Below are 227,657 nucleotides of genomic sequence, written 5' to 3' on the forward strand. Positions count from 1 at the left end.
ATGCCGTCGGCGATATCTGCTTGCGCTACTTCGATGCCCAGGGCAAGCCGGTGCTGGAAGAAGATGAAGAATTCGTGGTGTCGGTAGCGCTGCCCAAGCTGCGCTCGATCCACCGCGTGCTCGGCCTCGCCGGCGGGTTGAACAAGGTCCAGGCGATTCGTGGGGCGCTCAAGGGCGGCTACCTCGACATCCTGATCACCGACCTCGACACCGCCCTGGCGCTGAACCACTAACCCTCATTCTGGAGACTGCCGCTCATGACGTCCAAGCTCGAACAACTCAAGCAATTCACCACCGTGGTCTGTGACACCGGCGACCTGGAAGCCATCAGCCGCCTGCGCCCGGTCGACGCCACCACCAACCCTTCCCTGCTGCTCAAGGCCGCCGCCATCCCGGAATATGCCGAGCTGCTGCGCAGCGCCGTGGCCCATGCCAAGGGTGACGTGGGCCTGGCCTGCGACCACTTTGCAGTGGCGGTGGGTGCCGGCATTCTCAAGGTGATCCCCGGGCGCATCTCCACCGAAGTCGACGCACGCCTGTCCTTCGACGAAGACGCATTGTGGGCCAAGGCCAACCAGTTGATCGCCCTGTACGACCAGGCCGGGATCGGCCGCGACCGCGTGCTGATCAAACTGGCCTCCACCTGGGAAGGCATCCGCACCGCCGAGCGCCTGGAAAAAGCCGGGATCCAGACCAACCTGACCCTGTTGTTCTCCTTCGCCCAGGCCGTGGCCTGCGCCGATGCCGGCGTGTTCCTGATCTCACCATTCGTGGGCCGTATCTACGACTGGTACCGCAAGAACACCGGCCTGGACTACACCGGCGTTGATGATCCGGGCGTGCAGTCGGTGACGCGCATCTACAACTACTACAAGACCAATGAAATCAAGACCGTGGTGATGGGCGCCAGCTTCCGCACCCTCAGCCAGATCGAACAACTGGCTGGCTGCGACCGCCTGACCATCAGCCCGGACCTGCTGCAAAAGCTCGACGAAGACCAGGGCACCCTGGAACGCAAGCTGGTGCCAGGCACCGACGGCGAACCGCGCCAGCGGCTGACGCAGGCGCAATTTCGCTGGGCGTCGAATGAAGATGCAATGGCCACGGAAAAACTCGCGGAAGGTATCCGCCAGTTTGCCCGTGACCAGGAAAAGCTGGAGACCTTGCTCGGCGGGCTCTGAGCCCGCCCGGTCAGGGTGAAACCGCCTGCGCCGCGATGTTTTCGAATGGCATCGGTACCGACTTGATTGCGCCATCCAGGTTACGGTACCGGTGATACACACCGGCTGACGGCAACAGCCGACCGCGTTCAACCACACGGCGACCGTCCAGCACGTAACGCACCGTCTGCTCCCCTGCATCCACCCCCTCGCCCGCGCGCAGGTCTTGTGCAAGCACGCGCATGGTCTCGTCAATGCAGGCTTCGAGTTGCTCATTCACCTTGGCCCACTCCAGGTGGCCATCGTCGATGCATTGCGCACCACAGCTGCGAAACGGCTGCCCGACCACGTCAATGCGCCGTTGATACAGCACCGACCCGGCGATGTCCTGGACCTGTACCCGGTTGACCAGGGTAAAGCTGCCCCGGTCCGCGCTCAGCACCAGCCGCGGTTCGACCAGCACCAGCGCGCTGACCGGCCCCTGTGCCGCAGGCAGGCCAGCCGCCTGGCCGGTCTGTTGATAGCGTCGGGAAAAGGCCGCTTCCAGGTTTTGCTCACCGAGCAGCGTCGTCATCGGGCGTGCATCGTGTTCCGCACTATTGCGCGCATCGCGTTCGAGCACACCCGCGCCGGTCTGGGTATTAATGGCGCTGGCGATCAACAACCCCACCACGCCCCCGGCATTCACCGCGCTGCGGGTGACATTGTCACTGACTTGAGCGGCGTCCGCCGCGCGCTTGCTATCAATCACCATCGACGCGGTGACAAGGCCCTGCGCCGGCCACCGCACTTCGACCTTGGCGCCGTGGGCATTGATATAAGACAGCGCGGACGGTGTATTGAAGCCCGGTTCAGGCAGCGGATGCTGGGCGCACGCCCCCAGCATCAGGCCGCTGACAATGAGCAAGGCACTGCCCAGGACCTTCATTGGGCGAACGGAGTGATGACCAGTTGACGGCTGCTGTCCACGGCCTGGTAGTAGGCGTTCGACAAGTTGCTGAAGTTGGGTTGGTCCCACTCACCCTGCGCCGGCTGAGTCACGGCAAACGGCTTGTACCAGAGCAGGTGATTGTCACGCAGGTCGACCACCAGGCCGATACCGCCCACTTGCGGGGTCGGCACGCTGGTAGGCACCACGCTGTAGTAGGTGCGGTATGCGCCACTGGCGGTGTAGGAGATCAACAGCAGGCGATCCACGCCGTACTTGGCTTGCAATGGCGTCAGGTCACGGCCGAAGAAGCCTTCGCGGAATTTGGTTTCCTTGAACTTGGCGAGGTCGATCGACTCGTCCACGCGCTTGGCCTTGTAACCCTTGGCCACCAGCTTGGCGACGATTTCATCGGGAATACTTGCGGCGTCCTGCAGCTTCCAGGTACTGACGTGGGTGCTGAGTTTACTGTTGACACCCTTGTTGATCGCCAGGTCCAACAGCCCCTGATTGCCACCGAGCACCAGCTCCGAGGGCGGCAAGGCAGTCATGGCCACACCAATGGTCTGGCTCTTGTCGTTCCAGAACTGGGTGTCGAGTTCAACCGGCTTTTGGATATTGGCTGCGCAACCAAACAGGCCGGAGCAGATGAAAAACAGGGCGATACAGTTTCGGAACGTGCGAAATGCCACGGGAAAAGTCCTTTTAAAGAGTGGATTGCCAGCAGTGTCTGACGAGCAAATGCCATCACCATGCCATCATTGGCTGGGGATATTAAAAGCAGGAAAAAATGGCGTCAACTTAATAACAGTGTGGGTGTTCGAAGGCGACCAATGGTCGCCCGCGGCGATCAAGCCGGCGTCTGCGCTACACCCTGCCCAAAGCGCCTGATTGCCAGGCAATACCCGATCAACGCCACCGCTGCCAGCAACCCGCCCGCCGCGCCGATCCAGGCGAAGCCGAAGTGGCTGCCGACCCAACTGCCCATCAGCGCGCCACCGCCAATACCAATGTTGTAGATACCGGAAAACATCGCCATGGCCACATCGGTGGCGTCCGGTGCCAACACCAGCACTTTCGACTGCATGGCCAGGCCGAAGCCCATGATCGCCATGCCCCAGAACACACTCAGGCCCACCAGGTACGACTGCGCACCACTCAATGGCAGCAACAGCGCCAGGCACGCCGCGAGCAGGAACACCGCACTGATCACGAACAGATGGGGGTTGAAGCGGTGTACCAGGCTGAACAGCAGCGAACCGAGGATGCCCGCACCACCGAACACCAGCAGGAACAGGGTGACCACATTGCCGCTCAGGCCCGCGACGCCTTCAACGAAAGGTTCGATGTAGCTGTAGGCGGTGAATTGCGCAGTCACGGTCATGGCAGTGAGCACATACAGCGCCACCAGCGCCGGGCGCTTGAACAGCAGTGGCAGGCTGCGCAACGAGCCGGAGTTCTGGCTGGGCAACAGCGGCAAGGTGCGCGCCAGCCAGAACACCAGGGCGGCGGCGAAGGCGGCGATCACCAGGAACGTGGTGCGCCAACCCATGGCTTCACCGAGCAGGCGGCCCAGGGGAATGCCGAGGACCATCGCCAGGGACGTGCCGGTGGCCAGCAGGCCGAGGGCTTGCACCTGCTTGCCGGCGGGCGCCAGGCGCACGGCGAGGGAGGCGGTGATCGACCAGAACAGCGCATGGGACAAGGCAATGCCAATACGGCTGACCATCAACAGGCCGAAGCCGGTGGCCACGCTGGAGAGGATATGGCTGGCGATGAACAGGCAAAACAACACGATCAGCAACTTGCGCCGCTCGATATTGCGGGTCAGCAGCATCACCGGCAGTGACGTCACCGACACCACCCAAGCGTAGATGGTGAGCATCAGGCCAACGCTGGCAATCGGCATGTCGAAGCTGGCGCCGATGGCGCTGAGCAGCCCAACGGGGACGAATTCGGTGGTATTGAACACAAAGGCGGCCAGCGCCAGGGCGATGACCGGCTGCCAATTGGCTTGGGGGGTTGCGGCTGAAAGGCTCATTGAACGGTGCGGCACTCTGGCGATGATCGAGCGGCCACCCAGGAGGAGCGCCGCCGCCCAGCATTCTATAGGTTTCTCGGGCGGCTGTTGACGCTGATCCCAGGCATTCGTCGTCCGATCCCTCATGACGAGGCCAGGGCCATCACGTCAGCGAGCGGCGCCATCGGCTTGCCGAGCTTGCCCCCCACGGGTAACGCGGGTGGTAATAACGCCCGGCGTGACAGGCCGCCTGAGCGCCGGCCACCGATGCAGCGCGGTGCCCATTGAAGCGGGTGCCACGGCTGGCGGGGAACGCCACGTCGCGTCAATCACCGCAGCACTGCGCGCATTTGTCGCACACCCTGTGCCCGGCCAGCGCGCGCCTGAACTCAAGCGGCCCTTGACCGACAACCTGAGCCGCCCTACAGCCGGGAAAGATTCCCCACCCACGACCCCATGTTGATGCACATGCCGACACGGCTGACCGAGCGGCTATTTTCGTCGGCGCCTGGGTGCAGGATCACGGATCCACCTGCCCCATCATTTCCGGGATGCTTTCCGGCCGGTTGGCATAGCGCTGCGCCAACGCCGCACAGACCATCAACTGAATCTGATGGAACAGCATCAACGGCAGGATCAGCACCCCCATGGTCGCCCCGGCGAACAGCACCTGGGCCATCGGCACGCCCGTCGCCAGGCTCTTTTTCGAGCCGCAGAACAAGATGGTGATGCGGTCTTCCTGGTTAAAGCCGAACGCCTTGCCCAACACGGTGGACGCCAACAGCACCAGGCCCAGCAACACGCAGCAGGCCACCACCAGACCGCCCAGTTCCCACAGCGGGATCTGGTGCCAGATACCTTCGTTGACCGCCTCGCTGAACGCCCCGTACACCACCAGCAGGATCGAGCCCTGGTCGACGAATTTCAGCCAAGCCTTGTTACGCCCCACCCATGCGCCGATCCAGCGCCGAGCGATCTGCCCGGCGATAAACGGCAGCAGCAGTTGCACACTGATCTTCAAGATCGCATCGAGCGTAGAGCCGCCTTCACCGTGGACATTCATCAACAGGGTCACCAGCAACGGCGTGAGGAAGATGCCGAACAGGCTCGACGCCGCCGCGCTGCAAATCGCCGCCGGGATATTGCCGCGGGCCAGGGAGGTGAAGGCAATCGCCGATTGCACGGTGGCCGGCAGCGCACAGAGGTAAAGCATGCCCATGTACAGGTCTTTGCCGATCAACGGCGACAACACCGGCTTGAGCGCCAGGCCCAGCAGTGGGAACAGCACGAAAGTCAGGCTGAATACCAGCAAGTGCAAGCGCCAGTGGCCCGCCCCGGCGACGATGGCCTGGCGCGACAGTTTGGCGCCATGCAGGAAAAACAGCAGCGCGATCGCCAGGTTGGTCACCCAGCCGAAGGCCACGGCGGTCTGGCCACTGGCGGGTAGCAGGGAGGCGAGGATCACCGTGGCGATCAGCGTCAATGTGAAGTTGTCAGGCAGAAAACGGGGGCGAGTCATAAGCAGGATCTTCCGGGGGTTGCCAAGAGCGTCACCGCGACTCTAACGTAACGCCTTGTTACCGACTAACGCCAATGAGCCAGTAAATGCCGCCTAAAGGACATGACAAAACCGTGCGCCGCAGCGTGCCCGGGCTTTCCAGCCTGCCACGGCCGGTGTATGGGCGTACCGAATCGCTGCCCAATCGCGCCCTCACCCGTCGGCACAGCCACCCGTGGGTGCAATTGTCCTACGCGATTTCCGGGGTGCTGGAGATCCAGACCAGCGCCGGCCGTTTCGTCGCGCCGCCTCAGCGCGCGGTGTGGATTCCGGCGGGCATGCCGCACCGGGTGTACAGCTCGCCCCACACCGAGATGCGCAGCCTCTACTTGGATTGCCGGGTCACCGCCTGGGCCGCCGAACGTTGCCAGGTGCTGGAGGTGAGCAGCCTGTTGCGTGAGCTGATTCGCAGCTTCAGCGCGTTGCCGGTGGAGTACGCCGAGGACGGCCCCGATGGTCGCCTGGCCCACGTGATACTGGATCAATTGGCGGCGGCGCCCCAAGTGGATTTGATGCTGCCATTGCCCCTCGACCCCAGGTTGCGCCAGATCTATCGCAGTTTGAACCTGCACCCGGAACAGCAGACGACATTGGGCGATTGGAGCGGGAAGCTGGGGGTCAGTGAAAAGACACTGAGCCGCTTGTTCGTGCGTGACACCGGCCTGACGTTTCGGGCCTGGCGCCAGCGTTTAAGGTTATTGAGCGCCCTGCCCGCCTTGGAGCAAGGCGAGCGGGTCACAGATGTGGCGTTGAGCTGTGGCTATGAGTCCACCTCGGCGTTTATCAACGCGTTTCGGCAGCAGTTCGATGCCACACCCGGTGAATTCTTCCGCTGACACTAATGTGGGAGGGGGCTTGCCCCCGATGGCAGTGGAACAGTCAGCTTATCTGTAGCTGACCCACCGCTATCGGGGCAAGCCCCCTCCCACAATGTTGACCGTACGTCCAATGGGGATCGACGTTCAGCTGCCGTTGCCGCCGTGGGCCTCTTCGAAGAAGTAGTCTTTCCAGCTCGCCGCCTTGTTTTTCAGCACGCCGAGCTCATGCAATTTCTCGGCATAAATATAGGTCCGCTGCGGCACGATGGTGAAGTCGATTTCCGGGTCCTGGACGATTTTCTCCACCAGGTCCAACGGCAGCTTGGATTGCTCGACGCGAATATACGCCTTGGCCGCCGCCGGTTTGTCAGCCTTGATGATCGTCTCCGCCTCCGCCAGGGCGTCATAGAACGCCTTGTAGGTCTTGGGGTTCTCGTCGTGGAATTTCTGCGTGGTGTAGAGCACGTTGAAGGTGGCCGGACCGCCAAGGATGTCGTAGGAACTGAGCACCTTGTGTACGTTGGGGTTCAACAGTTCCTGGTACTGGAACGGCGGGCTGGAGAAGTGCGAATTGATCTCCGAACCGCCGGCAATCAGCGCCGCCGTGGCGTCGGGATGGGCCAGGCTGATGGAGATGTCATCGAATTTCTTGTAGTGGGCGTCGCCGAACTGCTTGGCGGTTTCGATCTGCAAGGTGCGCGACTGGAAGCCCACGCCGGCGGCGGGCACGGCGATGCGGTCTTTCTCGGTGAAGTCCTTGAGGGTCTTGACCTTGGGGTTGTTGGACAGCAGGTAGTTGGGCATCGAACCAAGGGAGGCGATGGCCTTGACGTTCTGTTTGCCCTGGGTGCGGTCCCATAGGGTGAGCATCGGCGGCACACCGGCCGACACCACGTCCAGCGCGCCGGCCAGCAGCGATTCGTTCATGGCCGTAGCGCCGGAAATGCTGTTCCATTCCACCTGGATATCCAGGCCCTGTGCCTTGCCGTGTTTTTCGATCAGGTGCTGGTCGCGCACTACATCAAGGATCAGGTAACCGATGCCGAACTGCTGGGCGATACTGATCTTGCCTTCGGCCTGGGCGCCGGGGCTGAGTAACGCACCGGCGGCGGCCAGGGATGCGGCCAGGAGGGTCAGGGAGGAACGTTTGAAAGTCATGGAGGGCTGCCGCGTTTTCGAGGAGGTGATGAAGCCTAGCGGCGGTTTTTAAGAGCGCAAAAGAATATCGCGATCTATTGTTATGCAAATCATCCCCAAATCGGCGCCCGGCTGCTATTGTGCCGCGCTTTGAAAAGCCGCCTGATACCTGCGAGGAAATGGACGTTGAACACTGACGAAAAAATGACCGGGGACCTGTTCGAAGTGGATAAGCGCCTGTCACTCAAGCCCGTGGTGGACTTCAACGCCTACCTGCGCAGCGCGTTTGGCGATGGCCCGTGCACCTGCGTACGGTGTGCGGCCAGTGGCGGCGATGAAAGCAGCTATGAACAGCAACACACGTTCACCTTCGACGCCAAGCCGACCCACCGTCGCTTTGCGTCCACGGCCGGCAGTGATGTGCTGTTGATGCTCAAGAAAGCCTGGTTGTCCTACACCAAGGCCGAGCTGCCGTTGAGTGGGGTGCTGGCAGTGGAGACGGTGAAGGAGTTTGTCGAACCGCCACTGCACAGGCGTTTGGTCCCGTTGTTCCTGGCCAGTGGCCTGGTCAAGGACCTGGAAGGTGAATGGCGCCTCCAGCCACAAGCGATGGCCTGATCCCGAGGCCCCGAACCACCGACCCAAGGGGGCGCCCCACCTGAGTCCATTGCAGTATGACAGGCGCGGAGGTTGACGCAGGCCAAAGGACGCGCCGAATGTGTCCAAGCCATGGCTCCCTCGCCACAACGACAGTGCTCGCTATTCAACCCCAAGGAATACCGATGTCCACACCCAGTAAAAAGATGAGCCTGCTGGGCCTGACCGCCCTGGTCGCGATCAATATGATGGGCTCGGGCATCATCATGTTGCCGGCCAGCATGGCGCAATTGGGGGCCATTTCGTTGCTGTCGTGGGGTGTCACGGCGGTGGGTTCGATGGCAATTGCCTACGGCTTTGCCCAATGCGGGCTTTTTTGTAAGCGCAGCGGCGGCATGTCGGCCTACACCGAAGAGGCCCACGGCAAGTCCGGGTTCTTCATGTGTTCGTTCCTGTATTTTCTCTCGCTGATCATCGCCAATGTGGCGATTGCGATTTCAGCGGTGGGTTATCTGTCAGCGTTTATCCCCTGGCTGGGCAGTGGGCCGATGCCGTTGTTTATCGGCAGCCTGGCGTTGATCTGGCTGACCACCGCGGCCAACTTCGGCGGCCCACGCATCACCGGGCGCATCGGCGTGGTGACGGTGTGGGGCGTGATCCTTCCGGTGGCGGGGCTGTGCGTGATCGGCTGGTTCTATTTCCGGGCCGAGGTGTTCACCGCGGCATGGAACCCGCACGGACGCTACCTGTGGGACGCCGTCAGCGCGAGTATTCCCCTGACCCTGTGGGCCTTCCTCGGCATGGAGTCGGCCGCCCAAGGCTATGACGCGGTCGAGAACCCCGAGCGCACCGTACCGCTGGCGTGCCTGCTGGGCACGCTGGGGGTGGCGGTGGTGTATGTGCTGTCGACGTCGGTGATCCAGGGCATCGTCCCCAACGCTGAGCTGGCGGCCTCCTCCGCGCCGTTTGCGCTGGTCTATGCGCAGATGTTCAGCCCCTGGGTGGGCAAGCTGATCATGGCGCTGGCGGTGGTGGCTTGCATCGGTTCGCTGCTGGGTTGGCAATTCACCCTGGCACAGACGGCCAAGATGTCGGCGGACCAACGCCTGTTTCCACGCTTTTTCAGCCGGGTCACCCAGGCCAATGCGCCGGTGCTGGGGCTGCTGGCCTGTGCGACGTTGCAAAGCCTGATCGCCTTGTCGACCATCTCGCCCAGCGCCAGTGCGCAGTTCAGCAAGCTGGTGAACCTGGCGGTGGTGACCAACCTGGTGCCCTATGTGACCGCCCTCAGCGGCTTGCTGGTGATGATGCACAAGGCGCGCGCCAGTGCGACGGTACAGGCGCGGAACACGCTGGTGGTCGTAGTAGCCGTGGGGTATTCGCTGTATGCGATTTACGCATGCGGGGAAGCGCCGGTGTTTGGCGCGATGCTGGTGTTGGCGCTGGGGTATCTGTTGTATGGGTTTCTGGCCAAGCGGTTTGTTGGGGAACCAGCAGATCCACCCGAGGCCTGACGATCCCCTGTGGGAGATGTCGAGCTTTAGCGAGGCTTCGAAGGCGGTGGTGCTGTTGGCTTCACACCGCCATCGGGGGCAAGCCCCCTCCCACATTTTTACCGAGTACACCAGCCACAACATCGGTCGGTTCCAAGGCAGCAAAAGACAGAACAAAACCAGACCGAAATTTACCGGATATATGCAGATCCAAATGTGGGAGGGGCGGTGCGACGATTCGACTTGCCCCCGATGGCGCCGGGTCAGTTAACCACTAGGTGACTGACACGCCCTCATCGAGGGCAAGCCCCCTTCCACCGTTTTTACCGCGTGTTCCGGAATGATTATTTACGCGCTGCCTCCCATTGCTTGAGCAGGTCGCCGTAGGCCACGGTCTCGCCTTTAGGCTTCTCGTTGGCCAGTTTCGGTTTCGGTGCGCCCGGCTGGTCGAACCAGTATTGCGCGTCACGCTCAGGGTTCATTTTCGGGCCGCACACCGGCTGCACTTTGGAGCGTTCCAGGCGCGTCATGATCGCGTCTTGCTCCTTGGCCAGGTTATCCAGCGCCTGTTGCGGGGTTTTCTCGCCGCTGGCGGCGGCCGCGATGTTGCTCCACCACAGTTGCGCCAGGCGTGGGTAATCCGGCACGTTGGTGCCGGTCGGGGTCCATTCCACCCGGGCCGGGCTGCGGTAGAACTCCACCAGGCCACCGAGTTTCGGCGCCAGGTCGGTCATGGCCTGGGAGTTGATGTCGGATTCCCGAATCGGCGTCAGGCCGACGATGGTTTTCTTCAGCGACACGGTTTTCGAGGTCACGAACTGAGCATAGAGCCAGGCCGCAAGTTTCTGCTTCTCAGGCGTCGACTTGAGGAAGGTCCAGGAGCCCACGTCCTGATAGCCCTTCTTCATGCCCTTTTCCCAATACGGCCCGACCGGCGATGGCGCCATGCGCCATTTCGGCGTGCCGTCGGCGTTCACTACGGGCAGGCCCGGCTTGGTCATGTCGGCGGTAAACGCGGTGTACCAGAAGATCTGCTGGGCGATATTGCCCTGGGACGGCACCGGGCCGGACTCGGAGAAGGTCATGCCCGCCGCTTCCGGGGGGGCGTAGGCTTTCATCCAGTCCACGTATTTCTGCGTGGCAAACACGGCGGCCGGGCCGTTGGTATCGCCGCCACGGGTCACGCTGGAGCCCACCGGGTGGCAGTCCTCCACGCGAATGCCCCACTCATCCACCGGCAAGCCGTTGGGCAGGCCCTTGTCGCCGCCGCCGGCCATGGAGAACCAGGCATCGGTGAAGCGCCAGCCCAGGGACGGATCCTTCTTGCCATAGTCCATATGGCCATAGATGCGCTTGCCGTCGATTTCCTTGACGTCTTCGCTGAAGAACTTGGCGATGTCTTCATAGGCGGACCAGTTCACCGGCACGCCGAGGTCATAACCGTACTTCTCCTTGAACTTGGCTTTGAGTTCCGGACGCTCGAACCAGTCGGCGCGGAACCAATAGAGGTTGGCGAATTGCTGGTCGGGCAACTGGTAGATCTTGCCGTCCGGCGCAGTGGTGAAGGAGATGCCGATAAAGTCCTTGATATCCAGGGTCGGCGAGGTGAAGGCCTTGCCTTCGTTGGCCATCAGGTCGGTGATCGATTCGGTCTTGCCATAGCGAAAGTGCGTACCGATCAAGTCCGAGTCGTTGACCCAGCCGTCATAGATATTCTTGTCGGACTGCATCTGGGTTTGCAGCTTTTCCACCACGTCGCCTTCCTGCAGCAGGTCGTGGGTCAGCTTGATCCCGGTGATTTCACTGAAGGCCTTGGCCAGCACCTTGGACTCGTACTCATGGGTGGTGAGGGTTTCCGACACCACGTTGATCTTCATCCCACGGAACGGTTCCGAAGCCTTGATGAACCACTTGAGTTCCTCAAGCTGCTGGTCGGCCGTGAGGGTCGAGGGTTTGAACTCGCTGCCGATCCATTTTTTCGCCGCGTCTTCGTACGCATCGGCCCAGGCCGTGGCGCTCAAACCGCTGAGGGCCAGTACGGCGGCCAATGAAATGCTATGTCGCAGCTTATTGTTTTTATTCAACATAGAGACCTCCTGGTTAATTTCAAAAAGGACTACAAACGCCACAGCCCTCCTGTAGGAGCGAGCTTGCTCGCGAAAAACCCGACGACACCGCGTACATCCAGAATGCCCGCGTTATCGTTGGCGATTTTCGCGAGCAAGCTCGCTCCTACAAGGTGTCGAGGCACTAGCCCCAACGCATCACACTCAACAGCCATACCAGGGAGAGCGCGGACGCCACCCAGATGCTCCAGTCGGTTACGCCAATCACCAGCAGGTGCAGGTAGGCGCTTCCGAGAAGACCGATAAACAAGCGATCACCACGGGTGGTGCTGATCGGCAACAAACCGCGCCGAGGGATACTCGGCGAACGCAGTTCCCAGGTGGTCATGCCCGCCAGAATCAGGGCAATGCCGCCAAAGAACAGCGCCGTAGGGGTGGTCCAGGCCATCCATTCCATCATCGACTCCTCAGACCCGGCCCAGGGCAAAGCCCTTGGCCACGTGGTTGCGAACAAACCAGATCACCAGCATGCCCGGCAGGATGGTCAACACCCCCGCCGCCGCCAGCACGCCCCAATCGATCCCCGACGCCGACACCGTGCGCGTCATCACCGCCGCAATGGGCTTGGCGTTGACCGAAGTCAGGGTGCGCGCCAGCAGCAGTTCGACCCAGGAAAACATGAAGCAGAAAAACGCCGTGACGCCGATGCCGGAGCCGATCAATGGGATAAAAATCTTCACGAAAAATTTGGGGAAACTGTAGCCATCGATGTAAGCGGTTTCGTCGATTTCCTTGGGCACGCCAGACATGAAGCCTTCGAGGATCCACACCGCCAACGGCACGTTGAACAGGCAGTGGGCCAAGGCCACGGCGATGTGCGTATCGAACAGGCCGATGGACGAATACAGCTGGAAAAATGGCAGCAAGAACACCGCGGGTGGCGCCATGCGGTTGGTCAGCAGCCAGAAGAACAGGTGCTTGTCACCCAGGAAGCGGTAACGCGAGAAAGCATAGGCCGCCGGCAACGCCACGCTCAGTGAAATCACCGTGTTCAGGCTCACGTAGTACAGCGAGTTGAGGTAACCGGTGTACCAGCTCGGGTCGGTAAAGATCACCTTGTAGTTGGCCAGGGTGAAGTCCTGCGGAAACAGCGTCAGCCCGCCGAGGATTTCGGTGTTGCTCTTGAAGGACATGTTCAACAGCCAGTAGATCGGCACCAGCAGGAACAGGATATAAATCAGCAGGGGGATGACTTTGCGCTTGCTCATGCTGGCGACCTCAGCGGTTGGCGTCGGAATGGGTCATGGCGGTGTAGAACAACCAGGACACCAACAGAATGATCAGGAAATACACCAGGGAAAACGCCGCGGCCGGGCCCAGGTCGAATTGGCCTACGGCCATCTGGGTCAGCGTCTGGCTGAGGAAGGTAGTGGCGTTACCCGGCCCGCCCCCCGTGAGGACAAAGGGCTCGGTGTAGATCATGAAACTGTCCATAAAGCGCAGCATCACCGCGATCAGCAGCACGCTTTTCATCTTCGGCAATTGGATATGTCGGAAAACCGCCCAGGCGGATGCGCGATCGATCCGCGCCGCCTGGTAGTACACATCTGGGATGGCCCGCAGCCCCGAATAGCACAGCAGCGCGACCAGCGACGTCCAGTGCCATACGTCCATCACCAGCACCGTGACCCAGGCGTCCAGGGTATTGGCCGCGTAGTTGTAGCTGATGCCCAGGGCATTGAGGCTGTAGCCGAGCAAACCAATATCGGCGCGGCCGAAAATCTGCCAAATGGTGCCGACCACGTTCCATGGAATCAGCAAGGGAATGGCCAGGATAATCAGCACCAGCGACGACCAGCGGCCCTTGGTCGGCATGGTCAGGGCGATGGCGATGCCCAGGGGGATTTCGATCAGCAGCACGCAGGCCGAGTAGATGAACTGGCGCAACAGCGAGTCATGCAGGCGCGGATCGAGCAGCACCTGTTTATACCAGTCGGCGCCGACAAAGTAGCGGCTGGACTGGTCGAAGATGTCCTGCACCGAATAGTTGACCACGGTCATCATTGGGATCACCGCGCTGAACGCCACCAGCAGGAACACCGGCAACACCAGCCACCAGGCCTTGTTGTTCTGCACCTTGTTCATGGCAGCACCTCCAGCAGGTAGTCGTCGGCATACACCATCAGCCACTGCGCGGGAAAGCTGATGGACGCCCTGCCCTCCGGCACCGGTTTGTCTTCGGCCAGGCGCACTTTCAGGGTGGCGCCGTCGAGGTTGAGGGTCACGATCTTGTAGGTGCCGAGGTCTTCCACATGGGTGACGTCGGCCTGCAGGGCGTCAGGGTTGTGCTCATCCCACACATGGACAAATTCCGGGCGGATGCCGACCTGCAGCTTCGTGTAGTCCGTTTCGGAAATGCGCTGCTGCAAGGCCTCCGACAACGGCAGATACGTACCGGCAAAACGCACCCCGCCGGCTTCGGCCTGCACTTCGATCAGATTCATCCCCGGGCTGCCGATGAAATAGCCGACAAAGGTGTGGCTCGGCCGTTCGAACAGGTCCCGTGGCGTGCCGAACTGCACGATCTGGCCGCCGTACATCACCGCGATCTTGTCGGCAAAGGTCGACGCCTCCAGCTGGTCGTGGGTGACGTAGACCATGGTGATATTGAACTGCTCGTGGATCTGCTTGAGCTTGCGCCGCAGTTTCCATTTGAGGTGCGGGTCGATCACGGTCAGCGGTTCATCGAAGAGGATCGCCGATACGTCATCGCGCACCAGGCCACGGCCCATGGAGACTTTCTGCTTTTCGTCGGCAGTGAGGTTGCGCGCCTTTTTGCTCAGCAGGTTTTGCAGGTCGAGGACTTCGGCAATTTCCTGCACCTTGCTGTGAATTTTCGCCTCGGCCATACCCTGGTTTCGCAGGGGGAAAGCCAGGTTGTCGAACACCGTCATGGTGTCGTAGACCACCGGGAACTGGAACACCTGGGCGATGTTGCGTTTCTCCGGCGTCAGCTCGTTGACCACCTGTTGGTCGAACAACACCTGGCCTTCCGAGGGGCTGAGCAACCCGGAGATGATATTGAGCAGGGTCGATTTGCCGCAGCCCGACGGCCCGAGCAAGGCGTAGGCACCACCCTGCTCCCACACGTGGTTCATTGCCCGAATGGCGTAGTCCTCAGGACCGGCCGGCGTAGGGCTGTAGCTGTGCGCCAGGTTCTGCAAATGGATCTCGGCCATCAGGCAACCCTCGCGACACGGCGCCCGGGGGCCTGGACCAAACGGCCCTGGCCATCGAACACAAACAGTTTATGGGTGGGGATATACACGCGGATCGGCGCGTCGACGTCGTACTCATGCACGCCCGGCAGGTGCAGGACCAATAGGAAGTGTTCACTGCGCACATGCAGGAACGTTTCTGAACCGCTGATCTCGGCGACTTCCACGGTCACCGCCAACTCCAGGTCATCGTCGTTGCTCGGTACCAGGCTGATATGGCTGGGGCGCACACCAAAGCGGAAATCGCCTTCGCCGATGGGGCGCAGGTCGACATTCAACGGAAAGTGCACGAAATTGGCGAAGCTCACCTCGTTACCGCTGATACGCCCCGGCATCAGGTTGATCGGTGGTTCGGAAAACAGCTCGGCGGCCAGCACGGTTTGCAGCTGGTGATAGACCTCGGCGGCCCTGCCGCTCTGGATCACTCGGCCTTCGTGAAGGATCGTGGTGGTGCCGCCCAGGGCCAACGCCTCGTTGGGCTCGGTGGTGGCGTAGATGGCAATGGTATGCCGCGCCTTGAACAGCTCGCGCATTTCCTGACGCAGCTCTTCACGCAGTTTGTAGTCCAGGTTCACCAACGGTTCATCGAACAGGATCAGTTCGGCGTCTTTGACCAGGGCGCGGGCCATGGCCGTGCGTTGCTGCTGGCCGCCAGACAGTTCCAAGGGGTGACGCTGGAGGAATTTCTCGATGCGCAGCATCCTGGCGGTTTCGAGCACCTTGCTCTGGATCAGCTCGTCGGACACACCGGCCTGGCGCAACGGCGAGGCGATGTTTTCGAATACGGTCATGGTCGGGTAGTTGATGAACTGCTGATACACCATCGACACGTTACGCAGACGCACCGGTTTGTGGGTGACATCCACGCCGTTCATCAGGATGCGGCCGCTGTCGGGCTTGTCCAGGCCGGCCATCAGGCGCATCAGGCTAGTCTTGCCGGACAGCGTGCGGCCCAGCAGGACGTTGAAGGAACCGGCTTCGAATCGCAGGTTGGCGTCGTCGATCCAGGTCTGGCCTTCGACGACGCGGGAGACATGTTCCAGGGTCAATGACATGACACGCCCTTTTTATTATTGGAATGAATCTGGCCAGTCCTCAGAGCGAGTTTCATGCCAAGACGGCAGGTGCTTGATTCACAAGGCGGTGGGCTGAACGTGATGTTCAGGAACGAACAAAAATGAACAGATCAGGCTGAACAATTGAACAATCCTGGGGTTGACAATGAACAGTTATGAACAACACTGTTTGAACCCGATGGAACGATCAACACAGGTCAAATGCGGGAGGGGGCTGCCAGTCAGTTAAGCGTACATGGCCTTCTGTAGGAGCGAGGGGGACGCCTAGTTCTTGCTCGCGAAAAACTCACAGGCGCCGTGTTCATTCAGGAAGCACGCGTTATCGTTGAGGTTTTTCGCGAGCAAGCTCGCTCCTACAAAAAAGCCTTAGAGCTTGCCCCCTCCCCCATTTTGTCCCCGTTGCGTCGGGTAAATAGTGCAAGACCCCAAAACAATAAAAAGAAGGTCGCCCCATGGCCGAACCCTTGGCTCACGACACCTTAATCCAGGAATCCTGGCGCCGCTGCCGCGCGTACGGCCTGGACCACCAGAGCCCCCCCAGCTTCGACCAGCTCCCCGCCGAAGGCATCAGCCAGTTGCTGGAAAGCCAGCATTCCCTGGTACAGACCACTCATCAGGAAGTGCTGCCCTACTACGAGAACATCCTCAGCAACTCCAACTGCCTGATCATGCTGGCCGATAACCAGGGCCAGGTCCTGACTTCGTGGGGCACCCAGCGCTTTATCGAGCCCAAGCTGGCCCGCGGTTTCAGCGCTGGCGCCAGTTGGATGGAGCGCTCCAGCGGTACCAATGCCATCGGCACGGCGCTGGCCTGTGCCCAGGCGGTGCATATCGAGCACGATGAACACTTCTTGAAAGCCAACCGTTTCATGACCGGCTCCGCGGCGCCGATCTTCGATGCCCAGCGTGAAATCATCGCCGTGCTGGATGTGTCCAGCGACAGCTACCTGCCGCCCTCGCACACCCTGGGCATGGTCAAGATGATGAGCCAGACCGTGGAGAACCGGCTGATCCTCAACCTGTTTCGCGGCGAGCACTTTCAGCTGACCTTCAATACTGGCCTGAGCAACCTCGACAGCCAGTGGGCCGGCCTGCTGATCTTCGATGAAAGCGGCCAGGTGCTCTCGGCCAACCGCCGCGCCGACAACCTGCTGGGCATCAGCCTGTCGCGGGTGATGATCGACAGTTTGTTCAAGGTGTCGTTGCTGGAGTTGCTCAATCAGCCGGAGGGGTTGCCGTTCTCGTTGCAGGCGGCGGGACGCAATCGCTTCCAATGCGTGTTGAAACGGCCCAAGCAAACGCCGGTGCAGGCGCGCGTGTTCAGCGAACCGATACCGCCCAAGCCCGTCGCGATGGGCCTCAAGACCTTGCATTTCGGTGAAGCCCGCGTGGAAAAAGCCGTACGCCAGGCCGAGCGGCTGCTGGAAAAAGATATCCCGCTGCTGATCCACGGTGAAACCGGGGTGGGCAAGGAGGTGTTCGTCAAAGCCCTGCACCAGGCCAGTTCGCGCAGCCGGCAGGCGTTTATCGCAGTGAATTGTGCAGCCATTCCGGCAGAGCTGGTGGAATCGGAACTGTTCGGCTATGAAAAAGGCGCGTTCACCGGCGCCAATCAGAAAGGCAGCATCGGCCTGATTCGCAAGGCCGACAAAGGCACGCTGTTTCTCGATGAAATCGGTGACATGCCCCTGCCGACCCAGGCGCGTCTACTTCGGGTATTGCAGGAACGTTGCGTGCAACCCGTGGGCAGCAGCGAGTTGTTCCCGGTGGACTTGCGCATCATCTCCGCCACCAACCGCGCACTGCGAGAGCTTGTGCAGGCCGGGCGTTTTCGTGAGGATTTGTACTACCGCATCGGTGGCCTGACCTTGGAACTACCGCCCCTGCGCGAGCGCACCGACAAGCGCGCGCTGTTCCAACAGCTATGGCAGCAGCATCGCGAGCCGACCCAGTGGGCCGGGCTCAGTCCCGAGGTGCTGGCGCTATTCGAGCAGCACCCTTGGCCGGGCAATTTACGCCAGGTCAGCAGCGTGTTGCAGGTGGCCCTGGCCATGGCCGAAGAACAGCCGATCCGCGCGGAGCATCTGCCGGACGATTTTTTTGTGGATTTGAACCTGACGGCACCGCTGCCGGCCACTGAATACCTGGATGAGACCCTCGACCTGAAGCAACGCCTGAAGGCAGCAGGCGGGAACATTTCCCACCTGGCACGGGAGCTGGGAGTCAGCCGCAACACCTTGTACAAGCGCCTGCGGCAGAACGAAGCCTGAGCTAGCGAGGTTTGACCACCACCAGCAAATCCGTGAAGTACTCCACCCGGATCGGCAGGTTGTCCGCCAGCGCTGAGAGCGCGGCTGCACTGTCGTCCAGCTTGAATACGCCAGACACTCGCACATCCCGCAGGGCCTGGGCATCGAAGCGCACCACCCCATGACGATAGCTGGCCAGGGTTTGCAGCACCTCGCCCAGCGGTTGGTCGTTGACCTTGAGCAGGCCGCGGGTCCAGGCGTCCGGGTCGGTGTTGGCGATGGCTTGCGCGGCCTGGGCATGGCCGTGGTCGAGGATCGAACGCTGGCCGGCAGCGACTTTCACGCTGTCTGCGCCCTCGCCTTTGACCGCCACGGTGGATTCGATCACCGTCACTACCGTCGTGCCGTCCGCTGCGCGCTTGACCATATAACGCGTACCCAGTGCGGTCGCCGTACCTTGATCGGTACGCACCACGAACGGCCGCTGCGCATCCTTGGCCACGTCCACCCATAACTCGCCCTGCAGCAATTCAATCACACGCTGGTGGCCGTCGAATTTCACGTCGACCGCCGAGTTGCTGTTGAGCTGCAATTGGCTGCCGTCTTCCAGGGCGATTTGACGGCGCTCACCGACACCGGTGCGTTGGTCGGCCATCCATACCGGCAAGTGCTCAAGGCCCAACCAGCCACACAGCAATACGCCGAGCAAGCCCACCACCTGGGCACCGCGCGCGCGTTGCGGGGCGAATGCGCGGTTCAAGGCAATCCGCGCCGGTTGCGCCGGCAAGGTGTCGAGGCTGCCCCACAGGCTGCGCATGCGTTCGATGGCCACCCGGTGGCGAGGGTCGGCCTGGCACCAGGCATTGAAGGCTTGGCGGTCGGTGTCGCTGACATCTTCGTCGTGCAGGCGCGTCAGCCAGTTCGCAGCCTGCTGGATGATCTGCTCGGAACTCATGCCAATGGGTCTGCCGCATGCAGGCTGTGGTAGCAATGCACCAGCGCCGTGGAGATGTAGTTTTTGACGGTGCTGGGGGATACGTCCAGGCGGGTCGCGATCTCGTTGTAGGTCAGCCCATCGAGGCGGCTCAACAAGAAGGCTTCGCGCGCCTTGGCGGGCAAGCCGGCGAGCATCTCGGCGATGCGCTCCAGGGCTTGCAGCGCCACGTGGATCGCGGCCGGATCGGGCATGCCTGCCTCTTCGCACTGGATTCCCAGGGCCTCCATGTAGGCTTTTTCAATACGTCGGCGACGCGCGCCATCGATCAACAGGCGCCCCGCCGTTGTCGCAAGGAACGCACGGGGTTCCTTGATGTTTTGCGGCTCGGCCAGCATCAGTACGCGGATGAACGCGTCATGCGCCAGGTCGGCAGCGTGCTGGGAACAACCAAGTTTTTTGCGCAGCCAGCCATGCAGCCAGCCGTGGTGCTCGCTGTACATTGCCGTAAGGGTTTGCTGACGCACTGAATCGCCCAGCGCGGCCGGAATGTCATGCATGCGCAAAAACTTCTCAAATGGGAAATATTACCAATTGCGCAAACAATGCCAGTAAAACGATATCGGGGCAAGGGGGCTCACACTCTCTAAAAGCACCGCGAACCCAATGTGGCGAGCGTAACCTGTGGCGAGCGGGCTTGCCCCGCGTTGGGCTGCGAAGCAGCCCCAATAAGGCCACCGCGCTTATCCAGGCATATTGAATCGCCTGGTTTTGGGGCTGCTGCGCAGCCCAACGCGGGGCAAGCCCGCTCGCCACAACAAGGCCGCTCGCCACAAGAATGCGGTCGACTGGAATGGCTTATGCGAGGTTACAAACCGGGGACATCGTTTACATTTCTAACCCGGGCATGGGCCTCCCCCCTGTTTGCACTCTTAGCGCCAGCTCCATGACACCCCGGTATAGATGCCACGCCCGTCGCCCGGTGTGGATCGGGCCACGTCCAGGCCCTTGTCGTCGTAACCGGGCGTGACGGTGTTGGCGTAACGCCGGTTGGTGAGGTTGCGCAGGTCGACCCAGGCCTGCCAATCCTGCTTGGGCGCGTCATAGCCAACGGTGGCACCCAGCAAGGTATAGGCGGCGGCGGTGTAGGAGTTGGCGTAGTCCACCGCCACCCGTGAGGAATGCTCGGTGTTGAGGCTGGTGTAGAAGCCGGTCGGATGGCTGTAGCGCAGTTGTGCCTGGTAATAGTGCTTGGGGATGCCCGGCAACGTGTTGTCGCCGAAGCGGTCATCGTCGCGGTAGTGGAAATCGCTGAAGGTATACGCCTGGCGCAGGGCGAGCGCGCCGCTGCGGCCACCGTCCCACAACGGGCTGAGCAGGCTCAGTTCCACGCCCTGGTGCACGGTGGGGCTGGCATTGGACTCTGCGACGATGGCATTGCGGGTCGAGGTCTGCGCCTGGGTTTCCACGGTGAGCAGTTCGTGGCGCACTTCGGAACGGTACAGCGCCAGGTCCCACTGGCCGAACCCGGCTTCACCGCGCCCGCCGATTTCCAGGGTGGTGGCGGTCTGGTTTTTCAGATTCACGCCTTCGCGTTGCAAACCTGTGGCCGCACCACTGCCTGCGGGGAAGTATTTGTTCGACCCCCAGATCATCGACCAGGCATGGGGTGGCTCGACCGAGCGGCTCAGGTTGCCGTACACCTGCAATTGCGGGTTGAAGTCATAACGCAGGCCGATGCGTGGCGCGTAGTCCCAGTCATGTTGACTGAGCGGCGCCTGGCCTTCGGGATAGGTGACTTGGGTTTCGCGGCGAGTGTAGATCGCGGCAAGGCCAGTGGTCAGCCACAGGTCCGGGACCAGTTCCAGCTCGTTGCCGAGGTGCAGCACGGTGTCGGAGCCCAGGTAGCTGTAGTCGCGGGTCTTGGTGCCGGGGGCAAAGGTGGCCGTATTGCCAGCGGGCGTTCGCACGTATTCCGACGCACCATTGTTCGGCATCGCCTGGGTGGTGCGCAGGCCGAGGGTGGTGGTGCTGGCATGCCCGAACAGCGTGTCCTGGCGGATGTATTTCAGGGTGCTGCTGATATCGGTGTAGGCGACTTTCAGGCGATTGGTGCCTTCACGCAGGTCCATGGGGTAGTCGTGGTAGGCCAGGCCGACTTCGAGCCGCGAGGTATCGTCCAACTGCAGCGTGGTTTTGTTGGCGATCCAGGTGGAGCCGGGTTGCAGGCGCTTCGAATCGCGGGCGGCGTTAAGGCTGTTGGCGGCACGCGGATCGTGGTTGATCTGGTCGCGCGTAAGCTTGCCGGGCGTCTCATTGGTGGTTTCGCGGTAACGGAAGTAAAAGCGCGTTTCCAGGTCCGGGTTGAAGCGATAGCCGAAATTGGCCGCGACCCCTTTGCCGCTGCCGGTGCTCTGGTGCTGGTAGCCGTCGGACTCTGAACCGGTGAGGCTGACGAAGTAGTCGGCGTCCCCCAGCACCTGGCCCGAGCTGATCTCCCGCTGGCCATAGCCGCGACTGCCCGCCTCGTAGCGCACTTGCAACTTGGGCGCGTCGTAGCCGGTGCGGGTCACATAGTTGACTGAACCGCCCAGGGCCAATGCGCCTTGATCGAACCCATTGGCGCCGCGCAGCACTTCGACACGGCTTTGCCACAGCTGGTCCTTGAGTTCATAGGGCGTACCGCCAGGCCCGGTGAGCGGCAAGCCGTCGAACATTTCATACAGCCCCGAGGCATGGGCACCCGGGCTGCGATTCAGGCCCGAGCCACGGATCGACAGCTTCACGCCTTCGTTATTGGCCGCCTTGGCGTACACCCCAGCCTGGTACTTGAACACGTCTTCATTGGTGCTCACCCGCCCCTGCTGCACGCTGTTCATGTCTATGTAGTTGGTGCCGCCAGGCACGCTCTTGAGCTGCGTCTGGGCCACTTCGCCCGCGCTGGCTTCGCTACTGGTGACTTCGACCGGAGCCAGTTGCAGTTCTTCGGCTTGCACCAGTGAAGTGAGGGTCAAGGCGGCAAACAGCAGCGGAGGTTGACGCAAAAGCATGGGGAGTCCTTTGAATTCGGGGGCGTGGAAGCCAGGGCCTGGCACGCGAACAGTGATGGGAAGGCAAACCGGTGCATCAGGTCACGCCTGATTAACGGACCAGAGCCTTCCCACAACAGCATCGGACGGGGATTATTTTTAAGTCCAAAATCGAATTAACAAATGCAAACTCAGTATTTATAGAAATAACCGGCAAGCATTACTGTGGAGCCACTGAGTCACCCACGCATCACGAGACCGCCCCCATGCACACATCCGCTACCGTCATCGACTTCACCCTCCACCGCAAACGCCGCCAGGCACGAGCTGCGGCCGAGTTGATGTGGGCGATGTACGCAGCGCGTGCCGGGTTGATGCTGTTCACCGCCCAAGCTTCCCTGCCCAGCGACACTCGCCGGGCGTAAGGCCGATGAGTTTTCTGCACGTGATTCCCGAAGCACCTGAACCGCTGCCCAAGCCCAGCAACGACGATGACGTCATCAGCCTCTGCGTGGCGCATAACCTGCAACGCCTGCGCAGCAAGCGCCACTTGTCGCTGGACGGCCTGGCACGTGCCTGCGGCGTCAGCCGGGCGATGTTGGCGCAGATCGAATCCGGGCGCAGCGTCCCGTCGATCAAGGTTCTGTGCAAGATCGCCAAGGGCTTGAAGGTATCGGTGGCGGCGTTTCTGGAAGACCGCGCGTTTGAAGGGGTTGAGGTACTGCCGGCGCAACGGAGTAAGCGCCTGGTGAGTGCTGACGGGGCCTTCGTCAGCCGCGCGTTATTTCCATACGATACGGCGCGCCAGTCCGAATTCTATGAGATTCGCCTGCGCGCCTTGGGCGAAGAAATTTCCGCAGGCCACGGCCCGGGCATCCAGGAAAACCTGGTGGTGGCCCAGGGCGTGCTGGAGGTCAGCGTCAACGACGAGCGCTATTTGCTTTCCACTGGCGACTCGATCCTGTTCTATGCCGACCAGCCCCACCGCTACCGCAACCCATCGGACAGCGAGGCGGTGGCGTTTCTGGTGATCACCTATCCGGAACGGTTGGATTAATTTGCGCCAAAAAAAACGCCCCGGATAATCGGGGCGTTTTTTAGCATGCAGAACCTGTCAGCAGGTGCAGCACATCATCGGCATGCCGTTGCAGCTCATCATCATCGGCATGGCGCAGTCGTTCATCATCTTGTTCATCAGCATGCAGCAGTTGTTCATCATGTCCATGCTCATGCCTGGCATCGGCATCATTTTGCAGAGCATGCCGTCAGCCTGCATCGTGCATTCCATCACGCACTTCATCATCGGCATCGACATGCCCATAGGCATCATCATCGGCATGTTCATGTTCGACATCATGGCCATGGCGTCGGCCGACATGCACATCATCGACAGGTTGGCACACTGCATCATCATGGGCATGCCACAGTTCATCATCATCGCCATCATTTCGGCGTTGGTCTTGAACTGAGCCATATCCATGCCCGCTGCCGGCTTCATGGTGCACATCATGGCGTCGCTGGCCATTTCGCACTTCATGGTCGCCATCATCATCGGCATGCCCATCATCGGCATCATCGGCATCATTGGCATGGAGGTGTTCATTGGCATCTGCATGGCATTCATCATGTTCGAAACTCCGTAATCGACAGGAAATGAGTAAGTTCTGGGGCCGATTCTAGAGCGCGGGTGTCACGACGCAAGAAGGTGATCCAGCAGCGGAAAATGACGTTTGAGCGGGTTTCAATCGGATAATGCAGCCCTCCTTGTTGCGATAACGTCGATTACAACGCTGCAACTTCCAAGGTGGCTGCTATCAAATCAACTATATCGCAATAGATATTCGATCGGGCAATAGCCCCATTCCTGAAGGAAATAAACGATCTAACTGGCGCGAACAAATTCTGGCGAGGCGTCACACCGGGCGGTGCTGCAATTCCAGGGTGATACTGACTCGCCGCGTGAAGATGATCAGGATTTCCACCCATCCCTTGCCTCGACGCCGACGTGCAACTCGGGCAGCGACGAGGCGACTCAAGACATTGCCGACCCAAGCTGAGCCCGGTGACTAATCGGCAGACGGCTCCAGTGCGCGCATAAAATCGTCAGCCTCTGACCCCGCCGGGAATCTGAAACCCTGCATTTCATCGGTGGCCAGGATGTCGCTGAGCACGTCACGCAATTGCATCTCCGTCGGCGAATCTCGCAGCACCGTGTGCGCGTTCAACAGCAGCTCGGCAGCAACCCCATGGACACGCGCGGCGTCGATCACCGCAAAGAGCATAAACCGCAGGCGAATCTCGCGATCAGTGGGCCAAACCGTTTTTCGCTTACCCAAGGTAGGGCCTCATATTTAAGAAAAATCCGAGGCTATTGCCGACCGGGAAGCGTTTCAAGTTGCGAGATGCAAGATAGGCCATTTCCTACAGAGGAAACGGAAGCACCGCACTATCTGGCGCAGAGCGCAAGGTCGGGGGATTTCATTGCACCGGCAGGAAATTCATCAATAACAGGCTTTGCGCATAGTTAAGGCCAATACGTCGGTAGCGCTCATCGAGCATCTGGGTCAGCAGGTCGAGGCGCGCGACGATCTTGCCGAACTCCACCGCAAAACTGAGGTTGCTGCCCTCCTCCGAGATCTCGTTAGAAAACAACAGCAGCACGCCATTGGCATCCTGGCGTTGGCTGAGCAACCAGGTTGCCTTCTCGATGTTGCGCGCAGCGTTATTGACGAACTGCGGATTGATCGAGTCGGAAATGTAGAACTGCGTGCGCCCACCGTGTGCGGTGACGAGCATGCTGCCAATCGCGTAGATAAACGCCCCCACCCGGTCGCCGCGAAACTCAGGGCTCAAGGAATAGCTCAATGCCGCCAGGTCACGACGATCCCCCAGGGCGGGCAATGGTTGACGATTCTCGATGGCCTTGCGAATTTCCCGCGCCGCGCTCACCGCGTCCGGGTACCCCGATTGACGCCACTGGTTGGGGTTACGCAGATAAAGTTTGTTCATCAATAGATACAAGCTTTGCAGGTTGTCGCGCATGCCCAGGGTGGCCATACGATCGACGCTGGTCTGGAAGAATTCATCGGGCTTGCCGTTACTGAATTGCTTGGCGATATCGCGTCCCTGCTGCTGAGTGCAAGCGCTGGCACACCCCATCAACACGACCGCCAGCAGCAACGGCCGGCGCGTCCAAAAGGCGGTAAAAACAGGCAAAGTACGCGGCATCGGCACCCGATCTAGTTGTTCTGGCCACACGCAGTATGAGTGTCGCTGGCACAACGATAGATCCAGAAAACTCGAAAAAGTGCAGAGGGGCGGCAGAAAACCCGGCGCCGGGCCGGGTTCGCTGGGCTCAAGCGCTTGAATCAGTTGTCAGGATGCTCGCTCGCCAGCGAGTTGGCGGCGTCGACATCAGACATCTCTTCTTCAAGTGGTGCCCTATCCTCTGGGGGGCAATGCTCGGCAGCCTGGGCCGGCACGAACAGTGCTGGAGAATCTCATCCCTACAGGACGTGGCCGCCAGGAACCCGCCGAAAACGGCTGGCTTGGATGGGAGATAGACAGCCAGGCTACGTCGAACGCCCGGCATTACGGTCATGTTGTTTTTTTACGCCTTTCCCGCCCCTTCGTTCATATTGATGGTGAATAAACCAGACGACCAAGAGCAGTCCTGACAGACCGATAATGAACAACAACAGCTCTATTGCGGCACCTTCATGTGAAAACATGTTTCGTTCCTCGTCCTGAAGTATCGCGCCTCAAAAACGGGCGCTTCCGAAATTGTTAGTAACAATTCATACATTTTCAGGGTAGACGCCAACGTCGGAGGTGACAACCCCAAAAACCTCAGAACCCTTGATCTAGACACGTCACTCGTCGAAAAACCTCCGCACCCATCGCTCGAGGCAGGGCAACCTCCACGCAATGAGGGGGGGGGGCATTGCCGCAGCGTTACTGACGTCGGCAACTCGCTGGGACCGTGTCCCAGCCACTTACAGGCTGTTTTTCTCACTCAATGGCAATGATGCAATGATCTCAGCGCGGCACGTTTCCAGTATTTCATCGGCGAGAGACGAATCATCCGGACACGCCCGTGACAACATGACGGCACCGATGGCATGTGCCAGCAAGTTGATCATTTTTGCCCGAACGTCTTGCCCCATCGTATCCAGCCCCTTCAGGTACTTTTCCTCAAGTGCTGCCAGCGTGCTCTCTAATCCGTCCGCAAAGGTCGCCTTCAGCTCATTTGACTGACGAGCAGCGTCACCACATAGCGCTGCCATCGTACAACCCACTCCCCTGCCGTCCCTGTGATCCCTCGACACGTAAAGATTTACAAACCCGGGAAGGTCAAGATCGCAGGTACTCGTGAGAGATTTTGCAAGACTGTTTTCTGCGGCTTCAGCCATCAAATCGGCCTTAGAGCCAAAGTGCTTGTAAAAGCCGCCCTGAGTAAAACCGGCAGTCGCCATGAGTTCTGCCACACCCACACCATCATAGCCACGCTCACGAAACAGCTCTGACGCCGTCTCCACTATATGGGCTCGATTGGCGAGCGATTGCGTCTTGGTGATCTTCATTTCGCGCCCCTGGGACTCCTGAACAATGGCCTGACTATACTCTGATGTCGATCGCAATCAAAACCGTTGACAGCATTGATTATGATCGACATCATAAAAACACCGCCGCATGTCTCTGGGGCTGCGCGCAGGGCTGAACAGCCCTGAAAACTGCATCGCTTATCCACGTCCACTCAAGAGCATTCATTTATGAGCATCCCTGAAACCGTACTGATTACCGGCGCCTCGACAGGCATTGGCGCAACCTACGCCGAGCGTTTTGCCCAACGTGGCCACAACCTGGTACTGGTTGCCCGCGACAAAAGCCGGTTAGACGCACTGTCCTCCCGGCTGCGCGAGCAACACGGTGTTTCCATTGACGTGATCCAGGCTGACCTGACTCAAACCAATGATCTGATCACCGTCGAAGCTCGCCTACGTGATGACGCCCGTATCGGCATCCTTGTGAATAATGCCGGAGCCGCGCAATCGGGCAGCTTCATCGAGCAATCCACCGACAGCATTGCCAACCTGGTCGCGCTCAACACCACCGCATTGGTACGCCTCGCCAGCGCCATCGCCCCACGCCTGGCACACGCCGGTAATGGTGCGATTATCAATATTGGCTCGGTCGTGGGGCTGGCGCCGGAATTCGGGATGAGCGTCTACGGTGCGACCAAGGCGTTTGTCCTGTTTCTATCGCAAGGGTTGAGCCTTGAACTCTCGCCCAAAGGCGTCTACGTGCAAGCTGTACTCCCCGCGGCCACCCGTACGGAAATCTGGGAACGTGCAGGTATCGATATCAATACCCTGAGCGAAGTCATGAACGTGAGCGACCTGGTCGATGCTGCGCTGGTGGGTTTTGATCGTCGCGAGCCGGTGACCATTCCGCCGTTACAAGACGCCGCGCGTTGGGATGCTCTGCAGTCTGCCCGCCAAGGTTTGCTTTCAGAGATTCGCCAATCGGTAGTCGCCGAGCGCTATCAAGCCCAGGCGTGATTGTCACGCTGCAAGTGCTGATACGCATACGTTGAGGTAAAGGCGCTTGTTGCAAAGGTTCTAACATTACGTTGGGGTGCGCATGCTGTCAGCCCATTGAAGCCAGAGAACTGAAGCATGAAAGCCTTCCTGATCGACCGCTACGGCGAGAACCATGGACATATTGGCGAGGTACCGGTACCTGAACCAGGCATCTACGACGTGCTGGTCAAAGTACATGCCAGTAGCGTCAATATGCTGGATTCGAAGATTGCCAAAGGCGAATTCAAGCTGATCCTGCCGTATTCATTCCCTTTGATCCTGGGTAATGACCTAGCCGGCGTCGTGGTTCGCGTGGGGTCGGGCGTGCAGCACTTCAAGCCGGGTGACGAAGTCTATGCACGCCCACCCGAATCGCGCATTGGCACCTTTGCCGAGATGATTGCGGTGGAGGAAAGTGCCCTTGCGCTGAAACCCAACAATATCACCCTGCAAGAAGCGGCTTCTCTTCCCTTGGTTGCACTGACCGCCTGGCAGGTGCTGGTTGAAACAGCCCGGTTGAAGAAGGGGCAAAAAGTCTTTATCCACGCAGGTTCCGGTGGAGTCGGCACAGTGGCCATCCAGCTTGCAAAACATCTGGGGGCCTTTGTTGCGACGACGACCAGTACAAGTAACGTGGCTTGGGTTAAGGCGTTGGGAGCAGACGTCGTCATCGACTACACGCAGCAAAAATTCGAAAACGTCTTGCGCGACTACGATGTCGTATTGAACAGCCTCGGCCCGGTCGAGCTGGAAAAATCACTCAGTATTCTCAAGCCTGGCGGCCAGCTTATTTCTATCTCTGGGCCACCGACGGCGGAGTTCGCAAAAGAACAGAAGCTGTTCTGGGGGCTGGGTTGGGTAATGCGCCTGTTGAGCAGCGGCATACGCAGAAAAGCCCGCAAACAGAACGTCAGTTATGCGTTCGTGTTCATGCGTGCGAGCGGCGCTCAGTTGAAGAAAATCACTGCGCTTGTCGAGTCTGGCGTTATCACACCTGTCATCGACCGGAGCTTCCCTTTCGAGTCAACGGCTGAGGCCTTGAGTTATGTGGAACGGGGCAGAGCCAAAGGTAAGGTGATCATTAAGCTCATATGACTACAACGAGTACTCGATAACTGAAGCTCAGGGCAAGGGCTCATGTCTTTTGCCGTCAGACGTGTGCGAGCAACACCGCCAACAGTAGTCTGGCGCCCATTAATGCTGGAGCAATAACGTTGAACTCACACCTTGCTATAACCGAAAGCAACTCACGGACACACTGGAGCCCCCAATGAAAACCTCTTCCGAAAGAACCGCGATAGTGACCGGTGCATCATCCGGGATTGGCCAAGCGACTGCCGAGGCTCTGCTGCGTGCTGGGTATAGGGTATTTGGCACGAGTCGCAAGGCTGGTGCCAGTCCAACGCAGGTGTCCATGCTCACCTGCGATGTGACAGACGACAACTCTGTCAGTGCTCTCGTCTCCACCGTGCTCGCCCAGACCGGGCGGATCGATCTGTTGGTCAATAATGCCGGCATTGGCCTGCTGGGCGGCGCCGAAGAGTTCTCGATCCCACAGGTGCAGGCATTGTTTGATGTCAATCTGTTCGGCGTAATCCGTATGACCAACGCGGTATTGCCTTCGATGCGACAACGTGGCCAAGGGCGCATCATCAATATCGGATCTATTTTGGGATTAATACCCGCGCCCTACTCCGCTCATTATTCGGCGGTCAAGCACGCTCTAGAGGGCTATTCGGAATCCCTTGATCACGAGGTTCGAGCCTTCGATATTCGCGTCTCGGTCATCGAGCCGGCATTCGTGCGTACCGTTTTCGATCAAAACAGCATTGAACCGGACGCGCCGTTGAAAGAGTACGATCAGGCTCGATCAGGGTTCCGGGCACTGCTCGGCGAGGTGATGCCAAAAGCCGATCTTCCTGAAGTCGTGGCAGCGGTCATAGTCAAAGCGGCGACCGATTTCCAGCCTCAGCATCGCTACACGGCCGGCAAGACAGCGCGACAAATCAGTCTGCTGCGCCGCTTTGCCCCCGCAGGACTCTTCGACAAAGCCCTGCGTAAGCAATTCCGCCTGCCGGTTTGAGCAACACGCCCTGGTGTCCGCGACTATCGGGTTAACACTCAGGGTTGAGGGCAAGCATTACTGCGCAGGGCGACAAGATCATCGAACCGCTATCGCCTTAATCGAATGCTCCGTTGAGCACCTCGTAAATTATGCCGGAGGCAATTGCCACCAGTATCAAATCGGTGCCCGCTTGTTGCCACTCGTAGCCGTCGTAATGGGGCAACCTGCCCAGCAACCGGCCATCCAGCTTCTTGGCGATGCCTGGAGGAAGAGGTTTTCCCCTAGCCAGGTTCTTTTGTATTCCGGGCGGCAGTGACGGACCTGGGCGCCAATAGTCACGATAGCCACCAACCACACCCAATACACCGCCCCGGTCAATGCTAGGCCCGCGCGCCCAATCATCCCCGCTCGAACCTTTCCCCTTGTTACCCTGGTTGCCATGGCCTTGACCACCTTGGGAGTTGCCTTTTCCATTGCCTTGGCCCTTCCCATTACCAGGGTCGGCCACAGCCGCCACAGAGCCAACAGCCAAAGCAAGGCAGGTAACAGCGGCTACAAGCGAGCGAGATTTAAACATGACCGTTTTCTCCAAAAGGGATTACCCCTTGAAAGGTAGACGGTATTGTCGGTTTTAGTTTCGCCCTCTCCCGACTCGCTGCATCCGGTGGTCAGGGCGGCGCCTATCTGGGGTAAGACGCGTGCCCCTCCGTCGGCTGGCTCGGCATATACCGGTCCGGGCATCGGCGGGCATGCCCTCTTCTGCCACTACCAGCAAGGCCCGACCGAGTAACCGAGACGGTTTACCGACGTGGCGCGCAGATCGTAAAGCCATCCGGCTAACCGTAACTCGCCACGAGTTGCGGCAACTGCCTGAAATGATGCGGAAACGATCATATTTTCAGAGGGCGGCGGTACCAGCCCCCAGAAACGCAATAGCCCCGCAGTGCGGGGCTTTCATTTGAATCTTGGCGGGAAACCAGGGATTCGAACACTCGCAAACGTAATCACCTCCGATGAGGGTGCGACTGATATGGCAAGTACAGGCCAGGACAACGACGCATGTCATACCTTGAAGCGCGCCACCAGATGATTGAGTTCAATAGCCAGGTTGGCCATCTCACTGCAGGCGCTGGCGGTCTGATTGGCACCTGCCGAGCTCTGTATCGACAGTTCTCGGATGCTGGTCAGGTTCTGGTCTGCCTCGCGGGCCACCTGAGCCTGCTCTTCGGAGGCGGTGGCGATCAGCAGGTTGCGATCATTGATCTGGGCTATGGCCTCAGCGATTTGCTTGAGCGACAGGTCGGCATTCTGCGCCACAGAGATTGAGCTGCTGGCCATCTGGGCACTGACGTTCATGGCGCCCACTGCCTGGGTCGAGTCCGCCTGAATCGCGCTGATCATCTGTTCGATTTCCTGGGTCGACTGCTGGGTGCGGTGGGCCAGGGCACGCACTTCATCAGCCACCACCGCAAAGCCGCGACCTTGCTCGCCCGCGCGGGCAGCTTCAATAGCAGCGTTAAGCGCCAGCAAGTTGGTCTGCTCGGCAATCGCGCGAATCACTTCGACCACCTTACTGATGTCCTGAGCTTTGCCTGACAAGGCTTTGACCTGGTCACCCGTGCTGGCCACGTTGCTGGCCAGACTTTCGATGGCTTTGAGGGTCTGCGCCACATTCTCGATACCCGAGCGCGTGAATTCCATGGACTCGCGGGAAGATTGGGCGGCGGCGTCGGCATTACGTGCCACCTCGTCCACCGCAGCGCTCATTTCGGTCACTGCCGTCGCGGCCTGATTGACCTCATCGTTCTGTCGCACCAACCCGCGACTGGCCTCTTCGGTTACAGCAGTCATTTCTTCAGACGCTGACGCCAATTGGGTGGAGGAATCGGCGATACGAGCGATGGTTTCCCGCAGGTTGCCCTGCATCTTCGCCAAAGCGGCCAGCAGGCGACCGGCTTCATCACGGCCAATGATCACGACCTCCTTGGACAGGTCGCTGCCGGCGATGCGCTCGGCCACGGCCAACGCATCGCTAATGGGCGTCGTAATGCTGCGGGTCAGCATTGCAGCCAGCACCACGGTAAGTATGACGGTCGCCACCAGCAAGCCAATCACCAGCGTCACACCATTGCTGTACGTCGCGGCAGCATCCAGACCTGAACGCTTGGCGCCCTCATCGTTGAAGTCCGCAAGCTTGTTCAGGTTGTCTTGCAGGGTATTGGTCATCGGACTGATGCGGGTGTTGATCAGGGCAACAGCTGCGGCGTCATCACCACTTCGCAACAAAGGCTCCAGCTCATCCAACAGCTTGAAATACTGCTGCACATCGCCTTCGACTGCCCGGTAGAGCTCATTCTCTGCCGGCCCGGTAACCAGGGGCTCGTAATGGCTGATGGTGTCCTTCAGCGTACTGCGGTAGCCGCTCAACGAAGCGATGCGGGTTTGGCGCTGTTGTTCGTCAGTGGTCACGGTGATACGGATACTTTCCAGACGCAGACGCAAGACGCCCACCTGCATCTTGCCAATCTCACGGATGCTCGCCATCCAATTAGTTTCGACATCTTGCTCCGACTCTCGAAGCTTGCCCATTTGCATCACGGCGACAATGCCCAGAGCAAAAACCACTAGGACAATGAGTGAGAAGAAGGCGGCAGACCTTGGAGCCAGATTCATATTCCTGACGTTCATTTTTATCTCTCTGAGGAAGGTCGGTACAACATGGACGCTACTTCGGCAGCCAACATCCGTAAAAGTCGAACAATGCCGCCAACGCACCTGCCGGCTCGATTTCTCGTGACTTCGGAACCTGAAATTCACAAGCGGAATCAGTCAGCTCGAAGAATTGATGTCATATAAAGATCGTTGTAGTTCAGTTGGCTGGCACTCCTCACGCGAAACCGGGCAAAAGCTGCAGAATGGATGGAGTCTGTTTGCTCACTGCCTGTCTCCCGCTCATAACCTGTCGCCTCTGGTGGACAGGTTATGAGCCCCTGGCCAAATAGTGGCTTATTGACACCAATGCAACCATCAGATCATCCCTATTCAAATGTAGGAATACTGGAAAAGCGGTTAGGGAAATCCCTACTCCAATGCGCGGGTCACAAAGTGTCGAAGGTCAGTTTTTGCTAGCGATCAACCAAAACTGATCTGGCCTATCTGACCAGGCAGAAACTCAAAACTCTGATGCGAACAGAAGCCGGAGAAAACAGCCTCGGGAAATTGGTTAGGGAGATAACAGAAAGGGACGTGCGCCCCCACTCCAAATACTTACTGATCAACAAGCACGGGAAACGGATGACGAAGGGTATGTTGCGTTTGCGCTGGGACACTTTCCGTAATGCCGTCATGACAGTGCTCCCCCGCCAAGCGGTACTGCTGGATCAGATCATCAAGCCGGTATTCACACAGGCCATACCCTGCACCAGGCAGGCTTACCCAAATATTCCGGCACTTTTCGATTGCGGTTCCGACCCGGCCTGCATGCACGTCCGGTAGCGCGCGGCATTCGCGGATGTGCTGCAAAGCCAGCAGGTCCTGGCTGATCGGGCTGAAGTCCGACAGAGCCAGCAGCGTTCGGCAATACGGCCAATCTTTGAGCATCTGCTGATACCGGCCCGAGGCATTAGATGTTAGCCCCTTACTGTTGATGACCTTCGAGCGTCGTCCATTTGCGAAGAGGGTGATCACTGAAATCCGTGAAGATCTCAGGCTTCCTGTCGATGCCCGTCACGATGACGTCGTAGCCATCCAGGGCGGTGGCCGGCGATGTGCTGGTCCCTTCGGACCAAGTGAGCATATCGAGGAAGGCCAACGCGTCACGACTGCCCGCTTGGATAGCTGAAATTCGTGCCATTGTCTTTTCTCCAGGCGAAAAAAACCCGCATATAAGGCGGGATCAAGGGTAAAAACCAACTCAGTTGGATAAGGTTGGCAAGATGCTGTATTCAAACGAATTTGGCCAAAGACCCCGTCGCGACAAGAAGTTCCGCTCCGTTATTAATTGACAGCCTTTGCGTTGGGGCACATCGCTATCATCTGCGCCAAATTAACCCTACAAGGAACGCGTCAATGGTGTTGAGACCCACCAAAACTACCAATCACCACGGATGGGTTTGGGTCTACAAAAAGATAAGAAGCTTCGGCTTCTCTCGATTTACAGCATTTTACCGGACGTCCCTCTATGTCCTTCGAGGAGACACGGGGTCATTTAAATACAAGCATGGTTGGTCAAAATTTCGTTTCCGCCGTTGATCAATTCCGATCAAGCTATGCTGGTTTACTGTCAGCCTGCTCGATTACGGAAACATCGATGGGGCCGTAAAGGTATCACCAACAAACCGGCCACCTGCAGCGAAAGCGGCAGTCCCCCCCTGCAAGAATGCCAACACCCAAGGTATGCACAAAACCTTCTGAGTTGGTGGCGATGATGGCGGCGCCAGCGATCACCCCGGCGCCGCCCACTATCCATATGTTTTTGCTCGGCGACTTCAGTTCCATTGCAGCGATGCTCCCTGTTAAGAATGCGCTGAGTTTATCGCCGCGACCTTCAATAAGAATCTTTCTCGCTGCATCCGGAGGCCGGCGCCTAACTGGAGATAATCCATGGACGACCAGTTCTACCTGCAAGACAGCCACAGTCACGCCTACGTCGGCGACGGCTTATCGTTCTGGGGCTTTGGTGGCTCTGGGTACGTCACCGACCTGGCAAAGGCCCAGGTGTTTACGCGGGACGGCGCTTGCGATCACCGCGACACCGACATCCCGTGGCCCAAGGCCTACGTGGATGCCAGAGCGCGAGAGTAGGTGTTGACTGCCAGTATGTGACGCTGAGCGAAGCGCTGGACCAATACCCCGACGCAGCTGAGTTTTACATCTAGAAGCCGCTTGCGGTCGGTTCATAAGCGACGCGCAGCGCTACCGGGAAGACCGCCGCAACTGCGGAACAAGCAACACGCCTTAATCCAGCTCCATGCCGGTCCCCCGTAATACCCCTATCGCCGAACAGCACCAGACGGCGAGGCTATCAGCGCTTATCGCGAGCTTCGGGATTCCTTGCATTGCAGATAAACACGATCCCAGGAGCAATAAAGATACTCCAATAGCCATTTATGCTTGGATACAAAAGCGGCCCGAATACCCCAGTGACAAGCAAAGCGAGCCCTGCCCATAACCGCTTACGCGGCGTGAACCACTCGCGGAACGCTTCAAGCTTTTTACCGGCCATTACCCACGTCCTTGTTTGATAAGCAGCAAAGCATATCACCCACTTCAACGAATCACGCCAACCGGCGAGGATCCCCTATGTCCGCACAGCAGAAGCCCCCCTTCGATTTCAAAACCCAATACGGACTCGGCTTCAACCCTCAGGACAATGAGATCGTTGTCGACTTCTTCTTGGTGGAGACGGTGGCGCCGGGACAAGGCAAACAACGTGCGTGGCGCCCTTGAGACCATCGGCGAGAACGCCGGCCACATCAAGCAAGGTCTAGCCCAACTCAGAAAGCTTCCATGATTCAGCCACTATTTGATTTTGATCTCAAACGCGCCTCACGCGAGCACTACATAACAGATAAAGCTGCGATCAATTTTCCACACGTGGGGAGTACAGCTGGCGGCTGGCATTTTCTATCGTACTTCGGCCGCAAGACCGAGGTGTCGATGGTGTCGCTGGCAGGTATTCACTACCCAAACACCACCGGTTTTTTTGGTGACTCGGGCGTCATTGACGTAACTGAACAACTAGCCAAGCGTGGTTGGTTTGCCGGATGTGACTATGACTGGTAACGAAGGCCAAAGCTCAACGACAACCCTAACAAGCCCGAACCGTCGATCTCGCCAAGCATGTGTTGTTCCCCCTCACTTTGCACACACTCGACAACTCCTTAGGGGCGAACTCCAACGCAGTACGATTGAGCGTGCTAAGCCACCTGAGTCGCAAACTTACCAACCGCTTCAACAACTTTCTTGGCTCCGTCCTGAATTTCAACAATAACTTGCCCTGCCTGCGTGGCTAGCTCAAGACCTTGCTCAGCTTGGGACTTACTGTTCGCCATCTCCGCTATAGTTTGATCCACCAGCTTCTGATTTTCCAAAACAACTGATGCGATTTCCTCAGTCGCCGTGCTGGTGCGCCCGGCCAATTGTCGAACCTCATCCGCGACGACTGCAAAACCTCGGCCTTGCTCACCTGCGCGTGCAGCCTCAATCGCAGCATTCAATGCCAAAAGGTTCGTTTGCTGAGCAATACTACTGATGGTCTGAATGATCGAACTGATTAACAGCGACTGCTTTCCAAGCGCTTCGACGCCACCCGAGGCAGCCTGCATATCCCCAGCGACTTTGCGCATGGTGTGCATAGTGTCGTTAACCACTATCGCACCACGTTGAGCAGTAACGTCAGTCTGCTGGGAGATTTCAAATGCCGTTTGTGCAGCATCACTGACTTGGTGTTCACGGGCAACCTGTTCGGTAATAACCGTTGCAAACTTAACTACCTTGCGCAGTGTTCCTTCGGTGTCGTAGACCGGGTTATAGCTCGCCTCCAGCCATACCGTCTGACCCCGACTATCAACACGTTGGAATCGGCCAGCGACAAACTCACCCTTGTTCAACGTCAACCAAAAATCCCTGTATTGCTGGGAAGAAGCCTCCTCTGGCCGACAGAAAATACGATGATGACTTCCTTGCGCTTGTCCCAGGCTGTAACCCATCGCTTTTAAAAACTGCTCATTCGCCGTGATTACATGCCCGGATAGATCGAACTCAATGACCGCCGTCGAGCGCAGTAGCGCGTCAATGAACGATGCGTTTTCCGATGCCTTTTCCACTCTGGACGTAATGTTCGTCGCATAGCCTGCGATATGACTCAACCGGCCAGTCGCATCAGCTACGGGTTGCCAATGAGCATGAATCCACACTAATGAGCCGTCAGCATGCAGGTACCTGTATTCATCAGATATCGACTTACCGGCGGCGACAGCCGCCCGAAAATTGTGAAAACAGGGAAGTTTGGAAACGTACTGCGGAACAATGTCGGCCATGGCACGACCTATAAGCTGATTCTGGGTGTACCCCAAAGCCTGTGCAAAATTGTCGTTGCAGGTGGTAATTGCAAAATTAGTATCGATACTCAGCGTCAGCATTTCACGGTGTAGGCCATCACGCAGTTGGCGCAACTCCGACAACTCAGCTGTTTGAGCCTCAAGCTGATTCTTGATTTTTTTATTGAACATGGAAAACGACCTGTTGGGTGTTAAAAGGTTTATCGGCGTGATCAGCAACACGTTTAGCTATCAGACGAACGAAAAGCAGTGAGACGACGAACGTCACAATCAGGTCGGCAAGCTGCCGTGGCCACACGTCTCAGCTCCAGCCCCAGAAACAAAACTGAAATCCCGGATCAGGCACCGCTTGGAACCTGATTTCGCCTCGAAGATTAGGCCCGGTTGTCATCGAAGTTTTTTGAGCATATCTTGTCTAAAAACTTATACAAGGTATCAGAAGTTGTACAAGAATGAGCGGTGGCCACTGACGCTTTATTTCGACGGCGAGTGCCCTCTTTGCGCCCGGGAGATCAAGATCCTAAATGTGCGAGCAGCACCGGATCGTCTCCTGTTTGTGGACATCAGCGATCCTACCTTCGAAGCAAAATCTCTTGGGTTCACGCTCGTTGAAATGCAGTCGATACTGCACGCCAGGTTGGGCGATGGAACCTGGGTCACTGGCTTAGACGCGACGCTTTGGAGCTGGCGAGCAGCGGGCCTTGGTATCTGGGCGGAGCCGTTATCATGGCGTTCGACTAGGCCACTTCTAAACCTTGGCTATCGCCTATTTTGTCGCTTGCGTCCGCATCTAGCATGGCTGCCCCATCCTGATGGCAGCGTTCGGTGTCGCGATGAGGGCTGCGTAGTGCCTGATACCAAACGCGCCACTGGCAGCAAGACGTCGCCTGCAAGAGGTAATGATGAATAAAGCTAGCAGCCTTCGCCTGATCCTAGGTGATCAGCTGTCGTTCGATCTCGCCTCACTACAGGCCGTTGATATCGAATGCGATACCGTGCTCATGGTCGAGGTGATGGAAGAAGCCAGCCATGTTCCTCATCATCCGCAAAAGATCACCCTTATCTTCAGCGCTATGCGCCACTTCGCCGAGGCGTTGCAGCAACGGGGAGTCAAGGTGCAGTACGTAAAGCTCGATGACCCAGAAAATACTGGATCGGTGCCTCGCGAGTTAGAGCGGTGGCGCGCACTTTTGCGACCGGATGAAATCCACATCACCGAGTGCGGCGACTGGCGCTTGGAGCAATCGATAAAGGACTGTGGTTTAGCGATAAAATGGCATTCGGATTCTCGCTTTCTCTGCTCCCGTGCCGAGTTCTTTACCTGGGCGAATGGCAAAAAGCAGCTGCGCATGGAGTTCTTCTATCGCGAGATGCGCCGCAAGAGCCGGCTATTACTCAATGGGGACGGTAGCCCGGTCGGAGGTGCATGGAACTTTGATGCAGAAAACAGAAAGGCTTTACCCAAGGGCGTAAGGCCTCCATCACCCGCACGTTTTACTCCTGACGCAATTACCCGAGATGTTCTTGCGTTAGTTGCCAAAAATTTCGCAAGCCACTACGGCACGCTCGACACATTCGACTACCCGGTAACCCATGCCGAAGCTCAGGCCCTCTGGGATTACTTCCTCGACTGGGGCCTGGCAGCCTTCGGCGACTACCAAGACGCGATGGCCTGTAACGAGCCGTTCCTGTTTCATGCCCGAATAAGCGCCGCGCTGAATATTGGACTGCTGGATCTTCGTCAGCTGTGCAGCGATGTTGAATCGGCGTACCTGTCGGGCAGCATTGCGCTGAACGCTGCCGAAGGTTTTATTCGACAACTGATCGGCTGGCGGGAGTATGTCCGAGGCGTCTACTGGCTGAAGATGCCTGACTATGCCGACGGCAACGCATTCGGTAATTCGCGGTCGCTCCCAGAGTTCTACTGGACGGGCGACACGCAGATGAATTGCATGCGCCAAGCCATCAACCAGAGCCTTGAGCATGCCTACGCTCACCACATTCAACGTCTCATGGTGACTGGCAATTTCGCCCTGCTGGCAGGTATCGCACCGAGTCAGATATGTGAGTGGTATCTGGCGATCTACATGGACGCTTTCGATTGGGTGGAGCTGCCCAATACACTCGGCATGGTTATGCACGCAGACGGCGGATATCTAGGCTCGAAACCCTACTGCGCGAGCGGGCAGTACATCAAGCGTATGTCTGATTATTGCCGTGGCTGCGCATACAAAGTAAGCGAAAGCACGACAGGCGATGCCTGCCCGTTCAACTCGCTCTATTGGCACTTCCTGATGCGCCACGGCGACCGCCTTCGCGGCAACCAGCGAATGGCCATGATTTATAAAAACCTCGACCACATGGATGAATCCAAACAGCAGGCGTTATGGCGACGCGGCGAGTTGTTACTCGCAAAACTGGATGAAGGTCAGTCGTTTTGAAAAAGAGTGAGCTCCCAGTCAAAACCTGCATGACGTGTGGCCTACCATTTACTTGGAGAAAGAAATGGGCGCGCTGCTGGGAGGAGGTGCTCTACTGCTCGGAGCGTTGCCGGCGCAACAAAGCAACGACGCGGTGAAAAGAAATAGAGGGCATTCGACAGACCCTTTGGTGCACCTGATAAGGCTATCTGTTATGAATGAAGAAAGATCGAGCAGCTGCATCCATCAGATGCTCAGAGCATATGCCTTGAAGAAAAGTCAGACATGGCTCCATGTCATAGCGTCCAAAATTGACTCAATCGTTTTTCAAGCCGAACCTGAAGGAGGACGCGAAAATTATCAGCATCATGGCTCGAAAGAACGCGCTCCATTTCCAGCCTCCACAGAAGCGCATGAGCGACACCGTCCACTGGCGGCGCTTCGGTCGAAGTATTTCCGACAAACTGGAAGTTGGAATCTCGACACAATGGATCGCAGGGAGCAAGCCGGTAAGCTTTGCATTGGAGGACTTCCAAAACGCATTGGAACAGTTCACTCAGTTGTCGAAGACGAAGCCAGACAACCATTGCGATGACCCCTTAAGCCCTCAATAGCCTAGCTTACGTTGCATCATTTTTATCGCTATCAGGCCCACTACCACGTTGAAATGTTGTGACCATGTAGCACGAATTCACAGTGGCCGTACATGCTCCCAGAGGACACGCTTGAGCCGCCATCCTAGTAGAATTCGTCGAGCTGATTACTGCCCACTTTGAGATGTTCTATGAGCTCTGAATTAACTGAAGAAGAAATGCGTCGTGCCCTATTCGGTACGCCTCAGCCCGAAGAGCAGATATCTGCTCCTCTAGTAAATGAGCCTGTGGAAGAAATTGTGCTCGCAAAACCCGTTGTCGCTCCAGCAGCCAAGAAGAAGCTGGCGAAAGCATTTACGCCCAGGCTGCGGGTCACGCTACGGGTTGGAAACGAGTTCGAGGGAAAAATGACCGAGTTGATTCACGAGTCTGATACGTTGAGCTCGTTGCTCGCCGAACAAGATGCTGTGAAGGCTGCCAAGAAGAAATACAAATACGTGGAAGTGCTATCCGTTAAATCGATGTAGAAAATCCAATTGTGCCCATGAGTTGAAAGGTCGCGCGTCTAGGACGTCCTCTTATTTTGAACGAGCAAGCCCCTCTCGGCCCTGCTCTCTGCCTGCATCAACTCGGCGGAGTTGTCGACGAACAGCCCGTCACTTGGGGGTAAGTCTGGCAAACCAGCATAATTTTGTTTTTGGGTTCAAAGCCATGATCAATCATGCAACGCTGCACTTCTGCAGTGCGCCCGATGCTTGCGACGTCCAGATTCGACCCAAGTGGCTTCGCATAGCCGCACGCATACATCACCGGCAGGGCTTCGCTGTCATTAGCTACCTTGAATGAAAAATGGCGTGACGCTCCCGCTCTACGCCATGAGACCTGCATACGTTCATCCCGGCCTGAATTAGGCTTGATTGGGTGAAATGCTTCGTCTTCGACAAACGGTAACGCTTCGAGCTGGGACAAGCTGAGCGGCCTCCCCTGCCTTTCTTCAACACAGGCCGGCATATTCTTCATTATGTCGCAGTATTCAAAGCCGTCTTTTCGAGTAAAACCGCGACGCTGCATGCACTGAAAGTGGATTATTTGTTCGTTTATTGGGAAATGGTTTTGTGGCCCTGCCACAGGGTCGCCACATTCTGCCATTGCGGCTTTAACGCCCTCTACAGAGGTAGAAGCGCGTTTCCATTGGGTGAAAGACGCCGGTGGCGGACACCCGGTGAGTAAAAGTACCGATGAGATCAGGACTGGGATGGTCATTATCTGAGATTTGCTGAACATATTTTGCCCTTAATTTATGCCAGGCTACGCCAATGGCGCCCAAGTCTTTTGGGGGTATCAACTGAGATCACATCTCACCGAATTGAACGACACCAGGCAGAAGCTTTGCTGCGAGACGCGAGGTTAGATAGCTCGCATCCAATCTAGGGTGCTACGGAAAACGGGAAACTCTTGGTCAATGACCTCCGGCTGCCAGTTCCGGATATTGTCTTCTTGAGCAATGATAGCTGCCTCTCCCTTCTCCTCGATATTCAATGCGTCCTCAATGCAGCCCATTGGCCAGACCCAGGTTGCAAAGCCCTTCATTGCCTCGTGCGCAGCATTCGCAAGCGCATGGCCGTCAGCATTTTTCGCAAAGGCAGCCCAACAGTCAGACGCTGAGCCGGTTTTTGAATTCTGAGGCAATCCGTTTCCACCGATCAGAAACCCTTCAGTTTGGCCGACCACTAGGAGCACAGACCTGACTTTGTCCATCTCTTCGCATTCCTTCGGTAGCCAAGGCCCTCTGGCATGAGTGAATGCAAAATCTAAATCTGCAATCACGCCGCATTTGATACCCATTGCTGTGAGGACAGAAAAACCTTTGGGAATCGAAGTACAACTACCGAGAGCAACAAAACAGATCCGTTCGAGCTCAGGCCTGACTCCGTAGAGCTTTTCGTAGATTAGTGGTAGCAGCCTCTGATCAGTCTTGCCCTCGCAGAGAATTACCTTTTCAGCAAAATATATCTCAGCGATATTTCCGAGCTCAAAAAGGGTTCGGGATTGTGCTTGTGCCTCTGCCATAGCTTGCGCAACCGCCGCGCCCATCGGAATGCGAACCTCGGAACCATTCTCCCGAGATCTGCGCACTATAACCGTCTCAGGCGCGTTATCCCTGCTTACCATCAAGGGCGAATGGGTTGTGAACACGACTTGGTAGCCGGATTTCGAAAGCACATGCAGTGCTTCCCTAAGGCCTCTGACGCCTTGAGGGTGGAGGAAAATCTCAGGTTCATCGATCAGTAGGAGGCGACGGGCAAGGTCTTGATCGCGTGTTTTACGGATGTCGGCCAGAAGCCGGATCAAGGCCATTTGTATCGCACGCTGCGCACCGCTACCTAAAGTGTCGAAACGCCTGGTTTGACCGGATATCTCGTCGGTCACGTTTAGATCACCGCTCTTGAAAAACTCTTTAACGTCGATTGACGGTACGTCTAGGTTTAACGATAACCCAGGGAAGAAGCTTGAGAGGGCATTAGTGGCGCTGGTATCGAACTCAGCCAGCAGAGGGGATCTGTTCTCACCATCAGCCCCCAATATATTCCTGACCGCTGCGAGTGCATCCTGTACTTCTTGGTGGGCAGTGAGGATGGGAGCCATGATTTCATCCAGCAACCCACGAATTGTGCTGCCAGCTTTGCCTTTGCCTAAGTCTTCCTGGACATCATCCATTGCGCGGATATGCAACGCTTCGGGTAACAATGCCGAAATGGCTTGAGGCAGCCCTGTCGGATAGGAACGCCAAGAAGAAGGGAGACCTTGCTCATCTAGATCAGCATTTTCCCAGACTTCAGTGGTCGGCTTTGTCGAGCCTGAAGCCGAAATCCTTATCCAAAGGTCACCGTTGATGCAATAGGGGGTAATCGCCGCTTGATGTTTGGCTTCAGGGATTTGTGCAATCAGCTGAGCTGTAATCCCTGACACGCAGGCGCTGATGATGATTGGCTGCTTTAGGGTCACTGGAATTGTTGCACTCTTAGAGACCACCTCATTTTATCCAGGGAGTGGCACGCCCTACCCCATCTCTCGTCCGAAAAAACACAAAAAAAGGGCCTAGATTTTCATCTAAGCCCTTGATTTTGTTGAGTTCGTGGCGGGAAACCAGGGATTCGAACCCTGGAGACGCTATTAACGTCCGCCGGTTTTCAAGACCGGTGCATTCAACCACTCTGCCAATTTCCCTTGCGCGTCACAGGATTATAGTAGCCCATCCCGTCTCAGCGGGCGCCATAATACCCGAATGAAACACACTGTCAAACTCTCGCCATCGCTTGTTACAGAGCGTCTGTTATGATCTTTGCGACTGAACGTTTCAAAACTGAAGGAGTGTCGCCATGCGCGAACAGAATTACGCAGTGAATGGTAACGCGCAGGCTGAGCAGCTTGAAGTCAGCCGCGTCTTGCGCAACACGTACGGCTTGCTCGCCCTTACCCTCGCATTCAGCGGCGTAATGGCGTTCGTGGCCCAACAGATGCGTGTTGGCTATCCGAATATCTTTGTCGTGTTGATCGGTTTCTATGGCCTGTTCTTCCTGACCAACAAGCTGCGTGACTCGGCCTGGGGCCTGGTGTCGGCCTTTGCGTTGACCGGTTTCATGGGCTTTATCCTCGGCCCGATCCTTAACCGTTACCTGGGCATGGCCGGCGGTGCGGAAGTGGTCAGCTCGGCGTTTGCCATGACCGCCCTGGTATTTGGTGGTCTGTCGGCCTACGTGCTGATTACCCGCAAGGACATGAGCTTCCTGGGTGGTTTCATCACCGCTGGCTTCTTCGTGTTGCTGGCCGCGGTGGTCGCGGGCATGTTCTTCCAGATCAGTGGCCTGCAACTGGCAATCAGCGCAGGGTTCGTGCTGTTCTCGTCGGTGTGCATCCTGTTCCAGACCAGCGCCATCATCCACGGCGGTGAACGCAACTACATCATGGCGACCATCAGCCTGTATGTGTCGATCTACAACCTGTTTATCAGCCTGTTGCAGATCTTCGGCATCATGAGCCGCGACGACTGATTCATCCCGCAATAAAAAATGCCCCGTATCGAAAGATGCGGGGCATTTTTGTTTCCAGCGCTTGGCGTGGATGCTCAGTACTGGTTCGGCTCCATTTCCAGCTCGACGTTAAAGCGTTCGGCGATATCGCGCTGGATACGCAGCGCCAGGTTCGCTATATCGTGCCCTGTGGCGCCGCCATAGTTGACCAGCACCAACGCCTGCATTTTATGTACACCTGCGTCGCCATCCCGAAAGCCCTTCCAGCCAGCCTTATCGATCAGCCAACCGGCGGCGAGCTTCATCTGCCCGTCCGCCTGGGGGTAGGCCACCAGGTCCGGGTAAAGGCCCCGTAGCTCTTCGGCCAGCGCCTGGGAAACCAATGGGTTCTTGAAGAAACTACCCGCATTGCCCAGCTCCGCCGGATCCGGCAGTTTTTCCCGACGAATGCTGCAAATCGCCCGACTGACATCGCTCGGGGTTGCCTCGGTGATCCCCTGCCCGGCCAGGCGCTGCTGCACTGGACCGTAGTCTAGTTTCAGATGGCTGGCGCGGCTGAGGGCAAAACGCACCCGTAGAATCAGCCAGCGCCCGGTCTCATGCTTGAACAGGCTGTCGCGGTAGGCGAACTGGCATTCTTGCAGGCTGAAATCCCGCAGCTCGCCGGTCTGGCGATCCAGGGCCGTGAGGCCGGCAAACACATCCTTGATCTCCACGCCGTAGGCGCCGATGTTCTGCATCGGTGCCGCACCGACGGTGCCGGGGATCAGGCTGAGGTTTTCCAGGCCGCAAAAGCCGTGTTCGAGGGTCCACAGCACAAACGGGTGCCAGGCTTCGCCCGCTTCGGCCTCAACCACCACGTGCAGGCCATCATCGTGCAGCACGCGAATGCCCTGGGTTGCCATGCGCAATACCAAGGCCGGGATGTCCTGGGTCAGCAGCAAATTGCTGCCCCCGCCGATCACCAGCAGCGGTAACGCATGCACAGCAGCGCAGGCCAGCGCTTCACGGACATCGTCGTCGCTATGGGCCTCGGCGAACAATTGGGCGCGCACATCGATGCCAAAGCTGTTGAATGGCTTGAGCGACACCTGCGTAAGCACGTGCAAGGTCATAACCGCCCCTTCAATTCGATCACCAATAAGTCACAGGCTCGCTCGATCAGGTCCAGGACCCGTTCAAAGCCTTGTTCACCTTCGTAATAAGGGTCTGGCACCTCGTCCACCTCGGCGTCGTAGCGACGCAGGAACAAGTCCAGCTCCGCCTTGCCCTGCACTGGCTGCAGCGCTTTGAGGTTGCGCAGGTTGCTGTGGTCCATGGCCAGGATCAGGTCGTAACGCGCAAAGTCGGCACGAGAGACCTGCTGGGCGCGCTGGGCCGACAGGTCATAACCGCGCAGCAGCGCTGCACGCTGACTGCGCTGGTCCGGCGGGTTGCCGACATGCCACTCACCGGTCCCCGCAGATGCCACGTCGACCTGGTCGGCCAACCCGGCTTCGCGCAACTTATGGCGCAGTACGCCTTCTGCGGTGGGCGAGCGGCAGATATTGCCCAGGCAGACAAACAGGACCTCCATCAGGCCCCCAGCAGGCGACGGACGCGCTCGAGGTCTTCCTGGGTGTCAACGCCCGCAGGAGGAGCTTCCAGGGCATCGCCTACGTGGATGCGCACGCCATGCCACAAGGCACGCAATTGCTCCAGGGATTCAGTATTTTCCAACCAGCAGGGGCCCCAACTGACGAAGTCATGCAGGAAGCCGGCGCGGTAGGCGTAGATACCGATATGGCGGCGATACGGGACGCCCTCCGGCAACACGTCGCGACTCTGGGCGAACGCGTCCCGCGCCCATGGCAAGGTCGAACGGCTGAATGTCAGGGCCAGACCGTTGATATCGCTCACCACCTTGACCACGTTCGGGTTGAACAGCGTGTCAATGTCCTCGATCGGCTCGGCCAGGGTCGCCATGCGCGCTTCGCCATGGGCCGCCAGATTGGCGGCCACCTGGTCAATCACGCGCGGTGGAATCAACGGCTCGTCGCCTTGCACGTTGACCACGATCGCATCGGGCGCCAGGCCAAGCTTGGTGGCCACTTCGGCCAGGCGGTCGGTACCGGAATTATGGTCTTCGCGGGTCAGCACCGCTTCGGCACCAAACCCTTTGCAGGCTTCGATGATCCGCGGGTCATCGGTCGCCACCACGACTCGCTCGGCGCTGCTCTTGCAGGCCTGTTCCCACACCAGTTGGATCATCGGCTTGTCGCCGATCAGTTGCAGCGGCTTGCCCGGCAAGCGCGTCGAGGCATATCGCGAGGGAATGACAACGGTAAAGGCGGTGGTCATTTATCCAGGCGCTCATCGGTAGTCAGGGTGCGAGCTTCGCTTTCCAGCATGACCGGAATGCCATCACGGATGGGATAAGCCAGGCCAGCGCCCTTGCTGATCAGCTCGGTTTTGTCGGCGCTGAGCTTGAGCGGGCCTTTGCAGATCGGGCAAGCGAGGATATCGAGCAGTTTGGTGTCCATGAGTGTTTCCTGGAAAGAAGCGTTTTAAGGCAAGAGGCGGTCGGGTAACAGGCGCATCAACTGCGTGTCGAACCAAGCGACAAACGCCGGCGACGGTACCGCATCCACCGCAAGGTACCACCAGTCTGGCCGGGCAAAGGCGCGGCACTTCACCGCGTCCTTCTCGGTCATGACCAGTGGTAATGACGGCGTGAAATTCAGGACTTCGGCGCTGTAGGGCGCGTGGTCGGCGAAAGCATGGGGTATTGGACGCCAGTGTAGCGTCTCGAGGGTGTTGAAGAAACGTTGCGGGTTGCCGATGCCAGCGACCGCATGCACCTGCTGGCCCATCGGAAAATGATCGACCGACTGGTGCTCGCCGCTGTGCAGATTGACCAACGTGGTGGGCAGCAGACGAAAGGCAAAACCGTCGTCGCGGTCCGTAGTGGCACCATTGTAGAGCAGCGCATCAACGCTCTGCAGGCGCTCCATCGGCTCGCGCAATGGCCCGGCCGGCAGGCAACGGCGATTGCCCAAGCCGCGCGCGGCGTCAATCAGCACCAGTTCAAGGTCGCGAGCCAGGCGGTAATGCTGCAGGCCGTCGTCAGAGAGGATCAGGTCGAGGTTGTCACTGGCCAGCAAGGCCTTCACTGCGCGACTGCGATCGGGATCGATCATCAGTGCTACACCGCTGCGCTGCACGATCAGCAAGGGCTCGTCGCCGGCCACTGCGGCGCTTTGGTCGGCCTCGACGCGCCATGGCAACTGCGGCGGCTTGGCGCCATACCCACGACTGACCACCCCCACACGCAAGCCACTGCGCCGGCAATGCTCGATCAACCATAGGATCAACGGCGTCTTGCCAGTGCCTCCTACGGTGATATTACCGACCACAACCACAGGCACCGGCGATTGATAGATGTCGCCCTCGCCCGCCACGAAACGCGCACGCTTGCGCTGCACCACCCGGCGATACAGACACTCCAGCGGCCGCAACAGCGTGAGCGCCGGATGACCTTCGTACCAAGCCTTGAGCAAACGATCGGACATGGCCATCAGGGTTGGCTCGCCGCCTCGACCGTGGACATGCGCAGATGGCTGAAACCCAGCTTGCCGGCGGCATCCATCGCGGTGATCACGGCTTGATGCTGGGTCTTGCCATCGGCACTGATGGACAGGGGCATCTTGGTGTCGCCACCGGATTCCTTCTGCAAGGCCTCCATCAGGCTATTGAGGTCGTTTTTTTCCAGCAACTGATTGTTAACCGAAAACACCCCGTCGGCGCTGATGGCGATGTCCAGTTGCTTGACCTCCTGGTCCTCGGCCGGCGACCCGCTCACTGCTTCCGGCAAGTCGACGCGCAGCTCGGTCTGTCGGGTGAAGGTGGTGGTGACGACAAAAAACAGCAGCAGGATAAACACCACGTCAATCAGCGACGCAAGGTTGATATCGACATTTTCCCGTTGCTTGCGGCGAAATTTCACGCTTTGCCCTCGACCAGGTCCACATCACGGTCGCCCTGCACCACTTCCACCAGCTTGATGGCTTCCTGCTCCATGCCCACCACCAGTTCATCGATGCGGCGCTGCAGGAAGCGATGGAAGAACACCGAGGGAATACCGACCATCAGGCCCGCGGCCGTGGTGATCAATGCCTTGGAAATACCGCCGGCCAGCACGGCAGCGTTGGTGGTCATGCCGGAGCCCGTGAAGGCGCTGAAAATATCGATCATGCCCAACACCGTGCCCAGCAGGCCGAGCAACGGCGCCATGGCCGCGATGGTACCCAGGGCGTTGATGTAGCGCTCCAGCTCATGGATGACGCGGGCAGCCGCTTCTTCAATGCACTCCTTCATGATCTCGCGACCATGCTTGGAGTTGGCCAGGCCGGCGGCGAGAATTTCACCCAGCGGTGAATGGGCGCGCAGCTCCTTGAGCTTTTGCTTGTCCAGTTGCTTGTTCTTGATCCAGCCCCAGACCTGCCCCAGCAGATGCTCCGGGGTGACGCGACTGGCGCGCAGGGTCCACAGGCGTTCGGCAACGATGCCGAGTGCGGCGATGGAACTCATGATGATCGGCAACATCATCCAGCCGCCGGATTTGACCAATTCCCACACAGTGAATGTCCCCTCGAAAAAGTGCGCCACTTTACCATATAGGTTCGGCAGCAGGGTTCGTCGGCCATGGACCCGCCTCTCACGGGCTCCGGTCTTTGGTAACGCAGGATTACGGTAACGCTTCGCGCCAGAAACGGCGTTGACTGCGCGCAACAGTCGGTGGCAGGAACGCCCCCAATTGCACACGCACAGCCCCTTGTTCAGCACTGTCATAAACCTGGGTACCCAGTGCCCGGTAGCGTTCCATCACCTGGGGGTGGGGGTGGCCGAACGCGTTGCCTCGCCCCCTGGAAATCAGCACCGCCGTGGGCGCCAGCCGCTGCACAAAGGGCCAGGACGAAGAACTGCGGCTGCCATGATGGGGCGCCTGCAACCAATCGGTCCGCACAGCCAAGGGCGAGGCAAGAAAAGCCCGCTCGGCGGCGCGATCAATATCCCCCGTGAGCAACATGCGCTCACCCTTGGCCTGGACCTGTAATACACAGGATTTCGGGTTACCACTAATAGCATCTGGCCACTGCCACAGTTCAAATGACACCCCATCCCACTCCCACTGTTCACCGCTGACACAGGGTTCAGTGCCGAGAAACGCCGGCAAGCCTCGTGTTTCGCCTCCGACTACCCGTCTGATCGGCAGCCCACGGGCAATAGCCGCCGCACCGCCGGCATGGTCGGCGTCGGCGTGGCTGAGCAGCATCATGTCCAATACCTCCACCCCGAGTTTTCTCAATGACGGCAATACCACACGCGCGCCAAGATCGACTTCCCCCGAGCGCGGGCCCGCATCGTAGAGCAAGGTGTGATGACGGGTGCGCAGCACCAGCGCCTGCCCCTGACCGACATCCAGTTGCACCACCTCAACCTGCCCATGGGGCACCGGCTCCCGCGGCGGAAACACCGCCAACAACAGCATCGGCCACCCCATCGGTCGTAACGGTACGCCCCTGGGCAACAGCAGTAACACTGCACCCGCGACGCTCACCAGCCAATAGCCCATCGGCACCTCGGCCGGTATCCATGCCGGCAGGTGCCCGGCCAGCAACGCCAAGGCGCGGAACAACCCATCCAGCGCCCCACCCGCCAGCCATAACAGCCCCTCCCCCACAAAGGGCACCGCCACCAGCACAGTGCCCAACAATGCCAAGGGCAACACCACCAGGCTGATCCATGGCACGGCAAACAGGTTAGCCAACGGCGCGCTGAGACTGATGGGCAGCCCCAGCACCAGCAACAGCGGAAACAGGCCGATCGCGATCAACCACTGGGGACGGGTCCAGGCTTGCCAGGCGCTCCACCGCCCCAAACGCCCACCGAATGCCAGCACCAATACCGCGACAGCCGCGAACGACAACCAGAACCCCGGCTGCAGGCTGGCCAAAGGCTCAAGGATCAGCACGCCATTAAATGCCAGTAACAATGGCCACCAGGCGCCCAAATGGCGAAAACGCAAACGCCACAGCAATACCAGCCCCACCATCACGCAGGCCCTTTGCACCGGCACTCCGAACCCCGCCAGCAGGCCGTAGCCCAGCGCGGCAGCAAATGCCAGGCCACACGCCCAAGGCAGCCACGGCCAGGCGGGGGGCCAGCAACCGTAGCGCGCCAGCAGTGTGACCAGCCCATAGATCAACCCCGCCAGCAAGCCAATATGCTGGCCGGATATCACCAGCAGGTGCACCGTACCGGTGTCCTGCAACACACGCCAATCCTCGGCGGCCAGCCCCGAGCCATCGCCCAGCACCAAGGCGGCCAGCCCGGCCTCGCGGCCTTGGGCATCCACCGCCATCAGTCGTTGGCGGACCGCGTCGCGCCAAGCGTTGCGCGTCGGCGCCAAACGCTCACCGTCTTTCACCGAGCCGGTGGCACCGATGCGCTGGGCCAACAGCCAGGCCTCATGATCAAAGCCATGGAAGTTGAGCACGCCGGATGGCCGCTTGAGCGTCACGGCCAAGCGCCAGCGCTCCCCACTGCGCACCGGTGGCCCGCCATGCCAGGCCACGCGAATACGCTTGGGTAAACGCGCCTTGGGGGACCGGCCGTCGGTCAGTTCGAAACGCACGCCCGTGCTGGTCTGCTGCGGCAACCCGGTCACACGGCCCTCCACCCAGCGCGTCTGGCCATCGAGCGCCGGTTGCAGGCGGTCATCCAGCGCCCACTGCGCGCTGATGCACGCCCAACTCAAGCCCAGCAGAAAGAACGCCAGTGGGTGGCTGCGAAACGGCAGCAGCATCAACGCCAGCACGCACATGGCCAACACCCCCGCGGCAGGCGGCAACGCGGGTAAAAAACGCAAGGCGAGCAGCCCCAGCGCGAGCGCGAACATCCCTGTCTTCATGAATCATCCCTTCCAAGTGATCCACTCAGTCTTAGCCGGACACCGAGCAACGCCTATGATGTTTTGTCACAAAGTCTGAATTTTCTGTTTATAGAATGCGGGCATACTTGCCCCTCGAACTGACCTGGACCCCTTATGCCCCGGCGCTTATTCAAACGGTACATGCCCGACCCCACCAGTATCAGGGAACACAAGTCATTACAGTTTCTTGGCACCTTGCTGCATGACCCGAACCTCTGGCACCTGAACCGACACTCGGTGGCGCGTGCCATGGCCGTGGGCTTGTTCGCGGCGTTTATCCCGATCCCCTTGCAGATGCTGCTGGCTGCGGTGCTGGCAATCGCGGTGCGCGGCAATATGCCCATTGCCATCAGCCTGGTGTGGCTGACCAACCCGATCACCATGCCGGTGGTGTTCTTTTGTACCTACATGACCGGCGCGTGGCTGATGAATGTGCCGCCGCGCAGCCTGCCCGATGACCTGACCTGGGAATGGATCAGCGGTCAGCTGAGCACGCTGTGGCAGCCGTTCCTGCTGGGTTCGGTGGTGTTGGGCCTGGTATTGGGTGCGCTGGCCTATTGCCTGACCATGATTTACTGGCGCTGGTGGGTCGCGCACCAATGGAAGAAACGCAAACAGCGCCGCGGTTAATCCGCGCGGGCCGGCAACCGCAGGTGCACGCGCAAGCCCTGCCCGGCGTTTTCCGCCCAGAGGCTGCCGCCCTGGCGTTGCACGGCATTGCGCGCGATGCTCAAGCCCAGTCCGAAGCCGCCGTCGCCGGGGCGAGAACCCTCCAGCCGGGTGAACGGCGCAAAGATCCGTTCCAGATCGCCCTCATCAATTCCCCCGCCCTGATCTTCCAGCCACAGGTGCCAGTACTCGCCATCACGGCGTCCATCAAGCCACACAATCCCGCCCACAGGGGAATGTCGTATGGCGTTGCGCAGGATATTTTCCAGCGCCTGGGCCAAGGCATTCAGGTTGCCGCGCACCCAGCAATCAGCCCCGACCACACACGGCAGGCGCGTGGCTGGCCAGTCGCTTTCAAAACAGGCGTTCTCGCTGAGCATGTCCCACAGCGCTTGCACCTGGATGTTTTCCACCGGCAGCGGCGCCCGCTCGGTATCCAGCCAGGCCAGTTGCAGGCTGTCATCCACCAGGCGTTGCATGGCATCGATCTCCCGTCCCAGCCGCTCACGCAGTTGCGTCAGGTCTCGCTCACTGTCACAGGCCACCCGCAAACGGCTTAACGGCGTGCGCAGTTCATGGGACATGTCCCGCAGCAGTTGCCGTTGCACCACCACTGTGCCTTGCAGGCGCTCGGACATCTGGTCAAAGGCGCGCCCCAATTCGCCGAGTTCATCCTGGCGACTGGTGGCATCGTGGGACAGACGGGTATTCAATTGATCGGCACGCCAGGCGTTGGCCTGCTCGCGCAGCTGGTTGAGAGGCATGATCAGCAGCCGATAAAGGCCGATGCACAGCAACAGGGTAAACAGGCCTGGGATCATGCCATTGGTCACCACCCGCCAGAACAGCTGGTATTGCCCCGGCATAAAGCGTTGGGGCAGTTCGATGACCAGCGAGCCGACGCTGGGGTCGACGGGAAACGGCACCTTCATCCAGGGCAAGCCTTTGACATGGCGGCTGACCGGCCAATCCAGGCCGCGCAAAAAAGTCAGGCGCTGGCTTTCCTTATCGTTCAGTGGCGCGCTGCTGAGTGACTGCAGGTCATTGCCGATCACGCCGACCCAAGTGCTTTCACGCGTTGCCATCAATTGCAGCCAAGCATCCACGCCGGCACGCCCCTGGGTGCTGAAGGCCAACTCGGCACCCGCCGCGTAGCCCCTGAGAATCTCGCGGGACTTGTCCGCCAGGAAGGCGTTCTGCTCCTCCATGTACCGGCCCCACGACCAACTGAGCCAGATCATCAGCAAGCAGAAAGCAATCAGCAGGCACGCCAGCTTCCAGAATATCGAATGCTTGCCCGGAAGCCGCTGCAATGGCCGCTCAAACAGCGTCATCGTGACCGCTCAGTACATAACCCTTGCCCCACACCGTGCGCACTTCGCGCTCGCTGTAGCCGGTGGCCTTGAGCTTGCGACGCATCTGGCTGATGTGCATATCGAGGCTGCGGTCGTGGGGTGCATAGCCGCGCTGCAACACATGTTGATAAAGGAAGGCCTTGCTCAGGACCTCTTCCCCGTTGCGGTGCAGGGTTTCCAGCAGACGGTATTCACTGCGGGTCAGTCCGGCCCACTGCGCCTGATAGACGACATCGCACAGCTCATCATCAAAGCGCAGGGTGCGTGCGTCGTCGCGCATCGCTTGCTGCGTCGGCAACGGCCGACGGTCCAAGGCCACGCGGCGCAGGATGGCTTCGATGCGCACCCGCAGTTCAATCATGCTGAACGGCTTGGGCAGGTAATCGTCCGCGCCCAGGCGAAAGCCGTTGATGCGGTCAGCCTCGGCGCCCAAGGCAGACATCAGGATGACCGGCGTCGCGTGATGCTGGCGCAAGTGCGTGAGGATCGACAAGCCATCCAGCCCCGGCAGCAAAATATCCATCAACACCACGTCGAACACTTGGCTACGCGCCAGTTGCAAGCCTTGCTGGCCGTTCTGGCACCAAGTGACCTGAAACCCGCAGTGCCCCAAATGCTCGTGGACGTAGGCACCGAGCACAGGGTCATCTTCGATGGTCAGGATATTGGGTAGGCTAACTGCCGCGGGATTCATTAGCGTCTGCAAGTCATTCTCAAATACTAATTATTCAAGATTACCCCGCCCCAGGCAATCGCCGAGCGGCGCGAAATGGCCTGAAGACTGCGATGTATCATTAATTTGCAAGATTCCAGGCCGCGCAAATGGCTACACTGCGCACGTGGCGCGGGCCGGATGCCCGCGCGGGACAATTGATTTCAGTGTGGAAGCAGGAGAGTGGCGTGCTTAGAAGAATGGGGATAAAAGGCCGCGTACTGTTGCTGACCTTGTTACCGACCAGCCTGATGGCCTTGTTGCTGGGGGGCTATTTCACCTGGATGCAACTTTCTGAGCTGCAAACCCAATTACTGCAACGCGGCGAAATGATCGCCGAACAGTTGGCACCGCTGGTCGCGCCGGCCCTAAGCAACAAGAACACCGACCTGCTGGAACGCATCGCCACCCAATCCCTGGAACAGCCCGACGTACGCGCCGTGTCCTTCTTAGCGCCGGATCGCGTGTCCCTGGCCCACGCCGGCCCGACCATGCTCAACCAGCCGCCGACCGGCAACAGTTCCCACCTGTTGCAGCGCACCGGCAACGACGCCACCCGCTATCTGCTGCCGGTGTTTGGCCGTCATCGCAACCTGGCGGGCGACCTGATCCCCGATGAATCCGACCGCCTGCTGGGCTGGGTCGAGGTGGAACTGTCCCACAACGGCATGTTGCTGCGTGGCTATCGCAGCCTGTTCGCCAGCCTGCTGTTGATCGCTATCGGCTTGATCTGCACTGCCGCCCTGGCGCTGCGTATCAGTCGTACCATCAACTCGCCGATTGGCCAGATCAAACAAGCCGTCGCCCAGCTCAAGGACGGCAACCTGGAAACGCGCCTGCCGCCGCTGGGCAGCCAGGAGCTGGACCAGCTCGCCTCAGGCATCAACCGCATGGCCGAGACCCTGCAGAACGCCCAGGAAGAATTGCAGCACAGCATCGACCAGGCGACCGAAGACGTGCGCCAAAACCTGGAAACCATCGAGATCCAGAACATCGAGCTGGACCTGGCACGCAAGGAAGCCCTGGAGGCCAGCCGTATCAAGTCGGAGTTCCTGGCCAATATGAGCCATGAAATCCGTACCCCGCTCAACGGCATCCTCGGTTTCACCCACCTGCTGCAAAAAAGCGAACTGACCCCACGCCAGTTGGACTACCTGGGCACCATCGAAAAATCTGCCGACAACCTGTTGGGCATCATCAACGAAATCCTCGACTTCTCGAAAATCGAGGCCGGCAAGCTGGTCCTCGACAGCGTGCCCTTCAACCTGCGCGACCTGCTGCAAGACACCCTGACCATCCTCGCCCCTGCCGCCCATGCCAAGCAGTTGGAATTGGTGAGCCTGGTGTACCGCGACACCCCGCTGGCGCTGGTCGGCGACCCGCTGCGCCTCAAGCAGATCCTGACCAACCTGATCAGCAATGCGATCAAGTTCACCCGTGAAGGCACCATCGTTGCCCGCGCGATGATCGAGGACGAACAGGAAGACAGCGTGCAACTGCGCATCAGCGTGCAGGACACCGGTATTGGCTTGTCCAACCAGGATGTGCGCGCACTGTTCCAGGCGTTCAGCCAGGCGGACAACTCACTGTCGCGCCAGCCCGGCGGCACCGGCCTGGGCCTGGTGATCTCCAAGCGCCTGATCGAGCAGATGGGCGGTGAAATCGGTGTAGACAGCACACCGGGCGAAGGCTCGGAGTTCTGGATCAGCCTGAACCTGCCCAAGACCCGCGATGATGTCGAAGACCTGCCCTGTGCGCCGTTGCTCGGCCATCGCGTGGCGGTCCTGGAAAACCACGAACTGGCGCGCCAGGCCCTGCAACATCAATTGGAAGACTGCGGCCTGGAAGTCACCCCGTTCAATACCCTGGAAAGCTTGACCAACGGCATCACCAGCGCCCACCAGACCGAACAGGCGATCGACCTCGCCGTGCTCGGCGTCACCGCCAATGACATTCCGCCCGAGCGTCTCAACCAGCACCTGTGGGACCTCGAACACCTGGGCTGCAAAGTCCTGGTGCTGTGCCCGACCACCGAGCAAATGCTATTCAACCAGTCGGTGCCCAACCCTAACAGCCAGTTGCAGGCCAAGCCGGCCTGTACGCGCAAGCTGCGCCGCGCGCTGGCCGACCTGATCAGCCCACGCCCATCGCGTAGCGAGCCGGGCGAGCCGTTGTCCAGCCGCGCACCTCGTGTGTTATGCGTGGACGACAATCCGGCCAACCTGTTGCTGGTGCAAACCCTGCTGGAAGACATGGGTGCCAAGGTCCAGGCGGTAGAAAGCGGTTACGCGGCCATCGAGGCGGTCAAGCAGGAAACCTTCGACCTGGTATTGATGGACGTCCAAATGCCGGGCATGGATGGTCGCCAGAGCACCGAGGCGATTCGCCAATGGGAAAGCGAGCGCAATGGCACGCCCCTGCCGGTGGTGGCCCTCACGGCCCACGCCATGGCCAATGAAAAACGCGCCCTGCTGCAAAGCGGTATGGACGACTACCTGACCAAGCCGATCAGCGAGCGGCAACTGGCCCAGGTGGTGTTGAAGTGGACCGGCCTGGCCCTGCGCAACCAGGGGCCGGAGCGCTCGTCCGACAATCTGGGGCCCGGCGTGCAACTGCTGGTGCTCGATCACGAGGAAGGCTTGCGCCTGGCCGCCGGCAAGACTGACTTGGCGGCGGACATGCTCGCGATGCTGCTGGCATCCCTGGAAGCCGACCGCCTGGCCATCACCGTTGCCCGCGAGGCCAACGACAACCATGCCTTGATCGAGCGCGTCCACCGCCTGCATGGCGCCACGCGCTACTGCGGCGTGCCGCAACTGCGTGCTGCCTGCCAACGTGCCGAAACCCTGCTCAAGCAGGACGATGCCAAGGCCGTGGCCGCGCTGGACGAACTGGACATGGCCATTGCACGACTGGCCAGTGAAGCGCGGGTCAGTGTCTGATCCACCTTAATGCAGGGAGCTATTCAATGCGCATCATCCTTTTCAGCAGCCAGGCCTACGACCGCGACAGTTTTCTCGGTGAGCCCTTGCCCGCGGGCCTGGAACTGCAATTCCAGCCGGCCCGCCTCAACCTCGACACCGTCGCCCTGGCCGAACACCACGAAGTGGTCTGCGCCTTCATCAACGACGATCTCAGCGCCCCGGTGCTGGAACATTTGGCCCGCGGCGGCACGCGCCTGATCGCCCTGCGTTCGGCCGGCTATAACCATGTCGACCTGGCCGCCGCCAAACGCCTGGGGCTGACCATCGTGCGCGTCCCCGCCTACTCGCCTCACGCCGTGGCCGAACACGCCGTGGCATTGATCCTTGCCCTCAACCGCCGCCTGCACCGCGCTTACAACCGCACCCGCGACGGCGATTTCAGCCTGCACGGCCTGACGGGCTTCGATCTGGTGGGCAAGACGGTGGGCGTGGTCGGCACCGGGCAGATCGGCGCGACGTTCGCCAAAATCATGGCCGGTTTCGGCTGCACACTGCTGGCCTACGACCCCTTCCCTAACCCCCACGTCCTGGCTCTTGGCGCTCGCTATGTGAGCCTGCCCGAGCTGCTGGCCCAGGCGCAGATCATCAGCCTGCATTGCCCGCTGACAGCCGACAGCAAACACCTGATCAACGCCCGTTCCCTGTCGCAGATGCAACCCGGTGCGATGCTGATCAATACCGGACGAGGCGGCCTGGTGGACACCCCGGCGCTGATCGAAGCGCTCAAGGAGGGCCAACTCGGCTATCTGGGGCTGGACGTGTACGAGGAAGAAGCCCAACTGTTTTTCGAGGACCGCTCGGACCTGCCCTTGCAGGACGACGTCCTCGCCCGCCTGCTGACCTTCCCCAATGTAATCATCACCGCGCACCAGGCCTTCCTCACCCGTGAAGCGCTGGCAGCGATCGCCGGCACCACCCTGGCCAATATCGCGGCATGGGCCGACGGCCGGGCACAAAACCTGGTCGAGGGATGATCAGCGGTCACATACCCGGCTCATGATCGAGCGGCACCCGTGATAGGATGCCGCGCCTATTTGGAGGATCCATGGCCGAACACGATTTCCGCTTCAGCTTGCTGAGCCCGCAACACACCCTGATCGAATGCCGCGCCTTGGTGCCGGGCCGTTACCAGGTCACCGGCAACGGGGGCTCGATCAAGCATGGCGACGTACTGATCGTCACCCTGCGCGGCAGTAAAACCCTGTCGATGCGCCTCACCGTCGAAGGTGATGCGCGCTACTCCATCCGCCCGGCGGGCCAATGGGTTGCCATGGCCCAGGGGCCGAAATTCGGCGAGCTGGAGATTCACACCTGGAAGGTCAACTGCGACAGCTGCGACGCTGTGCTGGAGTTTGAATTCGCGGTGGAAACCAAGCTGACCAAGGAGCCGCTGCAGCCGGCCGCCAACGCGCGCATTGCCGAGTTAGGCTGGACCCACGAAGGCGACAAACACCGCTGCCCGAAATGCCAGCAGGCTGCGCAATGAAAGGCCCGCTTCTGCTCGCCGTCCTCGGTACGGCATTGACAGGCTGCGCCGGCGACACGGCCAAGCTCAAGCAGGATCACAGCTACGTGGTGGAATGGATTGGCGAGCGGCCGCTGATGGATTACGCCCACCTCACCGTCACCCTGGGATCTGACGGCCGTGCCTATGGCAACGGCGGCTGCAACCATTGGTTCGCGCCGTACACCGTCAAGGGCGACAAGCTCAGCTTCGGCAAGCTCGGCAGCACCCGCAAACTCTGCGCCGAGGCATTGATGGAGCAGGAACACCGCTTCTTCCAGGCCCTGCAAGGCGTCGAGCGCTGGGATACCTCGCCGATCGAACAGACCCGCTTCTGGCCGGCCGAAGGCAAGCCCATTCGCCTGTGGCTCGAAGAGGGTTGAACCCCCAATCTATGGATTGATGGGATCCAAATGTGGGAGGGGGCAAGCCCGAACGCTAGTCAGTTAAGGCTTTTTGTAGGAGCGAGCTTGCTCGCGAAAAACTCACAAACGCCGCGTTCATTCAGGAAACACGCGTTATCGTTGACGTTTTTCGCGAGCAAGCTCGCTCCTACAGAAGGCGATGTGGCGCCTGTGAGTTTTTCGCGAGCAAGCTCGCTCCTACAAAAAAGCCTTAACTGAACGGCATTAGGGCAAGCCCGCTCGCCACCACAAGCCCGCTTGCCCCGCGTTACTCGGCCAGCCGGCGATTCAGTTGGTGCCGCCAACGCACATACAGCAGCGCCGTACAAAACAGCGCCAGGCTCGCCAGCATTTCCAGAACGCCGAACCACTGGCGGTTCGGGTCATACGCCGCCAGCGCGCCCTTGATGAAATACAAATTCACCACGAAGCACATCCACGAATGCCCGCGAGCGCTGCCGATGAGCATTCCCGGCGCCAGTACCAGCAGCGGCACCAGTTCGATCAGCAGGATCACCCATGGGCGTGCGCCATGCAGGTCGGCCACGAACAGGTAGTAAATGCACAGCAACCCCACCAACCCGAAAAACGCCAACAGGCTCAGGGCGCGCGCGACCTTGACCCGCGGTTCGAGCCACGCCTGTGGGGGCAGGACCTTAGGCTTCCTGGCCACGGCCGTTCTCCAACAGTGCCGCGGTTTTTGCCAGGCGCAGGCCAAGGGCCTTGCACAGCGCAATTTCATGGGGGTCGAGCAGGCGCTTGCCGTCGGGCCCGGCGTGGTGGCTGGCGCCATAAGGCGTACCGCCGCCCTGGGTGTCGAGCAGTGCCTGTTCGCTGTAAGGCAGGCCGGTGATCAGCATGCCGTGGTGCAGCAGCGGTAGCAGCATCGACATCAGCGTGGTCTCCTGGCCACCGTGCAGGCTGGCGGTGGAGGTGAATACACCCGCCGGCTTGCCGACCAGGGCGCCGGTGAGCCACAGGTTGCTGGTGCTGTCGATAAAGTATTTCAACGGTGCGGCCATGTTGCCGAAGCGTGTCGGGCTGCCCAGCGCCAGGCCCGAGCAGTGCTTGAGGTCATCCAGGCTCGCATAGAGTGCGCCTTCATCGGGAATGCTCGGCGCCACGGCTTCGCATTCGGTGGAGATGGCTGGCACGGTGCGCAAGCGCGCTTCCAGTCCGCCCAACTCGATGCCTCGGGCAATATGCCGGGCCATTTCGCTGACCGAGCCATTGCGGCTGTAATACAACACCAGCACATACGGCGCCGTCACGGCAGGATCTCCAGCACGTTCTCTGGCGGGCGGCCGATGATGGCCTTGTCGGCGGTTTCCAGGATCGGGCGCTCCATCAACTTTGGATGCGCGGCAATGGCGGCGATCAACTGGGCTTCAGTCAGGCTGGCATCCGCCAGGTTCAGGGCCTTGTATTCATCTTCGCCGGTGCGCAGCAATTGACGTGCGCTGACGCCCAGCTTGGCCAGCAGGGCCTTCAATTGTGTGGCGTCCAGCGGGGTTTCGAGGTAGCGCACGACGGTGGGGGCAAGGCCGCGCGCTTCGAGCAGTTCGAGCGCACCGCGGGATTTCGAGCAGCGCGGGTTGTGATAAAGCGTCAGATCGGTCATGTGCGGGTCGCATCTTGCGTAAGGTGGCGGGTATTCTACCTGCGCTGCGGCCCGTCCTTAAACCGTAAGAGGCGATAGGTCGCAGTGAACGTTCATTTTTGCGAAGGATTACCCCATGACAAGGCGACTGATCGGTGCATTGGCGATCATCACAACCCTGCTGCTCAGCGGCTGCGGCAATGACTATGGCGTTGACCAGTACGGCCAGAAGGTTGCGGCCGAGCGCCTGGACAAGCAATGGTTGGTGGTCAATTACTGGGCGGAATGGTGTGGCCCTTGCCGTACTGAAATTCCGGAGCTCAACGCCTTGTCAGAACAATTGAAAGGGCAGAACGTCGGCGTGTTCGGGGTCAATTTCGACAATGTGCAGGGTGCGGAACTGAAGGAAGCCAGTGACAAGCTGGGCATCAAGTTCACGGTGCTGGCGCAGAACCCGGATGGGATCTTCGATATTCCGCGCAGCGAGGCGTTGCCGGTGACGTACATCATCGATGACAAGGGCAAGGTGCGTGAGCAGTTGATGGGCGAGCAGACGGCGGAAGGGGTGCTCGCCAAACTTAAGGCCCTGCGCGGTTAAAGCAACACTTCAAAATGTGGAAGGGGGCAAGCCCGAACGCCAGTCAGTTAAGCCTACATCGCCTTCTGTAGGAGCGAGCTTGCTCGCGAAAAACGTCAACGATAACGCGTGTTTCCTGAATGAACGCGGCGTCCCCGCGCACCATGTCGACATGCGGAATCCCGACTTCCAGGAATTCCTCGCTGGTGATCTTGAAGCCCAGTCGCTCATAGAACGGTGCCGCATAGACCTGCGCGCTAAGGAACTGTTTGGTCTGGCCGCGTTTCTCGGCCTCGCCAATCACGGCTTCCATCAGCTTGTCGCCGACCTTCAGCCCGCGCCAGTCCTTGAGGACCGACACGCGACCGATCTCGCCGCTGGGCAGCAGGCGAGCGGTGCCAATCGGGAAGTCGCCCTCGTATGCGAGGAAATGCACTGCATCTGCGTCGTCTGCGTCCCACTCCAGTTCTGGTGGGACCGATTGTTCGGCGATAAATACCGCTTCACGAATGCGCCGAATCTCGGCGATATCCTTTTGCCAGTCCGCGACACTTACGTGAATTTTATTCATCGGCAAACCCCAGGCTTCCTTGTTTGACCAGTTCGCACAACAGGTCGCGGCCATCTTCGTCCGCCAGCCATGGGCTGAGGTTCTCGATGTGCAGCGCGTCGGCGGCGCAGATCAGCTTCAGCAGCTCGCGCAGTTTGCCCGGCAGGTAGCGACTCTGGCCGCTGGCGAACAGCAGCAGGTCGTCGTCCACTTCCGACCAGGCCAGGCGCGCGCTCGGGTTGCGAATCAGCACGGCGCCGTCTTCCAGGCTGCTCACCACGTCTTCTTCCGACAGGTCTTCCGGTCCGGTAACCAGTTCCGGGTAGCGCGGCTCGGTCATGAACTGGCCAAACCAGGTCAGCAGCATGCGCTCGTCGCTCATGTGCTCGGCCAGCAGGCTCTTGAGACGGTCCAGGGCGTCGCTCTGGATCTGGTGCGGGTCGCCGGCTGGTTGGGCATCGGCGTCGGTGTAGCGCTCTTCGTCGGTCAGGTACTGGCTGAGGAAGTCGGTGAAGTGGGTCAGGACTTCAGCGGCGCTCGGTGCACGGAAACCTACCGAGTAGGTCATGCAGTCATCTTCAGCGATACCGAAGTGTGCCAGGCGTGGCGGCAGATAGAGCATGTCGCCCGGTTCCAGTACCCATTCGGCGCTTTCTTCGAATTCGGCGAGGATGCGCAGGTCGGCGTGTTGCAGCAGCGGGCTTTCGGAGCTGCACATTTGGCCGATCTTCCAGTTGCGCTTGCCCTGGGCTTGCAGCAGGAACACATCGTAGTTGTCGAAGTGTGGACCCACGCTGCCGCCCGGCGCAGCGAAACTGATCATCACGTCGTCGATGCGCCAGCTCGGCAGGAAGCGGAACTGCTCCAGCAGATCGGCCACTTCCGGCACGAACTGGTCGACCGCTTGTACCAGCAGGGTCCACTCGCGCTCAGGCAGGGTGCTGAAGGTGTCTTCGGCGAACGGACCGCGACGTAGCTCCCATGGGCGTTCGCCATGCTCGATCACCAGGCGCGACTCGACTTCCTCTTCCAAGGCGAGGCCGGCCAGTTCGTCGGCGTCGATCGGGCTTTCGAAGTCAGGGATGGCCTGGCGGATCAGCAGGGGTTTTTTCTGCCAGTAGTCGCGCAGGAACTCCCGTGCCGTGATGCCGCCCAGAAGTTGAAGAGGGATATCAGGATTCATGTGTAACCTATTGAAAAAAAGCACTTTTCAGACTGGAATAAAAACGCCCGGCGCGGCCGGGCGTCTCAGGGGTCTTGCGGTAATCAGATGCGTTTGGCTTGGGCCACGGCGTTGCCGATGTAGTTGGCCGGGGTGAGCAGTTTCAGCTCGGCCTTGGCAGCGGCTGGCATGTCCAGGCCGTCGATGAAAGTTTGCAGCGCTTCAGGGCTGATGCCCTTGCCACGCGTCAACTCTTTGAGCTTCTCGTACGGGTTTTCGATGTTATAGCGGCGCATCACGGTCTGGATCGGCTCGGCCAGCACTTCCCAGCAAGCGTCCAGGTCAGCGGCGATCTTCTGCTCGTTGAGCTCAAGCTTGCTGATGCCTTTGAGGCTGGCTTCGTACGCGATCACGCTGTGGGCAAAGCCGACGCCGAGGTTGCGCAGTACGGTGGAGTCGGTCAGGTCGCGCTGCCAGCGGGAGATCGGCAACTTGCTGGCCAGGTGCTGGAACAGGGCGTTGGCGATGCCGAGGTTGCCTTCGGAGTTTTCGAAGTCGATCGGGTTGACCTTGTGCGGCATGGTCGACGAACCGATTTCGCCGGCAATAGTGCGCTGCTTGAAGTAGCCCAGGGAGATGTAGCCCCAGATATCGCGATCGAAGTCGATCAGGATGGTGTTGAAGCGTGCAATGGCGTCGAACAGCTCGGCGATGTAGTCGTGCGGTTCGATCTGCGTCGTGTACGGGTTGAAGCCCAGGCCCAGCTCGTCTTCGATGAAGGCGCGGGCATTGGCTTCCCAGTCGATCTCGGGGTAGGCCGACAGGTGCGCGTTGTAGTTGCCGACAGCGCCGTTGATCTTGCCCAGTAATGGCACGGCGGCGACCTGTGCGATCTGACGTTCCAGGCGGTACACCACGTTGGCCAGTTCTTTGCCCAGGGTGGTCGGCGACGCCGGCTGGCCGTGGGTGCGCGATAGCATCGGCACGGCGGCGAAACGGATCGCCAGTTCGCGGATAGCTTCGGCGGTCTGGCGCATCAGCGGCAGCATGACGTCATCACGGCCTTCGCGCAGCATCAGGGCATGGGACAGGTTGTTGATGTCCTCGCTGGTGCAGGCAAAGTGGATGAACTCGCTGACCTGGGCCAGTTCCGGCAGCTTGGCCGCCTGTTCCTTGAGCAGGTACTCGATGGCTTTTACGTCGTGGTTGGTGGTGCGCTCGATCTCTTTGACACGCTCAGCGTGTTCCAGGGAGAAGTTTTCCGCCAGGGTGTTGAGCACGGCGTTGGCTTCGGCGGAGAACGCCGGCACTTCGCTGATGGCGGGGTGAGCGGCCAGGCGCTGGAGCCAGCGCACTTCAACCAGTACACGAGCACGGATCAGGCCGTATTCGCTGAAAATAGGGCGCAGGGCCTGGGTTTTGCCGGCGTAGCGGCCGTCAACAGGGGAAACCGCAGTGAGCGAAGAGAGCTGCATGGGGTGTTCTCGGACAGTCGGGCAACGAAATGGGGCGCGTATCATACATGAAAAAATCCGCCGGTCCGTTGCCAACTGACCGGCGTATTACGCGTAACGGCTTGAAAAGGGCCCGTTGGTACGACTTATTCGTTGCGCATCAACGGGTAAAGCTCTTTGAGCAATTTGCGACGGCTGATGACCAGCTGCCAACGATGACCGCCCAACTGGCGCCACAACCGCGCCGAACGAATACCGGCCAGGAGCAGCGCGCGGATTTTCGAGGCGTTGTTCGGTTGTTGCAGGTTGCGCATGTCGCCGTGGACCTGGATCCGCTGGCGCAAGGTGCTCAAGGTGTCCTGGTACAGCGCACCCACGGCGGCGATCACGTTTTCGTGGGCTGGGCCGAAGTGTTCCACCTGGGATTGAATCTGCGGCAGGCGTTTGCCAATGGTCTCGAGCAGGTCGTCGCGCTTGGCCAGTTGGCGCTCGAGACCGAGCATCGACAAGGCATAGCGCAGCGGCTCACGTTGCAAGGTGCTCGGGTCACGCTCGAGTGCGCCGATCAGCGCGCGGTAACCTTCGCGCAGGGCCAGGTCGTCGCCGCCGTAGACTTCCAGGGTGTCCTTGGGGTCGCGGATCAGCAGGCTGCCGAGCATGCAGGTCAGGCCCGCTTCGGTGACCTGGCCGGTCTTGGCGATCTTGTCCACCAGCACCGCGGCGAGGAATACACCGCCGAGTGCCGTCAGTTGCTCCTGGGTCGGGCTCATGCCGGGGTGCTCCAGGGTTCGGCGATTTCGATCACGCCGCCCCCCAGGCAAATCTCCCCGTCGTAGAACACTACGGACTGGCCAGGTGTGACCGCGCGTTGCGGGTCATCGAAGGTGGCACGGTAACCGCTGGCGGTTTTTTCCAGGGTGCAGGGTTGGTCGCTCTGGCGATAGCGCACCTTGGCGGTCAGGCGACGCGGGGTGCTCAGGTCGATCGGGTTGACCCAATAGATCTCCGACGCCAGCAGGGCGCGGGAGAACAGCAGCGGGTGTTCATTGCCCTGTCCAACAACCAGTACGTTGTGCTCCAGGTCCTTGATCAGTACGTACCAGGGTTCTTCACCGGCGTCTTTCAAGCCGCCGATGCCCAGGCCCTGGCGCTGCCCGATGGTGTGGTACATCAGGCCGTGGTGGCGGCCGATGACCTCGCCGTCGGTGGTCTTGATCTCGCCCGGTTGTGCCGGCAGGTACTGCTTGAGGAAGTCACTGAAGCGGCGCTCGCCAATAAAGCAGATCCCGGTGGAGTCCTTCTTCTTGGCCGTGGCCAGGCCGTGTTGCTCGGCGATCCGGCGCACTTCGGGTTTCTCCAGCTCGCCGACCGGGAACAGGGTCTTGGCGATCTGTTCGCCGCCGACGGCGTGCAGGAAGTAGCTCTGGTCCTTGTTCGGGTCCAGGCCCTTGAGCAGTTCGGTGCGGCCATCGATATCGCGACGGCGCACGTAGTGGCCAGTTGCAATCAGGTCGGCGCCGAGCATCATGGCGTAGTCGAGGAACGCCTTGAACTTGATCTCGCGGTTACACAGGATGTCCGGGTTCGGCGTACGACCGGCCTTGTATTCGGCCAGGAAGTGCTCGAACACATTGTCCCAGTACTCGGCGGCGAAGTTGGCGGTGTGCAGCTTTATACCGATTTTGTCGCACACGGCCTGGGCATCCGCCAGGTCGTCCATGGCGGTGCAATATTCCGTTCCATCGTCTTCTTCCCAGTTCTTCATGAACAGGCCTTCCACCTCATAGCCCTGCTCCATGAGCAGAACGGCGGAAACGGAAGAATCCACGCCGCCGGACATACCGACGATGACGCGCTTCTTTTGTGTGTCAGAAGGGGCTGGATCACGCATAGGATTTCAACGGGTGTCTTTAAAAAGGACGCGATTCTAGCAGGCTCGCGCCTGCAAGGCTAAAGAGAAGGGCGGATCAATTCGAGACTGTGGCGCTGACCGGCCAGATAATCGTCGATACAGCGGATGATCAGCTCGCTGCGCCAGTCGTCGCGCAAGGCTATCAGCTCGTCGCGCGTCAGCCAGCGGGCGCGCACGATGCCCTCGTCGAGTTGATAGTCCGGGTAGTGTTTCAGCGCCTTGGCGGTAAAGCAGACCCGCTGGTAGGTCACGCCATTGCTGGGGGCGGTGTACAGGTAGATACCGACGACGCCGGTGGCTTCCACGTCCCAGCCGGTTTCTTCGAGGGTTTCGCGCACGGCGGCTTCGGTCAGGGTTTCATGCGGGTCGAGGTGGCCGGCGGGCTGGTTGAGCACGGCACGCCCGTTCTTGAGTTCTTCGACCATCAGGAAGCGGCCGTTGTCTTCGACGATGGTGGCGACGGTGATGTGGGGTTGCCAGGTCATGGGGTGCCTCGATTCAGTTGTACGGCTCGGCCTATCGGCAGGATTGCAGTCAATGTGGGAGGGGGCTTGCCCCCGATAGCGGTGGATCAGCTATAAGTAGCCTGGTCGGTATGTGCCATCGGGGGCAAGCCCCCTCCCGCAACTTGATTGGGTTTCTTCAGCAAAAAGCACATAAACAAAAACCCCGGCACAGGGCCGGGGCTTCTTTGCATCCTTACAACCTTACTTCAACTTGGCAATCGCCGCGTTGAGGGTGTTGCTTGGGCGCATGGCCTTGCTGGTCAGCTCCGGGTTCGGCGCGTAGTAGCCGCCGATGTCCACTGGCTTGCCCTGTACGGCGTTGAGCTCGGCAACGATGGTTGCTTCGTTCGCGGCCAGGGTCTTGGCCAGTTCGCTGAACTGCCCTTGCAGTGCCGTGTCTTCGGTCTGTGCCGCCAGGGCCTGGGCCCAGTACAGCGCCAGGTAGAAGTGGCTGCCGCGGTTGTCGATGTTGCCGACTTTGCGCGATGGCGACTTGTTGTTGTCGAGGAACTGGCCGGTGGCCTGGTCCAGGGTCTTGGACAGTACCAGGGCTTTCGGGTTGTTGTATGTCACGCCCAGGTGTTCCAGGGAGGCTGCCAGGGCCAGGAATTCGCCCAGGGAGTCCCAGCGCAGGAAGTTCTCTTCCAGCAGCTGTTGCACGTGCTTGGGTGCCGAACCGCCAGCGCCGGTTTCGAACAGGCCGCCGCCGTTCATCAGTGGCACGATCGACAGCATTTTGGCGCTGGTGCCCAGTTCCATGATCGGGAACAGGTCGGTCAGGTAGTCGCGCAGTACGTTACCGGTCACCGAGATGGTGTCCAGGCCCTTGCGGGTGCGCTCCAGGGTGAACTTCATCGCGTCGACCGGCGACATGATGCGGATGTCCAGGCCTTCGGTGTTGTGGTCTTTCAGGTAGGTCTGGACTTTTTCGATCACGGCGCCATCGTGGGCGCGCTTCGGGTCCAGCCAGAAGATGGCTGGGGTGTTGCTGGCGCGAGCGCGGTTGACGGCCAGCTTGACCCAGTCCTGGATCGGCGCGTCTTTGGCCTGGCACATGCGGAAGATGTCGCCGGCTTCGACGGGCTGTTCCATCAGCAGGTTGCCCTTGCTGTCGGTGACGCGGACCACGCCGTCAGCCTTGATCTGGAAAGTCTTGTCGTGAGAGCCGTACTCTTCGGCTTTCTGCGCCATCAGGCCAACGTTCGGTACGCTGCCCATGGTAGTTGGATCGAACGCGCCATTGGCCTTGCAGTCTTCGATGACGGCCTGGTAGATGGTGGCGTAGCAACGATCCGGAATCACGGCCTTGGTGTCGTGCAGTTGGCCGTCGGTGCCCCACATTTTACCGGAGTCACGGATCATGGCCGGCATCGAAGCGTCGACGATGACGTCGCTCGGCACGTGCAGGTTGGTGATGCCTTTGTCGGAGTTGACCATCGCCAGGGAAGGGCGCGAGGCGTAGACCGCCTGGATGTCGGCTTCGATCTGCGCTTGCTGCTCGGCCGGCAGGGCCTTGATGCGTGCGTACAGGTCGCCGATACCGTTGTTCAGGTTGAAGCCGATCTCGGCCAGCACGTCTGCGTGCTTGGCCAGGGCGTCTTTATAGAACTCGGCAACGATCTGGCCGAACATGATCGGGTCGGAGACCTTCATCATGGTGGCTTTCAAGTGAACCGACAGCAGGACGCCTTGTTTCTTGGCGTCTTCGATTTCAGCGGCGATGAAACTGCGCAGGGCTTTCTTGCTCAGTACGGCGCTGTCGATGATTTCGCCGGCCTTGACCGTGGTCTTTTCTTTCAGGACGGTGGTGGTGCCGTCTTGGGCGACCAGCGCAATTTTGACAGTGTCAGCGGCTTCGATCTGTACGGCTTTTTCGCTGCCGTAGAAGTCGCCGTTGCTCATGTGGGCAACGTGGGACTTGGAGTCGGCAGCCCAGGCGCCCATTTTGTGCGGGTGCTTGCGTGCGTAGTTCTTGACCGACAGGGGGGCGCGACGGTCGGAGTTGCCTTCGCGCAGGACCGGGTTCACGGCGCTGCCCTTGACCTTGTCGTAACGTGCACGGGTTTCTTTTTCCGCGTCGGTGGTTACGGTTTCGGGGTAGTCCGGCAGGGCATAGCCCTGGGCCTGCAGTTCCTTGATCGCCGCCTGCAGTTGGGGGGTCGAGGCACTGATGTTAGGCAGCTTGATGATGTTGGCTTCAGGGGTCACGGCCAGGGCGCCCAGTTCGGCGAGGTGGTCCGGTACGGCCTTGGTGCCCAGTTGCTCGGGGAAGCTTGCGAGGATGCGCCCGGCGAGGGAGATGTCGCGGGTTTCCACGGCAATATCAGCGGAAGCGGTGAAGGCCTCTACGATAGGCAGCAGTGAATAGGTGGCGAGGGCTGGGGCTTCGTCGGTGAAGGTGTAGATGATCTTCGAGCGGGTGGGCATATTCGGATTAACTCTCTTCTTTGCTGAAAGCGTGCGCAGAAACTCGAGATGCGCCGGGTAGAGCGCGTTCGTTCAAAGTCATCCATGAGCGAAAGGTCGAGGTTTCTTCGCGGTGATGTTGGGTTGCATCAGTCGAGCGTCAAGCGGGTGGACTATTGTAATAGTCCTGCTTTGTGGCGGAGGGCGTTGTTCTAGAGCGGTCCGCCGTCGTGACTCTTTGGTCAGCGGCGGCATTATACATAGGTCGCTATGCTTACGCCGAGCCTTCATACAAAAGGTGTGTCGTCCATTGGTCTAAAGGTCGCAGGTATCGGATTACGCCTAAAGTCGCACGATGTGCTCAAGATTGGCGCTTTTCCCTTTGCTTTCAGGCTTGTAGGCGACTAAATGTGCTGTTTTCGATGCAAATGAGCATGGCGCGAGGTTTCAGTCGCCATTTATCTGGAGTAGGCTCGAACGCAGCCAGATGTTCAATCCATAGATGGAGTTCAGCATGGGATACAAGAAGATTCAGGTTCCGGCAGTCGGCGAAAAAATCACCGTCAATCCAGACCATTCTCTCAATGTTCCTGACCAACCGATCATCCCTTATATCGAAGGTGACGGTATTGGCGTCGACATCAGCCCGGTGATGATCAAGGTAGTCGACGCGGCTGTTGAAAAAGCCTACGGCGGCAAGCGCAAAATCTCGTGGATGGAGGTGTACGCCGGCGAAAAGGCGACCCAAGTCTACGACCAGGACACCTGGCTGCCCCAGGAGACCCTGGATGCGGTCAAGGATTACGTGGTGTCCATCAAGGGCCCGCTGACCACTCCAGTCGGTGGTGGTATCCGTTCATTGAACGTAGCCCTGCGCCAGCAACTCGACCTGTATGTGTGCCTGCGTCCGGTGCGCTGGTTCGAGGGTGTACCGAGTCCGGTCAAGAAGCCCGGTGACGTGGATATGACCATCTTCCGTGAAAACTCCGAAGATATTTACGCCGGCATCGAGTGGAAAGCCGGCTCGCCGGAAGCCATCAAGGTGATCAAGTTCCTCAAGGAAGAAATGGGTGTCACCAAGATCCGTTTCGATCAGGATTGCGGCATTGGTATCAAGCCGGTATCGCTGGAGGGCACCAAGCGCCTGGCGCGCAAGGCCCTGCAATATGTGGTGGATAACGACCGCGACTCGCTGACCATCGTGCACAAAGGCAACATCATGAAGTTCACCGAAGGTGCCTTCAAGGAATGGGCCTACGAAGTGGCGGCTGAAGAGTTCGGTGCCACCCTGCTTGATGGTGGCCCGTGGATGCAGTTCAAGAACCCCAAGACCGGCAAGAATGTGGTGGTCAAGGATGCCATTGCCGACGCGATGCTCCAGCAGATCCTGCTGCGTCCGGCTGAATATGACGTGATCGCGACGCTTAACCTGAACGGCGACTACTTGTCCGACGCCCTGGCGGCGGAGGTGGGTGGTATCGGTATTGCGCCGGGCGCCAACCTGTCCGACACCGTGGCCATGTTCGAGGCCACCCACGGGACTGCGCCCAAGTATGCGGGCAAGGACCAGGTCAACCCGGGCTCATTGATCCTGTCGGCAGAAATGATGCTGCGCCATATGGGTTGGACCGAGGCGGCCGACCTGATCATCAAGGGCACCAATGGCGCTATCTCGGCCAAGACCGTGACCTATGACTTCGAGCGCTTGATGGAAGGTGCCAAGCTGGTCTCTTCGTCAGGCTTTGGTGATGCGCTGATTTCGCATATGTAGGTGTAGGGCTCAGGCAACAAAAAACGGCCGCCCCGATTTGACTGGGTGGCCGTTTTTTTTATCGCAATTTGCTCGCTCGGCAGCCGATGGTTCAGGCCGTTTGTTTCTTTTCTTTATGAGCGTGCGGGGCTGCGGGTTTTTCCAGTGTTTCCGCTTTCACTGGTTCGATCTTCACGGCGTGCAGCCCTTTCGGTCCTTGAATGATTTCAAAGCTCACAGCTTGGCCCGCTTTCAGCGTTTTATAGCCATCCATTATGATCGCTGAATAATGCGCAAAAAGGTCCTCGGTTTTTCCATCCTCCTGCACAAAGCCATATCCTTTGGCGTTGTTGAACCACTTGACCTTGCCATTGATCTTGACGCCAGACATACACATTTCCTTCTGCACCAGACTCCATCACTGGAGTATCATCCAGTTTATCCGTCCTAACCCGAATAAATAAGGTTGACTGCGCGGACCTTTTTTACCCACTGTGGGTTCTATTGGTTGTAACACCGTTTTGCCGATAGTCAAGGCGACCGTATAGTCAGAGTTGAAATTCTGACAGCTCGCCCCCACCACTGTATTTGAACCACTGACGAACCTTTCTTTCCATGCATGCAATCAGCCAGATTCGACTAACATTCAATCAGGATCGACCGGATCACGAACACGATGACGACGGTTCTGCAGGCATTGCTGTTCAGGAGGCCAAGCCTGCTTTACAGGCGCCGCCGATGTACAAGGTGGTTTTGTTCAATGATGACTACACACCGATGGATTTCGTGGTCGAAGTGCTCGAGGTGTTTTTTAACCTGAACCGCGAGTTGGCGACCAAGGTAATGCTGGCCGTTCACACAGAAGGACGGGCAGTATGTGGAGTGTTTACCCGCGACATCGCCGAGACAAAGGCCATGCAGGTCAACCAGTACGCCAGGGAAAGCCAGCATCCGCTACTCTGTGAAATCGAGAAGGACGGTTAACGCCGACCACTTGGGTATGAGGTGAAGCTATGTTAAACCGCGAGCTCGAAGTCACCCTCAATCTTGCCTTCAAGGAGGCTCGTTCGAAGCGTCATGAATTCATGACCGTCGAGCACCTGCTGCTGGCACTTTTGGATAACGAAGCTGCCGCCACCGTATTGCGTGCGTGCGGCGCCAACCTCGACAAACTCAAGCATGACCTGCAGGAGTTTATCGACTCCACCACGCCACTGATCCCCGTGCATGACGAGGACCGCGAAACCCAGCCAACCCTGGGCTTCCAGCGGGTGTTGCAGCGTGCTGTTTTCCACGTACAGAGCTCCGGCAAGCGTGAAGTCACGGGCGCCAACGTGCTTGTGGCGATCTTCAGCGAACAGGAAAGCCAGGCGGTATTCCTGCTCAAGCAACAGAGCGTTGCCCGTATTGATGTCGTCAACTATATCGCCCACGGTATCTCCAAGGTGCCTGGGCACGGCGATCATTCCGAGGGTGAGCAGGAAATGCAGGATGACGAGGGCGGTGAGTCTTCTTCTTCGGGCAATCCACTGGATGCCTATGCCAGCAACCTCAATGAATTGGCGCGCCAGGGGCGGATCGATCCGCTGGTAGGGCGTGAGCTTGAGGTGGAGCGTGTCGCGCAGATCCTCGCGCGCCGTCGCAAGAACAACCCGCTGCTGGTGGGTGAGGCGGGTGTCGGTAAAACCGCGATCGCCGAAGGCCTGGCCAAGCGCATCGTCGATAACCAGGTGCCAGACCTGCTGGCCAACAGCGTTGTCTATTCACTGGACCTGGGCGCGTTGCTCGCGGGCACCAAGTACCGTGGCGATTTCGAGAAGCGCTTCAAGGCTTTGCTTGGCGAATTGAAAAAACGCCCGCAGGCGATCCTGTTCATTGATGAGATCCACACGATCATTGGTGCCGGTGCGGCGTCCGGTGGGGTGATGGATGCGTCCAACCTGCTCAAGCCTCTGCTGTCGTCGGGTGACATTCGCTGCATCGGTTCGACCACGTTCCAGGAATTCCGTGGGATCTTCGAGAAAGATCGCGCACTGGCGCGTCGCTTCCAGAAAGTCGACGTATCCGAGCCTTCGGTTGAAGACACCATCGGCATCCTGCGCGGGCTCAAGGGGCGTTTCGAGGCGCACCACGGCATCGAGTACACCGATGAAGCATTGCGGGCGGCGGCTGAGCTGGCATCGCGCTATATCAATGACCGTCACATGCCGGACAAGGCGATCGATGTGATCGATGAGGCGGGTGCTTATCAGCGTCTGCAGCCGGTCGAGAAGCGGGTGAAGCGCATCGACGTGGCCCAGGTCGAGGATATCGTGGCGAAAATTGCGCGGATTCCGCCAAAACACGTCACCAGCTCCGACAAGGAACTGCTGCGTAATCTGGAACGTGACCTCAAGCTCACCGTTTTCGGCCAGGATGCGGCCATCGACTCGCTGTCCACCGCGATCAAGCTGTCGCGTGCGGGCCTCAAGTCGCCGGACAAGCCTGTCGGTTCGTTCCTGTTCGCCGGCCCTACCGGCGTCGGCAAGACCGAGGCTGCGCGGCAGTTGGCCAAGGCCATGGGGATCGAGTTGGTGCGGTTCGACATGTCCGAGTACATGGAGCGTCACACCGTGTCGCGCCTGATCGGTGCGCCTCCAGGCTATGTTGGCTTCGACCAGGGCGGCCTGTTGACCGAGGCAATCACCAAGCAGCCGCATTGCGTATTGTTGCTCGATGAAATCGAGAAGGCTCACCCGGAAGTCTTCAACCTGCTGCTGCAGGTCATGGATCACGGGACCCTGACCGACAACAACGGGCGCAAGGCGGACTTCCGCAATGTGATCGTGATCATGACTACCAACGCCGGTGCTGAAACGGCTGCGCGGGCTTCGATCGGCTTTACGCATCAGGATCACTCGTCCGATGCGATGGAAGTCATCAAGAAGAGCTTTACGCCGGAGTTCCGCAACCGCTTGGACACTATTATCCAGTTTGGTCGCCTCAGCCATGAGGTCATCAAAAGCGTGGTGGACAAGTTCCTTACCGAGCTTCAAGCGCAGTTGGAAGACAAGCGCGTGCAGTTGGACGTAACGGACGCGGCGCGCAATTGGCTGGCAGAGGGTGGTTACGACGCGGCAATGGGTGCACGCCCAATGGCACGTCTGATCCAGGACAAGATCAAGCGGCCATTGGCCGAAGAGATCCTGTTTGGCGAATTGTCCGACCATGGTGGCGTGGTGCATATCGACCTGAAGGACGGCGAGCTGACCTTCGAGTTCGAAACCACGGCTGAAATGGCCTGATCGATAGCTGCAGGCGCCAATGTGGGAGGGGGCTTGCCCCCGATAGCAGTGTTTCAGTCGCTACATGAGTGGCTGATCTACCGCCATCGGGGGCAAGCCCCCTCCCACATTTGGTTTTGGCGCTTGGTAAATAGCACGCACACAAAAACGCCCGGCATAACCGGGCGTTTTGTATTGACTTGATTAGCGAGCGCGGTAAGTGATGCGCCCTTTGCTCAAGTCATAGGGCGTCAGCTCGACGCGCACTTTGTCACCGGTAAGAATACGAATGTAGTTCTTGCGCATCTTGCCGGAGATATGCGCGGTTACGACGTGCCCATTTTCCAACTCCACACGAAACATGGTGTTGGGCAGGGTGTCGACGACAGTGCCTTCCATTTCGAAGCTGTCTTCTTTCGACATGCAGTAAAGCCCTCGGTATCCAGTGAATGGCCCGGTGCAACTGCGCCAGGCAAAAGCGGCGTGCATTGTGCCCGAAAAAGGGTGTTTAAGCCAAGGGGTTCTAGTTAAGCGTGACCCATCTTTGATTAATTAGCAGTTCAATGGGCCGATATTGGGTCTTGTAGTTCATCTTTTTGCAGTTTTTGATCCAGTAGCCCAGGTACACCGCCTCCAGTTCCAGGCGTAGGGCTTCGCCGATTTGCCAGAGGATCGCGAAACGTCCCAGGCTGCGACGTTCCTCGTCCGGCTCATAGAAGGTATAGACCGCCGACAGGCCGTTGGGCAGCAGGTCGGTCACGGCGACGGCCAGCAGGCGGCCGTCGAGGCGAAACTCGTAGAAGCGCGAGAAGGGCAGGTCGCGCACCAGGAACGTGGAAAATTGGTCGCGGCTGGGGGGGAACATATCGCCGTCGGCATGGCGTTGTTCAATGTAGCGCTGATACAGGTCGAAGTATTCTTCGCTGAATCGAGGCTTGCTCGCGGTGACAGTCAGGTCGGCATTGCGCTTGAGGATGCGCTTCTGGTTACGATCGGGTAAAAACTGCGCCACCGGGATGCGTGCCGGCACGCAGGCATTACAGTTCTGGCAGTGGGGCCGGTAGAGGTGATCGCCGCTGCGCCGAAAACCCATTTCCGAAAGGTCGGCATACACATGCACATCCATCGGCTGGCTGGGGTCGAGGAACAGGGTGGTGGCCTGTTCGTCTGGCAGATAGCTGCAAGAGTGGGCTTGAGTGGCATAAAACTTCAAACGCGCCAGCTCGGTCATGATCAACCCTCGGATAAGCTTTGAAATAAGTGTAAGCCAGGTGCGCGGATGTCGCCTAGGAAACCCACGGCCCAGAGCTGGGTTGATCCAAGTGGTCGTGCAGGAAGCCGGCGAACTCGCTGCGGGGGATGGCGCGGGCGCCCAGGCTGTGCAGGTGATCATTGGGCATCTGGCAGTCGATCAGCACAAACCCCCAGGCCTGCAATTGACGGGTCAGCGTGACGAAGCCAAATTTCGAGGCGTTGTCAGCGCGGCTGAACATGGACTCGCCAAAAAAAAGCTGGCCCATCGCCAGGCCATACAGCCCGCCCACCAGCTCTCCGTTGTCCCATACCTCCACGGAGTGCGCATAACCGCGTTTGTGCAGCGCCTGGTAGGCGTTCTGGATGCCTTCGGTGATCCAGGTGCCATCGGCGTAGGCGCGGGGTGCGGCGCAGGCCTGGATGACCGCTGCGAAGTCCTGGTCGAACGTCACGGTATAACGCTGTTGGCGCAATAATTTGCCCAGGCTGCGGGATACGTGCAGCTCGTCCGGAAAAATCACGGTGCGCGGGTCCGGCGACCACCACAGGATCGGCTGGCCTTCCGAGAACCATGGAAAGCAGCCATGGCGGTAGGCCTGGATCAATCGTTCGGCCGACAGGTCGCCACCGGCGGCGAGCAGGCCGTTGGGTTCGCGCATGGCTTTGGCCAGCGGCGGGAAGGTCAGGGTATTGCGTTGCAACCAGGTCAGCATGGCATCCAGGCTTACGGAAGGGGAGGGGAGTGGCAGGCATGTTGCCTGCCCCAAGGGGGTGATTATTGTCGACCCAGCGCCATGGGGCCAGTCCGAATCGGCCATTGGCGTGGATTAACGTGAGCGGAAGGTTCTGCAACTCTGTGCGCGAGGTGTGGTCGTAATCGGGTCTGGCCGATGCAGGCCATTTGCCAAGCTTGCCTGGATTGGCAAAAACAGCTCATAAGCCTTTGTCAGCAAAGACAATGCATGCTCAAATTGAACATGGTGTGACACACAATTGGCTATGCTGCCTGAAGAAAGGCAAGTGGCGTGGCATCGGGGGCACAAACCCGTACAATGCGGCCATTGTGGCGTTATCGCCGTTTCGTGAATCAGTCACGGAATGTTAAAAGTAAATTCAACAATGTTCGTTCATTTTTCAACTGCTCGGATTGAGCGGTAGTGTGCAGTCATTCAACAGATGGACGCGCTGAAGGCGCAGGAAAAGACCCGTTTTGAAGAAATCCACCGCGACACCCAAGACAGTCGTGCCGGCCTGGCGCCAGCACCTGCACTATCGACTCAAGGAAGGTGCGCTGATCGCTATCGGTGCGTTGTGCCTGTTCCTGATGATGGCCTTGCTCACCTATGGCAAGGACGATCCGGGTTGGAGCCACAACAGCAAGATCGAAGACGTGCAGAATTTCGGTGGGCCTGCCGGTTCCTACAGCGCCGATATCCTGTTCATGGTATTGGGCTACTTCGCTTATATCTTCCCGCTGTTGCTGGCGATCAAGACCTGGCAGATCTTCCGCCAGCGTCATGAGCCGTGGCAGTGGAGTGGCTGGCTGTTTTCCTGGCGGCTGATCGGCCTGGTGTTCCTGGTGCTGTCCGGCGCGGCGCTGGCTCATATCCATTTCCACGCGCCCACCGGCCTGCCGGCGGGCGCGGGTGGCGCATTGGGCGAAAGCCTCGGCGACCTGGCGCGCAAGACCCTGAACATCCAGGGCAGCACCCTGATGTTTATCGCATTGTTCCTGTTCGGCCTCACGGTGTTCACCGACCTGTCATGGTTCAAGGTGATGGACGTGACCGGCAAGATCACCCTTGACCTGCTGGAACTGTTCCAAGGCGCTGCCAACCGCTGGTGGGCGGCCCGGGTCGATCGCAAGCGCATGGTCGCGCAACTGCGTGAGGTGGACACCCGCGTCAACGAAGTGGTCGCGCCGAGTACGCCGGATCGCCGCGAGCAAGCCAAGGTCAAGGAACGCTTGATCGAGCGCGAGCAGGCCCTGAGCAAGCACATGTCGGACCGTGAGAAACAGGTGCCACCGGTGATCGCCCCTGCGCCGACCAAGGCCCCGGAGCCGAGCCATCGCGTCCAGAAAGAGAAGCAGGCCCCCTTGTTTGTCGACAGCGCGGTCGAAGGCACCTTGCCACCGATCTCGATTCTCGACCCGGCCGAAAAGAAACAACTCAATTATTCCCCTGAGTCCCTGGCGGCCGTCGGCCACCTGCTGGAAATCAAGCTCAAGGAATTTGGCGTCGAGGTATCGGTGGATTCGATCCACCCCGGCCCGGTGATTACCCGTTACGAAATCCAGCCCGCCGCTGGCGTCAAGGTCAGCCGCATTTCCAACCTGGCCAAGGACCTGGCGCGCTCCCTGGCCGTGACCAGCGTGCGCGTGGTGGAAGTTATTCCCGGCAAGACCACCGTGGGTATCGAGATTCCCAACGAAGACCGCCAGATCGTGCGCTTCTCCGAGGTGCTGTCGACGCCGGAGTACGACAACTTCAAATCGCCGGTGACCTTGGCTCTGGGCCATGATATCGGCGGCAAGCCGGTGATCACCGACCTGGCCAAGATGCCTCACCTGCTGGTGGCCGGTACCACCGGTTCCGGTAAGTCGGTGGGTGTGAACGCGATGATCCTGTCGATCCTGTTCAAGTCCGGCCCGGAAGACGCCAAGCTGATCATGATCGACCCGAAAATGTTGGAATTGTCGATCTACGAAGGCATTCCACACCTGCTTTGCCCGGTAGTCACCGACATGAAGGACGCCGCCAACGCCCTGCGTTGGAGCGTGGCCGAGATGGAGCGCCGCTACAAGCTGATGGCGAAGATGGGCGTGCGTAACCTGTCGGGCTTCAACGCCAAGGTCAAGGAAGCCCAGGATGCCGGCACGCCGTTGACCGACCCGCTGTACAAGCGCGAAAGCATCCACGACGAAGCGCCCTTGCTGAGCAAGCTGCCGACCATCGTGGTGGTAGTCGATGAATTTGCCGACATGATGATGATCGTCGGCAAGAAGGTCGAAGAACTGATCGCACGTATTGCCCAGAAAGCGCGTGCGGCCGGTATCCACTTGATCCTCGCCACCCAGCGTCCTTCGGTGGATGTGATCACCGGCCTGATCAAGGCCAACATTCCGACCCGGATGGCGTTCCAGGTTTCCAGCAAGATCGACTCGCGTACCATCATCGACCAGGGCGGCGCCGAGCAATTGCTGGGGCACGGTGACATGCTCTACATGCCGCCGGGCACCAGCCTGCCGATCCGGGTCCACGGCGCCTTCGTTTCCGACGACGAAGTGCATCGCGTGGTGGAAGCCTGGAAACTGCGCGGCGCGCCGGAGTACAACGATGACATCCTCGCCGGTGTCGAAGAGGCCGGCAGCGGCTTCGACGGTGGCAGCGGCGGCGGTGACGATGATGCCGAAACCGATGCGCTGTACGACGAGGCCGTGGCGTTCGTGCTGGAAAGTCGTCGCGCCTCGATCTCCGCGGTGCAGCGCAAGCTGAAGATCGGCTACAACCGCGCCGCCCGTATGATCGAGGCCATGGAAAACGCTGGCGTCGTCACCGCAATGAACACCAACGGCTCGCGCGAAGTCATCGCTCCTGGGCAGATGCGCGACTGATCACGCGCCGCGTGGCATTACGCGGCGCGCCTTAAACGACTCAATGAGGACTCCCATGCGTCTTATCCGCATGCTGTTGTTGCCGGCACTGGCCCTGACTGCTGTCTCGGCCCACGCTGACCAGGCTTCCGTCGACAGCTTGAAAAACCTGTTGGACAAATCCCAGACCCTGACTGCGCGCTTCTCCCAGCTGACCCTGGATGCCGGTGGTACCCGGTTGCAGGAAACCGCGGGTGAGATGGCCGTGCAGCGTCCAGGCCTGTTTTACTGGCACACCGAAGGTAAGGCTGAACAGACCATCGTTTCCGACGGCAAGAAGGTCACGCTGTGGGATCCTGACCTGGAACAGGCGACCATCAAAAAGCTGGATCCGCGTCTGAGCCAGACTCCAGCTTTGTTGCTGTCGGGCGACGTGTCGGAAATCAACAAAAGCTTCGACATCACCTCCAAGCAAACCAGCAATGTGATCGAATTCACCCTCAAGCCGAAATCCAAGGACACGCTGTTTGACAGCCTGAACCTGTCGTTCGGCAACGGCATGATCAACAACATGCGCCTGATCGACAGTGTCGGCCAGCGTACCGATATCCTGTTCTCCGGGGTCAAGGCCAACCAGCCGGTACCGGCATCCAAGTTCAAGTTCGACATCCCCAAGGGTGCCGACGTGATCCAGGAATAACCTGCCTAGAGGTCTCAAGCGCTGCCCATGGATCTGTTTCGAAGTGACCCGATTGCCCAGCCCCTGGCCGCGCGCTTGCGCTCCACCAACCTGGATGAGTATGTCGGTCAAGAACACCTGCTCGCTCGCGGTAAGCCTCTGCGCGAAGCCCTGGAGCAGGGTGCGCTGCACTCGATGATTTTCTGGGGGCCGCCGGGCGTGGGTAAAACCACCCTGGCCAGGCTGCTGGCGAAGGTCTCCGACGCGCACTTTGAAACGGTCTCGGCGGTCCTGGCCGGGGTCAAGGAGATCCGCCAGGCCGTCGAGGTCGCCAAGCAGCAGGCCGGGCAATACGGTAAGCGCACCATCCTGTTCGTTGACGAAGTGCATCGCTTCAACAAGTCGCAGCAGGATGCATTTTTGCCTTATGTCGAAGATGGCACGCTGATCTTTATCGGGGCCACCACCGAGAACCCGTCCTTCGAATTGAACAACGCCTTGCTCTCTCGGGCGCGGGTCTATGTGCTCAAGAGCCTCGACGAAGCGGCGATGCGCAAGCTGCTGCATCGCGCCTTGAGCGAAGACAAGGGCTTGGGCAAGCGCCAGCTGAGCCTCAGTGACGAAGGCTTCAAGATCCTGCTGAGCGCTGCCGACGGCGACGGCCGACGTTTTCTCAACCTGTTGGAGAACGCCTCCGACCTGGCCGAAGACGGCAGCGAAATTGGCGTTGACCTGCTGCAAAGCCTGCTCGGCGATACCCGCCGCCGCTTCGACAAGGGTGGCGAAGCCTTCTATGACCAGATCTCCGCACTGCACAAGTCGGTACGTGGTTCCAACCCGGACGGCGCGCTGTACTGGTTCGCGCGGATGATCGATGGCGGGTGTGACCCGTTGTACCTGGCGCGCCGCGTGGTGCGCATGGCCAGCGAAGACATCGGCAACGCCGACCCGCGCGCCTTGAGCCTATGCCTGGCGGCCTGGGAGGTGCAGGAGCGCCTCGGTAGCCCTGAAGGCGAGTTGGCGGTGGCCCAAGCCATCACCTACCTGGCCTGCGCGCCAAAAAGCAACGCGGTGTACATGGGGTTCAAGTCGGCCCTGCGGGCCGCCGCCGAGCATGGTTCCCTCGAAGTACCGCTGCACCTGCGCAATGCCCCGACCAAACTGATGAAGCAACTGGGCTATGGCGATGAATATCGCTATGCCCACGATGAGCCGGACGCCTATGCCGCCGGCGAAGATTACTTCCCCGACGATCTGGAGCCGCAGCCGTTCTACCAGCCAGTGCCTCGCGGCCTGGAGCTGAAGATCGGTGAAAAGCTCAATCACCTCGCCCAACTCGATCGCCTCAGCCCAAAACAGCGGAGAAAGTAGTGCTCAAGACGATTCTTGCCGTGTCCGTTGCCGGCATCGCTGGTACATTATTGCGTTTCGCCACCGGTACTTGGGTAAACGCCAATTGGCCGAAGCATTTTTATGCGGCGACCCTGGCCGTCAACCTGGTGGGTTGCCTGATCATTGGGCTGTTGTACGGCTGGTTCCTGTTGCGCCCGGAAGTGCCGATTGAAATTCGGGCCGGCTTGATTGTCGGCTTTGTAGGCGGTCTGACGACCTTTTCATCCTTTTCACTGGATACGCTGCGCCTGCTGGAAAGCGGGCAGGCCCTGGTCGCCTTCGGGTACCTGGGCATCAGCGTGTTCGGCGGGCTGCTCGCCACCTGGGCCGGCCTGTCCTTGACCAAACTTTGATAAACGAGAGAACGACATGCTCGATTCCAAACTGTTACGTAGCAACCTTCAGGACGTAGCGGACCGCCTGGCATCCCGTGGCTTTGCCTTGGATGTTGCGCGCATCGAAGCGCTGGAAGAACAGCGCAAGACCGTCCAGACCCGCACTGAAGCACTGCAGGCTGAGCGTAATGCGCGTTCCAAATCCATCGGTCAGGCCAAGCAGCGCGGCGAAGACATCGCGCCGTTGATGGCCGATGTCGAGCGCATGGGCACCGAGCTGTCCGACGGTAAAATCGAGCTGGAGAAGATTCAGGGCGAGCTGGATTCAATCCTGCTGGGTATTCCCAACCTGCCGCACGAGTCCGTGCCGGTGGGCGCCGATGAAGACGGCAACGTCGAAGTGCGCCGCTGGGGCACGCCGAAAACCTTTGATTTCGAGATCAAGGACCATGTCGCCCTGGGCGAACTGAGCGGTGGCCTGGATTTCGAAACCGCCGCCAAGCTGTCCGGCGCGCGCTTCGCCCTGCTGCGTGGACCGATCGCGCGCCTGCACCGTGCCCTGGCGCAGTTCATGATCAACTTGCACACCGGCGAGCACGGTTACGAAGAGGCGTACACGCCTTACCTGGTTCAGGCGCCGGCCCTGCAGGGGACTGGGCAACTGCCGAAGTTCGAAGAAGACCTGTTCAAGATCGGTCGCGATGGCGAAGCCGACTTGTACCTGATCCCGACCGCCGAAGTGTCGCTGACCAATATCGTGGCCGGCGAGATCCTCGACGCCAAGCAACTGCCGATCAAGTTTGTCGCACACACGCCGTGCTTTCGCAGTGAGGCCGGTGCATCGGGTCGCGATACCCGCGGCATGATTCGCCAGCACCAGTTCGACAAGGTCGAGATGGTGCAAGTGGTCGAGCCGTCGACCTCCATGGAAGCCCTCGAGGGGCTGACCGCCAACGCCGAACGCGTCCTGCAATTGCTGGAGCTGCCGTACCGCGTACTGGCGTTGTGCACCGGCGACATGGGCTTCAGCGCCGTGAAGACCTACGACCTCGAAGTATGGGTGCCCAGCCAGGACAAATACCGCGAGATTTCGTCGTGCTCCAACTGCGGTGATTTCCAGGCGCGTCGCATGCAGGCGCGTTTCCGCAACCCGGAAACTGGCAAGCCGGAACTGGTGCACACCCTCAACGGTTCGGGCCTGGCCGTTGGCCGCACCCTGGTGGCGGTGCTGGAAAACTACCAGCAGGCCGACGGCTCGATCCGTGTACCTGACGTGCTGAAGCCCTACATGGCGGGCATTGAGGTCATCGGCTAAATGGAATTTCTGCCGCTGTTTCATAACCTGCGCGGCAGTCGTGTGTTGGTCGTCGGTGGCGGGGAGATTGCCTTGCGCAAATCCCGGCTGCTGGCCGACGCCGGTGCGTTGCTGCGGGTGGTTGCTCCCCAGATTGAACCCCAGTTGCGTGAACTGGTGCTGGGCAGTGGCGGGGAGCTGATGTTGCGCGGTTATCAGGAGGCCGACCTTGAGGGGTGCACCCTGATCATCGCCGCGACGGATGACGAACCACTGAATGCGCAGGTGTCCAGTGATGCCAGGCGCCGTTGTGTGCCGGTCAACGTGGTGGATGCGCCGGCCTTGTGCAGCGTGATCTTCCCGGCGATTGTCGACCGTTCGCCCTTGGTGATCGCGGTGTCCAGCGGCGGCGACGCGCCGGTGCTGGCGCGCTTGATCCGCGCCAAGCTGGAAACCTGGATTCCGTCTACCTACGGCCAATTGGCCGGGTTGGCGGCGCGTTTCCGCGCCCAGGTCAAAGCCTTGTACCCGGATGTGCAGCAACGCCGCGCGTTCTGGGAGGAGGTGTTCCAAGGCCCGATTGCCGACCGGCAACTGGCCGGGCAGGGCGATGAGGCCGAGCGCCTGCTGATCGACAAGGTCAACGGTGCGCCGCCTTATGCGCCGGGTGAAGTCTATCTGGTCGGCGCTGGCCCGGGCGATCCGGACCTGCTGACCTTCCGCGCCTTACGCCTGATGCAACAAGCCGATGTGGTGCTGTATGACCGCCTGGTGGCGCCGGCGATTCTCGAGCTGTGTCGTCGCGATGCCGAGCGGGTATATGTCGGCAAGCGTCGCGCCGATCACGCCGTGCCCCAAGACCAGATCAACCAGCAATTGGTGGACCTGGCCAAGCAAGGCAAGCGCGTGTTGCGCCTCAAGGGGGGGGATCCGTTCATCTTTGGGCGGGGTGGCGAAGAAATCGAGGAACTGGCGGCCCATGGCATCCCGTTCCAGGTGGTGCCGGGAATTACCGCCGCCAGTGGTTGCGCGGCGTATGCCGGGATTCCGCTGACACACCGCGACTATGCGCAATCGGTACGCTTTATCACCGGGCACTTGAAGGACGGTACCTCGGACCTGCCTTGGCAGGACCTGGTGGGGCCTTCGCAGACGCTGGTGTTCTACATGGGCCTGATTGGCTTGCCGATCATCTGCGAGCAGTTGATCAAGCATGGTCGCGCGGCGGATACCCCGGCAGCGCTGATCCAGCAGGGCACTACCGCCAACCAGCGCGTGTTTACAGGCACCTTGGCTGACTTGCCGCGCATGGTAGCGGAGCATGAAGTGCATGCGCCGACGCTGGTGATTGTCGGTGAGGTAGTGGTGTTGCGTGAGAAGCTGAAGTGGTTTGAAGGCGCCCAGGCCCAGGTCTGAGCCTAAATGCATCGGGGGCAAGCCCCCTCCCACATTTTGGAATGCATTCCAATGTGGGAGGGGGCTTGCCCCCGATAAGGCCATTTGATCCAACCAGTCCTCTGGATCAGCTCCAGACACCCTTACCGCTCAGCCGTCCACGATCATGCTTGGCATCGAACGCCTGCAACGGCCCCTTCGGCACAATCCCGGTCGGATTGATCGTCCGGTGGCTGGCGTAGTAATGCCCCTTGATGTGCTCGAAATCCACCGTCTCGGCCACGCCCGGCCACTGATACAGCTCCCTCAACCAATTCGAAAGGTTCGAATAATCGGCAATCCGCCGTAGGTTGCATTTGAAGTGGCTGTAGTACACCGCATCAAAACGAATCAGCGTGGTAAACAGCCGCACATCCGCTTCGGTCAGGTATTCGCCTGCCAGGTAGCGATGGTCGCCCAGGTGCTGTTCCAGGTAGTCCAGTTCGGCAAACACATCATCAAACGCGCTTTCGTACGCTGGCTGCGAAGTGGCGAAGCCTGCGCGATACACACCGTTGTTGACGGCGGGGTAGATGCGCTCGTTCAGCGTGTCGATGCTTGGGCGCAGCGTCTCGGGGTAGAAGTCCAGGGTATTGCCGGTCAGTGCATTGAACGCACTGTTAAACATGCGAATGATCTCTGCCGATTCGTTGCTGACGATGCGATTCAACTGCTTATCCCACAGCACCGGCACGGTAACGCGCCCGGTGTAGTCGGCGGTGTCGGCGGTATAGCGTTGGTGCATGAAGTCGAAGCCATCCAGCGTATCGCCACTGGAGCCGAGGGCCTTGTCGAAGGTCCAGCCGTTTTCCAGCATCAGCCAGCTGACCACGGAGACGTCGATCAGGCTTTCCAGGCCCTTGAGCTTGCGCAGGATCAGGGTACGGTGCGCCCAGGGGCAGGCCAGGGAAACATACAGGTGATAGCGACCGGCCTCGGCCTTGAAGCCACCCTCACCACTTGGCCCGGGCTGGCCATCGGCGGTCACCCAGCTGCGGCGTTGCGCCTGTTCCCGTTGGAAGGCGCCATCGGCGCTACTTTCGTACCACTGGTCATGCCAGTGTCCTTTGATCAGCAAACCCATGATGGGCTCCTTGGCTAATAAACGTTGGAGCCCAGTCTAGAGGGATGAGTTCGAACTAAAAGCGCAAAGACCGGAAGTTAATGATCGATTAAATCGATTTGTCCCGCGCGTCCCAGTATTGCTGGGCCAATTCGAACGCCTGTTCCCGTGGGTGGCCGAGGCCGCGCAGCGCCAACGCCATGGTGGCGATCAGGGCCAGTTGCGGGTAGCTGTCCTCGACGTCGCCGCGCCACAGTGCCTTCAAGTGCTCCGGCTCAAGCGTGGCCGGCTTGACATGGCGCTGGGCGGAGAGGGCGGGCCATTCTTCGTCCCAACTGGCCCCGCCCGTGGTGCCGTACAGGTGGCTGAGCGTGTCGGGGTTGATCTCGATCTCGCCACCGTCGCCCTTGACCACAATCACATTGTCGCCAAGCAGGCCGCTGGCATCGCGATGAACACCCTGGTAGCCCGGGTGGAAAATGCTTTGCAGGCCGCACCGGGCATTCAGTGGGTTGAGCAGGCGCGCCAGGGAGTGGATCGGTGAACGCAGGCCCAGGGTATTGCGCAAGTCGATCATGCGTTGCAGTTGCGGTGCCCAATCGCCGAGCGGGATAAACGCCAGGTTGCCGTGTTCATAGGCCGCCTCCACCTGCTGCCAGTTGCGGCACAGCGGGATCTGCAAGCCTTCCAGCAATTGCTCGGTGTACAACCGGCCGGCGGTGTGTGCGCCGCCGCCGTGCATCAGGATGCGCACGCCATGTTGCGCCAGGCATTTGGCCGCCAGCAGGAACCAGGGCAGGTGGCGTTTCTTGCCGGCATAGGTTGGCCAGTCGACATCTACGTTCAGTGCCGGTGCGTGCAGGCGTTCGCGCACGGCTTCGGTGAAGCCAGCGAGCTCTTCAGGGCTTTCTTCCTTATGCCGCAACAGCATCAGGAAGGCGCCGAGCTGGGTGTCCTCGACCTTTTCATCGAGCAGCATGCCCATGGCTTCGCGCGCTTCTTCGCGGGTCAGGTTGCGCGCGCCGCGTTTGCCTTTGCCCAGGATGCGTACGAATTGCGCAAAGGGGTGCTCGGCAGGGGTTTCGAGGGTCAGCGGGGCAAAGTCGGTCATAAGCAATTCGTCGGCCTTGGCAGGCCCGCCAGCTTGGCGGCGAGTTTGGCGGGAGTGCCGTTGAACAGTTTGTTGAGGTGCAGGCTGTTGCCCTTTTCCGGGCCCAGCTTCAAGGCGGTGTACTTGATCAGGGGGCGCGTGGCGGGGGACAGCTGGAATTCGGCATAGAACTGGCGCAGTAACTCGAGGATTTCCCAGTGGTCCGCGGTCAACTCCAGAGGCTCGGCGGCGGCCAGGGCGTTGGCCACGTCGACGGACCATGCATTCAGGTCGACGAGGTAACCGTCCTTGTCCAGTTCAAGGGTACGAGCGCCTACGGTCAGGGTGTTCATAACCAGCTGTTGACCTTGTCGTAGTCAATCGACAACTGCACGAAACCCGGGTAGTCCACGCTATCGGCCCAGTCTGGCAGCGGTAGATTACGCGCCAGCATGTCCTCGGCCAGCACAAAGACCTTCACCCCCCTGGTCAGCAGGGCAGGGGCGTGCAGCCCGTAGGCGCCATCGCCGCAGAGCAGGATGGCGTCCTCGCTGCCGCAGATACGCAGGCAGCTCTCGAGGCGGCTATCGGTAAACGGGGAGTGGGATATCACATGTAAAGTCGACATCAGAGGGTGATCACCTGGTCGTAACGGTCAATCAGCTGGGTGATGGCTGCGCTGTCCAGCGGCTGGGCAAGGGTCGAGTGCACAAGCCCGCGGGCGGCGAGGCTGTGGCTGCAGGCGAACACGTCGTCGATGCCAAACAGTCCCAGCGCCTGCAGGTTGGCGCTGAGGTCTTTTTGCTGCACGGCCTTGGCGTCCTGGTGCGGGGCCAGTTGGAACACGCCGTCATCGAGCAATAGCAGGCCGATGGGCAGGTCGAACGCGCCGCCGGCCAGCACGATGTCCAGGGCCTCCCGCGCACTCGGCCCGGACCAAGGCGCCTGGCGGCTGATCACCAGCAAGGATTTGGCCATGTCACGGTCCTCCAAAACAGATCAGGCGGTCGGCCGCCTGGGCGGCGTCATGCAATTGGCCCAGGCCGGACAATGCCCATGGCGCTTCCAGGTTGACCGCGCTGCGTTGATAGCGCGTGGCTTCTTCGTGATTGAGCACGCCACGGCGCAACGCCGCGGCGATGCAGACGACGCCGTCGAGCTGGTGCGCGCTGACCAGCTCACGCCATTGGCGGGCAATATCCTGCTCGTCCTGGGGCGTGACGATGGCATTGGAAGCGCTGTACACGCCATCCTGGTAAAAAAACAGGCGCACAATCTCATGCCCACCGGCCAATGCGGCCTTGGCGAACAACAAGGCGCGGCGCGAGGAGGGCGCGTGGGCGGCGGAAAACAGTGCAATCGCGAACTTCATGGAACACTCTGCAAGCAAACGTGGGCCAATGATAAAGCCGCCGACGCGAAAAAGCCCGCCATGATCAAAACGGTCACTGTCGCTGATCGTTCTGACGATTGCCGGTCGGCGCAAGGCTGCCTAGTCTGTGGGCATTCGAAACCCAGCAGGAGTCTCCATGTCAGGTCCCTTGGCGTCCCTCAAAGTCCTGGATTTTTCCACCTTGCTACCCGGCCCGTTTGCCTCGTTGATGCTCGCCGACATGGGCGCCGACGTACTGCGCATCGAGTCGCCCACGCGCATGGACCTGTTACGGGTATTGCCGCCCCATGACCAGGGGACGTCGGCAAGCCATGCCTACCTCAACCGCAATAAGCGCAGCCTTGCCTTGGACCTCAAGCAGGCAGAGGCGCTGGAGATTGTGCGCGAGCTGGTCAAGGGCTACGACATTGTGCTTGAGCAATTTCGTCCCGGGGTGATGGAACGCCTGGGCTTGGGTTATGACGCATTGAAGGCGATCAATCCGCGGCTGATTTATGTGTCGATTACCGGCTACGGCCAGACCGGCCCCTATAAGGACCGCGCCGGGCACGATATCAATTACCTGGCACTGGCCGGCGTGGCCAGTTACACCGGGCGTCGGGACAGCGGGCCATTGCCGTTGGGCATACAGTTGGCGGATGTCGGCGGCGGGTCGTTGCATGCGGTGGTGGGCCTGCTCGCTGCTGTGATCGCTCGACAGCAAAGCGGCGTGGGCCAGTATCTGGACGTGAGCATGACCGATTGTTCGTTCAGCCTGAATGCCATGGCAGGCGCTGGCTACCTGGCCTGCGGGGTGGAGCCGGAATGGGAAAGCCATGTGCTTAATGGCGGTAGTTTCTACGATTACTACCGGTCGCGGGATGGGCGCTGGATGTCAGTGGGCAGCCTGGAGCCGGCTTTTATGCAGCGGTTGTGTGAAGCGTTGGGGCGCCCGGAGTTGGCTGCGCAGGGTTTGAAGCCAGAGCAGCAGCCGGCGCTTAAGCAGGCCTTGCAGGTGGAGTTCGAGAAGCGCAGTTTCGAGGAGTTGTGCGAGCTGTTTGCCGGGGTGGATGCCTGCGTTGAACCGGTGCTGACGCTCAGCGAAGCCGTGGCCCATCCGCAGTTAAAGGCGCGGGCGCTGGTCAGCCAGGTGCCCAGGGGGGATGGCTCGAGCCAGGCCCAGATTGCCTGCCCGTTGAGGTTTTCGGAAGGGTTGCCCGCGCCCCGGCACATTGGCGCCGCCGTGGGCGCGCACAGTGATGAAGTGTTGGCGGAGCTGGGTTTCAGTGCCCAGCGCATAGCCGATTTGCGGCGGAGCAAGGTTGTGGGGTGACTTCACCGGCGCTATCGGTGGGCAAGCCCCCTCCCACATTTGACCGCGCTGTCATGTCGATCAACTGTGGGCGTCGGTTTTGCCCGCGATGAGGCCCTGGCAGGCACCGCAACCTTCACTCGACGCGGGTTTCCCCGGTAAACACCAAGGTCTGTCGGCAGCGCCGGCACAGGTAACGCCGCCCCTGCCGCACCAGCCCATGGCGCTGCGGCGAAAATGGGAAGTCGCTGTCGGCACACGGGCAACGATAGATGTAACGGGTCACCTGGCGGCGCTTGATTGCATAGGTGTGGCAGCGGTCCGGCGGTAGTTCATAGACGCCGCGCATGATCAACTGCCATTCCTCGCCATGGGGCTGGATGCGTTCACCAAACAATTGGTGGGCGATCAGGTGCGCGACTTCATGCGCCACGGTTTGCTTCAGGAAGTGTTGGCTGTTTTCTCGGTACAACTGTGGGTTGAAGCGCAGCAGGTTCTCATGCAAATGCGCGACACCGGCTTTCTGGCCCCGCAGCTTGAGGCTGACCTGGGGGCGTTTGAAGCTTCGTTTGAAAAAGGATTCGGCTAGCAGGAAACAATCTTCGACGCGGGTATTGAGTTGCTCGGGCATGCTGTACATATCTCCAGAGGTGCCCAGTATGCCGCAAAGCTGGGTGTTTCCGAATCTGTCAGGCGCCGAATGGTCATGCATGACGCACAAAGCCACCTTGCGGTGGCCTTGCCTGCGGTGTGAATACTCAGTTGGTGTAGATCGGGCCCACGCCCAGGCCCCAGACAATCACGGTAAACGCCATGATCGCGACCAGCACCACCAGGCCCACGGCCAGTACCGAGCTGGAAAACAGGAAGCCTTCATCGGGGTCGATGTTCATAAAAGTCGGCAGCCCTACGTACAGCAGGTACACCGTGTAGCAAATGGCTGCCGTTCCGACCACCATGCCGAGCCACATATGCGGATAGAGCGCCGCGAGCCCGCCGATAAACAGCGGTGTCGCCGTGTAGGTGGCAAAGGCGACACAACGCGCCATGCTGGGGCTGGCGTCGTAGGTGCGCGCCATCCAGTGAATGAAGGCGCCCATGACCGCTACGCCGCCGAGCATGGCCAGGTACGACATGATGGTCATCCACAGCGCGCTTTCCTGGGTCAGCATGACCGGGGAGCGGTTGCCGATGACCCAGCCCACCTGGGTAGTACCGATAAAGGCAGACACGGCGGGGATCGCCGCGAGAATCAAGGTATGAGTGAGGTACATGTGGCCGATGCTTTCTTCTTTATCGCCACGAATTTCCCGCCATTCCTGGTCGGGATGGGTAAAAAGCCCCACGACGTGATGGATCATGCCAGTCACTCCTGTCGTTATTACCATCGCCCCCCATTGGAGCGCCCACGGGCCAGATGGCCTGAAAGGTCTGGATATGTGTGCGACCTCAAGTCGCAGTATAGGAAGTGATGACCGGAAAAACCGTAGGGCTTTAGAGCAAATTGCGCTGTAAACAGTGGGGTTAATCGCGGCGCGGTCTGTAGTCGGCCATGCAGCCAAGTGTGGGAGAGGGCTTGCTCCCTCCTACATTGGAACTTGGCCAACCTTATCGGTAAAATACCCGGCTTTTCGTCACATACCTCCAGCGGATCCAAGCGCCATGGGCACTCTTACGGTCAACCAGAACAAACTGCAAAAACGCCTGCGTCGCCTGGCCGGTGAAGCGGTCGCCGATTTCAACATGATCGAGGACGGCGACAAGGTCATGGTCTGCCTCTCCGGCGGCAAAGACAGCTACACCATGCTCGACGTGCTGCTGCACCTGCAAAAGGTCGCGCCGATCAAGTTCGAGATCGTCGCCGTCAATATGGACCAGAAGCAACCGGGCTTCCCCGAGCACGTACTGCCGGCGTACTTGAAAGAGCTGGGCATCGATTACCACATCGTCGAGAAAGACACTTACTCGGTAGTCAAGGAACTCATCCCCGAAGGCAAGACCACCTGCTCGCTGTGCTCGCGCCTGCGCCGTGGCACGCTTTATACCTTTGCCGACGAAATCGGCGCGACCAAGATGGCCCTGGGTCATCACCGCGATGACATCGTCGAAACCTTCTTCCTCAATATGTTCTTCAACGGCTCCCTCAAGGCCATGCCGCCCAAGCTGCGCGCCGATGATGGGCGCAACGTGGTGATCCGCCCGCTGGCCTATTGCAACGAGAAGGACATCCAGGCCTATTCGGATTTCAAGCAATTCCCGATCATCCCGTGCAACTTGTGCGGCTCCCAGGAAAACCTCCAGCGCCAGGTGGTCAAGGAGATGCTTCAGGAGTGGGAGCGCAAGACGCCGGGCCGCACCGAGAGTATCTTCCGCAGCCTGCAGAACGTGATCCCGTCACAGTTGGCCGATCGCAACCTGTTTGACTTCACCAGCCTGCGTATCGACGAGACCGCCGCTTCGCGCTTCGTCAACGTAGTGAACCTCTGACGCTTTTCAAGGCTCTGAACGACGGCGCTCACGGGCGCCGTTTTCATTTCAATTTCCAGGAGAGGGCATGCGCGATTACAAGTGGCTGCACGAATACTGTCTGAACCGCTTCGGTTCGGCGGCCGAGTTGGAGGCGCACCTGCCAGTGCCCAAGACCCCGGCGCAATTGCGCAGGATCAGTGATGATCGCTACCTGTCGACCCTGGCGCTTCGTGTATTCCGTGCCGGGCTCAAGCACAGTGTGGTGGACGCCAAATGGCCGGCGTTCGAGCAGCTATTCTTCGGTTTTGACCCGGAAAAAGTCGTGCTGATGGGCGCTGAGCACCTCGAGCGCCTGATGCAGGACACCCGTATCATCCGCCACCTGGGCAAGCTCAAGAGTGTGCCGCGCAATGCGCAGATGATCCTGGATATCGAGCAGGAGAAAGGCAGCTTCGGTGCGTTTATCGCCGATTGGCCGGTGACCGATATCGTCGGCTTGTGGAAGTACCTGAGCAAGCACGGCCATCAGTTGGGTGGGCTGTCGGCACCGCGCTTCCTGCGCATGGTGGGCAAGGACACGTTTGTGCCGAGTGATGACGTGGTCGCCGCATTGAATGCGCAGAAGATTGTCGACAAGGCGCCGACCAGCCTGCGCGACTTGGCGACGGTGCAGGGCGCGTTCAACCAGTGGCATGCCGAGAGTGGGCGGCCAATGTGCCAGTTGTCGATGATGTTGGCGTACACCGTCAACCATTGAGCCGGTTTTTTAATGTGGCGAGTCCGCTTGTTGTGGCGAGCGGGCTTGTGGTGGCGGGCTTGCCCTAATGCCGTTCAGTTAAGGCTTTTTTGTAGGAGCGAGCTTGCTCGCGAAGAACTCACAGGCGCCGCGTTCACTCAGGAAACACGCGTTATCGTTAACGTTTTTCGCGAGCAAGCTCGCTCCTACAGAAGGCGATGTACGCTTAACTGAACGGCATTAGGGCTTGCCCCGCATTGGGCTGCGAAGCGGCCCCAAAACCAGGCACCGCGGTGTGTCAGTTGAAAACACATCGCCTGTAATGGGGCTGCTTCGCAGCCCAGCGCGGGGCAAGCCCGCTCGCCACAGTTAGGGTGCTCCTTCTGGACTGACAGGCATCAGGGCAGGCCCTCCTCCCACATTTGGGGGCTCATTGACCTGGGGCGGATCGCTCAGGCAAAAAAACGCCCCGAACCAGTCGGGGCGTCAGATCGTGCGGCACTGCGGTTAGCTCTTTATCGGGTCCGCGATGGCCGTGTGCTCATGCACTCAGTGGAACTGTTCTTCTTCGGTCGAGCCGGTCAGTGCGGTCACGGACGAGGTGCCGCCCTGGATCACGGTGGTCATGTCGTCGAAGTAGCCGGTACCCACTTCCTGCTGGTGAGCCACGAAGGTGTAGCCCTTGGCGGCGTCAGCGAACTCTTGCTCTTGCAGCTTCACGTAGGCGGTCATGTCGTTGCGGGCGTAGTCGTGCGCCAGGTTGAACATGCTGTGCCACATGTTGTGAATGCCGGCCAGGGTGATGAACTGGTGCTTGTAGCCCATGGCGGACAGTTCGCGCTGGAACTTGGCGATGGTCGCGTCGTCCAGGTTTTTCTTCCAGTTGAAGGAAGGCGAGCAGTTGTAGGACAGCAGTTGGTCCGGGTATTCCTTTTTGATCGCTTCAGCAAAGCGACGGGCTTCAGCCAGGTCCGGCTTGGCGGTTTCGCACCAGATCAGGTCGGCGTACGGCGCGTAGGCCAGGCCACGGGCGATCGCCTGGTCAAGACCGGCGCGTACTTTGTAGAAACCTTCCTGGGTGCGTTCGCCAGTGACGAACGGTTGGTCGTACGGGTCGCAGTCCGATGTCAGCAGGTCGGCGGCGTTGGCGTCGGTACGGGCCAGGATGATGGTCGGTGTACCGGCAACGTCAGCCGCCAGGCGGGCAGCGGTCAGCTTCTGTACGGCTTCCTGGGTCGGCACCAGTACCTTGCCGCCCATGTGGCCGCATTTTTTCACCGAGGCCAGTTGGTCTTCGAAGTGCACGCCGGCGGCGCCAGCCTCGATCATGCTCTTCATCAGCTCATAGGCGTTCAGTACGCCGCCGAAACCGGCTTCGGCGTCAGCCACGATCGGTGCGAAGTAGTCGATGTAGCCTTCGTCGCCAGGACCTTTACCGGCTTTCCACTGGATCTGGTCGGCACGACGGAACGAGTTGTTGATGCGCTTGACCACGGTCGGTACGGAGTCCACCGGGTACAGCGATTGGTCGGGGTACATGGATTCAGCGGAGTTGTTGTCCGCTGCCACTTGCCAGCCGGACAGGTAGATCGCCTGGATACCGGCTTTTACCTGTTGGACTGCCTGGCCGCCAGTGAGGGCGCCCATGCAGTTGACGAAATCTTTGTCGGGACGGAAGGAAGGCTTGGCGCCCTGGGTCACCAGGTTCCACAGCTTCTCGGCGCCGAGTTTTGCAAAGGTGTGCTCAGGTTGAACCGAGCCACGCAGGCGGACGACGTCAGCAGCGGAATAAGCGCGGGTTACGCCTTTCCAGCGTGGGTTTTCAGCCCAGTCTTTTTCAAGGGCTGCAATTTGCTGTTCGCGTGTCAGTGCCATGGGGGAAAACCTCGTCGCATAGGTCTAGGTGGAAAATTCCATTTGCCAGCCACGTAGTGAATGCGTGGTTGTGGCTGCTCGCTGACCAGAAGCTTGGGTGTTCAAGTCAAGTTCGGCGGGGATGGCGACGGGATGAACGATGGCTCAAGGGGGGAGTTGAGCAGGTAAGGGCGAACTGCGAACGGTCTTCGGGCATCGTGGGCCTTTGTACGATCCATCAGTGTGTAGCCGGGTTACCTGGTTAGCTTCCGTCCCTCGGGACAACTTCGTTCCAGTCGCAACCTCGTCAAACACACCTTGTGGGCGGTACAGACACGAATCGGCTCGGGTGGGTAGCTTGGAGCGTCGATCCGAAGGCCCTTGCCAGGGCCCCTGATTAGCGGGAGCGAGGCCATCATGCACAGGCTTTTTTGGATCGTCAAATGTTTTGTAGTGCTTTTTTTATAGCACTACATCTTTAGTCTAATACGACTCGTCAGTCAGTTTTTGGTGCTTCAGTTCAGGGTGTCGACCTTAACCCGCAAAGTCAGGTCGTCACGGCCCTGAGTAGAGTAGCTGCGGGTTGTGGAGGATTTATCGGCCTGGGTCTCACGGTTGATGCCGGCCAGGGGGATCCATTCGCCCAGGCGGCCGCTGACGGTTGTGTCGGTACTTTGCACGTTCACTACATCGGCACGTTCCTGGCTCATGCGGTCACGGTTGGTACTGATCGCCAGGTGCACGGTGTCGCCGGTGACGCTGGCGGTGACGTAGAAGCCCTGAGTGACGTTGCGGTACTGGGTCTGGTTCTGCGGGCGGCCGTAGGCATCGGGCTGCGTGGTGGTCAGGGGGACGCTCTGGCCGACCTGGATCAACGCGGGTACGCCTTCGCTGGCCTGGATCTGCTGGATGCCGCCCTCGCGGCTGGCGGTGCCGTAGCTGATGATGCGCGTCTGGCTGTCGCCGCTGTTCTGCTGGTTGTTTTCATTGGTATCGACGGTGATCAGCAGGCGTTTGGCCGGCGTGTCCAGTTGGGCGAGCAGGGCGCGCAGGTCCTGGATCTTGCCGGGGGCGGCATTCACGATCAGTTGGTTGCCGTAGGCGCTGACGGTACCGTCCTTGCCGATGAAGTTCTGCGCCACGGGCAGCAGGTCGGCGCTGGTACGGTTGCTCAGGTTGACGACTTCGGTGTCGGCCAATGCCGTGCAACTGGCGGTCAGGAGGAGAGCGGTGAGTAGGGTGCGAAGGGACATGTCCGTTATCTCTGCGAGTCATTTAGGCTTGATAGTGCCAGTTTGTTGGCCTGGCAGGTCGCAAGTTTAGTGAGGGTCAAGCCTGCTGTAGTGGGCAAGTCTGTCGTGGCGAGCGGGTTTGCCCCGCGCCAGGACGCCGGGTTAGCCGTCCTGGGCCAGGGATGGCCCATGACGGCGGCCCACGGATTCAAGCCTGCGTTCGGGCATACCGAGCCTAAGCGAGGTACCGAGTGGTGGGGCAAGAGCCCTTTTGGTTACTTTTGGGGCTCTTTTCCAAAAGTGACCCGCTGTAAGAGCGGAACCCTAAGCAGCCGTTACCGCAGCAACGGATATGTACTCGGTCAAATCCAACCACATGGTCGGCCCAAAGGCCGCCACGGAAGCAAGCTCCCTCGCCACAGACCACTGAAAATTGTGTAGATACCCATGCCCCGATGAGGGAGTGTCAGTGAATGCATCTTCGGCTGACCCACTGCCATCGGAGACAAGCCCCCTCCCACAGGGGTTCTGCATTTATCTTGAGGTCTTCACAAAGCCGGGCTTGAGGCCGAACACCTCCACGCCCTGCGGCGTCGATTGCCCGGTGGTCACCTTCACCTGCTCTACCGGCTTATCCATCGCCTCTCGATACTCCACTGTCATGCCATCCTCGCCACGGGTGATTGCCGGCGCCGGCACGATGATCGCCTGGGCATTGTTGTAAGTGACGATGGTCAAGCGTGCGCTCATCCCCAGCCGCACCCGCTGCAACTGCTGCGGCGTCAGCTTGGGGATCGACAGGGTCACAGGAAATTGCGCGCTGCCCTGGCTGTCGCCGGCTATCGCCAGGCCGCTGACCACGCTGACCGAGCCGGTCAGTCGCTCGCCATCAAAACCATCGCCCATCACTTCCACGGCCTGGCCCTGGTGCAACTGGTTGATGTCCAGTTCGGAGACCTTGGCGACGATTTTCAGCCGCTCGATATTGGCCAGGCCGAACAGCACCTGGCCCTGGCTGACCCTGCTGCCGGCCTGCACCGGTGCATTGTTGCTGCCGCCTTGGGCCGAAGGGGTGCTGCTGCCGGGCGCGGGCACGACGATGCCGGAGAATGGCGCCTTGACCTCGCGACCTTCGAGCAACTTGTGCAGGGCGTCGTATTTCACCGTGGCGTTGGTCAGCTCCATATCGGCAATTTGCCGGTACTCGCCTTTGCCTTGCTCCAGCGCCTGCTGCAGTTCGCTGCGGGCCGAGGCGAGGTCCAGTTGTTGTTGCTGGGTCTGTTGCTTGAGGTCGTCCAGCTCATTGCGCGGGATGATGCCGCGCTGGAACAGGTTTTCGCTCTCGGTGAGTTTGCGCTGGGTATTGCCGGCGGTCATTTCTACGGTGCGCAGGCTGCGGCGCGCACGGCTGACGGTGGGGCTGCTGTCCCAGTCTTGCATTTCCTGCACGGTGCGCCGCGCCTTGAGCTGTGCGGAGAGGGCGTCGCGCAGTTGCACTTCGAGGGTGGCCGGGTCCATGCGCAACAGCACCTGGCCGGCCTCGACCCGCTGGCCTTGTTCCACCAGGTTGGCCTCCACATTGCCGTCAAAGGGCGCGGTGAGGGTGAGGGTGGTGTCGGGCTCGATCTTGCCCACCAGGCCGATCTGGTGCACCAGCGGGTCGGGTTTCACCGCCAGCCATTGTTCGCCCACCGGCGCCGTGTTGGCGGCCGGGCTGCGCAGGCTCAGCGCGGTGATCCCCGCAGCCGCCAGCAGCACGATCAAGACAGCACCCAGCAGGCGTTTTTTGTCAGTAGTCATTGAGGGCGATTTCCCAGCTTTCCAGCGTCATGCCCAGGGTCAGATCGAGTTGGGTCTGGGCGTTCAAATAAGCGATCAGTGCATTGAGCTGTGCATTTTCGGCGTTGCGCAGGTCCGTCTCGAAGCTCAGCACCTGGAAGTTGGTGGAGCGTCCGGCGCTGAGTTTTTCCCGCTCGATGTCGATCTTGCGCCGCGACAGATCCACGGCGCGCTGGGAGATTTCATATTGGCGCCAGCGCGTACCGAGGTCGCGCACCACATCGTTGACGTTGCGCTCCAGTTCCTGGCGCGCGTCGGTGATACGGATCTCCTGGTCCTCCACGTTCACCCGTGCACGCACTTCGGCCTGGCGCGTGCTGATATCACCGATGGGGATCTGCACCTGCACCCCGGCGTAGCTGTCCCAGGTGCGGTTGTTGGTGCTGCCGGCGTTGTTATTGTAGGCATCGCGGACCTGGTTCGCCCCGGCCACCAGGTCCACTTGCCAGCGCCCGGAGTCCTTGGCAATCACCAGGTTGAGGTCGGCCTGCTGGCTGCCGAGCAGGGCGGCAAGGTATTCCGGTTGCTGGGTCTGCGCCAGGGTGAACGCCTGGCGCTTGTCGATTTGCATGGGCCTGGCTTCCAGGGCTTCGGTGGCACGAATCGGCGTCGACAGGTCCAGGGCCAGCAGGCGCAGCAGGGCCAGGCGGCTGGTGTCCAGTTGGTTTTGCGCCTCTTCCACGCCCAGTTGCTGGGTGGCGATGTCGGCTTCGGTCTGCACGATTTCGAACTCGGCCATGCGCCCGGCACTGATCAATGCCTTGTTCACTTCCAGCAACGTGCCCGAGCGCTTGAGGGCATCCTGCACGATGCTCAGTTGTTCCTGGGCGCGCAGCAGCTCGCGGTAGGTGGCGATGATCTGGCTGATGGTCTGCGCCACGGTGGCCTTGAGGTTCAGGCGGTTGGCCTGCTCCGACAGGCGCGACAGGCGCAGCGGCGCGGTGGTGGCGTCCCAGCCGGCGCCGCGCATCAGCGGTTGGATGATCGCCAGGTCGAGGCCGTCGCTGCGGTAGCGGCCGGCGCGGTCGGCGTTGGTCAGTTGCTGGGTCCACGCCATGCTCAGCCGCGTGCCGTATTCGCTGAGCAGGCTGGTGGCCGGCGCCAGGTTGGCGTTGCGTGTGTTGTCTGTCGAGCCACGGGTACTGCGGTAATAACTGTTGAGGGTGAGCTTGGGGTTGAACACATCTTCGGCCACGCGCAGGTCGAACTTCTGCGCCACCCGCTGCAGGTAGGCGCTACGGATCGCCGGGTTATTGCGCAGGCCCAGGTACACGGCATCTCCCAGGGTCATGTTGGTGACCTGGGCGTTGAGCGAAACGCCACGCTCATAACCGCTGCGGGTGGTACTGGGCGCTGACGGTTTGATGACGACATCGGCGGCCACGCCGTGCAGGCTGACCCAGGCGAGCAACCAGAGCCATTTACTCATCGCGCAGGGCCTCCACCGGTTGCAACCGCGAGGCCGAGACCGCCGGGTAAATACCGAAGAACAGCCCCACCAGCAACGTGCTGCCCACGCCCAGGGGCAGGGCGGCGACAGCCAGGGCGAATTCCCAGCCCGACAACCAGGCGTATAGCCAGGCGGCGGTCATGCCCAGCACGGCGCCGCACAGTGCGCCGACGGCGGTGAGGGTCACGGCTTCGAGCAGGAACAGGTTGCGGATATCCCGCTGGCGCGCACCGAGGGCCATGCGAATGCCGATCTCGCGTCGGCGTTCCGAGACGTTCATCAGCATCACATTCATCACACCGACGCCGCCGCCCACCAGGGAGATCGCCCCCAAGGCCAGCAGCAGGTAGGCGAAGGTGCGGCTTTGCCGGGTCATGCCATCGATCATTTGCTGGGGCACCGTGATCTCGACGTCGTGGTCGCTCAGTTGGGTTCGCAGCGCGACGGCGGCGTCCCGCGCCACGCGTTCCATGTCCTCGCCGGGGGCGGCGCGGATGATCACATTGCTGATTTGCGGGTTGGCGTAGATGCGGCGCATGCCGTCCGCAGGCATGAACAGCGTCTCGTTGGCCTGCACCGGCATCAGCATCGCCCGGGGCTGGTTGGACAAAATGCCCACCACCTGAAACAGGTAGTCATTGATGCGCACCCGGTCGCCCAGCTTCAGTGGGTCACCCGGCGCGCCCAGGGCCTGGGCGAGCTGGTCGCCGATCACGCCGTAGGTTTCATTTGCGTCGAAGGGGGACAGGAAGCGTCCTTCGCGCAGCACCAGGCGCATGGTCGGCGGGATATCCGGGGTGATGCCGACGAAGTTCGCGTTGGTGGTGCGGCCATGGAACACCATGGGCCCGCTGAACGGGGTGATCGCGCCGATATGGGCGATCCCCGGCACGGCCCGGCGTACGGCATCGAGGTCGAGCTGGGTGCGCATCGGCACGTTGGCGGTGCCTTTGGGCGGGAACTGGGCGATCAGGGTGTCGGTGCCCATGTCCTTGAAGATCATTGCGGCGTCCACCGCCGCGTTGTGGCCGATATTGATCAGCGCCACCACTGACGAGCTGCCGATCACAATGCCCAGCAGTGCCAGGATCGAGCGCTTGCCCAGGGTGCGCAGGCTGACGAACGCTTCGTGCAGCAGTTGGCTGAGGCTCTGTTCGACCCGCAGGTTCATAGGCCGCCAGCCTCATGCACCACACCGTTGCGCACCAGGATCTTGCGCTCCAGGCGCTCGGCGATGTGCGCGTCGTGGGTGACGATGATCAGGGTGACCTGTTGCTCGCGATTGAGCGCCAGGAGCAGGTCCATGATCTCCTGGGCAGTGGTGCTGTCGAGGTTGCCGGTGGGTTCGTCGGCCAGGATCACCGAGGGGTTGCCGACCAGGGCCCGGGCAATCGCTACACGCTGGCGCTGGCCGCCGGACAGGTCGGCGGGGCGGTGATGAGCGCGGTCGGCCAGGCCAACCTGTTCAAGCATGCGCAGTGCCTGTTCTACCGATTCATGGCGTGATACGCCGCGATAGCTCAAGGGCAGCGCGACATTATCCAGGGCGCTGAGACGCGGCAGCAGGTTGAAGCTCTGGAACACGAAGCCGATCTGCTGGTTGCGGATCGCCGCCAGTTCATCGGGGCTGGCACTGAAAATATCGTGGCCGGCAAAGTGGTACTGGCCGCAGTTGGGCACGTCCAGCAGGCCGAGGATATTGAGCAGGGTACTTTTGCCAGAGCCCGAAGCACCGAGGATGCCGCAGCTATCGCCGCTGGCGATGGACAAGCACACATCATTGAGAATGGACAGTTGCTGCCCGGCGAGCTCATAACGCTTGCCGATGCCTTGCAGGGAGATCAAGCCTGGGTGCGCGTGGGTGTCTGTCATCATGACTACGCCTGCAGTCTCGACGGTGCCGACACGCCCCCGGAAAATCGTTGTAACAAGTTCGGGAGCCGCCTGGTACGCGTCACGGACTGGTTTAATTTCTTGTTTTTAAAATATTGTTTGAATAGTAACCGCGTTCAATCCGCTTCGCCAGCCATGGATGTAGAGCGGTTTTACGCTTTGAAACGATTTCCAATGCGGCGCCTCACGCCCACAAAAAAACCTTCGACGGCCTTCAATGCGCCACACTGCAAGGCTTTTCAATCATATGGCGCAGTGTCACTACTTGATTTCGAACGACGGCCCCGGTATAAAAAATCAAATAATTTTTTAAAACATATTTCCCACGTGGAACTTCTATGGTCGCGAAGAAAGTCAGCGCTCCAAACATTACCAAGACTCGATTGCTGGATGCGACAGAGGCTCTCTTCATAAAGTACGGATATGACGCGGTTTTGTTACGGCAGATTACCGAGCGTGCCCAGGTCAACCTGGCCGCCGTGAACTACCACTTCGGGGACAAGGACTCCCTGATGAAAACCCTGCTGATGCAGCGCCTGGAGCCGCTTAACGAGCAGCGCCTGGAGTTGCTGGCACGCTGTGAAGCCGAATCCGACGGGCCCCTTGATTGCGACACGCTGCTGGGCGTGCTGTTTGCCCCGGCCATGGGTCTGGAACGCAGCGACCCCGCGAGCGGGGAAGGGCGCTCGTTCATTCGCTTCCTCGGGCGGGTGTACAGCGACACGTCGCCGTTTATCCAGGAATACCTCAAGGTGCATTACCAGCCGGTGTTCCAGCGTTTCTTCGAAGCCTTCGCCCTGGCCTTGCCGGACTTGCCGCGCAACGAGTTGGGGGTGCGCCTGCAATTTGCCCTCAAGGCGATTTCCGGGGTGATGGCCGGTACCGAACTGCGCCTGTTGATGAACTCCATGAGCCTGGGCCGCCCGGCCACGGATGCCGAGGTGATGGCCAAGTTGATCACCCTGGTGTCGGCGGCGATTCGCGTGCCGCAGCAAAGCCCGGAGGCGGAAAACGCGTTGGCCAAGGTGCTGGATACCCAGCGGGCCATTCGCGAACAAGCGGCAGCCCCCGCCGCCAAGGCCTCACGCTGACCTCCCTGTAGGAGCGAGCTTGCTCGCGAAGAACGCACGATCACCGCGGTTAACCAGCCTGAGACCGCTGCGTTATCGTTTAATGCTTTTCGCGAGCAAGCTCGCTCCTACAGTGTTTTGCGCAGGCAAAAAAAAGCCCGCTGGGGCGGCGGGCTTGATGTGCAACGTTTGTAACGGATGAGGCTTCACCCTACGTCCCGGGATGTGAATAATTCGTGAAAAAAATGTAAGAGAAAGTATGAAAGTGTTGACGTGCTTAAACACGTCAAAAGGCCATCTGTTTATATCTTCCAGTGCCCCGCGCTTTTGGCCAAGCGTTGACGCAGTGCATCCACATTTGCCGCCAGTTGCACCGTCAACAATCGGTAGCCATCCAACGCGCTATAGACCGGCGCATCCAGTGTCGGCTTGTCGCCTCCGAGGTGGCCAGGCCGTTCCAGGCGCTCTGTCACCCCGGATTTCAACGCCCGCGCCATGCCCACCAGTTGCACCCGAATCTGCCGGTGCTCGGCCTTCAACATCACCTGCATGCGCGCCATCGCCTGCTCGTCGCGCGGGTCCGGCCGGGTATTGCCGAGAATCTCCAGGGTGCTGATACACATGCGCAGGTGGCGTTGGATGTGGTCCAGCTCGGTCATGGAAATTCGCACTTCCTTGGACACCGATGGCATCAGTGAGCGCAACTGCACGATGGCCGCGTTCAAACGGTTGAGCAGTTTAAGGTGCTCATCATCGGTGACCGACTGGCCGTTGATGATCCGGCTATAGATCGCGGCACAGTCGCGCAATGCGCTGGCCAGGTTGTAGCGCCACGAATACACGGCGTACAGCGGCAGGGCGAAGGAAAATGCCAGGGCCAGGACGATACCGATCAGGATATCGACGGTGCGCCACAGGCCATCCGACAGCGGGTTGTCACCATGCCCGGCGACGATGAACACCGTGATCGCCGACAGCAACGCGATGTAGCCGCCCTTGCCGATGGCGTGATAGGAAAAGAACCCGCACACCACCGACATCAACAGGTAGGTCAGCAAGGGTTGGCCGAAGTAAGCCTGTTGCACCACCAGCAGCAAACCGACGCTGGCGCCGATCAAGGTGCCGTAGGCGCGCTCCACGGCTTTCTTGCCGATATTGCCGTGATGCTGCAAGCCGCCGATCACGATCAGCATGGTCACCGACGCCCACTCACCGTGGGGCAGGTTGATGCCGGTGGTCAGCAGGATCGTCGCCAGCAAGCCGATGGACACGCGCACCGCGTGGATCAGCTTGGCATGACGATAACGGCGATACGGGTCGAGCAGGGGGCGCAGCAGGCGCCGGGCGAAGAGGGGTAGATTCATCGGGAGTAAAGGGGCCTCAGCTAGTCAGGGCGAATTCGGTTCAAGTGTGGGAGGGGGTAAGCTCTAATGCATTTCATCAGTTAAGGAAGAATGCTGTCACTGTGGCGAGCGGGCTTGTCCCGCGTTGGGCTGCGCAGCAGCCCCAAAACCAGCCCCTGCGCAATATCGGGTACACCGCATTTGTCCTTTATTGGGGGCGCTTCGCACCCCAACGCAGGACAAGCCCGCTCGCCACAGGTTACCGGTCGCCCGTTCTATCTCTTAACTGACCGGCATTAGGGCTTGCCCCCTCCCACATTTTCTGCGGTGCGTTTTTAGAAAATGTAGTCGGTGGTCAAGAAGCTCGAATCGCGGTTGCGCAGGATCTCGCTGAGCAACGCCTTGTTGCTGTCCTGGAACTTGGTTGCCACCAGGGTGCGGATCGAAAATACGCGCAACGCATCATGCACCGACAGCGTGCCCTCGGCCGAGTTCTTGCGGCCGTTGAAGGGGAAGGTGTCCGGCCCGCGTTGGCATTGGGCATTGATATTGATCCGGCCGACCTGGTTGGCGAAGGTGTCCACCAGGCGTCCGATTTGCACAGGGTCGGTGCCGAACAGGCTCAACTGTTGGCCGAAGTCCGATTCGAGCACGTAATCGACCACGGTTTCCAGGTCGCGGTAGGGCACGATCGGCACCACCGGGCCGAACTGTTCTTCGTGGTACACACGCATTTGCGGGTTCACCGGGTACAGCACCGCCGGGTAAAAGAACGACCCGCGACTGACGCCACCCTGGGCGTTCACCACCTGGGCGCCGTGCTGCGTCGCATCCGCCACCAGCGCCGTGAGGTAATCCACCTTGCCCACTTCCGGCAGCGGCGTCAGCGACACGCCGTCTTCCCACGGCATGCCGGGTTTGAGCGTGGCCAGTTTCTGGTTGAACTTCTCGATAAAGCGATCGACCACGTCTTCATGCACAAACAGGATCTTCAAGGCCGTGCAACGCTGGCCGTTGAACGACAGCGAGCCAGTGAGCGCCTCGCTGACCGCATTGTCCAGGTCCACCTGCGGCAGCACGATGCCGGGGTTTTTCGCGTCCAGGCCCAAGGCCGCACGCAGGCGGTGTGGCTTGGGATGCAGTTTTTTCAAATCACTGGCGGCCTTGTTGGTGCCGATAAACGCAAAGATATCGATCTTGCCGCTGGCCATCAGCGCGCTGACGGTTTCGCGGCCGCTGCCGTAGATCACATTGATCACCCCGGCCGGGAAACTGTCGCGGAACGCCTCCAGCAACGGACGGATCAGCAGCACACCCAGCTTGGCCGGCTTGAACACCACGGTATTGCCCATGATCAGCGCGGGGATCAGCGTGGTGAACGTCTCGTTCAAGGGGTAGTTGTAGGGGCCCATGCACAGCGCCACGCCCATCGGCACGCGGCGGATCTGGCCGAGCGTGTCCTGCTCCAGTTCGAAGCGGCTGCTACGGCGATCGAGTTCCTTGAGGGCATTGATGGTGTCGGTGATGTAGTCGCAAGTGCGGTCGAACTCTTTTTGCGAGTCCTTGAGGTTCTTGCCGATTTCCCACATCAGCAGCTTGACCACCGCATCACGTTGTTCGCGCATGCGCCGCAGAAACGCTTCGACATGCAGGATGCGTTGCGCCACACGCATTGTCGGCCATTCACCCTGGCCACGGTCATAGGCGCGCACGGCGGCGTCGAGGGCGGTGAGGGCGGTGTCGGCATCCAGCAGTGGTGTGCTGCCAATCTGCACACGCGTGTCGCCCAGTTGCACGGGGCTGAGGACCTGGGCCAACGGACCGTCCCAGACCCGCAACTGGCCGTCGACCAGGTAATCACGCTGTTCGATAGGCGCCGCCAGGCGAAATTGCTCGGGAATGTCGGCGGTGGAAACGGGAAACAGCTGGGCGAGCAGGTTATCGGTGGTCATGTTGCTACCCCTGGAATAGTTGCAAAACATGACTAGAGAGTCACCCAACAACGGTCTCCATGGCAAGGCTTGTGCGCTTTGCAGTACGCAGGGGCGCGCGTGGCGGGTAAACTGCGCGGCTTTCTTGAAGGAGTTCATATGAGTCAGTACCAGCCGGGCATTCTTGCCGCTCCGGTGCCCTTGCAGGCACGCCATCTGTTTTTTGCCGTGGATTCCCTGGACGCCGTGCCCGCTGCGCTGGATGCGTTGGTGCAGCGTGTGGATTCGGCGGCCGTGGTCGGGTTCGGTGAGCCGCTGGTAACCGCCCTGGGCGCACAGATCGACGGTTTGCGCCCATTCCCGGCTGTCAGCGGGCCAGGTGCGCACAACCCCTCCACCCAGCAGGCGCTGTGGGTGTGGTTGCATGGTGTGGATCGCGGTGAGCTGCTGTTGCGCAGTCGCGCCTTTGAAAAAGCCTTGGCCCCGGCTTTTCGACTGGTGCAGTCGACCGAAGGTTTTCGCTTCAAGACCGGCTTCGACCTGACCGACTACGAAGACGGCACCGAAAACCCCCACGACGATGCCGCCGTGGAAGCCGCGCTGACCGACAGCGGTGCCAGCTTCGCCGCGATCCAGCAATGGCAGCACGACCTCGATGGCTTCGCCGCCTTGCCCGCCGAGGAGCGCGACCACATCATCGGCCGCCGCCATGGCGACAACGAAGAACTCGACGACGCCCCCGAATCCGCCCATACCAAACGCACCGCCCAAGAGAGTTTCACCCCGGAAGCTTTCGTGGTACGCCGCTCGATGCCGTGGGCCGAAAATGGCCAGGCTGGCTTGATGTTTCTTGCCTTCGGCCATTCCTTCGACGCATTCGAAGCGCAACTGCGCCGCATGAGCGGGCTGGAAGACGGGATTGTCGATGGCTTGTATCGCATCAGCACGCCGTTGACCGGCGGCTACTACTGGTGCCCGCCGCTTCAGGCCGGGCGCCTGGACCTGGGTGCACTGACGGGCTAAGCGATCCACCCCACGGGCCTGCTGTTTCGAAGCGAACATGAAAACTCTGACAGACAGGCAATCGATCACTGAAAAATGTCGGCACAGCCCTTAGTCTAGAGGCCTTTGTCACCCGCCTGGATCGTTCATGTCTTCTGTTGCCGATGGGTTGCCCTTTAACAAACGCCTGCCGGCGGTCATCGCCATTTCCCTGGGGATCGGCATGGCGACCCTGGACACGGCCATCGTCAACACGGCGCTGCCGACCCTGGCCGAAGGGATCGGCACCGATTCCGCCTCGGTGATCTGGGTGGTCAATGCCTACCAGTTGGCGATTATCGCCACGGTATTGCCGTTCGCTTCGTTGAGCGATGTGCTGGGCCATCGCCGGGTGTACCTCGGCGGTTTGCTGCTGTTTATCCTGTCTTCGCTGTTTTGCGGATTGGCCGGGTCGCTGGTGACCCTGACGGCGGCGCGAGTGGTGCAGGGGTTGGGCGCGGCAGCCATCATGAGCGTGAATACGGCGCTGTTGCGGCATATCTACCCGTCGAAAATGCTGGGCCGTGGCCTGGGCTACAACTCGTTGGTGGTGGGGCTGGCCTTTACCCTGGGGCCGACCGCCGCGTCGGCGATCCTGTCGGTGGCGACCTGGCACTGGCTGTACCTGATCAATGTGCCGTTGGGGCTGTTGGCCCTGGTGTTGGGCCTGCGTTCATTGCCGACCCTGCCCATGACCGGGCATGCCTTCGACCGTCTGGCGGCCGTGCTGTGTGCCGGGTTATTTGCCTTGCTGGTCCTCGGCCTGGGCACGGCGGTGCACGGCGCCCAGGGCGCACTGACCCTGGGCCTGGTCGCGCTGGCGCTGGTCTGTGGCGCGTTGCTGTTGCGCCGGCAGGCCGGGCACCCGGCGCCGATGCTGGCCCTGGATTTGTTCAAGCGGCCGGTGTTTGCCTTGTCTTCCCTCACGGCGATCTGCGCGTTCAGCGCCCAGGGCCTGGCCTTTGTGTCGCTGCCCTTTCTGTTGCAGGCGGTGCTCGGGCATAGCCAAGTGGAAACGGGCTTTCTGATGACGCCCTGGCCAGCCGTCGTGGCGGTCATGGCGCTGGTGGCGGGGCGCCTGGCCGACCGTGTCTCCCTGGGGGCGCTGTGCGGCATCGGCCTGCTGATGCTCAGTGTCGGCATGGCCGCGCTGGCGACACTCGGCAGCGGCGCGTCGACGTTCGATATCGGCTGGCGCATGGCACTGTGCGGTGCCGGGTTTGGCTTTTTCCAGTCGCCCAACCTCAAGGCGCTGATGACCAGTGCGCCGTTGGCGCGCAGCGGTGGGGCCAGTGGCATCGTGGCGATTTCACGGTTACTGGGGCAGACGTTGGGCGCCTCGCTGGTGGCATTGTGTTTCCACCTGTTCCTGGGCAGTGGTCCGCAATATGCCTTGTGGCTGGGCTGCGTGTTCGCATTGGTGGGCGCCGTGGCCAGTGGCTTGCGCTTACTGCCCTATGGGGAAAAAGCGTGATTGGGCGTTGTAAAACCTGGCGTGGGAAGGCTACCTTGGCGACCTGAATATTTCGGGATGTTTCAGATTTATGTCCAGCCTGGCCCTCCGCACCGCTGATACTCACTCCCGTCGCGCCGCGCTGACCCTTGCCTTATGCCTGCCCAGTGATGTGTTGCTCTACCTGCTGCTGCCGATGGAGTACCAGGCGTTCGGCATCACTTTGGCCCAGACCGGGGTGTTGTTGGCCGCCAACCGCCTGGTACGGATTTTCGGTTACCGGCATGTATTGAATTTTTACGCGCGCCACGGCGACCGCTTGACCTGCATGATCGCGGCGGGGGCCGCGACATTGTGCGCCGTGGGCAATTCGATGCTGTCGGGGTTTGCCGCCCTGCTGGGCTTGCGCCTGGTCTGGGGCTTGTGTTTTGCCGCGTTGAACCTGTCCACCCAGGTGCTGGCCACCTCGGAGCCTGCGGGCGCCGCGCGCCGGGCCGGGCGATCGCGGGCGTTGATTGCGCTTGGGCCGATGCTGGCCTTGCCCCTGGGTGGGTTGCTGACGTTGTGGGCCGGGCCGCGTCCGATTTTCCTGATTCTTGCCGGCTGCTGCCTGGTTGGGCTGTGGATGGCGCGCGGTTTGCCCGGCACCGGGCACGACTTGCACAGCACCCCGGGGCGCCGTTTCAAATGGCCCGACAGTGTGGCGCTCTGGTCGTTTATCGAAGGCGTGGCGCTGGATGGCTTGTTTATCTTCGGTCTGTCGATTCAGGCGCAGAAGATCATGGGCGGTGACGCGGTGCTGATCGCCGGGGGCTTGATGGCCCTGCGTTACCTGTCGGAATTGCTCCTCAGCCCCTTGGGGGGGCGCGCGGCACAACGCTTCGGCGCCACCGCCATGTTGTTGCTGTTTTCGTTCTTGAGTGCACTGGCCCTGGCTGCGTTTGGCAGCTATTGGGTGATCATCGGCGCGGCGGCCGTGCTGGTGCTGCGCGCCTTGCAACTGCCCCTGGTGACTACCCTGGTGGCCGAGCGCAACCCCGGCGCCATGCGGGTGTCGGCATTGGCGTCGAACGCAGTGTGGCGCGATATCGGCGCCGGCCTCGGGCCGCTGCTGGCAGGCCTGTTGCTGCCGGTGGCGTCGGCGCCCTGGGTGTTTGGCCTGGCGGGCGCGGCGATTGCGGTAAGTGCGCTGTTCTGCTGGCGCGCCAAGCGTTCCAGCTGATGGGGCAGGGCGCGTGTATCCGCAGGCTCAAGCGGTTTTGATACTGTCCAGCCAGGCGGGGTTGAAGCGGGTTTGCTCGGTGTCGAGCCCCAGCGCCTGCATCTTGGCCTTATGCGCCTCGATCTCGCCAACCAACTGCGCCTGGGCGCTGGAATTGGCGTCCAGCTCGTGCATTTGCGTCAGCCCCAGGTGGTAGAAGCGCAGCACCTTGAGCGCGGTCGGGTCGTTGGCCTGCACCCGTTCGGTCACGGTGTGCATCACATTGGTCACGCGCATCAACTGGCGCTTGAGCTGCCAGCCATACACGGCGGGCGCCAGCCATGGCTGGTGCCACAACGGGCCGCGCACCAGGGCAACAGTGATCAACACGCCGGCAAATACACCACCGACGTTGAAGCGAAAGTTATCACCACCAGGCTCGCCGAACAGCATCACGGCCAGGCTCGACAGCAGCATCGCCAGGGCCACGAAAAGCACGGCCACGATCAGCGTGCTGCGACGGGTCTGACGGCGGTAGGTGACGGGGTCGCAGGGTTTGAGCTCGAACATCCGGGGCAGGTCTCCAGAAGGAATGTGCCGGCATCTTCTCATGCCTGGGGCAATCAAGTTGAACGATGGTTTGCGGTACTTCCTCTAAAACGATGCAGGCCACTAACCCCCGTGAGGTGAAGCATCATGCCCGAATACAAGCAGCCGCCGCCCGGCACTCCCGACCCCGACCGCACACCCGGTGAAGAAGAGCGCGATAACGATGCATTGCGCCCCAATGATCCGAAGGAGCGTGACGAACACGATGAGGTAGAGCGCGTCGAGCAAGACCTGGAAACCCTCCACGACAAAGCCCGCCCGCTTTAACAGGAGACAGTCATGAATAAACCCTCGGATGGCCCACACTCCAACGAACATGCCAGCGGCCAGGATGAGCTGGGCTTCGACCCGGACTCGCCGGATGTGGCAGACCCGCAGGTCGACCCGGTAGGTCCGGCCATCGCCCCGCTGGATAGGAAAGGTAAGGACGAGGCGAAAAAAAAGCCGCCCTACGATCCGTTGGGCGACTTGAAACACTAATACGGGCCCCGCCATTGAGCGGGGCTTTGCTTTATTTGGGCGGTGTCCAACTGACGTCGGTGATGCCGTATTTCTCTGCCCAGGGCCGCGTGGTTTTTTTCACCTGCTCGTGACCTACCCGGCCGATACGACTGACATGGGCGATGTCGGCGTCGACGGCTGCCCAGTGCCAGGCTTCGGCGTTGTTCATGATTTCTGCGCGCACCACAAAAGATTTCGGCTGGCCGTGCAGTTGGTAGTGGATGGTGTAGATTTTTGCGGTACTCATGTTGCCTCCCTGTCTTGTTCATAGATGGAGAGGAAAGCGTCCAAAAAGGTTCACTCAAAATGACAAGGTGCATGCCAGGACGGCATAGTGAGGCCTTTGCACCGTGCCCAAGGATCGCGCCATGCTCCAGCTGACCCATAGCCGTTTGTACCTGCAACACCTCGGTTACGATGCGCCGCCCCCGCCTACGTTGCAGACCCTGCGGGATTTGCAGCTGCGTCATGTCTGCCGCTTTGCCTTTGAAAGCCTGTCGACCCTGATGAAGCTGCCGGTACCGATCGACCTGCCCAGCGTCGAGCAAAAAGTGTTGTTCGAGGGGCGCGGTGGTTATTGCTACGAGTTGAACCAGATGTTTCTCGCGTTGCTGCAGGAACTGGGTTTCGACGCGCGTGGGATCACCGGCAGGGTGGTGATGGGCGGGCCACCCGATGCACGCACCGCGCGGACCCATCGCCTGAGCCTGGTGACCCTGGACGGCGTGCGCTATATGACCGATGTCGGCTTTGGCGGCATGGTGCCCAGCAGCCCGTTGCTGCTGGACACCGAAGCGGTGCAGGCGACCGCCCATGAACCCTATCGCCTGACCTTCAACGACGGCAGCTACACCCTGTGGGCCCTGGTCGCCGGGGAGTGGCGCGGCTTGTATGTGTTCGACCTGCAAGTGCAGGCGGACATCGATTATGAAATCGGCAATTGGTACGTCTCCACCCACCCAGGTTCGCCGTTTCTCGGCCAGTTGAAAGTGGCACTGCTGGCGCCCGGTCGACGCCACACCTTGAACAATGCTGACTATGCGATTCACACCCTGGATCGCCCCAGCGAAAAACACCGGATAGACAGTGCCGACGAATTGTCGAGGGTGCTGCACGATACCTTCGGTATTCGCCTGCCAACGCATCCGCAACTTCGCGAAGCGCTGGAGGGCTTAATCCTGGGGCGTCCGTAAGCGCGCGACGAACCGGAAATCAACGAGCTTGACGGGAAACTCACCAGCAACGTTTTTTAGGGTGGCAACCTGCTGCCGGGCTTAAACCAAGTCAGCCGGTTGCATCGTCAGAATGATTTTTCCAACATTCTCGGATGATTCCATTCGGCGATGGGCATCGGCCGCACGAGACAGCGGGAACGTGCTGTCAACGACCGGCTCCAGACTTCCGGCGCCCTCGAAGCGATCAAGCCAATGCTCGCGGAAGCGCTTGATCATGTCGTGCTTCTCTGGCTGTGTACGGGACTTCATGACCGTACCGATGATTTGCAAGTGACGGTAAAGGATGTGCTCCAGTTCTACGCTTACCTTATCGCCTCCGCCCAGGATACCGACCTGTACCAGCCGGCCTCCATGGGCAAGGGAAGCGATGTTGCGTGCGAAGTAGGGCTCGCCCACGAAATCAATGACGACATCAACCCCTCGACCATGGGTTTTATCGGCGATGACTTGGGCAAAATCCTGCGTCTTGTAGTCAATGGCCGTATCGGCTCCCAAATGTTCGACACGCGCCAGCTTGCTGCCGTCGGTTGTCGCATACACCGTGGCCCCGGTGGCGTATGCCAGTTGCACGGCGGCAGATCCCACACCACCCGCAGCGGCATGGATCAATACCGAATCGCCGGACTTGAGCCGAGCCAGGTGCATCATTGCTTCATGGGCGGTGACGAAGACCTCGGGAATAGCGGCTGCGTGCACATAGTCCAACTGCGCAGGAATAGGCATGGCCATGCGATAGTCGATGCGTGCAAGCTCGGCGTAGGCCCCACCGCCGACAACGCCCATCACTCGATCTCCGATCTCAAAATCCTTGACCTCATCACCTTTGCCAATCACCTCGCCAGCGATCTCCAGACCGATGATCGGTGAGTCACCGAAATTTGGATGGCCGTAGCCACCTGTTCGATGGGTCAGATCCGCACGGTTCACACCCGCCGCATAGACCCGTACCAGCAAGTCAGTCGGGCGGACTTCAGGGGTGGGAGCGTCTGCCAGTTCAAGTACGTCCGCCGCGCCGAAGGCGCTAATGCTGATGGCTTTCATGGTCAGTTTTTCTCCGATTCGGTAAACGTGGCATTGGCGATAGCGGAGGCGGTGATGGCGCCTGGAAAGCCTACGTAGAACGCCAGGTGAGTGATCGCGGCGGCGATTTCGTCATGGGTCACCCCGTTGCTGACTGCCCGTCGCAAGTGCGCGGGCAACTCTTCAGAGTGACCGCCGGCAATCAATGCCGCCACGGTGATCAGGCTTCGGTCGCGCGGGGACAATGCCGGGTCGCTCCAGATCTGCGGATACAGCGTTGAATCGACGAATTGCGACAGCTTGGGTGTAAACGCCCGGGCCGCTTCACGAGGGCTGCTGAAATTGAGCGTGGACATGATGAGGTCTCCTTAAGCCTGGCTGATGAATTTGTGGGTGAGGTAGTGCTCGATGCCTTCAATGCCGCCTTCCGAACCGTGGCCGCTTTCTTTCATGCCGCCGAAGGGAAGTTCCGTGGCGACGATGCGGTATTGGTTGATGCCGATCATTCCGGCCTCCAACCCGTCAGCGACGTCAATGGCTGTTCGAGCGCTGGACGTGAACGCGTAGGCTGACAGCCCGTAGGGCAGTCGATTTGCCTCCTTCAAACCATCCGCCAAGTGATCGAATGGCATCAGTACGGCGATAGGCCCAAAGGGTTCTTCATGCATGACTCGGGCGCTCATAGGCACATCCGCCAACACGGTGGGCTCAAAAAAGTAGCCGCTGCATTCCAGGCGTTTACCACCGGCCAACACGCGTGCACCTTTGGCGACGGCATCAGCCACCAACGCTTCCATCTTGGCCAACTGCCTTGGATTGGCGAGCGGTCCAACCTGGGTACCAGGCAGCAGGCCATCGCCAATGTTCAACGCGAGGGTGGCCGTCACAAAGTGATCGACAAAGGTTTCGTAGACGTCACGCTGAATCAGAAACCGCGTTGATGAGATGCAGACTTGGCCAGTCCCGCGGAACCGATTGGCAACGCCTTCGACGGCGGCTTTTTCGACGTCGGCGTCATCGAATACCAGCACTGGCCCGTGCCCTCCCAATTCCAGGGTGATGGGCTTGACGCCTTCTGCCGCGCGGGCTGATAGCAGCCGCCCGATGGGAACCGAACCCGTAAAGGTCACCTTTCGAATGATGGAGGAGGCGATCAGGTGGCTGGAAACCTGATCCGGTACACCAAAGACCACCTGCAACACGCCTTTAGGCAAGCCTGCATCGTCGAGTGCACGCGCCAGGGCCAGCGCCGTGGAGGGGCTTTCTTCCCCTGGCTTGAGGATGACACTGCAACCTGCGGCCAAGGCTGCCGAGAGCTTGCGCGCGGGCGTAATGGCTGGGAAATTCCAGGGCGTGAACGCAGCGACAGGACCGATCGCTTGGCGTTTTACCAGTTGCAGCACACCGGGACGATTGGCCGGCACTACGCGCCCATCGATGCGGCGTGCGCTTTCGGCAAACCACTCGAAGTATTCAGCCGCACGCGTGACCTCATCCAGGCTTTCTGCAAGCGGCTTGCCCTCTTCAAGGGTCATTTGCTCGGCAATGTGGGGGGCGCGCTCCAGGATGAGATCGGCAGCACGTTTGAGAATTTTTGCGCGCTTGTCAGGTACGGTCTGGCGCCATTGCTCAAAGCTCAGTTGCGCCACTTCGAGGGCGTGATTGAGGTCGTCGGTGGTGGCGAGTGGAACGCGCCCGATCTCATGTGCGGTTGCGGGGTTGACGACAGCAGCGGTTGCGCGTCCTTCGGCACTGATCCATTCACCACCGATAAAGAGATAAAGCGGGTCGTAAGACGTGTTCATGGGGTTGCCCTTCGGTTGGATTATCAAACGTTCATACAGCTCGGCGCCTGGGGTGCCGCGGCAGGGCTTGTTCAGGCGCCCTGTGCAACCCAGTCTATGGACTGGGAACCGTTTGATTTAGCCGGCCAGGAGGGAATCATTGTTGTGTCTGGAGGGAATATCGAGCACAGGCAGGAGCGTGTAGCATCTGCACTGCCGCACGCGTCATGCGGCGATGACTGTCCGGATCGAAGTTCAAGACGTTAGTGTTTTTTGGTGGCGTACTTCTGCAGTGAAGAACGTTGGGAATTGGATCGACAGGTAGATCTGGATGGATAAGCTTACGAACATGTCGGTGTACGTCAAAGTGGTTGAGATGGGCAGTTTTACTGCTGTGGCTAACCATCTTGACTCTACGGTCGGCAATGTCTCGCGTGCGGTTTCCGCGCTGGAAAACGTGCTCGACACCCGCCTGTTGCAGCGCTCGACCCGCCGTCTTTCGGTGACGGACGCTGGCCGGCGCTTTTATGAGCGTTGTACCAAGATTCTGGCGGACCTTGAAAACGCAGAAGCCGAGGCGAGTAATGCCGCGCTGAAACCCAGGGGGACATTGCGTGTGCATTGTGTGCCGGGGCTGGCGCGGCAGTTGGTCACCTCGGCCGTGCTGGAGTACCGCCGGGAATTCCCCGAAGTCACCGTGGACTTATTGCTTTCTCAGCGAATGCCTAACCTTTTGGAAGACCAATTGGACGTGTCTATTCTGATCGCCCGCACGCTGCCGGATTCAGCGTATGTCAGCCAAAAAATCGGTGTTAGCCATTGTGTGCTGGTTGCGTCTCCAGCCTATCTGGAACGACACCCAGCCCCTGTGACGCCGGAAGATCTCAATGATCATCAGTGCTTGCTGTTGGGCACCGTCGATTATGTGCGGGATGAGTGGCAATTGAAGAGCAAGGCCGGGGATGCCACGTTCGCCCCCCAGGGCCCGAGTTTCAGCGTCAATGATATGGACGCAATGGCGTCCGCCATTCGAGAGGGCGCAGGCATAGGTTTGCTGGCCGGCTTTTCAGCTATCGAGGACCTGCGTTCAGGCAGGCTCGTGCGTGTTCTGCCTGAGTATCACACCTACGAGCGCAATGTTTACGCCGTCTACACATCACGGCAGTTCATCGATGCAAAAATTACCCGCTTCATCGAGACGTTAAAAAATCGGGTCGGCACTGAGCTGATGATGACCGCTCAGGAACTCATTGTTTGAACGAAGCCTGGAACCATTCCCCAGCATGCAAAACGGCGCCCGAAGGCGCCGTTTCTGTTTACTGACATCCCGCTAGGCAATCAAACGCCCAGCACCGCGTGCTGCACAAGGGTGAGCAACGGTTGTGGGTACACGCCCAGGAAGAAGGCGAGCAGGGCGATGGCCAGCAGCATCACGCCACCGGCTTTCTGTTCCCAGTGCAGCTCGGCGTCAACACGGCGCAGGTTTGGCTCGATCAGGTACAGGGTGACCATCACGCGCAGGTAGTAGAACACGCCGATGGCACTGCCCAGTACCAGGGATGCAACCAACCACCACTCGTGGGCTTCGACACCGGTAGCGACGATGTAGAACTTGCCGATGAAGCCCGCGGTCAGCGGGATACCGGCCAGGGAGAGCATCATCACGGTCAGCACGGCGGTCAGGTACGGACGGCGCCAGAACAGGCCGCGGTATTCGTACAGGGCGTCGGCGTCACGGCCTTTGTAAGGCGAGGACATCAGGGTGATCACGCCGAACGCGCCGAGGCTGGTGATCACGTAGGTGACCAGGTACACGCCGATCGCTTCCACGGCCAGGCCTTTGCTCGCCACCAGGGCGATCAGCAGGTAGCCGAAGTGGGCGATGGACGAGTAACCCAGCAGACGCTTGAGGTTGTTCTGGGTCAGTGCCAGCAGGTTACCGAACAGGATCGACGCAATGGCGATCACGGTCAGCACGTTGCTCAGCACGCCGGTGTTGGCGGCAGGAGAGATCTGGAACAGACGCACCATCACCGCAAACACGGCAACCTTCGACGCGGTGGCCAGGAACGCGGCGACCGGCGCCGGGGCGCCTTCGTACACGTCCGGGGTCCACAAGTGGAACGGCACCAGCGACAGCTTGAACGCCAGGCCGATCAGCATCATCGCCAGGCCCAGTTGGGCAATCGGCGCGGGGCTGTTGGTGGCGGCCAGGGCGTGACCGATACCGGTGAAGCTCAGGCTGCCGGCTTCGGCGTAGAGCAGGGCCATGCCGAACAACAGGAACGCGGAACCGGCGGCCGACAGCACCATGTACTTGATGCCGGCTTCCAGGGAGCGCTTGTTGAAGAAGGCGTAGGCCACCAGGCCGTAGGTCGGGATCGACAGCAGTTCCAGGCCGATGAACAAGCCGGCCAGGTGCTGCGCGCTGACCAGCACGATGCCGCCGGCCGCAGCCAGCAGGATCAGCAGGTACAGCTCTTCGCGGTTGCCCGGGTAGCCCGTGCCGCCTTCGCCGAGGTAGGCGTGGGCGAGGGTGACGCAGGCCAGGGTCGCCACGAGGATCAGCGCGATATACAGCAACGCGAAGTCATCGATCATCATCAGCGGGGTGACCGCCAGTGGTGCGACCTTGAGTGCCGGGATAATCGACAGCAGGGCCAGGTTCAAGCCCGCGCAGGACAGCAGGAACGTTTGCGAGTGATTGCGGCGCCAGGCGATCGCCAGCATCACCACCACGATGGTGAGGCTGGTGATCAGCAGCGGCGCAAGCGCGATAAAGTGTTGGATCGTGAATTCCATAGCGCTCTTACCGGGCCGAAGCGAGTTGAGAGAAGGCGGTGCCGAACCACTGCTGCACGCCATGCATCGTTGCGGCAGAAGTGTCCAGGAACGGTTGCGGGTAAACGCCGATGTAGATCAGCAAGACCGCAAGACCGAGCACCATGATCAGTTCGCGAGCATCCATCCCGTGCAGCACGGTGTCGGACTTGGCCGGACCGAAGTACGCGCGGTGGATCATGATCAGCGAGTAGACCGAACCGAACACCAGGCCGGAGGTGGCGATGGCGCTGATCCATGGCGTGTGTACGAACGAACCCATCAGGATCAGGAACTCGCCGATGAAGTTGCCGGTACCCGGCAAGCCCAGGGACGCGGCGGCGAAGAACAGGCTGATCGCCGGCAGGTAGGCAATGCGCGACCACACGCCACCCATCTCACGCATGTCACGGGTATGCAGGCGCTCGTACAGCTGGCCACTGAGGATAAACAGCGCGGCAGCCGAGACACCGTGAGCGAGCATCTGGATCACCGCGCCTTGCAACGCCAGCTGGCTACCGGAGTAGATGCCGATCAGCACGAAACCCATATGGGAAACAGACGAGAAGGCGATCAGACGCTTGATGTCGGTTTGCGCAAAGGCCAGGAACGCACCGTAGAAGATCCCGATCAGACCCAGGGTCATGGCGATCGGCGCGAACTCGGCCGAGGCATTCGGGAACAGCGGCAGGGCGAAACGCAGCAGGCCATACGCAGCGGTCTTCAGCAGGATACCGGCCAAGTCCACGGAACCCGCGGTCGGCGCCTGGGCGTGGGCGTCAGGCAGCCAGGAGTGGAACGGCACCACCGGCAGCTTCACCGCGAAGGCGATGAAGAAGCCCAGCATCAGGATGTACTCGGTGGTCAGGGACATCTTGGTTTTCAACAGGTCGGCGTAGTTGAAGGTAATCACGCCCGTGCTGTTGAAGTTGACCAGTACCAGGCCAAGGATCGCCACCAACATGATCAGGCCGGAAGCCTGGGTGAAGATGAAGAACTTGGTCGCCGCGTAGATCCGGGTTTTCTTGCCGTCCGAAGAACTGTGACCCCAGAGCGCGATGAGGAAGTACATCGGCACCAGCATCATTTCCCAGAAGAAGAAGAACATGAACAGGTCGAGGGCGAGGAACACGCCGACAACGCCGCCCAGGATCCACATCAGGTTCAGGTGGAAGAAGCCCACGTGACGCTGGATCTCTTTCCAGGAGCAGAGTACCGAGAGGATACCCAGCAGGCCGGTCAGCAGGATCATCAACAGCGACAGGCCGTCGAGGGCCAGGTGCACGTTGATGCCGAAGCGTTGGATCCACACGTGCTTGAATTCAAGCGCGAACGTCGGATCGACACCCGGTGCCGGAGCAAATGAATAGTCGCCATGGGCCCACAGCCAGAGGCCGAGAGCGAGTTCCAGGGACATGGTCAGCAACGCAATCCAGCGGGGGAGGGTGGCGCTGAAGCGTTCACCCATCCAGCAGAGCAGGCCGCCGATAAAGGGGATCAGGATTAGCCAGGGCAGAATCATGACGGGCTCGTTTCCTTTCGCAAGTTCGCAAAGTTCATATCAGACCGCTACCACAACGATGGCGCCGATCACCAGCACGGCACCGGCCGCCATGGAAGCTGCATACCAACGCAGTTGGCCCGTCTCGGTACGGCTCAGGGCGGTGTGACCGCCTTTGGCAGCGCGCGGGATCAAACCGATGGTCTGGTCCAGCGGGTCTTTACGCAGTACATGACTGATGGCCAGGTATGGCTTGACGAACAGTTTGTCGTAGATCCAGTCGAAGCCCCAGGCAGCGAACCACCAGGCCGAGAGGAAACGGCCGATGCCACTGTTGGCCACGGCGGTCACGAAGCGACGCTTGCCGAGGAACAGCAGGGCCGCCAGCAGGATACCGGCGATGGCAATGGCGCCCGAGGCGATTTCCAGGCTGTGCTTGGCGGCGCCACCGGCATGGCCGGCGCTTTCCGGCAGTACACCGGCCAGTGGCGGGGTGATCAGGGCGCCGATGAAGGTCGACAGGATGATCAGCACCGACAGTGGCAACCAGTGGGAGATGCCATGGCCTGCGTGGGCTTCGGTCTTGGCTTCACCGTGGAAGGTGATGAAGATCAGGCGGAAGGTGTACAGCGAGGTCATGAATGCACCGACCAGGCCTGCATACAGCAGGTTCTGGTTACCGCTGGCAAAGGCTTCCCAGAGGATTTCGTCCTTGGAGTAGAAACCGGCGGTCACCAACGGCAAGGCGGCCAACGCGGCACCACCGACGATGAAGCTGGCGTAGGCCAGTGGCAGTTTCTTCCACAGGCCGCCCATCTTGAAGATGTTCTGCTCGTGGTGGCAGGCAACGATCACCGCACCGGAGGCAAGGAACAACAGGGCCTTGAAGAAGGCGTGGGTCATCAGGTGGAAGATCGCCGCGTCCCAGGCGCCAACGCCCAGGGCCAGGAACATGTAGCCGATCTGGCTCATGGTCGAGTAGGCGAGGATACGCTTGATGTCGGTCTGCACCAGCGCGGCGAAGCCGGCCAGTACCAGGGTCACGCCGCCGACCACGCCCACCAGGTGCAGGATGTCCGGCGCCAGGGTGAACAGGCCGTGGGTACGGGCGATCAGGTAGACACCGGCGGTCACCATGGTCGCGGCGTGGATCAGTGCCGAGACCGGTGTAGGGCCGGCCATCGCATCCGCCAGCCAGGTTTGCAGCGGCAGCTGTGCGGATTTACCCACGGCGCCGCCCAGCAGCATCAGGGTCGCCAGGGTGATCCAGAAGTCACCGACCTGGAATTTCTGCGGTGCCAGCACCAGCAGTTCCTGGATGTTCAGCGTGCCCACTTGTTGGAACAGGATGAACAGGCCGATGGCCATGAACACGTCGCCGATGCGGGTGACGATAAAGGCCTTGAGTGCCGCGTTACCGTTGTTGCGGTTGCTGTAGTAGAAACCGATCAACAGGTACGAGCACAGGCCCACGCCTTCCCAGCCGAAGTACAGGAACAACAGGTTATCGCCGAGCACCAGGAACAGCATGCTGGCGATAAACAGGTTGGTGTACGAGAAGAAGCGCGAGTAGCCCGCTTCACCGCGCATGTACCAGGATGCGAACAGGTGGATCAGGAAGCCCACGCCCACCACCACGCCTAGCATGGTGATCGACAGGCCGTCGACGTAGAGGGCGAAGTTGGGCTTGAAGCCCTCCACCGACATCCATTGCCACAGCACCAGGGTGTAGTGACCGCCTTCGGGTGGCGCGACGTTGAATTGCCAGATGACGTAGGCGGCGACGATCGCCGACAGGCCAATGGAACCCACGCCGATCAGGGCAGAAAGGTTTTCCGACCAGCGTCCACGGGAGAACGACAGCAGCAGGAAACCGATCAGGGGAAATACGAAAGTCAGAAAGATCATGTTCATCCGCGCATCTCACTGGCAGCGTCGATATCAAGCGTGTGGAAGCGACGATACAGTTGCAGCAGGATCGCCAGGCCAATACTGGCCTCGGCGGCTGCCAGGCTGATCACCAGGATGAACATGACTTGTCCATCCGGCTGGCCCCAACGTGCACCCGCCACGATGAACGCCAGTGCCGCAGCGTTCATCATGATTTCCAGGCTCATCAACACGAACAAAATGTTACGGCGGACCATCAGGCCGACCAGGCCAAGGCAGAACAGGATGCCGGCGACCGCCAGACCATGCTCCAAAGGGATAGCAGGCATCGTCATTGCTCCTTGGCTTCGTTGCGGCCCAAGTGGAAGGCGGTGATGGCTGCGGCGAGCAGCAGCATCGAAGCCAGTTCGACCACCAGCAGGTACGGGCCGAACAGGCTGATGCCCACGGCTTTCGCATCCACGGTGGTGTGGCCGATGGCCTGGCCGCTCTGGTGAGCGAACAGCACATACAGCAGTTCACCCAGCAGCAGGGCTGCGAGGACGACCGGGCCGAGCCAGATGCCGGGCTTGAGCCAGACGCGCTCCTGGGCGACCGAAGCCGGCCCGAGGTTGAGCATCATCACCACAAACACGAACAGCACCATGATGGCGCCGGCGTAGGCGATCACTTCCAGGACACCGGCGAACGGTGCGCCGAGGCTGAAGAAGGTCATGGCCACGGCGATCAGCGAAATGATCAGATAGAGCAGGGCGTGCACGGGGTTGGTGTTGGTGATCACGCGAAGCGTGGACACAACCGCGATACCCGATGCGAAATAGAAAGCGAATTCCATCTTTCTTCCTTAAGGCAGCAAGCTCTTCACGTTGATCGGCTCGGCTTCGTTTTGTGCGGCGCCCTTCGGCTTACCGGCAACGGCCATACCTGCAACACGATAGAAGTTGTAATCAGGGTTTTTACCGGGACCAGAGATCAGCAGATCTTCTTTCTCGTACACCAGGTCCTGACGTTTGAACTCGGCCATCTCGAAATCCGGTGTGAGCTGGATCGCGGTGGTCGGGCAAGCTTCCTCGCACAGGCCGCAGAAAATGCAGCGCGAGAAGTTGATGCGGAAGAAGTCCGGGTACCAGCGACCGTCTTCGGTTTCAGCTTTCTGCAGGGAGATGCAACCCACCGGGCACGCCACGGCGCACAGGTTGCAGGCTACGCAACGCTCTTCGCCATCGGGGTCGCGGGTCAGCACGATGCGGCCGCGATAGCGCGGCGGCAGGTACACCGCTTCTTCCGGGTATTGCAGGGTGTCGCGTTTGCGGAAGCCGTGACCGAACACCATCACCAGGCTTCGCAACTGGGTACCGGTACCCTTAACGATGTCGCCAATATATTTGAACATGGGTCAAATCCTCACTGAACCGCGCCCGCTGGCGTGTTCAACAACACAACGGCAGCAGTCACCAGCAAATTGATCAGGGTCAGCGGCAGGCAGAAACGCCAGCTGAAATCCATCACCTGGTCGTATCGTGGACGCGGAATGGAAGCGCGCAGCAGGATAAACAGCATGATGAAGAACGCGGTCTTCAGGAAGAACCAGAAGAACGCCAGCTGCGGCAGGATGCCGAATGGACCGTGCCAGCCGCCGAAGAACAGCGTGACCAGCAGGGCCGAGATCAAGATGATGCCGATGTATTCACCGACGAAGAACATGCCCCATTTCATGCCGGCGTATTCAATGTGGTAACCGTCGGCCAGTTCCTGTTCCGCTTCCGGCTGGTCGAACGGGTGACGGTGAGTCACGGCCACGCCAGCGATGAAGAAGGTACAGAAGCCAAAGAACTGCGGAATGATGAACCACAGGTTCTGCGCCTGGTACTCGACGATGTCGCGCATGTTGAACGAGCCGACCTGCACCACGATGCCCATCAGCGCGAGGCCCATGAACACTTCGTAGGACACGGTCTGGGCCGAGGCACGCAAGCTGCCGAGCAGGGCGAACTTGTTGTTACTCGACCAGCCGGCGAACAGCACCGCGTAGACCGACAAACCCGCCATGGCGAAGAAGAACAGCAGGCCGATGTTCAGGTCCGCCACGCCCCAGGTCGGGGTGATCGGGATGATCGCGAAGGCAATCAGCAAGGCGCTCATGGCCACGACCGGTGCCAGGGTGAAGATCACCTTGTCGGCAAACGGCGGGGTCCAGTCTTCCTTGAAGAACATTTTCAGCATGTCGGCAGCGATCTGGAACATGCCGAACGGGCCAACGCGGTTCGGACCGTAGCGGTCCTGCCACCAGCCCAGCAGGCGACGTTCGACGAAGCTGAGCAGGGCGCCCGCGACGACCACGGCCAACAGGATCACGATGGCCTTGACGACCGAGATGATCACGTCGATCACTTCAGGGGTGAACCAGGTCATTGCGCTGCCTCCTGCAGACCGTCAACGGTTTTGCCAAAGATTGCCGCGGGAATACCGGCGAAACCTTTAGGCAGTGCAACCAGGCCGGCACCCAACGCTTCGTTGATGCGCAGCGGCAGACGCAGGGTCTGGCCGGCCACGTTCAGGCTGAGCAGGGCGCCGTCGTTGACGCCCAGGCGGTCGGCTTCGGACTTGGCCACGGATACATAGGCAGCGGGAATGCGCTCTTGCACCGGCGCGGCTTTGGAAGAGGTTTCTTCGCTGCCGAACAGGTGGAAGAACGGCACGACCTGCCAAGTACCGGGGGCCGGATTGAACGGACGCGGTACGGCGGCGAACCAGTTCAGCGCATCGCCCTGGGTTTCGATCAGGCGGGTGCCTGGGTCGCCAGCGCGGATATGACCACCGACTTCGTCCTGGAACTTGTTCCAGGCCTGCGGCGAGTTCCAGCCCGGCGACCAGGCAAACGGCACCTGCTGACGTGGCTCGACGGAACCCGAGTAACCTTCCATGGAGAAGGCGAATGCGGTGTCGTTATCTTGCGGGGTGCGCGGTTCGTGCACGCTGATATCGGCACGCATGGCGGTACGACCGGAGTAGCGCAGCGGTTCACGGGCGAGTTTCAAGCCCTTGATGCGGAACGCGGCGGACGGTGCGGCGTCGACGATACGTGCCAGTTGCGGTGCACTTGCGGCGACAGCTGCGGTGACGTGGTCGAGCTGGGTCCAGTCCAGCGGCTGGTTCAGCAGGGTCGAGCGCAAGGCATGCAGCCAGCGCCAGCCTTCGTGAACCAGGATGCTGGCGTCCATGTACTTCGGATCGAACACCTGGAAGAAGCGCTGGGCGCGGCCTTCCTGGCTGACCAGGGTACCGTCGCCTTCGGCGAAGGTCGCGGCCGGCAGTACCAGGTCGGCTCGCTCGCTGGTCGCGGTCTTCTGGTGGTCGGCCACGATCAGCACCTTGGCGGCGTTCAGCGCGGCATCGACCTTGGCCGAATCGGTGCGGGTGTACAGGTCGTTTTCCAGTACCACGATCGCGTCGGCCTTGCCGTCGGTGACCGCTTGCAGGGCCGCGTCCAGGGACTCGCCCCCGAGCATGGCCAGGCCAAGGCTGTTGGCTTCCGGCACGACCAGGCTGATGGAGCCGTTCTTGTCACGCAGCTTCAGGGCCTTGGCGATGTTTGCGGCGGCTTCGATCAACGCCTTGGACGCCAGCGAGGTCCCGGCAATGATCAGTGGGCGCTTGGCCGCCAGCAGGGCGTCGGCGATGCGTTGGGCAAGTGCCAGCGCTTCAGCGTCCAGGCCTTCGACGGCAGGCGCGCTGGCATCGAGGGCGTGGGCCACGGCGAAACCGATGCGGGCCAGGTCGTCAGGGGCGGCGTGTACGCATTCTTCGGCGATATCGTCGAGCTTGGTTTCAGCGATGCTTGCGATAAACAGCGGGTTCAGCGCGTGCTGGCCGATGTTTTTCACCGCAGCGTCGAGCCAAGGCTGTACGCGCATGGCGTCGGCCATGTCTTCGGCCTTGCCTTTGACTGATTGACGCAGGGACAGCGCGATACGCGCGGCGGTCTGGGTCAGGTCTTCACCGAGCACGAAGATCGCGTCGTGGTCTTCGATGTCGCGCATGTTCGGCACTGGCAGCGGGCTGTCGTTCAGCACTTGCAGGACCAGGCGGATACGTTCCAGTTCACCGGCTTCGATACCGGAGTAGAAGTGCTCGGCGCCGACCAGTTCGCGCAACGCGTAGTTGCTTTCGAGGCTGGCGCGGGGCGAACCGATACCGACGATATTGCGCCCGCGCAGCAGGTCAGCGGCCTTATCGAGGGCCTCATCGGTGCTCAGCTTGGCGCCGCCGGCCAGCAGGGGCTGGCGCGGGCGGTCTTCGCGGTTGACGTAGCCATAGCCGAAACGGCCACGGTCGCACAGGAAGTACTGGTTGACCGAACCGTTGAAGCGGTTTTCGATGCGACGCAGTTCACCGTAGCGCTCGCCCGGGGAGATGTTGCAACCGCTGGAGCAGCCATGGCAGATGCTCGGTGCGAACTGCATGTCCCACTTGCGGTTGTAGCGCTCGGAGTGCGTCTTGTCGGTGAAGACACCGGTCGGGCAGACCTCGGTGAGGTTGCCGGAGAATTCGCTTTCCAGCACGCCGTCCTCGACGCGACCGAAGTACACGTTATCGTGGGCGCCGAAAACGCCGAGGTCGGTGCCGCCAGCGTAGTCTTTATAGAAGCGCACGCAACGATAGCAGGCGATGCAGCGGTTCATTTCGTGGGAAATGAACGGGCCGAGGTCCTGGTTCTGGTGGGTGCGCTTGGTGAAGCGATAACGGCGCTCGTTGTGGCCGGTCATCACCGTCATGTCTTGCAGGTGACAGTGACCGCCTTCCTCACAGACCGGGCAGTCGTGGGGGTGGTTGGTCATCAGCCATTCGACAACGCTGGCGCGGAACGCCTTGGATTCTTCATCGTCGATGGAGATCCAGGTGTTGTCGGTGGCAGGGGTCATGCAGGACATGACGATACGACCACGGGTGTCGTTCTCGTCGGTGTACTGCTTGACCGCACACTGGCGACAGGCACCGACGCTACCAAGCGCGGGGTGCCAGCAGAAATACGGGATATCGAGGCCGAGTGACAGACACGCCTGTAACAGGTTGTCCGCCCCATCGACTTCGAGCGCTTTGCCGTCTACGTGGATAGTGGCCATGGTTCAAAGTTCTTCGTTGGCCCGTTGTCAGCGGGCGTGGCTAATGGAATCTTGTTATTCATGTGCATCAACACAGCCATCAAGGCGTCAGCACATGACAAGGCGAAGGGCACGGACCCTTCGCCTGTTTAAGCGTTACGCGCCGACTACGATCGGCCTTGCCAGAGGCGGGACGGCGGCGCTGGTGGGCGCGATGCCGGCTTCGAACTCCGAGCGGAAGTATTTGATTGCGCTGCCCAATGGCTCTACGGCGCCCGGTGCGTGAGCACAGAAGGTCTTGCCTGGGCCGAGGAAACCGACCAGGCCCAGCAGGGTCTCGATGTCACCCTCGCGGCCTTCGCCGTTTTCCAGGGCCATCAGCAGCTTGACGCTCCACGGCAAACCGTCGCGGCATGGGGTGCAGAAACCGCAGGATTCACGGGCAAAGAACTGCTCCATGTTGCGCAGCAGCGAGACCATGTTCACGGTGTTGTCGACTGCCATCGCCAGGCCGGTCCCCATCCGGGTGCCGACCTTGCCGATGCCGCCGGCATACATTTGTGCGTCGAGGTGCTCAGGAAGCAGGAAACCGGTACCGGCGCCGCCTGGTTGCCAGGCTTTCAAGGTGTAGCCGTCGCGCATGCCGCCGGCGTAGTCCTCGAACAGCTCGCGCGCGGTCACGCCGAACGGCAGTTCCCACAGGCCAGGGTTCTTGACCTTGCCGGAGAAGCCCATGAGCTTGGTGCCCATGTCTTCACTGCCTTCGCGAGCCAACGATTTGTACCAGTCCACGCCGTCGGCGATGATCGCCGGCACGTTGCACAGGGTCTCGACGTTGTTCACGCAGGTCGGCTTGCCCCACACGCCCACGGCGGCAGGGAAGGGCGGCTTGGAGCGTGGGTTGGCGCGGCGGCCTTCGAGGGAGTTGATCAGTGCGGTTTCTTCACCGCAGATGTAACGCCCGGCGCCGGTGTGCACGAACAGTTCGAAGTCAAAACCCGAACCAAGGATGTTCTTGCCCAGCAGGCCAGCGGCCTTGGCTTCTTCCACGGCACGGTTGAGGTGCTTGGCGGCGGTGGTGTATTCGCCGCGCAGGAAGATATAGCCACGGTAGGTTTTCAGCGCGCGGGCGCTGATCAGCATGCCTTCGATCAGCAGATGGGGCAGTTGCTCCATCAGCATGCGGTCTTTCCAGGTGTTGGGCTCCATTTCATCCGCGTTGCACAGCAGGTAGCGGATGTTGATGGATTCGTCTTTGGGCATCAGGCCCCACTTCACGCCGGTGGGGAAGCCTGCACCGCCGCGACCCTTGAGGCCGGCGTCTTTCACCGTCTGGACGATGTCGTCCTGGCTCATGTCGGCGAAGGCTTTGCGCGCAGCGGCGTAACCGTTCTTGGCCTGGTACTCGTCGAGCCATACCGGCTCGCCGTCGTCACGCAGGCGCCAGGTCAGCGGGTGGGTTTCGGCCGAACGCTTGATCAGGTTGGCCGGGCCGAAGGAAGTCAGGGTCATGGGTAGCCCTCGAGCAATTGGGTCACGCCAGCAGGCTGCACGTCACCGAATGTGTCGTCGTCGATCATCAACGCCGGCGCCTTGTCGCAGTTGCCCAGGCAGCACACCGGCAGCAGCGTGAAGCGGCCGTCCGGGGTGGTCTGGCCGAGGCCGATGCCCAGTTTGTTCTGGATCTCGCTGACCACCGACTCGTGGCCACCGATGTAGCAGACCATGCTGTCGCACACGCGAATGATGTGGCGGCCAACCGGCTGGCGGAAGATCTGGCTGTAGAACGTGGCCACGCCTTCAACGTCGCTGGCAGGAATGCCAAGGATCTCGCCGATGGCGTAGAGGGCGCCGTCCGGCACCCAACCACGTTCCTTCTGGACGATCTTCAAGGCTTCGATCGACGCCGCGCGCGGGTCTTCGTAGTGATGCAGCTCGTGCTCGATGGCCGAGCGCTCGGTTTCACTCAAGGTGAAACGGTCTGTCTGGATAAGCGTGCTGTTCATGCTTAGCGGTCCACGTCGGCCATAACGAAATCGATACTACCCAGGTACGCAATCAAGTCCGCGACCATCTCGCCTTTGATCACCGAAGGGATCTGCTGCAAGTGGGCGAAGCTTGGGGTGCGAATCCGGGTGCGGTAGCTCATGGTGCCGCCATCGCTCGTCAGGTAATAACTGTTGATACCCTTGGTCGCTTCGATCATCTGGAAGGATTCGTTGGCCGGCATTACCGGGCCCCACGAAACTTGCAGGAAGTGCGTGATCAGGGTTTCGATGTGCTGCAGGGTGCGCTCTTTCGGCGGCGGCGTGGTCAGCGGGTGATCCGCCTTGTAGGGACCTGCCGGCATGTTGCGCATGCACTGCTCGATGATCTTCAGGCTCTGGCGCATTTCTTCGACGCGCACGATGCAACGGTCGTAGGCATCGCCGTTGGCCGCCAGCGGTACTTCGAACTCGAAGTTCTCGTAGCCGGAGTACGGGCGTGCTTTACGCAGGTCGAAATCGCAGCCGGTGGAACGCAGGCCGGCACCGGTGACGCCCCATTCCAGGGCCTCTTTGGTGTTGTAGGCGGCGACGCCGATGGTGCGGCCCTTGAGAATGCTGTTGTCCAGCGCGGCTTTCTGGTACTCGTCCAGGCGCTTGGGCATCCAGTCGATGAATTCCTTGACCAGGCGTTCCCAGCCGTTCGGCAGGTCGTGGGCTACGCCGCCGATGCGGTACCAGGCCGGGTGCAGGCGGAAACCGGTGATGGCTTCGATGACCTTGTAGGCGCGCTGACGGTCGGTGAAGGTGAAGAACACCGGGGTCATGGCGCCGACGTCCTGGATATAGGTACCCAGGAACAGCAGGTGGCTGGTGATCCGGAAGAACTCGGCCATCATGATGCGGATGGTGTCGACGCGGTCCGGTACCTTGATGCCGGCCAGCTTCTCGACCGAGAGCACGTACGGCAGGTTGTTCATCACGCCGCCGAGGTAGTCGATACGGTCGGTGTACGGGATGAAGCTGTGCCAGGACTGACGCTCGGCCATCTTCTCGGCGCCACGGTGGTGGTAGCCGATGTCGGGCACGCAGTCGACGATCTCTTCGCCGTCCAGTTGCAGGATGATACGGAAGGCACCGTGGGCCGAAGGGTGGTTCGGACCCAGGTTGAGGAACATGTAGTCCTCGTTGGCGCCGGAACGCTTCATGCCCCAGTCTTCCGGACGGAAGCGTGCAGCCTCCTCTTCCAGCTGTTGCTTGGCGAGGTTGAGGCTGAACGGGTCGAATTCGGTGGCGCGGGCAGGGAAGTCCTTGCGCAGCGGGTGACCTTCCCAGGTCGGCGGCATCATGATGCGCGTCAGGTGCGGGTGGCCGGGGAAGTCGATGCCGAACATGTCCCAGACTTCACGCTCGTACCAGCTGGCGTTCGGCCAGATACCGGTCACGGTGGGAATGCTCAGGTCGCTCTCGGACAGGGCGACCTTGATCATCACGTCGCTGTTACGTTCGATCGACAGCAGGTGATAGAACACGGTGAAATCGGCGCCGCTCGGCAGCCCCTGGCGCTTGGTGCGCAGACGCTCGTCCACGCCATGCAGGTCATAGAGCATGACGTACGGCTTGGGCAGGTTGCGCAGGAAGGTCAGGACTTCGACGAGCTTGGCACGTGCCACCCACAGCACCGGCATGCCGGTGCGTGTGGCCTGGGCGGTGAAGGCATCAGGGCCGAAACGGTTATTGAGTTCGACGACCACATCCTGGTCGTCTGCCTTGTAAGGCGGGATGTACAGAGCACTGCCTGTAGTCATGGTTTTTTATCGCTTTCGGTCAACGTAAAGAATGAAGCCAGGTTTTCGTTCTATAAAAGAATCGGTTCTGGATCAGACTTCGTCGGGGCTGCGCAGGTTGGTGACCTGAATACGCTGTTCGCGGCGCTGTTCCTTTTGTGACGGCATCTCGGCGCGGTAAACGCCTTGATCTCCGACAACCCAGGAAAGTGGGCGACGCTCCTTGCCAATCGATTCCTGCAACAGCATCAAGCCTTGCAGGAATGCTTCAGGGCGGGGCGGGCAGCCAGGCACGTAGACGTCCACGGGCAGGAACTTGTCCACCCCCTGAACCACGGAGTAGATGTCGTACATGCCACCGGAGTTGGCGCACGAACCCATGGAGATAACCCACTTTGGCTCGAGCATTTGCTCGTAGAGACGCTGAATGATCGGCGCCATCTTGATAAAGCAGGTTCCGGCGATAACCATGAAATCCGCCTGGCGCGGTGATGCCCGGATGACTTCGGCGCCGAAGCGTGCGATGTCGTGGGGCGCCGTGAAGGCGGTGGTCATTTCCACGTAGCAGCAGGACAGACCGAAGTTGTACGGCCACAGGGAGTTCTTACGTCCCCAGTTGACCGCGCCACTCAGCACGTCTTCCAGCTTGCCCATGTAGATGTTTTTGTGGACTTGGTCTTCTAACGGGTCGGAAACGGTTTCCCGTTCGCCGATGGGGTACTGCTCGTTAGGAGCATCCGGGTCGATCCTGGTGAGATTGTATTGCATCGCCAAAGCCTCATTGTTTCAGCTTCGCTTGCCGCTTGCGACGAGCTTCCGGAGCCCAGTCAAGGGCGCCCACTCGAAATAGGTAGACAAGGCCTGCCAACAGAATTGCTATGAAAACGAGGGCTTCGACGAATCCGGTCCAGCCGCTTTCGCGGACGGACACAGACCAGGCAAAGAGAAAGAGGGCTTCGATATCGAAGATCACGAAGAGCATCGCGACCAGATAGAATTTGGCTGAGAGCCGCAAGCGGGCGCCACCTGTGGGTAGCATGCCGGACTCGAACGGTTCGTTTTTGCTGCGGCCCCAGGCTTTTGACCCGAGGAGGCTGGAGACGCCAAGCATGAAGGCACAAAGGCCGACAACACCGAGGAGGAAAATGGCAAAGCCCCAGTTGTGGGCCATGAGTCCTGTCGCTTCGGTCATGCTGGAAATCCTTAACAGAGAGCAAAGGTCTCTGAGCTCGAAAAAGTAACGATGCAGTGACGATATGTCGCAGCGCAATCAATCGCGTTGATTTTATGGCTAAACACCGGGCAAGTAAAATTCCTATAGCGAAATTATTCGCGGGAATAAGCACATAGTGCACCTCCTTGGGGCTGCAGCCCTTGCATAGTGGGCATTAGCGGGCATTTGATCAAATGTGTTTTGTTTAACCTGTAACGAAGCTTTCTTGTTCTAAATGATAATGAATATTGTTTGGGTGGGTTTTAAGCAGGTGCTGATGGTGTAGCGGGGGAAGTTGCCGTTACTTGGTTGATTTCCGCTAGTTGCCGGAGCGGATCTTTTAACCGATTTATTTGCAGCGAATACCGCGCTGGATCAATGTTTTGTAAAAAATATTCAGGTTGCATGCGTTCCCGGGGTGTGGGGGGGGCTTGTCAGTTAAGAGATAGAACGAGCAAACAGTCACCTGTGGCGAGCGGGCTTGCCCTAATGCCGTTCAGTTAAGGCTTTTTTGTAGGAGCGAGCTTGCTCGCGAAGAACTCATGTATGGACCGGACACATGGTTGACGGGTGTGCGGGGACATGGTGGACACTTTTCGGCGAGCCAATTTCGCCGGAAAGCCATCATGCCCTGGGACACGAGAGATGCCATGAGCCTGAAAGAAGAGTTTGTTGCCTTAGCACGGCAACCCGGCAGCAACAAACGAGAACTATGCCGACGGTTCGGTATCAGTCCGCAGACGGCTTACAAGTGGCTTAACCGCTACGCGACGCTCGGCCATTCAGGGCTGCAAGATAAATCCCGAAAACCGGCTACCAGCCCCAAGCTGACCACGCCGGCCCTGGAAGCGCAGGTCATAGCGCTCAGACAAGACCATCCAGCATGGGGTGGGCGCACGATCAGCAGCCTCTTGAAAAAGCAGATTGCTCCCAGCACCGTTACCAATGTCCTGCACCGGCACGGGCTGATTCAGCCGACTACGAAGGAGCAAGAGGCAAAGCTGAGGTTTGAACACGAGGCGCCCAACAATCTTTGGCAGATGGATTTCAAAGGGCATTTCCCGACGCAAGAAGGCAGATGCCATCCCCTGACTTTACTGGACGACCATTCACGTTTCAGTTTGGCTATTCAAGCTTGTGATAACGAGCGTGGAGCCACGGTGAAAGAAAGGTTGACCGAGGTATTCCAGCGCTTCGGATTACCGGCTCGCATCAACGTTGATAACGGACCGCCTTGGGGCTCTCCACGTAACCCTGGTGAAATCACAGAGCTGAGTATCTGGTTGATTCGTCTGGGTATTCGGATCAGTTTCAGCCGCCCTTACCACCCACAAACCAATGGAAAGATTGAGCGTTTCCATCGCTCACTCAAGGCCGAAGTACTTGAAGGGCGTCAGTTTTCCACGCTCAAGGAAGCTCAAGCAGCATTTGATCGGTGGCGTGATGTTTATAACCTGCAACGGCCCCATCAGGCGCTGGACTACAAGGTGCCTATGGACCGGTATAGAGCCAGCCCATGGGCTTATCCGCAACAGTTACCAACCTTTGAGTACGGACCGGACGACGTATTAGCCAAGACTTATCACAGCCGTTTTCGTTTTCAGAAACGCTACTTCAGCATCGCCAAAGGTTTGGCTGGGCATCACATCGCAATACGGCCCAACACTGAAGGTGATGGACTGTTTGACGTGTTTTTCTGCCATCACTTCCTACGAACGATCGACGTGAGCAAACCTGACTATGGTCCATAATGTGTCAACCATGTCCCCGCACATGTGTCCACCATGTGTCCGGTCCATACAGCGCTCTTCCAAAAGTGACCCGCTGTAAGAGCGGAACCCTAAGCAGCCGTTACCGCAGCAACGGATATGTACTCACCCAACCCCCAAAAAGCGGTCGGCCCGAAGGCCGCCACGGGACCAAGCTCCCTCGCCACAGACCGCTGAAAAAAGTTGTGTAGATACTTATGGCCATCGGGGGCAAGCGCCCTCCCACATTTAGATTTCTGTCAGCGTTGAAGCCAGTGCCTTGGCTTGAAGCGCCACATCGGTCACCGCCGTGCTCTCCCACCACATCCCGCGCAACGGCGGGCCCATGGCGAACAAGCGCGCACTGACCTGGCCCTGGGCATCCAGCACCGCCCCCGACGCATCCGCCGCAATCCCCAACGCCAACGGCCCAGGCTGGACCAACCCGCGCTTGAGCAACTGTTGCGGCAGTGGCCGGGCCACGCGGCGCCAGTCGTACTCGATGCCGCTGGAGTTGATCAGGGCTGCGCCCGACACCAGAGTCACCGCAGGTTCGCCACGCCGGCGTAAACGAATGGTCACGCCGCTGCCCGAAGGCTCCAGCCCCTTGTACGAGGCCGCTTGAATCCGTAACCGCCCCTCCTCATGCAGCCTGGCCACCAACTGCGCACTCAACGGCGGGGAACGGTGATGATGGCTTTCCCACCATGGCCGCACATGCCGCACGAACTGACGCTTCTCGCCCTCGCTGGCCTGGCTCCACAACCGGCCGATATGGGCGCGCACTGTGTCCAGCGGCGCCTGCCAATCGATACCCTGCTCCAGCGCGAGGCGGCATTGGCGACGCACCTCGCGCAGCAGTTGCCGAGGGCTTCGCAGGTTGTGGTTCGTGCCGAGAAAGTCTTCCCAGTTGGGCGGTTGCCGGCGCACATGGGGCAGCAGGCCGTGACGGGAAAACACCTCGATCGGCCCACGATGCCGGGCCTGTTCCAGGGACACCACGGCATCCACCATGGTCAGCCCGGAGCCGATGATCAGCACGGGCGCCTGCGGGTCGATCTGGGTCATGGCCTGCACGTCCCACGGGTCGACGGCCGCAGCGTTCAAACCGCTGGACTCGGTCTGGGGCGTGCGCGCCGCCGGGAACATGCCAGTGGCCAACACCGCTTGGGCGCCGCGCAGTTGCTGGCCGTTGTCGAGGGTCAGCAATACCCCCTCGTCCTCGACTTGCAGATCGACCACCTCGGCGCGGATATGCTCGACGGTGGACGCCGAAAACGCCTTGGCTTCAGCCAACCGTTGCTGCGCATACAGGCCAAAAATGCCGCGTGGCGGGAACAGTTCGCTGATGGGCACGTGCTGCTGGTCGGACTCAGGCCAACCGCCCGCACCGATGTAGTCGGTGAGCCATTGGGTCAGGTCGTCGGCATTGTCCGGGTCGACACTCATGCGCGCCGCATTGCCATTTAAGGTGTGGCCCAACTCGACCGCGCTGTAGGCCTCGCCACGCCCGAGTTCGCGGCGCGGTTCGATCACCAGGATTTGCCGTTGGCCAGGCAGGCGCAGCAGTTGCACAGCCAGCATCGTGCCGCTCAGGCCGCCGCCGATGATCAGGACATCAGCGTTGCGGATGGTTTCACTCATGCGGATTCGCCCTTACTGTTTACCCAGATAAATGTCATGCAAATCGCCCCGCGCCAGCAACTCGGCGGCGCTGCCACTCAGGACCACCCGCCCAGTATCCAGCACGTAGCCGTGGGACGCATAGTTGAGCGCCACGTTGATGTTCTGCTCGGCGACCAGGAAGCTCACCTGCTGCTCGCGGTTGAGCTGCGCGATGATCTCGAAGATCTCTTGCACGATCATAGGCGCCAAACCCATGGACGGCTCGTCGAGCAGTACCAAAGTAGGACGGGTCATCAACGCCCGACCGATGGCGACCATCTGTTGCTCGCCACCGGAGGTCAGCCCGGCGCGGGTGTGGCGCTTGGTCTTGAGCCGGGGGAACCAGGCATAGATGCGCTCCAGGTCGTGTTCCATGGCCTTGCGGCTCAGGCGCCGCACAAAACCACCGCTGCGCAGGTTGTCTTCCACGCTGAGCTGGCCGAACACATGGCGGCCTTCGAGCACATGCACCATGCCTTGGCGCACACGCTGGCTGGGGTCGACACCGGCCAGGTCGACGCCGGCGTATTCGATCACGCCACGGCTGACTTCGGCGCGCTCGGCACGCACCAACCCGGAGATCGCCTTGAGGGTAGTGCTCTTGCCGGCGCCGTTCGCGCCGAGCAAGGCGACGATGGCGCCCTTGGGCACGCTCAGCGACACCCCGGCCACCGCCAGGATCGCGCCGTCGTAGATGACCTCGATGTCGTTGACCGTCAGCAGCGCGGCGTGTCCAGGTTCTGCGGCAGGCAGGCTCATGGTTTATTCATCCCCAGTGCAGGTGCGTGGCGTCAGGCCTTTTTCCTTGGCGAAGGCTGCGGACTTTTCATCGATCAGCGGGCGCAACAGTGCGCGGTCGGCGGCGATCCAGTCGCTGACCAGCGTCCACTGAGCACCGTCCCACTGCTGTACCCGCGCCGAGCCGCCGCCTTCGTGGTCGCGGCACGACAGCTTGAGGTTCTGCATCAGGCCCAGGTAACCCATGGCCTTGAGGCGCGCGTCGTCGATATTCAAGTGCTCCAGGCCCCAGCGGCCTTCTTCGCCATTGAGCGGGCGCTGGCCGAACCTGGCCTGGGCCGTGCGGATCGCCTCCACCGCCACGGCAGCATTCACCAGGCCGGAGTTGTAGTACACGCTGCCGAAGTTCTTCAGGTCCTTGAGGTCGCTGTGGCCCTTGTCGAGGACGGATTGCTTGAGGCGTTTGTGGATCTCGAAATCGCTGCCGGCCGGGTACGGCGTGAGGGCCAGGTAGCCCTTGGCGGCGGCGCCTGCGGGCAATACGTCTTCGCTGGAACTGGCCCAGATATCGCCGATGATATGGTCCACCGGGAAGCCGAAGCGCGCAGCGGTCTTGACCGCCACGGGGGTCGACACGCCCCAGGTGCGCAGGAACACCCAGTCCGGGTTGGCCTGGCGGACCTGGCGCCATTGCGCCGATTGTTCGTTGCCTGGGTCGGCCACCGGAATCTGGATATTTTCAAAACCGTATTTTTCGGCGAGCAACTTCAACGGGCCGAGGGTTTCGCGACCGTAGGCCGAGTCGTGGTAGACCGTGGCGATCTTCTTACCCTTGAGCTTGTCGAAACCACCCTCGCGCTGGGCGATGTAGTTCACCAGGGTCGACGCCTCGCTGTAGAACGTCAGCATCACCGGAAAGTTATACGGGAACACCGTACCGTCGGTGGCTTCGGTGCGCCCGTAACCGAGGGTGATCAGCGGGATCTTGTCCACCTCTGCCCTTTCGCTGAGCGCATAGGCCGCCGGCGCGCCATTGGGCTGGTACACCGCGACCGGCGCGCCCTCCAGGCCATGCTTGAAGCGCTCGTAGCATTCGATGCCTTTCTCCGCCGTCCACTCGGTCTCGCATTCCTGCCACACCAACTTGACGCCATTGATGCCGCCTTCGACCTCGTTGATATAACGCAGGTAGTCGATCATCCCGGCCCACACCTGCACACCGCTGGACGCGTAGGCGCCCACGCGATAGGTGGCCAGGGGAATGAATTGCTGGTCCGGCGAGGCCATCGCTTGGGGGACAGCACCGGCCAGGGTTGCCAACGTAAACGCGGCGCCGATCAAGGAACGTTTCAAGGATGCACGCATAAGGATTCTCTTGGAGGAATGTCAGAAACGCAGCGGCCACTGCCGCACACGGTCACGCAGGTTGTGCAACAGGCGGATCAAGCCCTCGGGCTCCTTGATCAGGAACACGATGATCAACACGCCAAAGATGATTTTTTGCAGGTTCTGCAACTGCCCCGCGTCCACCGAACCGCCGAACAGCGCCTGCCCGGCATGACTGAGGACAATCGGCAGCAGGCTGATAAACGCCGCACCCACGAAGTTGCCGGCGATGCTGCCCATGCCGCCGATGATGATGATGAACAGGATCTGGAATGAGCGATTGATATCGAAGCTGCTGGCGCTGGCCGTGCCCAGGTAGGCGAACGCCCACAGCGCGCCGGCAATGCCCAGGTAAAACGAGCTGACCGCAAACGCCAGGCGCTTGTAGCGCACCACCGGGATGCCAACCACGGCGGCGGCGGTGTCCATGTCGCGGATCGCCATCCAATTGCGCCCGACCTGGCTGCGCACCAGGTTGATGGCGGTCCAGGTCAACAGCAGCACCGTCACCAACGTCAGCCAATAGCGGCCCAGCGGCGTGTTGAGGTCATGACCGAACAGCGCCAGCTTCGGCGCAGAGATGGTCCCGGACGAGCCGTAGTTGTAGAACCAGGGAAACTTGACGAACAGCCACTCCAGGAAAAACTGCGCGGCCAGGGTGGTGACCATCAGGTAGAAGCCCTTGATCCGCGAGCTGGGCAAGCCGAACAGCAAACCGACCAACGCACTGATAATCCCCCCACCGAGCAGCGCCAGCGGCAGGCCCAGCTCCGGCAGGCGCAACAGGAAACCGTAGGTCGCGAACGCGCCGACGGCCATGAAACCCGCCGCGCCGACCGAGGTTTGCCCGGTATAGCCGGTCAGCAGATTCAAGCCAAGCCCGGCCAGGGACAACACCAAGAACGGGATCAGGATCGCATTGAGCCAATAGTCATTGCCCCACAGCGGCACCACGATAAAGGCCAGGGCCAGCAGGCCGATCAGGCCCCAAGGCACGCGTCGCTGTACCAGCAACAACGGCGCGGTTTGTTGAGCAACGGGAATCGACATGGTTTCAGACTCGCTCGATGGCGCGCTCGCCGAACAGGCCGGCGGGACGGATATACAGGAAGGCCAAGGCCAATACATAGGCGAACCACGGCGTGATGCCGCCGCCGATCAACGGGCCGATATACACCTCGGCAAGGTTTTCCGCCGCGCCGACAATCAGCCCGCCGACGATGGCCCCGCCAATCGAGGTAAAGCCGCCGATGATCAGCACCGGCAGGGCCTTGAGCACCACCAGCGACAGCGAAAACTGCACGCCCTGGCGCGCCCCCCAGAGCAAGCCGGCCACCAGCCCGACAATCCCCGCCACCGCCCAGACGATCTGCCAGATACGGTTGAGGTTGATGCCGATGGACAGCGCCGCCGTGGTGTCATCCGCCACCGCACGCAGGGACACACCGATGCGGGTCTTGTTGAACAGCAGCGCAAGGACCGTCACCAACAACACGGCAGCCGCGGCCGCGATCAGATCGAACTGACTGAGCATCAGCGGCCCGATGAACAGCGGCACGTCATCAATGCCCAGGTCCAGTGCACGCACCTGGGACCCCATCAAGCCCTGGGCCAGGCCCTCGATGATGAACGACAGGCCAAGGGTGGCCATGAACAGGGTGATCTGCGAACGGTTCACCAAGGGCCGCAGGACCAGGCGCTCGATGAGCAAGGCACCGACGATCATCACGATCACCGTCAGCAGCAGTGCCAGGGCAAACGGCACGCCCTGGTCATGCAGGCTGACGAAGGTCAGCGCGGCAAACAGCAGCATCGAGCCCTGGGCAAAATTGAACACACCGCTGGCCTTGTAGATCAGCACGAAGCCGATGGCGACCAACGAATACATGGTGCCGGCCAGCAGGCCGCCGAGCAGGGTTTCGAAGAAGAACGTCATTCGTTTGCCACTCCGAGATAAGCCGCGATCACATCGGGGTTGGCCTGTACCTCGGCGGGGGTTCCGTCGCCGACCTTGCGCCCGTAGTCGAGCACCACCACATGGTCGGACAGGCCCATCACCACGCCCATGTCGTGCTCAATCAACACCACGGTGGTGCCCAGGTCGCGGTTCACATCGGCGACGAAGCGTGCCATTTCCTGTTTTTCCTCGGCGTTCATGCCCGCCATGGGTTCGTCGAGCAGTAACAGGCTAGGCCCAGCGATCAATGCCCGGCCCAACTCGACACGCTTCTGCAGGCCATAAGAGAGGTTGCCCACCAGCACATCACGCTGAGCTTGCAACTCAAGAAACTCGAGAATGCCCTGGGCGCGCAGGCGGAACGCTTCGGCTTCCCGGCGTGCGCGCGGCAAGCCCAGGGCTTGTTCAATAAAACGGCTGCGCATATGCCGCGACAGGCCGGTAAGGATGTTGTCGAGCACGCTCATCTTCTTGAACAGCGCGTTGTTCTGGAAGGTGCGACCAATGCCCCGGCGCGCGGCACCCAGCGGGTCGATGCGCTGGAAGTGCTGGTCTTCGAAGACGATCTCGCCAGCATCGAAGCGGTACACGCCGTTGAGCACATTGAGCAATGAGCTTTTACCGGCACCATTGGGACCGATCAGCGCGCAGATCTCGCCGCGCGCCACCTCGAAGGACAAGGCATTGATCGCCTTGACGCCCTTGAACGACAGCGAGATATCCCGCACCTGGAGAATGGCTTGGCTCATGCGATGTCCCGTTTGAATTCCGCCAGCCACACCGGCGAAGGGGTGGATGTGAGGGGTTGCCAGATGTAAGCCAGGCGCTGAAAGCCGAGCAGCTTGCGCACACGGTTTTTCAACAGGCGACGCAGGCCGCTTTGCGGGTGGGCGATGGCCCAGTCGCACAGGCGCCGACGCCAGGTGCCATGGGGTGCAAGGCGACTTTCGATTTCGTCGGCCAGGTGCTGCAAGCGTGCGGGTGACAACAGCAAGCCGGTGGGGGCGACTTCGCTGCGATCGCGCCGCGCCGAGGCCAGGCTTTCCGGAAAGGCCAGGCCATGGCCGCTGTTCAGCCATTGCTCCAACACCACCGCCAGCCCCCCCTCCCAGTGGGTGCCCTCTTCGCTCCACAACGCGGTTTCGCCGCTGGGTTGCCACCAGCGTACGAGGTGCTGCGTCGGGTCGATCGGGCCGAGCAACGGGGCAAAATCCAGCAGGTTGGCCGACTGCCAATGCCGCACTTGCTGACGGTCCTGGGTGTAGGCATGGGTGGGACGGATGCGCCATAAATGTTGTTGCAGCGCTTCGGGCTCCAAGTCATCGGCCAGGGTCAGGACTTGCCCGCCGATGGCTTGAGCCGCAAGAGCCAGGAGCAACAGGTTCGGCTCGAACGCCCCGCTGAGGGCCAAGCGCGATTGCTCGTCAAAGCCCTGCTGACGCAAGCCATCCGCCAGGCGTTCCACATCTCGCAAGGCGTCGATCCAGCGCCACGCATACCACTGGCCCTGGCGCTTGTGGCGCAAGGCGGTGTGCAGCGGCGTGGTCTGCGCCCAGTGGTGCAGCTGTTCCAGCGCGTTGGGCAGGTTGCCGAGCCGCTCGGCGGGCCATTCCAGGGCCAGCGGGCTTTTTAGTACGTGCACGCTCATAGGGGTAAAGCTCCTACTGGGAGTTAAGCGTGCGGTGGTCCGCTGGCTGTCTGGGGTCAAGCGGTAACGGTAAATAGCAATCAGAGCAAAGCATTAACTATGCCAATGCAGAATTGCCTTCAAACTCAGCTAATTCATAGGCCTACAACGACGGGCAGGAGCCTCGTTGAACAAAGTGCATATCAACTGTTGCTGGAGCAACAGAAAGCCAACTAAGCCGTCGGTGTGAGCAACAGCGACCTCATACCTAAACCTGCTTAGCCACACGAGCATGAGCGTATCTTTCGAAATAAAAAAAACTCCCGCTATACCTGTCAAACCTGACAGTAGACGTCGCACATCCCCCCGAATAATCTTTAGCCTCATGCTCCCACAGAGGAAGAATCATCATGAACACTTCCGGAAAAATCTCAGCCAACACATCTCTAAAGTGCACTGCAACGATCAAAGACGAGGAAGATGAATATGACGCATTCGATGGCGTTCACTATTCATTATTCATGAATGACCTGCCACTCAAGTGGCTCCTCAACATACGCACCGAAAAAAATGAGAACCAAGACTTTCAAGAATTTTCTTTTTTTATCCCTAACGATGGCGACGTCACTGACAAAACATACGCCATCACTTCAGACTTCACTACCACCTCTGGCGTTAATGCCCTCTGGTCAAAATCAGGCCCCTTCTCTCAAATCAACTACACCGCCACCGAAGGCAGCCTGAAACTGACATTTGACAATAGCACCAAAACAATCAAGGCGACTTTCAACTTCAAGGGTCAGAACAGGGGTAAAACAGTCACCGTGAGTGAGGGCGTTCTGGAGCTTGTGGGGTTCACAGAAAGCAGAAGAAATTATGCGGCACCGACAGTTGTGTGCGACCTGAGTCGCGATATCAACGCACGCTATGAGTCTAATGAGGATAATCTATACATCAGTTCAAATAACCAGATCGCGGGATGGTCGCGAGCGTTTGCGACAAGGCCAGACGTATACGACTATCGAATAGCCATATTCATTTCAAGAGACCTTCCGACAGGCACCTACGCTATCAGTGAAGACAGCAAAGAGGTCAGTGTTATTTTTTATAACATGAGTGGATCTTATATCTACCATGGCGAAGAAGGTCAGTTGACAATACGTTCACTCCCCAACGTTGACAGTAACAATAACATTACGGGAACCTTCGCAGGAACGTTCAACTTTGTGGCCGGTGCAACCGACCCCAGTGGTGGGCGACACTTTACCGAAGCACGCAATGGCGTTTTCAGTATTACTCGATAGGCGTTTATCTTTCATGCGGGGTTTGCGATCTTTATCACATCCCCCGCTGAACCATTTACGCAGCAGGATCACATGCGTACTTGTCTCACTGCAAACCCTCCAACGTCCTGTAACCACTGCCTGGATGGGAACTCGACAACCTTGCTCCGTTGCCAAATAACTTCTCGCGCAACGTGCCCTGGGCATATTCAGTCTTGTACACACCGCGCTTCTGCAACTCCGGCACCAGCAACTCCACGGCGTCGATGAAGGTTTCGTGAGTCAATGCATAGGCCAGGTTGAAGCCATCCACATCGGTTTCTTCCACCCACTCCTGCAACAGATCCGCCACGGTTTCCGGACCACCGACAAACAGCGGGCCAAAACCGCCGATGCCGACCCAATCGGCGAGCTCGTTGGGCGTCCAGACCTTGTTCGGGTCTGCCGTGGAAAAAGCTTCCACCGCCGATTGAATGGCGTTGGTATGCACATGCTTGAGCGGTTCATCCGGTTTGAACTGGCTAAAATCGATACCGGTCCAGCCGGAGATCAGCGCCATCGCGCCTTCGTAGCTGACGTAGGATTTGTACTCGTCGAACTTGGCTTTGGCCTTGGCATCCGTCTCGCCGACGATCACCGTCTGCAGGTTGAAGATCAGGATTTTCTTCGGATCACGCCCGGCCTCGGCGGCACGACGGCGGATGTCGGCAACGGTCTTTTTCAGCAAGACTTTAGATGGCGCGGCGACGAACACACATTCGGCCTGTTCAGCGGCGAACTGCTTGCCACGGCTGGACGCACCGGCCTGGTACAGCACCGGCGTGCGCTGCGGCGAGGGTTCACACAGGTGAATACCGGGCACCTGGAAGTGTTTGCCGACATGACGGATCTCGTGGATCTTGCTCGGGTCGCTGAAAATCCGGCGCTCGCGGTCGCGCAACACGGCGCCCTCCTCCCAACTGCCTTCCCAGAGTTTGTAGCAGACCTCCAGGTATTCCTCGGCGTAGTCGTAGCGCGCGTCGTGTTCGGTCTGGGCTTTCTGGCCGAGGTTCTTGGCGCCGCTTTCCAGGTAGGAGGTGACGATGTTCCAGCCGATACGGCCCTTGGTCAGGTGATCCAGGGTGGAGAGCCGACGGGCAAATGGATACGGATGCTCGAAGGACAGCGAGGCAGTCAGGCCGAAGCCCAGATGCTCGGTGACCAGCGCCATCGGCGCGATCAGCGACAACGGATCGTTGACCGGCACCTGGGTCGCCTGGCGGATGGCCGCGTCGCCATTGCCGTTGTACACATCGTAGATACCCAGCACGTCGGCGATGAACAAGCCGTCGAACTTGCCGCGCTCAAGGATTTTCGCCAGGTCGGTCCAGTACTCCAGGTCCTTGTACTGCCACGAACGGTCACGCGGGTGCGCCCACAGGCCGGGCGATTGGTGGCCGACACAGTTCATGTCGAAGGCATTCAAGCGGATTTCACGGGACATCAAAGCACTCCGTTGAGGTAATAGTTGCCGACGATCTGGTATTTCCAGCGCAACGGGTCATCGAGGCTCGACGGCAGTTCGGTGCGTTGGCCGGTCAGTTCGAATTCGGCGTTGCTCGCGGCGATGAGGGCTTCGGCGGCGGCGATCTGCGCTTCGGTGGCGGCCACCGGGCTGGGGTGGGTTTCAGCGCGTTCCAGCAGGGCGGCGGCCACGTCGATGCGGATCTGTAGATCACCGAAGCGGCTGATGACATAGGGGTCATCGCTTGTCTCGACATGGCGGCGGGTGCTGTCCAACAGTTGGCGCGCAAGGCTCAGTGCGGTCATGGTCAATCCTCAGTTCCAGGCGTGGCGCGCGGGCTTCACGCCGTTGAGCACGAAATTGCCGATCAGGTGGTATTTCCAGCGGGCCGGGTCGTGCAGGGTGTGGGTGCGTGCGTTGCGCCAGAAGCGGTCAAGGTTGTGTTTGCCGGTGACGGAGCGGGTGCCGGCCAGTTCGAAGAGCTTGCTGCTGGCGAGCAACGCGGTTTCGGCCGACAGGACTTTGGCCTGGGCGACGATCAGTGAAGCGTTGGCGACGGTGTCTTCATTCGGTTCGGCCAGGGCCAGGTCCACAGCCTTGCCGGCCTTGGCGAGGATGGCTTCGGTGCCGTGCACACGCCATTCCAGATCGCCGATGGCGGCGATGGTGAACGGGTCTTGCCAGCCGTGATCCTGCTGGCTGTCGATCCAGGGTCGCGCCTGGCGCGCATAGATTTTGGCTTGTTCAAGGGCGCCCAGGGCGATGCCGGTGTCGACCGCCGCCTGGATGATCTGTGAAATCGGGCCGTTGGCGGTGGGTTGATCGAAGGCCTGGTGAGCGGGGATCACCGCGCTGAGGGGCACGGTTACGCCATCGAGGGTCACGCCGCCGCTGGCGGTGGTGCGCTGGCCGAAGCCGTCCCAGCTGTCGATAACGGTGAGGCCTGGCGCATCGCGTTCAACCAAGGCAATAAACGCCTGGCCGTGCTCGTTATTGCCAACGGTGGGCACCAGATGGGCGAACAGCGCACCGGTGCAGTAGAACTTCTCGCCATTGATCTGTGCGGTGTCGCCGTGAAAACGGATCTGGGTATCGAAGGTGCCGGCGTTTTTGCTCTTGGCCTCGGAGAACGCATTGCCGAAACGGTAACCGGCCAGGACCTTGCCGAAGTAGTGTCGCTTTTGTTCCTCGGTGGCTGTTTGCAGCAGGATATCCACCACACCCAGATGGTTCTGTGGGATTTGCCCCAGTGACGGGTCGGCAGCGGAGATCAACTTGATCACCTCGGCCACGGTCACATAGGACACCTCGGCGCCGCCGTAGGCTTTGGGAACGGTGATGCCCCACAAGCCGCTGGCGGAAAACTCGTCAAGCTCGGCAAGCGGCAGGCGCCGCTCACGGTCGCGCGCACTGGCGTCGACCGCAAAGCGTTCGGCCAGGCGCTGGGCGACCTCGATGGCTTCCGCGTCCGAGCGGATGATATGGGCAGGGTGTTGAGGGTGGGCAGACATGGGCCGACTCCAGGCTCCGAGGGGATGCTGGAGTGATTGCAGGAGTCGTGCCTGAATTTAATCGTCTGTGAAATCAGCGGGTTGCTGCGTATACACGCGCGCAGCCGCGGTTTCAAACCAGCAAAGTGTCCATCCACTGTTGGCTGGCAAACAGTTAGATCACCACATTGCGCACAAAGCGCACGGCGACGTGGCCGTCATTGCGATAGGCATGGGGCTGGTGGCTGGCGAACATGAAGAATTCGCCGGCACCGATGGTGTTTTCCTGGTCGCCGACCACCAACGTCAGGCTGCCCTCGAAGACGAACAGTTGCTCGCTCCATCCCTCCAGGTCGGGGTCCGGGCAATAGCGATCACCCGGCTCAAGGCGCCACTCCCACAATTCGACCTCACGCCGCGCCGTGGCCTTGGCCAGCAACACCGCCTTGCTGCCGTCGATTTCGCCGGCCCAGGCCAGCTCGTTGATGCGGCTGTGATCGCGCACATCCGGCGCCTGGATCAGGTCGCTGAACGCCACATCCAGCGCTTCGGCCACACGGTCGAGGGTGGACAGGCTGACGTTCTTCTCCCCCGCTTCGATGGCCACCAGCATGCGCCGGCTGACCCCGGACTTTTCCGAGAGCGCAGTCTGACTCATGTCGGCAGCATGACGCAGGCGACGAACGTTCTGGCTGACGTGCTGCAGGACCGAAGCCCGTTGTGGATTTTCTTTGTGCACTATATTGCTCAATGGGTGGGTGTGCGCAGTATACTGCCCAGCGTGCGGCGCATTGTGCGGTCCGTGCCTTTCCCTTGCAAGACCGAGCCGCCATGACCACCCCGAAATCCTCCCCGCGTTTCAACCGTTTCAGCAAAGCCGAATGCATTCTGGTGTTTATCACGATGATTTGGGGCGGCACGTTTTTGCTGGTGCAACACGCCATGACCGTCAGCGGGCCGATGTTTTTCGTGGGCCTGCGCTTTGCCGCGGCGGCGGTTGTGGTGGGGTTCTTTTCCTTGCGGACCTTACGCGACCTGACGTTGTTCGAACTGAAGGCGGGCGTGTTTATCGGCGTGGCAATCATGTTCGGCTATGGCTTGCAGACCATTGGGCTGCAGACGATCTTGAGCAGCCAATCGGCGTTCATTACCGCGCTGTATGTGCCGTTTGTGCCGCTGCTGCAATGGCTGGTGCTGGGCCGTCGTCCGGGGTTGATGCCGAGCATTGGCATCATGCTGGCGTTTGCCGGGTTGATGTTGTTGACCGGGCCGGCTGGGGCATCGCTGAATTTCAGCGCGGGGGAGATCGCGACCTTGATCGGTGCGGTGGCGATAGCCGCCGAGATCATTTTGATCAGTGCGTTTGCCGGGCAGGTAGACGTACGCCGGGTGACCGTGGTGCAACTGGCAACGGCGTCGCTGCTGTCGTTCCTGATGGTGGTGCCGATGGGCGAGGCGTTGCCGGGGTTCTCCTGGCTGCTGCTGTTCAGCGCCGTGGGCCTGGGCCTGACCAGTGCGGTGATCCAGGTCGCAATGAACTGGGCGCAGCAGAGCGTTTCGCCAACACGGGCCACGTTGATCTATGCCGGGGAACCGGTGTGGGCAGGCGTTGTGGGGCGGATCGCTGGCGAGCGGTTCCCGCCGATTGCGATGCTGGGGGCGGCGTTGATTGTGGTGGCGGTGATTGTGAGCGAGATGAAGACGCGTGGGCAAAAGGCGCAGGCGCTGGAAGAGGCGTTGGAGCAAGAGCGTCAGAATTGAGGCAGCTGGGGGCTGCGAAGCAACCTAACGCGGGCAAGCCCTGATGCCAGTCAGTCAAGGAGGAACACGGTAACTGTGGCAAGCGGGCCTGTTGTGGCGAGCGGGCTTGCCCCGCGTTGGGCTGCGCAGCAGCCCCAATAAGAACGCTGCGGTGTGCCAGGCTGCTCCCGGGGCTGTGTTTTGGGGCTGCTTCGCAGCCCAACGCGGGGCAAGCCCGCTCGCCACAACAAGCCCGCTCGCCACAACAGGCCCGCTTGCCACAGCAGCCACAGCAGCCACAGGGGAGCGATCAGGTCCGAAACACTGCCAAATGGGATTATTCGACCTATCTTGTAGGATCCTGCCACATCTTGCCGTTTGGTGATCACGAAAGCGGCACGTATGATGCATCCCAAACTCCTGCAGATTAGAAGCCTATGTCCCTGATAGTTCTACTGCTTCTGCCTTTCATTGGCAGCTGTCTGGCGGCCTTGCTGCCGCATAACGCACGTAACACTGAATCCCTGCTGGCTGGCCTTGTGGCCCTGGTCGGAACCGTTCAAGTCGCCCTGCTCTACCCCCAGATCGCCCACGGTGGCGTGATCCGCGAAGAATTCATGTGGTTGCCCAGCCTCGGCCTGAATTTCGTCTTGCGTATGGACGGGTTCGCCTGGCTGTTCTCGATGCTGGTGCTCGGCATCGGCACGCTGGTGTCGCTGTATGCGCGTTACTACATGTCGCCGGACGATCCGGTGCCGCGCTTCTTCGCGTTTTTCCTGGCGTTCATGGGCGCCATGCTCGGCCTGGTGATTTCCGGCAACCTGATCCAGATCGTGTTCTTCTGGGAACTGACCAGCCTGTTCTCGTTCCTGTTGATCGGCTACTGGCACCACCGCGCTGATGCACGGCGCGGTGCGTACATGGCGTTGATGGTGACGGGCGCCGGTGGATTGTGCCTGCTGGCGGGCGTGATGCTGCTGGGGCATATCGTCGGCAGCTATGACCTGGACAAGGTGCTGGCGGCGGGTGATCAGATTCGTGCGCATTCGCTGTACCCGGTGATGCTGGCCCTGGTGCTGATTGGCGCGCTGAGCAAAAGCGCGCAGTTCCCGTTCCACTTCTGGCTGCCCCACGCGATGGCAGCGCCCACCCCGGTTTCAGCCTATCTGCACTCGGCGACGATGGTGAAGGCCGGCGTGTTCCTGCTGGCCCGCCTGTGGCCGTCGCTGTCCGGCAGCGAAGAATGGTTCTGGATCGTCGGCGGTGCCGGCGCGCTCACCCTCCTCCTCGGCGCCTACTGCGCCATGTTCCAGAATGACCTAAAAGGCCTTTTAGCCTATTCCACCATCAGCCACCTCGGGCTGATCACCCTGCTGCTGGGCCTCAACAGCCCGCTGGCCGCCGTCGCAGCAGTGTTCCACATCCTCAATCACGCCACCTTCAAGGCCTCGCTGTTCATGGCGGCGGGCATCATCGACCACGAAAGCGGCACGCGGGACATCCGCAAACTCAGTGGCCTGGTGCGCTTGATCCCGTTTACCGCGACCCTGGCGATGGTGGCCAGTGCATCCATGGCCGGCGTACCGTTGCTCAACGGCTTCCTGTCCAAAGAGATGTTCTTCGCCGAAACCGTGTTTATCTCGGCAACCGCCTGGGTGGAAATCGCCCTGCCGATGATCGCGACCATCGCCGGTACGTTCAGCGTGGCCTACGCCCTGCGCTTTACCGTGGATGTGTTCTTCGGTCCGGCCGCCACCGACCTGCCGCACACACCCCACGAGCCGCCGCGCTGGATGCGCGCGCCGGTTGAGCTGCTGGTGTTTACCTGCCTGCTGGTGGGTATCTTCCCGGCCCAAGTGGTCGGTTCGATCCTCGCTGCCGCCGCGCTGCCGGTGGTCGGCGGCGTGCTGCCGGAGTACAGCCTGGCGATCTGGCACGGCTGGAATGCACCGATGATCATGAGCCTGGTGGCCATGTCCGGCGGTGTGGTGCTGTACCTGCTGCTGCGTAAGCAACTCAAGCGTGGCCGCTTCAAATACCCGCCGATCATCAGCTACTTCAACGGCAAGCGCGGCTTCGAACGCAGCCTGGTGGTGATGATGCGCGGCGTGCGCAAGATCGAGAAACGCATCAGCACCAAGCGCCTGCAGACCCAATTGTTCCTACTGGTGCTGGTGGCCGTGATCGGCGGCATGATCCCCGTGATCAACAGCGGCCTCAGCTGGGGCGACCGGCCGAAGATCCCGGGCTCCATCGTGTTCGTGACCCTGTGGTTGCTGGCGATTGCCTGCGCCCTGGGCGCTGCCTGGCAAGCCAAGTACCACCGGCTGGCCGCCCTGACCATGGTCAGCGTGTGTGGCCTGATGACCTGCATCACCTTCGTGTGGTTCTCGGCGCCGGACCTGGCGCTGACGCAACTGGTGGTCGAAGTGGTCACCACCGTGCTGATCCTGCTGGGCCTGCGCTGGCTGCCACGGCGGATCGAAGAAGTCTCGCCACTGCCCAGCTCGCTGCGCAAGGCACGCGTTCGGCGCCTGCGCGACTTCCTGCTGTCCACCGTGGTCGGCGGCGGCATGGCGCTGCTGTCCTACGCGATGTTGACGCGCCAGACGCCTAACGACATCTCATCGTTTTACCTCAGCCGCGCCCTGCCCGAAGGCGGTGGCAGCAACGTGGTGAACGTGATGCTGGTGGACTTCCGCGGCTTCGACACCCTCGGCGAAATCACCGTGCTCGGCGCCGTCGCGCTGACCGTCTACGCCCTGCTGCGGCGCTTCCGCCCGTCAAAAGAGAGCATGGAATTGCCGCCGCAACAGCGCCAGTTGGCGCCGGACGTGGCCACCGACCTGGTCAACCCGCGCCAGGCCAGCGACACCGCCCTGGGCTTCATGATGGTGCCGGCAGTGCTGGTGCGCCTGCTGCTGCCGATTGCGCTGGTGGTGTCGTTCTACCTGTTCATGCGCGGCCACAATCAACCGGGCGGCGGGTTTGTCGCCGGGCTGGTGATGTCGGTGGCGTTTATCCTGCAATACATGGTCGCCGGCACCCAGTGGGTCGAGGCGCAGATGAGTTTGCGGCCGATGCGCTGGATGGGCTTCGGGCTGTTCTCGGCGACCCTCACCGGGCTGGGTGCGTTGTTTGCCGGCTACCCATTCCTCACCACCCATACGTGGCATTTCAGCTTGCCGGTGCTGGGCGACATTCATATCGCCAGCGCGTTGTTCTTCGACGTCGGCGTGTACGCCATGGTCGTCGGCTCGACCCTGTTGATGCTCACCGCCCTCGGTCACCAGTCGGTACGGGCCCATAAACCGAGCAACCAGGCCAAAGTGGTTGCCGCAACGGAAGGAGCCGCCTGATGGAAGAAGTCATTGCAATTGCCATTGGGGTCCTGGCTGCCTCGGGCGTCTGGTTGATCCTGCGGCCACGGACGTTCCAGGTGGTGATGGGCCTGTGCCTGCTGTCATACGGGGTCAACCTGTTCATCTTCAGCATGGGCAGCCTGTTTATCGGCAAGGAGCCGATCATCAAGGACGGCGTGCCGCAAGACCTGCTGCATTACACCGACCCCCTGCCCCAGGCACTGGTGCTGACGGCGATCGTGATCAGCTTCGCGATGACCGCGTTGTTCCTCGTGGTGCTGCTGGCATCGCGGGGCCTGACCGGCACCGACCATGTGGACGGCCGGGAGCCCAAGGAATGAACCTGGCGTACTCCCTGATCGCCGCGCCGATCCTGCTGCCCCTGCTGACCGCTGCATTGATGCTGATGCTTGGCGAAAAGCGCCGGCCACTCAAGGCCCGTATCAACCTGTTCTCGACCCTGCTCGGCCTCGGCCTCTCGGTGTTCCTGATGGGGTGGATGCACGGCAGTAGCGATGCGGTGGTGGTTTACCTGCTGGGCAACTGGCAAGCGCCGTTCGGCATCGTGCTGGTGGCGGATAAGTTATCGGTGCTGATGCTGGTGCTGACCGGCATCGTCGGCGTCAGCGCGCTGTTGTTTGCCATGGCCCGCTGGGACCGTGCCGGCACCAGTTTCCATGCGCTGTTCCAGATTCAGTTGATGGGCTTGTACGGTGCCTTCCTGACCGCCGACCTGTTCAACCTGTTCGTCTTCTTCGAAGTGCTGCTGGCCGCGTCCTATGGCTTGATGCTGCACGGTTCGGGGCGCGCACGGGTGTCGTCGGGGCTGCATTACATCGCGATCAACCTGCTGGCCTCATCGCTGTTCCTGATCGGCGCGGCGATGGTCTATGGCGTCACCGGCACGCTGAACTTCGCCGACCTGGCGTTGAAAATCCCGCTGGTGCCGGAAGCCGATCGCGGCCTGTTGCATGCCGGCGCGGCGATCCTCGCCACCGCATTCCTGGCCAAGGCGGGCATGTGGCCGCTGAATTTCTGGTTGGCACCCGCCTACTCCTCGGCCAGCGCGCCGGTGGCGGCGATGTTCGCGATCATGACCAAGGTCGGCGTGTACACCGTGCTACGTTTGTGGACCCTGCTGTTCTCTGGCCAGGCCGGCGCGTCGGCACTGTTCGGCGGCGACTGGCTGGTGTACGGCGGCATGGCCACGATCATCTGCGCCTCACTGGCCATGGTGGCGGCGCAGCGCCTGGAGCGCATGGCCAGTCTGAGCATTCTGGTATCGGCCGGCATCCTGCTGTCAGCGGTGGGGTTCGCCCAGCCAAGCCTGACGGCAGGCGCATTGTTCTATCTGGTCAGCTCGACATTGGCGCTGAGTGCCCTGTTCCTGCTGGCGGAACTGATCGAGCGATCGCGCTCGGCCAACGACCTGCCTTTGGATGAAGAAATCGATGCGCTGCCCAAAGCCATGGAGTCCTTGCATCCACGGCCAGGCGTCAACCTCGATGACGAACAGAAAGCCGTGGTCGGCCAGGTCATTCCCTGGACCATGGCGTTCCTCGGCCTGAGCTTTATTGCCTGCGCCCTGCTGATTATCGGCATGCCCCCGTTGTCGGGGTTTATCGGCAAACTCAATCTGCTGAGTGCGCTGCTCAATCCGATCGGCCTGTGGTTCAGCATTGATGAGCCGATTCGCCCGGCTGCCTGGGGCCTGGCCGCCTTGTTGATCCTGTCGGGCCTCGCATCGCTGATGGCCTTCGCCCGCCTGGGCATCCAGCGCTTCTGGACCCCGGAAGAGCGCCCTTCGCCGCTGCTGCGCCGCTTCGAATGCCTGCCGATTTTCTTCCTGCTGGGCTTGAGCGTCGTGCTGACGTTCAAGGCCGAACCGCTGATGAACTACACCCTGGACATCGCCAAGAGCCTGAACAACCCAGAACGCTACGTAATGGCCGTCATGGCCCAGCGCCCGATACCCAGCCCCGAAGCCCGCGCCGCGCTGGAGGTGCAACCATGAAGCGCCTGTTCCCTGCCCCGTGGCTGTCGCTGGCGTTGTGGGTGCTGTGGCTGGTACTCAACCTGTCCGTCAGCCCCGGCAACCTGCTGCTAGGGGCACTGCTGGGCTTTCTCGCGCCGCTGCTGATGGCGCCACTGCGTCCGCTGCCGATCCGCATCCGCCGCCCTGGGGTGATCATCCGCCTGTTCTTTCTGGTCGGCCGCGACGTGATCATCTCCAACCTGCAGGTGGCCTGGGGGGTGCTGGTGTGCGGCTCGCGACCACCGCGTTCGCGCTTCGTCAAAATCCCCCTGGACCTGCGTGACCCCAATGGGCTGGCTGTGCTGTCAATGATCACCAGCGTGACGCCCGGTACCGTCTGGTCCGAACTGGCCCTGGACCGCAGCATCCTGCTGTTGCACGTGTTCGATCTGGATGACGACGCGCAGTTTATCCAGCACTTCAAACACGCCTACGAACGGCCCCTGATGGAGATCTTCGAATGAGCCCCCTGCTCTCCAATGCGATCCTGTTCAGCCTGTTCCTGTTCTCCCTGGCCATGGTGCTGACGTTGATCCGCCTGTTCAAAGGCCCCTCGGCCCAGGACCGGGTACTGGCGCTGGACTACCTGTATATCCTGGCCATGCTGATGATGCTGGTGCTCGGTATTCGTTATGCCAGCGACACCTACTTTGAAGCGGCGCTGCTGATTGCGCTGTTCGGCTTCGTCGGCTCATTTGCCCTGGCGAAATTCCTGCTGCGTGGGGAGGTGATTGAATGATGCCGTTATGGATGGAAATCGTCGTCGCGGTACTGTTGGTGTTGAGCAGCGTGTTCGCACTGATCGGCGCGATTGGCTTGCTGCGCATGAAAGACTTCTTCCAGCGCATGCACCCGCCGGCACTGGCCTCGACGCTGGGCGCGTGGAGTGTGGCGTTGGCATCGATTATCTATTTTTCGGTGCTCAAGTCCGGACCGGTGCTGCACGGCTGGTTGATTCCGATTTTGCTGTCGATCACCGTGCCGGTGACCACCCTGCTGCTGGCGCGCACGGCGTTGTTTCGCAAGCGCATGGCTGGCGATGATGTACCCGCCGAAGTCAGCAGCCGCCGTTGATCCCTATAGAAAACACGGTCAAAACTGTGGGAGGGGGCTTGCCCCCGATGGCGGTGGATCAGTCAGCTCACCTGTAGCTGACCCACTGCTATCGGGGGCAAGCCCCCTCCCACATTTGGATTGGCGCTAGGCAAAAGACCTGATGTGCGCCGCCAATTCCGCCAACCCCTTATCATCGGCCCGCACATGATCGTGGGAAGAGATATAGCCCTCATATGCCTCAAAAAACTTATCCACCTTAGAGCTCAACGGCTTGAACGTGCTGTCCTGCCCAGTCCCATGCATGGGAAACAGCTTCGCATGCAGATGATCCACCCCATACCCTTCCAGCATCATCCCCGTACGGGCCACATCGGGAAACGCACGGTCGATCTGAAGCGCGGTTTTCTTCGCTGCAACGGCAAGCCCGGCCAACACCTCATCCGACTGCGCAAACGCATAGCTGCCGTAGTGCTGCTTTGGGATTACCACGCTGAAACCCGGTGTATTGGGAAAGATCGAAAGAAACGCCATATGCTGGTCGTCTTCCCACAGAATGTGCGCTGGGGAGGTCTTTTGAACAATGCTGCAGAAGATACAATCCAATTGAATCACCGCTGGTTTCATCGTGGGTTTGGTCGTGTCGACCATCTAAAGCCAGGCTGCGGCGGACGTCAAAACAAATGGCAACTTTCCGAAATGTCCTAGGACGTATGCGATGAGTAAAACCTACACCCCTGCCACCGCCGCCGCCGACGTCGAAACCACGCTCGCCTGGCTTGGCGGGCGCTGGAAGCTGATCATTCTGTTCCACCTGTTCGGCGGCCAGGTGCAGCGTTATTCCGACCTTGAGCGACTGATCCCGGATATCTCGCAAAAGATGCTCGCCCAGCAATTGCGCCAGCTCGAAGCCGATGGCCTGGTACAGCGCACGGTCTACCCAGTGGTGCCGCCCAAGGTGGAATACCGTATGACCGAGTGGGGGCAGAGCCTGTGCCCGGTACTGGATGGCCTGCTCAAATGGCAAGCCGCCAAACCGACGAATTAGACCGTAGGGACGGTGCCGCCGTCGATCACGTACTCGGTGCCGCTGATCGACGCGGCGCGGGGCGAGACCAGGAAGGCGATCAAGTCAGCCACCTCCTGAGGCTTGGCCGGCCGTCCAAGCGGAATACCGCCGAGCGCCTGCATGATGATCTGCTTGCCCCCCTCGTAATCCGTTCCCGCCTGCTCCGCCAGGCGCTCCGCCAGTGCTACCGCCGCGTCCGTCTCCACCCAGCCCGGCGAAACCCGCACCACCCGAATACCCTTGGGCGTGACTTCTTTCGACAGGCTCTTGCTGTAGGTCGCCAATGCTGCCTTTGCAGCGGCATACGCCGTGGTCGAATCCGGCAACGGCAACTCCCGCTGGATCGACGTGACATGAATAATCACCCCGGCGCCGCGCGCGAGCATCCCAGGCAGGAGCGCCCGATCCACCCGCACTGCCGCCATCAGGTTCTGGCCCAGGGCATTCGCCCACTGCTCATCATCGAGCACCGCAAAACCACCGCCGGGCGCGCTTGAGCCGCCGAGCACATTGACGATGATATCGACGCCGCCAAGCCGAGCCTTCACCGCCTCAGTAGCACTCGCACAACCGGCGGCAGTGCCTAGGTCGGCAGCGATGAAATGCACGCCTTCGGGCGTCGAATCCGCCGCCGAACGCGCGACCGAAATCACCTGGGCGCCTTGTTCACGCAACACCGCCACCACGGCGGCGCCGATACCTTTGGTGCCACCGGTGACCAGCGCACGAAGGCCTTTTAGTCCGAGATCAAAGCTCATGGAACCTACTCCTGGATAAACGAAGACCGCAGGATAGGAACCGGGCGGATAGCCCACAAGAACGCACGAAAAGGTAATGGGCTAACCCAAAAGTTAGTGTCTGGATTCAGGGGTCCTCGTAACACACCCAACTGTAGGAGTCGGCTTGCCAGCTCCTATAAGGGTAATGGGGGCTTGTCCTTACAGAATCGGCGCGCCAAATCTGTTCAGGCGTGGCATCCAGTGATCCAGGATCTGCGCCGATGCCAGCACATGATGTGCCCGCCCGATCAACAGCCGACGCGGCACAAAACCGATGTACCGGGAGTCATCGCTGTTATCGCGATTGTCCCCCAGCATGAAATAGCTGTCGGCCGGCACCACCACCGGCCCGAAATTGCGCAGTGCCCGCACCGTCGGCATGAACTGCACCGTGCGCTGACGGTTGGCCGCCCGTTCGGTCAGCTTGATTCCTGGCACCGTATGGCCGGGAACGATGGGTTCACTGATGTCCTGTGCGTCACTGTAGGTGGACGGCACGCCGTTAACCCACAACACCTCATCCTTCATTTCCAGGGTGTCACCGGGAATACCGACGATGCGCTTGATCAGGCGCATGCCATCCTTGGGCGACGAGAACGTCACCACATCGCCGCGCTGGGGGTTATCGAGTTTGGCCAGGGAGATGTCCGTGAGCGGCAGCTTGAGGTCGTAGGCCACGCGATTGACCAACACCACATCGCCCTCCAGCAATGTCGGGCGCATGGAGCCAGAGGGAATGGGATTCCAGTCGGCCAGGGATGTACGGAAAACGCCGAAGCACAACCAGAAAATAATTGCGTAACGGTAACGGATCAACCAACTTCGCATACATCCTCGCACGGCAGAAAGGGGGCGTAAGGGCTATCTTTATCGCCGCTCGGTTGTTACACGCAAAGATTAAATTAACATTAGCGCCAGGCTAAAAGCCCCCGTTGACTGTCGTTGCGTCCAGCGCATAAAGAGGAGTGTCCACCATGGAGATCAAATGTTCTGTCTTTATCGCCGCCAGCATCGACGGCTTTATTGCCCGTCCAGACGGTGATATCGAATGGTTGCTCCGGCCGGAATATGAAACCGCTGAGTTGAAAGGCATGACCTATGAACGCTTTATCGCCACGGTCGATGCGCTGGTGATGGGCCGAAAAACCCTGGAGAAAGTAGTGTCCTTCCCCAAGTGGCTCTATGAGGGTACACCGGTCATTGCGCTCTCTCACCAGCCGCTGCAAATCCCTGCACATCTGGAGGGCAAGGTCGAGGTCATGGCGGGAGATGCAACCACACTCGTGGCGGCGTTAGCTGAGCGCGGCATGAAGCATCTCTATATCGACGGTGGCCAAACGATCCAGGCGTTTCTTGAAGCGGGCCTGATCAATGAGCTGATCATTACCCGTATCCCGGTTTTACTCGGGCAAGGGATCCCGCTATTCAGTCAGGTTGGCAGTGAGCATGAGCTCCACCACGTCGGAACGTACGTGTCGGACAATGGTTTTGTGCAGAGTCGATATCAAGTGGCAGCAGGCTCTCGCACCGCGCAATAGGGGGCAAGCCCCCTCCCACATTTGATCGCGGGTGGCAGGTGGAGAGCCGCCCGGCTGTGGATCGCATGGATACCGCCGATCCCACACTGGATCGGGTGAGCCGCTCACTAAAACGGTGCGCAAAAAAACGCCCCGAACCAGTCGGGGCGTTTTTTATTCAGGGTTTGCTGATCAAGCCTGGTCGGCCAACCGCCACGTCGTCCCGCCTTTGCCGTCTTCCAACACCACGCCCATCGCGGTCAGTTGGTCACGGATACGGTCGGATTCCGCCCAGTCCTTGTTGGCACGAGCCGCCAGACGCGCCTGGATCAGCGCATCGACCTCAGCCGCATCCACACGCCCTTCGGCGCCGGCTTGCAGGAAGTCGTCGGCTTCCATCTGCAACACGCCCAGGACGCTGGCCAGTTCTTTCAAGCGCGCCGCCAGGCCCGCCGCTGCGTCGAGATCACTCTCGCGCAGGCGGTTGATCTCGCGCACCATTTCGAACAGCACGGCGCAGGCTTCGGGGGTGCCGAAGTCGTCGTTCATCACTTCGGTAAACCGCGCCACGAATGCTTCGCCGCCAGCCGGTGCAACGGCGGGCAAGCCTTTCAACGCGTGGTAGAAGCGCTCCAGGGCGCCTTTGGCGTCCTTGAGGTTGTCTTCCGAGTAGTTGATGGCGCTGCGGTAGTGGCTGGATACCAGCAGGTAACGCACCACCTCCGGGTGGTACTTTTCCAGTACGTCGCGGATGGTGAAGAAGTTGTTCAAGGACTTGGACATCTTCTCGCCATTGATGCGGATCATGCCGCAGTGCATCCAGGCGTTGGCGTAGGTCTTGCCGGTGGCGGCTTCGCTTTGGGCGATTTCGTTCTCGTGGTGCGGGAACTCCAGGTCGCTGCCGCCGCCATGGATGTCGAAGGTCTCGCCCAGGCAGCAGGTGGACATCACCGAGCATTCGATGTGCCAGCCCGGACGCCCGGCGCCCCATGGTGACTCCCAGCTCGGCTCGCCGGGCTTGGTGCCTTTCCACAGCACGAAGTCCAACGGATCCTGCTTGGCTTCGTCGACTTCGATACGCGCGCCGATGCGCAGGTCTTCGATTTTCTTGCGCGACAGCTTGCCGTAGCCCATGAACTTGGCGACGCGGTAGTACACGTCGCCATTGCCTGGGGCGTAGGCGTAGCCCTTGTCGATCAGGGTCTGGATCATCGCGTGCATGCCAGGGATGTGGTCCGTGGCACGCGGCTCCATGTCCGGCTTGAGGATGTTGAGGCGCGCCTCATCCTCGTGCATGGCGGCGATCATGCGCTCGGTCAGCGCGTCGAACGACTCGCCGTTTTCGTTGGCGCGGTTGATGATCTTGTCGTCGATGTCGGTGATGTTGCGCACATAGGTCAAGTCATAGCCGCTGAAACGCAACCAGCGGGTCACCAGGTCGAAAGCAACCATGCTGCGACCGTGGCCGATGTGGCAATAGTCGTACACGGTCATGCCGCACACGTACATGCGCACCTTGTTGCCATCCAGCGGCTTGAAGACTTCTTTGGTCTTGCTGAGTGTGTTGTAGATCGTTAGCACGACAGTTCCTTAAAACAGAATCACTGGCCCCACGAATCACGCAAGGTCACGGTACGGTTGAATACCGGCTGACCTGGTTTCGAGTCCTTGATATCCGCGCAGAAGTAGCCTTCGCGCTCGAACTGGAAACGGTCTTCCGGCTGTGCGTCGCCCAAGGATGGCTCGGCACGACAACCGGTGAGCACTTGCAGGGAGTCAGGGTTGATGTTGTCGAGGAAGCTGGCGCTGTCTTCGGCCTTTTCAGGATTCGGCGAACGGAACAGGCGATCGTACAGACGCACTTCACACTCGATGCTGGCAGCGGCCGGCACCCAGTGGATCACGCCCTTGACCTTGCGGCCTTCAGGGTTCTTGCCCAGGGTTTCCGGGTCGTAGGAGCAACGCAGCTCGACGATGTTGCCATTGGCGTCCTTGATGGCTTCGTCGGCGCGGATCACGTAGCTGCCGCGCAGGCGCACTTCGCCGTTCGGCTCCAGGCGCTTGTAGCCTTTTGGCGGCTCTTCCATGAAGTCATCGCGGTCGATGTAGATTTCACGCGCGAACGGCAGCTTGCGCACGCCCAGTGCTTCGTTCTGCGGATGACGCGGCAGCTCGAGGTTGTCGACCTTGTCTTCCGGGTAGTTGGTGATCACGACTTTCAACGGGCGCAGCACGCACATGGCACGCGGCGCGTTCGCGTCGAGGTCCTGGCGGATGCTGAACTCGAGCATGCCGTAGTCGACCACGCCGTCGGAGCGGTTGGTGCCGACCATCTCACAGAAATTACGGATCGACGCCGGAGTGTAGCCGCGACGGCGGAAGCCCGACAGCGTCGACATGCGCGGGTCATCCCAGCCATGCACGTGCTTTTCATCCACCAGTTGCTTGAGCTTGCGCTTGCTGGTGATGGTGTAGTTCAGGTTCAGGCGGCTGAATTCGTACTGGCGCGGGTGCGCCGGTACCGGCAGGTGCTCCAGGAACCATTCGTACAGCGGGCGATGGCTCTCGAACTCCAGGGTGCAGATGGAGTGGGTGATGCCTTCGATGGCGTCCGACTGACCGTGGGTGAAATCGTAGTTGGGGTAGATGCACCACTTGTCACCGGTCTGGTGGTGGTGGGCATGGCGGATGCGGTACATGATCGGGTCGCGCAGGTTCATGTTCGGCGAAGCCATGTCGATCTTGGCGCGCAGCACGCGGGCACCGTCCGGGAACTCACCGGCACGCATGCGGGCGAACCAGTCGAGGTTCTCTTCTACCGAACGGTCGCGGAACGGGCTGTTCCTGCCTGGCTCGGTCAGGGTGCCACGGTATTCCTTGGCCTGCTCCGGGGTCAGGTCGTCGACGTAGGCCTTGCCGGCCTTGATCAGCTCGACGGCCCAGTCGAACAACTGGTCGAAGTACTGGGAGGCGTAGCGCACTTCACCGGACCACTCGAAGCCCAGCCACTTGATGTCGCTCTCGATGGCGTCGATGTATTCCTGGTCTTCCTTGGCCGGGTTGGTGTCGTCGAAACGCAGGTGCGTGACGCCACCGAACTCCTGGGCCAGGCCGAAGTTCACACAGATCGACTTGGCGTGACCGATGTGCAGGTAGCCGTTGGGCTCTGGCGGGAAGCGGGTGACGATCTGCGTGTGCTTGCCCGAATCCAGGTCCGCCTGGATGATCGGGCGCAGGAAATTGACCGGGACGGCAGGTCCGGCCTTGGAATTCGAGGTAGGGTCGACAGTGGGCTTGCTCATAGGATCCTTGAACAGACAGGTTCGTGGCCGGGTGGGGCCAGATAAAACAAAGGCGATATCATAGCCGATGCTGTCAACCACCTGACAGAGCACGGCCAAAAACTGCTGGTTTAATTGCCCGGGCGGTAAAAAACCACCTCGAAATTCCTGCAGGGCACGTTAAACTGCTCGTCTTGGCCGTCGTTTAGCCAAACCGGTCGTGGCGCCGAGGCGCCCGAACCCACGAATTCCCTGAAAAGAGTAGTACACATGACTCAAGTCAAACTGACCACCAACCACGGTGACATCGTCATCGAGCTGAACGCCGAGAAAGCGCCGATCACCGTCGCCAACTTCATCGAATACGTGAAAGCCGGCCACTACGAAAATACCGTTTTCCACCGTGTCATCGGCAACTTCATGGTCCAGGGCGGCGGTTTCGAGCCAGGCATGAAAGAAAAGAAAGACAAGCGTCCAAGCATCCAGAACGAAGCGGACAACGGCCTTTCCAACGACAAGTACACCGTTGCCATGGCCCGTACCATGGAGCCGCATTCGGCCTCCGCGCAGTTCTTCATCAACGTGGCCGACAACACCTTCCTGAACCACAGCGGCAAGAACGTTCAAGGCTGGGGCTACGCGGTGTTCGGTAAAGTCACCGAAGGCACTGACGTTGTCGACAAGATCAAAGCAGTTTCCACCACCAGCAAGGCCGGCCACCAGGACGTGCCAGCAGAAGACGTGATCATCGAGAAAGCCGAGATCATTGAGTGATATTGCTGATTTCAGATTTGCATCTGGAAGAGGAACGCCCGGACATTACCCGGGCGTTTCTGGATCTGCTCCACGGCCGCGCCCGTGGCGCCCAGGCGTTGTACATTCTGGGGGACTTCTTTGAAGCCTGGATTGGCGACGATGGGATGACCCCCTTCCAGCGTTCGATCTGCGCAGCTCTGCGCGAGCTGAGCGACAGCGGTACCCCGATTTTTATCATGCATGGCAACCGCGATTTCCTGATCGGCAAGGCGTTCTGCAAAACCACAGGCGCTACCTTGCTCAAGGACCCGAGTGTCGTGCAGCTCCATGGCGAGCCCGTGCTGCTGATGCACGGCGACAGTCTCTGCACCCGCGACCTCGGCTATATGAAGCTGCGGCGCATCCTGCGTAACCCGCTGGTGCTGTTTATCCTGCGTCACCTGCCACTGCGCGCCCGCCACGCGCTGGCGCGCAAGCTGCGCAGCGAAAGCCGTGCGCAGACGCGGATGAAGGCCAACGATATTGTCGACGTCACCCCGGAAGAAGTGCCGCGGGTGATGCAGCAATTTGGCGTGCGCACCCTGGTCCACGGCCATACGCACCGTCCGGCGATCCACAAGTTGCAGATTGGCGACCAGGCGGCCAAGCGCATTGTGCTGGGGGATTGGGACAAGCAGGGCTGGGCGTTGCAGGTGGATGAGCAAGGGTTTCAGTTGGCGGCGTTTGATTTTGTGAACCCGCAACTGGCGTTGCCTGGCGCCTGATCCCCAAACACCACTGATCCAATGTGAACAAAGATCCAAATGTGGGAGGGGGCTTGCCCCCGATAGCAGTAGGCCAGTCAATATTGCTGTGACTGATCCACCGCCATCGGGGTGCAAGCCCCCTCCCACATTTAGATCCCTGTACGTTTTCGGAATCAGTGACCGGAAGCAGCCGGCCCCGCCTTCGCGGTAAACGGCGGCTTGGCCAGCCACACCAGCAGCATCAACCCCATGAACATCCATCCCAGCAGCGTGAAGTAATCCACGGTGGACATCATGTATGCCTGGCTGGTGAGGATCTGGTCCAATTGCGCATAAGCCTTCTGCCCTGCCCCGCCGAGTGCGTTCAACGCATCACGGGTCGCCGAGTCGTAGGTCGTCATGTTTTCGCTCATGTACGCGTGGTGCTGGTCCGCCCGGCGAATCCAGATCCACGTGGTCAGCGACGCCGCGAAGCTCCCCCCCAGGGTACGCAGGAAGGTCGCCAGGCCCGCACCATCGGCAATCTGCTGCGGTGGCAGGTCGGACATCAAGATGCTCAAGGTCGGCATGAAGAACAGTGCCACGCCGATGCCCATGAACAGCTGCACCAGGGCGATGTGGGTGAAGTCCACCTCATTGGTGAAGCCTGCCCGCATGAAGCAACTCAAGCCAATCGCCAGGAACGCCAGGCCGGCCAGCAGGCGCAGGTCGAACTTGTGCGCGTACTTGCCGACAAACGGCGACATCAGCACCGGCAGGATGCCGATCGGCGCCACCGCCAGGCCCGCCCACGTCGCGGTGTAGCCCATCTGGGTTTGCAACCACTGCGGCAGGATCAGGTTGATGCCGAAGAACCCCGCATAGCCCAGGATCAACACAATGGTACCGATGCGGAAGTTCCGGTAGGCAAACAGCCGCAGGTTGACCACCGGGTGCTGGTCAGTCAGTTCCCAAATGATGAACACCGCCAGGGCAATCGCCGAGATCACCGCGCCGACGATGATGAAGTTGGATTCGAACCAGTCCAGGTCGTTGCCCTTGTCGAGGATGATCTGCAAGGCGCCGACACCGACGATCAAACTCAGCAATCCGACGTAATCCATCGGCTGGTAACTGGTGACCACCGGGCGTGCCTTCAATTGCGAACGCACCACCATCACCGCAAAGATGCCGATGGGCACGTTGATAAAGAAGATCCACGGCCAGCTGTAGCTATCGGTGATCCAGCCACCCAGGATGGGGCCGGCAATCGGCGCCACCACGGTGACCATCGCCAATAACGCCAAGGCCATGCCGCGCCTCGCGGGGGGGTAGACGGCGATCAACAGGGTCTGGGTCATCGGGTACAACGGCCCCGCCACCAGGCCTTGCAGCACCCGAAAGCCAATCAGCTCGGGCATCGAGGTGGAGATACCGCACAGAAACGAGGCCAGCACGAACAGGAGGGTGGCCCACAGGAACAGCTTCACCTCACCAAAGCGCCGGCTCAACCAGCCGGTCAGCGGCAAGGCGATGGCATTGCTCACCGCAAATGAGGTGATCACCCAGGTGCCCTGCTCCGAACTCACGCCGAGGTTGCCGGAAATCGTCGGCAACGCCACGTTGGCGATCGTGGTGTCGAGCACCTGCATAAAGGTCGCCAGCGACAGGCCAATGGTGGCCATCAACAGGCTCGGCGGTGAGAAGGAGGCGTTATTGCTCATCAGCGTTGCGCAGCCTTGGGAGCAGCGACGCTGTTGTCATGGATCAATTGGGTGATCATGGCGTCGGCCTCGGCCAATTGGCGTTCATACACATCCGTGGTGAACGAGGCCTTTTGCGGGGCCTGTTGCGCCAGCACCGGGCCGCTCTGGTCATGCAGGTCGACATTGACCACGGTGCTCAAGCCCACGCGCAGCGGGTGCTTGGCCAGTTCGTCGGCATTGACATGGATGCGCACCGGCACCCGTTGCACGATCTTGATCCAGTTACCGGTGGCGTTCTGTGCCGGCAGCAGGGCAAACGCGCTGCCGGTGCCCGCGCCGAGGCTGTCGACCGTACCGCTGAACTTCACGTCGCTGCCGTAGATATCCGCCTCGATGTCCACCGGCTGGCCGATACGCATGTTGCGCAACTGGGTTTCCTTGAAGTTGGCGTCGATCCACAGCTGGTTGAGCGGGATCACCGCCATCAACGCCGTGCCCGGCTGGACACGCTGGCCCAGTTGCACGGTGCGCTTGGCCACGTAGCCGGTGACAGGGGCGATCAAGGTGCTGCGCGCATTGGCCAGGTAGGCTTGGCGCAGTTGTGCGGCGGCGGCTTGCACGTCCGGGTGGGACGAGATCACGGTGTCATCCACCAGGGCGTTGCTGGTTTTGAGTTGTTGCTCAAGGTTGGTCAGGGCGTTCTTGGCCGCGGTCAGGCTGTCACGGGCGTGGGACAGCTCCTCCTGGGAGATCGCCCCGCCCTGGGCCAGGGTCTTGCGTCGGTTGTAGTTGTCCTGGGCGGTTTGCACATCGGCTTTCTGGGCGTTCACCTGGGCTTTCATGCCATCGACATTGCTGTACAAGCCACGCACCTGACGCACGGTGCGCGCCAGGTTGGCCTGGGCACTTTGCAGGCCGACCGCTGCGTCGTTCGGGTCGAAATTGACCAGCACCTGGCCTTCATGGACCAGGTCGCCATCGTCGGCGCCGATGCTGACCACGGTACCGGTGACCAGCGGGGTGATTTCCACCACGTTGCCATTCACGTAAGCGTCGTCGGTGCTCTCGTTGAAGCGACCGTAGAGCTCATACCAGCCCCACACACCGACGCTCCCGAGGATCACGATCAGCGCCAGGCCGATCAGCATCACTTTGCGTTTGCGGGGGTTGCTGTCGTCTTTGGGTTGTTGCGTTGCATTGCTGTTTTCGGCAGTGGCCATGACAAATACCTCAAATTATTCCGTGCGTGTAGCTGGGGTGGTCGACGCCACGTTTGCGGCGTTGTAGCCGCCACCCAGGGCTTGCATCAGTTGAATCGACAGATCGATTTGTGCGGCATTCAAGGTCGCCAGCTGACGCTGGGCCTGCAGCAATTGCTGCTCGATGCTCAGTACATCCAGGTAATTGCCGATGCCGGAGCTGTACCGTTGCAACCCGGTGTCGTAGGACTGCTGGGCAATGTCCGCGGCATGTTGCTGAGCCTGGATCTGCCGGCCGGTGTCGCGCAGTTGTGAAAGGGTATTGCCGATATCGCCGAGGGCTTGCACCAGGGTTTTGTTGTACTGGGCCACCGCCAGGTCGTAGTCGGCATCGCGGGCATCGAGGTCGGCGCGCAGGCGGCCACCGTCGAAGATCGGCAGCGAAATCGTCGGCGCAATGCTGAAGAAACGGCTGGCCGAACCAAACATCGCATCCCCCAGCAACGACTCAGCCCCGGCGCTCGCGCTCAGGTTGAGGTTGGGGTAGAAGCGCGTCTTGCTGGCGGCGACGTTCTTGCTCGCGGCCTCGACCCGCCAGCGTGCGGCGATCAGGTCCGGGCGCCGGCCGAGCAGTTCGGCAGGCAGCACCGAAGGCACCGCGACGGCACTGGGTTTCAGCACGTTGGGGCGTACCAGTTCGTTGCCACGGTCCGGGCCTTTGCCGAGCAACACCGCGAGGGCGATCTTGGCGCTCTGCAGTTGCTTTTCGGCATCGATCAGTTGTGATTGGGAGCTGGCTTCCAGGCTTTCGGTCTGCTGGTACTGGTACTGGCTGTCGATACCCGAATTCAGCCGACGCTTGCCCAGGTCGAGCATTTGCCGGGTGCGCTTGAGGTCGTCATTGGCCAGGTCACGCACGATATGGGCCTGGCCCAGGTCGCTGTAGGCTTTGGCCACGTTGGCCGCCAGGGTCAGGCGCGCGGCCTGCTGGTCGACTTCGGCGGCGCGGGCCTGGCCCAACGCGGCTTCCCAGGCGGCGCGTTGGCCACCCCATAAGTCGAAGTTGTAATTGAAGCTGGCACCGATGTTGCGCACGGTGGCGTAGGCATCGCCCTGACCCAGCGGGTCCTGATCCTTGGCCAGGCGTGAACGGCTGACGCCGGCGCTGGCGTCCAGGGTCGGCATACGTGCAGCGTTGGCCGCATACGCCGCTGCTTCGGCCTGGTGGGCACGCGCGCTGGCGACTTGCATATCCGGGCTGTTTTGCAGGGCTTCCTGGATCAGGCTGTCGAGTTGCGGGTCACCGAGGCTTTTCCACCAGTCGGCGCTGGGCCAGGCGGCGGCCGACAGGCTCACGCCACTGAGGGACTTGCCGGTTTGCAGGGTGTTGGCATCGAGGCGTTGACCCTGGGTGTCGAGGCCACTGAAGTTGGCGCAACCGGCCATGCTCATGGCCATCAGCACCAGGCAAAGGGCACGTGTGTTCATTCTTTACCTACCCGCTGAAGGGTGATGGGATCACCAGCAGCTATCAGAATTTTCTTGAGGATCTTTTCCAGGGTTTCCAGCTCGCCGGGCTCCAAGGCGCCAGCCAACTGGTTCAACGCGTCGGCGCCGATGTGCGGGAGCATGTCCGCCAAGCGCTGACCGTCGGCGGTGAGCACCAACTGCACCTGACGGCGGTCCAGTTCGGAACGCTTGCGGTCCAGCAGGCCCTTTTGCTCCAGGCGATCAAGCATGCGGGTCATCGAACCGCTGTCCAGGGACAGGTTGCGACACAGCTCCGCCGGGGTGTCGACACCGAACTGGGCCATGATGATCAACACCTTGAACTGCGCGGCGGTGATGCCGTGGGGTTCCATGTGGGCGTCGATGATGCGGTCCTTGAGGATGGCGGCACGACCCAGCAACAGGCCGAGGTGGCAGTTGTGGAAGTTGTCAGGGGTGAAGTGTTTCATCGAAAGCCACCTTATTACTGCCTAGGCAGTTAATGTATGACGAGATGTTACTGCTTAGGCAGCGAATGTCAAATTAAATAATTAGCTTGCTTAGTAATTGGCTGGCGGTCGGGGGGAAATGCGGTCAAACCTGTGGGTTGGGTGGTCCCACCCAATCTCCGATTTGGCGCTGTCACACAGCAAAGTGGAATCCCTGTGGAGAGCGGGCTAGTCTTAATGCCAGTCAGTTAAAGGCGAACACTGTAACTGTGGCGAGCGGGCTTACTGTGGCAAGCGGGCTTGTTGTGGCGAGCGGGCTTGCCCCGCGTTGGGGCGCGAAGCGGCCCCATTACAGGCGATGTGTTTTTTACTGACACACCGCGGAGCCTGGTTTTGGGGCTGCTGCGCAGCCCAACGCGGGGCAAGCCCGCTCACCACAACAAGCCCGCTCGCCACAACAAGTCCGCTTGCCCCCGCTGAGTCGCCGCCCCTACCTTTTTTGACCGAGCAGGACTCAGAAATCGCGCTTGTAGAAGATATCCAGGGAACTGGCGACGCCGCTGGCCACTTCCAGGTACACCTTCTTGCTCAACAGGTAGCGCAAGGCGATGGTGTTGGCCGGTTCGAACACCCCCACGCCATAGCGCAGGCTGAGTTTCTCGGTGATCTTGCCGCTGGCGACCACGGCAGTGTTGTTGCCGCTGCCCTGGGTGTCGAGGTCGAAATCCTGGATGCCAAGTTTATTGGCAATATCCGAGGTCACCCCGGCACTACCCATCAGGCCCAGGCCCAACGCTGCTTGCGCAAGCATATTGTTGTCTTCGCCGGTGGTGGTACGCGAACGTCCCAGCACCAGGTAGGACAGGGCGTCCTCCTGGGCCATTGCCGGCTCGGAGAAGATCTGCGTGGTCGGCTGTTCGGCACTGCCACTCAAGCGAATACCGGCGGTTACGGTCCTGGACGGCTCGGTGGTGACCCGTACCGCTTCAATATCGAGGAACGGTTGATCCAGGGGCCCGGCGAACAACAGGCGCGCGCGGCGCACCGTGAGCCGTTGCCCATAGGCGCGATAGCGACCATCGTTGAGCCACAGTTCGCCCCGGGTGTCGAGGTTGTCGCCGATATGCACATGCCCCTGAACCTTGGCGGTCAGGCCGAAGCCCGAGAAGTTGAGCTGCTCTTCACCCACCACGACATCGATGTCCATGGCCATCGCCATCGGCGGCTTGCCCTCCTCGGTCTGGCGGCCAACGATCACCGTGTCATCGGAGACCTTGACCGTCGAAGGCGGCAGTTCGCGCACGGTGATATCGCCACGAGGGATATGCACCTTGCCGGCAATCGCCAGCTTGTCGTTCTTCAAGCTGATCTTCAGGTCAGGCGCCACTTCCAACGCGGCGTAGGGCTCTACGGTGACCGGCAGTTGCGAGCCCTGCAGGCTGAGGTCCACCGCCAGCGCCTGACCCCAGTCGATCTGCCCCTTCAGGCTGCCCTGCCCGGCCTTGCCGCTGCGCCAGGCGCCGTTGAGTTGCACGCTTTCGCCGGCAATCAACGCCTGCACATTCAAGCCCTCGAGGCTGACGGGCAGCTCAGGCCCGGACACTTCACCACCCACCAGATTCACGTTGCCGTTGACCTGCGGCGCCAACAGTCCACCGGAGATCCGTCCGCTGCCGTTGAGCTTGCCGGTGAGTTTTTCCACCATCGGCACAAACGGGCGCGCCACCGCGAGGTCGAGGCCCGTGAGGCTGAAATTGCCGGTGATCGGTTTGTTTTTCGGCAACGGGTTGATCTGCGCCTGCAACAGCAACTCGCCGAGCTTGCCGCCCTGGAAGTTGAGCTGGGTGTCGATACGCTTGGGGTTGAGGGTGGTTTCCAGCTTCAAGGTGTCGTAGGGAAAATCCAGCCACTGGTCCTTATCCTTGACACGCAAGGTGCCGCCGCTGGCATCCACCGAGACCACGCCCTTGGGGCCACTGCCGGGCAGGTCAAGCTGAACGTCGGCGTTGAGCTTGCCTTGCCAGGCGAAATCTTTCGGCAAAAAGGCCGCCAGGCTGTCGATGGGGAATTGCTTGAGGTGGTAGCGCAGCTTCGGCTCGGGCATCAGGCGCTGGTCTTCACCGCACAGGCTGGCTGCACCGGACACCCAGCAGTGGGCCGCGAAGGTCAGTTTGCCGTCGGCCAGGCGTTCGATTTTCGCCGGGGCCTGCAGCTTCCAGTCCTGGCCACCGGCCTGCACCTCGCCGCTCGCGAGGCGCCCACGCCAGTTGCTGTTGTCGAGGTTGCCGTCGAGGGCCAGGGCCAGCTTGAGCAGCGGTCCCGCCAGGTCGAGTTGGACGCTCTGGCGCCGGATATCGCCTTGGGCGCTGGCGGTCAGGGTACCGACCTGGGTGTCGCCACTTTGAATGCCACTGCCCTTGAGGTCGATCTTTGCGCGCTGGGCGCTATCGAGGGTGGCGTCGAGGGTGAGGCTTTGCAGACGATTATCGACATAGGCCAATTGCTGGCCCTTGAGGTCGAGTTTGCCTTGTGGCGCCTTGAGGCTACCGGCCACATCGATTCGGCCATTAACCTGCCCACGTAGCTGCGGCCACAGCTGGGCCAGGCGACTCAGCCTGATATCGATCTGCCCGGCCAGGCGTTGTTGCAAGCTGCCGCTGCCGTTGATGCGGTTGTCGCCCAAGCGGATATCCAGGTTGGCCAAGGTCCATTGCTCGCCTGTGCCTTCGGCCTTGGCCGCCAGCACGGCGGGTTGGCCACGCAGGCGGCCCTTGAGGTCAAGGTCGGCGTTGAGCTTGAGTTGCTCGTTCTTGAATTCGCCTTTGCTGCGCAGCGGACCCGCCAGGGTGCCAGGCAATTCGCCGACCCAGTACGCCGGGTTCAGGGCCGAAAGGTCCAGTGCGGTGTCCCAGGCAATACCGTCGGCGAATTGCAGGTTCAGGTGGCCTTCGGCCTTGCCTTGGCCGGCGGTCAGTTTCAACTCGGGCAGGAACACTTGCTTGAGATCGCCGCTGAAGGGCGTGACCACATTGAACCGGCCCGCCGGGCCGTCGAGGTCGGCCTTGAGGTTGCCGAGGTAGTTGCCATCCTTATAGGAGACTTCACCGTTAAAGGTACGTAACGCGACCTGAGGTTCGTCGACCAGCGGGTACAAGCGATGCCAGGGGAAATCCAGCCAAGCGATTTTCGCGTCGGCGCTGAAACCTTGTTGCCAGTCCAGCTGCGCCGTGAGTTTCAGGCTTTGTTGCTCACCGGCGGTCAAATCCAGGCCGGCGATCTGCGCGCCCTTGGCATCGACCGTGCCTTGCAACAATAAATCCACCGGGCCTTTTTCCGCCGGCAGGATGGCTTTGCCCAGCAGTTGGTAACCACTGCTCAAGTCGCCCTTGGCGGTGAGGTCGAGTTGATTGAGTTGCAGGGTATCGGGCAAGTCCGCACTGGGTTTGAAGCCATCGGCGGTGATGTGCAACTGCGCTGGCAGGTTCTCCACCAGCGGTTGCAGTTCGCCACTGAGTTTGGCGGGCAGGTAGCCACTGCTGTCGGCATCGAGCTTGAGGGTCTTGAGCAGGTCGCCGTCGAGTCTGAGCGCAACCTTCCACGGCGCACCGCCTGGCGCATAAGGCAGGCTCAGGTTGCCGCTGGCAGTCAACGGCCAGTCGCCCGTGGGTTGCAGCAGGCCGGACAGGTCCAGCACCAGGTCGTCCCGTTGCAGGTGCACCGTATCGATCTGCATACCGGCGACGGTCCAATGCGCCGCCAGTTGCAGGCCCTTGAGTTGTTCGCTGCCGTTAAACAGCAGCCGGCCGACGCGAACGTCGCCCAACTGGATGGCGACGGGCAACGTCAGGTCCGGCAGCGTGATCGGGCCACTGCTCTGCTCGGTACTGGGCGGGAATTGCAGGCTGGCTTGATCCACCTCCAATCGATCGATGCACAAGGTCAGGCGCAGCAGGCAGGCAGGCGACCAATCAAACTTCGGTGCGTCGAGTTCGACACGGCTGCTGTCTTGCTGCCACAGCAGATGATCGGCGCTCCACTGGCCGCCCAGGCGCCCCTGGAAATTCTCCACGCTCAGCCCCGGCACGTGGCCCAAGGCCCAACGGCTGCCCGCCTGGGTCCCGAGCACCGTCCACAGCGCCAGCCCTATCAAGGCGAGAAAGGCAACGATGGCCAGCCCCGCTATTTTCAAACCTCGCATCACAACTCAGGCCCCATGGAAAAGTGCACACGAAACCCACCCGGTTCTTCCAAGGCATGGGCCAGGTCCAGGCGGATCGGTCCTACCGGCGAGACCCACCGTACGCCGACGCCGACGCCGGTTTTCAGGCTGGGGATTTCCAGGGTGTTGAAGGCGTTGCCCTGGTCGACGAAGGTCGCGATTCGCCATTTCTCGGCGATGGAATATTGGTACTCGGCGCTCAGGGCCACCATGTAGCGACCACCGATGCGGTCGCCCTGGTCGTTTTCCGGCGACAGGGTCTGGTACTCATAGCCGCGCACGCTCTGGTCGCCACCGGCGAAGAAGCGCAACGACGGCGGCACCGACTTGTAGCCATTGGTGGCGCTGCCACCGAACTGCGCCCGTGCCAGGAAGCGATGATTGTCCCACAGGGTGGTCAGGCCCTTGACCGTGGCCGTACCGTAAAGCAGGTTGGTATCGGAACCGAGCCCTTCCTTGGCGACCTTGGCATCGAACATCAGGCGGTAGCCATGGTGCGGGTCGATGCGGTTATCGCTGCGCAGGTAGGAATAGCTGATCCCCGGCATCACCAGGTTGCTCAGGCCCGAGTCATCGCCCAGGCGATATTCTTCGCGTTGCCATTTGAGGGAGATCACCCGGGTCCAGCCGCTGGGCAACTTGCTGTGCCATTCAGGGCCAAGGGTGAGCAGCTTGCTCAGGGTGTCGGTGTTGGCCAGTTCTTCATTCTGGTAGCCGCCGGCAAACCGCAGTTTGTCGGTGAGCGGCGGGTCGAGCGGAATGTCGTACCACAGCCCGACGTTCTGGCGCGGTGCCGACAGTTCGGCTTCCCAGCCGTAGCTGTGGCCCTGGGGGTTGACCCAGTGGCGGGTCCAGTTGGCTTTGCCCCGTGGACCGACGTCGGTGGAATACCCTAGGCCAAGGCCCATGGTGCGCGGCTTGCGGGTTTCCAGTCGCACGGCGACCGGGATCACATCATTGGCCGAAGCCGCCGGGGCGGCGTCCACGCGCACGCCTTCAAAAAAGCCACTGGATTGCAGGGCCTGGTTGAGTTCGGCGATCAGTTCGGAGTCGTAGGGCGTGCCATTTTTAAACGGCACCATGCGTTGCAGCAGCTCTTCATCAAACGGCGTGTCACCGGCAAAGCTGACCTTGCCCAAGGTGTAGCGTGGGCCGCTGTCATAGATCAGTTCGATATCGGCGACGCCCGCCTGGGGGTCCACCGAGAGTGTCTGGCGCGTGAAGCGCCCGCTGAAAAAGCCGTAGCGCGAGGCCTGGTTCTGGATCAGACGCTTGGCGTCTTCGTAGTGGCCGTGGTTGAGCACGGCGCCGGATTTTAGGTCGTCGCTGACGGGTACGCGGAACGCCTTGAGGTTCGCGGCCTCGCCGTCGACCCGAATGGTCACGTTGCGCAAATGCACCGGTTCGCCGGGGTCGATGGTGAGGATCAGGCGCGGAGTCTTGCCGCCCTTCACATCGCTTGCGATCCGTGGCTGATAGAACCCCAGCGCCTGGGCGGCTTTGCGCGCCTGTTCCTCGGCGCCACGGCTGAACCGTTGCAAGGCCTCTTCATCACGATCGCCCACCCCGCCGATATAACCTTCGATATTGGCCTTCAGCGCATCGTTCGTTGGCTTGATCCGTACGTCCAATTCGCTTTGCGCGAACGCGCCGCAGCTTGTGAACAGCAGAACCAAGCCGCTGGTAAATCTTCCTGGAAACTTCATAGGCGCGGATGCTACACGACCTCGGGAGCAACTTAGAACACAGATGATTCTGAAAAATTCTGCGTTAAGCCATTGAAGCCTGTAACGCCTGGGGATTGGGGTGAAAAAACACATGTTCCAGGACAGGTCCTACAGCAACCTCGCCGATTTCCTCATAGCCCTGACGCTGGTAGAAATCCAGATAGCGTGGATTCCCCGTGTCCACCACCACACCGGACGAATGCGGGTCCTCGGCACACCAGTTGTGCACCGCCGTCAGCAACTGTTCGCCGTAATGCTTGCCCTGGAACTGTGGGTGAATACCCAGCAGCGGCAACACATGCACCGATTCGGCGGGCAGGCATGCCAGCACCGCATGATGGTAATCAAGGTAGCGCCGCGTGCCACGCACACCCGTGCTCAGCCACATGCGCAGTTGCCAGGCCCAGCTTTCGGTGATCCCCAGGCGCCGTTGCGGCGGCGCGATCAAGGCGATGCCGATCAGCCGGTCATTGACGAACAGGCCAATGGCGGGAAGTTTCTGAAAGAAATGCTGCTTGACCAGTTCGCGCACGGTGGCGCGCACCCGCTGTTCATAGCCTGGGCGCTCGGCTTCGAAGATGTAGGCAAAGGTCGGCTCATGGCGATACGCCTGATACAGCAGGGAGCGGGCCTCGGGGGAATAGTCGCTGTTGAGCAAGCGAACTTCAGCAAGGGTGGTTAAAGAGTCAGGCATACGGTGAGTCTCCCTGGGCGCCATTCAAAAGATGGCGTTCTTATGAGTACGAACTTACGCGGCACCAGTCGTTCCCAGACATTAGCAGTGCATCTGTCCTACCGCCACGCTGGCCCCCGTCCGACTTGTCCGCTAGCATCGCCCTTTTGCCAGACTGGACTGCCGACCATGAAAATCGTCTCCTTCAATATCAACGGGCTGCGGGCTCGCCCCCATCAGCTGGCGGCGCTGATTGAAAAGCATCAACCCGACGTGATTGGCCTGCAGGAAACCAAGGTGCATGACGACCAGTTCCCCTTGGCCGAAGTACAGGCACTGGGCTATCACGTGTATTACCACGGCCAGAAAGGCCACTACGGCGTGGCCCTGCTGTCGCGCAAAGAAGCCTTGAGCGTGCACAAAGGCTTTGCCAGCGATGAAGAAGATGCCCAGCGCCGCTTTATCTGGGGCACCTTCGCCGATGAAAATGGCCATCCGGTGACCATCATGAACGGCTACTTCCCTCAGGGCGAAAGCCGCGACCACCCGACCAAGTTCCCGGCCAAGCAGCGCTTCTACGAAGACCTGCAACAGCTGCTGGAAAGCCAGTTCAGCAATGACCAGGCACTAGTGGTGATGGGCGACGTGAATATTTCCCCGGAAGACTGCGATATCGGCATCGGCGCCGACAACGCCAAGCGCTGGCTGAAAACCGGCAAGTGCAGCTTCCTGCCGGAAGAGCGCGAGTGGATGGCCCGCCTGAAGAACTGGGGCCTGGTGGACAGCTTCCGTCACCTCAACCCCGATGTGACCGACCGTTTCAGCTGGTTCGACTACCGCAGCCGTGGGTTCGAGGATGAGCCCAAGCGTGGGCTGCGGATTGACGTGATCATGGCCTCCAATGGCTTGCTGCCGCGCGTCAAGGATGCCGGTGTGGATTACGATCTGCGTGGCCTGGAGAAGCCGTCTGACCATGCGCCGATCTGGTTGGAACTGAGCTGATTCCCTGGCCGGACTCGGTCAAATGGGGGAGGTCCCGATGAATCTCCGATTTAGCGCGGTCGCACGACAAACTTGAACCCCTGTGGCGAGCGGGCTTGTCGAATCGTCGCACCGCCCCTCCCACCGTTTGATTGGCGGCATGCCAGTCATATTTATGCAACCTGACTGACTTAATCTCGCGGCACTCCCTTTGGCTTGAGAAGGTGCCGGCATGATGCTGCGCGTTCTGTTCCTGTTGTGTAGCGCGTTTTCCCTCTCGGCTGTTGCTGCCCCTCTACCCGTTCCCGACCAAGGCCCTGCCCTGCGCATCCAGGGCTCGAACACTATTGGCGCAGCGCTGGGGCCGGCACTGGTCAAGGGCTTGATGGAGCAGCAGGGGCTGCAAGGCGTACACAGCGAACCCGCCGAAGGCGCCAATGAACAACGGGTCGTCGGCAAGACGCGCCAGGGCAAGGTCGTGACCATAGAGGTCGCGGCCCATGGTTCCAGCACCGGGTTTGTCGCGCTGAAAAAATCCAGCGCCGACCTGGCAGCTTCATCCCGCCCGATCAAGGACAGTGAACTGGTGGAGCTCGAACCCCTGGGTGACCTGAAAAGCCCTGAGGCCGAGCAGGTCATCGCCATCGACGGCCTGGCGATCATCCTCAATCCGCGCAACCCGCTGGACACCCTGAACACCGAGCAACTGGCGCAGATCTTCAATGGCGAAATCAGTACCTGGGAGGCCCTGGGCGGTGTCGGCGGGACGATCAATCTGTACGCGCGCGATGACCAGTCCGGTACCTATGACACCTTCAAGGAACTGGTGCTGAGCCGGCGCGGCAAACCCCTGGCGGCGTCCGCCAAGCGTTTCGAGTCCAGCGAGCAACTGTCCGACGCGGTGAGCCGTGACCCCCATGGCATCGGCTTTATCGGCCTGCCCTATGTGCGTCAGGCCAAGGCGGTGGCGATTGTCGATGGTGACTCGCAACCCATGTTGCCCTTGAACAGCCTAATCGCCACGGAGGATTACCCTCTCTCCCGACGACTGTTCTTTTACCTGCCACCGTCCACACGTAATCCATGGGCCAAGGCGCTGGTGGACTTTACCCAGAGCAGCAAAGGCCAGGCGATTGTCGCGGCCAACGGATTTATCGCACAGCAGGTGCAGGCGATTGGGGTAGAGCCGCGCGCGTCGATGCCCGAGGACTATCAGGCGATCGCCCGCGACGCCCAGCGCCTGACGGTGAATTTTCGTTTCGAGGAAGGCAGCGCCAGCCTGGATAACAAGGCGCGTCAAGATCTGCAACGCGTGGTGGCCTATATCAAAAGCCACGACAAGCTCGACAAGCAGGTGACGCTGGTAGGGTTTGGCGATGCCAAGAGTGACCCGCAGCGCGCGGCGCTGCTGTCGAAATTGCGGGCGATGGCGGTGCGCCGTGAATTGGTCAAGAGCGGCGTGGTGCTGAGGGATATTCGCGGGTTCGGCGCGCAGATGCCGGTGGCGGCGAATACCGCGGATGAAGGGCGGATCAAGAATCGGCGGGTGGAGGTTTGGGTGTACTGAGGGCTGTGGGATCTTCAGGGCCTGATCCGACCTCATCGGGGGCAAGCCCCCTCCCACACTTTGAATGTATTCCCAAATCAAAATGTGGGAGGGGGCTTGCCCCCGATTGCAAGCGACGCGGTGTTACTGCCCGCTGCGCATCATCTCCCGTGGCACATACTTGCCGATCTCGAACTTGCCGATCGCCGCGCGGTGCACTTCGTCCGGGCCGTCGGCCAGGCGCAGGGTACGTTGCATGGCGTACATGTAGGCCAGCGGAAAGTCGTTGGAAACCCCGGCGCCACCATGAATCTGGATCGCGCGGTCGATCACTTTCAACGCCACATTCGGCGCCACGACCTTGATCTGGGCGATTTCGCTTTTCGCCACTTTGTTGCCCACGGTGTCCATCATGTACGCCGCTTTCAAGGTCAGCAGGCGCGCCATGTCAATTTCCATGCGCGAGTCGGCGATCTTGTCGATATTGCCGCCCAGGCGTGCCAATGGCTTGCCGAATGCGGTGCGGCTGACGGCGCGCTTGCACATCAATTCCAGTGCGCGCTCGGCCATGCCGATGGAGCGCATGCAGTGGTGGATGCGGCCCGGGCCAAGGCGACCCTGGGCGATTTCAAAGCCACGGCCTTCGCCGAGCAGCACGTTTTCATACGGCACGCGCACATTGTCGAACAGCACTTCGGCGTGGCCATGGGGCGCGTCGTCGTAACCGAACACCGGCAGCGGGCGCACAATTTTCACCCCCGGGGCGTCCACCGGCACCAGGATCATCGAGTGTTGCTGGTGACGCGGTGCATCAGGATTGCTCAGGCCCATGAAGATCAGGATCTTGCAGCGCGGGTCGCAGGCGCCGGAGGTCCACCACTTCTTGCCGTTGATCACCCACTCGTCGCCCTGGCGTTCGGCGCGGGCAGCCATGTTGGTGGCATCCGAGGAGGCCACATCGGGCTCGGTCATGGCGAAGGCCGAGCGGATTTCGCCGCGCAGCAGCGGTTGGAGCCAGCGTTGTTTCTGCTCTTCGTTGGCGTAGCGCACCAGCACTTCCATGTTGCCGGTGTCGGGGGCCGAGCAGTTGAACGGCTCCGGGCCCAGCAGCGAGCGGCCCATGATCTCGGCCAGTGGCGCGTATTCAAGGTTGGTCAGGCCGGCGCCCAGCTCGGATTCAGGCAGGAACAGGTTCCACAGGCCCTCGGCTTTGGCTTTCGCCTTCAGCTCTTCCATGATCGCGGTGGGCTGCCAGCGGTCGCCTTCGCTGACTTGGCGTTCGAACACCGGCTCGGCCGGGTAAACGTAAGCGTCCATGAACGCTGTAACGCGTTCACGCAGTTCCTGAACCTTGGGCGAATAGGCGAAATCCATGAGCAGCTCCCTTCTTGGAGAGGTTGTTTAGGTCATGCATTCGATGCTAGAACAGCGTTGATAATTTACCTAGCCTATTCTCGGCGTGTATTAACATTCATCACCGATATATGATCGACGTATGGCCACCTAACAATAAGAGCGCAACGAAATGAATCTGAGCAAGGTCGACCTCAACCTCTTCATCGTCTTTGACGCGATCTACACCGAAGCCAACCTGACCCGCGCCGGGCAGATTGTCGGCATTACCCAACCAGCGGTATCCAACGCTCTGGCCCGCTTGCGCGAGACCTTCAACGACCCGCTGTTCGTGCGCACAGCCCAAGGCATGGTGCCCACGCCGATGGCGCAGAACATCATCGGTCCGGTGCGCAATGCGTTGTCATTGCTGCGGGTGTCGGTGCAGGAAAGCCGGATTTTCAACCCTCAGCAGGCGGCCAAGACCTATCGCATCAGCATGACCGACCTCACCGAGGCGGTGATCCTGCCGTTGCTGTTCCAGCGTCTGCGCCGCCTGGCACCGACGGTGGTGATCGAGAGTTTCCTGTCCAAGCGCCGCGAAACCACCAAGGAACTGGCCGCCGGGCGCCTGGATTTTGCCGTGGACGCGCCGCTCAACACCGACCCGCAGGTGCGCCACGTCAAGCTGATGGAAGACCGCTACGTCTGTGCCATGCGCAAGGGCCATCCCATGGCGGGCAAGGACAAATTCACCTTGGATGACTACCTGTCGCTGACCCATATCCATATCTCCAGCCGCCGAAATGGCCTGGGCCATGTCGACCTGGCCCTGGGCAAGATGGGCATCCAGCGCAAGATTGCCCTGCGCTCCCAGCATTACCTGATGGCCTCCCAAGTGTTGCAGCAGACCGACATGGTGATGACCGTGCCCGAACGCTTCGCCCGCCGTCATGACCTGCACTGGTTCAACCTGCCGGTCAATGACGTGCCGCCGGTGGAAACCCACCTGTACTGGCACGAAAGCACCGACCAGGACCCGGCCAACCGCTGGATGCGTGAGCAAATGATCGAGTTGTGCCAGCAAGTCACGGCTCACGAAAAGAAGCTGGATAAACAGCAGGCCTGAGGGTGAAAAGCCTCCCCTGTGGGAGGGGGCTTGCCCCCGATGGGCTGCGCAGCGGCCCTTGACGTTCACGTCAACCTGCCATTAGCTTAACGCCAAGACCTTCTTGAGCGCCCCCATGAGCACGACCTACAGCATCTCCGACCTCGCCCGCGAGCTCGACATCACCACCCGCGCCATTCGCTTCTATGAAGAACAAGGCCTGCTGGCCCCGGAACGCCGAGGCCAGGAACGCATCTACTCGGCGCGGGACAAGGTCAGCCTGAAGCTGATCCTGCGTGGCAAGCGCATCGGTTTTTCCCTGGCCGAGTGCCGTGAATTGATCGAACTCTACGACCCCGCCAGCGGCAACCATATCCAGCTCAACAGCATGCTGGCGAAGATCGCCGAACGCCGTGAACAGTTGGAGCAACAGTTGCTGGATATCGAACAAATGAAGCTGGAACTGGACACCGCCGAAGAGCGCTGCACCCAGGCCCTGGCCGAGACCATCCAAGGCCAGGCTGGCCATTGAACAGAAGGTAGTTGCCATGTCCCTCCCCTCCCACGTGCGCCTGGTCGAAGTCGGCCCGCGCGACGGTTTGCAGAACGAAGCCCAACCCATCAGCGTGGCCGACAAGGTGCAGTTGGTGGACGCCCTGAGTGCCGCCGGCCTGGGCTATATCGAGGTGGGCAGTTTCGTCTCGCCCAAATGGGTGCCACAGATGGCCGGTTCCGCTGAGGTGTTTGCGCAGATCCAGCGCAAGCCCGGTGTCACCTATGGCGCGTTGGCACCGAACCTGCGCGGGTTTGAAGACGCGCTGGCGGCCGGCGTGAAGGAAGTCGCAGTGTTTGCGGCATCCTCCGAGGCGTTTTCCCAGCGCAATATCAACTGCTCCATCAGCGAAAGCCTGGAGCGTTTTGCGCCGATCATGGCGGCGGCCAAGCAGCACGGCATCAGTGTGCGTGGCTATGTGTCCTGTGTGCTGGGTTGCCCGTACGAAGGCGCGGTCGCCCCGGAGCAAGTGGCGGCAGTGGCTCGTGAGCTGTATGCCATGGGCTGCTATGAAGTGTCCCTGGGCGACACCATCGGCACCGGCACGGCCGGCGCCACGCGGCGGCTGTTCGAGGTGGTGGGTGCGCAGGTACCGCGGGACAAGTTGGCGGGGCACTTCCACGACACGTATGGGCAGGCGATCGCCAATGTCTACGCCAGCCTGTTGGAAGGGATCAATGTGTTCGACAGCTCTATCGCGGGCCTCGGCGGCTGCCCCTACGCCAAGGGCGCCAGCGGTAACGTCGCCACCGAGGACGTGGTGTACCTGCTCGATGGGCTGGGGATCCACACGGGCATCGACCTGGAGCAACTGATCCGGGCCGGCCAACAGATCTGCACAGTGCTGGGCCGCCCCACCGGTTCGCGTGTGGCCAAGGTGCGTAGCACACAGTGAGTAACCGATCCGTGACGATGTGTTACCGCACCGCTACACATCGAGTAACACGGGAACATATTTTGTGGCATTCGCCGTAGGCCAAATCGCACACAAAAATTAACTCATTGATTCTAAAAGACTTTATAAAGTTGGCACGGGTTCTGCTATCTCTATGGCATAACAAGAATAAAAAGCGCCAAACCTAATAAAAATAAGACGTAACGACTCTGACATAACAAAAACAACACGGCAGAGACGCAGCTAACAGATTTTTTTGGAGAAGATGTGCTTCGCAGGGTACGGCATGCCGAAACCCGCAACCGGATAGAGAAAAATAAAACTACCTCAGGTAGCTGCCACTGGTTGGATCGCTTGCGAAGAAGCAGATCAGCGCTCAAAAAAATACGTTTGCTCTTGACCCCGGATGGGGGTCGCCAAAAACAGCGGTAAAGGGTCACGGTTACCAAAAACAACAACAGACCGCCCCTCAATAATAAAAAAAGAGCAGGCAACGACAAATTAAAGGGGACCCTAGGGTCCCCTTTGTGCTGTGTGCACGCCTCCTCAGGCAGCGGCGCTTTCCCTCAGTCGTTGCGCGACGCCAACTCCTCGATACTGATCTCGCGCATGCGGAATTTCTGGACCTTGCCCGTGACGGTCATCGGAAATTCGTCCACGAACTTGAAATGCTTGGGCGTCTTGAAGTGCGCGATGCGCCCCTTGCACCAGGTGTGCAACTCCAGCGCGCTGACCACGTGCCCAGGGTGAAACTTGACCCAGGCCACAATCTCTTCGCCATAACGCTCATCCGGAACACCAATAACCTGCACGTCGGCCACCGCCGGATGGGTAAAGAAAAACTCTTCCAGCTCCCGCGAGTACACGTTCTCGCCACCGCGAATGATCATGTCTTTGTTGCGCCCGGCGATGCATACGTAGCCGTGCGCGTCCATGGTCGCCAGGTCGCCGGTGTGCATCCAGCCCGCGTCGTCGATGGCCTCGCGGGTACCTTCCGGGTTGTTCCAGTAGCCGAGCATCACGCTGTAGCCACGGGTACACAGCTCGCCCGTCTCGCCGCGCGCCACGGTGTTACCGTCGATGTCGATGATCTTGTGTTCGAGGTGTGGCTGGGTACGCCCCACCGTGGTGACCCGACGCTCCAGGTCATCATCGGCGCCGGTCTGCAACGACACCGGGCTGGTTTCGGTCATGCCGTAGGCAATCTGCACCTCGCCCATATGCAATTCGCCGATGACCCGGCGCATCACTTCAATGGGGCACGTGGCGCCGGCCATGATGCCGGTACGCAGGGACGACAGCTCCAACTCGCCCCGGCGCGGATGATCGAGCATGGCGATAAACATGGTGGGCACGCCGTACAGGCCAGTGGCGCGCTCTTCGGCGACGGCGGTGAGCGTCAGCAGCGGATCGAAGCCGTCATTGGGGTAGATCATGGTGGTGCCATGGGTGATACAGCCCAGGTTGCCCATCACCATGCCAAAGCAGTGGTACAGCGGCACCGGGATCACCAGGCGATCCTGCGCGGTGAGGCCCAGGCTTTCGCCGACCATGTAGCCGTTGTTGAGGATGTTGTGGTGACTGAGGGTGGCTCCCTTGGGGAAGCCGGTAGTGCCGGAGGTGTACTGGATATTGACGGCTTGATCAAAGCTCAGGCTGGCTTGACGGCTGCGCACCTGTTCCGGCGCGACTCCCGCCCCGAGTGCCGCCAACTGCGACCAGGGCAGGAAACCCGGGGGCGGGCTGGGGTCAAGGCTGATGACGCCACGCAGGTCGGGCTTCAGCGCCTGCACCATGGCATGGTAATCGGACGTCTTGAATGACCCGGCGCACACCAGCCACTGGCAACCGGATTGCTTGAGCACGTATTCCAACTCACTGCTGCGATAGGCCGGGTTGATATTGACCAGGATCACCCCGAGCTTGGCGCTGGCGATTTGGCTGATACACCATTCGGCGCAATTGGGCGCCCAGATGCCCAGGCGGTCGCCGGTTTGCATGCCCAGGGCCAGGAACGCGCGGGCGTGCAGGTCAACGGTCTCGGCCAGTTGCCGCCAGGTGTAGCGGCGCTGTTGGTGGCGCACCACCAGGGCTTCGCCATCGGGATGCTGCGCAACGGTGCGATCGAAGGCCTGACCGATGGTCATGGCCAGCAGCGTCTTGTCCTGGGAGCCACGGCTGTAGCTCGGATTCGGTTGATCCATAACGACCCCTGTTGTCTTTTTTGTAGGTTGACGTAAACGTAAACTACGATTGACAGCACCGCAACGCAAGCTTACGTTAACGTAAAGGTGATCGCCCTCCCCCGGCGCCCCACCCACATAACAACAAAGCTCAACTTAAGGTGCCCGTCCATGAGTTATCCCTCCCTGAACTTCGCCCTCGGTGAAACCATCGACATGTTGCGCGACCAGGTGCAGTCCTTCGTGGCCAAGGAGATCGCCCCTCGCGCGGCACAGATCGACATCGACAACCTGTTTCCCGCCGACCTGTGGCGCAAGTTTGGCGACATGGGCCTGCTGGGCATCACGGTGCCGGAAGCGTACGGCGGTGCCGGCCTGGGTTACCTGGCCCACGTGGTGGCCATGGAAGAAATCAGCCGCGGTTCGGCGTCGGTGGCGCTGTCCTACGGCGCCCACTCCAACCTCTGCGTCAATCAGATCAACCGCAACGGCAACCATGAGCAGAAGCTCAAGTACCTGCCTCAACTGATCAGCGGCGAACATGTGGGCGCCCTGGCCATGAGCGAGCCGAATGCCGGCTCCGATGTGGTCTCGATGAAGCTGCGCGCCGACAAGCGTGGCGACCGCTACGTGCTCAACGGCAGCAAGACCTGGATCACCAACGGCCCTGACGCCAACACCTATGTGATCTACGCCAAGACCGACCTGGAAAAGGGCCCCCACGGCATCACCGCCTTCATCGTCGAGCGTGACTGGAAAGGCTTCAGCCGCAGCAACAAGTTCGACAAACTGGGCATGCGCGGCTCCAACACCTGCGAGCTGTTTTTCGATGATGTGGAAGTCCCCGAAGACAATATCCTCGGTGCCCTCAACGGCGGTGTGAAAGTGCTGATGAGCGGCCTGGACTACGAACGCGTGGTGCTCTCCGGTGGCCCGACCGGGATCATGCAGGCGTGCATGGACCTGATCGTGCCCTACATCCACGACCGCAAGCAGTTCGGCCAGAGCATCGGCGAATTCCAGCTGATCCAGGGCAAGGTCGCCGACATGTACACCCAACTCAATGCCAGCCGCGCCTACCTCTACGCAGTGGCGCAAGCCTGCGAGCGTGGCGAAACCACGCGCAAGGATGCGGCCGGGGTGATCCTCTACAGCGCCGAACGCGCGACGCAGATGGCCCTCGATGCCATCCAGATCCTCGGCGGCAACGGCTATATCAACGAATTCCCTGCCGGACGCCTGCTGCGTGACGCCAAGCTGTATGAAATCGGGGCCGGCACCAGTGAGATTCGGCGGATGCTGATCGGTCGCGAACTCTTCAACGAAACCCGCTGAAGGAACACGTCATGGCCACCTTGCACACCCAGCTCAACCCGCGCTCGGCGGAGTTCATCGCCAATGACGCAGCGATGCGCCAACAGGTCGACGCCCTGCACACCCTGCTCGCCCACGTGCAGCAGGGTGGCGGCGCCAAGGCCCAGGAGCGCCACACTTCACGCGGCAAACTGTTGCCGCGCGAGCGCATCAACCGCTTGCTCGACCCAGGCTCACCGTTCCTTGAACTCAGCCAACTGGCCGCCCACCAGGTGTATGGCGAAGACGTGCCTGCCGCCGGCGTGATTGCCGGGATAGGCCGGGTCGAAGGGGTTGAATGCATGATCGTCGCCAACGATGCCACGGTGAAGGGCGGCTCCTACTACCCGCTGACCGTGAAGAAACACCTGCGCGCCCAAACCATCGCCGAGCAGAATCGCCTGCCGTGCATCTACCTGGTGGACTCAGGTGGCGCCAACCTGCCGCGCCAGGATGAAGTGTTTCCCGACCGTGAGCACTTCGGGCGGATCTTCTTCAACCAGGCGAACATGAGTGCCCAGGGCATCCCGCAGATCGCCGTGGTGATGGGTTCGTGCACCGCCGGCGGCGCCTACGTGCCGGCGATGGCCGACGAAGCGATCATGGTGCGCCAGCAGGCCACCATCTTCCTCGCCGGCCCGCCGCTGGTGAAGGCGGCGACCGGTGAAGTGGTCAGCGCTGAAGACCTCGGCGGTGCCGATGTGCACTGCAAGATTTCTGGCGTAGCCGACCACTATGCCGACAGCGACGAGCACGCCCTGGCCCTGGCCCGCCGCAGCGTCGCCCACCTCAATTGGCACAAGCAGGGCCAGTTGCTGCAACGCACGCCGGTAGCGCCGTTGTATAGCAGCGAGGAGCTCTATGGCGTGATCCCGGCCGATGCCAAGCAACCGTTCGATGTGCACGAAGTGATCGCACGGCTGGTGGACGGCTCGGTGTTCGATGAATTCAAGGCCCTGTTCGGCACCACCCTGGTGTGCGGTTTTGCCCACTTGCACGGCTATCCGATTGCGATCCTGGCCAACAACGGGATTTTGTTTGCGGAAGCCGCGCAAAAAGGCGCGCACTTTATCGAGCTGGCCTGCCAGCGCGGGATTCCGCTGCTGTTCTTGCAGAACATCACCGGCTTTATGGTCGGCCAGAAATACGAGGCCGGCGGTATCGCCAAGCATGGCGCCAAGCTGGTCACCGCCGTGGCCTGCGCCAAGGTGCCGAAATTCACGGTGATCATCGGCGGCAGCTTTGGTGCCGGTAACTATGGGATGTGCGGCCGCGCCTACGACCCGCGCTTTTTATGGATGTGGCCGAACGCGCGCATCGGTGTGATGGGTGCCGAGCAGGCCGCAGGGGTGCTGGTGCAGGTCAAGCGTGAACAGGCCGAACGTGCAGGGGTTGCGTTCAGTGCCGAAGAAGAAGCGGCGATCAAGCAGCCGATCCTCGACCAGTATGAAACCCAGGGCCATCCCTACTACTCCAGCGCGCGCTTGTGGGACGACGGCGTCATCGACCCGATGCAGACCCGCGACGTGCTGGCCCTGGCGCTGTCTGCCGCGCTGAATGCCCCCATCGAGCCGAGCCGCTTCGGCGTGTTCCGCATGTAACCTGTAGGAGCGAGCTTGCTCGCGAAGGTCGTTAACGATAACGCGAGCATTCTGGATGAACGCGTTGCCTGGACGTTTTTCGCGAGCAAGCTCGCTCCTACAGGAGACCTCTCATCATCATGGAGCTCCTTGCATGAGCGATTTCAACACCCTCGAACTGATCACCGACAGCCGTGGCTTTGCCACGCTGTGGCTCAGTCGTGAAGCCAAGAACAACGCATTCAACGCCGAGATGATCCGCGAACTGATCATCGCCCTCGACCAGGTGCAAGGTGATCCGTCCCTGCGCTTCCTGGTCCTGCGCGGGCGCGGCAAGCACTTCAGCGCCGGGGCCGACCTGGCCTGGATGCAGCAATCGGCCGAGCTGGACTACCACACCAACCTGGACGACGCCCGCGAACTGGCCGAGCTGATGTACAACCTGGCGAAGCTGAAGATCCCCACCCTGGCAGTGGTGCAAGGCGCGGCCTACGGTGGCGCATTGGGCCTGATCAGTTGCTGCGACATGGCGATTGGTGCCGATGACGCACAGTTCTGCCTGTCAGAAGTGCGTATTGGCTTGGCGCCAGCGGTGATCAGCCCGTTTGTGGTACAGGCGATCGGCGAGCGCGCAGCCCGGCGTTATGCGCTGACGGCCGAACGGTTTGGCGGCCAACGGGCGCGGGATATCGGCCTGCTGGCGGAAAGCTATCCGACCGATACGCTGGAACAACAGGTCGCGCAATGGGTTGCCAACCTGCTGCAAAACAGCCCGGCGGCGATGCGCGCCAGCAAAGACTTATTGCGCGAGGTCGGTAACGGCGCCCTCACCCCGGCCCTGCGCCGCTATTGCGAAAATGCCATCGCCCGCATTCGCGTCAGCGCCGAAGGCCAGGAAGGCTTGCGCGCGTTCCTGCAAAAACGTACGCCCAGCTGGCAATCCCAGGAGCCCCGTTCATGAGCACACTGACCACCGTACTGGTGGCCAACCGTGGCGAAATCGCCTGCCGGGTGATGCGCACCGCCAAGGCCATGGGCTTGACCACCGTCGCTGTACACAGCGCCACGGACCGCGACGCGCGCCATAGTCGCGAGGCGGATATCCGCGTCGACCTGGGGGGCAGCAAAGCCACGGACAGCTACCTGCAGATCGACAAATTGATCGCCGCGGCCCAGTCCAGCGGCGCCCAGGCGATTCATCCGGGCTACGGCTTCCTGTCGGAAAACGCCGGGTTTGCCCGCGCGGTCGAGGCCGCTGGCTTGATCTTCCTCGGCCCGCCCGCCTCGGCGATCGACGCCATGGGCAGCAAGTCGGCCGCCAAGGCGTTGATGGAGACCGCCGGCGTGCCGCTGGTGCCGGGTTACCACGGCGAAGCCCAGGACCTGGAGACGTTCCGCGATGCCTGCGCGCGTATCGGCTACCCGGTGCTGCTCAAGGCCACGGCCGGCGGCGGCGGCAAGGGAATGAAAGTGGTCGAGGACGTCAGTCAGTTGGCCGAGGCATTGGCCTCTGCCCAGCGCGAGGCGCTGTCGTCGTTCGGCAATGGGCAGATGCTGGTGGAAAAATACCTGCTCAAGCCGCGCCATGTGGAGATCCAGGTGTTTGCCGACCAGCAGGGGCATTGCCTGTACCTCAATGAGCGCGATTGCTCGATCCAGCGTCGGCACCAAAAAGTCGTCGAGGAAGCCCCGGCGCCTGGCTTGAGTACTGAACAGCGCAAGGCCATGGGCGAAGCGGCGGTACGCGCAGCCCAGGCCATTGGCTATGTGGGCGCGGGCACGGTGGAATTTCTGCTGGATGCCCGTGGCGAGTTTTTCTTTATGGAAATGAACACGCGCCTGCAAGTGGAACACCCGGTGACTGAAGCGATTACCGGCCTCGATCTGGTGGCCTGGCAGATTCGCGTGGCCCAGGGTGAAGCGCTGCCGATCACCCAGGCACAAGTGCCGCTGATCGGCCATGCCATCGAAGTACGGCTGTACGCCGAAGACCCCTCCAACGATTTCCTGCCGGCCACCGGGCACCTGGCGCTGTACCGCGAATCAGCCCCCGGCCCGGGGCGACGCGTGGACAGCGGCGTCGAGCAGGGCGACAGCGTGTCGCCCTTCTACGACCCGATGCTCGGCAAGCTGATTGCCTGGGGCGAAGACCGTGAACAGGCGCGATTGCGGCTGTTGAGCATGCTGGATGAATTTGCGGTGGGCGGGCTGCGGACCAACCTGAGCTTCCTGCGTCGAATCATCGCCCACCCCGCGTTTGCCGCGGCGGAACTGGATACCGGGTTTATCCCGCGCTATCAGGATGAGCTGCTGCCGGTACCTGGCGCCTTGGGCGATGAGTTCTGGCAGGCCGCGGCCGCGGCGTTCATACAGAGCTTGCCGGCCGGTGACGGGCCTTGGGCGGACACGCGCGGTTTTCGTGCCGGCCTGCCCGCCGAAGTCTCGCTGCACTTGAGCTGCAATGGGCAGGATCGGTTGGTGACATTACCCACCCAGCCCCCGCTGTTGCGCGGCGAACAACTGCTGATCGAGCACCAGGGCGTACGCCGCGCTCATCTGGCGGTGCGCAGCGAAAGCACCCTGTACCTGCGCTGGGATGGCGAGTTGCACGCGGTCAGCCTGTTCGACCCGATTGCAGCGGTCGAGGCCGGCCAGTTCCATCAAGGCGGCCTGACCGCGCCCATGAACGGCAGCATCGTGCGGGTGCTGGTGGAAGTCGGCCAAGCCGTGGAGGCCGGCACGCAACTGGTGGTGCTGGAAGCCATGAAGATGGAACACAGCATCCGTGCGCCCCAGGCCGGGGTGATCAAGGCGTTGTTCTGCGAGGAAGGCGAAATGGTTGCCGAAGGCTGCGCGCTGGTGGAGCTCGAAACAGCCGACTAGAACTTCGCCGTGGCCTGCACCACCACGCCGAGGATGCGGCAATCCTCGGTGAACCGCTGCTTCGGATAGGTGGGGTTGAGCGGCACCAGGTAAAGCTGGCCGCTTTCTTCCATGAGTTGGCGAAAAGTCGCCTGGGGGCTGTCAGCCCATTGGGCGACCACCAGCTTGCCAGGTTGGGCATCGATAGCCGGGTCCACCAGGATCAGCATGCCCGCACCGATGCTCAGGCCGCTGGGGGCGGTCATGGCGTCTCCCCTCACCGGGAGCCAGAAGGCGTCCCCGCGGGCGTGGTAGTCCGTCAGTTCGAAGCGGGTGGTGGCGTACGCGCCGTGCTCTTCGCGAATTTCGCACATGCCCGTCCAATCGTTGACCGGGTATCGAAAATACGGGTTGTAGGGAGGTTGCGCGGGCAGTGCCTCGGCGGTCTTTTCGCGAATCTGCAAGGCGACTTCCAGGTAGCCCAGCCCCAGTTCCGCGAGAACCCGGTTCATGTCGGCCAGGCTTGGCACACGGCGTTTGTTGAGCCAATGGCCCACCCCGCCCTGGGACATGCCCAGGCGTTCGGCCAGTTGATCCTGCGTGACCTTGCGGTCTTTCATGTTGGCTTTGACCAACGCTATCCAGTTATCCATGGTGCGTGACAATACGATGCGTATTTTTCAGGGCAATAAACAGTTTGTAGTAATCCATAAAACGACATAAATACGATACGTACTATCATCGAACATAAGGTTTTCGACACCCACCCAGAGTACCGCCCCTTATGACGACAAGCCCGCACCGCCTGCCTGAAACACCCGAAACCAGCGAATTGCTCGACATGCGCGGCAGCAGCGCCGCCCAGCGAGCCCTGGACTATTACTTGAAAGAAGATATGTCGCCATCGCCCTCGGATGACACCTTCTTTCGCGTCAAACCCGACATCAGCCACGAAGAAGCCCTGGTGCACGCCTCGGACCTGTTGCGCAGTGCTGCCGCCACCGCCTACGAATCAGCGAACAGCCATCAAGGCAATCAACGCGACCTGGCATTCTCAGTGGTGTATTTGATCGATATGGCGAAGGCGATGGTGGAGCAGTCGCTGCAGGCGCCGAAGGCTCAGGCAAGCGTGTGACGGGCGCGCAGGAAAAATATTTCTATCCCACGGATAAAAACATTTGACTTGCAAATGATAATGATTATTATTGGACTCAGCTGATCGCGAGATCAGTCGATAGACCAAGGGACCTTAGGTCGGACTCTTGGAATATCTCCTCATCAGGCTAATCACGGTTTTTGACCCGGCTCTTTGGCCGGGTCTTTTTTTTGCCAGTTTCCCTGGCATGGCTTCAGGCTAATGAAGACTGTGTGTTGCTGAATGGCGCGCATGGTAGCAAAAGACCATCGTCCAAAGAAAGCCGGTCGAAGGCTCTAGCCCAGATCTTTGAGAAATAGCGCTTGAGAATCAATCTCATAGATTCTAAGCTGCCCCAGCGTCAAGGACGACGCCCCCCTCCTCCGCAACAATTTTGCGTCAAGATTTTGCCCGGTGCCTGTGTAATATAACCGCCACAACATTCATACCCAGGCAACCCGACTATGACCGTGGCCTTGACCTCTATCAAGATCAGCACCGACTTCGACAGTGGCAATATCCAGGTTCTGGATGCCAGCGATGCCTATCAGTTGCTGCTCGCCATCGAACCCGATACCCGCAGCGCACATTTCCAGTGGTTCCACTTCAAGGCCGAAGGCATGCACGTGGGCCATACCCACACTTTCCGCCTGAGCAACGCCAGCCATTCTTCCTATAAGCATGCGTGGAGCGGCTACAACGCTGTCGCCTCCTACGACCATATCAACTGGTTCCGCGTGCCCACGCGCTTTGATGGCGAGACCTTGCACATCAGCCTCGAAACCCGTGAGAAACACGCCTGGTTCGCCTACTTCGAACCCTACAGCCGCGAACGCCACGACTGGCTGATCGAGCAGGCCGTGACCCGCGCAGGCGCTAAATTGCTGGCCACCGGTAAAAGTGTCGAAGGCCGTGATATCCAGTTGCTACGTCGTGGCAAAGGCGGCAGCAACCGGCGCAAGGTCTGGATCATCGCCCAGCAACACCCCGGCGAACACATGGCCGAATGGTTCATGGAAGGCATCATCGAACGCCTGCAACAGGATGGCGATGCCGAGCTGAGGAAGCTCCTGGCCGTTGCCGACCTGTACCTGATCCCCAACATGAACCCTGACGGTGCCTTCCATGGCCACTTGCGCACCAACGCCATGGGCCAGGACCTCAACCGCGCGTGGCAGAGCGCCAACCAGGAAACCAGCCCGGAAGTGCTGTTCGTGCAGCAACAGATGGAAAAGCATGGCGTCGACCTGTTCCTCGACATCCATGGCGACGAGGAAATCCCCTACGTGTTCACCGCCGGTTGCGAAGGCAACCCGGGATACACCCCGCGCATCGAAGCCCTGGAAAAACACTTCCGCAGCCACCTGAGCGCGCTGACCCGTGACTTCCAGACCACCCACGGCTACACCCGCGACCTGCCGGGCGAAGCCAACATGACCTTGGCCTGCAATGCCGTCGGCGAGAAATACGATTGCCTTTCGCTGACCCTGGAAATGCCGTTCAAGGACAACGACGATGCGCCCAACCCGCACACCGGCTGGTCGGGCAAACGTTCGATGCAATTGGGTAAGGATGTGTTGAGCACGATCGCCGATATCGTGACCGTCCTGCGCTAACCCTTGCCTGGGCCGGCAAGGGTTCAATGGCAGCCTCAGTCTTTGGTACCGGTCATGCTTTGCAACACGCCATCGCGCCGAATCAGCCCGTGGAATAACGCCGCCGCCAGGTGCAAAAGCACCGTCAGGAACAGCAGGTAGGCCAGATACCCATGGGCCTTGCGTAACACCGCGAACAACGGTGCATTCGCGCCCACCAGCGCCGGCAGCTGTATCGAACTGCTCAGCATCACCGGGTCGCCCGCCGCTGAAATCATCGCCCAACCCAGCAGCGGCAGCACCAGCATCAAGGCATACAGCACCAGGTGAGACGCCTTGGCCGCCAGTGTTTGCCACAACGGCAAATCGCTGGGCAGCGGTGGTTGGCGCGTGGAAAAGCGCACCACCAGCCGCACGATCACCAGCGCCAGAATCGCAATCCCCAACGGCTTGTGCAGGTGAATCAACCATTCATGCCGCTCGGACACCGACGCGGCCAACCCCGCACCGATAAACAGCATCGCGATGATCATCAGCGCCATCAACCAATGCAGCAGGCGCGCCAGGGGCGTGAAAAACCGTGGTTGGGCATTCATGGCTTCGACTCCTGAGGGGCATTGTGCAAGGGGCTGACTTCGCCAGCGCGACGCAGGTAAGAACTGGCATACGCAGCCGAACGGGCCGCCAGCAGCGGATCATTGGATGCCTCGATGCCGCTCGGCAAAATCAGCGGGTCGAAGTTGATGTCACGGCAATCCCCATCGACCTGTGGCTGGCTGCTGTCCAGCACCAGGCTGCCGACGTTGATGACCTTGTGCTCACCGGCCCAGGTCTTGCTCGCATCGTCCAGCGGGTCACCGGGGTTGGCCAGGGTCATGTTCAATTGCCAACGCAGCGGTCCTGCCGCCAGGCGTTGCACCAGGTCTTTCTCCAGAAAGTCATTGCCTGCCGGTGCGCTATCGCCGGGTGCATCCTGGCTCTGCGGTACGACGCCCCAACGCACGGCCTGGCGTTTGCCGTCGGCGTTCACCAGGTAAAACGCATTGATGCCGTTGTACGTTTCAGTGGCATAGCTGGCCGATGGCCTGGCGGTCTTGACCCACGCCAGGAACGGCGCGGTCTCAGGGTGAGAAGCAAAAAACGCCGGCATACTCGCCGGGTTCGGCTTGCCGGTGGCCGGGTCGGGCGCGCCGGCCTTGAGCAGCTGGTAGAACGCCTCGGGCGTGCCCACCGGGAACACCGGCATGCTGTTCATCCCGGTGCGCCACTGCTGGCCGTTGGCTTGGGTAAATTGCACGGCAAAACTGCGGATCGGCACGCTGCTGTCCGGTGCATAGGGGTTGCCGCTGGGCAAGGCAAATCGGCCGATGATGGGGGTTTTGGCTGCGCTGAAGACTTGGGCGCTGGAATACGCGCGCGCCTCGGCGCTGCTCTCGAAATAACCCGCGACGCACACACCCTTGGCGTGGTTGCGGCGGAACCCCGGATGCACACCGTTATTGGTTTCCAGGGCATTGACCAGCGTCGTGGGCCGCAGGCGTTGTGGGTCGAGGGTGCCGTTGACGTAGGCAAACGCCCCCGCAACAACCGCAACAACCGCACCGATGCCGACAAGTCGAGCAATCAGGCTCGCAGTACTCAGCGCAAGACGGGGTGGTGATGAGTGATCTACCATCAGGAAACTCCAGGGCCAAGGGCCTTTGGCGGTGAACATAGGGTCGGTGCATTGAGACGAATGCCGATCCGCTCTATTCCCTGGCCTTTGATTTATTTTCGAGAAAGGGGAATAACCTTCAGCGCCGGACGTCTCTCTAGTCCCAACGTAGCGACCAGCCAGCATCCCATGCACGCACTCGACGAACAGTTACGTGAACTCATCCCCAGGCTGCGGCGCTTTGCCGTGTCCCTGACCCGTCACGCCAGCAGCGCCGACGACTTGGTGCAGTCGACCCTGGAACGGGCGATCATCCGCTGGGACGACAAACGTCTGGAAGGCGACCTGCGCGCCTGGCTGTTCTCGATCCTCTACCGGCAGTTCCTCGATGCCCATCGACGCACCCGCCGCTATGCACGCATGCTCGAATTCTTCACCGGGCGCGATGATGCCGAGCCCTCGGTCGAGCGCACGGTGATGGCCCAAGCCACCTTGCAAGCCTTCGATCAACTCAACACCGAGCAACGTGCGCTGCTGCTGTGGGTGTCGGTCGAAGGTTTGAGCTACAAGGAAGTCGCAGAAATCCTCGACGTGCCCATCGGCACCGTGATGTCGCGCCTGTCGCGGGCGCGCCAGGCCCTGCGCCAACTCAGCGATGGCGAAATCGCCAGCCCTTCCCTGCGGATACTCAAATGATCAACCTGCCCCCCAGCGAACGCGATTTGCATGCCTACGTCGATCACCAGCTCCTGGAGAGTGATCGGCGTGTGCTTGAAACCTACTTGGCGGCCCACCCCGAAGTCGCGGCCCAAGTCCACGCCTGGCAGCAGGATGCGCAATTGCTGCGCGCGGCACTGAGTGGCGTCCTGCACCAGCCGGCCAACCCTGGGCTGGACCCGATGCTGATTCGCCAGCGCATCAAACATCAGTCCCGCCGCCATTTCGCGACAGCGGCGGTGCTGCTGATTGCCGTCAGCCTCGGTGGCATTGGCGGCTGGCACGCCCGTGAAGCCACGCAACCGCCGCTGCTGCCCATGGCCGACGCCATGCAGGCCTACCGCCTGTTTGCCCAGGACGGCATCATGCCGGCCGACTACCGCTCTTCGGACAGCGGCACGATGCAAACCTGGCTTGATCGCTACTTCAACCAGGCCCACCGCCTGCCGGACTTGAGCCAGGCAGGTTTCAAGCCGGTCAGCGCACGCTTGCTCACCACCGAGCAAGGCGCAGCGGCGATGGTGTTGTACGAAGACACGCAAGGTCGACACATCAGCTTCTACATCCGCCCACCGGGCCCGGACAACGGCTTTCTGCCCCGTGGCTACCGCAGCGCTGACGGCTTACACGCCGAATACTGGTCCGGCGCCGGCTACAACTATGCGATGGTCAGCCCGGTGGATCAGCCCACCGCGCCACTGCTGAAGTTCTAGAAACTCCAGCACCACGGTATCGGTCCAGGTCTCGGCGTTGCAGGTGCACCCGGCCCTCCCAAACCCGCGCCGCCTGCTGAGCGCTTGGGCGGGTGTCTATAGGCCATGCCTTTTCGAGATGGCTGGCGGCGCCCTTCTCGATTGGTCAAAACATGGTGGGGGCTCTAAAGTAAGCGACCACCGCACCACAGAGTGACTTGCATTGGCCGTGTTTCCCCTGATCCGACGCCTGCTCGGTAAAACCCCCGGCACCCGCGTCGACGCCTCCATCCCGATGTTCTTTCAGCACAAGGCCGAGCAACAGGGCTACACCCTCAGCGCCGGCCAGGCCCAGGCGATCGCCGCCATGGCCCGCGAAACCGCGCACCTGCTGGCCGGCCAACCGACCCGCAGCCTGTACCTGCACGGCCCGGTGGGGCGCGGCAAAAGCTGGCTGCTCGATGGGTTTTTCCAGGCGTTGCCAATGGCCGAAAAACAACGCGTACATTTCCATGACTTTTTCGCCCGCCTGCACCGGGGCATGTTCGCCCATCGTCAGCGGCCAGACGCACTGGCCACGACCCTGGATGAGCTGCTCGAGGGCTGCCGCGTACTGTGCTTCGACGAGTTCCACGTCCACGATATTGGCGATGCCATGCTGATCAGCCGGCTGTTCAAAGCCTTGTTCAAGCGCGGTGTCCTGGTGCTGGTCACCTCCAACTACCCGCCCGCGGGCCTGTTGCCCAACCCCCTGTACCACCAGCGTTTCAAGCCGGTGATCGACTTGATCGCGGCGCGTATGGAGGTGTTGGAAGTCAGTTCGCCCCGCGACTTCCGCAGCCTGCCCCAGGCCCATGCCGAACAGCGCTTCACCCAGGGGCAATACGTGTGGCCGGGCACGCCGGCACAACGTGAGGCCCTTGGCTTGCCCACCACCGATTGCCCGCCGCAGCCCCTCAGCGTCGGCGCCCGCCAGTTGACCTGCCGCCAGCGCGAAGCACACCGCATCGCTTTCACGTTCAGCGACCTGTGCGAACAACTCACTGCGGTAATGGACTACCTGCTGCTGTGCGACGACTTCGACCACTGGATCATCGATGGGCTGCCATACCTGGCGGATTGCCCGATCGCCGTGCAACAGCGCTTTATCAACCTGGTAGACGTACTCTACGACCGCGATAAGCAGTTGACCCTGATCGGCGAACAGCCCCTGGCCAAATCCCTGGAAGGCCAGGCCATCGACCTGGCCCGCACGGCCAGCCGCCTGAACCAATTGCAAACGGTCAGCCCGCAACGCGCGCCCGACCCGGTATCATGAGCGCCTTTTACGCCCTCTTGCCGAGTGACCGCGCCGTTCATGAATACCCTCGCCCAACTCAAGGCCGGCCAACTGGCCGGTATCACGCGCCTGGACCTGTCCTGCGGGCTGACTGAATTCCCCCGGGAAATCTTCGAACTGGCCGACTCCCTGGAAATCCTCAACCTCAGCGGCAACGCCCTGAGCAGCCTGCCGGATGACCTGCATCGCCTGCCGCACCTGCGCGTACTGTTCTGCTCGGACAACGCCTTTACGGAACTGCCCGAATGCCTGGGCCAGTGCGCCAAACTGAGCATGATCGGCTTCAAGGCCAACCAGATCCGCCACGTACCGGCGGCCGCGCTGCCGCCGCAGTTGCGCTGGCTGATCCTCACCGATAACCGCATCAGCCAACTGCCCGACGAACTGGGCCAGCGGCCGTTGCTGCAAAAACTGATGCTGGCCGGCAACCAACTCGCGCATTTGCCGCCGAGCCTGGCCAACTGCCAGAACCTTGAGCTGATCCGCATCGCCTCCAACCGTCTGACCCGCTTGCCCGAATGGCTGCTGACACTGCCGAGCCTGACCTGGCTGGCCTACGCCGGCAACCCGGTGGAAATGGCGGTTGACGTGGCCGCCGACGACGCGACACCGGATATTCCCTGGTCGCAACTGGCGCTCGCCGACGTGCTCGGGGAAGGTGCCTCCGGAGTGATTCGCAAGGCCATGTGGCAACCTGAGGCCAAGCCCGTCGCGGTCAAACTCTATAAAGGCGCCATCACCAGCGACGGCTCGCCATTGCATGAAATGCAGGCCTGCATCGCGGCCGGGCAGCACCCCAACCTGATCAAGGTCGAAGGCCGTGTGGTGGGCCACCCCGACGGCCAGGCCGCGCTGGTGATGGACCTGATCGAACCGAGCTACCGTAACCTCGCCGCCCTGCCCAGCCTCGCGTCCTGCACCCGCGACATCTACGACCCTGCTACCCGCTTCAGCCTCGCCGTGGCATTGCGCATGGCGCGGGGCATCGCCTCGGTGGCCGCACACCTGCACCGGCACGGCATCACCCATGGTGACCTGTACGGCCACAATATCCTGTGGAATGCGGCGGGTGATTGCCTGCTGGGGGATTTTGGCGCCGCGTCATTCCATGCCACGGCAGATACCCTGGAGACCAGGGCGTTGCAGCGCATTGAAGTGCGGGCGTTCGGGGTGTTGCTCGGGGAGTTTCTGGAGCGGATTGACACGGGTTTGAGCGACGACACGCGTCAGGTGCTAGAAGGCTTGCAGGCGCGCTGCTGCCAGCCGGAGGTGTTGGCACGGCCGAGTTTCGAGGAAGTCGAAGCGCTGCTGCAATCTATCCCACACCCCTGAACCGAATGTGGGAGCAAGCCCCCTCCCACACTGGATTGCTGGTGGCAGGTAGAAAGCAGCCCGGCTGTGGATCTCGTGGATACCGCCAATCCCCTGAGGGAGATGTCGAGCTTTAGCGAGGCTTCGAAGGCGGTGGCACGGTTGGCAGGTGTGTTGGCTGACCCACTGCCATCGCGAGCCAGCCCCCTCCCACATTCAAGCCGAGCTTATTCAGCTCTCAATCAGCCTGCCAAGCCGACGAACATATCCTGCACGTCGTCATGGTTGTCCAGACCTTCGAGGAAGGCTTCGACTTCCGCCATCTGCGCGTCGGTCAAGCCGCTCACCGGGTTTTTCGAGATGTAGCCCAGCTTGGCCGACAGTACGGTGAAGCCCTGCTCCGGCAAGGCTTTTTGCACGGCGTCCAGGTCGGTGGTCTCGGTAATGAACAGGGTGGTGCCTTCTTCTTCACCTTCTTCGAAGTCCTGGGCGCCGGCTTCAATCGCGGCCATTTCCGGATCAGCGTCCGGGCTGTCCGGCGACGCTTCGATCAGGCCAACGTGGTTGAAGTCCCAGGCCACGGAGCCGGAAGCCCCCAGTTGGCCCTTACGGAAGGCCACGCGGATTTCCGCCACGGTGCGGTTGATGTTGTCGGTGACGCACTCGACGATCAACGGCACCTGGTGCGGGGCGAACCCTTCGTAGGTCACCCGGTGGTACTGCACGGTTTCACCCAGCAGGCCGGCACCTTTCTTGATGGCGCGGTCCAGGGTTTCCTTGGGCATCGAAGCCTTTTTGGCCTGCTCCACCACCAGACGCAGGTGGGCGTTGGTCGCCGTGTCGGCGCCATTGCGCGCGGCGATGGTGATCTCTTTCACCAGCTTGCCGAAGATCTTGCCCTTGGCATTGGCTGCCGCTTCTTTATGTTTGACTTTCCACTGTGCGCCCATGACTCACTCTCTTCTCGTCCATCGCGCCGAAACGTCTACTGGCCGGCGCTTTGGGGGCAGAGTTTATAGGGCAAAAACGCTCTGATCCACCAAAAACCGGCCATACCCCTCAGGTTCGCAAGGGTTTGATCGTCGCATCCTGCTCCGGCACCAAGCCCCTCATCGGCGCCAGCTCGAAGAACGCCTGAATCAAACGCAACGACCGGCGCCGCTCCATGCACCCGAGCATATGCCGGTTCAGCAGCCCCTCGCCGCGGATCGGCACCGCCTGCACGCGCGGGTCCTGGCTGACCTCCATCGACGACACCACGCCAACCCCCAATTCAGCCGCGACGGCTTCGGTCACCGCCTCGCGGCTGTCCAGTTCCAGCAACACCCTGGGTTGCACATTGGTCGCCAGGCAGGCGTCGTCGAAGGTGCGTCGGGTGATGGAGCCGGGCTCGCGCAGCACCATGATCACCTCGTTCAATTGCTCCAGGCCAATGCCCTTGGGCAGCGTCGCCCACGGGTGGCTGGCCGGTACCAACGCGCAAATCCGCGACTCGCCCAAGGGGTGCAGGTGCAAGCCATTGCGCGGCTCCGCCTCAGTCAGCACCGCTACATCCACGTGCTCGGCCAGCAACGCCGCCAGGGTTTCCTGGGCATTGCCCAAGCGCAGGTTGACGGTGATGCCGGGGTAACGCGCACGCAGGCTGGCAATCATCGGCATCACCAGGTGCGGGCCGTCCGCCGCCACTTCCAGGCGCCCGGAGAGCAATTGTCGATTGGCCTCCAGCAGGGTCTGCGCCTCGTCGACCAGGCCGAAGATCGCGCGCGTGATCGCCGCCAGGCGCGCGCCCTCCTCGGTCAACTCGACCCGCCGCGCCGTGCGACGCAACAGCGGGATCTGGTAGTGCTCCTCCAGGGCCTTGATATGCCCGGTGACCGCCGGCTGGCTGATGAACAGCCGCGCTGCCGCACGGGTAAAGCTACCCTCGCGGGCCACGGCATCGAATGCGCGCAATTGGAACAGGTTCATGGGGATTGACCTGGCTATCGGCCTGACTGATAGCTCGCATAACAACAAACAATTTGATTGATAACAAGCCAAACTGCAATTTAGGCGCCGTAGCTTCACCCCCAAACAGCTTGCAAGGACTTGAGATGAGCACTGCCGCGCCGATCCTGCTGACACCTGGCCCCTTGACCACCTCTGCCCGCACTCGCCAGGCAATGATGGTGGATTGGGGGTCATGGGATGACCGTTTCAACCAACTCACTGCCAGCACCTGCGCGCAACTGCTGGCGATCCTCAACGGTGCCGAAAGCCACCATTGCATCCCCTTGCAGGGCAGCGGCACCTTCGCCGTCGAAGCCGCCATCGGCACCCTGGTGCCCCGCGACGGCAAGGTGCTGGTGCTGATCAACGGCGCCTATGGCAAACGCCTGGCGAAGATCTGTGAAGTACTCGGCCGTACGTTCAGCACCTTTGCGACCGCCGAGGACGAACCCACTACCGCCGCCGACGTCGACCGCCTGCTGCACGCCGACCCGGCCATCACCCACGTCGCCTTGATCCACTGCGAAACCAGCACCGGCATTCTGAATCCGCTGCCGCAGATCGCCGAGGTGGTCAAACGCCACGGCAAGCGCCTGATCGTCGACGCCATGAGCTCGTTCGGCGCACTGCCGATCGATGCCCGCCAAGTGCCGTTCGAGGCGTTGATCGCCGCCTCGGGCAAATGCCTGGAGGGCGTGCCCGGCATGGGCTTTGTCTTCGCCGAAAAACAGGCGCTGGCCGCCGCCCAAGGCAACTGCCACTCCCTGGCGATGGACCTGTTCGAGCAGCACAGCTACATGGCCAAGACCGGCCAGTGGCGCTTCACCCCGCCCACCCACGTGGTCGCCGCCCTGCACGAAGCGCTGCTGCACTACCACGAAGAGGGCGGCCTGCCCGCGCGCCATCAGCGCTACGCCAATAACTGCCAGGCGTTGCTCGACGGCATGGCCGAACTGGGCCTGCGCAGCTTCCTGCCGGCAGCGATCCAGGCGCCGATCATCGTCACCTTCCACGCGCCAAAAGACCCGCGCTACCAGTTCAAGGCGTTCTATGAACGGGTCAAGGCCAAGGGTTTCATTCTGTATCCCGGCAAATTGACCGAGGTCGAGACCTTCCGCGTCGGCTGCATCGGCCACGTCGATATCGCCGAGATGCAGGCGGCGGTGGCGGCGGTCGCCCAGGTGCTGCAAGAGATGGAAGTGTTGGACATTTGATTCTCCCCATGACCCACAGGATTCGACCCATGAACTATCAAACCCCCAACACCCTCCAGGCCGTCATCCTCGACTGGGCTGGCACCGTAGTCGACTTCGGTTCGTTCGCCCCCACGCAGATCTTTGTCGAAGCCTTCGCCGAGTTCGACGTGCCCGTCTCGATCGAAGAAGCCCGTGGCCCGATGGGCATGGGCAAGTGGGACCATATCCGCACCCTCTGCGACCAACCGGCGGTCGCCGAGCGCTACCGCAAGGTGTTCGGCCGCACGCCCAGCGATGACGACGTCACCGCCATCTACCAGCGCTTCATGCCCTTGCAGATCGAGAAAATCGCCGCACACTCGGCCCTGATCCCCGGCGCCCTCGACACCATCGCGGCGCTGCGTGCACAGGGGATCAAGATCGGTTCCTGCTCGGGCTACCCCAAGCCAGTGATGGACAAGGTTGTCGCCCTGGCGGCCCGCAACGGCTATAGCGCCGACCACGTGGTTGCCACCGACGAAGTCCCCAATGGCCGTCCATGGCCGGCCCAGGCCCTGGCCAACGTGATCGCGCTGGGCATTGACGATGTGGCGGCCTGCGTCAAGGTCGACGACACCGTCCCGGGCATTCTCGAAGGCCGCCGCGCCGGGATGTGGACCGTGGCCCTGACCTGCTCCGGCAACGCCCTGGGCCTGACCTACGCGCAATTTCGCGCACTGGACAGCGCCACCCTGGCCAGCGAACGCACGCGCATCGAGACGCTGTTCCAAGCCTCGCGCCCGCACTACCTGATCGACACCATCAGCGACCTGCCGGCGGTGATCACGGACATCAACCAGCGCCTGGCACGCGGTGAAATGCCGCAAGCGCACTGATCAAGGTCAACACAACGGCATTCGCGTCGGGCAAATCCGGCAAAACAGGCTTACAGTAAAAGGACTTCGTCGCCAAAGAACGGAGGTTTGCCCTGATGAGTGAGGAAGAAAGCGATGCCGTGGAAAAATTCCGATACACGCTACAGCACCATGTCGATTGCGTTGCACTGGTTGATGGTGGTGTTGCTGGCGGTGGTCTACGCCTGCATTGAGTTTCGCGGGATCTTTCCCAAAGGCAGTGGCGGGCGGGCGTTGATCGTCGAAATGCACTTCATGTTCGGCCTGACCGTGTTTGTGCTGGTGTGGCTGCGCCTGTTTGCACGCAGCCTGGGCGTTGCACCGAAGATCGTTCCGGCCCCCCCGCCATGGCAGTCCTCGCTGGCGACCCTGATGCATCTGGCGCTGTACGTGTTCATGATCGGCATGCCGATCGCCGGTTGGCTGATCGTCAGCGCCCAAGGGCATTCCGTGATGTTCTACGGGGTCGAGTTACCGCCGCTGATCGGTGAAAACAAGGACCTGGCCAAGCAGATCAAGGAATGGCACGAACTGGGCGGTTCGATCGGTTATTGGTTGATCGGGCTGCACGCGGTGGCCGGCCTTTACCACCATTACTTCATGCGCGATAACACGGTGTTGCGCATGATGCCCAAGCGCTAGGCGCCAATCCCACGACGGCCCTGCAAGCCGCCCGTATGGATGAAGATCAGGCGAGTGCCGCGACCGAAGCGTCCGGCCTCGACCTGTTGCTTCAACGCCAGCAACGCCTTGCCGGTGTACAGCGGCTCGAGCGGCACACCGCAGGCCTGTTCGGTGGCGTCGATAAAGTCGAGCAGGAGTGGGTCAACCTTGGCAAACCCGCCCCGGCTGGCGTCCAGCAGCTCATATCCCTGCTGCACGATGGCCTGCACGTTTTGCGCGACACCGTGATCATCCGGCACCGCCATTGCGCCAAACACCGGATGCGCACCAGCCTCTGCCAGCACCAGGCCCGCCAGGGTGGTGCCAGTGCCCGCCGCCAGCCACCAGGCCGTGTAATCCGCCCACCCCAGGTTGCCCAACTGCGCGCGAGCCTGCTCGACCAACACGCCACACCCCGACGCCCCGCAGAGCGTGCCGCCGCCTTCGGGCACAGGATGTAAGTCCGGATACTGCTCACGCCATGGCGCCCAGAATCCAGGTTGGTGGCGTGCGCGATAGCCGCCATACCCCAGCCAATGCAACTGCATGCCGAAGGCTTTCAGGTCGATCACGGTGGGGGTGTCTTGAGGATGGCCGCGCAACAGGCCGACGGTAGGGAAACCGAAGCGTTTGCCCGCCGCCGCCAGCGCGTGCAAATGGTTGGAGTGCGCTCCGCCCAGGCTGATGATTCCGTTCGCACCGGCCTGTTGCGCCTGGGCCAAGTGCCCGGTGAGCTTGAACCACTTGTTGCCGCTGATCAGCGGGTCGATGCGGTCCAGGCGCAGCACGGCCAGTTCAACCCCGTTCAGCCAGTCCAGCGGCAAGGGTTCAAGCGGCGCACAGGGAAGCCAATCGAAGGGACCCATCGGGGGAACATCTGCATGAAAAAGGGGCGGTAGTCTAACACCGCCCCGCCTCGGTTCCTTACAGCTCGGCCGCCAGGCGCGAGCCCTGGTTGATGGCGCGCTTGGCGTCCAGCTCGGCCGCCACATCGGCACCGCCGATCAAGTGCACGTGCTGGCCCGCGGCGACCAGGCCGTCCTGCAATTCGCGCAACGGATCCTGGCCGGCACAGATGACGATATTGTCCACCGCCAACAGCTGCGGCTCGCCCTCGGCGCCGATGCGGATATGCAGGCCCTCATCGTCGATCTTCAAGTATTCGACGCTGTTGAGCATCTGCACCTGCTTGTTCTTCAACCCGGTGCGGTGAATCCAGCCGGTGGTCTTGCCCAGGCCGTCGCCGACCTTGGAAGCCTTGCGTTGCAGCAGGAACACATCGCGCGCCGGTGCATGACGCTCGGGCTTGATCCCGGCCACGCCGCCACGGGCTTGCAGTTGGGTGTCGATGCCCCACTCTTTCCAGAACGCATCACGGTCCAGGCTGGTGGAGACGCCCTGGTGCACGAGGAATTCCGACACATCAAAGCCGATGCCACCGGCACCGATCACCGCGACGCGCTTGCCCACCGGCTTACGCTCAAGGATCACGTCCAGGTAGCTCAGCACCTTGGCATTGTCGATACCCGGGATCGCCGGGGTACGCGGCGCAATGCCGGTGGCCAGGATAATCTCGTCATAGCCGCCCGCCACCAGTTGCGCGACATCCACACGGGTGTTGAGGCACACCTCGACGTGGGTGGTCTGCAGCTTGCGCTTGAAGTAGCGCAGGGTTTCGAAGAACTCTTCCTTGCCCGGTATGCGCTTGGCGATATTGAACTGGCCGCCGATCTCGCTGGCGGAGTCAAACAACGTGACTTGATGGCCGCGCTCAGCCGCCACGGTAGCCGCTGCCAGGCCTGCGGGGCCGGCGCCGACCACGGCGACTTTCTTGATCTGTTTTACCGGCAGGTAGTTCAGCTCGGTCTCGTAGCACGCCCGCGGGTTGACCAGGCAAGTGGTCAGCTTGCCGCCAAAGGTGTGGTCCAGGCAGGCCTGGTTGCAGCCGATGCAGGTGTTGATTTCATCGGCGCGACCGGCAGCGGCCTTGTTGACGAACTCCGGGTCAGCGAGGAACGGTCGTGCCATCGACACCATGTCGGCATCGCCTTCGGCAAGGATCTGCTCGGCAATCTCCGGGGTGTTGATGCGGTTGGTGGTGATCAGCGGAATCTGCACCGCGCCACGCAACTTGGCGGTGACTTTACTGAAGGCGCCACGCGGTACCTTGGTCGCGATGGTCGGGATACGCGCTTCGTGCCAGCCAATCCCGGTGTTGATGAGCGTGGCGCCGGCCTGCTCGATGGCCTTGGCCAACTGCACGATTTCTTCCCAGGTGCTGCCGCCTTCGACCAGGTCGAGCATCGACAGGCGGAAGATAATGATGAAGTTCGGGCCCACCGCTTCGCGCACCCGGCGCACAATCTCGACCGCCAGGCGCATGCGGTTTTCGTAGCTGCCGCCCCAACGGTCGGTACGGTGGTTGGTATGAGCGGCGAGGAACTGGTTAATGAAGTAGCCTTCGGAGCCCATGATTTCCACGCCGTCGTACGCGGCGGACTGAGCCAGCAGCGAGCAGGTGACGAAATCCTGGATCTGCTTTTCGATGCCCGCCTCGTCCAGCTCCTTGGGCTTGAACGGGTTGATCGGTGCCTGGATCGCACTCGGCGCGACCTGCTTGGGGCTGTAGGCATAACGGCCAGCGTGGAGGATCTGCATGCAGATCTTGCCGCCCGCGTCATGGACGGCCTGCGTGACGATCCTGTGCTTCTGCGCCTCCTGCTCGGTGGTCAGCTTGGCCGCGCCGGCATACACCCCGCCTTCGTCGTTCGGGCCAATGCCGCCGGTGACCATCAGGCCCACGCCGCCACGGGCGCGCTCGGCAAAATAGGCCGCCATGCGCTCGAAACCGCCCGGTTTCTCTTCCAGGCCGGTGTGCATCGAGCCCATCAGGGTACGGTTGCGCAAGGTGGTAAAACCCAGGTCCAACGGGGCCAGCAGGTGCGGGTACGCAGCAGCGGTCATGGTCAAGCTCCACAACGGATCATCACGGGGGTGTGGCAGGCTCGTAGGGCCCGTCATCGGTTTATGTCCCACAGACTAAGAGGCGAGGGATGACGGCTCAATGACTGAAACTGACAAGTTATTGATCCAAATGCACAGTGCCCCTTGGCAAGCCGGGGCATGGGCCCTACCCTAGGTGCGAACCCTGCACTTGGTCCGTTGTCTGTTCCCCCATGCGTAAACTTCTCGTTCTTACCGTCACCATGGCCCTGGTTGCCGCCATCGCCGCGTATCTGGTCTGGACCCAGGAGCGCCCCGTGGCGCATTACCTGTCCGACCTGCGCATTACCCTGGCCGTCAACGAAGGCCAGCCGGCCGACCGCGGCAATCTGCTGGGCATCCAGCCCGAGCTGTTCCCCGCTGACTACCAGAGCCTGGAACGCCTGCACCTGAAGCTGGCGGCCTACCTGCAAAAAGCCCGCGACCAGGGGCTGATCAATGAAAAGACCATCGTGGTGCTGCCGGAACACATCGGCACCTGGCTGATGCTCGGCGGTGAGAAAAACGAGCTGTACCAAGCGCCCCATGTCAAAGATGCGATGAATTGGCTGTCGATCAGCAACCCGTTGCAGTTCCTGCGGGCCTGGATCAGCGCCACCGGCGATAACCGCATGGACGATGCCTACCTGCGCATGAAAGCCCCGGAGATGGCGCGCGATTACCAGGTACTGTTCGGCGGCCTGGCCAAGGAATTTGGCGTGACCCTGGTGGCCGGCTCCATCGCCCTGCCCAACCCCAGCGTCCGCCAAGGTCACTTGCAGGTCGGCCATGGTGCGCTGTACAACGCCAGCCTGGTGTTTGCCGCCGACGGTTTGCCCGTGGGCCAGCCGCAACGCCAGCTCTACCCGATCTACGATGAGCGCGGTTTTATCGAGCCGGGCGATGAAACCATCGTCAGCGTAGTCGACACCCCGGCTGGACGCCTGGGTATCCTGATCGGCAGTGACAGCTGGTACCCGGACAACTATCGCAAGCTCAACGAACAAGGCGCACAGCTGATCGCGGTGCCGGCGTTTGTCATCGGTCGCGACACCTGGGACCGCCCATGGCGTGGCTTCAAAAGTGTGTCCACCCCACCGGAAATCAGCCTCAAGCCCGAAGAGCTCAGCGAGGGCGAGGCCTGGCGCCGTCTCACCCTCATCAGCCAGCCCGCCATCAGCCAGGCCAGCGCCGGCATGAGCGTGTTCCTGCGTGGGCAGTTCTGGGACCTGGGCACTGCCGGGCACAGTTTCCTCAGCAGCAACGGGCAAATCATCGCCGACGGCGACGCCCGCGGCGCACGCCTGCTGAATATCTGGTTGTAATGCCGTGAAACCGGTGCGCCTGGGGGATCTGTCGGTGGGCTTCGTGCACACCCTGGCCGACGCAATCCACAGCCACGGCCTCGACCCGCAACCCCTGCTGCTGCAATACGGCCTTGACCCGGCACGCCTCGCCGAAGCGGGCGCGCGCTTGTCGATCCCGCGCTATATGCGCCTGGGCCATGCCGCCATCCAACTCACCGGCGACCCGGCCCTGGGCCTGCGCATGGGCCAACTCAGTCGCTTGAGCCAGGCCGGCCTGGCCGGGGTCACGGCCGCCCAGGCCCCCAACGTGCGTGAAGCGGCGCGCACCCTCACACGCTTCGAAGCGCTGTACGGTTCCAACTATCGCGGGCAATCGAGTTTTCATGAGGATGCCGAAGGCGCCTGGCTGCGCTTCTATTCCATCAGCCCCTACAACGCCTACAACCGCTTTGTGGTGGACTCGATCATCGCCGGGTGGCTGCACCAACTGTCGAGCCTGGCCCAGCAACCGGTGCAGGCACAGCGCATCGAGATTGAATTCGACGCCCCCGAGTACAGCGACCAGTACAACGTGCTGGGTGACGGCCTGGTCCACTTCGGCGCCGACATCAATCAACTGCGTCTCAGCCAACAAACCCTGGCCCTGCGCAACCCACAGCACTGTCCAAGCACGTGGCAACTCTTGCTGCAATTGTGTGAAAGGGAATTGGAGCAGTTGACTCGCACCCGCAGCCTGCGCGAGCGCATTACCCGGTTGCTCGGGCCGATGCTCAATGGTGGCCGGGAACCCGACCTGGAAGAAGTGGCGGCACGCTTGAAGCTACCCACCTGGACGCTACGCCGCAAACTGGCCGAAGAAGGCACTCAGTTTCGCGCAATCCTCAACGACACCCGCCGCGACCTGGCCATGACTTACATTCGCGATACGGAACTGGCGTTCGGCGAGATCGCCTATTTGCTCGGTTTTGCCTCGGCCCAAGCCTTTCAACGGGCGTTCAGGCGGTGGAACAACCAGACCCCAGGGGAATTTCGCCGCAGTCAGCGGCACTCCGCCTGAAGTCGGTCTTACAGCTCGGTGGCGTCATCGGCCGGATCCAGAGGGTCCAGTTCAAAGGCCTGGTACTCCAGCAGTTCTTCCTGGTAATCGTCCATGGTGGGCTCCTTGTTTTGAATTAAAAACGGCTGCAGACAAATGACCTGCACAGCCAGCCTAAAGTGCCGTGATGACGAAAATATGTCGACGTCATGACGTTCCTGCACTCCAAGATTAAACGTAGCAGCGTTATACGGATTTAGCACAGGAGGCTTTAAGTACAATTGCAATCATTGCAATTGCAATAATATACCGATTTCCACTAAGGTAAGGGCATTCGTCGCCAGGTGCCCTCCCTATGACCACCGCTACCGCCCGCGCCGCGCAGCTCTGTCTCGACGCCTTGAGTTGCACGACAACGGCCTGCCGCTCACCGCTATACACCGTGATGAACATCGCCAACACCCTGGAATCCAGCCGACAGGCCTGGGTGATCCGCGGCCAGTCCCACTCCCGGCGCGTAGATGGATGGCCCAGCTGGTTCGCACGCAATACCGGGGAAAAACCGCTGCTGTACCTGCACAGCGCCGTGTCGTCTGCGCAGTTATGCGCCTTGACGGAGGAGACGACGCAGCGCGGCATCTTGTGCAACGACATCGAAAACCACGCCTCCCACTGGCCCAAGGGCACGCAGCCGTCCCTGCCGATATGGCTGGCGACCCATCCGCGCTGCACGCCCTACGACCCGGCTTCGGGCGAGGAAGCCCAGGCGATTGTGCTGGCAGGGTTGCGCACGCTGTATGTCGAAGGCCAACCGGGCTTCTATTACCTGGCGCTGCATGACCACGCAAGCGCAGTGCCCTTGAGCGCACAGGACCGTGAGGATGCGCTCAAGGGCATGTACCCGATCCAGGGCGATCCCTCATGGGATGTGCGATTGCTCGGCGCAGGCCGGGCGCTGGAAGAAGTCGTCCAGGCGGCGCGATTGTTGGAAGAGGATTGGAAGATCACGGCCCAACTGTGGAGCTGTCCCAGCTATACGCGGTTGGCCCGTGAAGCGGCGACCACTGAACGCTGGAATCGCCTGCATCCGACAGCCCCCAAACGCAGCTGCCATTTACGCGATTGCCTGGCCGGAAATGCGGCGCCGGTCATTGCCGTCACCGGTTATCCGCAGGCAATTGTCGATCAGTTGGCGGCGTATGTGGATGCGCGGTTCGTGGCGCTGGGAGCCGGTTCGGTGCAGGCGACCGCGCCCAGTCGCTACTGGATTGCGGTATTGGCATTGAACGCCTTGGCGGAAGAAGGGCTTATTGATGCCCGGCAGGTGGACCTGGCGATAAACCGGTATGCACTGAAATGAACAGGCATGCACGCCATTGAGGGAGGGGACTTGCCCCCTCCCACATGGGATCGGCATCAAGCTTCCGACTTGCGTCGGCCACGGGTTTGAACACCTGCCGCCATCGCCATCCCGGCAGTACGCTCCAACGCCTCGGCAAACGCCTGGCGCTGCTCCGGTTCGATCTGCGACAGGAACAACTCGTCCACCGTGCTTTCGTAGATCTTCCACATTTTTTTACGCAATGCCCGGCCGGCATCGGTGATCGACGCAAATGCCGCGCGACCATCGCCGTCGGAGCGTGAACGCACCACCAGGCCGTCCTTTTCCAGGCGGTCTACCAGGCGGGTGAGGTTATAGCGCTCGATGGCCAGCACATCGGCCAACTCGTGCATGCGGCGGGTGCCTTCGGGGCCGCTTTCCAGGCCCCACAGTGCGTCGTACCAGGCGTAAGGCGGCAAGTCGGCGGCCGCCAGGCGGCGCTCGATTTCACGGATAACCGTCCTGTGGGCCCTGACAAAACGGAACCATACATCGGGCTCTTTCGACGACATGCAACACCATCCGGTGGATTTCAAGAAGGTTGCAATAGTAGCTCATCCCGCGCTAGATTCGCTCATGTAGTTGCAATTGCAATCATATTGCAACACTCCCACAAGGAGCCCACCCCTTGAAATCCGCCTACCCTGGAGCCTCACATGACCCCGAATAACACAGTCAGACGCGACGCCGATCCACAGGAAACCCGCGAGTGGCTGGAGTCCATCGAGTCGGTGCTGTCCACCGAAGGCCGCCCGCGCGCCCATTACCTGATCGACCAGTTGCTGGATTTCGACGTGGCGCGGCATGGTGACTTCTACGGGCGGGTGACCACGCCCTACATCAACACGATCCCGGTAGACCGCCAGCTGCCCTACCCCGGCAACCTGGCCATCGAACGCCGCACCAATGCGTTTATCCGCTGGAATGCCATGGCCATGGTGCTGCGCGCCGGCAAACATTCCGGTGTCGGTGGGCATATCGCCACCTATGCGTCGGCCGCCGTGCTGTATGACGTCGGCTTCGACCATTTTTTCCGTGGGCGCACCGACACGTTCGATGGCGACCTGGTGTACATCCAGGGTCACTCCTCCCCAGGCATCTACGCGCGTGCCTACCTCGAAGGCCGCATCAGCGAAGCGCAGTTGGACAACTTCCGGCGCGAGGCCGGTGGCCAGGGCTTATCGTCCTACCCCCACCCACGATTGATGCCGGACTTCTGGCAATTCCCCACCGTGTCCATGGGGCTCGGGCCGATCACCGCCGCCTACCAGGCGCGCTTTATGCGCTACCTGGAGTTGCGCGCGCTCAAGCAGCACCAGGGCCGCAAGGTCTGGGCGTTCCTCGGTGATGGCGAAATGGACCAGCCGGAATCAATGGCCGCCATTTCCCTGGCCGGGCGCGAAAAGCTCGACAACCTGATCTTCGTGGTCAACTGCAACCTGCAACGCCTGGACGGCCCGGTACGCGGCAATGCCAAGGTGATCCAGGAATTCGAAAGCCTCTACCGCGCGGCAGGCTGGAATGTGATCAAGGTGATCTGGGGCAGTGGCTGGGACGCGCTGCTGGAAAAAGACCAGAGCGGGCTGCTGCGCCAACGCATGATGGAGTGCGTGGACGGCGATTATCAGAACTACAAATCCCAGGATGGCGCCTATGTGCGCGAACATTTCTTCGGCAAATACCCAGAGTTGCTGGCACTGGTTGCAGACCTGTCCGACGAGGATATCTGGAAACTCTCACGAGGCGGTCATGACCCCGACAAGGTCTATAACGCCTATGCTGCCGCTGTGCGTCATACCGGCCAGCCCACGGTGATCCTGGCGAAAACCGTCAAGGGTTTTGGCATGGGCGAAGCTGGCGAAGGCCAGAACATTAACCACCAACTGAAAAAAATGGGCGCCGATGCCGTCAAAGCCTTCCGCGACCGCTTCGGCCTGGAAGTGCCTGATGAGCAGTTGGCCGAAATCCCTTACCTCAAGCCAGCCGCCGAGAGCGAAGAAGCTCGCTACTTCGCCGCACGGCGCCTAGCGTTGGGCGGCTATGTGCCAGCGCGCCACACCGCCGTCGAGTCACTGCAGATTCCGGAGCTGAGCGCCTTCGCCACCCAGCTCAAAGACACCGGCGAGCGCGCCATCTCCACCACCATGGCCTTTGTGCGGATCCTCGGCACGCTGCTCAAGGATCCGCACCTAGGCAAGCGGGTCGTACCCATCGTGCCGGACGAATCACGCACCTTCGGTATGGAAAGCCTCTTCCGTCAGATAGGTATCCACTCCGCCGTCGGCCAGCTCTACACCCCACAGGACGCTGGGCAACTGAGCTACTACAAGGAGAGTAAGGACGGACAGATCATGCAGGAAGGCCTGAATGAATCTGGCGCCATTTCCTCCTGGATCGCGGCGAGTACGTCCTACAGCAACCACGCCCTGATGACCGTACCCTTCTACATTTTCTACTCGATGTTCGGCTTCCAGCGCGTCGGCGACCTGGCCTGGGCGGCTGGCGACGCACGGGCGCGCGGTTTCCTGCTGGGCGCCACGGCCGGGCGCACCACCCTGATGGGCGAAGGCTTGCAGCATGACGATGGGCATAGCCATATCCTGGCGTCAGTGATTCCCTGCTGTGTGTCGTATGACCCGACCTTTGCCTACGAGCTGGCGGTGATCATTCGCGAGGGCATGCGGCGCATGTATGTCGAGCAGGAGGATATTTACTACTACATCACCCTGCTCAACGAGAACTACCCACACCCGGCAATGCCCGAAGCCGTGGAAGAAGGCATTCTCAAGGGTTTGTATCCCCTGAGTACTCATCAGCAAGCACAGGTGCAATTGATGGGCAGTGGTTCGATCCTGCGGGAAGTGATCGCTGCTGCTGCATTGCTCGACAAGGATTTCGCCGTACACAGCACCGTGTGGAGTGCGCCCAGCCTGACCGAGTTGCGCCGTGATGGGCATGAAGCGGAACGCTGGAACCTGCTGCACCCGGAACGTGAACCGCGCTTGAGTTACGTCGAACAATGCCTGGCCGGACAGATGGGCCCGGTGGTGGTGGCCACTGACTACATGAAGCTCTTCGCCGACCAGATCCGCCCCTTCGTGGCAAACCGGCGCTTTGTTGCGCTGGGCACGGACGGCTTCGGGCAGTCGGATACACGGGAAACCTTGCGCGAGTTCTTCGAGGTGGACCGGCATTTCATCGTGCTGGCGGCACTGAAGGCGCTGGCCGACGACGGGTTGATCGGACGCGACAAAGTCAGTGAGGCGATCAGGCGCTACGGAATCAATGTCGACAAGACCAATCCCGTAGCGGTCTGATTTACTGTGCAGGCGTCGGCAGGGGTGGAATCGGCTCTGTCGGCGGCGGCAGGTCCGACGTGGTTGGCGCTGGTGTCGGTGCAGGTGTCGGTTCTGCCTGCGGGGCAATCGGCGCAGCCTCCGGCGCAGGTACAACCGGCTCCGAGGCGGCCGGCGCCGCGGGTGCTTCCTTCGGCGTTGGCGTTTTCTCGGCCGCTGGGGCGACCTTGGGTTCCGGTACCCCCAGGTCCGCCTTGGGCGTCTCTGGAATATGCGCCGCCTTCTTGACTTCCTGAGGCAGGAACACGTCCACCAGGGCAAAGTAGCGCTCGTAGAACTTCGGCGCCGAGACGGTCTCGCTCGCCACCTTCACCATCGAGTCATCGGTGGAGCCAATCGGCATCGACACCGAGCCCAGCACGCCCACCCCCAGGCTTGCGGAGTTGTTGACCTTCTTCAGCGCATAGCGGTCCTGCAGGGCGTTGGCGAACATCGTCGAGTGGTTTTTGCCCTTGCCGTCATCGGCACACACCACGTTGAAGCTGATTTGCAGGTGAGTCTCGCCGGTCTGCTGGAAACTCTTGTTACCCACTACCAGTTTCGGATCGCTGCTGGTGATGATGTAGCCCTGGCTCAGCAGGGCACGCCGTGCGGCCTCGCACGCTGCCACGTCAGTGACCGGGTAATCCCGGGAAAACGTACCAGAGTCGTCGAAATTTTCATGTTCATAAATAGCGGTCTTGGGTGACGAGCAGCCCGCGGCGCCCGCCAGCACCAGCGCCAACCCGAGGCTACGCAAGTGAAATGATGTCGACATTGAAAATCCTGAGGAAAACAGTCAGGGCGGTATTGTGCAACAGAACGAGGCCTTGGCGCGCGCATTCCTGTCGGTAAAACGTCACAGGCCTACACATCGGTGCCTACAGGAAAAAGCCCGGCACACATAAGGTCAATAAACACGCGGAGTTTGGCCGAGGCATGGCGACTTGATGGCCACAACATCCAGAAACTACCCCGGTGCTCGAGGTAGTCGTCCAGTACACGCTGTAAACGCCCCTGCTCCACGGCCTGGTTGACCATGTAGTCCGGAAGGCAAGCGATACCCAACCCCTCAAGCACCACATGGTTGAGGGACTCGATGGTGGTACTGACCAGCGGTGCGCGCAGTGTCGGCTCGGCAATGCCTGGCACCTGGCGCAATGGCCAGTTTTCCAGCTTGCCGGTGGCGCAGAATTTATAGCGCAGGCAGGCATGGCGGCTCAGGTCCTGCGGCTGCTGCGGGGTGCCATGTTGATCGAAGTAACCGGGGGTGCCGACCAGCACCAACTGGTAATAGCCCAGATGCCGCGCCATCAAGCGCGAATCTTCCGGTTTACCGGTGCGAATCACCGCATCGAAACCCTCCTCGATCACGTCCACCATACGGTCGGAAAAATCCACATCCAATTCGATAGCCGGGTAGGCGCGCATAAAGTCGCTGAGCACCGGCATCAACAGGCCGCGCACCTGCGGCACACTGATGCGCAACTTACCCCGAGGGATGGCCCCGGCTTGCGTCAACTCCTGCTCGGCCGCCTCGACCTCGGCCAGGATGCGCCGTGAGCGCTCAAGGAACAGCGCGCCTTCACTGGTCAAGGTGATACTGCGCGTGCTGCGGTGAAATAGCCTTACGCCCAGGCGCTCTTCCATGCGTGCGATGCTTTTACCCACCGCCGACGATGACACCCCTAGCACGCGACCGGCAGCCGTAAAGCTGCGAGTCTCCGCCACCTGCACAAATACCGAGAGACTGCCCAGGCTGTCCATGAACGAATCCTTGAGTATTACGGACATAGGTGTCCGATAAGTTCGGAACCTTAGCCTGTTTTTCCGTTGCTCACAGCCCCCTACTCTGCCCCCTTGCCCCTTTGCATGGATAGAGCGCTATGAGCAACAGCCCTTCACTGACCGATTGCCCAACGACAGCCCAGCCTGACGTACTACCGCTGGGCGGCTTGCTGGCCCTGGCGTGCGCCGGGTTTATCACCATCCTCACTGAAGCCATGCCCGCCGGGCTCCTGCCGCAGATGGGCGAAGGCCTCGACGTATCGCCTGCACTCGTCGGTCAATTGGTCACTCTCTACGCGCTAGGGTCGCTACTCGCGGCGATACCGTTGACGCTGCTGACCCGAGGCTGGCGTCGGCGGCCATTGTTACTGGTCGCCATCGGTGGTTTCGCGCTGGTCAACAGTGTCACGGCGCTGTCCAGTCACTATGGGCTGACCCTGGGGGCCCGCTTTTTTGCCGGGGTCTTCGCCGGCCTGCTCTGGGCGTTGTTGGCAGGCTATGCAAGCCGGATGGTTGCACCGCACTTGCAAGGCCGGGCGATCGCCGTAGCGATGCTGGGCGCGCCATTGGCCTTGTCCCTGGGTGTGCCCGCCGGCACATTCCTAGGCACCGTTGCAGGCTGGCGCCTGAGCTTTGCGATCATGACCGGGCTGACGCTGGTGCTGCTGATCTGGGCGCGCTGGCAGCTCCCGGACTTTGCCGGCGAACCGCCAGGAAAACGCTTGGGAATGCGTGAAGTATTGACCTTGCCAGGTATTCGTCCGGTGTTGTGGGTGACCTTTACCTACGTGCTCGCCCACAACATTCTCTACACCTACATCGCCCCGCTGCTGGCGCCTGCCGCGATCACCGCCGATATCGACCGGGTGCTACTGGTGTTTGGCCTGGCGGCGCTGCTGAGCATCTGGTTAGCCGGCCTGTTGATTGATCGTTGGTTGCATACACTGCTGCTGATCAGTTGTGCGCTGTTTGGCTTGATAGCCGTGGCGCTGGCGTTCTGGATCAACATACCCGCCGTCATCTACGTGGCTATCGCCCTCTGGGGCCTGGCATTTGGCGGCCTGCCCGCATTGTTGCAGACCGCACTGGCCAAATCGGCAGGCGCGTCGGCGGATGCCGCGCAATCGATGCTGGTGACCGTATGGAACCTGGGGATAGCGGGCGGCGGGCTGGCCGGCGGGGTGTTGCTTGAGGGCTGGGGGGTTGCGGCGTTTCCATGGGCGGTGGTGCTGTTGATGCTACTGGCCTTGGCCGGTGCATCACAGGCTGCGCCTTCGACCTCTATCCCTTGAGTCCTCCTGAAGATAGGCCAGAAGGTGTAAACCTTATTCAGGGCGGGACACACATAAAAAAAAAGCCCCAGGTCCTTTCAGGCCGAGGGCTTTTGTTCAAACCGACATCAATACTTCTTGATATCAGCCTTGCTTTCCAACTGCTTGCGGTACGCCGCGAAGTCTTGCTGACCCACGCGGGAAGCGAGGAAGCGGCGGTATTGCGCCTTTTCTTCGTCCGATGGGGCGGCGGCTTCGTTGACACCATTCAAGCGCACGATCACCAGGCTACCGTCAGCCAGGGTCACGGTGGTGAAGGTCGGCTTGTCCTTGGCCACGGGCTTGGGCATGCGGAACAGCGCTTGCAGAACAGCTGGGTCAATCGTTTCCTGGCTACGGGTCGCCGCTTCAGTGACTTTCCAGGCCTGGCCATCGACTGGCTGGTTCAGCGGAGTCTTGCCATCACGCAAGCTGGCGATCAACTCGTCAGCGTGAGCCTTGGCAGCCGCGCTGGCGCGTTCCTTGGCCATCTGCGTACGGATCGCGGCCGCAACGCTTTCCAGCGGCAGTTGCTTAGGCTTGAGGTGCTCTTTGGCACGCAGCACGATGATGGTTTCCGGATCCAGCTCGATGGCGGTGCTGTTGGCACCCTCATCCAACACTTCCGGGCTGAATGCAGCGGTGACCACGGCACGGTTGGCCGCAATGCCTTCGCCACCTTCACGGCCAAATGGCGCGGAGGTGTGCACGGTCAGCTTGAGGTCAGAGGCTGGCTGGGCCAGGTCGGAAGCTTCGAATGCCGCATCTTCCAATTGCTTGGTCGCTTCGACGAAACGCTGCTCGACCTGCTGGGTCTTGAGTTCGCGGGTCAGCTTGTCTTTCAGGCTGGCAAATGTCGGCACTTGCGGTGCCTCGACACCCAACAGCTTGATCAGGTGCCAACCGAAGCTGCTGCGTACCGGCGCCGAGACCTGATCCTTGTTCAATGCATACAAGGCAGTCTCGAAGTCCGGATCGTAAACGCCTGGGCCGGCATAACCCAGGTCGCCACCATTGTTGGCCGAACCTGGATCCTGGGAAAACTCCTTGGCCAGGGCTTCGAACTTCTCGCCCTTGGCCAGGCGCGCCTGGATTTCCTCGATCTTGGCCTTGGCTTGCGCCTCGCTGACCTTGTCGTTGACTTCAATCAGGATGTGCGCCGCACGACGCTGTTCAGCGAGGTTGGCGGTTTCTTTCTGATAGGCAGCCTGCAGGTCTTCGTCCTTGACGGTAACCTGGTCGAAGAAGGACGACTTCTTCAGTTCCAGATAGTCGATGACTACCTGGTCCGGGGTCATGAATTCCTTGGCGTGCTGGTCATAGTAAGCCTTGACCTCGTCGTCGGTGAGCTTCACCGCCGCAGGGTTGGCCTTGATATTGACGGTGGCGAAATCGCGGGTCTGTTTTTCCAGGCGGGCAAATGCCAGTACCTCGGCGTCGGTCACAAAACCGCTGCCGGCGATGCCTGCGCGAACCTGGCCGATCAGCATTTCCTGGGTCAGCATCTGACGGAACTGCAGACGGCTGTAGCCCAGTTGACGAATCACTTGGTCAAAGCGTTCGGCACTGAATTTGCCGTCCACCTGGAATTCCGGCGTCTGCAGGATCACCTGGTCCAGTGCCGCTTCGGAGAAGCCGAACTTGGAGTCAGCCGCACCTTGCAGCAGCAGCTTGCGATCGATCAGGCCCTTGAGGGCTGCATCGCGCAGCAATTTTTCGTCCAGCAGGGAGGCATCAAAATCCTTGCCCAGCTGTTGCATGAGCTGACGACGTTGCATGTCGACGGCCTGGCTCAGTTCGGTCTGGGTGATTACTTCACCGTTGACCTTGGCCACGTCCTGCTTGGTGTTGGTCGAAGCCTGGAAAATGGCCTCGATACCGGTGAACGCCATCAATGCGACGATGATCCCGATAATGGTCTTGGCAATCCAGCCTTGTGAATTGTCCCTGATATTCTGCAGCATGCGTCCCCCAGAAACGGTTGAACTTCAAAATTAGGCAACCGTGGAGCGTGGGTAGAGTCCGGATAGAAGAAAGGCGCATCCGAGGATGCGCCTTCTCGTAACTGGCGGAGCGGACGGGGGTTTGAACCCACACCCCCGGCGTGGCGACCCAATGGATACGTGGGTCAGCTTCCGCTCCGCTGCCAGGCCAGACCTGCGTCGGACCCGGGTAGGTAAAGGCTTGATCGAAACTTAGTTAACGGCTTCTTTCAGGGCTTTACCGGCTTTGAAACCTGGTTTTTTGGCAGCAGCGATTTGCAGTGCTTTGCCAGTCTGTGGGTTACGGCCAGTGCGAGCTGGGCGGTCAGTCACAGAGAAAGTACCGAAGCCTACCAGTACCACCGAGTCGCCGGCCTTCAGAGCGCCAGTGACGGATTCGATTACTGCGTCCAGCGCACGGCCAGCAGCAGCTTTCGGGATATCAGCGGATGCGGCGATAGCATCAATCAGTTCCGACTTGTTCACTCTAAGTCCCCTTATATATCTATTGAGTATGATTCTAAGTTTTTTGGTGAAAGCAAAAACCAGTGCTGAATGGCCTACAGACACTTAAGAGCCGCTTTATAACAAGGGCTCTAAAAAGCTGTCAAGGAAGCCCCCAGGCTTTAACGCATTAATGCGTGCTAATTCTTTCCTTGGAATCAGACTCGCGTTTTTCGTCCTTCGCGACTATCTCCGGAGCCACATCCGGCAAGGGCTCCGGCGCGTATTGCAGCGCAATTTGCAGGACTTCGTCAATCCATTTAACCGGTTTAATCTGAAGATCTTGCTTGATATTGTCAGGAATTTCCTTCAAGTCGCGAACATTCTCTTCAGGAATGATCACCGTCTTGATTCCACCCCGATGTGCAGCAAGCAATTTCTCTTTCAGGCCACCGATAGCCAATACCTGGCCACGCAGGGTAATTTCCCCGGTCATGGCCACATCGGCGCGCACGGGAATGCCGGTCAGGGCCGAGACCAGGGCCGTGCACATGCCTACGCCTGCGCTAGGGCCGTCTTTAGGGGTCGCCCCTTCCGGCATGTGGATGTGAGTGTCGTGCTTCTCGTGGAAGTCCAGAGGGATCCCCAGGCTTCGGGCACGACTGCGCACCACGGTCTGGGCAGCGGTGATGGATTCGACCATCACGTCACCGAGGGAACCGGTCTTGATCAGTTGGCCCTTACCCGGGATCACCGCGGCTTCGATGGTCAGCAACTCGCCGCCCACCTGGGTCCACGCCAGGCCAGTCACCTGCCCGACCTGATCCTGCTGCTCCGCCAGGCCGTAACGGAATTTACGTACGCCCAGGAAGTGCTCCAGGGAGTCGGCGGCAACCTTCACCGAGAAACGTTTTTCCAGCGCATGTTCCTTGACCGCCTTGCGGCAAATCTTCGCAATCTGGCGCTCAAGTCCCCGCACGCCGGCCTCGCGGGTGTAGTAACGCACCAGGTCGCGAATGGCCTCGACTTCGAATTCGATCTCACCTTTCTTCAGGCCATTGGCCGAAATCTGCTTGGGCGCGAGGTATTTGACCGCGATGTTGATCTTCTCGTCCTCGGTGTAACCCGGCAGACGAATCACCTCCATCCGGTCCAGCAAAGCTGGCGGAATGTTCATGGAGTTGGAGGTGCACAGGAACATTACGTCGGACAAGTCGTAGTCGACTTCCAGGTAATGGTCGTTGAAATTGTGGTTCTGCTCGGGGTCGAGCACTTCGAGCAAGGCCGACGCCGGATCGCCACGCATGTCGCTGCCCATTTTGTCGATTTCATCGAGCAGGAACAGCGGGTTGCGCACACCCACCTTTGTCATCTTTTGAATCAATCTTCCTGGCATCGAGCCAATGTATGTGCGGCGATGACCACGGATTTCGGCCTCATCACGCACGCCACCAAGTGCCATGCGCACGAATTTACGGTTAGTGGCATTGGCAATGGACTCGGCCAGGGAGGTTTTACCCACGCCCGGAGGCCCAACCAGGCACAACACCGGACCACGAATTTTCTTCACGCGCTTTTGCACGGCGAGGTATTCGAGGATGCGCTCTTTGACTTCTTCGAGGCCGTAGTGGTCGGCGTCAAGAATGTCTTCAGCGCGGGTCAGGTCCAGACGCACTTTGGTCTGGGCCTTCCACGGCACCTGTACCAGCCAGTCGATATAGGACCGAACCACAGTGGCCTCGGCCGACATCGGCGACATTTGCTTGAGCTTGTTCAGCTCGGCATTGGCTTTGGTCAGGGCGTCTTTCGGCAGGCCAGCGGCATCGATGCGTTTTTTCAGCTCTTCGATTTCGTTGTGGCCTTCCTCGCTGTCGCCGAGCTCTTTCTGAATGGCCTTCATCTGCTCATTCAAGTAGTACTCGCGCTGGCTGCGCTCCATTTGTTTCTTCACACGACCACGGATGCGCTTCTCGACCTGCAGCAGGTCGATTTCGGCATCCAGCAGCGCCAGGACGTGCTCGACACGGGCGGACAGGTCGATGATTTCGAGAATGTCTTGCTTCTGTTCGATCTTCAGCGCCATGTGCGCGGCCATGGTGTCGACCAGGCGGCTTGGCTCATCGATGCTGTTGAGGGACGACAGGACCTCCGCCGGGACTTTCTTGCCCAGCTGCACATATTGCTCGAACTGCGAAAGCAAGCTGCGTACAAACACTTCAGATTCGCGCTCAGGGGCCTCGGCTTCGTCGATCAGCGCCACTTCCGCGCGCAGGTGGCCGTCCACCTCCATGAAACGCTCCACCGCGCCGCGTTGCTCACCTTCCACCAGCACCTTGACGGTGCCATCCGGCAGCTTGAGCAGTTGCAACACAGTCGCAACAGTACCGACGCGATACAAGGCATCTTCACCTGGATCATCATCAGCAGGATTTTTCTGGGCCAACAGCAGGATCTGCTTGTCGCCCGTCATCGCAGCCTCGAGGGCTTCGATAGACTTCTCGCGCCCCACGAACAGCGGGATAACCATGTGCGGATAGACGACGACATCACGCAACGGCAGGAGAGGCAATTCGATGGTTGTCTTCATGATTTCGCCTCTATGACAGTTGAAAAGTAAGCTTGAAACCAAGATGGGGGCTGCATGCAAAAAAAACAAGCTTATTGCCAGCAGTTAAACGCAGGAAAACCGGTACAGCCAAAACGCGTCCTAAAAACTAAGGGGCCCCTAAAGGCCCCTTGTTTGTAAAGCAACTGCAAAACGCTTACGCGTCTGGCGCAGCCTTGGCAGCAGGCTCACTGTTTTCGTAGATATACAGTGGCTTGGACTTACCTTCAATAACGCTTTCGTCGATCACCACTTTACTCACCTCGGATTGCGAGGGGATTTCGTACATGGTGTCGAGCAACACGCCTTCGAGAATCGAGCGCAGGCCACGCGCACCGGTCTTGCGCTCCAGTGCCCGCTTGGCCACCGATTTGAGTGCATCGGTACGGAACTCGAGGTCTACACCTTCCATTTCGAACAGCTTGGCATATTGCTTGGTCAGGGCGTTTTTCGGCTCGGTGAGGATCTGAATCAGAGCAGCCTCATCCAACTCGTCCAACGTGGCCAGGACCGGCAGACGGCCAACGAATTCCGGGATCAGACCGAACTTGACCAGATCGTCAGGTTCAACTTCACGCAGGGACTCGCCCACCTTCTTGCCTTCTTCCTTGCTGCGTACCTCTGCACTGAAACCAATGCCGCCACGGGTGGAACGGTTTTGAATAACCTTTTCCAGACCGGAGAACGCACCGCCACAGATGAACAGGATGTTACGCGTATCAACCTGAAGGAATTCCTGCTGCGGATGCTTGCGGCCGCCTTGTGGCGGTACGGAAGCAACCGTGCCTTCAATCAGCTTCAACAGTGCCTGCTGAACGCCTTCACCGGAAACATCCCGGGTGATCGACGGATTGTCGGACTTGCGGGAAATCTTGTCGATTTCGTCGATGTAGACAATACCCATCTGGGCCTTCTCAACATCGTAGTCGCACTTCTGCAGCAGTTTCTGAATGATGTTCTCGACATCTTCACCCACGTAGCCAGCCTCGGTGAGGGTGGTGGCGTCGGCGATGGTGAACGGAACGTTCAGCAGGCGAGCGAGGGTTTCTGCAAGCAGGGTTTTACCCGAGCCTGTAGGTCCAATCAGCAAGATGTTGCTCTTGCCGAGTTCGACTTCGTCGCCTTTCTTGTCACGCTGGTTCAAGCGCTTGTAGTGGTTGTACACCGCTACGGCCAGAACCTTCTTTGCACGCTCTTGACCAATCACATACTGGTCAAGGATGCCGCTGATTTCTTTAGGCGAAGGCAATTTATGCGCGCTGCTTTCGGCCTGGGCTTCCTGCACCTCCTCACGGATGATGTCATTGCACAGGTCGACGCACTCGTCGCAGATAAAGACCGAGGGGCCGGCAATCAATTTGCGTACTTCATGCTGGCTTTTGCCACAGAAGGAGCAATAGAGCAGCTTGCCGTTGTCCTCGCCGTTGCGGGTGTCAGTCATTCGTTCGATCCAAATCCGATAGGCTTGCAACACAAGATGAAGGCTTATGCGGGCTTTTTCAAGCCCGCCGGTGATCGGACAAGCCGACCAGCCCTATTTTGAGCAGCTTATATTAAGCGGGGCGCTTTTCGATCACTGCGTCGATCAACCCGTAATCACGTGCCGCTTCGGCACTCATGAAATTGTCACGGTTGGTATCACGCTCGATTTCTTCCAAGGTATGCCCGCTGTGCTTGGCCATCAGCGTGTTGAGACGCTCACGAATAAAGAGGATCTCCCTGGCATGGATTTCGATATCCGATGCCTGGCCCTGGAAGCCGCCCAGTGGCTGGTGAATCATCACACGCGAGTTCGGCAGGCAGTAACGCTTGCCTTCGGCACCAGCGGTCAGCAGGAATGCGCCCATGCTGCATGCCTGGCCGATGCAGGTGGTCGACACGTTCGGCTTGATAAACTGCATGGTGTCGTAGATCGACATGCCCGCAGTCACCGAACCGCCCGGCGAGTTAATGTAAAGATGGATGTCCTTGTCCGGGTTTTCCGCTTCAAGGAACAGCAGTTGCGCACAGATCAGGTTGGCCATGTAGTCCTCTACAGGACCCACCAGAAAGATCACTCGCTCCTTGAGCAGGCGCGAGTAGATGTCGTAGGCGCGTTCGCCACGAGCGGACTGCTCGACAACCATCGGGACCAGGCCGCCTGCGGCCTGGATATCAGAGTTCTGCTGAATATAGGAATTACGGAACATGCTCTGCAGTTACTCCCAAATAGTCATGTCTTGAAAACACATAAGCCAGCGCGAGGCTGGCTTATGGTTGTATTTCGAACGAGTTGGGCAATCAGTCGGCTTGTGGTGCTTCGACCGGTTTGACTGCTTCTTCGTAAGAGACCGATTTATCGGTCACCTTAGCCTTCTGCAGAACAGTATCCACAACTTGTTCTTCCAGCACAACCGAACGTACTTCGTTCAGCTGCTGGTCATTCTTGTAGTACCAAGCCACGACCTGCTCAGGCTCCTGGTAGGCCGAAGCCATTTCCTGGATCATTTCGCGAACGCGGTCTTCGTCAGGCTTGAGGTCGAACTGCTTGACCACTTCAGCCACGATCAGGCCCAGCACGACGCGGCGCTTGGCCTGCTCTTCGAACAGCTCGGCCGGCAGTTGATCAGGCTTGATGTTGCCACCAAATTGCTGAACAGCTTGTACGCGCAGGCGATCCACTTCGTTGGACAGCAGGGCCTTAGGCACTTCGATCGGGTTGGCGGCCAGCAGACCGTCCATCACCTGATTCTTGACCTTGGACTTGATGGCCTGGCGCAGCTCGCGCTCCATGTTCTTGCGAACTTCGGTGCGGAAGCCTTCGATACCGGTTTCCTTGATACCGAATTGAGCGAAGAACTCTTCGTTCAGCTCTGGCAGCTTAGGCTCGGAAACGCTGTTGACAGTCACGGTGAACTCGGCGGCTTTGCCAGCCAGGTCCAGGTTCTGGTAGTCAGCTGGGAAAGTCAGGTTCAGGACGCGTTCTTCACCAGCCTTCGCGCCAACCAGGCCGTCTTCGAAGCCCGGGATCATGCGATTGGAGCCCAGCACCAACTGAGTACCCTTGGCGGAGCCGCCGGCGAATACTTCGCCATCAACCTTGCCCACGAAATCGATGTTCAGCTGGTCTTCGTTCTGGGCGGCACGGTCGGCCACTTCGAAACGAGTGTTCTGCTTGCGCAGGATTTCCAGCATGTTGTCCAGGTCCGAATCGGCCACTTCAGCGCTCAGGCGCTCGATAGCGATACCGTCGAAACCGGCAACGGTGAACTCTGGGAACACTTCGAATACGGCAACGTATTCCAGGTCCTTGCCGGCTTCCAGGGACTTAGGCTCGATCGACGGCGAACCAGCCGGGTTCAGCTTTTGCTCAACAACGGCTTCGTAGAAGGAAGCCTGGATCACGTCACCTACCGCTTCCTGGCGCGCATCAGCACCAAAACGGCGCTTGATTTCGCTCATTGGCACTTTGCCTGGACGGAAGCCAGCGATCTTGGCCTTTTGGGCAGTCTGCTGCAGACGCTTGTTGACCGCAGTCTCGATGCGCTCTGCCGGCACGGTGATGCTCAGGCGGCGCTCGAGAGCAGTAGTATTTTCAACAGAAACTTGCATGGATATTCCTCGTTGCACAGACGTTAGCCGGCCGTTTCCGACCCCAGAATCAAGGGCATGCATTCTAGTGGGTCAAACTCAAGAAGTCACCCTACTGGAAACGGGTAAAAAAACAGCAGGCAATTTATCGGTACGAATGCACGAATGCAGCTCGCCCCGGTGACAAATAACAGCCAATCACGCCAGGGCTCTGCGCCAACCCTTCTATATATAGAAGAAGTCGCCGATCATCTCCCTGACAGCCCACCCCACGAACAGGGCAGGCAAGCAGTGCAGCATCATCGAGATACATAAATACGACGAAACGCCCCGCTCTTGCGACCCAGCACCTACAGCCGCCGGGTACTCGAACCGCTAAAACAAAAAAGGCGCCAGACTGTTAAATCTGGCGCCTTTCGAATATGGGGTGGACGAAGGGGATCGAACCCTCGACAACGGGAGTCACAATCCCGTGCTCTACCAACTGAGCTACGCCCACCATATTGCGTTAACAAAGAAACCAAACCACTTCTTTGTTGAGCCCTACCCAGCCTGTCGGCTGCGCATGGCTTTAATTGGTGCGGATGAAGAGACTCGAACTCTTACGCCTCGCGGCGCTGGAACCTAAATCCAGTGTGTCTACCAATTCCACCACATCCGCGCTTGAAGCTCTTAAAGCAAAGGCGCCAGATGATTAATCTGGCGCCTTTCTAAATATGGGGTGGACGAAGGGGATCGAACCCTCGACAACGGGAGTCACAATCCCGTGCTCTACCAACTGAGCTACGCCCACCATATAGCGCTACTTGTGCCAAAGCTGCCTAATGGCGCACCCGGCAGGACTCGAACCTGCGACCATCCGCTTAGAAGGCGGATGCTCTATCCAGCTGAGCTACGGGCGCCTGATTAATCTGTACTCTTGGAGGATTACAAACTAAGTGCTTCCAGCGTTGCAGAACAGCAATTCTGCTCGACCTTCTTAACCAGTGCTAGGCTGTGCCCGACAAGTGCGACGAATAGTATAGAGGCCCCGGAAACCCGTCAAATCTTTTTTAAAAAAAATTCATTTTATTTAAGGGGTTAGGCCAATTTGCAGACCAAGCGCCTTTGCCCTCACGCCTTGGCGTGCGAGAATGCGCGCACTTTTCTTCCCCCTCTCGATGGTTAATCACGCGTAATGACTGCACAACTTATCGACGGCAAATCAATCGCCGCCAGCCTGCGCCAGCAGATCGCCAAACGCGTCACCGAGCGTCGCCAGCAAGGTCTGCGCACGCCGGGTCTCGCGGTGATCCTGGTCGGCAGCGATCCTGCCTCTCAGGTTTATGTCTCGCACAAGCGTAAAGACTGTGAAGAGGTCGGCTTTATCTCCAAAGCCTACGACCTGCCTGCCCACACGACTCAACAGGCCCTGACCGACCTGATTGACAGCCTCAACGACGACCCGAGCATCGACGGCGTCCTGCTGCAATTGCCACTGCCTGAGCACCTGGACGCCTCCAAGCTGCTGGAGCGCATCCGCCCGGACAAGGACGTCGATGGCTTCCACCCGTATAACGTCGGCCGCCTCGCCCAGCGTATCCCGCTGCTGCGCCCGTGCACGCCCAAAGGCATCATGACCCTGCTCGAAAGCACCGGTGTCGACCTCTACGGCCTCGACGCCGTCATCGTCGGTGCTTCCAACATCGTCGGTCGCCCGATGGCCATGGAGCTGCTGCTGGCCGGCTGCACCGTGACCGTGACCCACCGCTTCACCAAAGACCTGGCCGGCCATGTCGGCCGCGCCGATCTGGTCGTGGTCGCCGCCGGCAAGCCAGGGCTGGTGAAAGGTGAATGGATCAAGCCAGGCGCCATCGTTATCGACGTCGGCATCAACCGCCAGGAAGACGGCAAGTTGGTCGGCGACGTGGTGTACGAAACCGCCCTGCCCCGCGCCGGCTGGATTACCCCGGTGCCAGGCGGCGTTGGCCCGATGACCCGTGCCTGCCTGCTGGAAAATACGCTGTATGCGGCGGAAACCCTGCACGCCTGACCCTCTGGCGCGCTGAACAAAAGCCCTGCCTGATCGCAGGGCTTTTGTTTTTTTGATCACCCGTCAATAAAGCTGCTCTCCTCCCCCCTCCCAAAACGCCACGGGTTGTTGAAGTCAGCCACATAAAGGACTCGCCCGAGCATCCTGCTCAATAGCTAGCCGCAATGCCGGGTTTCTCGATTCTTCGACATCCTTTTCACCCTCCATCGACGGGAACGGGCGCAACTTACCCCCACTCCTTTGAAGAACTCCATTAGGCCCGCCCGCAAGCGGGCCTTTTTTTTCCGCGGGTGGATACAAACCCAACCAATCATCGGCTTACAGCCTTTATTTAAAGGCTCTCTATCGTTTTCTGATCCATACTCTTAAAATGTAACGTCATTTTTCATATAACCCGTTGCAGAACGGTATTTCCTTACTTTTTAGCGAGTTCATCCGCGTGAAAATTCGTCTCTCTCTCGTCAGCCTATTGTTTGCTTTCACAGGCACCTTCGCGCAAGCCGCCGAAACCACCCTGGCGCCGCGTGACACCTCCAAACTGCAAATTGCCTCCGGCAGCGCCATGCTGGTCGACCTGCAAACCAACAAGGTGATTTATTCCAGCAACCCGGACGTAGTGGTACCCATCGCTTCCGTGAGCAAGCTGATGACCGGGTTGATCGTGCTCGAAGCCAAGCAAAACATGGACGAGTACATCGACATCAACATCAAGGACACCCCGGAAATGAAGGGTGTGTTCTCCCGGGTGAAAATCGGCAGCGAAATGCCCCGCAAAGAAATGCTGCTGATCGCCCTGATGTCCTCGGAGAACCGCGCCGCCGCCAGCCTGGCCCACCACTACCCAGGCGGCTACCCGGCCTTTATCGCAGCGATGAACGCCAAGGCCAAGGCGCTGGGCATGACCAGTACCCATTACGTCGAGCCCACCGGCCTGTCGATCCACAACGTGTCGACCGCCAGGGACCTGAGCAAGCTGCTGGCCTATGCGCGCAAATACCCGATGCTGAGCCAGCTGAGCACCACCAAGGAAAAAACCGTGGCGTTCCGCAAGCCCAACTACACCCTGGGCTTCTCCAACACCGACCACCTGATCAACCGCGCCAACTGGGACATCAAGCTGACGAAGACCGGCTTCACCAACCAGGCCGGTCACTGCCTGGTGCTGGTAACCAGCATGGGTAACCGCCCAGTGTCGCTGGTGATCCTCGACGCCTTCGGCAAATTCACCCACTTCGCCGATGCCAGCCGCATTCGCAACTGGGTCGAAACCGGCAAGAGCGGTTCGGTGCCGGATGTGGCATTGCGCTACAAAGCCGATAAGAACCTGAAGAACCGCGCCAACGCGGCAGAGGTTCGGCGCTGAACCAACCCGCCAGGACAAGGTGTCACCTTGGCGGATGCCCCGACTCGCTCGGGGCATTTTTTTGTCCGATAGACACACAAAACAGACTTTTGCGGGGGAGTCGGTCGCCCCAGGCAGTTGCCTGATCTGCGGCAAAATAGCGCACGAATGCGCTTTTACTTTGCGCAGGAACTGCCGCTAAATGTTCATCCCTTTCAGTCGACGTCTTTCATGGCTAGCTTCAAACGCATAAGCCCCTGGATCGCCTGCCTTGCCGTGCTGCTCAACATGCTGGCCATGCCGCTCGGCCGTGCCCTGCAGCCGCCGGATATGGGGCTGTTGCTATGGGGCGGATTCTGCTCGGGGGGCACCTCGCAGGCATTACCTCCCAGCTTGAGCAAGCTGATCGACCCACTCCAGTCAGCCCCGTCCAGCAGCCCCATGAAACACAGCGATTGCTGTTGCGGCCATGCCGGGCTGGCGGCACTGCCCTCCGACTACTATCGACATTTCCTGCCGCGCTACGCGCTTGCCATCGCCCTCGTCAACCCTGAGCTGCCGACGCTGCACCCCAGGATTCGCTGGCCCAGCCTGAGCCCACGCGCCTCCCCCACCGCCTGATCGACACCTGCACCCACCTAGGTGAGGTGCGCTCTTCTTTTTCACCGCCCCCTGAGGTGGTTGAACCCCTTTGAAGTGTCTTGTTTATCAGGAAGTGTGCGTTATGCCTGCTCCATTGACTTTGCCGTGCGCAAAGCGCGTTTGCGTGTCCCGATCCCTATGGCCGCTCCTGTCGGTCGGTTTGTTCGCCATCAACCCGCTGCCCCTGGTTTTGGCCGAAGCCAGTAGAACCGAAGACTCAACCCTCACCCTCGGCACCGTCACGGTCCAGGGCGCCACCGGCAGCAATGGCCCGCTGAGTACCAGCAGTGTGCTCAGCTCAGTGGATGTGCTCGGCGCCGATATCCTCGAAAAAATGCCGGTCAACTACAGCTGGGAGTTGTTCAGCCGTGCGCCGGGGGTGATGCTCACCGAATTCAACCAAGGCACCACCTCCGGCAAGATTTCCTTTCGCGGTTTTAACGGCGAAGGTGAAGTCAACGCGGTGAAGTTGCTGATCGACGGCATTCCGAGCAACAGCAACGACGGCAATATGCCGTTCATGGACATGATCTTCCCCCTGGAGCTGGACAGCATAGAAGTGGTACGCGGTACCAGCGATGCGCGCTACGGCCTGAACAACATCGCCGGTAATGTGAACATGCTGACCCGCACCGGTGGCGACTACACCAAGGCACGTATTCGCTATGGCAGCTACAACACGCAGGAGACCCAGCTCGCCAAGGGCATCGAAAGCAGCAACTGGACGCAGAATTACTTCTTCGCCTACCAGAAATCCGACGGTTACCGCGATCACGCCCAGGCAGACAAGTTTTCCATGGCCGGCAAATGGTTCTATACCCCGGACGACAACCGCTACCGTATCGGCCTGATCGCCCGTCACTACGAAACCGAGGCGCAGGAACCCGGCTACCTGAGTGAAGAGGACGCCCACCAGCACCCGACCATGACCAACAGCTACAACGCCACCGACAAAGGCACGCGGCGGATGAACCAGCTCAGCGTGCACTTCGACACCGAGCTGTCCGACACCTTGGCCTGGGCGGCGAAAACCTACGTCAACACCTTCGACGACCGGCGCTGGACGCAATATTGGCGCACCAGCGCCCAGCAAGAGCGCGATGCGTACGAAACCCAATACGGCGCCCTCACCTCCCTGACCTGGCGCCCTGAAGTCAGCTGGCTGTATGACTTCGCCCTGGAAGGCGGCGCGGACATGCAGCAGCAACACAACAAAAGCGAGCGCTACCGCACCAAGGACCGGGTCCGGCAGGCCCAAACCCGTGACCAGCAATTCGACTTCGATACCTACGGCGCCTACGTGCAGGCCGAGATCAAACCGTTCGAGTCGCTGAAGATCATCCCGGCCTATCGCGTCGATAAGATCCAAGGCGACTTCACCAACGAAATGACCGGCCTGGACTACGCCATCAATGACTATGGGCTGATCAAACAACCCAAGCTCAGCGTGGTGTATTCACCGTGGGACGTTGCCAGCGTCTATGCCAACTGGGGCCGTACATTTCAGGTGGGTACCGGTGCCGCGGCCTACAAGATTCCGCCAAGGGATACAGATCTCGCGCCGTCCATCAACGAAGGCTGGGAAACCGGCATCAAGTTCACGCCCGCCGATTGGATCGACGGCCGCGTGGCTTATTGGCAACAAAAGGCCAGTGGCGAAGTCAGTCGTCGACTCAACGACCCGAGTGGTGAGTCGGATAACGTCGGCCAAACCCGGCGCTGGGGTTACGACGCGCAGGTGAACCTGCACCCGAACGAGCGTACCGATCTCTGGATGGCCTACGCCTGGCAGTACTCGAAAATACTCCAGCCCAGTTCAACCTTGCCCAACAGCAAAGGCCAGGAGATCGACCACATCCCTCATCACCTGTACAACGCCGGGGTCAGCTACAAGGCGACCCCCGCCCTGCAATTGACGGCGTGGATGAATGGCCAGACGAATTACTACCTTGAACGCGAAAATACCCGGGGGACTTACGGTGGCTACGTCCTGATGAACCTCGGCGCCAGTTACCGGGTGACCGAGTCGGTCAGTGTCGATCTGCAGCTGAAGAACCTTACCAATCGCTACTATGAATACGTCTGGTACGACCCGGACGGTGCCCAGGCTTCGCTGCATTCACCCGGTGACGGGCGGGCGTTGTATACCGGCGTCAGTGTGGATTTCTGAGGCAAGCAGTCGCTGGGGCTCAGTCAACGTTCAGGTCGGCAGGCGCAAAAACTGAACGTTGACTTCGAACCCGTCATCCCTGCCGGCTGCGGGCGAAGCCAGGGTCATACGCGCCTTGACCCCTTGGACGATGGTCTTGGCAATGGCCAGGCCGAGCCCTGTGCCGCTGGCTTCGCTGCTACCGCGCACAAAACGCTCGGTCAGGCGCTGTAACACTGGCGCAGGCACAGCCGGCCCGCCATTGACCACCCGCAGCAGCGCCTGGTCCGTCAGGCTGACTTCAACCGGTTGGTCCACCGCCCCATACTTCAATGCATTCTCGATCAGGTTGCGCAGCAGAATACCGAACGCGTCCGGGTCAATCGCCGCATACACACTGCCCTGGGTAGGAAGCTGCAAGCGGATGCGCTGACCGCTGCTGCGATTCCATTCATCGACCCCATGGGCCAGCAAGGGGATCAGGTCCTGGGGCGCCTCGGACAACAGCCCGCCGCCCTCGGCCTTGGCCAACTGCATGAGCTTTTCCGACAGCCGTGCCAGCTCGCGCAATGAGTTTTCGATCTTCGCCGCACGCATGCGTAATGGACCTTCCGGCGCTTCCTGGCGCAGGCGCTGGATCTGCGCCAACGTCGCGGCCAACGGGGTGCGCAATTCATGGGCACTGTTGGCGGTGAAGCTACGCTCGGCCTCCAATGCCTTGCGCAGGCGCTCCAACAGGTGGTTGACCGCGTCGGCCAACGGGTCGATTTCTGCCGGCAACCGCGCCACGCTGATCGGCGACAAATCCCCCACCCCTCGGGCTTCCACGGCACGGCGATAGGCCAACACGCTACGCAGGCTGACGCGTACAAACAGCCAAGTGCCCAACAAGCTGATGGGGATCAACGCCAATAGCGGCAGCAACAAAGCAAACAAGGCTTCCCGCGCCGCCTCGCGGCGATGCCCCAGCGGCTCGGCGATCTCAATGAACAACGTATTGCGCAGCGCACTCGCACCATACAGCCGGTACTTTTTCGTGGTAGAGAACCCTTCGCGCGGCGAGTCGTTGAATATCTTCGGGTTGGCGTCATGGGACTGCATCAGGATCTGGCCCTGGGCATCACGCACCAGGTAGGTCAGATACTCCTTGTGCATCTTCAAGGTTGCGATGTGCTGGGCGGTGCGCGGTTCTTCGCGGTTGCTGATTTCCAGCACGGCCAGGGGCAGGATGCGTTGTGCGGTCTCTTCCAGGGCACTGTCGAACGCTTCGTTCAACTCATGTTGCACCACCAGCCAGGCGCCGACGGTCGCGCCCAGCCAGAGCAAGGTCATGCCCAGGGTCAG

Annotated in this window: 210 protein-coding genes, 5 tRNA genes and 3 pseudogenes (2 of these 218 running past the window's edge); 85 read left to right on the forward strand and 133 right to left on the reverse strand. The window is 60.6% G+C overall.

Annotation, left to right across the window (positions count from 1 at the left end):
• Both A7317_RS17615 and tal read left to right on the forward strand, forming a co-directional pair.
• Positions 1–233 carry the 3' end of a sugar-binding transcriptional regulator gene (locus A7317_RS17615; RefSeq protein ID WP_069076476.1) on the forward strand. Its footprint begins 721 nt before the window's first position, so 233 of the gene's 954 nt are visible here — the last part of the coding sequence; its start codon lies off the left edge, out of view; the stop codon is at positions 231–233.
• 24 nt (positions 234–257) lie between these two features.
• On the forward strand, positions 258–1,181 hold the full coding sequence (gene tal / locus A7317_RS17620) for a transaldolase (RefSeq protein WP_024076082.1): 924 nt from the start codon (positions 258–260) through the stop codon (positions 1,179–1,181).
• Positions 1,182–1,191: 10 nt separating this feature from the next.
• On the opposite strand, the gene A7317_RS17625 is transcribed toward tal, so the two are convergent.
• The 4 genes from A7317_RS17625 to A7317_RS17640 form a co-directional block, all read right to left on the reverse strand.
• Positions 1,192–2,088 carry a hypothetical protein gene (locus A7317_RS17625; RefSeq protein WP_069076477.1) on the reverse strand — a complete coding sequence of 299 codons (897 nt, stop codon included), beginning with the start codon at positions 2,086–2,088 and terminating at the stop codon, positions 1,192–1,194.
• Complete coding sequence (locus tag A7317_RS17630; RefSeq protein ID WP_024076084.1) at positions 2,085–2,780, reverse strand: hypothetical protein; 696 nt, start codon at positions 2,778–2,780, stop codon at positions 2,085–2,087. The genes A7317_RS17625 and A7317_RS17630 overlap by 4 nt, the downstream gene beginning before the upstream one ends.
• 158 nt (positions 2,781–2,938) lie before the next feature.
• Positions 2,939–4,129: a sugar transporter gene (locus A7317_RS17635; RefSeq protein WP_069076478.1), complete on the reverse strand. Its 1,191-nt coding sequence runs from the start codon at positions 4,127–4,129 to the stop codon at positions 2,939–2,941.
• 499 nt (positions 4,130–4,628) lie between these two features.
• The gene (locus A7317_RS17640; RefSeq protein WP_069076479.1) at positions 4,629–5,627 is read right to left on the reverse strand and encodes a bile acid:sodium symporter family protein; all 999 of its coding nucleotides are present in this window, start codon (positions 5,625–5,627) and stop codon (positions 4,629–4,631) included.
• Between the two features lie 86 nt (positions 5,628–5,713).
• Here A7317_RS17640 and A7317_RS17645 point away from each other — a divergent pair, with 86 nt between their 5' ends.
• A complete protein-coding gene (locus A7317_RS17645) occupies positions 5,714–6,502 on the forward strand; it encodes an AraC family transcriptional regulator (RefSeq protein WP_069076480.1) in 789 nt (262 codons plus the stop codon).
• Between the two features lie 126 nt (positions 6,503–6,628).
• Here the strand turns inward: A7317_RS17645 and A7317_RS17650 are convergent, their stop codons facing one another.
• Entirely contained in the window at positions 6,629–7,642 is a 1,014-nt protein-coding gene (locus tag A7317_RS17650; RefSeq protein ID WP_024076088.1) for an ABC transporter substrate-binding protein, read from the reverse strand.
• Positions 7,643–7,807: 165 nt separating this feature from the next.
• Between A7317_RS17650 and A7317_RS17655 the strand changes: the two genes are divergently transcribed.
• Both A7317_RS17655 and potE read left to right on the forward strand, forming a co-directional pair.
• Positions 7,808–8,239 (forward strand): hypothetical protein, encoded by a 432-nt coding sequence (locus tag A7317_RS17655; protein WP_024076089.1) that lies wholly within the window; start codon positions 7,808–7,810, stop codon positions 8,237–8,239.
• A 164-nt stretch (positions 8,240–8,403) separates the two neighbouring features.
• Complete coding sequence (potE, locus tag A7317_RS17660) at positions 8,404–9,732, forward strand: putrescine-ornithine antiporter (RefSeq protein WP_069076481.1); 1,329 nt, start codon at positions 8,404–8,406, stop codon at positions 9,730–9,732.
• 323 nt (positions 9,733–10,055) lie between these two features.
• Here potE and A7317_RS17665 read toward each other — a convergent pair whose 3' ends face one another.
• From A7317_RS17665 to A7317_RS17690, 6 genes are all read right to left on the reverse strand, one after another.
• The gene (locus A7317_RS17665; RefSeq protein ID WP_024076091.1) at positions 10,056–11,798 is read right to left on the reverse strand and encodes an ABC transporter substrate-binding protein; all 1,743 of its coding nucleotides are present in this window, start codon (positions 11,796–11,798) and stop codon (positions 10,056–10,058) included.
• Positions 11,799–11,961: 163 nt separating this feature from the next.
• Complete coding sequence (locus tag A7317_RS17670; RefSeq protein WP_014718862.1) at positions 11,962–12,234, reverse strand: DUF2160 domain-containing protein; 273 nt, start codon at positions 12,232–12,234, stop codon at positions 11,962–11,964.
• A 10-nt stretch (positions 12,235–12,244) separates the two neighbouring features.
• Complete coding sequence (locus A7317_RS17675) at positions 12,245–13,045, reverse strand: carbohydrate ABC transporter permease (protein WP_003174634.1); 801 nt, start codon at positions 13,043–13,045, stop codon at positions 12,245–12,247.
• Positions 13,046–13,055: 10 nt separating this feature from the next.
• A complete protein-coding gene (locus A7317_RS17680; RefSeq protein WP_024076092.1) occupies positions 13,056–13,922 on the reverse strand; it encodes a carbohydrate ABC transporter permease in 867 nt (288 codons plus the stop codon).
• On the reverse strand, positions 13,919–15,016 hold the full coding sequence (locus A7317_RS17685; protein WP_024076093.1) for an ABC transporter ATP-binding protein: 1,098 nt from the start codon (positions 15,014–15,016) through the stop codon (positions 13,919–13,921). The genes A7317_RS17680 and A7317_RS17685 overlap by 4 nt, the downstream gene beginning before the upstream one ends.
• Positions 15,016–16,110, reverse strand: a complete 1,095-nt coding sequence (locus A7317_RS17690; protein ID WP_069076482.1) for an ABC transporter ATP-binding protein — start codon at positions 16,108–16,110, stop codon at positions 15,016–15,018. The genes A7317_RS17685 and A7317_RS17690 overlap by 1 nt, the downstream gene beginning before the upstream one ends.
• 473 nt (positions 16,111–16,583) lie before the next feature.
• On the opposite strand from A7317_RS17690, the gene A7317_RS17695 reads away from it, so the two are divergent.
• Positions 16,584–18,401, forward strand: a complete 1,818-nt coding sequence (locus A7317_RS17695) for a sigma-54-dependent Fis family transcriptional regulator (protein ID WP_069076483.1) — start codon at positions 16,584–16,586, stop codon at positions 18,399–18,401.
• A 1-nt stretch (position 18,402) separates the two neighbouring features.
• Here the strand turns inward: A7317_RS17695 and A7317_RS17700 are convergent, their stop codons facing one another.
• From A7317_RS17700 to A7317_RS17710, 3 genes are all read right to left on the reverse strand, one after another.
• Positions 18,403–19,335, reverse strand: a complete 933-nt coding sequence (locus tag A7317_RS17700) for a FecR family protein (RefSeq protein WP_024076096.1) — start codon at positions 19,333–19,335, stop codon at positions 18,403–18,405.
• Positions 19,332–19,874 (reverse strand): sigma-70 family RNA polymerase sigma factor, encoded by a 543-nt coding sequence (locus tag A7317_RS17705; protein ID WP_024076097.1) that lies wholly within the window; start codon positions 19,872–19,874, stop codon positions 19,332–19,334. The genes A7317_RS17700 and A7317_RS17705 overlap by 4 nt, the downstream gene beginning before the upstream one ends.
• Before the next feature lie 372 nt (positions 19,875–20,246).
• On the reverse strand, positions 20,247–22,364 hold the full coding sequence (locus A7317_RS17710; protein ID WP_069076484.1) for a TonB-dependent receptor family protein: 2,118 nt from the start codon (positions 22,362–22,364) through the stop codon (positions 20,247–20,249).
• A gap of 245 nt (positions 22,365–22,609) precedes the next feature.
• Between A7317_RS17710 and A7317_RS30885 the strand changes: the two genes are divergently transcribed.
• Both A7317_RS30885 and A7317_RS17715 read left to right on the forward strand, forming a co-directional pair.
• A complete protein-coding gene (locus A7317_RS30885; protein ID WP_168233656.1) occupies positions 22,610–22,768 on the forward strand; it encodes a hypothetical protein in 159 nt (52 codons plus the stop codon).
• A 5-nt stretch (positions 22,769–22,773) separates the two neighbouring features.
• The gene (locus tag A7317_RS17715; RefSeq protein ID WP_069076485.1) at positions 22,774–23,400 is read left to right on the forward strand and encodes a helix-turn-helix domain-containing protein; all 627 of its coding nucleotides are present in this window, start codon (positions 22,774–22,776) and stop codon (positions 23,398–23,400) included.
• 57 nt (positions 23,401–23,457) lie between these two features.
• On the opposite strand, the gene A7317_RS31145 is transcribed toward A7317_RS17715, so the two are convergent.
• The 4 genes from A7317_RS31145 to A7317_RS17740 form a co-directional block, all read right to left on the reverse strand.
• Positions 23,458–23,970 carry a hypothetical protein gene (locus tag A7317_RS31145; protein ID WP_081329432.1) on the reverse strand — a complete coding sequence of 171 codons (513 nt, stop codon included), beginning with the start codon at positions 23,968–23,970 and terminating at the stop codon, positions 23,458–23,460.
• Positions 23,971–24,409: 439 nt separating this feature from the next.
• On the reverse strand, positions 24,410–24,679 hold the full coding sequence (locus tag A7317_RS17725; RefSeq protein ID WP_069076486.1) for a hypothetical protein: 270 nt from the start codon (positions 24,677–24,679) through the stop codon (positions 24,410–24,412).
• A gap of 142 nt (positions 24,680–24,821) precedes the next feature.
• On the reverse strand, positions 24,822–25,571 hold the full coding sequence (locus tag A7317_RS17730) for a hypothetical protein (RefSeq protein WP_069076487.1): 750 nt from the start codon (positions 25,569–25,571) through the stop codon (positions 24,822–24,824).
• 767 nt (positions 25,572–26,338) lie between these two features.
• On the reverse strand, positions 26,339–26,926 hold the full coding sequence (locus tag A7317_RS17740; RefSeq protein ID WP_024076104.1) for a TetR/AcrR family transcriptional regulator: 588 nt from the start codon (positions 26,924–26,926) through the stop codon (positions 26,339–26,341).
• Positions 26,927–27,115: 189 nt separating this feature from the next.
• Here A7317_RS17740 and A7317_RS17745 point away from each other — a divergent pair, with 189 nt between their 5' ends.
• From A7317_RS17745 to A7317_RS17755, 3 genes are all read left to right on the forward strand, one after another.
• Positions 27,116–27,904: an SDR family NAD(P)-dependent oxidoreductase gene (locus tag A7317_RS17745; RefSeq protein ID WP_069076489.1), complete on the forward strand. Its 789-nt coding sequence runs from the start codon at positions 27,116–27,118 to the stop codon at positions 27,902–27,904.
• Positions 27,905–28,021: 117 nt separating this feature from the next.
• The gene (locus A7317_RS17750) at positions 28,022–29,020 is read left to right on the forward strand and encodes an NADP-dependent oxidoreductase (protein ID WP_069076490.1); all 999 of its coding nucleotides are present in this window, start codon (positions 28,022–28,024) and stop codon (positions 29,018–29,020) included.
• A 175-nt stretch (positions 29,021–29,195) separates the two neighbouring features.
• Positions 29,196–30,008 carry an oxidoreductase gene (locus tag A7317_RS17755; RefSeq protein ID WP_069076491.1) on the forward strand — a complete coding sequence of 271 codons (813 nt, stop codon included), beginning with the start codon at positions 29,196–29,198 and terminating at the stop codon, positions 30,006–30,008.
• 97 nt (positions 30,009–30,105) lie between these two features.
• Here A7317_RS17755 and A7317_RS17760 read toward each other — a convergent pair whose 3' ends face one another.
• From A7317_RS17760 to A7317_RS31650, 4 genes are all read right to left on the reverse strand, one after another.
• Complete coding sequence (locus tag A7317_RS17760; RefSeq protein WP_024076108.1) at positions 30,106–30,567, reverse strand: anti-virulence regulator CigR family protein; 462 nt, start codon at positions 30,565–30,567, stop codon at positions 30,106–30,108.
• A gap of 485 nt (positions 30,568–31,052) precedes the next feature.
• Positions 31,053–32,678: a methyl-accepting chemotaxis protein gene (locus A7317_RS17765; protein ID WP_069076492.1), complete on the reverse strand. Its 1,626-nt coding sequence runs from the start codon at positions 32,676–32,678 to the stop codon at positions 31,053–31,055.
• Positions 32,679–33,257: 579 nt separating this feature from the next.
• A complete protein-coding gene (locus A7317_RS31645) occupies positions 33,258–33,590 on the reverse strand; it encodes a glycoside hydrolase family protein (protein ID WP_346764926.1) in 333 nt (110 codons plus the stop codon).
• Between the two features lie 37 nt (positions 33,591–33,627).
• Complete coding sequence (locus A7317_RS31650) at positions 33,628–33,843, reverse strand: hypothetical protein (protein WP_411736774.1); 216 nt, start codon at positions 33,841–33,843, stop codon at positions 33,628–33,630.
• Positions 33,844–34,592: 749 nt separating this feature from the next.
• On the opposite strand from A7317_RS31650, the gene A7317_RS17775 reads away from it, so the two are divergent.
• Positions 34,593–34,793, forward strand: a complete 201-nt coding sequence (locus tag A7317_RS17775; RefSeq protein WP_216639847.1) for a hypothetical protein — start codon at positions 34,593–34,595, stop codon at positions 34,791–34,793.
• Between the two features lie 220 nt (positions 34,794–35,013).
• On the opposite strand, the gene A7317_RS17780 is transcribed toward A7317_RS17775, so the two are convergent.
• On the reverse strand, positions 35,014–35,214 hold the full coding sequence (locus A7317_RS17780; RefSeq protein ID WP_069076493.1) for a hypothetical protein: 201 nt from the start codon (positions 35,212–35,214) through the stop codon (positions 35,014–35,016).
• Positions 35,215–35,291: 77 nt separating this feature from the next.
• Between A7317_RS17780 and A7317_RS30700 the strand changes: the two genes are divergently transcribed.
• Positions 35,292–35,438, forward strand: coding sequence for a hypothetical protein (locus A7317_RS30700; RefSeq protein WP_155766473.1), 147 nt, complete (start codon positions 35,292–35,294; stop codon positions 35,436–35,438).
• A gap of 60 nt (positions 35,439–35,498) precedes the next feature.
• Positions 35,499–35,747: pseudogene (locus A7317_RS17785) on the forward strand (hypothetical protein); the annotation flags it as partial.
• 161 nt (positions 35,748–35,908) lie between these two features.
• Here the strand turns inward: A7317_RS17785 and A7317_RS31655 are convergent.
• Together A7317_RS31655 and A7317_RS31660 are read right to left on the reverse strand one after the other, a co-directional pair.
• The gene (locus A7317_RS31655) at positions 35,909–36,346 is read right to left on the reverse strand and encodes a methyl-accepting chemotaxis protein (RefSeq protein ID WP_370694643.1); all 438 of its coding nucleotides are present in this window, start codon (positions 36,344–36,346) and stop codon (positions 35,909–35,911) included.
• Positions 36,347–36,451: 105 nt separating this feature from the next.
• A pseudogene (locus A7317_RS31660) lies at positions 36,452–37,222 on the reverse strand (PAS domain-containing protein); the annotation flags it as partial.
• A 271-nt stretch (positions 37,223–37,493) separates the two neighbouring features.
• Between A7317_RS31660 and A7317_RS30130 the strand changes: the two are divergent.
• From A7317_RS30130 to A7317_RS17805, 4 genes are all read left to right on the forward strand, one after another.
• Entirely contained in the window at positions 37,494–37,961 is a 468-nt protein-coding gene (locus A7317_RS30130; protein WP_081329434.1) for a thiol-disulfide oxidoreductase DCC family protein, read from the forward strand.
• Positions 37,954–39,492 (forward strand): cryptochrome/photolyase family protein, encoded by a 1,539-nt coding sequence (locus A7317_RS17795; RefSeq protein ID WP_024076114.1) that lies wholly within the window; start codon positions 37,954–37,956, stop codon positions 39,490–39,492. Before A7317_RS30130 ends, A7317_RS17795 begins: the two co-directional genes overlap by 8 nt.
• Positions 39,489–39,629, forward strand: a complete 141-nt coding sequence (locus A7317_RS30135) for a DUF2256 domain-containing protein (protein ID WP_081329435.1) — start codon at positions 39,489–39,491, stop codon at positions 39,627–39,629. Before A7317_RS17795 ends, A7317_RS30135 begins: the two co-directional genes overlap by 4 nt.
• Before the next feature lie 626 nt (positions 39,630–40,255).
• Complete coding sequence (locus A7317_RS17805; protein WP_069076494.1) at positions 40,256–40,591, forward strand: hypothetical protein; 336 nt, start codon at positions 40,256–40,258, stop codon at positions 40,589–40,591.
• Positions 40,592–40,688: 97 nt separating this feature from the next.
• Here the strand turns inward: A7317_RS17805 and A7317_RS30140 are convergent, their stop codons facing one another.
• The 3 genes from A7317_RS30140 to A7317_RS17815 all read right to left on the reverse strand — a co-directional run bounded on the left by A7317_RS30140 (position 40,689) and on the right by A7317_RS17815 (position 43,292).
• Complete coding sequence (locus tag A7317_RS30140) at positions 40,689–41,348, reverse strand: hypothetical protein (RefSeq protein WP_081329436.1); 660 nt, start codon at positions 41,346–41,348, stop codon at positions 40,689–40,691.
• A 123-nt stretch (positions 41,349–41,471) separates the two neighbouring features.
• Entirely contained in the window at positions 41,472–43,097 is a 1,626-nt protein-coding gene (locus A7317_RS17810) for an ATP-dependent nuclease (RefSeq protein ID WP_237141771.1), read from the reverse strand.
• 104 nt (positions 43,098–43,201) lie between these two features.
• Positions 43,202–43,292: transfer RNA gene (locus A7317_RS17815), tRNA-Ser, on the reverse strand.
• A gap of 152 nt (positions 43,293–43,444) precedes the next feature.
• Here A7317_RS17815 and A7317_RS17820 point away from each other — a divergent pair.
• Positions 43,445–44,116, forward strand: coding sequence for a Bax inhibitor-1/YccA family protein (locus A7317_RS17820; RefSeq protein WP_010209655.1), 672 nt, complete (start codon positions 43,445–43,447; stop codon positions 44,114–44,116).
• A 74-nt stretch (positions 44,117–44,190) separates the two neighbouring features.
• Here A7317_RS17820 and murB read toward each other — a convergent pair whose 3' ends face one another.
• The 8 genes from murB to A7317_RS17860 form a co-directional block, all read right to left on the reverse strand.
• Positions 44,191–45,210 carry a UDP-N-acetylmuramate dehydrogenase gene (gene murB, locus A7317_RS17825; protein ID WP_069076495.1) on the reverse strand — a complete coding sequence of 340 codons (1,020 nt, stop codon included), beginning with the start codon at positions 45,208–45,210 and terminating at the stop codon, positions 44,191–44,193.
• Positions 45,207–45,671, reverse strand: a complete 465-nt coding sequence (locus tag A7317_RS17830) for a low molecular weight protein-tyrosine-phosphatase (protein WP_024076128.1) — start codon at positions 45,669–45,671, stop codon at positions 45,207–45,209. The genes murB and A7317_RS17830 overlap by 4 nt, the downstream gene beginning before the upstream one ends.
• Positions 45,671–46,435, reverse strand: a complete 765-nt coding sequence (kdsB, locus tag A7317_RS17835) for a 3-deoxy-manno-octulosonate cytidylyltransferase (RefSeq protein ID WP_024076129.1) — start codon at positions 46,433–46,435, stop codon at positions 45,671–45,673. Before kdsB ends, A7317_RS17830 begins: the two co-directional genes overlap by 1 nt.
• Positions 46,432–46,617: a Trm112 family protein gene (locus tag A7317_RS17840; RefSeq protein ID WP_003174668.1), complete on the reverse strand. Its 186-nt coding sequence runs from the start codon at positions 46,615–46,617 to the stop codon at positions 46,432–46,434. Before A7317_RS17840 ends, kdsB begins: the two co-directional genes overlap by 4 nt.
• A 24-nt stretch (positions 46,618–46,641) precedes the next feature.
• Positions 46,642–47,652, reverse strand: a complete 1,011-nt coding sequence (lpxK, locus tag A7317_RS17845; protein WP_069076496.1) for a tetraacyldisaccharide 4'-kinase — start codon at positions 47,650–47,652, stop codon at positions 46,642–46,644.
• A complete protein-coding gene (locus A7317_RS17850; protein ID WP_024076131.1) occupies positions 47,652–48,080 on the reverse strand; it encodes an ExbD/TolR family protein in 429 nt (142 codons plus the stop codon). The genes lpxK and A7317_RS17850 overlap by 1 nt, the downstream gene beginning before the upstream one ends.
• Positions 48,077–48,712, reverse strand: coding sequence for a MotA/TolQ/ExbB proton channel family protein (locus tag A7317_RS17855; RefSeq protein WP_024076132.1), 636 nt, complete (start codon positions 48,710–48,712; stop codon positions 48,077–48,079). The genes A7317_RS17850 and A7317_RS17855 overlap by 4 nt, the downstream gene beginning before the upstream one ends.
• Positions 48,713–48,821: 109 nt before the next feature.
• Positions 48,822–51,047 (reverse strand): DNA internalization-related competence protein ComEC/Rec2, encoded by a 2,226-nt coding sequence (locus tag A7317_RS17860; protein WP_237141772.1) that lies wholly within the window; start codon positions 51,045–51,047, stop codon positions 48,822–48,824.
• A 135-nt stretch (positions 51,048–51,182) separates the two neighbouring features.
• Between A7317_RS17860 and A7317_RS17865 the strand changes: the two genes are divergently transcribed.
• Positions 51,183–51,698 (forward strand): DUF2062 domain-containing protein, encoded by a 516-nt coding sequence (locus tag A7317_RS17865; RefSeq protein ID WP_024076134.1) that lies wholly within the window; start codon positions 51,183–51,185, stop codon positions 51,696–51,698.
• Here A7317_RS17865 and A7317_RS17870 read toward each other — a convergent pair.
• Positions 51,695–53,071 (reverse strand): sensor histidine kinase, encoded by a 1,377-nt coding sequence (locus A7317_RS17870; protein ID WP_069076498.1) that lies wholly within the window; start codon positions 53,069–53,071, stop codon positions 51,695–51,697. The two genes, A7317_RS17865 and A7317_RS17870, sit on opposite strands and share 4 nt — an antisense overlap.
• On the reverse strand, positions 53,058–53,786 hold the full coding sequence (locus tag A7317_RS17875) for a response regulator transcription factor (protein WP_069076499.1): 729 nt from the start codon (positions 53,784–53,786) through the stop codon (positions 53,058–53,060). Before A7317_RS17875 ends, A7317_RS17870 begins: the two co-directional genes overlap by 14 nt.
• A gap of 206 nt (positions 53,787–53,992) precedes the next feature.
• On the opposite strand from A7317_RS17875, the gene A7317_RS17880 reads away from it, so the two are divergent.
• From A7317_RS17880 to A7317_RS17895, 4 genes are all read left to right on the forward strand, one after another.
• A complete protein-coding gene (locus A7317_RS17880) occupies positions 53,993–56,746 on the forward strand; it encodes a response regulator (protein ID WP_069076500.1) in 2,754 nt (917 codons plus the stop codon).
• A gap of 26 nt (positions 56,747–56,772) precedes the next feature.
• A complete protein-coding gene (locus A7317_RS17885) occupies positions 56,773–57,762 on the forward strand; it encodes a 2-hydroxyacid dehydrogenase (RefSeq protein ID WP_069076501.1) in 990 nt (329 codons plus the stop codon).
• A 71-nt stretch (positions 57,763–57,833) separates the two neighbouring features.
• Entirely contained in the window at positions 57,834–58,274 is a 441-nt protein-coding gene (locus A7317_RS17890) for a hypothetical protein (RefSeq protein WP_024076139.1), read from the forward strand.
• Complete coding sequence (locus A7317_RS17895; RefSeq protein WP_024076140.1) at positions 58,271–58,675, forward strand: META domain-containing protein; 405 nt, start codon at positions 58,271–58,273, stop codon at positions 58,673–58,675. Before A7317_RS17890 ends, A7317_RS17895 begins: the two co-directional genes overlap by 4 nt.
• Before the next feature lie 289 nt (positions 58,676–58,964).
• On the opposite strand, the gene A7317_RS17900 is transcribed toward A7317_RS17895, so the two are convergent.
• The 3 genes from A7317_RS17900 to arsC are packed head-to-tail and all read right to left on the reverse strand — an operon-like array spanning position 58,965 to position 60,317.
• Positions 58,965–59,369 (reverse strand): DUF2069 domain-containing protein, encoded by a 405-nt coding sequence (locus A7317_RS17900; RefSeq protein ID WP_024076144.1) that lies wholly within the window; start codon positions 59,367–59,369, stop codon positions 58,965–58,967.
• Positions 59,353–59,967 (reverse strand): NAD(P)H:quinone oxidoreductase, encoded by a 615-nt coding sequence (gene wrbA, locus A7317_RS17905; RefSeq protein ID WP_024076143.1) that lies wholly within the window; start codon positions 59,965–59,967, stop codon positions 59,353–59,355. Before wrbA ends, A7317_RS17900 begins: the two co-directional genes overlap by 17 nt.
• The gene (arsC, locus tag A7317_RS17910) at positions 59,964–60,317 is read right to left on the reverse strand and encodes an arsenate reductase (glutaredoxin) (protein ID WP_024076142.1); all 354 of its coding nucleotides are present in this window, start codon (positions 60,315–60,317) and stop codon (positions 59,964–59,966) included. The genes wrbA and arsC overlap by 4 nt, the downstream gene beginning before the upstream one ends.
• 115 nt (positions 60,318–60,432) lie before the next feature.
• On the opposite strand from arsC, the gene A7317_RS17915 reads away from it, so the two are divergent.
• A complete protein-coding gene (locus A7317_RS17915; protein WP_024076141.1) occupies positions 60,433–60,894 on the forward strand; it encodes a TlpA disulfide reductase family protein in 462 nt (153 codons plus the stop codon).
• A 136-nt stretch (positions 60,895–61,030) separates the two neighbouring features.
• Here A7317_RS17915 and A7317_RS17920 read toward each other — a convergent pair.
• The 7 genes and pseudogenes from A7317_RS17920 to A7317_RS17950 form a co-directional block, all read right to left on the reverse strand.
• Positions 61,031–61,444, reverse strand: a pseudogene (locus tag A7317_RS17920) (GNAT family N-acetyltransferase); the annotation flags it as partial.
• Positions 61,437–62,606, reverse strand: coding sequence for a cupin domain-containing protein (locus tag A7317_RS17925; RefSeq protein WP_024076172.1), 1,170 nt, complete (start codon positions 62,604–62,606; stop codon positions 61,437–61,439). The pseudogene A7317_RS17920 and the gene A7317_RS17925, both read right to left, overlap by 8 nt.
• Before the next feature lie 83 nt (positions 62,607–62,689).
• Positions 62,690–64,060: an adenylosuccinate lyase gene (purB, locus tag A7317_RS17930; protein WP_024076171.1), complete on the reverse strand. Its 1,371-nt coding sequence runs from the start codon at positions 64,058–64,060 to the stop codon at positions 62,690–62,692.
• 125 nt (positions 64,061–64,185) lie between these two features.
• On the reverse strand, positions 64,186–64,809 hold the full coding sequence (gene hflD / locus A7317_RS17935; RefSeq protein ID WP_024076170.1) for a high frequency lysogenization protein HflD: 624 nt from the start codon (positions 64,807–64,809) through the stop codon (positions 64,186–64,188).
• The gene (gene mnmA, locus A7317_RS17940) at positions 64,806–65,930 is read right to left on the reverse strand and encodes a tRNA 2-thiouridine(34) synthase MnmA (RefSeq protein WP_024076169.1); all 1,125 of its coding nucleotides are present in this window, start codon (positions 65,928–65,930) and stop codon (positions 64,806–64,808) included. The genes hflD and mnmA overlap by 4 nt, the downstream gene beginning before the upstream one ends.
• A gap of 59 nt (positions 65,931–65,989) precedes the next feature.
• On the reverse strand, positions 65,990–66,436 hold the full coding sequence (locus tag A7317_RS17945) for an NUDIX hydrolase (protein WP_024076168.1): 447 nt from the start codon (positions 66,434–66,436) through the stop codon (positions 65,990–65,992).
• Between the two features lie 222 nt (positions 66,437–66,658).
• Positions 66,659–68,884: an NADP-dependent isocitrate dehydrogenase gene (locus tag A7317_RS17950; protein ID WP_024076167.1), complete on the reverse strand. Its 2,226-nt coding sequence runs from the start codon at positions 68,882–68,884 to the stop codon at positions 66,659–66,661.
• Positions 68,885–69,377: 493 nt separating this feature from the next.
• On the opposite strand from A7317_RS17950, the gene icd reads away from it, so the two are divergent.
• Positions 69,378–70,634, forward strand: coding sequence for an NADP-dependent isocitrate dehydrogenase (gene icd / locus A7317_RS17955; protein ID WP_024076166.1), 1,257 nt, complete (start codon positions 69,378–69,380; stop codon positions 70,632–70,634).
• Positions 70,635–70,725: 91 nt separating this feature from the next.
• Here icd and cspD read toward each other — a convergent pair whose 3' ends face one another.
• On the reverse strand, positions 70,726–71,004 hold the full coding sequence (gene cspD / locus A7317_RS17960) for a cold shock domain-containing protein CspD (protein ID WP_024076165.1): 279 nt from the start codon (positions 71,002–71,004) through the stop codon (positions 70,726–70,728).
• A gap of 224 nt (positions 71,005–71,228) precedes the next feature.
• Here cspD and clpS point away from each other — a divergent pair, with 224 nt between their 5' ends.
• Both clpS and clpA read left to right on the forward strand, forming a co-directional pair.
• The gene (gene clpS, locus A7317_RS17965) at positions 71,229–71,597 is read left to right on the forward strand and encodes an ATP-dependent Clp protease adapter ClpS (RefSeq protein WP_010567912.1); all 369 of its coding nucleotides are present in this window, start codon (positions 71,229–71,231) and stop codon (positions 71,595–71,597) included.
• Between the two features lie 29 nt (positions 71,598–71,626).
• Positions 71,627–73,897, forward strand: coding sequence for an ATP-dependent Clp protease ATP-binding subunit ClpA (clpA, locus tag A7317_RS17970; protein ID WP_024076164.1), 2,271 nt, complete (start codon positions 71,627–71,629; stop codon positions 73,895–73,897).
• A 183-nt stretch (positions 73,898–74,080) separates the two neighbouring features.
• Here the strand turns inward: clpA and infA are convergent, their stop codons facing one another.
• The 3 genes from infA to aat all read right to left on the reverse strand — a co-directional run bounded on the left by infA (position 74,081) and on the right by aat (position 75,843).
• Positions 74,081–74,299, reverse strand: coding sequence for a translation initiation factor IF-1 (infA, locus tag A7317_RS17975; protein WP_002553999.1), 219 nt, complete (start codon positions 74,297–74,299; stop codon positions 74,081–74,083).
• Between the two features lie 100 nt (positions 74,300–74,399).
• Positions 74,400–75,107: an arginyltransferase gene (locus A7317_RS17980; RefSeq protein WP_069076502.1), complete on the reverse strand. Its 708-nt coding sequence runs from the start codon at positions 75,105–75,107 to the stop codon at positions 74,400–74,402.
• Between the two features lie 55 nt (positions 75,108–75,162).
• Complete coding sequence (aat, locus tag A7317_RS17985) at positions 75,163–75,843, reverse strand: leucyl/phenylalanyl-tRNA--protein transferase (RefSeq protein ID WP_069076503.1); 681 nt, start codon at positions 75,841–75,843, stop codon at positions 75,163–75,165.
• Between the two features lie 497 nt (positions 75,844–76,340).
• On the opposite strand from aat, the gene ftsK reads away from it, so the two are divergent.
• Genes ftsK through cysG form a run of 6 tightly spaced genes read left to right on the forward strand, consistent with a single transcriptional unit; the run spans position 76,341 to position 83,841 of the window.
• Positions 76,341–78,746 carry a DNA translocase FtsK gene (ftsK, locus tag A7317_RS17990; RefSeq protein WP_024076161.1) on the forward strand — a complete coding sequence of 802 codons (2,406 nt, stop codon included), beginning with the start codon at positions 76,341–76,343 and terminating at the stop codon, positions 78,744–78,746.
• Between the two features lie 55 nt (positions 78,747–78,801).
• Positions 78,802–79,425, forward strand: coding sequence for an outer membrane lipoprotein chaperone LolA (gene lolA / locus A7317_RS17995; protein WP_069076504.1), 624 nt, complete (start codon positions 78,802–78,804; stop codon positions 79,423–79,425).
• 27 nt (positions 79,426–79,452) lie between these two features.
• Positions 79,453–80,775 carry a replication-associated recombination protein A gene (locus tag A7317_RS18000; protein WP_024076159.1) on the forward strand — a complete coding sequence of 441 codons (1,323 nt, stop codon included), beginning with the start codon at positions 79,453–79,455 and terminating at the stop codon, positions 80,773–80,775.
• Complete coding sequence (gene crcB / locus A7317_RS18005; protein ID WP_024076158.1) at positions 80,775–81,149, forward strand: fluoride efflux transporter CrcB; 375 nt, start codon at positions 80,775–80,777, stop codon at positions 81,147–81,149. Before A7317_RS18000 ends, crcB begins: the two co-directional genes overlap by 1 nt.
• 16 nt (positions 81,150–81,165) lie before the next feature.
• On the forward strand, positions 81,166–82,446 hold the full coding sequence (gene serS, locus A7317_RS18010) for a serine--tRNA ligase (RefSeq protein WP_024076157.1): 1,281 nt from the start codon (positions 81,166–81,168) through the stop codon (positions 82,444–82,446).
• Positions 82,447–83,841: a siroheme synthase CysG gene (gene cysG / locus A7317_RS18015; RefSeq protein WP_024076156.1), complete on the forward strand. Its 1,395-nt coding sequence runs from the start codon at positions 82,447–82,449 to the stop codon at positions 83,839–83,841.
• Positions 83,842–83,947: 106 nt separating this feature from the next.
• Here the strand turns inward: cysG and A7317_RS18020 are convergent, their stop codons facing one another.
• The 6 genes from A7317_RS18020 to tusD all read right to left on the reverse strand — a co-directional run bounded on the left by A7317_RS18020 (position 83,948) and on the right by tusD (position 87,384).
• Positions 83,948–84,943: a glutathione S-transferase family protein gene (locus A7317_RS18020; RefSeq protein WP_024076155.1), complete on the reverse strand. Its 996-nt coding sequence runs from the start codon at positions 84,941–84,943 to the stop codon at positions 83,948–83,950.
• Positions 84,944–85,031: 88 nt separating this feature from the next.
• Positions 85,032–86,033 carry a glycosyl transferase family protein gene (locus A7317_RS18025; protein WP_024076154.1) on the reverse strand — a complete coding sequence of 334 codons (1,002 nt, stop codon included), beginning with the start codon at positions 86,031–86,033 and terminating at the stop codon, positions 85,032–85,034.
• Positions 86,030–86,365, reverse strand: coding sequence for a TusE/DsrC/DsvC family sulfur relay protein (locus tag A7317_RS18030; protein WP_024076153.1), 336 nt, complete (start codon positions 86,363–86,365; stop codon positions 86,030–86,032). Before A7317_RS18030 ends, A7317_RS18025 begins: the two co-directional genes overlap by 4 nt.
• Positions 86,362–86,640, reverse strand: coding sequence for a sulfurtransferase complex subunit TusB (tusB, locus tag A7317_RS18035; RefSeq protein ID WP_024076152.1), 279 nt, complete (start codon positions 86,638–86,640; stop codon positions 86,362–86,364). Before tusB ends, A7317_RS18030 begins: the two co-directional genes overlap by 4 nt.
• Positions 86,640–86,990, reverse strand: coding sequence for a sulfurtransferase complex subunit TusC (gene tusC, locus A7317_RS18040; protein WP_024076151.1), 351 nt, complete (start codon positions 86,988–86,990; stop codon positions 86,640–86,642). Before tusC ends, tusB begins: the two co-directional genes overlap by 1 nt.
• A gap of 1 nt (position 86,991) precedes the next feature.
• The gene (tusD, locus tag A7317_RS18045) at positions 86,992–87,384 is read right to left on the reverse strand and encodes a sulfurtransferase complex subunit TusD (protein ID WP_041160966.1); all 393 of its coding nucleotides are present in this window, start codon (positions 87,382–87,384) and stop codon (positions 86,992–86,994) included.
• A gap of 157 nt (positions 87,385–87,541) precedes the next feature.
• Here tusD and A7317_RS18050 point away from each other — a divergent pair, with 157 nt between their 5' ends.
• Positions 87,542–88,717, forward strand: coding sequence for a CaiB/BaiF CoA transferase family protein (locus A7317_RS18050; protein WP_024076149.1), 1,176 nt, complete (start codon positions 87,542–87,544; stop codon positions 88,715–88,717).
• Between the two features lie 115 nt (positions 88,718–88,832).
• On the opposite strand, the gene A7317_RS18055 is transcribed toward A7317_RS18050, so the two are convergent.
• Complete coding sequence (locus A7317_RS18055) at positions 88,833–89,327, reverse strand: SprT family zinc-dependent metalloprotease (RefSeq protein WP_041161247.1); 495 nt, start codon at positions 89,325–89,327, stop codon at positions 88,833–88,835.
• Between the two features lie 127 nt (positions 89,328–89,454).
• Complete coding sequence (locus tag A7317_RS18060) at positions 89,455–90,057, reverse strand: Yip1 family protein (RefSeq protein ID WP_024076147.1); 603 nt, start codon at positions 90,055–90,057, stop codon at positions 89,455–89,457.
• A gap of 301 nt (positions 90,058–90,358) precedes the next feature.
• Between A7317_RS18060 and ttcA the strand changes: the two genes are divergently transcribed.
• Complete coding sequence (ttcA, locus tag A7317_RS18065) at positions 90,359–91,183, forward strand: tRNA 2-thiocytidine(32) synthetase TtcA (RefSeq protein ID WP_024076146.1); 825 nt, start codon at positions 90,359–90,361, stop codon at positions 91,181–91,183.
• A 67-nt stretch (positions 91,184–91,250) separates the two neighbouring features.
• Positions 91,251–91,922 (forward strand): DNA-3-methyladenine glycosylase I, encoded by a 672-nt coding sequence (locus A7317_RS18070; RefSeq protein WP_069076505.1) that lies wholly within the window; start codon positions 91,251–91,253, stop codon positions 91,920–91,922.
• Between the two features lie 528 nt (positions 91,923–92,450).
• Here A7317_RS18070 and aceA read toward each other — a convergent pair.
• From aceA to A7317_RS18100, 6 genes are all read right to left on the reverse strand, one after another.
• Complete coding sequence (gene aceA, locus A7317_RS18075; RefSeq protein WP_024076175.1) at positions 92,451–93,776, reverse strand: isocitrate lyase; 1,326 nt, start codon at positions 93,774–93,776, stop codon at positions 92,451–92,453.
• Between the two features lie 494 nt (positions 93,777–94,270).
• Positions 94,271–95,008 (reverse strand): secretin N-terminal domain-containing protein, encoded by a 738-nt coding sequence (locus tag A7317_RS18080; RefSeq protein ID WP_069076506.1) that lies wholly within the window; start codon positions 95,006–95,008, stop codon positions 94,271–94,273.
• Between the two features lie 513 nt (positions 95,009–95,521).
• A complete protein-coding gene (locus A7317_RS18085; protein ID WP_024076200.1) occupies positions 95,522–96,787 on the reverse strand; it encodes an efflux RND transporter periplasmic adaptor subunit in 1,266 nt (421 codons plus the stop codon).
• Positions 96,777–98,255: a TolC family protein gene (locus A7317_RS18090; protein ID WP_069076507.1), complete on the reverse strand. Its 1,479-nt coding sequence runs from the start codon at positions 98,253–98,255 to the stop codon at positions 96,777–96,779. Before A7317_RS18090 ends, A7317_RS18085 begins: the two co-directional genes overlap by 11 nt.
• Positions 98,248–99,447: an ABC transporter permease gene (locus tag A7317_RS18095; protein WP_069076508.1), complete on the reverse strand. Its 1,200-nt coding sequence runs from the start codon at positions 99,445–99,447 to the stop codon at positions 98,248–98,250. The genes A7317_RS18090 and A7317_RS18095 overlap by 8 nt, the downstream gene beginning before the upstream one ends.
• Positions 99,444–100,151: an ABC transporter ATP-binding protein gene (locus tag A7317_RS18100; protein WP_069076509.1), complete on the reverse strand. Its 708-nt coding sequence runs from the start codon at positions 100,149–100,151 to the stop codon at positions 99,444–99,446. The genes A7317_RS18095 and A7317_RS18100 overlap by 4 nt, the downstream gene beginning before the upstream one ends.
• A 356-nt stretch (positions 100,152–100,507) precedes the next feature.
• Between A7317_RS18100 and A7317_RS18105 the strand changes: the two genes are divergently transcribed.
• Positions 100,508–101,260, forward strand: coding sequence for a TetR/AcrR family transcriptional regulator (locus A7317_RS18105; protein WP_069076510.1), 753 nt, complete (start codon positions 100,508–100,510; stop codon positions 101,258–101,260).
• A gap of 281 nt (positions 101,261–101,541) precedes the next feature.
• On the opposite strand, the gene A7317_RS18110 is transcribed toward A7317_RS18105, so the two are convergent.
• Both A7317_RS18110 and A7317_RS18115 read right to left on the reverse strand, forming a co-directional pair.
• A complete protein-coding gene (locus tag A7317_RS18110; RefSeq protein ID WP_024076195.1) occupies positions 101,542–102,603 on the reverse strand; it encodes an FUSC family protein in 1,062 nt (353 codons plus the stop codon).
• Between the two features lie 314 nt (positions 102,604–102,917).
• Positions 102,918–104,534 (reverse strand): NADP-dependent glyceraldehyde-3-phosphate dehydrogenase, encoded by a 1,617-nt coding sequence (locus tag A7317_RS18115; protein ID WP_069076511.1) that lies wholly within the window; start codon positions 104,532–104,534, stop codon positions 102,918–102,920.
• A 138-nt stretch (positions 104,535–104,672) separates the two neighbouring features.
• On the opposite strand from A7317_RS18115, the gene A7317_RS18120 reads away from it, so the two are divergent.
• The 3 genes from A7317_RS18120 to A7317_RS18130 all read left to right on the forward strand — a co-directional run bounded on the left by A7317_RS18120 (position 104,673) and on the right by A7317_RS18130 (position 108,229).
• Positions 104,673–105,536 carry a Dyp-type peroxidase gene (locus A7317_RS18120; RefSeq protein ID WP_024076193.1) on the forward strand — a complete coding sequence of 288 codons (864 nt, stop codon included), beginning with the start codon at positions 104,673–104,675 and terminating at the stop codon, positions 105,534–105,536.
• Between the two features lie 127 nt (positions 105,537–105,663).
• On the forward strand, positions 105,664–107,028 hold the full coding sequence (locus A7317_RS18125; RefSeq protein WP_024076192.1) for an MFS transporter: 1,365 nt from the start codon (positions 105,664–105,666) through the stop codon (positions 107,026–107,028).
• Positions 107,029–107,098: 70 nt separating this feature from the next.
• Positions 107,099–108,229: an MFS transporter gene (locus A7317_RS18130; protein ID WP_069076512.1), complete on the forward strand. Its 1,131-nt coding sequence runs from the start codon at positions 107,099–107,101 to the stop codon at positions 108,227–108,229.
• A 27-nt stretch (positions 108,230–108,256) separates the two neighbouring features.
• On the opposite strand, the gene A7317_RS18135 is transcribed toward A7317_RS18130, so the two are convergent.
• On the reverse strand, positions 108,257–108,778 hold the full coding sequence (locus A7317_RS18135; protein WP_069076513.1) for a DUF3087 domain-containing protein: 522 nt from the start codon (positions 108,776–108,778) through the stop codon (positions 108,257–108,259).
• Between the two features lie 126 nt (positions 108,779–108,904).
• Here A7317_RS18135 and A7317_RS18140 point away from each other — a divergent pair, with 126 nt between their 5' ends.
• Positions 108,905–109,084, forward strand: a complete 180-nt coding sequence (locus tag A7317_RS18140; RefSeq protein WP_024076189.1) for a hypothetical protein — start codon at positions 108,905–108,907, stop codon at positions 109,082–109,084.
• Positions 109,085–109,096: 12 nt separating this feature from the next.
• Positions 109,097–109,297 carry a DUF6021 family protein gene (locus A7317_RS18145; RefSeq protein ID WP_024076188.1) on the forward strand — a complete coding sequence of 67 codons (201 nt, stop codon included), beginning with the start codon at positions 109,097–109,099 and terminating at the stop codon, positions 109,295–109,297.
• A gap of 31 nt (positions 109,298–109,328) precedes the next feature.
• Here the strand turns inward: A7317_RS18145 and A7317_RS18150 are convergent, their stop codons facing one another.
• Complete coding sequence (locus tag A7317_RS18150) at positions 109,329–109,565, reverse strand: DUF6555 family protein (protein ID WP_024076187.1); 237 nt, start codon at positions 109,563–109,565, stop codon at positions 109,329–109,331.
• A 121-nt stretch (positions 109,566–109,686) separates the two neighbouring features.
• Between A7317_RS18150 and A7317_RS18155 the strand changes: the two genes are divergently transcribed.
• Entirely contained in the window at positions 109,687–110,511 is an 825-nt protein-coding gene (locus A7317_RS18155; protein ID WP_024076186.1) for an arylamine N-acetyltransferase family protein, read from the forward strand.
• An 81-nt stretch (positions 110,512–110,592) separates the two neighbouring features.
• Here A7317_RS18155 and A7317_RS18160 read toward each other — a convergent pair whose 3' ends face one another.
• Genes A7317_RS18160 through A7317_RS18170 form a run of 3 tightly spaced genes read right to left on the reverse strand, consistent with a single transcriptional unit; the run spans position 110,593 to position 113,378 of the window.
• A complete protein-coding gene (locus tag A7317_RS18160; RefSeq protein WP_069076514.1) occupies positions 110,593–111,594 on the reverse strand; it encodes an NAD(P)H-quinone oxidoreductase in 1,002 nt (333 codons plus the stop codon).
• Between the two features lie 2 nt (positions 111,595–111,596).
• Positions 111,597–111,929: a carboxymuconolactone decarboxylase family protein gene (locus A7317_RS18165; protein ID WP_024076184.1), complete on the reverse strand. Its 333-nt coding sequence runs from the start codon at positions 111,927–111,929 to the stop codon at positions 111,597–111,599.
• A 12-nt stretch (positions 111,930–111,941) separates the two neighbouring features.
• Positions 111,942–113,378: an NAD-dependent succinate-semialdehyde dehydrogenase gene (locus tag A7317_RS18170; protein ID WP_069076515.1), complete on the reverse strand. Its 1,437-nt coding sequence runs from the start codon at positions 113,376–113,378 to the stop codon at positions 111,942–111,944.
• 310 nt (positions 113,379–113,688) lie between these two features.
• Here A7317_RS18170 and A7317_RS18175 point away from each other — a divergent pair, with 310 nt between their 5' ends.
• A complete protein-coding gene (locus tag A7317_RS18175; protein ID WP_069076516.1) occupies positions 113,689–114,615 on the forward strand; it encodes a LysR family transcriptional regulator in 927 nt (308 codons plus the stop codon).
• A gap of 80 nt (positions 114,616–114,695) precedes the next feature.
• On the opposite strand, the gene nuoN is transcribed toward A7317_RS18175, so the two are convergent.
• The 13 genes from nuoN to A7317_RS18240 all read right to left on the reverse strand — a co-directional run bounded on the left by nuoN (position 114,696) and on the right by A7317_RS18240 (position 129,634).
• Positions 114,696–116,159 carry an NADH-quinone oxidoreductase subunit NuoN gene (gene nuoN, locus A7317_RS18180; protein WP_024076181.1) on the reverse strand — a complete coding sequence of 488 codons (1,464 nt, stop codon included), beginning with the start codon at positions 116,157–116,159 and terminating at the stop codon, positions 114,696–114,698.
• 7 nt (positions 116,160–116,166) lie between these two features.
• Positions 116,167–117,699: an NADH-quinone oxidoreductase subunit M gene (gene nuoM, locus A7317_RS18185; protein WP_024076180.1), complete on the reverse strand. Its 1,533-nt coding sequence runs from the start codon at positions 117,697–117,699 to the stop codon at positions 116,167–116,169.
• Positions 117,700–117,738: 39 nt separating this feature from the next.
• Positions 117,739–119,592: an NADH-quinone oxidoreductase subunit L gene (nuoL, locus tag A7317_RS18190; RefSeq protein WP_024076179.1), complete on the reverse strand. Its 1,854-nt coding sequence runs from the start codon at positions 119,590–119,592 to the stop codon at positions 117,739–117,741.
• Positions 119,589–119,897, reverse strand: a complete 309-nt coding sequence (gene nuoK, locus A7317_RS18195) for an NADH-quinone oxidoreductase subunit NuoK (protein ID WP_003174727.1) — start codon at positions 119,895–119,897, stop codon at positions 119,589–119,591. Before nuoK ends, nuoL begins: the two co-directional genes overlap by 4 nt.
• A gap of 2 nt (positions 119,898–119,899) precedes the next feature.
• Entirely contained in the window at positions 119,900–120,403 is a 504-nt protein-coding gene (nuoJ, locus tag A7317_RS18200) for an NADH-quinone oxidoreductase subunit J (protein ID WP_003174726.1), read from the reverse strand.
• Between the two features lie 9 nt (positions 120,404–120,412).
• Positions 120,413–120,961 (reverse strand): NADH-quinone oxidoreductase subunit NuoI, encoded by a 549-nt coding sequence (gene nuoI / locus A7317_RS18205; RefSeq protein WP_003174725.1) that lies wholly within the window; start codon positions 120,959–120,961, stop codon positions 120,413–120,415.
• A gap of 11 nt (positions 120,962–120,972) precedes the next feature.
• Positions 120,973–121,980, reverse strand: coding sequence for an NADH-quinone oxidoreductase subunit NuoH (nuoH, locus tag A7317_RS18210; RefSeq protein WP_017137518.1), 1,008 nt, complete (start codon positions 121,978–121,980; stop codon positions 120,973–120,975).
• Complete coding sequence (nuoG, locus tag A7317_RS18215) at positions 121,977–124,691, reverse strand: NADH-quinone oxidoreductase subunit NuoG (protein ID WP_024076178.1); 2,715 nt, start codon at positions 124,689–124,691, stop codon at positions 121,977–121,979. The genes nuoH and nuoG overlap by 4 nt, the downstream gene beginning before the upstream one ends.
• Before the next feature lie 135 nt (positions 124,692–124,826).
• Positions 124,827–126,182, reverse strand: a complete 1,356-nt coding sequence (gene nuoF, locus A7317_RS18220; protein ID WP_024076177.1) for an NADH-quinone oxidoreductase subunit NuoF — start codon at positions 126,180–126,182, stop codon at positions 124,827–124,829.
• Positions 126,179–126,676: an NADH-quinone oxidoreductase subunit NuoE gene (gene nuoE, locus A7317_RS18225; protein ID WP_003174721.1), complete on the reverse strand. Its 498-nt coding sequence runs from the start codon at positions 126,674–126,676 to the stop codon at positions 126,179–126,181. The genes nuoF and nuoE overlap by 4 nt, the downstream gene beginning before the upstream one ends.
• Positions 126,677–126,678: 2 nt before the next feature.
• A complete protein-coding gene (nuoC, locus tag A7317_RS18230) occupies positions 126,679–128,463 on the reverse strand; it encodes an NADH-quinone oxidoreductase subunit C/D (protein WP_024076176.1) in 1,785 nt (594 codons plus the stop codon).
• A gap of 72 nt (positions 128,464–128,535) precedes the next feature.
• Positions 128,536–129,210 (reverse strand): NuoB/complex I 20 kDa subunit family protein, encoded by a 675-nt coding sequence (locus A7317_RS18235; protein WP_003219572.1) that lies wholly within the window; start codon positions 129,208–129,210, stop codon positions 128,536–128,538.
• Positions 129,211–129,220: 10 nt separating this feature from the next.
• Entirely contained in the window at positions 129,221–129,634 is a 414-nt protein-coding gene (locus tag A7317_RS18240) for an NADH-quinone oxidoreductase subunit A (RefSeq protein WP_003219575.1), read from the reverse strand.
• Positions 129,635–130,281: 647 nt separating this feature from the next.
• On the opposite strand from A7317_RS18240, the gene A7317_RS18245 reads away from it, so the two are divergent.
• Positions 130,282–131,406: an IS481 family transposase gene (locus A7317_RS18245; protein ID WP_069076169.1), complete on the forward strand. Its 1,125-nt coding sequence runs from the start codon at positions 130,282–130,284 to the stop codon at positions 131,404–131,406.
• A gap of 246 nt (positions 131,407–131,652) precedes the next feature.
• Here the strand turns inward: A7317_RS18245 and A7317_RS18250 are convergent, their stop codons facing one another.
• The 7 genes from A7317_RS18250 to A7317_RS18280 are packed head-to-tail and all read right to left on the reverse strand — an operon-like array spanning position 131,653 to position 138,797.
• Entirely contained in the window at positions 131,653–133,047 is a 1,395-nt protein-coding gene (locus A7317_RS18250; protein ID WP_069076517.1) for an FAD/NAD(P)-binding protein, read from the reverse strand.
• Between the two features lie 12 nt (positions 133,048–133,059).
• Positions 133,060–133,827: an ABC transporter ATP-binding protein gene (locus tag A7317_RS18255; RefSeq protein ID WP_069076518.1), complete on the reverse strand. Its 768-nt coding sequence runs from the start codon at positions 133,825–133,827 to the stop codon at positions 133,060–133,062.
• Between the two features lie 3 nt (positions 133,828–133,830).
• Positions 133,831–135,171 carry an ABC transporter substrate-binding protein gene (locus A7317_RS18260; RefSeq protein ID WP_024076203.1) on the reverse strand — a complete coding sequence of 447 codons (1,341 nt, stop codon included), beginning with the start codon at positions 135,169–135,171 and terminating at the stop codon, positions 133,831–133,833.
• Positions 135,172–135,192: 21 nt separating this feature from the next.
• On the reverse strand, positions 135,193–136,242 hold the full coding sequence (locus tag A7317_RS18265) for a branched-chain amino acid ABC transporter permease (RefSeq protein ID WP_024076204.1): 1,050 nt from the start codon (positions 136,240–136,242) through the stop codon (positions 135,193–135,195).
• Between the two features lie 4 nt (positions 136,243–136,246).
• Positions 136,247–137,128, reverse strand: a complete 882-nt coding sequence (locus A7317_RS18270; protein ID WP_024076205.1) for a branched-chain amino acid ABC transporter permease — start codon at positions 137,126–137,128, stop codon at positions 136,247–136,249.
• A complete protein-coding gene (locus tag A7317_RS18275; protein WP_024076206.1) occupies positions 137,125–137,898 on the reverse strand; it encodes an ABC transporter ATP-binding protein in 774 nt (257 codons plus the stop codon). Before A7317_RS18275 ends, A7317_RS18270 begins: the two co-directional genes overlap by 4 nt.
• Positions 137,895–138,797 (reverse strand): AMP-binding protein, encoded by a 903-nt coding sequence (locus A7317_RS18280; RefSeq protein WP_069076519.1) that lies wholly within the window; start codon positions 138,795–138,797, stop codon positions 137,895–137,897. Before A7317_RS18280 ends, A7317_RS18275 begins: the two co-directional genes overlap by 4 nt.
• Positions 138,798–139,186: 389 nt before the next feature.
• Here A7317_RS18280 and A7317_RS18285 point away from each other — a divergent pair, with 389 nt between their 5' ends.
• Positions 139,187–140,080 carry a hypothetical protein gene (locus A7317_RS18285; RefSeq protein WP_069076520.1) on the forward strand — a complete coding sequence of 298 codons (894 nt, stop codon included), beginning with the start codon at positions 139,187–139,189 and terminating at the stop codon, positions 140,078–140,080.
• A gap of 85 nt (positions 140,081–140,165) precedes the next feature.
• Here A7317_RS18285 and A7317_RS18290 read toward each other — a convergent pair whose 3' ends face one another.
• From A7317_RS18290 to A7317_RS18305, 4 genes are all read right to left on the reverse strand, one after another.
• Positions 140,166–141,542 carry an LLM class flavin-dependent oxidoreductase gene (locus A7317_RS18290; RefSeq protein ID WP_069076521.1) on the reverse strand — a complete coding sequence of 459 codons (1,377 nt, stop codon included), beginning with the start codon at positions 141,540–141,542 and terminating at the stop codon, positions 140,166–140,168.
• Complete coding sequence (locus A7317_RS18295) at positions 141,542–141,868, reverse strand: acyl-CoA dehydrogenase (protein WP_069076522.1); 327 nt, start codon at positions 141,866–141,868, stop codon at positions 141,542–141,544. Before A7317_RS18295 ends, A7317_RS18290 begins: the two co-directional genes overlap by 1 nt.
• 9 nt (positions 141,869–141,877) lie before the next feature.
• The gene (locus A7317_RS18300) at positions 141,878–143,074 is read right to left on the reverse strand and encodes an SfnB family sulfur acquisition oxidoreductase (protein WP_069076523.1); all 1,197 of its coding nucleotides are present in this window, start codon (positions 143,072–143,074) and stop codon (positions 141,878–141,880) included.
• A 154-nt stretch (positions 143,075–143,228) separates the two neighbouring features.
• Positions 143,229–143,792 (reverse strand): helix-turn-helix domain-containing protein, encoded by a 564-nt coding sequence (locus A7317_RS18305; RefSeq protein WP_024076212.1) that lies wholly within the window; start codon positions 143,790–143,792, stop codon positions 143,229–143,231.
• 92 nt (positions 143,793–143,884) lie between these two features.
• Here A7317_RS18305 and A7317_RS18310 point away from each other — a divergent pair, with 92 nt between their 5' ends.
• The 7 genes from A7317_RS18310 (at position 143,885) to A7317_RS18340 (ending at position 151,264) form a co-directional block, all read left to right on the forward strand.
• Entirely contained in the window at positions 143,885–144,814 is a 930-nt protein-coding gene (locus tag A7317_RS18310; RefSeq protein WP_069076524.1) for a DMT family transporter, read from the forward strand.
• Positions 144,815–145,230: 416 nt separating this feature from the next.
• Complete coding sequence (locus A7317_RS18315) at positions 145,231–148,152, forward strand: monovalent cation/H+ antiporter subunit A (protein ID WP_069076525.1); 2,922 nt, start codon at positions 145,231–145,233, stop codon at positions 148,150–148,152.
• On the forward strand, positions 148,152–148,496 hold the full coding sequence (locus tag A7317_RS18320) for a Na+/H+ antiporter subunit C (RefSeq protein WP_007986256.1): 345 nt from the start codon (positions 148,152–148,154) through the stop codon (positions 148,494–148,496). Before A7317_RS18315 ends, A7317_RS18320 begins: the two co-directional genes overlap by 1 nt.
• Complete coding sequence (locus A7317_RS18325) at positions 148,493–150,169, forward strand: monovalent cation/H+ antiporter subunit D (RefSeq protein ID WP_024076215.1); 1,677 nt, start codon at positions 148,493–148,495, stop codon at positions 150,167–150,169. Before A7317_RS18320 ends, A7317_RS18325 begins: the two co-directional genes overlap by 4 nt.
• On the forward strand, positions 150,166–150,654 hold the full coding sequence (locus A7317_RS18330) for a Na+/H+ antiporter subunit E (RefSeq protein WP_024076216.1): 489 nt from the start codon (positions 150,166–150,168) through the stop codon (positions 150,652–150,654). Before A7317_RS18325 ends, A7317_RS18330 begins: the two co-directional genes overlap by 4 nt.
• Entirely contained in the window at positions 150,651–150,929 is a 279-nt protein-coding gene (locus A7317_RS18335) for a K+/H+ antiporter subunit F (RefSeq protein ID WP_024076217.1), read from the forward strand. The genes A7317_RS18330 and A7317_RS18335 overlap by 4 nt, the downstream gene beginning before the upstream one ends.
• Positions 150,926–151,264, forward strand: coding sequence for a Na+/H+ antiporter subunit G (locus A7317_RS18340; protein ID WP_069076526.1), 339 nt, complete (start codon positions 150,926–150,928; stop codon positions 151,262–151,264). Before A7317_RS18335 ends, A7317_RS18340 begins: the two co-directional genes overlap by 4 nt.
• A gap of 126 nt (positions 151,265–151,390) precedes the next feature.
• Here the strand turns inward: A7317_RS18340 and A7317_RS18345 are convergent, their stop codons facing one another.
• On the reverse strand, positions 151,391–151,849 hold the full coding sequence (locus A7317_RS18345; protein WP_024076219.1) for an HIT family protein: 459 nt from the start codon (positions 151,847–151,849) through the stop codon (positions 151,391–151,393).
• A 112-nt stretch (positions 151,850–151,961) separates the two neighbouring features.
• Here A7317_RS18345 and A7317_RS18350 point away from each other — a divergent pair, with 112 nt between their 5' ends.
• Positions 151,962–152,291, forward strand: coding sequence for a winged helix-turn-helix transcriptional regulator (locus A7317_RS18350; RefSeq protein ID WP_024076220.1), 330 nt, complete (start codon positions 151,962–151,964; stop codon positions 152,289–152,291).
• Here the strand turns inward: A7317_RS18350 and A7317_RS18355 are convergent.
• Both A7317_RS18355 and lepB read right to left on the reverse strand, forming a co-directional pair.
• Positions 152,288–153,070 (reverse strand): SDR family oxidoreductase, encoded by a 783-nt coding sequence (locus tag A7317_RS18355; RefSeq protein WP_024076221.1) that lies wholly within the window; start codon positions 153,068–153,070, stop codon positions 152,288–152,290. The genes A7317_RS18350 and A7317_RS18355 overlap by 4 nt on opposite strands.
• 180 nt (positions 153,071–153,250) lie before the next feature.
• The gene (gene lepB, locus A7317_RS18360) at positions 153,251–153,919 is read right to left on the reverse strand and encodes a signal peptidase I (protein ID WP_069076527.1); all 669 of its coding nucleotides are present in this window, start codon (positions 153,917–153,919) and stop codon (positions 153,251–153,253) included.
• Positions 153,920–154,065: 146 nt separating this feature from the next.
• On the opposite strand from lepB, the gene A7317_RS18365 reads away from it, so the two are divergent.
• Positions 154,066–154,629 carry a dihydrofolate reductase family protein gene (locus A7317_RS18365; protein WP_024076223.1) on the forward strand — a complete coding sequence of 188 codons (564 nt, stop codon included), beginning with the start codon at positions 154,066–154,068 and terminating at the stop codon, positions 154,627–154,629.
• 171 nt (positions 154,630–154,800) lie between these two features.
• On the opposite strand, the gene cysS is transcribed toward A7317_RS18365, so the two are convergent.
• Together cysS and A7317_RS18375 are read right to left on the reverse strand one after the other, a co-directional pair.
• Positions 154,801–156,189, reverse strand: a complete 1,389-nt coding sequence (gene cysS, locus A7317_RS18370) for a cysteine--tRNA ligase (protein WP_024076224.1) — start codon at positions 156,187–156,189, stop codon at positions 154,801–154,803.
• Between the two features lie 20 nt (positions 156,190–156,209).
• Positions 156,210–157,910 (reverse strand): glutamine--tRNA ligase/YqeY domain fusion protein, encoded by a 1,701-nt coding sequence (locus A7317_RS18375; RefSeq protein ID WP_069076528.1) that lies wholly within the window; start codon positions 157,908–157,910, stop codon positions 156,210–156,212.
• Between the two features lie 249 nt (positions 157,911–158,159).
• Here A7317_RS18375 and A7317_RS18380 point away from each other — a divergent pair, with 249 nt between their 5' ends.
• Together A7317_RS18380 and lpxH are read left to right on the forward strand one after the other, a co-directional pair.
• Positions 158,160–158,663 carry a peptidylprolyl isomerase gene (locus tag A7317_RS18380; protein ID WP_024076226.1) on the forward strand — a complete coding sequence of 168 codons (504 nt, stop codon included), beginning with the start codon at positions 158,160–158,162 and terminating at the stop codon, positions 158,661–158,663.
• On the forward strand, positions 158,660–159,409 hold the full coding sequence (gene lpxH / locus A7317_RS18385) for a UDP-2,3-diacylglucosamine diphosphatase (protein ID WP_024076227.1): 750 nt from the start codon (positions 158,660–158,662) through the stop codon (positions 159,407–159,409). Before A7317_RS18380 ends, lpxH begins: the two co-directional genes overlap by 4 nt.
• Positions 159,410–159,564: 155 nt before the next feature.
• Here lpxH and A7317_RS18390 read toward each other — a convergent pair whose 3' ends face one another.
• From A7317_RS18390 to A7317_RS18420, 7 genes are all read right to left on the reverse strand, one after another.
• On the reverse strand, positions 159,565–161,094 hold the full coding sequence (locus A7317_RS18390) for a DHA2 family efflux MFS transporter permease subunit (protein ID WP_024076228.1): 1,530 nt from the start codon (positions 161,092–161,094) through the stop codon (positions 159,565–159,567).
• A complete protein-coding gene (locus A7317_RS18395) occupies positions 161,094–162,296 on the reverse strand; it encodes an efflux RND transporter periplasmic adaptor subunit (protein ID WP_024076229.1) in 1,203 nt (400 codons plus the stop codon). The genes A7317_RS18390 and A7317_RS18395 overlap by 1 nt, the downstream gene beginning before the upstream one ends.
• A gap of 15 nt (positions 162,297–162,311) precedes the next feature.
• Complete coding sequence (locus A7317_RS18400) at positions 162,312–163,763, reverse strand: efflux transporter outer membrane subunit (RefSeq protein ID WP_069076529.1); 1,452 nt, start codon at positions 163,761–163,763, stop codon at positions 162,312–162,314.
• Positions 163,760–164,233, reverse strand: coding sequence for a MarR family winged helix-turn-helix transcriptional regulator (locus tag A7317_RS18405; RefSeq protein ID WP_024076231.1), 474 nt, complete (start codon positions 164,231–164,233; stop codon positions 163,760–163,762). The genes A7317_RS18400 and A7317_RS18405 overlap by 4 nt, the downstream gene beginning before the upstream one ends.
• A gap of 493 nt (positions 164,234–164,726) precedes the next feature.
• A complete protein-coding gene (locus A7317_RS18410) occupies positions 164,727–168,410 on the reverse strand; it encodes a translocation/assembly module TamB domain-containing protein (protein WP_069076530.1) in 3,684 nt (1,227 codons plus the stop codon).
• Positions 168,410–170,137, reverse strand: a complete 1,728-nt coding sequence (locus tag A7317_RS18415) for an autotransporter assembly complex protein TamA (RefSeq protein ID WP_024076233.1) — start codon at positions 170,135–170,137, stop codon at positions 168,410–168,412. The genes A7317_RS18410 and A7317_RS18415 overlap by 1 nt, the downstream gene beginning before the upstream one ends.
• 64 nt (positions 170,138–170,201) lie before the next feature.
• Entirely contained in the window at positions 170,202–170,852 is a 651-nt protein-coding gene (locus A7317_RS18420; RefSeq protein ID WP_069076531.1) for a GNAT family N-acetyltransferase, read from the reverse strand.
• A gap of 168 nt (positions 170,853–171,020) precedes the next feature.
• Between A7317_RS18420 and xthA the strand changes: the two genes are divergently transcribed.
• Positions 171,021–171,833 carry an exodeoxyribonuclease III gene (xthA, locus tag A7317_RS18425; protein WP_024076235.1) on the forward strand — a complete coding sequence of 271 codons (813 nt, stop codon included), beginning with the start codon at positions 171,021–171,023 and terminating at the stop codon, positions 171,831–171,833.
• A gap of 211 nt (positions 171,834–172,044) precedes the next feature.
• The gene (locus A7317_RS18430) at positions 172,045–173,379 is read left to right on the forward strand and encodes a substrate-binding domain-containing protein (protein WP_024076236.1); all 1,335 of its coding nucleotides are present in this window, start codon (positions 172,045–172,047) and stop codon (positions 173,377–173,379) included.
• A gap of 123 nt (positions 173,380–173,502) precedes the next feature.
• Here A7317_RS18430 and A7317_RS18435 read toward each other — a convergent pair whose 3' ends face one another.
• Positions 173,503–174,732: an acyl-CoA dehydrogenase gene (locus A7317_RS18435; RefSeq protein ID WP_024076237.1), complete on the reverse strand. Its 1,230-nt coding sequence runs from the start codon at positions 174,730–174,732 to the stop codon at positions 173,503–173,505.
• A 151-nt stretch (positions 174,733–174,883) separates the two neighbouring features.
• Here A7317_RS18435 and A7317_RS18440 point away from each other — a divergent pair, with 151 nt between their 5' ends.
• The 3 genes from A7317_RS18440 (at position 174,884) to A7317_RS18450 (ending at position 177,246) form a co-directional block, all read left to right on the forward strand.
• On the forward strand, positions 174,884–175,819 hold the full coding sequence (locus tag A7317_RS18440; RefSeq protein WP_024076238.1) for a LysR family transcriptional regulator: 936 nt from the start codon (positions 174,884–174,886) through the stop codon (positions 175,817–175,819).
• A gap of 115 nt (positions 175,820–175,934) precedes the next feature.
• Entirely contained in the window at positions 175,935–176,330 is a 396-nt protein-coding gene (locus A7317_RS18445) for a MerR family transcriptional regulator (protein WP_024076239.1), read from the forward strand.
• A gap of 16 nt (positions 176,331–176,346) precedes the next feature.
• Positions 176,347–177,246 carry a hydroxymethylglutaryl-CoA lyase gene (locus tag A7317_RS18450; RefSeq protein ID WP_069076532.1) on the forward strand — a complete coding sequence of 300 codons (900 nt, stop codon included), beginning with the start codon at positions 176,347–176,349 and terminating at the stop codon, positions 177,244–177,246.
• A gap of 566 nt (positions 177,247–177,812) precedes the next feature.
• Here the strand turns inward: A7317_RS18450 and A7317_RS18455 are convergent.
• A complete protein-coding gene (locus tag A7317_RS18455) occupies positions 177,813–179,450 on the reverse strand; it encodes an AMP-binding protein (protein WP_069076533.1) in 1,638 nt (545 codons plus the stop codon).
• 150 nt (positions 179,451–179,600) lie between these two features.
• Here A7317_RS18455 and A7317_RS18460 point away from each other — a divergent pair, with 150 nt between their 5' ends.
• The 4 genes from A7317_RS18460 to A7317_RS18475 all read left to right on the forward strand — a co-directional run bounded on the left by A7317_RS18460 (position 179,601) and on the right by A7317_RS18475 (position 185,245).
• On the forward strand, positions 179,601–180,764 hold the full coding sequence (locus A7317_RS18460; RefSeq protein ID WP_024076242.1) for an isovaleryl-CoA dehydrogenase: 1,164 nt from the start codon (positions 179,601–179,603) through the stop codon (positions 180,762–180,764).
• Positions 180,765–180,775: 11 nt separating this feature from the next.
• Positions 180,776–182,383 carry a carboxyl transferase domain-containing protein gene (locus A7317_RS18465; protein WP_069076534.1) on the forward strand — a complete coding sequence of 536 codons (1,608 nt, stop codon included), beginning with the start codon at positions 180,776–180,778 and terminating at the stop codon, positions 182,381–182,383.
• A 133-nt stretch (positions 182,384–182,516) separates the two neighbouring features.
• Complete coding sequence (locus A7317_RS18470; protein ID WP_024076244.1) at positions 182,517–183,323, forward strand: gamma-carboxygeranoyl-CoA hydratase; 807 nt, start codon at positions 182,517–182,519, stop codon at positions 183,321–183,323.
• A complete protein-coding gene (locus tag A7317_RS18475; protein WP_069076535.1) occupies positions 183,320–185,245 on the forward strand; it encodes an acetyl/propionyl/methylcrotonyl-CoA carboxylase subunit alpha in 1,926 nt (641 codons plus the stop codon). Before A7317_RS18470 ends, A7317_RS18475 begins: the two co-directional genes overlap by 4 nt.
• On the opposite strand, the gene A7317_RS18480 is transcribed toward A7317_RS18475, so the two are convergent.
• Positions 185,242–185,877 (reverse strand): LexA family protein, encoded by a 636-nt coding sequence (locus tag A7317_RS18480; protein ID WP_024076246.1) that lies wholly within the window; start codon positions 185,875–185,877, stop codon positions 185,242–185,244. The genes A7317_RS18475 and A7317_RS18480 overlap by 4 nt on opposite strands.
• 131 nt (positions 185,878–186,008) lie before the next feature.
• Between A7317_RS18480 and A7317_RS18485 the strand changes: the two genes are divergently transcribed.
• The gene (locus A7317_RS18485; RefSeq protein ID WP_024076247.1) at positions 186,009–186,359 is read left to right on the forward strand and encodes a DUF6124 family protein; all 351 of its coding nucleotides are present in this window, start codon (positions 186,009–186,011) and stop codon (positions 186,357–186,359) included.
• Between the two features lie 464 nt (positions 186,360–186,823).
• On the forward strand, positions 186,824–187,975 hold the full coding sequence (locus A7317_RS18490) for a M14 family metallopeptidase (protein WP_024076248.1): 1,152 nt from the start codon (positions 186,824–186,826) through the stop codon (positions 187,973–187,975).
• 35 nt (positions 187,976–188,010) lie between these two features.
• Here A7317_RS18490 and A7317_RS18495 read toward each other — a convergent pair whose 3' ends face one another.
• Positions 188,011–188,550: a cytochrome b gene (locus A7317_RS18495; RefSeq protein ID WP_024076249.1), complete on the reverse strand. Its 540-nt coding sequence runs from the start codon at positions 188,548–188,550 to the stop codon at positions 188,011–188,013.
• Positions 188,547–189,629, reverse strand: coding sequence for a catalase family peroxidase (locus A7317_RS18500; protein WP_069077427.1), 1,083 nt, complete (start codon positions 189,627–189,629; stop codon positions 188,547–188,549). The genes A7317_RS18495 and A7317_RS18500 overlap by 4 nt, the downstream gene beginning before the upstream one ends.
• A gap of 168 nt (positions 189,630–189,797) precedes the next feature.
• On the opposite strand from A7317_RS18500, the gene A7317_RS18505 reads away from it, so the two are divergent.
• The 4 genes from A7317_RS18505 to A7317_RS18520 all read left to right on the forward strand — a co-directional run bounded on the left by A7317_RS18505 (position 189,798) and on the right by A7317_RS18520 (position 193,688).
• A complete protein-coding gene (locus A7317_RS18505; protein WP_069076536.1) occupies positions 189,798–190,304 on the forward strand; it encodes an RNA polymerase sigma factor in 507 nt (168 codons plus the stop codon).
• The gene (locus A7317_RS18510; RefSeq protein WP_069076537.1) at positions 190,301–191,038 is read left to right on the forward strand and encodes an anti-sigma factor family protein; all 738 of its coding nucleotides are present in this window, start codon (positions 190,301–190,303) and stop codon (positions 191,036–191,038) included. Before A7317_RS18505 ends, A7317_RS18510 begins: the two co-directional genes overlap by 4 nt.
• A gap of 202 nt (positions 191,039–191,240) precedes the next feature.
• Positions 191,241–192,335, forward strand: a complete 1,095-nt coding sequence (zapE, locus tag A7317_RS18515) for a cell division protein ZapE (protein WP_069076538.1) — start codon at positions 191,241–191,243, stop codon at positions 192,333–192,335.
• A gap of 39 nt (positions 192,336–192,374) precedes the next feature.
• Entirely contained in the window at positions 192,375–193,688 is a 1,314-nt protein-coding gene (locus A7317_RS18520) for a protein kinase (protein WP_069077428.1), read from the forward strand.
• A 221-nt stretch (positions 193,689–193,909) separates the two neighbouring features.
• Here the strand turns inward: A7317_RS18520 and A7317_RS18525 are convergent, their stop codons facing one another.
• Together A7317_RS18525 and A7317_RS18530 are read right to left on the reverse strand one after the other, a co-directional pair.
• Positions 193,910–194,617 (reverse strand): YebC/PmpR family DNA-binding transcriptional regulator, encoded by a 708-nt coding sequence (locus A7317_RS18525; protein WP_069076539.1) that lies wholly within the window; start codon positions 194,615–194,617, stop codon positions 193,910–193,912.
• A 109-nt stretch (positions 194,618–194,726) separates the two neighbouring features.
• Positions 194,727–195,635, reverse strand: coding sequence for a LysR substrate-binding domain-containing protein (locus A7317_RS18530; protein WP_069076540.1), 909 nt, complete (start codon positions 195,633–195,635; stop codon positions 194,727–194,729).
• Between the two features lie 125 nt (positions 195,636–195,760).
• Between A7317_RS18530 and A7317_RS18535 the strand changes: the two genes are divergently transcribed.
• From A7317_RS18535 to A7317_RS18545, 3 genes are all read left to right on the forward strand, one after another.
• On the forward strand, positions 195,761–196,870 hold the full coding sequence (locus tag A7317_RS18535; RefSeq protein ID WP_069076541.1) for a 2-aminoethylphosphonate--pyruvate transaminase: 1,110 nt from the start codon (positions 195,761–195,763) through the stop codon (positions 196,868–196,870).
• A 29-nt stretch (positions 196,871–196,899) separates the two neighbouring features.
• The gene (phnX, locus tag A7317_RS18540; protein ID WP_069076542.1) at positions 196,900–197,727 is read left to right on the forward strand and encodes a phosphonoacetaldehyde hydrolase; all 828 of its coding nucleotides are present in this window, start codon (positions 196,900–196,902) and stop codon (positions 197,725–197,727) included.
• Positions 197,728–197,841: 114 nt separating this feature from the next.
• Positions 197,842–198,387 (forward strand): cytochrome b, encoded by a 546-nt coding sequence (locus A7317_RS18545; RefSeq protein ID WP_069076543.1) that lies wholly within the window; start codon positions 197,842–197,844, stop codon positions 198,385–198,387.
• Here the strand turns inward: A7317_RS18545 and A7317_RS18550 are convergent.
• Complete coding sequence (locus tag A7317_RS18550) at positions 198,384–199,274, reverse strand: 1-aminocyclopropane-1-carboxylate deaminase/D-cysteine desulfhydrase (protein ID WP_069076544.1); 891 nt, start codon at positions 199,272–199,274, stop codon at positions 198,384–198,386. The two genes, A7317_RS18545 and A7317_RS18550, sit on opposite strands and share 4 nt — an antisense overlap.
• Positions 199,275–199,332: 58 nt before the next feature.
• Complete coding sequence (locus A7317_RS18555) at positions 199,333–201,372, reverse strand: NADPH-dependent 2,4-dienoyl-CoA reductase (RefSeq protein ID WP_069076545.1); 2,040 nt, start codon at positions 201,370–201,372, stop codon at positions 199,333–199,335.
• Between the two features lie 212 nt (positions 201,373–201,584).
• On the opposite strand from A7317_RS18555, the gene A7317_RS18560 reads away from it, so the two are divergent.
• Both A7317_RS18560 and A7317_RS18565 read left to right on the forward strand, forming a co-directional pair.
• Positions 201,585–202,715 carry a carbon-nitrogen hydrolase family protein gene (locus A7317_RS18560; RefSeq protein WP_069076546.1) on the forward strand — a complete coding sequence of 377 codons (1,131 nt, stop codon included), beginning with the start codon at positions 201,585–201,587 and terminating at the stop codon, positions 202,713–202,715.
• 4 nt (positions 202,716–202,719) lie between these two features.
• Complete coding sequence (locus tag A7317_RS18565; RefSeq protein WP_069076547.1) at positions 202,720–203,754, forward strand: AraC family transcriptional regulator; 1,035 nt, start codon at positions 202,720–202,722, stop codon at positions 203,752–203,754.
• Between the two features lie 8 nt (positions 203,755–203,762).
• Here A7317_RS18565 and A7317_RS30705 read toward each other — a convergent pair whose 3' ends face one another.
• Positions 203,763–203,900: a hypothetical protein gene (locus A7317_RS30705; protein WP_155766410.1), complete on the reverse strand. Its 138-nt coding sequence runs from the start codon at positions 203,898–203,900 to the stop codon at positions 203,763–203,765.
• A 188-nt stretch (positions 203,901–204,088) separates the two neighbouring features.
• On the opposite strand from A7317_RS30705, the gene A7317_RS18570 reads away from it, so the two are divergent.
• Positions 204,089–205,093 (forward strand): transketolase-like TK C-terminal-containing protein, encoded by a 1,005-nt coding sequence (locus A7317_RS18570; protein ID WP_069076548.1) that lies wholly within the window; start codon positions 204,089–204,091, stop codon positions 205,091–205,093.
• A gap of 56 nt (positions 205,094–205,149) precedes the next feature.
• Here the strand turns inward: A7317_RS18570 and A7317_RS18575 are convergent, their stop codons facing one another.
• Positions 205,150–205,626, reverse strand: coding sequence for a MarR family winged helix-turn-helix transcriptional regulator (locus A7317_RS18575; RefSeq protein ID WP_024076265.1), 477 nt, complete (start codon positions 205,624–205,626; stop codon positions 205,150–205,152).
• A gap of 144 nt (positions 205,627–205,770) precedes the next feature.
• Between A7317_RS18575 and aceE the strand changes: the two genes are divergently transcribed.
• Positions 205,771–208,431, forward strand: coding sequence for a pyruvate dehydrogenase (acetyl-transferring), homodimeric type (gene aceE / locus A7317_RS18580; protein ID WP_069076549.1), 2,661 nt, complete (start codon positions 205,771–205,773; stop codon positions 208,429–208,431).
• A 1-nt stretch (position 208,432) separates the two neighbouring features.
• Here aceE and A7317_RS18585 read toward each other — a convergent pair whose 3' ends face one another.
• Positions 208,433–209,227 carry a DUF2242 domain-containing protein gene (locus A7317_RS18585; RefSeq protein WP_024076267.1) on the reverse strand — a complete coding sequence of 265 codons (795 nt, stop codon included), beginning with the start codon at positions 209,225–209,227 and terminating at the stop codon, positions 208,433–208,435.
• 89 nt (positions 209,228–209,316) lie between these two features.
• Positions 209,317–210,216, reverse strand: a complete 900-nt coding sequence (locus A7317_RS18590) for a LysR family transcriptional regulator (protein WP_069076550.1) — start codon at positions 210,214–210,216, stop codon at positions 209,317–209,319.
• A 119-nt stretch (positions 210,217–210,335) separates the two neighbouring features.
• Here A7317_RS18590 and A7317_RS18595 point away from each other — a divergent pair, with 119 nt between their 5' ends.
• The gene (locus tag A7317_RS18595) at positions 210,336–211,529 is read left to right on the forward strand and encodes an MFS transporter (RefSeq protein ID WP_069076551.1); all 1,194 of its coding nucleotides are present in this window, start codon (positions 210,336–210,338) and stop codon (positions 211,527–211,529) included.
• A gap of 107 nt (positions 211,530–211,636) precedes the next feature.
• Here A7317_RS18595 and A7317_RS18600 read toward each other — a convergent pair whose 3' ends face one another.
• The 10 genes from A7317_RS18600 to A7317_RS18645 all read right to left on the reverse strand — a co-directional run bounded on the left by A7317_RS18600 (position 211,637) and on the right by A7317_RS18645 (position 221,050).
• Positions 211,637–213,511 carry a SurA N-terminal domain-containing protein gene (locus A7317_RS18600; RefSeq protein WP_024076270.1) on the reverse strand — a complete coding sequence of 625 codons (1,875 nt, stop codon included), beginning with the start codon at positions 213,509–213,511 and terminating at the stop codon, positions 211,637–211,639.
• A 231-nt stretch (positions 213,512–213,742) separates the two neighbouring features.
• Positions 213,743–214,015, reverse strand: a complete 273-nt coding sequence (locus A7317_RS18605; RefSeq protein WP_003174819.1) for an HU family DNA-binding protein — start codon at positions 214,013–214,015, stop codon at positions 213,743–213,745.
• A gap of 148 nt (positions 214,016–214,163) precedes the next feature.
• A complete protein-coding gene (gene lon / locus A7317_RS18610) occupies positions 214,164–216,560 on the reverse strand; it encodes an endopeptidase La (protein WP_069076552.1) in 2,397 nt (798 codons plus the stop codon).
• A gap of 175 nt (positions 216,561–216,735) precedes the next feature.
• Positions 216,736–218,019: an ATP-dependent Clp protease ATP-binding subunit ClpX gene (gene clpX, locus A7317_RS18615; protein WP_010564906.1), complete on the reverse strand. Its 1,284-nt coding sequence runs from the start codon at positions 218,017–218,019 to the stop codon at positions 216,736–216,738.
• 112 nt (positions 218,020–218,131) lie between these two features.
• Complete coding sequence (gene clpP / locus A7317_RS18620) at positions 218,132–218,767, reverse strand: ATP-dependent Clp endopeptidase proteolytic subunit ClpP (RefSeq protein WP_024076272.1); 636 nt, start codon at positions 218,765–218,767, stop codon at positions 218,132–218,134.
• A 91-nt stretch (positions 218,768–218,858) separates the two neighbouring features.
• The gene (gene tig, locus A7317_RS18625; protein WP_024076273.1) at positions 218,859–220,169 is read right to left on the reverse strand and encodes a trigger factor; all 1,311 of its coding nucleotides are present in this window, start codon (positions 220,167–220,169) and stop codon (positions 218,859–218,861) included.
• Between the two features lie 402 nt (positions 220,170–220,571).
• Positions 220,572–220,647, reverse strand: a tRNA-His gene (locus tag A7317_RS18630).
• 77 nt (positions 220,648–220,724) lie between these two features.
• Positions 220,725–220,809 (reverse strand) — tRNA-Leu (locus A7317_RS18635).
• A 56-nt stretch (positions 220,810–220,865) separates the two neighbouring features.
• Positions 220,866–220,941, reverse strand: a tRNA-His gene (locus tag A7317_RS18640).
• Between the two features lie 32 nt (positions 220,942–220,973).
• Positions 220,974–221,050, reverse strand: a tRNA-Arg gene (locus A7317_RS18645).
• 275 nt (positions 221,051–221,325) lie between these two features.
• On the opposite strand from A7317_RS18645, the gene folD reads away from it, so the two are divergent.
• From folD to A7317_RS18665, 4 genes are all read left to right on the forward strand, one after another.
• Entirely contained in the window at positions 221,326–222,180 is an 855-nt protein-coding gene (gene folD, locus A7317_RS18650) for a bifunctional methylenetetrahydrofolate dehydrogenase/methenyltetrahydrofolate cyclohydrolase FolD (RefSeq protein WP_069076553.1), read from the forward strand.
• A gap of 439 nt (positions 222,181–222,619) precedes the next feature.
• Positions 222,620–223,543, forward strand: a complete 924-nt coding sequence (pbpG, locus tag A7317_RS18655) for a D-alanyl-D-alanine endopeptidase (RefSeq protein ID WP_069076554.1) — start codon at positions 222,620–222,622, stop codon at positions 223,541–223,543.
• 210 nt (positions 223,544–223,753) lie between these two features.
• Positions 223,754–224,143 (forward strand): DUF2946 domain-containing protein, encoded by a 390-nt coding sequence (locus tag A7317_RS18660; RefSeq protein WP_069077429.1) that lies wholly within the window; start codon positions 223,754–223,756, stop codon positions 224,141–224,143.
• A gap of 103 nt (positions 224,144–224,246) precedes the next feature.
• Positions 224,247–226,334 (forward strand): TonB-dependent receptor, encoded by a 2,088-nt coding sequence (locus tag A7317_RS18665; protein ID WP_155766411.1) that lies wholly within the window; start codon positions 224,247–224,249, stop codon positions 226,332–226,334.
• A gap of 30 nt (positions 226,335–226,364) precedes the next feature.
• Here the strand turns inward: A7317_RS18665 and A7317_RS18670 are convergent, their stop codons facing one another.
• A protein-coding gene (locus tag A7317_RS18670) for a sensor histidine kinase (RefSeq protein ID WP_069076555.1) crosses the window boundary here: on the reverse strand, positions 226,365–227,657 show its 3' portion. The gene runs 42 nt beyond the window's last position; the window shows 1,293 of its 1,335 coding nt (coding positions 43–1,335); its start codon lies beyond the right edge, outside the window — the gene reads right to left on this strand; its stop codon occupies positions 226,365–226,367.

The sequence above is a fragment of the Pseudomonas fluorescens genome, from assembly GCF_001708445.1.
In the GTDB taxonomy this organism is placed as follows: domain Bacteria; phylum Pseudomonadota; class Gammaproteobacteria; order Pseudomonadales; family Pseudomonadaceae; genus Aquipseudomonas; species Aquipseudomonas gorinensis.

Excerpts from the sequence above, each read along its gene's own strand:
- tal (WP_024076082.1), top strand. The coding sequence starts at position 258 with ATGACGTCCAAGCTCGAACAACTCAAGCAATTCACCACCGTGGTCTGT.
- A7317_RS17625 (WP_069076477.1), bottom strand. The coding sequence starts at position 2,088 with ATGAAGGTCCTGGGCAGTGCCTTGCTCATTGTCAGCGGCCTGATGCTG.
- A7317_RS17635 (WP_069076478.1), bottom strand. The coding sequence starts at position 4,129 with ATGAGCCTTTCAGCCGCAACCCCCCAAGCCAATTGGCAGCCGGTCATC.
- A7317_RS17640 (WP_069076479.1), bottom strand. The coding sequence starts at position 5,627 with ATGACTCGCCCCCGTTTTCTGCCTGACAACTTCACATTGACGCTGATC.
- A7317_RS17645 (WP_069076480.1), top strand. The coding sequence starts at position 5,714 with ATGCCGCCTAAAGGACATGACAAAACCGTGCGCCGCAGCGTGCCCGGG.
- A7317_RS17650 (WP_024076088.1), bottom strand. The coding sequence starts at position 7,642 with ATGACTTTCAAACGTTCCTCCCTGACCCTCCTGGCCGCATCCCTGGCC.
- potE (WP_069076481.1), top strand. The coding sequence starts at position 8,404 with ATGTCCACACCCAGTAAAAAGATGAGCCTGCTGGGCCTGACCGCCCTG.
- A7317_RS17665 (WP_024076091.1), bottom strand. The coding sequence starts at position 11,798 with ATGTTGAATAAAAACAATAAGCTGCGACATAGCATTTCATTGGCCGCC.
- A7317_RS17670 (WP_014718862.1), bottom strand. The coding sequence starts at position 12,234 with ATGGAATGGATGGCCTGGACCACCCCTACGGCGCTGTTCTTTGGCGGC.
- A7317_RS17675 (WP_003174634.1), bottom strand. The coding sequence starts at position 13,045 with ATGAGCAAGCGCAAAGTCATCCCCCTGCTGATTTATATCCTGTTCCTG.
- A7317_RS17680 (WP_024076092.1), bottom strand. The coding sequence starts at position 13,922 with ATGAACAAGGTGCAGAACAACAAGGCCTGGTGGCTGGTGTTGCCGGTG.
- A7317_RS17685 (WP_024076093.1), bottom strand. The coding sequence starts at position 15,016 with ATGGCCGAGATCCATTTGCAGAACCTGGCGCACAGCTACAGCCCTACG.
- A7317_RS17690 (WP_069076482.1), bottom strand. The coding sequence starts at position 16,110 with ATGTCATTGACCCTGGAACATGTCTCCCGCGTCGTCGAAGGCCAGACC.
- A7317_RS17695 (WP_069076483.1), top strand. The coding sequence starts at position 16,584 with ATGGCCGAACCCTTGGCTCACGACACCTTAATCCAGGAATCCTGGCGC.
- A7317_RS17700 (WP_024076096.1), bottom strand. The coding sequence starts at position 19,335 with ATGAGTTCCGAGCAGATCATCCAGCAGGCTGCGAACTGGCTGACGCGC.
- A7317_RS17705 (WP_024076097.1), bottom strand. The coding sequence starts at position 19,874 with ATGCATGACATTCCGGCCGCGCTGGGCGATTCAGTGCGTCAGCAAACC.
- A7317_RS17710 (WP_069076484.1), bottom strand. The coding sequence starts at position 22,364 with ATGCTTTTGCGTCAACCTCCGCTGCTGTTTGCCGCCTTGACCCTCACT.
- A7317_RS30885 (WP_168233656.1), top strand. The coding sequence starts at position 22,610 with ATGCACACATCCGCTACCGTCATCGACTTCACCCTCCACCGCAAACGC.
- A7317_RS17715 (WP_069076485.1), top strand. The coding sequence starts at position 22,774 with ATGAGTTTTCTGCACGTGATTCCCGAAGCACCTGAACCGCTGCCCAAG.
- A7317_RS31145 (WP_081329432.1), bottom strand. The coding sequence starts at position 23,970 with ATGATGAATGCCATGCAGATGCCAATGAACACCTCCATGCCAATGATG.
- A7317_RS17730 (WP_069076487.1), bottom strand. The coding sequence starts at position 25,571 with ATGCCGCGTACTTTGCCTGTTTTTACCGCCTTTTGGACGCGCCGGCCG.
- A7317_RS17740 (WP_024076104.1), bottom strand. The coding sequence starts at position 26,926 with ATGAAGATCACCAAGACGCAATCGCTCGCCAATCGAGCCCATATAGTG.
- A7317_RS17745 (WP_069076489.1), top strand. The coding sequence starts at position 27,116 with ATGAGCATCCCTGAAACCGTACTGATTACCGGCGCCTCGACAGGCATT.
- A7317_RS17750 (WP_069076490.1), top strand. The coding sequence starts at position 28,022 with ATGAAAGCCTTCCTGATCGACCGCTACGGCGAGAACCATGGACATATT.
- A7317_RS17755 (WP_069076491.1), top strand. The coding sequence starts at position 29,196 with ATGAAAACCTCTTCCGAAAGAACCGCGATAGTGACCGGTGCATCATCC.
- A7317_RS17760 (WP_024076108.1), bottom strand. The coding sequence starts at position 30,567 with ATGTTTAAATCTCGCTCGCTTGTAGCCGCTGTTACCTGCCTTGCTTTG.
- A7317_RS17765 (WP_069076492.1), bottom strand. The coding sequence starts at position 32,678 with ATGAACGTCAGGAATATGAATCTGGCTCCAAGGTCTGCCGCCTTCTTC.
- A7317_RS31645 (WP_346764926.1), bottom strand. The coding sequence starts at position 33,590 with ATGCTCAAAGATTGGCCGTATTGCCGAACGCTGCTGGCTCTGTCGGAC.
- A7317_RS31650 (WP_411736774.1), bottom strand. The coding sequence starts at position 33,843 with ATGGCACGAATTTCAGCTATCCAAGCGGGCAGTCGTGACGCGTTGGCC.
- A7317_RS17775 (WP_216639847.1), top strand. The coding sequence starts at position 34,593 with ATGGACGACCAGTTCTACCTGCAAGACAGCCACAGTCACGCCTACGTC.
- A7317_RS17780 (WP_069076493.1), bottom strand. The coding sequence starts at position 35,214 with ATGGCCGGTAAAAAGCTTGAAGCGTTCCGCGAGTGGTTCACGCCGCGT.
- A7317_RS30700 (WP_155766473.1), top strand. The coding sequence starts at position 35,292 with ATGTCCGCACAGCAGAAGCCCCCCTTCGATTTCAAAACCCAATACGGA.
- A7317_RS31655 (WP_370694643.1), bottom strand. The coding sequence starts at position 36,346 with ATGCACACCATGCGCAAAGTCGCTGGGGATATGCAGGCTGCCTCGGGT.
- A7317_RS17795 (WP_024076114.1), top strand. The coding sequence starts at position 37,954 with ATGAATAAAGCTAGCAGCCTTCGCCTGATCCTAGGTGATCAGCTGTCG.
- A7317_RS17805 (WP_069076494.1), top strand. The coding sequence starts at position 40,256 with ATGAGCTCTGAATTAACTGAAGAAGAAATGCGTCGTGCCCTATTCGGT.
- A7317_RS30140 (WP_081329436.1), bottom strand. The coding sequence starts at position 41,348 with ATGTTCAGCAAATCTCAGATAATGACCATCCCAGTCCTGATCTCATCG.
- A7317_RS17820 (WP_010209655.1), top strand. The coding sequence starts at position 43,445 with ATGCGCGAACAGAATTACGCAGTGAATGGTAACGCGCAGGCTGAGCAG.
- murB (WP_069076495.1), bottom strand. The coding sequence starts at position 45,210 with ATGACCTTGCACGTGCTTACGCAGGTGTCGCTCAAGCCATTCAACAGC.
- A7317_RS17830 (WP_024076128.1), bottom strand. The coding sequence starts at position 45,671 with ATGGAGGTCCTGTTTGTCTGCCTGGGCAATATCTGCCGCTCGCCCACC.
- kdsB (WP_024076129.1), bottom strand. The coding sequence starts at position 46,435 with ATGACCACCGCCTTTACCGTTGTCATTCCCTCGCGATATGCCTCGACG.
- A7317_RS17840 (WP_003174668.1), bottom strand. The coding sequence starts at position 46,617 with ATGGACACCAAACTGCTCGATATCCTCGCTTGCCCGATCTGCAAAGGC.
- lpxK (WP_069076496.1), bottom strand. The coding sequence starts at position 47,652 with ATGGCCATGTCCGATCGTTTGCTCAAGGCTTGGTACGAAGGTCATCCG.
- A7317_RS17860 (WP_237141772.1), bottom strand. The coding sequence starts at position 51,047 with ATGAAGACAGGGATGTTCGCGCTCGCGCTGGGGCTGCTCGCCTTGCGT.
- A7317_RS17865 (WP_024076134.1), top strand. The coding sequence starts at position 51,183 with ATGCCCCGGCGCTTATTCAAACGGTACATGCCCGACCCCACCAGTATC.
- A7317_RS17870 (WP_069076498.1), bottom strand. The coding sequence starts at position 53,071 with ATGACGCTGTTTGAGCGGCCATTGCAGCGGCTTCCGGGCAAGCATTCG.
- A7317_RS17875 (WP_069076499.1), bottom strand. The coding sequence starts at position 53,786 with ATGAATCCCGCGGCAGTTAGCCTACCCAATATCCTGACCATCGAAGAT.
- A7317_RS17885 (WP_069076501.1), top strand. The coding sequence starts at position 56,773 with ATGCGCATCATCCTTTTCAGCAGCCAGGCCTACGACCGCGACAGTTTT.
- A7317_RS17890 (WP_024076139.1), top strand. The coding sequence starts at position 57,834 with ATGGCCGAACACGATTTCCGCTTCAGCTTGCTGAGCCCGCAACACACC.
- A7317_RS17895 (WP_024076140.1), top strand. The coding sequence starts at position 58,271 with ATGAAAGGCCCGCTTCTGCTCGCCGTCCTCGGTACGGCATTGACAGGC.
- arsC (WP_024076142.1), bottom strand. The coding sequence starts at position 60,317 with ATGACCGATCTGACGCTTTATCACAACCCGCGCTGCTCGAAATCCCGC.
- A7317_RS17915 (WP_024076141.1), top strand. The coding sequence starts at position 60,433 with ATGACAAGGCGACTGATCGGTGCATTGGCGATCATCACAACCCTGCTG.
- A7317_RS17925 (WP_024076172.1), bottom strand. The coding sequence starts at position 62,606 with ATGAATCCTGATATCCCTCTTCAACTTCTGGGCGGCATCACGGCACGG.
- purB (WP_024076171.1), bottom strand. The coding sequence starts at position 64,060 with ATGCAGCTCTCTTCGCTCACTGCGGTTTCCCCTGTTGACGGCCGCTAC.
- hflD (WP_024076170.1), bottom strand. The coding sequence starts at position 64,809 with ATGAGCCCGACCCAGGAGCAACTGACGGCACTCGGCGGTGTATTCCTC.
- mnmA (WP_024076169.1), bottom strand. The coding sequence starts at position 65,930 with ATGCGTGATCCAGCCCCTTCTGACACACAAAAGAAGCGCGTCATCGTC.
- A7317_RS17945 (WP_024076168.1), bottom strand. The coding sequence starts at position 66,436 with ATGACCTGGCAACCCCACATCACCGTCGCCACCATCGTCGAAGACAAC.
- A7317_RS17950 (WP_024076167.1), bottom strand. The coding sequence starts at position 68,884 with ATGCCCACCCGCTCGAAGATCATCTACACCTTCACCGACGAAGCCCCA.
- icd (WP_024076166.1), top strand. The coding sequence starts at position 69,378 with ATGGGATACAAGAAGATTCAGGTTCCGGCAGTCGGCGAAAAAATCACC.
- cspD (WP_024076165.1), bottom strand. The coding sequence starts at position 71,004 with ATGTCTGGCGTCAAGATCAATGGCAAGGTCAAGTGGTTCAACAACGCC.
- clpS (WP_010567912.1), top strand. The coding sequence starts at position 71,229 with ATGCATGCAATCAGCCAGATTCGACTAACATTCAATCAGGATCGACCG.
- clpA (WP_024076164.1), top strand. The coding sequence starts at position 71,627 with ATGTTAAACCGCGAGCTCGAAGTCACCCTCAATCTTGCCTTCAAGGAG.
- infA (WP_002553999.1), bottom strand. The coding sequence starts at position 74,299 with ATGTCGAAAGAAGACAGCTTCGAAATGGAAGGCACTGTCGTCGACACC.
- A7317_RS17980 (WP_069076502.1), bottom strand. The coding sequence starts at position 75,107 with ATGACCGAGCTGGCGCGTTTGAAGTTTTATGCCACTCAAGCCCACTCT.
- aat (WP_069076503.1), bottom strand. The coding sequence starts at position 75,843 with ATGCTGACCTGGTTGCAACGCAATACCCTGACCTTCCCGCCGCTGGCC.
- lolA (WP_069076504.1), top strand. The coding sequence starts at position 78,802 with ATGCGTCTTATCCGCATGCTGTTGTTGCCGGCACTGGCCCTGACTGCT.
- A7317_RS18000 (WP_024076159.1), top strand. The coding sequence starts at position 79,453 with ATGGATCTGTTTCGAAGTGACCCGATTGCCCAGCCCCTGGCCGCGCGC.
- serS (WP_024076157.1), top strand. The coding sequence starts at position 81,166 with ATGCTCGATTCCAAACTGTTACGTAGCAACCTTCAGGACGTAGCGGAC.
- cysG (WP_024076156.1), top strand. The coding sequence starts at position 82,447 with ATGGAATTTCTGCCGCTGTTTCATAACCTGCGCGGCAGTCGTGTGTTG.
- A7317_RS18020 (WP_024076155.1), bottom strand. The coding sequence starts at position 84,943 with ATGGGTTTGCTGATCAAAGGACACTGGCATGACCAGTGGTACGAAAGT.
- A7317_RS18025 (WP_024076154.1), bottom strand. The coding sequence starts at position 86,033 with ATGACCGACTTTGCCCCGCTGACCCTCGAAACCCCTGCCGAGCACCCC.
- A7317_RS18030 (WP_024076153.1), bottom strand. The coding sequence starts at position 86,365 with ATGAACACCCTGACCGTAGGCGCTCGTACCCTTGAACTGGACAAGGAC.
- tusB (WP_024076152.1), bottom strand. The coding sequence starts at position 86,640 with ATGTCGACTTTACATGTGATATCCCACTCCCCGTTTACCGATAGCCGC.
- tusC (WP_024076151.1), bottom strand. The coding sequence starts at position 86,990 with ATGGCCAAATCCTTGCTGGTGATCAGCCGCCAGGCGCCTTGGTCCGGG.
- tusD (WP_041160966.1), bottom strand. The coding sequence starts at position 87,384 with ATGAAGTTCGCGATTGCACTGTTTTCCGCCGCCCACGCGCCCTCCTCG.
- A7317_RS18050 (WP_024076149.1), top strand. The coding sequence starts at position 87,542 with ATGTCAGGTCCCTTGGCGTCCCTCAAAGTCCTGGATTTTTCCACCTTG.
- A7317_RS18055 (WP_041161247.1), bottom strand. The coding sequence starts at position 89,327 with ATGCCCGAGCAACTCAATACCCGCGTCGAAGATTGTTTCCTGCTAGCC.
- A7317_RS18060 (WP_024076147.1), bottom strand. The coding sequence starts at position 90,057 with ATGATCCATCACGTCGTGGGGCTTTTTACCCATCCCGACCAGGAATGG.
- ttcA (WP_024076146.1), top strand. The coding sequence starts at position 90,359 with ATGGGCACTCTTACGGTCAACCAGAACAAACTGCAAAAACGCCTGCGT.
- A7317_RS18070 (WP_069076505.1), top strand. The coding sequence starts at position 91,251 with ATGCGCGATTACAAGTGGCTGCACGAATACTGTCTGAACCGCTTCGGT.
- aceA (WP_024076175.1), bottom strand. The coding sequence starts at position 93,776 with ATGGCACTGACACGCGAACAGCAAATTGCAGCCCTTGAAAAAGACTGG.
- A7317_RS18080 (WP_069076506.1), bottom strand. The coding sequence starts at position 95,008 with ATGTCCCTTCGCACCCTACTCACCGCTCTCCTCCTGACCGCCAGTTGC.
- A7317_RS18085 (WP_024076200.1), bottom strand. The coding sequence starts at position 96,787 with ATGACTACTGACAAAAAACGCCTGCTGGGTGCTGTCTTGATCGTGCTG.
- A7317_RS18090 (WP_069076507.1), bottom strand. The coding sequence starts at position 98,255 with ATGAGTAAATGGCTCTGGTTGCTCGCCTGGGTCAGCCTGCACGGCGTG.
- A7317_RS18095 (WP_069076508.1), bottom strand. The coding sequence starts at position 99,447 with ATGAACCTGCGGGTCGAACAGAGCCTCAGCCAACTGCTGCACGAAGCG.
- A7317_RS18100 (WP_069076509.1), bottom strand. The coding sequence starts at position 100,151 with ATGATGACAGACACCCACGCGCACCCAGGCTTGATCTCCCTGCAAGGC.
- A7317_RS18105 (WP_069076510.1), top strand. The coding sequence starts at position 100,508 with ATGGTCGCGAAGAAAGTCAGCGCTCCAAACATTACCAAGACTCGATTG.
- A7317_RS18110 (WP_024076195.1), bottom strand. The coding sequence starts at position 102,603 with ATGAATCTACCCCTCTTCGCCCGGCGCCTGCTGCGCCCCCTGCTCGAC.
- A7317_RS18115 (WP_069076511.1), bottom strand. The coding sequence starts at position 104,534 with ATGACCACCGATAACCTGCTCGCCCAGCTGTTTCCCGTTTCCACCGCC.
- A7317_RS18120 (WP_024076193.1), top strand. The coding sequence starts at position 104,673 with ATGAGTCAGTACCAGCCGGGCATTCTTGCCGCTCCGGTGCCCTTGCAG.
- A7317_RS18125 (WP_024076192.1), top strand. The coding sequence starts at position 105,664 with ATGTCTTCTGTTGCCGATGGGTTGCCCTTTAACAAACGCCTGCCGGCG.
- A7317_RS18130 (WP_069076512.1), top strand. The coding sequence starts at position 107,099 with ATGTCCAGCCTGGCCCTCCGCACCGCTGATACTCACTCCCGTCGCGCC.
- A7317_RS18135 (WP_069076513.1), bottom strand. The coding sequence starts at position 108,778 with ATGTTCGAGCTCAAACCCTGCGACCCCGTCACCTACCGCCGTCAGACC.
- A7317_RS18140 (WP_024076189.1), top strand. The coding sequence starts at position 108,905 with ATGCCCGAATACAAGCAGCCGCCGCCCGGCACTCCCGACCCCGACCGC.
- A7317_RS18145 (WP_024076188.1), top strand. The coding sequence starts at position 109,097 with ATGAATAAACCCTCGGATGGCCCACACTCCAACGAACATGCCAGCGGC.
- A7317_RS18150 (WP_024076187.1), bottom strand. The coding sequence starts at position 109,565 with ATGAGTACCGCAAAAATCTACACCATCCACTACCAACTGCACGGCCAG.
- A7317_RS18155 (WP_024076186.1), top strand. The coding sequence starts at position 109,687 with ATGCTCCAGCTGACCCATAGCCGTTTGTACCTGCAACACCTCGGTTAC.
- A7317_RS18160 (WP_069076514.1), bottom strand. The coding sequence starts at position 111,594 with ATGAAAGCCATCAGCATTAGCGCCTTCGGCGCGGCGGACGTACTTGAA.
- A7317_RS18165 (WP_024076184.1), bottom strand. The coding sequence starts at position 111,929 with ATGTCCACGCTCAATTTCAGCAGCCCTCGTGAAGCGGCCCGGGCGTTT.
- A7317_RS18170 (WP_069076515.1), bottom strand. The coding sequence starts at position 113,378 with ATGAACACGTCTTACGACCCGCTTTATCTCTTTATCGGTGGTGAATGG.
- A7317_RS18175 (WP_069076516.1), top strand. The coding sequence starts at position 113,689 with ATGGATAAGCTTACGAACATGTCGGTGTACGTCAAAGTGGTTGAGATG.
- nuoN (WP_024076181.1), bottom strand. The coding sequence starts at position 116,159 with ATGGAATTCACGATCCAACACTTTATCGCGCTTGCGCCGCTGCTGATC.
- nuoM (WP_024076180.1), bottom strand. The coding sequence starts at position 117,699 with ATGATTCTGCCCTGGCTAATCCTGATCCCCTTTATCGGCGGCCTGCTC.
- nuoL (WP_024076179.1), bottom strand. The coding sequence starts at position 119,592 with ATGAACATGATCTTTCTGACTTTCGTATTTCCCCTGATCGGTTTCCTG.
- nuoK (WP_003174727.1), bottom strand. The coding sequence starts at position 119,897 with ATGCCTGCTATCCCTTTGGAGCATGGTCTGGCGGTCGCCGGCATCCTG.
- nuoJ (WP_003174726.1), bottom strand. The coding sequence starts at position 120,403 with ATGGAATTCGCTTTCTATTTCGCATCGGGTATCGCGGTTGTGTCCACG.
- nuoI (WP_003174725.1), bottom strand. The coding sequence starts at position 120,961 with ATGTTCAAATATATTGGCGACATCGTTAAGGGTACCGGTACCCAGTTG.
- nuoH (WP_017137518.1), bottom strand. The coding sequence starts at position 121,980 with ATGACCTGGTTCACCCCTGAAGTGATCGACGTGATCATCTCGGTCGTC.
- nuoG (WP_024076178.1), bottom strand. The coding sequence starts at position 124,691 with ATGGCCACTATCCACGTAGACGGCAAAGCGCTCGAAGTCGATGGGGCG.
- nuoF (WP_024076177.1), bottom strand. The coding sequence starts at position 126,182 with ATGACCCTGACTTCCTTCGGCCCGGCCAACCTGATCAAGCGTTCGGCC.
- nuoE (WP_003174721.1), bottom strand. The coding sequence starts at position 126,676 with ATGAACAGCACGCTTATCCAGACAGACCGTTTCACCTTGAGTGAAACC.
- nuoC (WP_024076176.1), bottom strand. The coding sequence starts at position 128,463 with ATGACTACAGGCAGTGCTCTGTACATCCCGCCTTACAAGGCAGACGAC.
- A7317_RS18235 (WP_003219572.1), bottom strand. The coding sequence starts at position 129,210 with ATGCAATACAATCTCACCAGGATCGACCCGGATGCTCCTAACGAGCAG.
- A7317_RS18240 (WP_003219575.1), bottom strand. The coding sequence starts at position 129,634 with ATGACCGAAGCGACAGGACTCATGGCCCACAACTGGGGCTTTGCCATT.
- A7317_RS18245 (WP_069076169.1), top strand. The coding sequence starts at position 130,282 with ATGCCCTGGGACACGAGAGATGCCATGAGCCTGAAAGAAGAGTTTGTT.
- A7317_RS18250 (WP_069076517.1), bottom strand. The coding sequence starts at position 133,047 with ATGAGTGAAACCATCCGCAACGCTGATGTCCTGATCATCGGCGGCGGC.
- A7317_RS18255 (WP_069076518.1), bottom strand. The coding sequence starts at position 133,827 with ATGAGCCTGCCTGCCGCAGAACCTGGACACGCCGCGCTGCTGACGGTC.
- A7317_RS18260 (WP_024076203.1), bottom strand. The coding sequence starts at position 135,171 with ATGCGTGCATCCTTGAAACGTTCCTTGATCGGCGCCGCGTTTACGTTG.
- A7317_RS18265 (WP_024076204.1), bottom strand. The coding sequence starts at position 136,242 with ATGTCGATTCCCGTTGCTCAACAAACCGCGCCGTTGTTGCTGGTACAG.
- A7317_RS18270 (WP_024076205.1), bottom strand. The coding sequence starts at position 137,128 with ATGACGTTCTTCTTCGAAACCCTGCTCGGCGGCCTGCTGGCCGGCACC.
- A7317_RS18275 (WP_024076206.1), bottom strand. The coding sequence starts at position 137,898 with ATGAGCCAAGCCATTCTCCAGGTGCGGGATATCTCGCTGTCGTTCAAG.
- A7317_RS18280 (WP_069076519.1), bottom strand. The coding sequence starts at position 138,797 with ATGAGCGTGCACGTACTAAAAAGCCCGCTGGCCCTGGAATGGCCCGCC.
- A7317_RS18285 (WP_069076520.1), top strand. The coding sequence starts at position 139,187 with ATGAACACTTCCGGAAAAATCTCAGCCAACACATCTCTAAAGTGCACT.
- A7317_RS18290 (WP_069076521.1), bottom strand. The coding sequence starts at position 141,542 with ATGTCCCGTGAAATCCGCTTGAATGCCTTCGACATGAACTGTGTCGGC.
- A7317_RS18295 (WP_069076522.1), bottom strand. The coding sequence starts at position 141,868 with ATGACCGCACTGAGCCTTGCGCGCCAACTGTTGGACAGCACCCGCCGC.
- A7317_RS18300 (WP_069076523.1), bottom strand. The coding sequence starts at position 143,074 with ATGTCTGCCCACCCTCAACACCCTGCCCATATCATCCGCTCGGACGCG.
- A7317_RS18310 (WP_069076524.1), top strand. The coding sequence starts at position 143,885 with ATGACCACCCCGAAATCCTCCCCGCGTTTCAACCGTTTCAGCAAAGCC.
- A7317_RS18315 (WP_069076525.1), top strand. The coding sequence starts at position 145,231 with ATGTCCCTGATAGTTCTACTGCTTCTGCCTTTCATTGGCAGCTGTCTG.
- A7317_RS18320 (WP_007986256.1), top strand. The coding sequence starts at position 148,152 with ATGGAAGAAGTCATTGCAATTGCCATTGGGGTCCTGGCTGCCTCGGGC.
- A7317_RS18325 (WP_024076215.1), top strand. The coding sequence starts at position 148,493 with ATGAACCTGGCGTACTCCCTGATCGCCGCGCCGATCCTGCTGCCCCTG.
- A7317_RS18330 (WP_024076216.1), top strand. The coding sequence starts at position 150,166 with ATGAAGCGCCTGTTCCCTGCCCCGTGGCTGTCGCTGGCGTTGTGGGTG.
- A7317_RS18335 (WP_024076217.1), top strand. The coding sequence starts at position 150,651 with ATGAGCCCCCTGCTCTCCAATGCGATCCTGTTCAGCCTGTTCCTGTTC.
- A7317_RS18340 (WP_069076526.1), top strand. The coding sequence starts at position 150,926 with ATGATGCCGTTATGGATGGAAATCGTCGTCGCGGTACTGTTGGTGTTG.
- A7317_RS18350 (WP_024076220.1), top strand. The coding sequence starts at position 151,962 with ATGAGTAAAACCTACACCCCTGCCACCGCCGCCGCCGACGTCGAAACC.
- A7317_RS18355 (WP_024076221.1), bottom strand. The coding sequence starts at position 153,070 with ATGAGCTTTGATCTCGGACTAAAAGGCCTTCGTGCGCTGGTCACCGGT.
- lepB (WP_069076527.1), bottom strand. The coding sequence starts at position 153,919 with ATGCGAAGTTGGTTGATCCGTTACCGTTACGCAATTATTTTCTGGTTG.
- A7317_RS18365 (WP_024076223.1), top strand. The coding sequence starts at position 154,066 with ATGGAGATCAAATGTTCTGTCTTTATCGCCGCCAGCATCGACGGCTTT.
- A7317_RS18375 (WP_069076528.1), bottom strand. The coding sequence starts at position 157,910 with ATGAGCAAGCCCACTGTCGACCCTACCTCGAATTCCAAGGCCGGACCT.
- A7317_RS18380 (WP_024076226.1), top strand. The coding sequence starts at position 158,160 with ATGACTCAAGTCAAACTGACCACCAACCACGGTGACATCGTCATCGAG.
- A7317_RS18390 (WP_024076228.1), bottom strand. The coding sequence starts at position 161,094 with ATGAGCAATAACGCCTCCTTCTCACCGCCGAGCCTGTTGATGGCCACC.
- A7317_RS18395 (WP_024076229.1), bottom strand. The coding sequence starts at position 162,296 with ATGGCCACTGCCGAAAACAGCAATGCAACGCAACAACCCAAAGACGAC.
- A7317_RS18400 (WP_069076529.1), bottom strand. The coding sequence starts at position 163,763 with ATGAACACACGTGCCCTTTGCCTGGTGCTGATGGCCATGAGCATGGCC.
- A7317_RS18405 (WP_024076231.1), bottom strand. The coding sequence starts at position 164,233 with ATGAAACACTTCACCCCTGACAACTTCCACAACTGCCACCTCGGCCTG.
- A7317_RS18410 (WP_069076530.1), bottom strand. The coding sequence starts at position 168,410 with ATGCGAGGTTTGAAAATAGCGGGGCTGGCCATCGTTGCCTTTCTCGCC.
- A7317_RS18415 (WP_024076233.1), bottom strand. The coding sequence starts at position 170,137 with ATGAAGTTTCCAGGAAGATTTACCAGCGGCTTGGTTCTGCTGTTCACA.
- A7317_RS18420 (WP_069076531.1), bottom strand. The coding sequence starts at position 170,852 with ATGCCTGACTCTTTAACCACCCTTGCTGAAGTTCGCTTGCTCAACAGC.
- xthA (WP_024076235.1), top strand. The coding sequence starts at position 171,021 with ATGAAAATCGTCTCCTTCAATATCAACGGGCTGCGGGCTCGCCCCCAT.
- A7317_RS18430 (WP_024076236.1), top strand. The coding sequence starts at position 172,045 with ATGATGCTGCGCGTTCTGTTCCTGTTGTGTAGCGCGTTTTCCCTCTCG.
- A7317_RS18435 (WP_024076237.1), bottom strand. The coding sequence starts at position 174,732 with ATGGATTTCGCCTATTCGCCCAAGGTTCAGGAACTGCGTGAACGCGTT.
- A7317_RS18440 (WP_024076238.1), top strand. The coding sequence starts at position 174,884 with ATGAATCTGAGCAAGGTCGACCTCAACCTCTTCATCGTCTTTGACGCG.
- A7317_RS18445 (WP_024076239.1), top strand. The coding sequence starts at position 175,935 with ATGAGCACGACCTACAGCATCTCCGACCTCGCCCGCGAGCTCGACATC.
- A7317_RS18450 (WP_069076532.1), top strand. The coding sequence starts at position 176,347 with ATGTCCCTCCCCTCCCACGTGCGCCTGGTCGAAGTCGGCCCGCGCGAC.
- A7317_RS18455 (WP_069076533.1), bottom strand. The coding sequence starts at position 179,450 with ATGGATCAACCGAATCCGAGCTACAGCCGTGGCTCCCAGGACAAGACG.
- A7317_RS18460 (WP_024076242.1), top strand. The coding sequence starts at position 179,601 with ATGAGTTATCCCTCCCTGAACTTCGCCCTCGGTGAAACCATCGACATG.
- A7317_RS18465 (WP_069076534.1), top strand. The coding sequence starts at position 180,776 with ATGGCCACCTTGCACACCCAGCTCAACCCGCGCTCGGCGGAGTTCATC.
- A7317_RS18470 (WP_024076244.1), top strand. The coding sequence starts at position 182,517 with ATGAGCGATTTCAACACCCTCGAACTGATCACCGACAGCCGTGGCTTT.
- A7317_RS18475 (WP_069076535.1), top strand. The coding sequence starts at position 183,320 with ATGAGCACACTGACCACCGTACTGGTGGCCAACCGTGGCGAAATCGCC.
- A7317_RS18480 (WP_024076246.1), bottom strand. The coding sequence starts at position 185,877 with ATGGATAACTGGATAGCGTTGGTCAAAGCCAACATGAAAGACCGCAAG.
- A7317_RS18485 (WP_024076247.1), top strand. The coding sequence starts at position 186,009 with ATGACGACAAGCCCGCACCGCCTGCCTGAAACACCCGAAACCAGCGAA.
- A7317_RS18490 (WP_024076248.1), top strand. The coding sequence starts at position 186,824 with ATGACCGTGGCCTTGACCTCTATCAAGATCAGCACCGACTTCGACAGT.
- A7317_RS18495 (WP_024076249.1), bottom strand. The coding sequence starts at position 188,550 with ATGAATGCCCAACCACGGTTTTTCACGCCCCTGGCGCGCCTGCTGCAT.
- A7317_RS18500 (WP_069077427.1), bottom strand. The coding sequence starts at position 189,629 with ATGGTAGATCACTCATCACCACCCCGTCTTGCGCTGAGTACTGCGAGC.
- A7317_RS18505 (WP_069076536.1), top strand. The coding sequence starts at position 189,798 with ATGCACGCACTCGACGAACAGTTACGTGAACTCATCCCCAGGCTGCGG.
- A7317_RS18510 (WP_069076537.1), top strand. The coding sequence starts at position 190,301 with ATGATCAACCTGCCCCCCAGCGAACGCGATTTGCATGCCTACGTCGAT.
- A7317_RS18520 (WP_069077428.1), top strand. The coding sequence starts at position 192,375 with ATGAATACCCTCGCCCAACTCAAGGCCGGCCAACTGGCCGGTATCACG.
- A7317_RS18525 (WP_069076539.1), bottom strand. The coding sequence starts at position 194,617 with ATGGGCGCACAGTGGAAAGTCAAACATAAAGAAGCGGCAGCCAATGCC.
- A7317_RS18530 (WP_069076540.1), bottom strand. The coding sequence starts at position 195,635 with ATGAACCTGTTCCAATTGCGCGCATTCGATGCCGTGGCCCGCGAGGGT.
- A7317_RS18535 (WP_069076541.1), top strand. The coding sequence starts at position 195,761 with ATGAGCACTGCCGCGCCGATCCTGCTGACACCTGGCCCCTTGACCACC.
- phnX (WP_069076542.1), top strand. The coding sequence starts at position 196,900 with ATGAACTATCAAACCCCCAACACCCTCCAGGCCGTCATCCTCGACTGG.
- A7317_RS18545 (WP_069076543.1), top strand. The coding sequence starts at position 197,842 with ATGCCGTGGAAAAATTCCGATACACGCTACAGCACCATGTCGATTGCG.
- A7317_RS18550 (WP_069076544.1), bottom strand. The coding sequence starts at position 199,274 with ATGGGTCCCTTCGATTGGCTTCCCTGTGCGCCGCTTGAACCCTTGCCG.
- A7317_RS18555 (WP_069076545.1), bottom strand. The coding sequence starts at position 201,372 with ATGACCGCTGCTGCGTACCCGCACCTGCTGGCCCCGTTGGACCTGGGT.
- A7317_RS18560 (WP_069076546.1), top strand. The coding sequence starts at position 201,585 with ATGCGTAAACTTCTCGTTCTTACCGTCACCATGGCCCTGGTTGCCGCC.
- A7317_RS18570 (WP_069076548.1), top strand. The coding sequence starts at position 204,089 with ATGACCACCGCTACCGCCCGCGCCGCGCAGCTCTGTCTCGACGCCTTG.
- A7317_RS18575 (WP_024076265.1), bottom strand. The coding sequence starts at position 205,626 with ATGTCGTCGAAAGAGCCCGATGTATGGTTCCGTTTTGTCAGGGCCCAC.
- aceE (WP_069076549.1), top strand. The coding sequence starts at position 205,771 with ATGACCCCGAATAACACAGTCAGACGCGACGCCGATCCACAGGAAACC.
- A7317_RS18585 (WP_024076267.1), bottom strand. The coding sequence starts at position 209,227 with ATGTCGACATCATTTCACTTGCGTAGCCTCGGGTTGGCGCTGGTGCTG.
- A7317_RS18590 (WP_069076550.1), bottom strand. The coding sequence starts at position 210,216 with ATGGACAGCCTGGGCAGTCTCTCGGTATTTGTGCAGGTGGCGGAGACT.
- A7317_RS18595 (WP_069076551.1), top strand. The coding sequence starts at position 210,336 with ATGAGCAACAGCCCTTCACTGACCGATTGCCCAACGACAGCCCAGCCT.
- A7317_RS18600 (WP_024076270.1), bottom strand. The coding sequence starts at position 213,511 with ATGCTGCAGAATATCAGGGACAATTCACAAGGCTGGATTGCCAAGACC.
- lon (WP_069076552.1), bottom strand. The coding sequence starts at position 216,560 with ATGAAGACAACCATCGAATTGCCTCTCCTGCCGTTGCGTGATGTCGTC.
- clpX (WP_010564906.1), bottom strand. The coding sequence starts at position 218,019 with ATGACTGACACCCGCAACGGCGAGGACAACGGCAAGCTGCTCTATTGC.
- clpP (WP_024076272.1), bottom strand. The coding sequence starts at position 218,767 with ATGTTCCGTAATTCCTATATTCAGCAGAACTCTGATATCCAGGCCGCA.
- tig (WP_024076273.1), bottom strand. The coding sequence starts at position 220,169 with ATGCAAGTTTCTGTTGAAAATACTACTGCTCTCGAGCGCCGCCTGAGC.
- folD (WP_069076553.1), top strand. The coding sequence starts at position 221,326 with ATGACTGCACAACTTATCGACGGCAAATCAATCGCCGCCAGCCTGCGC.
- A7317_RS18660 (WP_069077429.1), top strand. The coding sequence starts at position 223,754 with ATGGCTAGCTTCAAACGCATAAGCCCCTGGATCGCCTGCCTTGCCGTG.
- A7317_RS18665 (WP_155766411.1), top strand. The coding sequence starts at position 224,247 with ATGCCTGCTCCATTGACTTTGCCGTGCGCAAAGCGCGTTTGCGTGTCC.